General features: G+C 60.7%; 179 protein-coding genes, 1 tRNA gene, 1 pseudogene and 1 riboswitch (1 of these 182 cut by a window edge). Of the genes and pseudogenes, 89 read left to right on the top strand and 92 right to left on the bottom strand.

What is annotated here, in order from left to right; all coding sequences use genetic code 11:
- The 7 genes from BUB62_RS03890 to BUB62_RS03855 form a co-directional block, all read left to right on the top strand.
- A protein-coding gene (locus BUB62_RS03890; protein WP_073106434.1) for an acyl-CoA carboxylase subunit beta crosses the window boundary here: on the top strand, nt 1–1,153 show its 3' portion. Its footprint begins 476 nt before the window's first position; the window shows 1,153 of its 1,629 coding nt (coding positions 477–1,629); its start codon lies beyond the left edge, outside the window; the stop codon is at nt 1,151–1,153.
- A gap of 19 nt (nt 1,154–1,172) precedes the next feature.
- A complete protein-coding gene (locus BUB62_RS03885) occupies nt 1,173–1,727 on the top strand; it encodes a hypothetical protein (RefSeq protein WP_073106433.1) in 555 nt (184 codons plus the stop codon).
- An 836-nt stretch (nt 1,728–2,563) separates the two neighbouring features.
- Entirely contained in the window at nt 2,564–3,130 is a 567-nt protein-coding gene (locus tag BUB62_RS03875) for an acyltransferase (RefSeq protein ID WP_073106430.1), read from the top strand.
- A gap of 28 nt (nt 3,131–3,158) precedes the next feature.
- Entirely contained in the window at nt 3,159–3,959 is an 801-nt protein-coding gene (locus BUB62_RS03870) for an enoyl-CoA hydratase/isomerase family protein (protein ID WP_073106429.1), read from the top strand.
- Nucleotides 3,960–4,245: 286 nt separating this feature from the next.
- Complete coding sequence (locus tag BUB62_RS03865; RefSeq protein ID WP_073106426.1) at nt 4,246–4,707, top strand: GNAT family N-acetyltransferase; 462 nt, start codon at nt 4,246–4,248, stop codon at nt 4,705–4,707.
- Nucleotides 4,708–4,845: 138 nt separating this feature from the next.
- Entirely contained in the window at nt 4,846–5,745 is a 900-nt protein-coding gene (locus BUB62_RS03860; RefSeq protein ID WP_084538810.1) for a DUF5694 domain-containing protein, read from the top strand.
- 241 nt (nt 5,746–5,986) lie between these two features.
- Nucleotides 5,987–6,868 carry a transglutaminase-like domain-containing protein gene (locus BUB62_RS03855; RefSeq protein WP_073106424.1) on the top strand — a complete coding sequence of 294 codons (882 nt, stop codon included), beginning with the start codon at nt 5,987–5,989 and terminating at the stop codon, nt 6,866–6,868.
- A gap of 178 nt (nt 6,869–7,046) precedes the next feature.
- On the opposite strand, the gene BUB62_RS03850 is transcribed toward BUB62_RS03855, so the two are convergent.
- Together BUB62_RS03850 and BUB62_RS03845 are read right to left on the bottom strand one after the other, a co-directional pair.
- A complete protein-coding gene (locus BUB62_RS03850) occupies nt 7,047–7,649 on the bottom strand; it encodes a redoxin domain-containing protein (protein WP_073106421.1) in 603 nt (200 codons plus the stop codon).
- A 13-nt stretch (nt 7,650–7,662) separates the two neighbouring features.
- Nucleotides 7,663–8,364, bottom strand: coding sequence for a 4'-phosphopantetheinyl transferase superfamily protein (locus BUB62_RS03845; protein WP_143164016.1), 702 nt, complete (start codon nt 8,362–8,364; stop codon nt 7,663–7,665).
- Nucleotides 8,365–8,474: 110 nt separating this feature from the next.
- Here BUB62_RS03845 and BUB62_RS03840 point away from each other — a divergent pair, with 110 nt between their 5' ends.
- The 6 genes from BUB62_RS03840 (at nt 8,475) to BUB62_RS03815 (ending at nt 17,067) form a co-directional block, all read left to right on the top strand.
- Nucleotides 8,475–9,416: a WD40 repeat domain-containing protein gene (locus BUB62_RS03840; RefSeq protein WP_073106419.1), complete on the top strand. Its 942-nt coding sequence runs from the start codon at nt 8,475–8,477 to the stop codon at nt 9,414–9,416.
- A gap of 107 nt (nt 9,417–9,523) precedes the next feature.
- Nucleotides 9,524–10,618 carry a DivIVA domain-containing protein gene (locus BUB62_RS03835; RefSeq protein ID WP_073106417.1) on the top strand — a complete coding sequence of 365 codons (1,095 nt, stop codon included), beginning with the start codon at nt 9,524–9,526 and terminating at the stop codon, nt 10,616–10,618.
- A gap of 237 nt (nt 10,619–10,855) precedes the next feature.
- Entirely contained in the window at nt 10,856–11,224 is a 369-nt protein-coding gene (folB, locus tag BUB62_RS03830) for a dihydroneopterin aldolase (protein ID WP_073106416.1), read from the top strand.
- A 156-nt stretch (nt 11,225–11,380) separates the two neighbouring features.
- Nucleotides 11,381–11,803: a BlaI/MecI/CopY family transcriptional regulator gene (locus tag BUB62_RS03825; protein WP_073107280.1), complete on the top strand. Its 423-nt coding sequence runs from the start codon at nt 11,381–11,383 to the stop codon at nt 11,801–11,803.
- Nucleotides 11,790–14,369, top strand: coding sequence for a M56 family metallopeptidase (locus tag BUB62_RS03820; protein ID WP_084538808.1), 2,580 nt, complete (start codon nt 11,790–11,792; stop codon nt 14,367–14,369). Before BUB62_RS03825 ends, BUB62_RS03820 begins: the two co-directional genes overlap by 14 nt.
- A gap of 172 nt (nt 14,370–14,541) precedes the next feature.
- Nucleotides 14,542–17,067: a DUF5916 domain-containing protein gene (locus BUB62_RS03815; RefSeq protein WP_159437401.1), complete on the top strand. Its 2,526-nt coding sequence runs from the start codon at nt 14,542–14,544 to the stop codon at nt 17,065–17,067.
- Between the two features lie 94 nt (nt 17,068–17,161).
- Here BUB62_RS03815 and meaB read toward each other — a convergent pair whose 3' ends face one another.
- A complete protein-coding gene (gene meaB / locus BUB62_RS03810) occupies nt 17,162–18,139 on the bottom strand; it encodes a methylmalonyl Co-A mutase-associated GTPase MeaB (RefSeq protein ID WP_073106409.1) in 978 nt (325 codons plus the stop codon).
- Nucleotides 18,140–18,272: 133 nt separating this feature from the next.
- Between meaB and BUB62_RS03805 the strand changes: the two genes are divergently transcribed.
- The gene (locus BUB62_RS03805) at nt 18,273–19,670 is read left to right on the top strand and encodes a DUF5723 family protein (protein WP_073106407.1); all 1,398 of its coding nucleotides are present in this window, start codon (nt 18,273–18,275) and stop codon (nt 19,668–19,670) included.
- Nucleotides 19,671–19,887: 217 nt separating this feature from the next.
- Here BUB62_RS03805 and BUB62_RS03800 read toward each other — a convergent pair whose 3' ends face one another.
- The 3 genes from BUB62_RS03800 to BUB62_RS03790 form a co-directional block, all read right to left on the bottom strand.
- On the bottom strand, nt 19,888–20,994 hold the full coding sequence (locus tag BUB62_RS03800) for a TolB family protein (protein WP_073106405.1): 1,107 nt from the start codon (nt 20,992–20,994) through the stop codon (nt 19,888–19,890).
- A 102-nt stretch (nt 20,995–21,096) separates the two neighbouring features.
- Nucleotides 21,097–21,612: an NUDIX hydrolase gene (locus BUB62_RS03795; RefSeq protein ID WP_159437400.1), complete on the bottom strand. Its 516-nt coding sequence runs from the start codon at nt 21,610–21,612 to the stop codon at nt 21,097–21,099.
- Nucleotides 21,613–21,745: 133 nt separating this feature from the next.
- Nucleotides 21,746–22,459 carry a L,D-transpeptidase family protein gene (locus tag BUB62_RS03790; RefSeq protein WP_143164015.1) on the bottom strand — a complete coding sequence of 238 codons (714 nt, stop codon included), beginning with the start codon at nt 22,457–22,459 and terminating at the stop codon, nt 21,746–21,748.
- A 167-nt stretch (nt 22,460–22,626) separates the two neighbouring features.
- On the opposite strand from BUB62_RS03790, the gene BUB62_RS03785 reads away from it, so the two are divergent.
- The 5 genes from BUB62_RS03785 (at nt 22,627) to BUB62_RS03765 (ending at nt 28,834) form a co-directional block, all read left to right on the top strand.
- Entirely contained in the window at nt 22,627–23,790 is a 1,164-nt protein-coding gene (locus BUB62_RS03785) for an NAD(P)/FAD-dependent oxidoreductase (protein WP_073106401.1), read from the top strand.
- Nucleotides 23,791–23,895: 105 nt separating this feature from the next.
- Entirely contained in the window at nt 23,896–24,780 is an 885-nt protein-coding gene (locus BUB62_RS03780; RefSeq protein ID WP_073106400.1) for a glycerophosphodiester phosphodiesterase, read from the top strand.
- A 54-nt stretch (nt 24,781–24,834) separates the two neighbouring features.
- Nucleotides 24,835–24,908: riboswitch (Fluoride riboswitch) on the top strand.
- A gap of 46 nt (nt 24,909–24,954) precedes the next feature.
- Nucleotides 24,955–26,250: a chloride channel protein gene (locus BUB62_RS03775; RefSeq protein WP_234988623.1), complete on the top strand. Its 1,296-nt coding sequence runs from the start codon at nt 24,955–24,957 to the stop codon at nt 26,248–26,250.
- A gap of 239 nt (nt 26,251–26,489) precedes the next feature.
- A complete protein-coding gene (locus BUB62_RS03770) occupies nt 26,490–28,169 on the top strand; it encodes a T9SS type A sorting domain-containing protein (protein WP_143164014.1) in 1,680 nt (559 codons plus the stop codon).
- A 179-nt stretch (nt 28,170–28,348) separates the two neighbouring features.
- Nucleotides 28,349–28,834 (top strand): ankyrin repeat domain-containing protein, encoded by a 486-nt coding sequence (locus tag BUB62_RS03765; RefSeq protein WP_073106395.1) that lies wholly within the window; start codon nt 28,349–28,351, stop codon nt 28,832–28,834.
- Between the two features lie 83 nt (nt 28,835–28,917).
- Here the strand turns inward: BUB62_RS03765 and BUB62_RS03760 are convergent, their stop codons facing one another.
- From BUB62_RS03760 to BUB62_RS03740, 6 genes are all read right to left on the bottom strand, one after another.
- Nucleotides 28,918–29,877, bottom strand: coding sequence for a hypothetical protein (locus BUB62_RS03760; RefSeq protein WP_143164013.1), 960 nt, complete (start codon nt 29,875–29,877; stop codon nt 28,918–28,920).
- A gap of 359 nt (nt 29,878–30,236) precedes the next feature.
- A complete protein-coding gene (locus BUB62_RS03755) occupies nt 30,237–30,674 on the bottom strand; it encodes a hypothetical protein (protein ID WP_073106391.1) in 438 nt (145 codons plus the stop codon).
- Nucleotides 30,675–30,705: 31 nt separating this feature from the next.
- Nucleotides 30,706–31,275 carry a hypothetical protein gene (locus BUB62_RS18910; protein ID WP_143164012.1) on the bottom strand — a complete coding sequence of 190 codons (570 nt, stop codon included), beginning with the start codon at nt 31,273–31,275 and terminating at the stop codon, nt 30,706–30,708.
- 457 nt (nt 31,276–31,732) lie between these two features.
- Nucleotides 31,733–31,996 carry a hypothetical protein gene (locus tag BUB62_RS03750; protein WP_073106389.1) on the bottom strand — a complete coding sequence of 88 codons (264 nt, stop codon included), beginning with the start codon at nt 31,994–31,996 and terminating at the stop codon, nt 31,733–31,735.
- Between the two features lie 14 nt (nt 31,997–32,010).
- Nucleotides 32,011–34,176, bottom strand: a complete 2,166-nt coding sequence (gene scpA, locus BUB62_RS03745) for a methylmalonyl-CoA mutase (protein ID WP_073106387.1) — start codon at nt 34,174–34,176, stop codon at nt 32,011–32,013.
- 117 nt (nt 34,177–34,293) lie between these two features.
- Complete coding sequence (locus tag BUB62_RS03740; RefSeq protein ID WP_073106385.1) at nt 34,294–36,081, bottom strand: methylmalonyl-CoA mutase family protein; 1,788 nt, start codon at nt 36,079–36,081, stop codon at nt 34,294–34,296.
- Between the two features lie 178 nt (nt 36,082–36,259).
- Between BUB62_RS03740 and BUB62_RS03735 the strand changes: the two genes are divergently transcribed.
- The 4 genes from BUB62_RS03735 to dnaA all read left to right on the top strand — a co-directional run bounded on the left by BUB62_RS03735 (nt 36,260) and on the right by dnaA (nt 41,075).
- The gene (locus BUB62_RS03735; RefSeq protein ID WP_073106383.1) at nt 36,260–37,483 is read left to right on the top strand and encodes a porin family protein; all 1,224 of its coding nucleotides are present in this window, start codon (nt 36,260–36,262) and stop codon (nt 37,481–37,483) included.
- A 129-nt stretch (nt 37,484–37,612) separates the two neighbouring features.
- Complete coding sequence (locus BUB62_RS03730) at nt 37,613–38,371, top strand: 5'-nucleotidase C-terminal domain-containing protein (RefSeq protein ID WP_084538803.1); 759 nt, start codon at nt 37,613–37,615, stop codon at nt 38,369–38,371.
- A 134-nt stretch (nt 38,372–38,505) separates the two neighbouring features.
- Nucleotides 38,506–39,432 carry a bifunctional metallophosphatase/5'-nucleotidase gene (locus BUB62_RS03725; RefSeq protein WP_073106381.1) on the top strand — a complete coding sequence of 309 codons (927 nt, stop codon included), beginning with the start codon at nt 38,506–38,508 and terminating at the stop codon, nt 39,430–39,432.
- 143 nt (nt 39,433–39,575) lie between these two features.
- Nucleotides 39,576–41,075: a chromosomal replication initiator protein DnaA gene (gene dnaA, locus BUB62_RS03720; protein WP_073106380.1), complete on the top strand. Its 1,500-nt coding sequence runs from the start codon at nt 39,576–39,578 to the stop codon at nt 41,073–41,075.
- A gap of 180 nt (nt 41,076–41,255) precedes the next feature.
- Here dnaA and BUB62_RS03715 read toward each other — a convergent pair whose 3' ends face one another.
- Both BUB62_RS03715 and BUB62_RS03710 read right to left on the bottom strand, forming a co-directional pair.
- Complete coding sequence (locus tag BUB62_RS03715; protein WP_073106377.1) at nt 41,256–41,756, bottom strand: hypothetical protein; 501 nt, start codon at nt 41,754–41,756, stop codon at nt 41,256–41,258.
- Nucleotides 41,757–41,943: 187 nt separating this feature from the next.
- On the bottom strand, nt 41,944–42,372 hold the full coding sequence (locus BUB62_RS03710; protein ID WP_073106375.1) for an OsmC family peroxiredoxin: 429 nt from the start codon (nt 42,370–42,372) through the stop codon (nt 41,944–41,946).
- A 168-nt stretch (nt 42,373–42,540) separates the two neighbouring features.
- On the opposite strand from BUB62_RS03710, the gene BUB62_RS03705 reads away from it, so the two are divergent.
- The 3 genes from BUB62_RS03705 (at nt 42,541) to BUB62_RS03695 (ending at nt 45,026) form a co-directional block, all read left to right on the top strand.
- Nucleotides 42,541–44,034: a GH3 family acyl-acid amido synthetase gene (locus tag BUB62_RS03705; RefSeq protein WP_073106372.1), complete on the top strand. Its 1,494-nt coding sequence runs from the start codon at nt 42,541–42,543 to the stop codon at nt 44,032–44,034.
- A 61-nt stretch (nt 44,035–44,095) separates the two neighbouring features.
- Entirely contained in the window at nt 44,096–44,575 is a 480-nt protein-coding gene (locus BUB62_RS03700; protein WP_073106370.1) for a hypothetical protein, read from the top strand.
- A complete protein-coding gene (locus tag BUB62_RS03695) occupies nt 44,568–45,026 on the top strand; it encodes a 3-oxoacyl-ACP synthase (RefSeq protein ID WP_073106364.1) in 459 nt (152 codons plus the stop codon). Before BUB62_RS03700 ends, BUB62_RS03695 begins: the two co-directional genes overlap by 8 nt.
- A gap of 139 nt (nt 45,027–45,165) precedes the next feature.
- Here BUB62_RS03695 and BUB62_RS03690 read toward each other — a convergent pair whose 3' ends face one another.
- Nucleotides 45,166–45,654 carry a hypothetical protein gene (locus BUB62_RS03690; protein WP_073106362.1) on the bottom strand — a complete coding sequence of 163 codons (489 nt, stop codon included), beginning with the start codon at nt 45,652–45,654 and terminating at the stop codon, nt 45,166–45,168.
- A gap of 143 nt (nt 45,655–45,797) precedes the next feature.
- Between BUB62_RS03690 and BUB62_RS03685 the strand changes: the two genes are divergently transcribed.
- The 3 genes from BUB62_RS03685 to BUB62_RS03675 all read left to right on the top strand — a co-directional run bounded on the left by BUB62_RS03685 (nt 45,798) and on the right by BUB62_RS03675 (nt 49,162).
- A complete protein-coding gene (locus BUB62_RS03685; RefSeq protein ID WP_073106358.1) occupies nt 45,798–46,964 on the top strand; it encodes a 1-deoxy-D-xylulose-5-phosphate reductoisomerase in 1,167 nt (388 codons plus the stop codon).
- A gap of 184 nt (nt 46,965–47,148) precedes the next feature.
- Entirely contained in the window at nt 47,149–48,489 is a 1,341-nt protein-coding gene (gene rseP, locus BUB62_RS03680; RefSeq protein ID WP_234988622.1) for an RIP metalloprotease RseP, read from the top strand.
- 178 nt (nt 48,490–48,667) lie between these two features.
- Nucleotides 48,668–49,162, top strand: coding sequence for a DUF6702 family protein (locus BUB62_RS03675; RefSeq protein WP_143164011.1), 495 nt, complete (start codon nt 48,668–48,670; stop codon nt 49,160–49,162).
- Nucleotides 49,163–49,442: 280 nt separating this feature from the next.
- On the opposite strand, the gene BUB62_RS03670 is transcribed toward BUB62_RS03675, so the two are convergent.
- Entirely contained in the window at nt 49,443–51,335 is a 1,893-nt protein-coding gene (locus BUB62_RS03670) for an OmpA family protein (protein ID WP_073107269.1), read from the bottom strand.
- 429 nt (nt 51,336–51,764) lie between these two features.
- Between BUB62_RS03670 and lon the strand changes: the two genes are divergently transcribed.
- The 4 genes from lon to BUB62_RS03650 all read left to right on the top strand — a co-directional run bounded on the left by lon (nt 51,765) and on the right by BUB62_RS03650 (nt 57,947).
- Nucleotides 51,765–54,221 (top strand): endopeptidase La, encoded by a 2,457-nt coding sequence (lon, locus tag BUB62_RS03665; protein ID WP_073106351.1) that lies wholly within the window; start codon nt 51,765–51,767, stop codon nt 54,219–54,221.
- Between the two features lie 287 nt (nt 54,222–54,508).
- Complete coding sequence (gene porQ, locus BUB62_RS03660; RefSeq protein ID WP_073106348.1) at nt 54,509–55,573, top strand: type IX secretion system protein PorQ; 1,065 nt, start codon at nt 54,509–54,511, stop codon at nt 55,571–55,573.
- 118 nt (nt 55,574–55,691) lie between these two features.
- A complete protein-coding gene (gene hslU, locus BUB62_RS03655) occupies nt 55,692–57,101 on the top strand; it encodes an ATP-dependent protease ATPase subunit HslU (protein ID WP_073106345.1) in 1,410 nt (469 codons plus the stop codon).
- 114 nt (nt 57,102–57,215) lie between these two features.
- On the top strand, nt 57,216–57,947 hold the full coding sequence (locus tag BUB62_RS03650; RefSeq protein ID WP_073106342.1) for an SDR family NAD(P)-dependent oxidoreductase: 732 nt from the start codon (nt 57,216–57,218) through the stop codon (nt 57,945–57,947).
- 131 nt (nt 57,948–58,078) lie between these two features.
- Here the strand turns inward: BUB62_RS03650 and BUB62_RS03645 are convergent, their stop codons facing one another.
- From BUB62_RS03645 to BUB62_RS03585, 13 genes are all read right to left on the bottom strand, one after another.
- Complete coding sequence (locus BUB62_RS03645) at nt 58,079–58,684, bottom strand: hypothetical protein (RefSeq protein WP_073106339.1); 606 nt, start codon at nt 58,682–58,684, stop codon at nt 58,079–58,081.
- 43 nt (nt 58,685–58,727) lie between these two features.
- Nucleotides 58,728–60,410 (bottom strand): SusD/RagB family nutrient-binding outer membrane lipoprotein, encoded by a 1,683-nt coding sequence (locus tag BUB62_RS03640; protein ID WP_073106336.1) that lies wholly within the window; start codon nt 60,408–60,410, stop codon nt 58,728–58,730.
- Between the two features lie 20 nt (nt 60,411–60,430).
- Nucleotides 60,431–63,676, bottom strand: coding sequence for a SusC/RagA family TonB-linked outer membrane protein (locus tag BUB62_RS03635; protein ID WP_073106334.1), 3,246 nt, complete (start codon nt 63,674–63,676; stop codon nt 60,431–60,433).
- 253 nt (nt 63,677–63,929) lie between these two features.
- A complete protein-coding gene (locus BUB62_RS03630) occupies nt 63,930–65,399 on the bottom strand; it encodes a SusD/RagB family nutrient-binding outer membrane lipoprotein (RefSeq protein ID WP_073106331.1) in 1,470 nt (489 codons plus the stop codon).
- 8 nt (nt 65,400–65,407) lie between these two features.
- On the bottom strand, nt 65,408–68,650 hold the full coding sequence (locus tag BUB62_RS03625) for a SusC/RagA family TonB-linked outer membrane protein (RefSeq protein ID WP_073106329.1): 3,243 nt from the start codon (nt 68,648–68,650) through the stop codon (nt 65,408–65,410).
- A gap of 278 nt (nt 68,651–68,928) precedes the next feature.
- A protein-coding gene (gene prfB, locus BUB62_RS03620; RefSeq protein WP_200799893.1) for a peptide chain release factor 2 occupies nt 68,929–70,006 on the bottom strand; the annotation gives its coding sequence in 2 pieces (ribosomal slippage) (nt 68,929–69,954 and nt 69,956–70,006; 1,077 coding nt in all).
- A gap of 117 nt (nt 70,007–70,123) precedes the next feature.
- Nucleotides 70,124–71,188, bottom strand: a complete 1,065-nt coding sequence (locus BUB62_RS03615) for a branched-chain amino acid aminotransferase (RefSeq protein WP_073106326.1) — start codon at nt 71,186–71,188, stop codon at nt 70,124–70,126.
- A 63-nt stretch (nt 71,189–71,251) separates the two neighbouring features.
- Nucleotides 71,252–71,803 carry a cob(I)yrinic acid a,c-diamide adenosyltransferase gene (locus BUB62_RS03610; RefSeq protein ID WP_073107267.1) on the bottom strand — a complete coding sequence of 184 codons (552 nt, stop codon included), beginning with the start codon at nt 71,801–71,803 and terminating at the stop codon, nt 71,252–71,254.
- 151 nt (nt 71,804–71,954) lie between these two features.
- Complete coding sequence (locus BUB62_RS03605; protein WP_073106323.1) at nt 71,955–72,680, bottom strand: ABC transporter ATP-binding protein; 726 nt, start codon at nt 72,678–72,680, stop codon at nt 71,955–71,957.
- Between the two features lie 14 nt (nt 72,681–72,694).
- A complete protein-coding gene (locus BUB62_RS03600; RefSeq protein WP_073106319.1) occupies nt 72,695–75,736 on the bottom strand; it encodes a hypothetical protein in 3,042 nt (1,013 codons plus the stop codon).
- Nucleotides 75,737–75,745: 9 nt separating this feature from the next.
- Nucleotides 75,746–76,033 carry an Asp-tRNA(Asn)/Glu-tRNA(Gln) amidotransferase subunit GatC gene (gatC, locus tag BUB62_RS03595; protein WP_073106315.1) on the bottom strand — a complete coding sequence of 96 codons (288 nt, stop codon included), beginning with the start codon at nt 76,031–76,033 and terminating at the stop codon, nt 75,746–75,748.
- Between the two features lie 26 nt (nt 76,034–76,059).
- Complete coding sequence (locus BUB62_RS03590) at nt 76,060–76,920, bottom strand: lysophospholipid acyltransferase family protein (RefSeq protein ID WP_073106312.1); 861 nt, start codon at nt 76,918–76,920, stop codon at nt 76,060–76,062.
- Nucleotides 76,921–77,012: 92 nt separating this feature from the next.
- Nucleotides 77,013–77,591, bottom strand: coding sequence for an NUDIX domain-containing protein (locus tag BUB62_RS03585; RefSeq protein ID WP_073106309.1), 579 nt, complete (start codon nt 77,589–77,591; stop codon nt 77,013–77,015).
- 433 nt (nt 77,592–78,024) lie between these two features.
- Between BUB62_RS03585 and BUB62_RS03580 the strand changes: the two genes are divergently transcribed.
- Both BUB62_RS03580 and BUB62_RS03575 read left to right on the top strand, forming a co-directional pair.
- Nucleotides 78,025–78,267, top strand: a complete 243-nt coding sequence (locus BUB62_RS03580) for a hypothetical protein (protein ID WP_073106307.1) — start codon at nt 78,025–78,027, stop codon at nt 78,265–78,267.
- A gap of 114 nt (nt 78,268–78,381) precedes the next feature.
- A complete protein-coding gene (locus BUB62_RS03575) occupies nt 78,382–78,957 on the top strand; it encodes a ribonuclease HII (protein ID WP_073106305.1) in 576 nt (191 codons plus the stop codon).
- Between the two features lie 165 nt (nt 78,958–79,122).
- Here BUB62_RS03575 and BUB62_RS03570 read toward each other — a convergent pair whose 3' ends face one another.
- Genes BUB62_RS03570 through BUB62_RS03560 form a run of 3 tightly spaced genes read right to left on the bottom strand, consistent with a single transcriptional unit; the run spans nt 79,123 to nt 81,569 of the window.
- A complete protein-coding gene (locus BUB62_RS03570; RefSeq protein ID WP_073106303.1) occupies nt 79,123–79,566 on the bottom strand; it encodes a response regulator in 444 nt (147 codons plus the stop codon).
- Nucleotides 79,567–79,623: 57 nt separating this feature from the next.
- The gene (locus BUB62_RS03565) at nt 79,624–81,189 is read right to left on the bottom strand and encodes a sensor histidine kinase (RefSeq protein ID WP_234988621.1); all 1,566 of its coding nucleotides are present in this window, start codon (nt 81,187–81,189) and stop codon (nt 79,624–79,626) included.
- Nucleotides 81,190–81,203: 14 nt separating this feature from the next.
- Complete coding sequence (locus tag BUB62_RS03560; RefSeq protein WP_073106300.1) at nt 81,204–81,569, bottom strand: CZB domain-containing protein; 366 nt, start codon at nt 81,567–81,569, stop codon at nt 81,204–81,206.
- A 225-nt stretch (nt 81,570–81,794) separates the two neighbouring features.
- On the opposite strand from BUB62_RS03560, the gene gcvT reads away from it, so the two are divergent.
- Nucleotides 81,795–82,901, top strand: coding sequence for a glycine cleavage system aminomethyltransferase GcvT (gcvT, locus tag BUB62_RS03555; RefSeq protein WP_073106297.1), 1,107 nt, complete (start codon nt 81,795–81,797; stop codon nt 82,899–82,901).
- Between the two features lie 155 nt (nt 82,902–83,056).
- Nucleotides 83,057–83,773 (top strand): 2-phosphosulfolactate phosphatase, encoded by a 717-nt coding sequence (locus BUB62_RS03550; protein WP_073106294.1) that lies wholly within the window; start codon nt 83,057–83,059, stop codon nt 83,771–83,773.
- A gap of 441 nt (nt 83,774–84,214) precedes the next feature.
- Here BUB62_RS03550 and BUB62_RS03545 read toward each other — a convergent pair whose 3' ends face one another.
- Together BUB62_RS03545 and dtd are read right to left on the bottom strand one after the other, a co-directional pair.
- Nucleotides 84,215–84,562 carry a nucleotide pyrophosphohydrolase gene (locus BUB62_RS03545; RefSeq protein ID WP_073106291.1) on the bottom strand — a complete coding sequence of 116 codons (348 nt, stop codon included), beginning with the start codon at nt 84,560–84,562 and terminating at the stop codon, nt 84,215–84,217.
- A 191-nt stretch (nt 84,563–84,753) separates the two neighbouring features.
- Entirely contained in the window at nt 84,754–85,203 is a 450-nt protein-coding gene (gene dtd / locus BUB62_RS03540) for a D-aminoacyl-tRNA deacylase (RefSeq protein ID WP_073106289.1), read from the bottom strand.
- Nucleotides 85,204–85,319: 116 nt separating this feature from the next.
- Between dtd and BUB62_RS03535 the strand changes: the two genes are divergently transcribed.
- Nucleotides 85,320–86,813: a hypothetical protein gene (locus BUB62_RS03535; RefSeq protein ID WP_073106286.1), complete on the top strand. Its 1,494-nt coding sequence runs from the start codon at nt 85,320–85,322 to the stop codon at nt 86,811–86,813.
- Nucleotides 86,814–86,885: 72 nt separating this feature from the next.
- On the opposite strand, the gene BUB62_RS03530 is transcribed toward BUB62_RS03535, so the two are convergent.
- The 5 genes from BUB62_RS03530 to BUB62_RS03510 all read right to left on the bottom strand — a co-directional run bounded on the left by BUB62_RS03530 (nt 86,886) and on the right by BUB62_RS03510 (nt 93,199).
- Nucleotides 86,886–88,286 (bottom strand): hypothetical protein, encoded by a 1,401-nt coding sequence (locus BUB62_RS03530; protein ID WP_159437399.1) that lies wholly within the window; start codon nt 88,284–88,286, stop codon nt 86,886–86,888.
- 21 nt (nt 88,287–88,307) lie between these two features.
- Nucleotides 88,308–89,516 carry an OmpP1/FadL family transporter gene (locus BUB62_RS03525; RefSeq protein ID WP_073106280.1) on the bottom strand — a complete coding sequence of 403 codons (1,209 nt, stop codon included), beginning with the start codon at nt 89,514–89,516 and terminating at the stop codon, nt 88,308–88,310.
- 183 nt (nt 89,517–89,699) lie between these two features.
- Nucleotides 89,700–90,725 carry an endolytic transglycosylase MltG gene (mltG, locus tag BUB62_RS03520; protein WP_159437398.1) on the bottom strand — a complete coding sequence of 342 codons (1,026 nt, stop codon included), beginning with the start codon at nt 90,723–90,725 and terminating at the stop codon, nt 89,700–89,702.
- A gap of 69 nt (nt 90,726–90,794) precedes the next feature.
- Nucleotides 90,795–91,577 carry a class I SAM-dependent methyltransferase gene (locus BUB62_RS03515; RefSeq protein WP_073106277.1) on the bottom strand — a complete coding sequence of 261 codons (783 nt, stop codon included), beginning with the start codon at nt 91,575–91,577 and terminating at the stop codon, nt 90,795–90,797.
- Between the two features lie 134 nt (nt 91,578–91,711).
- A complete protein-coding gene (locus BUB62_RS03510; protein ID WP_073106275.1) occupies nt 91,712–93,199 on the bottom strand; it encodes a helix-turn-helix domain-containing protein in 1,488 nt (495 codons plus the stop codon).
- Nucleotides 93,200–93,394: 195 nt separating this feature from the next.
- Between BUB62_RS03510 and aceB the strand changes: the two genes are divergently transcribed.
- Complete coding sequence (aceB, locus tag BUB62_RS03505; RefSeq protein WP_073106272.1) at nt 93,395–95,026, top strand: malate synthase A; 1,632 nt, start codon at nt 93,395–93,397, stop codon at nt 95,024–95,026.
- A 425-nt stretch (nt 95,027–95,451) separates the two neighbouring features.
- Nucleotides 95,452–96,732, top strand: coding sequence for an isocitrate lyase (aceA, locus tag BUB62_RS03500; protein WP_073106269.1), 1,281 nt, complete (start codon nt 95,452–95,454; stop codon nt 96,730–96,732).
- 177 nt (nt 96,733–96,909) lie between these two features.
- Here aceA and BUB62_RS03495 read toward each other — a convergent pair whose 3' ends face one another.
- Entirely contained in the window at nt 96,910–98,079 is a 1,170-nt protein-coding gene (locus tag BUB62_RS03495) for a ribonuclease D (protein ID WP_073106266.1), read from the bottom strand.
- Between the two features lie 301 nt (nt 98,080–98,380).
- Between BUB62_RS03495 and BUB62_RS03490 the strand changes: the two genes are divergently transcribed.
- Nucleotides 98,381–101,434 (top strand): SusC/RagA family TonB-linked outer membrane protein, encoded by a 3,054-nt coding sequence (locus BUB62_RS03490; protein ID WP_073106262.1) that lies wholly within the window; start codon nt 98,381–98,383, stop codon nt 101,432–101,434.
- A gap of 17 nt (nt 101,435–101,451) precedes the next feature.
- Nucleotides 101,452–102,867 (top strand): RagB/SusD family nutrient uptake outer membrane protein, encoded by a 1,416-nt coding sequence (locus BUB62_RS03485; RefSeq protein WP_084538798.1) that lies wholly within the window; start codon nt 101,452–101,454, stop codon nt 102,865–102,867.
- 89 nt (nt 102,868–102,956) lie between these two features.
- On the opposite strand, the gene BUB62_RS03480 is transcribed toward BUB62_RS03485, so the two are convergent.
- Both BUB62_RS03480 and BUB62_RS03475 read right to left on the bottom strand, forming a co-directional pair.
- Nucleotides 102,957–103,865 carry a prohibitin family protein gene (locus tag BUB62_RS03480; protein WP_073106259.1) on the bottom strand — a complete coding sequence of 303 codons (909 nt, stop codon included), beginning with the start codon at nt 103,863–103,865 and terminating at the stop codon, nt 102,957–102,959.
- Nucleotides 103,866–103,960: 95 nt separating this feature from the next.
- The gene (locus BUB62_RS03475) at nt 103,961–104,440 is read right to left on the bottom strand and encodes a hypothetical protein (protein ID WP_073106256.1); all 480 of its coding nucleotides are present in this window, start codon (nt 104,438–104,440) and stop codon (nt 103,961–103,963) included.
- Nucleotides 104,441–104,619: 179 nt separating this feature from the next.
- On the opposite strand from BUB62_RS03475, the gene BUB62_RS03470 reads away from it, so the two are divergent.
- From BUB62_RS03470 to BUB62_RS03460, 3 genes are all read left to right on the top strand, one after another.
- On the top strand, nt 104,620–104,901 hold the full coding sequence (locus tag BUB62_RS03470) for a hypothetical protein (RefSeq protein WP_073106253.1): 282 nt from the start codon (nt 104,620–104,622) through the stop codon (nt 104,899–104,901).
- A gap of 262 nt (nt 104,902–105,163) precedes the next feature.
- Nucleotides 105,164–108,022 carry a M16 family metallopeptidase gene (locus tag BUB62_RS03465; protein ID WP_073106251.1) on the top strand — a complete coding sequence of 953 codons (2,859 nt, stop codon included), beginning with the start codon at nt 105,164–105,166 and terminating at the stop codon, nt 108,020–108,022.
- A gap of 238 nt (nt 108,023–108,260) precedes the next feature.
- Entirely contained in the window at nt 108,261–110,846 is a 2,586-nt protein-coding gene (locus BUB62_RS03460) for a M14 family metallopeptidase (RefSeq protein WP_073106248.1), read from the top strand.
- 77 nt (nt 110,847–110,923) lie between these two features.
- On the opposite strand, the gene BUB62_RS03455 is transcribed toward BUB62_RS03460, so the two are convergent.
- From BUB62_RS03455 to BUB62_RS03445, 3 genes are all read right to left on the bottom strand, one after another.
- Nucleotides 110,924–111,244, bottom strand: a complete 321-nt coding sequence (locus tag BUB62_RS03455) for a hypothetical protein (RefSeq protein ID WP_073106245.1) — start codon at nt 111,242–111,244, stop codon at nt 110,924–110,926.
- Between the two features lie 71 nt (nt 111,245–111,315).
- The gene (locus BUB62_RS03450) at nt 111,316–112,548 is read right to left on the bottom strand and encodes an S-adenosylmethionine:tRNA ribosyltransferase-isomerase (protein WP_073106242.1); all 1,233 of its coding nucleotides are present in this window, start codon (nt 112,546–112,548) and stop codon (nt 111,316–111,318) included.
- A 71-nt stretch (nt 112,549–112,619) separates the two neighbouring features.
- Complete coding sequence (locus BUB62_RS03445) at nt 112,620–113,399, bottom strand: class I SAM-dependent methyltransferase (RefSeq protein ID WP_073106239.1); 780 nt, start codon at nt 113,397–113,399, stop codon at nt 112,620–112,622.
- A 248-nt stretch (nt 113,400–113,647) separates the two neighbouring features.
- Here BUB62_RS03445 and BUB62_RS03440 point away from each other — a divergent pair, with 248 nt between their 5' ends.
- On the top strand, nt 113,648–114,202 hold the full coding sequence (locus BUB62_RS03440) for a hypothetical protein (protein WP_073106236.1): 555 nt from the start codon (nt 113,648–113,650) through the stop codon (nt 114,200–114,202).
- Between the two features lie 86 nt (nt 114,203–114,288).
- On the opposite strand, the gene priA is transcribed toward BUB62_RS03440, so the two are convergent.
- The 6 genes from priA to rpsF form a co-directional block, all read right to left on the bottom strand.
- Entirely contained in the window at nt 114,289–116,826 is a 2,538-nt protein-coding gene (gene priA / locus BUB62_RS03435) for a replication restart helicase PriA (protein ID WP_073106234.1), read from the bottom strand.
- 110 nt (nt 116,827–116,936) lie between these two features.
- Nucleotides 116,937–118,991 (bottom strand): thioredoxin domain-containing protein, encoded by a 2,055-nt coding sequence (locus tag BUB62_RS03430; protein ID WP_073106232.1) that lies wholly within the window; start codon nt 118,989–118,991, stop codon nt 116,937–116,939.
- 67 nt (nt 118,992–119,058) lie between these two features.
- On the bottom strand, nt 119,059–121,182 hold the full coding sequence (locus BUB62_RS03425; protein WP_084538797.1) for a GSCFA domain-containing protein: 2,124 nt from the start codon (nt 121,180–121,182) through the stop codon (nt 119,059–119,061).
- A gap of 344 nt (nt 121,183–121,526) precedes the next feature.
- On the bottom strand, nt 121,527–121,970 hold the full coding sequence (gene rplI, locus BUB62_RS03420; protein WP_073106227.1) for a 50S ribosomal protein L9: 444 nt from the start codon (nt 121,968–121,970) through the stop codon (nt 121,527–121,529).
- An 18-nt stretch (nt 121,971–121,988) separates the two neighbouring features.
- Nucleotides 121,989–122,240 carry a 30S ribosomal protein S18 gene (gene rpsR / locus BUB62_RS03415; RefSeq protein WP_073106224.1) on the bottom strand — a complete coding sequence of 84 codons (252 nt, stop codon included), beginning with the start codon at nt 122,238–122,240 and terminating at the stop codon, nt 121,989–121,991.
- 4 nt (nt 122,241–122,244) lie between these two features.
- Nucleotides 122,245–122,625, bottom strand: coding sequence for a 30S ribosomal protein S6 (gene rpsF / locus BUB62_RS03410; RefSeq protein WP_073106222.1), 381 nt, complete (start codon nt 122,623–122,625; stop codon nt 122,245–122,247).
- A gap of 393 nt (nt 122,626–123,018) precedes the next feature.
- Here rpsF and BUB62_RS03405 point away from each other — a divergent pair, with 393 nt between their 5' ends.
- The 18 genes from BUB62_RS03405 to BUB62_RS03320 all read left to right on the top strand — a co-directional run bounded on the left by BUB62_RS03405 (nt 123,019) and on the right by BUB62_RS03320 (nt 148,027).
- Entirely contained in the window at nt 123,019–124,356 is a 1,338-nt protein-coding gene (locus BUB62_RS03405) for a c-type cytochrome (protein WP_073106219.1), read from the top strand.
- A 162-nt stretch (nt 124,357–124,518) separates the two neighbouring features.
- Nucleotides 124,519–127,560, top strand: coding sequence for a TAT-variant-translocated molybdopterin oxidoreductase (locus tag BUB62_RS03400; protein WP_073106217.1), 3,042 nt, complete (start codon nt 124,519–124,521; stop codon nt 127,558–127,560).
- A gap of 122 nt (nt 127,561–127,682) precedes the next feature.
- A complete protein-coding gene (gene nrfD / locus BUB62_RS03395; protein ID WP_084538796.1) occupies nt 127,683–129,140 on the top strand; it encodes an NrfD/PsrC family molybdoenzyme membrane anchor subunit in 1,458 nt (485 codons plus the stop codon).
- Nucleotides 129,133–129,657, top strand: a complete 525-nt coding sequence (locus BUB62_RS03390; protein WP_073106213.1) for a DUF3341 domain-containing protein — start codon at nt 129,133–129,135, stop codon at nt 129,655–129,657. Before nrfD ends, BUB62_RS03390 begins: the two co-directional genes overlap by 8 nt.
- Nucleotides 129,657–130,391 (top strand): c-type cytochrome, encoded by a 735-nt coding sequence (locus tag BUB62_RS03385; protein ID WP_073106210.1) that lies wholly within the window; start codon nt 129,657–129,659, stop codon nt 130,389–130,391. The genes BUB62_RS03390 and BUB62_RS03385 overlap by 1 nt, the downstream gene beginning before the upstream one ends.
- A 6-nt stretch (nt 130,392–130,397) precedes the next feature.
- Nucleotides 130,398–131,711, top strand: coding sequence for a quinol:cytochrome C oxidoreductase (locus BUB62_RS03380; RefSeq protein WP_073106209.1), 1,314 nt, complete (start codon nt 130,398–130,400; stop codon nt 131,709–131,711).
- A 105-nt stretch (nt 131,712–131,816) separates the two neighbouring features.
- Complete coding sequence (locus BUB62_RS03375) at nt 131,817–132,887, top strand: cytochrome c oxidase subunit II (protein ID WP_073106207.1); 1,071 nt, start codon at nt 131,817–131,819, stop codon at nt 132,885–132,887.
- Nucleotides 132,888–132,910: 23 nt separating this feature from the next.
- Nucleotides 132,911–134,770, top strand: a complete 1,860-nt coding sequence (locus BUB62_RS03370; protein WP_234988620.1) for a cytochrome c oxidase subunit I — start codon at nt 132,911–132,913, stop codon at nt 134,768–134,770.
- A gap of 160 nt (nt 134,771–134,930) precedes the next feature.
- Nucleotides 134,931–136,016, top strand: coding sequence for a COX15/CtaA family protein (locus tag BUB62_RS03365; RefSeq protein ID WP_073106205.1), 1,086 nt, complete (start codon nt 134,931–134,933; stop codon nt 136,014–136,016).
- Between the two features lie 52 nt (nt 136,017–136,068).
- On the top strand, nt 136,069–136,920 hold the full coding sequence (gene cyoE, locus BUB62_RS03360) for a heme o synthase (protein WP_073106203.1): 852 nt from the start codon (nt 136,069–136,071) through the stop codon (nt 136,918–136,920).
- Nucleotides 136,921–136,929: 9 nt separating this feature from the next.
- Nucleotides 136,930–137,517: a cytochrome c oxidase subunit 3 gene (locus tag BUB62_RS03355; protein WP_073106200.1), complete on the top strand. Its 588-nt coding sequence runs from the start codon at nt 136,930–136,932 to the stop codon at nt 137,515–137,517.
- Nucleotides 137,518–137,539: 22 nt separating this feature from the next.
- Complete coding sequence (locus BUB62_RS03350) at nt 137,540–138,313, top strand: cytochrome c oxidase subunit 3 (protein ID WP_073106198.1); 774 nt, start codon at nt 137,540–137,542, stop codon at nt 138,311–138,313.
- A gap of 135 nt (nt 138,314–138,448) precedes the next feature.
- Nucleotides 138,449–138,790 carry a cytochrome C oxidase subunit IV family protein gene (locus BUB62_RS03345; protein WP_073106196.1) on the top strand — a complete coding sequence of 114 codons (342 nt, stop codon included), beginning with the start codon at nt 138,449–138,451 and terminating at the stop codon, nt 138,788–138,790.
- A 3-nt stretch (nt 138,791–138,793) separates the two neighbouring features.
- Nucleotides 138,794–139,468: an SCO family protein gene (locus BUB62_RS03340; protein WP_073106193.1), complete on the top strand. Its 675-nt coding sequence runs from the start codon at nt 138,794–138,796 to the stop codon at nt 139,466–139,468.
- A complete protein-coding gene (locus BUB62_RS03335; RefSeq protein WP_073106192.1) occupies nt 139,443–139,997 on the top strand; it encodes a DUF420 domain-containing protein in 555 nt (184 codons plus the stop codon). Before BUB62_RS03340 ends, BUB62_RS03335 begins: the two co-directional genes overlap by 26 nt.
- Before the next feature lie 73 nt (nt 139,998–140,070).
- Nucleotides 140,071–140,316: a hypothetical protein gene (locus tag BUB62_RS19260; protein WP_073106190.1), complete on the top strand. Its 246-nt coding sequence runs from the start codon at nt 140,071–140,073 to the stop codon at nt 140,314–140,316.
- Nucleotides 140,317–140,498: 182 nt separating this feature from the next.
- The gene (locus BUB62_RS03325) at nt 140,499–144,233 is read left to right on the top strand and encodes a sensor histidine kinase (protein WP_084538794.1); all 3,735 of its coding nucleotides are present in this window, start codon (nt 140,499–140,501) and stop codon (nt 144,231–144,233) included.
- Nucleotides 144,234–144,460: 227 nt separating this feature from the next.
- Nucleotides 144,461–148,027 (top strand): hypothetical protein, encoded by a 3,567-nt coding sequence (locus BUB62_RS03320; RefSeq protein ID WP_073106187.1) that lies wholly within the window; start codon nt 144,461–144,463, stop codon nt 148,025–148,027.
- Nucleotides 148,028–148,033: 6 nt separating this feature from the next.
- Here BUB62_RS03320 and BUB62_RS03315 read toward each other — a convergent pair whose 3' ends face one another.
- From BUB62_RS03315 to BUB62_RS03230, 18 genes are all read right to left on the bottom strand, one after another.
- Nucleotides 148,034–148,825 (bottom strand): bestrophin-like domain, encoded by a 792-nt coding sequence (locus BUB62_RS03315; RefSeq protein ID WP_143164008.1) that lies wholly within the window; start codon nt 148,823–148,825, stop codon nt 148,034–148,036.
- Between the two features lie 123 nt (nt 148,826–148,948).
- Nucleotides 148,949–149,593: a hypothetical protein gene (locus tag BUB62_RS03310; RefSeq protein WP_073106182.1), complete on the bottom strand. Its 645-nt coding sequence runs from the start codon at nt 149,591–149,593 to the stop codon at nt 148,949–148,951.
- Between the two features lie 87 nt (nt 149,594–149,680).
- Complete coding sequence (locus BUB62_RS03305; protein ID WP_073106180.1) at nt 149,681–151,783, bottom strand: beta-N-acetylhexosaminidase; 2,103 nt, start codon at nt 151,781–151,783, stop codon at nt 149,681–149,683.
- 61 nt (nt 151,784–151,844) lie between these two features.
- Nucleotides 151,845–152,930, bottom strand: a complete 1,086-nt coding sequence (locus tag BUB62_RS03300) for a UDP-glucose--hexose-1-phosphate uridylyltransferase (protein WP_073106178.1) — start codon at nt 152,928–152,930, stop codon at nt 151,845–151,847.
- 17 nt (nt 152,931–152,947) lie between these two features.
- Nucleotides 152,948–154,123, bottom strand: coding sequence for a galactokinase (galK, locus tag BUB62_RS03295; protein WP_073106176.1), 1,176 nt, complete (start codon nt 154,121–154,123; stop codon nt 152,948–152,950).
- Between the two features lie 300 nt (nt 154,124–154,423).
- The gene (locus tag BUB62_RS03290; RefSeq protein ID WP_073106174.1) at nt 154,424–156,448 is read right to left on the bottom strand and encodes a DUF4394 domain-containing protein; all 2,025 of its coding nucleotides are present in this window, start codon (nt 156,446–156,448) and stop codon (nt 154,424–154,426) included.
- Nucleotides 156,449–156,671: 223 nt separating this feature from the next.
- The gene (locus BUB62_RS03285) at nt 156,672–157,403 is read right to left on the bottom strand and encodes an SDR family oxidoreductase (protein WP_073106171.1); all 732 of its coding nucleotides are present in this window, start codon (nt 157,401–157,403) and stop codon (nt 156,672–156,674) included.
- A 239-nt stretch (nt 157,404–157,642) separates the two neighbouring features.
- Nucleotides 157,643–158,380, bottom strand: a complete 738-nt coding sequence (locus BUB62_RS03280) for an energy transducer TonB (RefSeq protein ID WP_159437397.1) — start codon at nt 158,378–158,380, stop codon at nt 157,643–157,645.
- A gap of 59 nt (nt 158,381–158,439) precedes the next feature.
- Nucleotides 158,440–159,978: a carbon-nitrogen hydrolase family protein gene (locus tag BUB62_RS03275; RefSeq protein WP_394333416.1), complete on the bottom strand. Its 1,539-nt coding sequence runs from the start codon at nt 159,976–159,978 to the stop codon at nt 158,440–158,442.
- 301 nt (nt 159,979–160,279) lie between these two features.
- On the bottom strand, nt 160,280–161,431 hold the full coding sequence (locus BUB62_RS03270) for a T9SS type A sorting domain-containing protein (RefSeq protein WP_073106167.1): 1,152 nt from the start codon (nt 161,429–161,431) through the stop codon (nt 160,280–160,282).
- Between the two features lie 177 nt (nt 161,432–161,608).
- Entirely contained in the window at nt 161,609–162,271 is a 663-nt protein-coding gene (locus tag BUB62_RS03265; RefSeq protein WP_073106164.1) for a 3-oxoacid CoA-transferase subunit B, read from the bottom strand.
- Between the two features lie 111 nt (nt 162,272–162,382).
- Nucleotides 162,383–163,078, bottom strand: coding sequence for a CoA transferase subunit A (locus tag BUB62_RS03260; RefSeq protein WP_073106162.1), 696 nt, complete (start codon nt 163,076–163,078; stop codon nt 162,383–162,385).
- A gap of 139 nt (nt 163,079–163,217) precedes the next feature.
- Nucleotides 163,218–164,165, bottom strand: a complete 948-nt coding sequence (locus BUB62_RS03255; protein WP_073106159.1) for a bifunctional riboflavin kinase/FAD synthetase — start codon at nt 164,163–164,165, stop codon at nt 163,218–163,220.
- Nucleotides 164,166–164,211: 46 nt separating this feature from the next.
- Complete coding sequence (truB, locus tag BUB62_RS03250) at nt 164,212–165,018, bottom strand: tRNA pseudouridine(55) synthase TruB (RefSeq protein ID WP_073106157.1); 807 nt, start codon at nt 165,016–165,018, stop codon at nt 164,212–164,214.
- Complete coding sequence (locus BUB62_RS03245) at nt 165,015–165,821, bottom strand: undecaprenyl-diphosphate phosphatase (protein WP_073106155.1); 807 nt, start codon at nt 165,819–165,821, stop codon at nt 165,015–165,017. Before BUB62_RS03245 ends, truB begins: the two co-directional genes overlap by 4 nt.
- Nucleotides 165,822–166,157: a DUF3098 domain-containing protein gene (locus tag BUB62_RS03240; protein ID WP_073106152.1), complete on the bottom strand. Its 336-nt coding sequence runs from the start codon at nt 166,155–166,157 to the stop codon at nt 165,822–165,824. It lies immediately after the preceding gene.
- Nucleotides 166,158–166,277: 120 nt separating this feature from the next.
- Nucleotides 166,278–167,171, bottom strand: a complete 894-nt coding sequence (locus tag BUB62_RS03235) for a cell division protein FtsX (RefSeq protein ID WP_073106149.1) — start codon at nt 167,169–167,171, stop codon at nt 166,278–166,280.
- Between the two features lie 226 nt (nt 167,172–167,397).
- Nucleotides 167,398–171,981, bottom strand: a complete 4,584-nt coding sequence (locus BUB62_RS03230) for a translocation/assembly module TamB domain-containing protein (RefSeq protein WP_073106146.1) — start codon at nt 171,979–171,981, stop codon at nt 167,398–167,400.
- A gap of 159 nt (nt 171,982–172,140) precedes the next feature.
- Between BUB62_RS03230 and tsaD the strand changes: the two genes are divergently transcribed.
- From tsaD to BUB62_RS03205, 5 genes are all read left to right on the top strand, one after another.
- Nucleotides 172,141–173,151, top strand: a complete 1,011-nt coding sequence (gene tsaD / locus BUB62_RS03225) for a tRNA (adenosine(37)-N6)-threonylcarbamoyltransferase complex transferase subunit TsaD (protein WP_073106144.1) — start codon at nt 172,141–172,143, stop codon at nt 173,149–173,151.
- Between the two features lie 95 nt (nt 173,152–173,246).
- Complete coding sequence (smpB, locus tag BUB62_RS03220) at nt 173,247–173,720, top strand: SsrA-binding protein SmpB (protein WP_073106142.1); 474 nt, start codon at nt 173,247–173,249, stop codon at nt 173,718–173,720.
- 125 nt (nt 173,721–173,845) lie between these two features.
- Nucleotides 173,846–174,649: a C40 family peptidase gene (locus tag BUB62_RS03215; RefSeq protein WP_073106139.1), complete on the top strand. Its 804-nt coding sequence runs from the start codon at nt 173,846–173,848 to the stop codon at nt 174,647–174,649.
- Nucleotides 174,650–174,910: 261 nt separating this feature from the next.
- Nucleotides 174,911–175,405, top strand: coding sequence for an HNH endonuclease (locus tag BUB62_RS03210; protein WP_073106137.1), 495 nt, complete (start codon nt 174,911–174,913; stop codon nt 175,403–175,405).
- 148 nt (nt 175,406–175,553) lie between these two features.
- A complete protein-coding gene (locus tag BUB62_RS03205; protein ID WP_073106135.1) occupies nt 175,554–176,618 on the top strand; it encodes a fatty acid desaturase family protein in 1,065 nt (354 codons plus the stop codon).
- 193 nt (nt 176,619–176,811) lie between these two features.
- On the opposite strand, the gene BUB62_RS03200 is transcribed toward BUB62_RS03205, so the two are convergent.
- Nucleotides 176,812–177,681: an alpha/beta fold hydrolase gene (locus BUB62_RS03200; RefSeq protein WP_073106132.1), complete on the bottom strand. Its 870-nt coding sequence runs from the start codon at nt 177,679–177,681 to the stop codon at nt 176,812–176,814.
- Nucleotides 177,682–178,085: 404 nt separating this feature from the next.
- On the opposite strand from BUB62_RS03200, the pseudogene rpsA reads away from it, so the two are divergent.
- The 3 genes and pseudogenes from rpsA to cphA all read left to right on the top strand — a co-directional run.
- Nucleotides 178,086–179,897: pseudogene (gene rpsA / locus BUB62_RS03195) on the top strand (30S ribosomal protein S1); the annotation flags it as partial.
- Nucleotides 179,898–180,487: 590 nt separating this feature from the next.
- Nucleotides 180,488–180,558: transfer RNA gene (locus tag BUB62_RS03190), tRNA-Cys, on the top strand.
- 256 nt (nt 180,559–180,814) lie between these two features.
- Nucleotides 180,815–183,478 (top strand): cyanophycin synthetase, encoded by a 2,664-nt coding sequence (gene cphA / locus BUB62_RS03185; protein WP_073106130.1) that lies wholly within the window; start codon nt 180,815–180,817, stop codon nt 183,476–183,478.
- Between the two features lie 139 nt (nt 183,479–183,617).
- On the opposite strand, the gene BUB62_RS03180 is transcribed toward cphA, so the two are convergent.
- Nucleotides 183,618–184,565 carry a hypothetical protein gene (locus BUB62_RS03180; RefSeq protein ID WP_073106127.1) on the bottom strand — a complete coding sequence of 316 codons (948 nt, stop codon included), beginning with the start codon at nt 184,563–184,565 and terminating at the stop codon, nt 183,618–183,620.
- A gap of 111 nt (nt 184,566–184,676) precedes the next feature.
- Here BUB62_RS03180 and BUB62_RS03175 point away from each other — a divergent pair, with 111 nt between their 5' ends.
- Nucleotides 184,677–185,282 carry a methyltransferase domain-containing protein gene (locus BUB62_RS03175; RefSeq protein ID WP_073106126.1) on the top strand — a complete coding sequence of 202 codons (606 nt, stop codon included), beginning with the start codon at nt 184,677–184,679 and terminating at the stop codon, nt 185,280–185,282.
- 199 nt (nt 185,283–185,481) lie between these two features.
- Nucleotides 185,482–186,306, top strand: a complete 825-nt coding sequence (gene kdsA, locus BUB62_RS03170) for a 3-deoxy-8-phosphooctulonate synthase (protein WP_073106124.1) — start codon at nt 185,482–185,484, stop codon at nt 186,304–186,306.
- Nucleotides 186,307–186,524: 218 nt separating this feature from the next.
- On the opposite strand, the gene BUB62_RS03165 is transcribed toward kdsA, so the two are convergent.
- Together BUB62_RS03165 and apaG are read right to left on the bottom strand one after the other, a co-directional pair.
- On the bottom strand, nt 186,525–187,358 hold the full coding sequence (locus tag BUB62_RS03165; protein WP_073106122.1) for an O-methyltransferase: 834 nt from the start codon (nt 187,356–187,358) through the stop codon (nt 186,525–186,527).
- A 147-nt stretch (nt 187,359–187,505) separates the two neighbouring features.
- Nucleotides 187,506–187,892 carry a Co2+/Mg2+ efflux protein ApaG gene (apaG, locus tag BUB62_RS03160; RefSeq protein WP_073106120.1) on the bottom strand — a complete coding sequence of 129 codons (387 nt, stop codon included), beginning with the start codon at nt 187,890–187,892 and terminating at the stop codon, nt 187,506–187,508.
- 120 nt (nt 187,893–188,012) lie between these two features.
- On the opposite strand from apaG, the gene BUB62_RS03155 reads away from it, so the two are divergent.
- Nucleotides 188,013–188,678 carry a uracil-DNA glycosylase gene (locus BUB62_RS03155; RefSeq protein ID WP_073106117.1) on the top strand — a complete coding sequence of 222 codons (666 nt, stop codon included), beginning with the start codon at nt 188,013–188,015 and terminating at the stop codon, nt 188,676–188,678.
- Between the two features lie 184 nt (nt 188,679–188,862).
- Here the strand turns inward: BUB62_RS03155 and lepB are convergent, their stop codons facing one another.
- From lepB to BUB62_RS03135, 4 genes are all read right to left on the bottom strand, one after another.
- On the bottom strand, nt 188,863–190,056 hold the full coding sequence (lepB, locus tag BUB62_RS03150) for a signal peptidase I (RefSeq protein WP_073106115.1): 1,194 nt from the start codon (nt 190,054–190,056) through the stop codon (nt 188,863–188,865).
- 334 nt (nt 190,057–190,390) lie between these two features.
- Nucleotides 190,391–191,110: a 4-hydroxy-tetrahydrodipicolinate reductase gene (dapB, locus tag BUB62_RS03145; protein ID WP_073106113.1), complete on the bottom strand. Its 720-nt coding sequence runs from the start codon at nt 191,108–191,110 to the stop codon at nt 190,391–190,393.
- Nucleotides 191,107–191,769: a DUF5683 domain-containing protein gene (locus BUB62_RS03140; protein ID WP_073106110.1), complete on the bottom strand. Its 663-nt coding sequence runs from the start codon at nt 191,767–191,769 to the stop codon at nt 191,107–191,109. Before BUB62_RS03140 ends, dapB begins: the two co-directional genes overlap by 4 nt.
- Nucleotides 191,770–191,787: 18 nt before the next feature.
- Nucleotides 191,788–192,747, bottom strand: coding sequence for a ParB/RepB/Spo0J family partition protein (locus BUB62_RS03135; protein ID WP_084538793.1), 960 nt, complete (start codon nt 192,745–192,747; stop codon nt 191,788–191,790).
- Between the two features lie 382 nt (nt 192,748–193,129).
- Between BUB62_RS03135 and BUB62_RS18905 the strand changes: the two genes are divergently transcribed.
- Entirely contained in the window at nt 193,130–193,747 is a 618-nt protein-coding gene (locus BUB62_RS18905; RefSeq protein ID WP_143164005.1) for a hypothetical protein, read from the top strand.
- A gap of 287 nt (nt 193,748–194,034) precedes the next feature.
- Here the strand turns inward: BUB62_RS18905 and BUB62_RS03130 are convergent, their stop codons facing one another.
- Entirely contained in the window at nt 194,035–194,841 is an 807-nt protein-coding gene (locus BUB62_RS03130; RefSeq protein ID WP_073106108.1) for a ParA family protein, read from the bottom strand.
- 185 nt (nt 194,842–195,026) lie between these two features.
- Between BUB62_RS03130 and BUB62_RS03125 the strand changes: the two genes are divergently transcribed.
- Nucleotides 195,027–196,694, top strand: coding sequence for an ABC transporter substrate-binding protein (locus tag BUB62_RS03125; RefSeq protein WP_073106105.1), 1,668 nt, complete (start codon nt 195,027–195,029; stop codon nt 196,692–196,694).
- Nucleotides 196,695–196,863: 169 nt separating this feature from the next.
- On the opposite strand, the gene BUB62_RS03120 is transcribed toward BUB62_RS03125, so the two are convergent.
- From BUB62_RS03120 to BUB62_RS03110, 3 genes are all read right to left on the bottom strand, one after another.
- On the bottom strand, nt 196,864–197,412 hold the full coding sequence (locus tag BUB62_RS03120) for a DUF6438 domain-containing protein (RefSeq protein WP_073106103.1): 549 nt from the start codon (nt 197,410–197,412) through the stop codon (nt 196,864–196,866).
- A 293-nt stretch (nt 197,413–197,705) separates the two neighbouring features.
- Nucleotides 197,706–199,565, bottom strand: coding sequence for a membrane protein insertase YidC (gene yidC / locus BUB62_RS03115; RefSeq protein ID WP_073106101.1), 1,860 nt, complete (start codon nt 199,563–199,565; stop codon nt 197,706–197,708).
- Nucleotides 199,566–199,821: 256 nt separating this feature from the next.
- Nucleotides 199,822–201,468 carry a CTP synthase gene (locus BUB62_RS03110; RefSeq protein ID WP_073106097.1) on the bottom strand — a complete coding sequence of 549 codons (1,647 nt, stop codon included), beginning with the start codon at nt 201,466–201,468 and terminating at the stop codon, nt 199,822–199,824.
- Between the two features lie 273 nt (nt 201,469–201,741).
- On the opposite strand from BUB62_RS03110, the gene BUB62_RS03105 reads away from it, so the two are divergent.
- A complete protein-coding gene (locus BUB62_RS03105; protein WP_084538792.1) occupies nt 201,742–203,100 on the top strand; it encodes a D-alanyl-D-alanine carboxypeptidase/D-alanyl-D-alanine-endopeptidase in 1,359 nt (452 codons plus the stop codon).
- A 394-nt stretch (nt 203,101–203,494) separates the two neighbouring features.
- Nucleotides 203,495–205,360 carry an FG-GAP-like repeat-containing protein gene (locus tag BUB62_RS03100; protein ID WP_084538791.1) on the top strand — a complete coding sequence of 622 codons (1,866 nt, stop codon included), beginning with the start codon at nt 203,495–203,497 and terminating at the stop codon, nt 205,358–205,360.
- 266 nt (nt 205,361–205,626) lie between these two features.
- Here the strand turns inward: BUB62_RS03100 and BUB62_RS18900 are convergent, their stop codons facing one another.
- The 3 genes from BUB62_RS18900 to BUB62_RS03090 form a co-directional block, all read right to left on the bottom strand.
- Nucleotides 205,627–206,151 (bottom strand): hypothetical protein, encoded by a 525-nt coding sequence (locus BUB62_RS18900; protein ID WP_143164004.1) that lies wholly within the window; start codon nt 206,149–206,151, stop codon nt 205,627–205,629.
- 111 nt (nt 206,152–206,262) lie between these two features.
- Nucleotides 206,263–208,164 (bottom strand): phosphoglycerate dehydrogenase, encoded by a 1,902-nt coding sequence (gene serA, locus BUB62_RS03095; protein ID WP_073106092.1) that lies wholly within the window; start codon nt 208,162–208,164, stop codon nt 206,263–206,265.
- A gap of 111 nt (nt 208,165–208,275) precedes the next feature.
- Nucleotides 208,276–209,724, bottom strand: coding sequence for an ATP-binding protein (locus BUB62_RS03090; protein ID WP_073106090.1), 1,449 nt, complete (start codon nt 209,722–209,724; stop codon nt 208,276–208,278).
- 208 nt (nt 209,725–209,932) lie between these two features.
- Here BUB62_RS03090 and BUB62_RS03085 point away from each other — a divergent pair, with 208 nt between their 5' ends.
- Together BUB62_RS03085 and BUB62_RS03080 are read left to right on the top strand one after the other, a co-directional pair.
- Nucleotides 209,933–210,649, top strand: a complete 717-nt coding sequence (locus BUB62_RS03085; protein ID WP_073106087.1) for an outer membrane beta-barrel protein — start codon at nt 209,933–209,935, stop codon at nt 210,647–210,649.
- 131 nt (nt 210,650–210,780) lie between these two features.
- Entirely contained in the window at nt 210,781–211,944 is a 1,164-nt protein-coding gene (locus BUB62_RS03080) for a serine hydrolase domain-containing protein (RefSeq protein ID WP_200799892.1), read from the top strand.
- Nucleotides 211,945–211,966: 22 nt separating this feature from the next.
- Here the strand turns inward: BUB62_RS03080 and BUB62_RS03075 are convergent, their stop codons facing one another.
- Nucleotides 211,967–212,680 carry a DUF421 domain-containing protein gene (locus tag BUB62_RS03075; protein ID WP_073106085.1) on the bottom strand — a complete coding sequence of 238 codons (714 nt, stop codon included), beginning with the start codon at nt 212,678–212,680 and terminating at the stop codon, nt 211,967–211,969.
- A 115-nt stretch (nt 212,681–212,795) separates the two neighbouring features.
- The gene (locus BUB62_RS03070) at nt 212,796–213,254 is read right to left on the bottom strand and encodes a hypothetical protein (RefSeq protein ID WP_073106083.1); all 459 of its coding nucleotides are present in this window, start codon (nt 213,252–213,254) and stop codon (nt 212,796–212,798) included.
- A 228-nt stretch (nt 213,255–213,482) separates the two neighbouring features.
- On the opposite strand from BUB62_RS03070, the gene BUB62_RS03065 reads away from it, so the two are divergent.
- The 3 genes from BUB62_RS03065 to BUB62_RS03055 all read left to right on the top strand — a co-directional run bounded on the left by BUB62_RS03065 (nt 213,483) and on the right by BUB62_RS03055 (nt 215,880).
- Entirely contained in the window at nt 213,483–214,637 is a 1,155-nt protein-coding gene (locus tag BUB62_RS03065; protein ID WP_073106080.1) for a helix-turn-helix domain-containing protein, read from the top strand.
- A 122-nt stretch (nt 214,638–214,759) separates the two neighbouring features.
- On the top strand, nt 214,760–215,272 hold the full coding sequence (locus tag BUB62_RS03060) for a hypothetical protein (protein WP_073106078.1): 513 nt from the start codon (nt 214,760–214,762) through the stop codon (nt 215,270–215,272).
- 47 nt (nt 215,273–215,319) lie between these two features.
- Nucleotides 215,320–215,880 (top strand): YceI family protein, encoded by a 561-nt coding sequence (locus tag BUB62_RS03055; protein WP_159437396.1) that lies wholly within the window; start codon nt 215,320–215,322, stop codon nt 215,878–215,880.
- Here BUB62_RS03055 and BUB62_RS03050 read toward each other — a convergent pair.
- Nucleotides 215,877–216,287: a DUF983 domain-containing protein gene (locus BUB62_RS03050; RefSeq protein ID WP_073106072.1), complete on the bottom strand. Its 411-nt coding sequence runs from the start codon at nt 216,285–216,287 to the stop codon at nt 215,877–215,879. The two genes, BUB62_RS03055 and BUB62_RS03050, sit on opposite strands and share 4 nt — an antisense overlap.
- 265 nt (nt 216,288–216,552) lie before the next feature.
- Between BUB62_RS03050 and BUB62_RS03045 the strand changes: the two genes are divergently transcribed.
- Nucleotides 216,553–217,353 carry a penicillin-binding transpeptidase domain-containing protein gene (locus tag BUB62_RS03045; protein WP_084538787.1) on the top strand — a complete coding sequence of 267 codons (801 nt, stop codon included), beginning with the start codon at nt 216,553–216,555 and terminating at the stop codon, nt 217,351–217,353.
- A 190-nt stretch (nt 217,354–217,543) separates the two neighbouring features.
- On the opposite strand, the gene BUB62_RS03040 is transcribed toward BUB62_RS03045, so the two are convergent.
- Nucleotides 217,544–220,579, bottom strand: a complete 3,036-nt coding sequence (locus BUB62_RS03040; protein WP_073106066.1) for a TIM-barrel domain-containing protein — start codon at nt 220,577–220,579, stop codon at nt 217,544–217,546.
- A gap of 122 nt (nt 220,580–220,701) precedes the next feature.
- Here BUB62_RS03040 and BUB62_RS03035 point away from each other — a divergent pair, with 122 nt between their 5' ends.
- Nucleotides 220,702–221,094, top strand: coding sequence for a hypothetical protein (locus BUB62_RS03035; RefSeq protein WP_073106064.1), 393 nt, complete (start codon nt 220,702–220,704; stop codon nt 221,092–221,094).
- A gap of 227 nt (nt 221,095–221,321) precedes the next feature.
- On the opposite strand, the gene ggt is transcribed toward BUB62_RS03035, so the two are convergent.
- Nucleotides 221,322–223,073, bottom strand: coding sequence for a gamma-glutamyltransferase (gene ggt, locus BUB62_RS03030; RefSeq protein WP_073106061.1), 1,752 nt, complete (start codon nt 223,071–223,073; stop codon nt 221,322–221,324).
- A 147-nt stretch (nt 223,074–223,220) separates the two neighbouring features.
- Between ggt and BUB62_RS03025 the strand changes: the two genes are divergently transcribed.
- On the top strand, nt 223,221–225,260 hold the full coding sequence (locus BUB62_RS03025) for an alpha amylase C-terminal domain-containing protein (RefSeq protein ID WP_073106058.1): 2,040 nt from the start codon (nt 223,221–223,223) through the stop codon (nt 225,258–225,260).
- 80 nt (nt 225,261–225,340) lie between these two features.
- On the opposite strand, the gene BUB62_RS03020 is transcribed toward BUB62_RS03025, so the two are convergent.
- Together BUB62_RS03020 and BUB62_RS03015 are read right to left on the bottom strand one after the other, a co-directional pair.
- Nucleotides 225,341–225,817: a YdeI/OmpD-associated family protein gene (locus tag BUB62_RS03020; RefSeq protein ID WP_073106056.1), complete on the bottom strand. Its 477-nt coding sequence runs from the start codon at nt 225,815–225,817 to the stop codon at nt 225,341–225,343.
- Between the two features lie 24 nt (nt 225,818–225,841).
- Nucleotides 225,842–226,837: a glycosyltransferase family 4 protein gene (locus tag BUB62_RS03015; RefSeq protein ID WP_159437395.1), complete on the bottom strand. Its 996-nt coding sequence runs from the start codon at nt 226,835–226,837 to the stop codon at nt 225,842–225,844.
- Nucleotides 226,838–227,025: 188 nt separating this feature from the next.
- On the opposite strand from BUB62_RS03015, the gene BUB62_RS03010 reads away from it, so the two are divergent.
- Complete coding sequence (locus BUB62_RS03010; RefSeq protein WP_234988618.1) at nt 227,026–229,446, top strand: glycoside hydrolase family 31 protein; 2,421 nt, start codon at nt 227,026–227,028, stop codon at nt 229,444–229,446.
- Between the two features lie 162 nt (nt 229,447–229,608).
- Nucleotides 229,609–230,232 carry an outer membrane beta-barrel protein gene (locus BUB62_RS03005; RefSeq protein WP_159437394.1) on the top strand — a complete coding sequence of 208 codons (624 nt, stop codon included), beginning with the start codon at nt 229,609–229,611 and terminating at the stop codon, nt 230,230–230,232.
- A gap of 82 nt (nt 230,233–230,314) precedes the next feature.
- On the opposite strand, the gene BUB62_RS03000 is transcribed toward BUB62_RS03005, so the two are convergent.
- Nucleotides 230,315–230,686, bottom strand: a 372-nt coding sequence (locus tag BUB62_RS03000; protein ID WP_143164003.1) for a Tn3 family transposase, incomplete at its 5' end; no start/stop codon positions are given.

Raw genomic sequence — 230,686 nt, 5'->3', positions numbered from 1 at the left:
CCGCAACAACGCGGTGATGAGCAGCCTGGGCATCGTGCAGCTGGCCGCCATCATGGGGCCGTGCGTGGCCGGGGGCGCGTACCTGCCCATCATGAGCGATGAGGCCATGATCGTGGACGGCAACGGCTCGGTGTTTCTGGCCGGGTCTTACCTGGTGAAGTCGGCCATCGGCGAGAGCATCGACAACGAAACCCTGGGCGGGGCCAGCACCCACTCCGAGATTTCGGGCGTCACGGACTACAAGTTCAAGGACGACGAGGAGTGCCTCGACCACATCCGCAACATCTTCGACAAGATGGGCGAGCTGCCCCGTGCCGGCTTCAACCGCGCCGCCGCCGCCGCGCCCGCGCTGGAGCCGAAGGAAATCTACGGCCTGCTGCCCAACGACCGCGCCAAGCCCTACGACATGATGGACATCATCAGCCGGCTGGTCGATAACTCGGAGTTTGAGCCCTACAAGGACCTGTATGGCCAGACGCTAATCTGCGGCTTGGCGCGCATCGATGGCTGGGCCGTGGGCATCGTGGCCAACCAGCGCAAAATCGTGAAGAGTAAGAAAACCGGCATGCAGATGGGCGGCGTCATCTACTCCGACTCGGCCGACAAGGCCGCGCGCTTCATCATGAATTGCAACCAGAAGCGCATCCCGCTGGTGTTTCTGCACGACGTGTCGGGCTTCATGGTAGGCTCGCAGAGTGAGCACGGTGGCATCATTAAGGACGGCGCGAAGATGGTGAATGCCATGGCCAACTCGGTGGTGCCTAAGTTCACCGTCATCATCGGCAACAGCTACGGGGCCGGCAACTACGCCATGTGCGGCAAAGCCTACGACCCGCGCCTGATCGTGGCCTGGCCCACCGCCCAGCTGGCCGTGATGAGCGGCGCCGCCGCCGCCAACACGCTGCTCCAGATTCAGGTGGCGGCCCTAAAGTCCAAGGGCGAAACCATCACCCCCGAAGCCGAAAAGGAGCTGCTGGACCGCATCAAGGCCCGCTACGAGGAGCAACTCTCCCCGTACTATGCGGCGGCCCGACTGTGGGTAGATGCTATTATTGACCCGCTGGAAACCCGCAAGGTGGTTAGCATGGGCATTGAAGCCGCTAACCATGCGCCGATTGAAAAGGCGTATAATGTGGGGGTGATTCAGGTGTGAAGAGGTCAAATCAGATACAATGAGCATCAAGCAGCAAAACGAGCTACTACCCCAGATTAGTACGACCACTAAATCGCTACTGATAGCAGGGGGGACACTTCTAGTGTACGACTATATATGTCGTGCTGCCAAAATCTATTTCTTCTGGGAAAGCGGAGTTATCGGCTGGTATCTGCTATTGCTTGGGGCTATTGGTCTTTTGCTGAATCGAATTGATGCAAAGAGTAGCCTAAAACAACCTGCTGTTGTTGAAAAGGTGGCCGCATTTGGGTTAGTGTTTGTTCTGGCCATAAAACTTATTGTTTTTGGCGCTTTTATTTTTAGTGACTCTTTTGAAACTGCTTCAACTTATTTGAAAAATAATGAGCGAATTAGAAATGAAATAGGCCCTGTGTCTGGTGTAATACTTCTTTCAGAAGGCGAAGTAAACACTACAAGTAACTCGGAAGGCGAGCAGGGCGAAGGTGTATTAAACTTGGTTGCTAAGGGCAGCAAGGAATACAAACAATTTGAAATTCATGTAGTAAAGAAGCGTGAAATGAGTGCTTGGCAAGTGATAGAAACAAAGGAGTGACCTCCTGGCCGGCTGCAACGGCGCGGGCAAAACCACGGCCGTCTACGCCCTGCTGCCCACCCTGCTGGGGTGCTGGGAGTTCGTGAATGCTGATAAAATTGCCCGGGGCCTGTCGCCGTTTCAGCGGTAGCCCCAGCGGGGCGGCATATCGGTAGCAACCCAGCGACTCGGAAACGGCCAAAGCCCCGGCGGGGCGACACCACTCGCTCAACGACGGTGCCGCCTCGCTGGGGCTTTGTAGTTATCAACTCTGCCTGAAACTACCTATGTTTCGCCCCGCTGGGGCTGGCAGGCGTGGAAGTAGAACCCGCGGCAGCGAGCCGCAGGCATTGTGGCCAAGCTGTAGTTTTCCTGGCGCTATGCCAGGCCTAAGGGTAAGGTTCCTCTGGCGACTGAATGGTGCTTAAAAGCATTTACATCGGAGCACTTCCGGTGGGAATGGGTCCAAAAGCATTTACATCCGAGCACTTCCGGTAGGAATGGGTCCAAAAGCAATTACATCGGAGCACTTCCGGTGGGAATGGGCCCGAAAACATTTCCATCCGAGCACTTCCAGCCGGGATGTGCTTAAACTAAATTCCGGGAGGGCTCTTCCGGCCGGAATGGGCTCTCCAATCACTCGGCTGCGCCGGGTGACCCTACACTTTGAGCAGTTGGGCTGCGAATACGGCTATGAGTCGATGCTATAATGGACCCGCTGAAAACCCGTAAGGTCATCAGCATTGAAGCCGCAAAGTATGCGCCAGTTGAAAAGCCGTATACTGTGGGCGTAACTCAGGTATAAAACATTGCCCACCGGAATTTGCTGGATTTCAACCCTAAACCTTATTTAGAACATGGCCTTTCTCACTCAGGAGCAGCTCCAAACTCTCGGTTTCAAGTCGCTCGGCAAAAACGTGCTACTATCGGACAAAGCCGCCGTGTACGGTGCCCAGAATATCTCCATCGGCGACAACTGCCGGATTGATGACTTCTGCATTATATCGGCGGGTGCAGGCGGTATCATTCTCGGGCGGCATGTGCACATTGCCTGCTATGTGTCGCTGATAGGGCATGCGTCCATCATCATTGATGATTTCGCCGGCTTGTCTGGCCGCACTTCAGTGTATTCCAGTTCCGACGACTTCTCGGGTGACTTCTTAACGGGCCCCACCGTGTCCGCTGACTTTACCAATGTGAAGCACGCGGCCGTGCACATCGGAAAGCATGTGGTAATCGGGGCCGGCACTGTGATTCTGCCCGGAGTAGAAATCGGGGAGGGAAGCGCAATTGGGTCTATGTCGTTGGTGAGTAAGTCGTGTAAGGCCTTTGGTGTGTACACCGGAGTGCCAGCCCGCTTCGCCAAGCGGCGCAACGACAAGATCATGGAGTTGGAACTGGCCTTTCTGGCTTCGAGCAAATAGTTATTCACTTCACAAGCGCGTCTCGGATATGGCTAAGCCAGAAAATTTGCTGACCAGTATAAGTGCGTCCGGCATTCTGACCGTTTCAGTCAACCGGCCCACGAAAATGAATGCTCTGAACATCGAAACCCTGCGGGAACTGGAGCAATGTTTTCAGGAGGCAGCCCAGAATGAGCACATTCGGGCCATTCTGGTGACCGGCGCGGGCGAAAAGGCCTTCGTAGCCGGTGCCGACATTGTCGAAATTGCCACTTTGACCTCGCACAATAGCCGTGGGTTTGTAGAGCGGGGCCAAGCCGTATTTCGCCTGATTGAGGAGAGCCGCAAGCCCGTGGTAGCCGCCGTCAACGGCTTTGCGCTGGGGGGTGGCTGTGAGTTGGCCATGGCCTGTCACCTGCGCGTGGGCAGCGACAAAGCAGTATTTGGCCTGCCGGAAGTAAGCCTGGGTATTACCCCCGGCTACGGTGGCACCCAGCGATTAGCCCAGATAGTGGGTAAAGGCAAGGCCTTGGAAATCATGATGACCGGCGACTTCGTGAAGGCCGAGGAAGCTTACCGCATCAGTCTGCTCAACATGCTGGTGCCCGTCGAGCAACTGCTGCCGCGTTGTTACGAGCTGCTTGACCGGATTCTGTCCCGGGCCCCGGTAGCCGTGGCCATGGTGCTACGGGCCGTCGATGCCTTCTATACCCATCCCGCCGGCTTCGCCACCGAGGTAGATGGCTTCGTGACCTGCTGCGAAACCACCGACTTTCTGGAAGGCACTACGGCTTTCCTGGAAAAGCGCAAGCCTAGCTTCACTGGGGCTATGCCCACCGCCGGAGCTTAAACTTCAGAGTCTGGACGCTGCCAGTTACGAGCTAATGGAATAGGTATAGTGGTCCATGTTGCTTCTGAAAAATATGCTTCTCCTGCATAAGAAGGCCACTTAAATATTTACAAAGCAATTACATCGGAGCACTTCCGGTGGGAATGGGCCCGAAAACATTTCCATCCGAGCACTTCCAGCCGGGATGTGCTTAAACTAAATTCCGGGAGGGCTCTTCCGGCCGGAATGGGCTCCCCAGTCACTCGGCTGCGCCGAGCGACTGGGGAGCTTTCAATTCTCTTGCCCCATGCTCACCCTCACCCGCACCACCTCCGACAATCCCGACTTCCGCGCCCTGGCGGCCCTGCTCGACCACGACCTGGCCGTGCGTGATGGCGCCGACCACGCCTTCTATGCCCAGCTGAACAAGGCGGCCATTCTGCAGCATGCGGTGGTGGCCTACCGCAACGGGGAGGCCGTGGGCTGCGGGGCTTTCCGGGAATTTTCTGCCACCGAGGCGGAGGTGAAGCGCATGTTTGTGCAGCCCCCCCAGCGGGGGCAGGGCATTGCCGGGCAGGTATTGGCCGAGCTGGAACGGTGGGCCGCCGACGAAGGCTACATGGCCTGCGTGCTCGAAACCGGCCGGAAGCAGCCCGAAGCCATCCGGCTCTACGAGAAAAGCGGCTACGCCTACATTCCCAACTACGGGCAGTATGCGGGCATGTACAACAGCGTGTGCTTTCGCAAGGCGCTGGGCGCGAAGCAATAGGGCGGCACCGTCCGGTAATAAGGAAACGCTGATTCAGATAAATTCCGCGGCGCGGGCAACGGCAGGCCGGTTTTGCGCTTCCTATGGCTGGTGTGGGCCGCGCCATGGGCCACTAGTACACTTATCTTTTACCATTACATGAAAAAAGCACTCCTGACCCTGGGCCTGCTCGCCGCCCTCCTCCCGGCTGGTTTCGGGCAAAGCACCAAAGACCTCGTCAAAGCGCTGGAGGCCGCAAAGCCGACCCCGCAGGTGGAAGTGCTGCTGCTGGGCAGTAGCCACTTTGGGCAGAGCGGCTTCTACAAGGACGCCCCGAAGGCCGACCTGTTTTCGGCCCCGCGGCAGCAGGAAATAGCCGAAATCAACCGGCTGCTGGCCAAGTTCCGGCCCGACATGATCATGATTGAGGTTACGCCCCAGGAGCAGCCCACCACCGATAGCCTCTACACCCTCTACCGCACCGATAAACTCCAGCTCGAAAGCCTACCCTACGGCCGGGCCGAGCAGTTTCAGTTCGGCTACCGGTTGGCCAAGCAGCTGGGGCACCCCCGCGTGTACGCCGTGGATGCTTACGAGGGGATTTCCAACCGCATCCTGCAGAATGGCACCAACATCGACGGCTTCACCAAGGACTGGGCACTGTTGTCGAACGTAGGGAAGCAGGCCGAAACCCGCTTCAAGCAGGGCCAAATCTCGCTCCGAGAGTTTCTGGGCTTTACGAACTCCCCCGCCATGCTCGATCTGGTCTATCGTAGCCTGCTCGTCAACGCGGCCCGGGTAAAGCAGGGCACGTTTGTGGGCCTGAAGCCCGAGGATGCCGCCAAAAACGTGACGGACCCCTACTACATCGGGGCCGAGTACATGTCGATGTTCTACGAGCGGGAGGCGAAGATCTACTCCAACATCGTGACGGCCCAGCAGGCCAACCAGGGCAAACGCCTGCTCGTGGTAATGGGCAGCCGCCACGCCGCCACGCTGAGTCGCATCTTCGCCAACGACCCCGAGTATAAAGTAGTGCCGGTGAGCAAATACTTGTGAGCGGGAGATTGGATGCCTTGAGCAAACCGCTGCAAGGGCCCGGCCGCCGGGGCTTCGTCTCCTCACTTATTCCCCGGCTTGTCCGATATTGCCGTCCAATTGCCCAGGAGCGGGGCCGCTGAACAATATCGGGCCCCCATGCTGTTGATGAACAAGGGCCACCGCGCCGGGCCGGACCGCCCGGTTTCGCGTTTTTCTGGCCCTTGTACTCGGGTAGCATCCGGGCCATTTCATCTGCTGAATGACGAATAAAGAAATCAAAGCCCTTATTTCCCTGCTCGACGACCCGGAAATTGCACCCCAGATTCAGGGCAAGATTCAGTCGTTGGGCGAGAGCATCATTCCATTTCTGGAGGAGTCGTGGGAGGAAAGCCTGGACCCGCAGCAGCAGCAGCGGCTGGAAGATTTGATTCATAACCTGCAGTTTGAGGGCCTGCAGCAGCGCCTGCGCGTGTGGCGCGACTCGGGCGGCGAAAACCTGCTCGAAGGCATGTGGCTGCTCAACTCCTACCAGTACCCCGATGCCGACCTGCAGGCCCTGGGCCGGGCCATCGAGCAGCTGCGCTTTGAGGTCTGGACCCTGCTGCGCCCCGACATGCACCCCGCCGACCAGGTGCAGGCCCTGAACTACGTGCTGTTTCGCACCCATAAGTTCGCGGCCAACACCCAGAACTTCCACTCCCCGGCCAACTCCATGCTGCACCTGGTGCTGGAAACCCGACGCGGCAACCCGCTCACACTCTGCGTGATTTACTTACTGGTGGCCCAGCGGCTGAATCTGCCCATCTTCGGCGTGAACCTGCCCAACCTGTTCGTGCTGACCTACCAGCCCCAAGATCTGGCCGTGCTGCCCTTCTATATCAACTGTTACAACCGTGGCCTGATCCTGTCGCGCACCGACATTGAGCACTACGTGGCCCAGCTGAACCTGTCGCCGAACGACATTTTCTACGAGCCCTGCTCGCACCTCGACATCGTGCGCCGCGCCCTGCGCAACCTGATGATGAGCTTCGAGAAGATGCAGGAGCCCGCCAAAGCCGCCGAAGTAGGCAAGCTGCTGGCCATCCTCACCGACGATGCCGCCGCCCAGGATACCGAGCCCCAGGAAAACGACGGCGAGTAGATATCAGCTCCTGTCATTGCGAGGACGAAGGACGAAGCAATCTGTCCTCTGAAATGTGCAAAACTTCTTTTCAATACAAAGCCCTAACGTAACGCATACGTCAGGGCTTTTCGGTTTACAAAGCTTGGCTCATTGTCCAGGACGGATTGCTTCGTCGTGCCTCCTCGCAATGACAGGTTTATGGCTTCTTAATCAGGCAGCCGGCGGCGCGCTTATCGGCTACGCCGACGGGCTTGCCGGCCAGAATGTTGTCGAGGGCCTGGGCCAGGAAATGCTCTTTTACGTAGCCCTCCACCTGGGCATTATCGTCGATGGCACCTTTGTAGCGCACGGCGAACCCGTCGCCGGCGGGCGTGAGCAGAAAGGCTTCGGGGGTTTTGGTAGCGCCCAGCAGGGTGCTGGCTTTCTGGCCTTCATCGGTAAGATAAGCCAACTCGGTGCCAACAGTTTTCACCTTCAGCTTTTCCGCTTCCGTGTCGGCGCTGGCTTCCAGGTTGATGGGGGCATTGATGAACAAAAACTCCACGCCGCGGGCGTCATAGCGGGCTTTTAGATCGTTGAGGCGGTTCTGGTAGAGCTTGGAGAAGGCGCAAGTCGGGTTTACGAATACGACCACCACAGCCTTGCTTTTAGCATAGCTGCGCAGCGAAACCTCCGCATTGGCTGAGTTTTTCAGCGTAAAGTCGCTAACGGAAGTGCTTTGGGCGCGGGCTGTAGACACGGCCAGCGTGCCGAAAAGCAGGGCTACGGCGGCGATAATCGAGATTCGGCGAAAAGACATCAGGGAGGGAAAATCAGTGAAGATGGGTAGGCGCGTCGGGCTCGAAGCAGTACGTAAGTACGTAATCGGCGGCCAGGCGCTGGTAATGAATCTGGTGTTGGCTGCGGAAGTTTTCTGTGAGCAGGTGTCCCGTCAATACACCAGCCTCCCGCAGCCCAAACGGATTGAGCTGAATTTGCTCCTTAAACACCAGGCCCCGGCGGCTGTGCAGCTTATAAAGCGTCTCCTTGGCACTCCAGTAGAGACTGTTTTTGGCTTCGTCAGCGCCGGCATCGGCCCGCTCGGTTTCCGATAGAAACCTGGGAGCCAACATTTGAGCTTTGGCCCGGATCAGTTCAACATCTGTGCCAACCCGCCCGCGCCGGGCCACCACAGCCGCCGCCCACTCGCCCGAGTGCGACAACGACACGGCGAAATCGGGCAGCTGCTCGAAGAAGGGGCAGCCGTTGGCATCGTTGCGGAGCAGGGTGGGGGCGGGGGTCAGCTCACGGAGCACTGTGTGGGCCAGCGCCCGGCCGGCCAGCCATTGCAGCGTGCGGTTTTCGTCGCGGCCGGGGGGCTGCAGCGGGGCATACTGCTCGCGTTGCGGCACCAGGGCCAGCAGGTCGGTGGGTAGCTCCGTGAGGTGCCAGAGGCCCAGCAGCGCATCGGGCGCGAGCGGCAAAAGGGTGTGCAGCGGCATGAGCAGGTAATAAAAAGGGGGTGAGACGGCCATGCAAAGCAAGCAAATGGCCCGCAGATTCGGGCCGGCCGCAAATTGGGCGGTAACTTTCGGCCCCGCGGCGGCCTTGGGCCGGGTGCGGCCGTCGCCCAAACCTGCTTCTCATGCCCAGCCTTTTCCGCCCGCAGATTCAGAAACTGGCCACCCTCACCGGCCACCGCGACTGTGTGTACGCGCTGGCCGGCAGCCCCGACGAGCCCACGGTTTTCTCAGCCGGCTCCGATGGCTTCGTGGTGGCCTGGAACGTGGAAGAGCCCACGCACGACGGCGAGCTGGTGGCGCGGGTCGAAAACTCGGTGTATGCGCTGCGCCATCTGCCGGAGCGCGACCTGCTGCTCATCGGGCACAACTACCAGGGCCTGCAGGTGATTTCGCTGGCCGCGAAAAAGCTGCTCCACGCCACCGCTCTGCCGCCGGCCGCCATCTTCGATATCGTGCATTCGCCGGCCCGTCGCCGCGTGTACGTGGCCCTCGGCAACGGCACGCTGGCCGTGCTGCACGACGATGATTTTCGGGTGGAAAAGCTGCTGCGGCTATCAGAGAAAAGCCTGCGCTGCCTGGCCCTGCACGCCGGGCGCAACGAGCTGGCCATCGGCGGCAGCGACGCGCTGATTCGCATTCTGGATGTCGATTCGCTGGCGCTGAAATACACCGTGGCGGGCTCTATTAACTCGGTTTTTACGGCCGCCTATTCGCCCGACGGGCGCTTTCTCGTCACGGCCGGGCGCGATGCCCACCTGCGCGTGTGGAACGTGGCAGCGGGCTACACGGAGCGCCAAAGCATTGTGGCGCATTTGTTTGCCATCAATCACCTGGCTTTCAGCCCCGATGGGCAGTACCTGGCTACGGGCAGCATGGACAAATCCATCAAGCTCTGGGATGCCGACACGTTTCGCCTGCTGCGCGTGGCCGACAAGGCCCGCAGTGCCGGCCACGGCACCTCCGTAAACAAGTTATTTTGGTCGGGCCGGCATAATCGGGTAGTTTCGTGTAGCGACGACCGCAGCCTGGCCGTTTGGCAATTATCAATGAGCAATGAGCAGTGAGCAATTTCGCTCCGCTGGTTTTGCGCATCGCTTGTTATTGTTGATCGAAAAGGAAGTTTGCCGGCCCGGTTACTTGCTCATTGTTCATTGCTCATTGCTCATTGGAAATGAAGATTACCGCCCTCGATATTCGGCAGAAAACCTTTGAAAAAGCCTTTCGTGGGCTCAACAAGGAAGAAGTAGAAGCCTTTCTGGTCACGCTTTCGCAGCAGTGGGAGCGAATGGGCGACGAAAACCGCGAGCTGCGCCTCAAGCTCGACCATGCCACCCAGGAGGTGAGCAAGATGCGCGAGGTGGAAACCAGCCTCTACCGCACCCTCAAAACGGCCGAAGACACCGGCAACAGCATCACCGAGCAGGCCCAGCGCGAGTCAGAGTTGCGTATTCGCGAAGCCCAGCTCAAGGCCGAGCAGCTCTTGTCGGATGCCCGGCAGAAGGCCCGTTCGGTGGTAGATGAGGCCTACAAGCAGGCCGAAAAAACCATTGCCGAGATGCAGACCGAGGTGAATGGGCTGGGCCAGCAGTGCCAGGGCCTCGAAAACCAGCTCGAAGGCCTCGTGCGCGACCTGCAGCGCCTGGCCGCCGATTCGCTCGACAAAGTGGAGAAGGTGAAAGCCCGGCCGAAAGCGTCCATTGCGGCCATCCTTTCGCGAGCGGCCAGCGTAAAGGTGAATCGACCCGATCCTTCACCCGAAAACGATTCTGCCATGTTCGTGAGCACCGCTTCCACTTCTTCCGCCGCGGCCGTGGCCGGCGCATCGGCGGCCGCCATCGGCGATACGGCTCCTGAGCAGCCGCGCCAGCCCATTGGCCCGCAGCCCGGCAGCTACAACCCCAAGCCCGGCCAGCAGCCCGATCCGCACCCGGAGCCGCAGCCCGGTGAGCAGCCTGAGCGCCACCCCGAGCCCCAGCCCGGCGAGCAGCCCAACCGGCATAATCCTGGTCCCGACATTCGCCCCACGCCCGCGCCCCGCGAAAACCCCGGCATTGCCGATCCGGAGCGGGTGCGCCAGCCTGGGCCGGCCGTGGTGCCCAACCCGGTGGAGCCGCACATTGAACCCACCCGCCCCGATATTCAGCCCGTCGGCCCCGGCCAGCCCGAAATCATGCCGCCGTCGCCGCCCACGCACCCCGGCATGGCCGCCGCTGCTCCGGTTGCAGCCCCGGCCCCTGCGGAAAAGTCTTTTTTCGACGAAATTTAGACCACGGATTTGTCCGAATTTTTCGGATTACACGGATTTTGTAGACGTGAGCAAACCTGCCTTTCGGGGCAGGTTTTCTTTTAAGCGGCTTTTCGGGATAGGGTAAGCAGGCCTTTTGAAAAAGCCGCCGCGCTGCGCCTAGTCCGTGGATTGGCAGGGCGCAATCTGTATCAACACATCACCCCACCAGCACATCAAAATCACATTAGCACATCAAAAAATCAACACATCAGCAGAATGGGGCAGATTGCACTGGAAGGAATGGAGTTTTTCGCGTTTCACGGCTACTACGACGAGGAGCAGAAAATCGGGAATAAGTACGGCGTCGACCTGTATATCAGCACCGATCTGCACGCGGCGGGCACGTCGGATAAGCTGCAGGAAACGGTGAACTACGAGGTGCTCTACCGCGTGGTGGCGGAGGAAATGCTAGCCCCGGCGCGGCTGCTGGAGCACCTGGGCCACCGCGTGCTGGACCGCATCCTGACCGAGTTTCCGCATGTGCATTCGGTGAAAGTGTGCGTGTCGAAGTTCAATCCGCCGTTGGGCGGTATCTGCCGGCGGGCCCGCATCACGCTGAAGCGCAAGCGCGGTTTGCAACCATAAGCAAATTGCTATGTCTTTTGAAAACCAGTCGGATAGGGCTGGTTTTTTGCTTTAGGAGAATTTATACGAAAATATTCGTAGCTAATCCTTGACTCTACGATTTGTTTCGTATATGTTTGATGTACGAAATGTGTCGTACCAAAAACAGCCTTGAAAATGAGTAAGTCCCCATTGCCCAAGCCCACCGAATCGGAGCTGGAGATACTGCAGGTGCTCTGGCGACAGGGCCCCGCCACGGTGCGCGCCGTGAACGACGAGCTGAGCCGCAAGCGCGACATCGGCTACACTACCACGCTGAAGCTGCTCCAGCTGATGCTCGACAAAGGCCTCGTGCTGCGCGACGACGACAGCCGCACCCACGTGTACCGCGCCGCCGTGCGCGAGGAAGAAACGCAGGGCGTGCTGCTCGACCGGTTTGTGGAGGCCGCCTTCGGGGGCTCGGCTATGAAGCTGGTGATGCAGGCCCTCGGCAACCGCCGCACCTCGAAAGAAGAGCTGCAGCAGATCCGCACGCTGCTCAACGACATGGAAAATCAGAAAGTCGACACCACAAAAGACGCTACCGATGAACTGGCTTGAAAACGCACTTTCTCCCGCGCTGGTGCGGGCTCTGGGTTGGACCATCGTGCATTCGCTGTGGCAGGGCGCGGTAGTGGGGCTGGCCCTGGTGGGGCTGCTGCTGGTGTTGCGCCGCCACTCGGCGCAGGTGCGCTACAACGTGGCCTGCGTGGCGCTGGCTACCATGCTGGGCCTGGCCCTGGCCACGTTTGTACGGCACTACGCCATTGCCCTGAACACTACCGACGCGGTAGCCATGAGCACCGCGCCGGTTAATGCGGCAGTCACTACGGTGGTTTCTACTGATTTTCTGCAGCATAGCGCTGCCCCGGCTGAAGCCGTAGCTGCGGCCGGCGTGCCGGCCTGGCTGGCCTATTTCGACCATAATCTGCCCCTGATTGTGGCGGCGTGGCTGTTGGGGCTGCTGGCCATGACGCTGCGCCTGCTGGGCGGGCTGGCTTATGTGCAGCGCCTGCGCCACTACCGCGTGCAGCCGCTGGCGGCCCACTGGAGTGAGCGGCTGGCGGTGCTGGCCGCCAAGGCCGGGCTGAAAAAAAGCATTACGCTGCTGGAGTCGGCGCTGGTGAAGGCGCCGCTGGTGGCGGGCCACCTGAAGCCTGTGATTCTGCTGCCGCTGGGCACGGTGCTGGGCCTCGCGCCGGCGCAGCTGGAAGCCATTCTGGCCCACGAGCTGGCCCACATTGCCCGCCGCGACTACCTGATGAACATTCTGCAGTCGGTGGCCGAGATTCTGTTTTTCTACCACCCGGCGGCCTGGTTTATCACGGCCTGCCTGCGCACGGAGCGCGAAAACTGCTGCGACGACGAGGCTACCGCCATCTGCGGCGACCCGCTCACGCTGGCCCGCGCCCTGGCCGCGCTGGCCGAAATGGGCCACGACGTGATGCCGGTACCGCAGCTGGCGCTGTCGGCGGTGGGGCCTGATGGCTCGCTGCTGGGCCGCATCCGGCGGCTGGTACAGCGCCGCGCGGCTCCTACCTTCTCGGAGGGTGTGATGGCGGCGCTGGTGGTGATGGGCGGCCTGGTGCTGCTGGGCCTCACGGCGGCCGTCTCGATGGCCAGCCCGCGGCCCTGGGCCGATAAGGCCAAGGCGCTGGCCGGCCTGGTAGCCGGGCCCGACAATGCCGCCTGGCTGCACAGCCTGACCGCCATGCACCAGGATACGCTGCCGCCGCTGCCGGCCCTCGATCCGGCCCTGGATTCGGCTTTGTGCCTCACGCAGGACGACGATGGCGACAAGGACAAGAAAAAGAGCAAGCGCAAAACCAAGGACGGCGACCGGCATGTGGTAATTATGCGCAATGAGCAGGTGCAGCGCCCTGACTGGCGCGACGACGGCCAGACCGTGATTGTGAAGCGCGACAAGAAGGGGCGGGCCACGGAGATAGTAGTGGATGGCCGCCGCATCGACCTGCAGGCTGAAAACAAGAAGGTGAAAGGCGGCAGCACCGAAATCATTCGGCTGCCCGAGCCAGGCCGCGCCGACCGCCGGTGGAGCAGCCGCGGCGACGATTTTGCCTTCAACTTCAAGGAGGGCTCCGAAACCTACGGAATGACCTTCAAGGACAAAGAGGCGCTGCGCATGGCTTTTCCCGGCTTTCGGATGAATCTGAACCTGGATACCGAACGGGTGCGGGCCAACGCCCAGCGGGCGGCGGGCAAAACTTCGGTGACGCGCGACGGTAAGCGCGTGGAAATCCGCAATGGCAAGCACGTGCAGATCATCGATACCGACAAGCTTCAGGAAGAAGCGCTGCGCGATGCCGAGCACGATCTGCGCGATGCTATTCGGGATGAAACGAATGAGAAAGTGCGCGAACAGCTCGATGAGCAGCTCGACCGCCTGCAGGAGCAGCGCGAAGAGCTGCGCAATCAGCAGCTGGAGCGCCGGCTGGAGCGCGAACAGGAGCAGCGCGACCGGGCGCAGGAGCTACGCGACCGGCAGCAGGAACAGCGCGACCGGGCCCAGGAGCAGCGTGACCGCGCCCAGGAACAGCGCGACCGGCAGCAGGAGCAGCGCGAACAGACCGAAGCCGCCATGGTGCGCGAGCTGCGGGCCGATGGCCTGATTGCGGACCCCGATAACTACCAATTCAGCCTGAGTGCCAAAAGCATGGTAGTGAACGGCAAAACCCAGTCTGCCGCCAAGCGCGACAAATACCTGAGCCTGCTACAGGACCAGTCCGGCCGCAAGCTGGCCCCAGGCAGCAGCTACATCGTGACCCGCAATACCGACAGCAGCACCAGCACCATTTCCGGCCCGCGGCCGCCGCGCCCGCCGCGGGCTCCCCGCGTCACGCCTGCCACACCGCCCACGCCACCCACGCCACCTATGGCTCCGGCCGCGCCCCGCAAGCCCGCCCTCGACTCGAATGAGATTGGGGCCCAGCTGCGCCGCGATGGTCTGATCGGCAAAGACGATCAATCCTACCAATTGCAGCTTAACCAGGCGAGTATGAGCGTGAACGGGCAGAAACAGCCGGATGAGGTGGCGAAAAAATACCGGGAGCTGCTTAACCACACCAACGACAAGAGCTTCAACATCAATATCTCCGTCTCGGAGTGAAAACCAGAGCAGAAAGGCGGCTTGCGCAGAGCAGGCCGCCTTTTTTTTGACTGGTCAGTCCGTTCTGAGCAACCATTCGCGGGTTCAGGCCATCTGTTTAACTGTCTGCCTCATGTTTTCCTCATCATATTTTATGCGCTTACGGGTACTATTCTTCTGTTTTTTCTGCCTGTTGGCCATTGCCGCCCGTGCTCAGAACGCCCCCGCCCGACCTGATTCGACCAAAGGCGCTACGGCCGCGCCCAAGCGGCAGCTCACCGCCCTGCGCATCACTCAGCCCATCAAGCTCGATGCCCAGCTCGACGAGCCGATGTGGCGCGAGGCGGCCCTGGCTACCGATTTCATTCAGAACCGGCCCAACCCCGGCCCGCACGAGAAGCACCCCACCGAGGTGCGTATTCTCTACGACGATGCCAACCTCTACATTGGGGCGGTGATGCACGACGTGAGCCCCGACTCAATACTGCGCGAGCTGACCCCGCGCGATGAGTTCGGCAACACCGACTTTATTGGGGTCTTTCTCGATACGTATCAGGATAAACTCAATGGATACGGGTTTTTCGTGACCACAGGAGGCGTGCAGCTGGATGCCCGCTACTCGCCGGCTAGTGGCGAGGATTTCAACTGGAACGCCGTCTGGGATTCGCGCACCGCCATTCGGGGCAATGACTGGGTGGCCGAAATCCGGATTCCGTACTCGGCCATTCGTTTCAGCAGCCTACCCGAGCAGCAGTGGGGGCTGAACTTCATGCGCCAGCGCAAAAAGGAGAATCAGGCCTTTTTCTGGAATGAGGTGCGGCCCCAGGTGGATGGGTTTGTGAACCAGTGGGGCACGCTCCAGGGCGTGCGCGACGTGAAGCCGCCGCTGCGCCTGTCGCTCACGCCCTACGTTTCCAGCTACGTGAATCATAACCCGCTGAACGCGGAAGGCACGCGCCGCACCACCACCTCCTTCAACGGCGGGGCCGATGTGAAATGGGGCCTCAACGAGAGCTTCACCCTGGATGCCACGCTGGTGCCCGATTTCGGGCAGGTGCAGAGCGACAACCAAGTGCTGAATCTGTCGCCTTTTGAGGTGCAATTCAACGAGAACCGGCAGTTCTTCACCGAAGGCACCGAGCTGTTTACCAAAGGCAACCTGTTCTATTCGCGCCGGGTGGGCGCTACGCCCATCGGCTTCTACGACGTGGCCGTGGGCGACAAGGAAAAGCTGGTGCGCAACCCCACCGAAACGCGCCTGCTGAATGCCACTAAAGTGTCGGGCCGCACCAGCAAGGGGCTGGGGGTTGGGGTGTTCAATGCGCTGAGCAACAATGTGTATGCCACCGTGCGCAACACCGAATCGGGGGCGGAGCGGGAGGTGCTTACGCAGCCGTTCAGCAACTACAGCATCGTGGTGCTGGATCAGAGCCTGAAGAACAACTCCTACGTGTCGCTCATTAACACCAACGTGACGCGGGCTGGCCGCACCTACGATGCCAACGTGACGGGCGGCCTGTTCCGCTTCGCCGACAAGAAAAACCGCTACGCCATCAGCGGGCAAGCCAACTACTCGCGGCGGCGCGGCAACATCTTCAACTCAGAAGCGCAGATCGACAACCGCGACGGCTACAAGTACAACCTGGACGTGAGCAAAATCAGCGGCAATTTCACCTACGGCGCGTTCCACGGCATCGAGTCCAACACCTACGACCCTAACGACCTGGGCATTCTGTTCAGCAACAACTCCATCTCGCAGGGCGTGTATGGCAACTACAACATCTTCAAGCCTTTCTGGAAGGTAAACCGGTTCAACAGCTACTTTGGCCTGAACCACAACCTGCTCTACCAGCCCACCATTTTTCAGAATGTGAGCTTCTACAGCGGCTTCAATACGACGTTCACTAAAAACTTCCTGAGCACGGGCCTCAACCTGAATATCAACCCGCGCAACCGCGACTATTTTGAGCCCCGCAAAGAGCCGCTGGGCCGCTACTACGTGCTGGTGCCGGGCAGCTTCGGCGTGGGCGGCTACATCAGCACTGATTACCGAAAAAAGCTGGCGCTGGACCTGAACGGCGGCATCCGGCCTTACGCCCTCGACGCGCGCCTACCCGAGCGGCCGCGCCGCATGGGCTACGATTTTTCCGTCTCGCCGCGCTACCGCGTCAACAACAAGCTGAACTTCCGCTACTCCATCGACTGGAGCCTGCGCCAGAATCAGATTGGCTTCGTGAATGGCGGTCTTAACAGCCGCGAGCCGCTGGATACGGCCGTTATCCGGCTGCGGGGTGAGGATGTGCTGCTGGGCCGGCGGCAGGTGGTCACGGTGAGCAATGTGCTGTCGGCGGCCTACACGTTCACCAACCGGATGTCGCTGACTGTGCGTACGCGCCACTATACCAGCACCGTGCGCTACCAGGACTTTGCCCTGCTGCGCCCCGGCGGCACCGAAGAGCCCGTGGACTACCGTCGCAACCGCGCCAACACCTACAACGCTTTCAACATCGATGCCGTGTATTCGTGGTGGTTTGCGCCCGGCTCGCAGGTGAGCATCGTGTGGAAAAACGCCGGCACCAACTTCCTGCAGGCCAACGAAGCCACCCCGCTTTACTTCGAAAACCTGAACAACACCATCAACACGCCGCACAACAACAACGTGAGCATCAAAATCCTGTATTTCCTCGATTACCTGGCAATCCGGCCTAAACGGGGGTAGTAACGCGGAAATCCGTTCCGCGACGAGCAAAGCGAGTATAGTCGGCTGCCTTACGTCGGAACTCGCTTCGCTCGTCGCGGAACGGATTTCCGCGCTACAGCCCTAATAGCTCCGCTGCCGCCCCGAAGGCTGACTTGCGCCCGGCCATCACCTGCTGCTGCACGGCGGCCAGCTGCCGGGCCACTTCGGGGCGGGCATAAAACTGCGCTTCCAGGCCCTGCCGGATGGTTTCGCGGAGCCAGTGCAGGTTTTGCTCCTGCCGCCGCTGGCCGAAATAGCCGCTGGCCTGCGTCTGCTGTACATACTGCTCCACCACCTGCCACACTTCCGGCACACCCGCGCCCGTGAGGGCCGAGCTGACCGTGACCTGCGGGCTCCAGCCGCTGGGGGCCAGCGGAAACAGGTGCAGGGCATTCTGATACTCTCGGCGGGCCAACTTGGCGGCGGTTTCGTTGCCGCCGTCGGCTTTGGTGATGGTCACGGCATCGGCCATTTCCATGATGCCTTTCTTGATGCCCTGTAGCTCGTCGCCGGCCCCGGCCAGCATCAGCAATAGGAAAAAATCGACCATGCCATGCACGGCGGTTTCGCTCTGGCCTACGCCCACGGTTTCCACAAAAATCACGTCGAAGCCGGCAGCTTCGCACAGCATCAGGGCCTCGCGGGTGCTGCGCGTCACGCCGCCCAGGCTGCCCCCGGCGGGGGAGGGGCGGATGTAAGCCTGCGGGTGCGCGGCCAATTGGTTCATCCGGGTTTTATCGCCCAGAATGCTGCCGCCGCCGCGCTGGCTGCTGGGGTCGATGGCCAGCACCGCCAGCTTTTTGCCTTGCTCATTCACCAAATGCAGGCCCAGGGCCTCAATAAAGGTGCTTTTGCCCACGCCCGGCACGCCCGTGATGCCCACGCGCACCGAGCGGCCCGCGTGGGGCAGCACCGCATCCAGCACATGCTGGGCCAGTACTTGGTCAGCAGGCAACGTACTTTCCACCAGCGTAATAGCCTGACTCAGGCGCACCCGGTTGCCGCTCAGAAGGCCGTCGGAATACTCGGAAGCGGAAAAGCGGCGGGCCATGCGGGCGGGGTGAGGAGAAAGCGAGATAAATCGGCGAGCGGGGGCAAATTGGCCGTGCAAACTACCTCATAATAGTACATTTGAAAAACCGTTGTCTTTTACGCCTCGCCTCTTGCCTCCACTACTACCCGCTATGCCCCGCCTTCTCAAACGCTCCCTGCTCGCTGCCCTGCTGGCTTTGCCTGGCTTCGGTTGGGCGCAAAACGAGCTGAGCAACTTCACTGCCACCGGCCGCGGCGGCGTTTCCACCACCTTCGCCACCGACTACCAGGCCATCGGCATCAATCCCGGCAATCTGGGGCGCGTGGGCGGAGCGCGGTTTGCCTTCACCATCGGCGAGTTTGGGGCGGGCCTGGGGTCGCAGTCGCTCACGCGCACGCAGCTGCGGAAGTTCATCTACCAGGCCAACGACAAGCTTACCCTCGCCGACAAGCAGGTGCTGGCCCGCCAGTTTACTTCTAATAATGCCCTGAACCTGAACGTGGACGCTACCTCGCTGGCCGTGTCGTTGGCGGTGCCGGGCGTGGGCAGCGTGGCCATCAGCAACCGGCAGCGCATTTCAAGCCACGTAGGGCTGAATAAAAACGCGGCTGAAATAGCCTTTCTGGGCAAAGACGCGCCCATTTTTCAGAATTATAACATCCAGACCGCTCCGCTGCTCTCAGAAGCCCTGGCTGGCACCGAGCTGCAGATGGCGTGGCTGAACGAGTTCAACCTGGCCCTCGGCACCCGGCTCATCGACCTGCCGCTGGTGCAGCTTTCGGCTGGAGCCGGCTACCGCTACATTCAGGGCGTGGGCATCGTGGATCTGCGCGTGAGCGGCGGCAAGGTGGAGGCCTACGGCTCCATGTCGCCGCTGTTCAAGATTGACTACGGCAGCCTGGCTACCAATCCGTCGTTCAACCTGCGTCAGCGGGCCAGGGGCCTGCAGCCCGTAGGCGAGGGCCACGGCTTTGATCTGGGCCTGGCGCTGGAAGCCGGCAAAAAGCTGCGCCTGGGCGCGGCCGTCACCGATCTGGGCCACATGACCTGGGAAGGCAACCTGGTGACGGCCAGCGACCAGAAGCTCAAGCGTCTGCGCTCCACCGGCATCAGCAGCTACGATTTTTTCCAGGAAGCCGCCCAGATTTTTTCGGCCGGCTCCGACAGCCTGTTTCAGTACCAGCCCAGCCAGACGCGCCGTGCCGCGCTGCCGGCCAAATTCCGGGCCGGCGCGGGCCTGCGCATCAGCGAATACTTCGAAACCGGCCTCGACGTGACCCTACCCCTGAACAAAGTAGCAGGCAACATTCCTGCTCCCTTCGTTGGCCTGGGCGTCGATTACAAGCCCATACGCTGGCTGCGGCTCAGCAGCGGCCTCTCGACCGGCGCGGGCTACAGCCTGAGCGTGCCGCTGGGCCTCACGCTCACCAGCAGCATCTACGAAGCCGGCATCAGCACCCGCGACGTGGCCGGCCTGCTGACGAAGGAGAATCCGTACCTGTCGGTGGCGGCGGGTTTTCTGCGGTTTAAGTTTGGGAAGGAGCAGTAGGCACGCCTCACCCCCGGCCCCTCTCCTAAGGGAGAGGGGAGCCGAATGGCGCGAATTATGCGAGAGCCGACGCCCCCGCCCCAAATGCGTATTTGCAGTGATACTCCAGAACACAAAAGCCACCTGCTGCGAAGCAGGTGGCTTTTGTCCGTTAGCGCCATCAGGCTCCCCTCTCCTCGGGAGAGGGGCCTGAGGTGAGGCGTGCGGGGGCTAAGCACTACCGCGCGAAAATCGGAAGGCCCAGCTTGCTGCGGCGGCCGCCCAGCTTCAGGCCGTCGTCCACGTATTTGCAGGCCAGGCCGGCGGCGTTGGGGTTTTGGATAACGCCCAGGAACGGGTTGTCTTCGCGGGCTACGTAGATGCGGCCGTCGTTGCCGAGCTGCAGGGAGCCGATTTTGCGGTTGGCGGAGGTGCCGATTTTCACGGCCGCGGGCTTTTTCGGGGTCAGGTCAAACTGCCAGATTTCGGCCTGGCCGCCGCCTTTGCCGTTGCAGGTGCCATATACCTTGGTGCCGTCGGGTGAAAACTCCACGCCGTAGGCTTCCTCATAAGTGCCGAAGGATGTCGGGTTGCTGACCTTGCCGGTGGCCGCGTCGAAGTCGAATACCTCGAACTTGTTGCTTTCACGCCAGATGGAGGTAGCCAGCTTGCGGCCGTCGGGCGAGAATTTGATGGTGCCGATGGCATTGCGGCCGGGACCGGCGTTCATGCTGCCCACGTTGCTGAGCACGGGCTTGGTTTCCACGCCGTCGGCCGTCACGAGGTAGGCCACGAAGGCGTTGGAGTTCCAGCGGTGCCCGATAACCCAGATGTCGCGGCCGTTTTTGTGCTTTACGGCGGCCAGCTTTTCCGCCACCGGCGTAATGAGCAGCATATTGGCCCGCGGCACGTCGCCGAAGCCACCCTCGCGGGTCATGTCCACCACCGAGTAGCGCATGCCGTTGCTGGTGCCCTGGGGCGCGGTGGTGAAGATATAGAACACGTTGCCGCTGCCGGGGTCGGGCACGATGAGGGCGCTCTGGGCGCTTGATTTGCTGCCCATCAGCCCCTTGCCGTTCAGCATCACCTCGTGCTTGCGGTTGTACACCAGCTCGCCGTTAGTATAAAACAAGAGCTGGCCCTGCTTATTGGTAGCCACCGCCGAGCCTTCGTAGGTGCTCATCTTGCCATCGAGCAGGGGCGTGGGGGCCGCGGTGCCCTCGAAGCGCAGGCCGGCCTGGCCGCCAAAATACCAGATGGATTGTTCGGGAGCCTGGGCCTGGGCGGCGGCGGGCCGCAGGCAGCAGGCCAGGAGCAGAGCGCCGAAGAAAGAAAGTCGTTGCATAGCGAAGAAAGCCGGTGGGGAAAGGGGCAAGCTACCACCGGGTGCGCGTTCCAAACGCAATTTCGTGCCAGAATGATGTGTGCGCCTATAACTACAGTGTGCTCACACCGCCCACTCGCCTGCCAGCAGGCGGGGCACCAGGGGCCGCAGAATCCGGTAGCTGGCCCCCCACAGCGGGTGCGGCCCCACCCGCCAGAACGACACCAGCGCCGGCCGGGGCCACTCGGGCAGCTGCCATTCTTCCTGCGCGTGGGTGGCCGGGTCGGCGAGGTGGCGCAGGCTCACCTCCAGCACTTCCACAATTTCGGGCTGCTGAACCTGCCACGTTGGCGGCGGCACCACGCGGGCCAGAAACGGGGTGATGCGGAAGCCCGTGGTGAATGTTTCGATGACGGGCAGCGCGGCCAGTACGGCAATGCTTTCCGGCCCCAGCCCCACTTCCTCCCGCGTTTCGCGCAGGGCCGTGGCCAGCAAGGAGGCATCTTCAGGGTCGCGCTTGCCACCGGGAAACGCCAGCTGCCCGCCATGCACGCCCCGCTCGCCGCGGCGCACCAGCAGCACCCGCAACTCCCCGGCCGCATCCCGAAATACCGGCACTATCACCGCCGACTCACGCACTTTTTTTGAATTATGAATTCTGAATGTTGAATTATGAATTGGGACTCCGGCGGGCGGCAACGCTCTGCGCTCCTCTGCGCCAACCTCTGGGTGCCTCCGCGGGAAACGTCGCCTGGAAACATCGCCTGGAAATTCAATACGCATCCCCCAAAGATCCGGCTTTCAATCCTTCTTCAAACTCCGCATACACTGGCTGCAGGCTCCGCCAAAACGCGTAGTGCCGGTGCTGCCGGTAGCGGGCCAGCATTTCCTCATTCAGCTCGAAGGGGAAGATATGCACCGGAATGTCCAGCTGCCCGGCCGTGCGAGCTTCTACCAACAGCACGTACAATTCCTCAATCAGCGCATCGGTGAGGGGCAGGCAGCCGATGCTGACGTTGGAGCCGTGCAGGAAAATGTCGCCGCCGGGTTTCGGGTTGCCCAGCGCGCGGTCGGCGGCGTTGGGGTAGTCGAGGCCCAGCGAGAGGTGATAGAGGCTGTTGGGGTGGAAACGGTTGATGTGGTACACGCCCTCGGGCACCTGCCCGTCGCCCTCCTGCCGCTTGGGGCCCAGTGCGCCCGAGCAGGCCGCAATGCGGTACGTGCGCAGCGGCTGAAACCCGGCCTCGCCCTGGTTGCGGCCCCACACTTCCACCCGCCGGCCTATCTTAAACGCCCGGATAAACACCTCCAGCCGGCCCGGCTCGATGTGGTGCTGGCTGAGCAGCTGCCGCAGCGCCGGCCACTGCCGCGCATAGGCCGCCCGCACCCGCGGATGCTGCAATTGTTCGTCCCGGAAAGTAGGAGTTGCCGGCCGCGCAGCGCATACGACCAAGGCCAGCGTCAGCGCCAGCAGGGCTTTTTTCATCGGATAAATTGGTAGGAATGAGGGCCGCATTGGCTGCCGATGCCTGACTAAACGGCGCCGCTCCCGAATATTGTATAAGCCAGTTATTAGCCGGCCATTGCTTTTTCGCAACGCCAAACCTGCCCGCCGCTCTTACCTTTGATTCCGACCACCTTACCCCGCCGCCCGTGCCCGATGCTGCCCGCCACCACTACGACGTTATCCTGATTGGGGCCGGTCCGGCGGGCGCGGCCTGCGCGCTGGCCCTGCGCCACAGCGGCCTGCGCGTGGCCCTGCTTGATAAGGCCCGGTTTCCGCGCGATAAAGTCTGCGGCGATGCCATTCCCGGCCCGGCCCTGAAAGCGCTACGCAAGCTCTCCGAAGACTTTTACCAGGAGCTGCGCACCCGCACGCCCCGCGCCGACACCCAGACCAGCCGCCTGGTAGCGCCCGATGGCGGCGAGGCCCGCGTGCAGTGGCAGCTGCCCACGTTTAGCAGCCCGCGTCTGCACTTCGACCACCACCTGCTGAACCTGGTGCGCCGCCACACCAGCACCGAAATCCGCGAAAATTACGCCGTGCGTGACGTGCAGACCGACGCCCACTGCGCCACCGTCTTTCCCGCCGATGGCAGCCCGCCCCTCACCGCCGCCCTGGTGCTGGGCTGCGACGGGGCCAACTCCGTGGTGGCCCGCAAGCTGCTCCCGCGCCCCCTCGACCGCCGCTACCACTGCGCCGCCGTGCGCGCCTACTACCGCGGCATCAGCGGCACCAACGAGCAAACCACCGAGTTCTTCTTCCTGAAGGAACACCTGGCCGGCTACCTCTGGATCTTCCCCGTCGGCCCCGACGGCACCTGCAACGTGGGCTTCGGCATGGTCTCGGATCAGATTGCGGCCGGGCAGGTGAACCTGAAGGAAACCATGCAGGAAGTGCTGCGCCAGCACCCCGCGCTGGCCCCGCGCTTCGCCCAGGCCGAGCAGCTCACGCCCATCGTGGGCTTCGGGCTGCCGCTGGGCGGCACGCCGCGCCCCAGCACGGGGCCGCGCTTCCTGCTCTGCGGCGACGCGGCTTCCCTCATCGACCCGCTGCAGGGCCACGGCATCGATACGGCCATCGAAAGCGGTGTTCTGGCCGCCGCGCAGGTGCAGCGCTGCTTCGCCCAGCAGGATTTCAGCGCCGCTTTCCTGCAGCAATACGAGCGGGAAGTGGAGGAGAAAATCGGCCGCAAGCTCACGCGCAGCTACCGCCTGATGCGCTTTTTCGCCGATAAGCCCTGGGTGGTGAATGCCGGCTTCCGCGTGGCCCGCCAGCCGCTGGTGAAAAAGTGGATGCTGAAACTGGTAGGGTAGGGGCGCGTCCGCGCCACTGAATGATGCACTGCCCAATCGAACAGCAAGTGCCGCCCCGGCGTATGCCCACGCACTGCCGGGTACTGTGTCCGGCCAATCCGTTGCATGATCAAACGCCTTCTTCCGCTCCTCGCGGCCCTGCTTCTGACCACCGCCGCATTGGCTCAATCCAACTCCCTGCGCCGTGAACCGGGCCAGATGGTGGTCGTCGGCCATGCCGGCTCGGGCTTCTTCCGGCCGCTGAATACCTTCAACCCGCTGCCGCCAAGCAGCCTGCGCAGCGAGTTGAAAGCCCTGCAGGATGGTGCGGAAGGCCTGGAAGTGGACATCCAGCTCAGCCAGGACAGCGTGCCGGTGCTCTACCACGACGTGACGCTGAGCTCGATGACGCGCACCGGCCGGGGCTGCACCAGCGAGCAGCCGGCCGCCGCGCTGGTGCAGCTGCGCTACCGCGGCGGCTGGCCCTACGACTGGTTTCAGCGCGAGCGAATTATCACCTTCGATACGCTGCTGGCCCGCCTCGCCCGCCGGCCCGAATTTCCCTACCTGCACCTCGATCTGCACGAAGACCTGCCCTGCCTGAGTCCGGTGCAGGCCCAGGCCAGCTCGGCCGCCCTGGCCCGGCAGCTGGTGCGCCTGCTGCAGCGCTACCGCGTGCCGCCCGGGCGGGTACTGTTCGTGACTGACCAGGTGGCCACCCTGCAGCGAGTGCGCCGTTTGTGGCCCGCCGCGCTCCAGGGCTACGAAATCACCCATGATTTTGCCGCCAACCTCCGCAAAGCCCAGGCCCTGAACGTGGAGGCCGTAGTGCTCAGCGAAGACCTTACCACCGCCGCCAACACCGCCCAGGCCCACGCCGCCGGGCTGGCCGTGGTGGCTTTCGGGGGCCGCTCCACCAAGCGCATCACCGAGCTGGTGCAGGCCAACCCGGATGCCTACGAGGTAGATAATGTGGCCAAGCTGCGGCGCGTGCTGGGGCGCAGCCGGTAGCGGGGGCGCAGCCAAAGCCACAGCCGAAACCGGGGCATCCTTCCTATCTTCGGTCCTGCTTACGGTGATGGATTTCCACCGCGAACCGCCGGTGCCCCGCGCCCCGCGCTGATGATTCCTACGCAACGGACGGCCACGCGGGCCGCGCCGGGTATTCATCATGTTGCTTCCTTTGTGGCCCCTCTTTCTGCCTTCTTCCGTCAGCTGCCTGCCTGCCTAAAGGCCCACGACGCGCCCGCCAACCTGTTTTTTCTGCTGCGCTGGCTGCTGCTTAGCATCTTGGTCGGCGCCTTGGCCGGCACGGCTTCCGCCCTGTTTCTGGTGTCGTTGGATTGGGTCACGCGCTGGCGCGAGCTGCACCCTTGGGTGCTGGGGCTGCTGCCCGTGGCGGGCTTTGTTATCGGGGCGGCCTACCACTATTTCGGCGGGGCGGCTGGGCGCGGCAACAACCTGCTGCTCGACGAGATTCATGCGCCCCGCGCCCCCGTTCCGCTGCGCCTGGTGCCGCTGGTGCTGGGCGGCACGCTGCTCACCCACCTGGTGGGCGGCTCGGCCGGCCGTGAGGGCACCGCCGTGCAGATGGGCGGCGCCCTGGCCGATCAGCTCACCCGTTTGCTTGGCCTGCGCCCCCGCGACCGGCGCCTGCTGCTCATCGCGGGCATCAGCGCCGGGTTTGCCTCCGTGTTCGGCACGCCGCTGGCCGGCGCGGTATTCGGGCTGGAAGTGTTTCTGCTGGGCACCATCCGCTACGATGCGCTGGTGCCCGCCTTCCTGGCCGCCGTCAGCGCCGACTTCGTGACGCGGGCCTGGGGCGTGGGGCACACGGCGTATCCGCAGCTGGCGGCGGTGCCGCTCACGCCGCTGGGACTGGGCTGCGTGCTGCTGGCGGGGGCGCTGTTTGGCCTCACGGCCCGCGGCTTTGCGGGGCTCACGCACTGGTTCAGCCGGCAGTTTGCCTGTCTGGCTTATGCGCCGCTGCGGCCGGTGGCGGGGGGCTTGCTGCTGCTGGGTGTGGTGGCGGCACTGGGCACCACGCGCTACGTGGGCCTGGGCATTCCCGTCATTCTGGAAGCGTTTCAGCACCCGCTGGCGGCCCCGGATTTTGCCTGGAAGCTGCTCCTGACGGCCCTCACGCTGGGGTGCGGCTTTCGGGGGGGCGAGGTGACGCCGCTGTTTTTTATCGGGGCGGCGCTGGGCTCGGCGCTGGCGCTGGTGCTGCCGCTGCCGGTGGCGCTGCTGGCGGCCATGGGCTTTGTGGGCGTGTTGGCGGGCGCGGCCAACACGCCGCTGGCCTGCACGCTGCTGGGTCTGGAGCTGTTCGGCACGCAGGCGGCCATCTACCTGGGACTAGCCTGCGTGGTGGCCTACCTGTTTTCCGGGCACCGGGGCATCTATTCGGCCCAGCTGATCGGGCAGGCCAAGCACCCGCGCTTCGGCCGCCAGCAGGGCCGCCGGCTGGGGGAGCTGTAAGACTTCGAGTCAGCCGGTGAGCGCCCCGGCAATAGCAGGCCGCGGAGAAGGTTGCAGGAGCTATGCAACCTTCTTGGTAGTACCCTTCTCCTGAGAGTGATTTGAAACCGCCATGCGGTCATCTTGCGCTCCTCGATGGCCGGCCGTCGCCGCAGAATACACTGTGCCGATTCTGCTTGCCGGACAGTGACGCTGACGTACTTTCGCTTCTGTATTAACCCAACCCATACCCCATTCGCATGCCTACTTCTATTCCCTCGTTCTTGTCCCGTCTGACATTGTTGGCGGTTCTGGGCTTCCCGGCCCTCACTGCCCAGGCGCAGGTTGCTGCGCCCACCTGGGCCTCGGTCACCCGCGCCATCAGTGCCGGCCCGCCCAGCGGCAGCCAGGGCTCCCAGGCCAGCAAGGTGGCCGTGGCCGCCGATGGCAGCCATATCGTGAGCGGTTTCTTCGATGGCACGCTTACGCTCAACGCTACCACCAGCTTCACGGCCGGTACCAATGATGCGGGCTTCTTTGTGGCCCGCTACAACGCCGACGGCACGCTGGCCTGGGCCCGCCACGCCCTGACCAGCTCACACGACGAATCCAACGTGCTGACTACCGTAGATGCCGCCGGCAACGTGTACCTGGCCGGCTACTTTGGCCAGTACCTCACTCTGGGCACCACTTCCCTCTCCACGGCAGCCGGCCAGACCGATTCGTTCGTGGCTAAGTATGACCCCCAGGGGAACCTGCTCTGGGCCCGCCGAGGCGAGGCATCGGCCAGTGCCTACTGCACCGGCGTGGCCGCCGATGCGGCCGGCAACGTGTACCTCACCGGGGACTACAGCGGCACGCTGGCCTTCGGCAGTACCACTACCCTGAACAGCACCAACTCGGCCAGCGACATTTTCCTGTGCAAAATCAGCCCCGCCGGCACGGCTGTCTGGCTGCGCTCGGCGGGCTCGGCCTCGCTGGACTACGGCGGCGGTCTGGCTGCCGACGCGGCCGGCAACACCTACCTGACCGGCTCGGTATCGCTGGCGGCCACCTTCGGCACCCAGACGCTGCCCACGGTCGGGGGCGAGGAAGATCTGTTTGTGGCTAAATACGATACCCAAGGCAATGCCCTCTGGGCCCGGCGTTCCGGCGGCTCCGATTCGGAGCGCGGCGCGGCCGTAGCCGTGGATGCCGCCGGCCGGGTGGCCGTGACCGGCTACGCTGACTACCGGGACGTGAACGGCAGCGAAGTCAGCGCCATCTACGTGGCAGCCTATGCGCCCGACGGCACGCGCCGCTGGGAGCGCAAGGTGCAGCCCGCGCCGCTTGACGCCTATTCCGGCTACGACGTGGCTTACGACAACCGCGGCGGCCTCTACCTGACTGGCCCGTTCCAGGGCTCCGTCACGTTTGGCAGCACGGTGCTCACCAGTCCTGGTGCCGCGCTGTACGTGGTGCGCTACGACCAGGCCGGCAACGTAGTGTGGGCCGGAGCCGCCGGTGGTAGCTCCGCCATCTCCGGGGCCGCCGTAAGCACCAGCCTGGCCACCGATGCCCAGGGCAACGCCTACGTTGCCGGAGGGGCCTTCGGCTCCGTGCGGTTTGGCTCGCTGACGAGCCAAGATCCTGGTATCAGCTTCTTTGTCGCCAAGCTCAATGCTGGCGGCCTCATCACCGGCAGCCGCCCGGCACAGGCCCCCCTGGCCCTGGCGGTGTATCCTAACCCGGCCACGGAGCAGACCATGCTGCTGCTGCCCGCCGGCGGCGGCCACCTGGTGCTGACCGACGCGCTGGGCCGCACCGTGCGGGAGCAGGCGCTGCCCACTGCCGCCGGCCCTTGCCCGGTGGCGCTGCGCGGCCTGGCCCCCGGCCTCTACGCCCTGCGTGCCACGCTGGCCGGCGGCACGGTAGCTACGGCCCGACTCACAGTGCGTTAGGCCTTGCCCGCTGCCTGATGAGCGTAAAAGCCGGCCCCACCGCGTGCGGGGCCGGCTTTTTGCTGGCGCCTGCCCATCCATTTCGGGCTGCTGACCGTAGGGAAAAGGCCCGGCTGGCTGCCTTCGGGCCGCACCGGCTTGCTGGCTGCCTATTCTCTTTTACTTGCTTCCCACTTCCCATGTCCTTCACTTCCAACCGCCCCGAAGACCTGCTTATTGATGCCGCCCGCCGCGGCGATGTGGCCACGCTGCAACAGCTCATCGACGAGAAAATAGACCTGAACCTGCAGAATGGCAAGGGCTTTACGGCCCTTATCGTGGCGGCCTACGACGACCAGCGCGAGGCCACCCGGCTGCTGCTCGAAGCCGGGGCCGACCCCAACGTGCAGGATGCCAGCGGCAACTCGGCCCTGATGGGCGTCTCGTTCAAGGGCTACCCCGAAGTGGCCCGCCTGCTCATCCAGCACGGTGCCGATCTGAACCAGCAAAACGGCAACGGCGGCACCGCCCTCATGTTTGCCACCCTCTTCGGCCGCCACAACATGGTGCCCGTGCTGCTCGAAGCCGGCGCCGACACCACCCTGCGCGATGTGCGCGGCCTCACGGCCCGCGACCTGGCCCTGCAGCAAGGCAACGACGTGGCCCTGGAGCTGCTGCCCCAGTAGCCCGCCACCCGCGCCCCAACACCACAACGCCCCGACCTGCAGCAGGCCGGGGCGTTGGGCTATAAGGGGCCGGGGGCAACGGGCTATTTCAGCAGCTCGGCCCGCAGCAGAGTTTCGGGGCCCTCGGTGCGGACCCACAGGTATTGGCCGCTGCCCAGCGCGGCGGCGGTCAGCGTGAGCGTATCGGCGGCGGCGGGGCCGCCGAAGGTGCGGGGCTTGTCGGGCACGGCCTCGGGAGTGGGCACCAGGGCCACGGCCACCACGCCCGCACCGGCATTCAGGCGCAGGCGCAGCTCGGTTTCGGGCAGCAGCTCGGCCTCGAAAAGCACCGTGCGGGCCGTGTTTGGTTTCAGCGTCAGCTCGTGGGCTTCGGGGCGCTTCACCGCGTCTACCAGGCGGTAGAGGTCGCGCTTGAGGGCATCGCTCATGTAGAGCACCCGCGCCGCCTCGTTGGCTTGCTGCCCGTAGCCGTAGGCCGCGTTCTGGGTTTCGATGTAGAGGCCGCTGTCTTCCTTGTTGGCTCCTTTCTTCACTTTCTGCGCCGTGTTGCTGGCGGTCAGCGCGTCGCTGAGCTGGGCCAGCTGCTGGCGCTTGGCGGCCGTGTAGCCCTGGGTGGTCAGGGCCTGCTCGTCGCGCGTAGCCGACTGCAGGGCCATTTCCAGCAGCGTGCGCATCTCTTCCTGTTTGGCGCGGGCCTTCTCGTAGCGCTTCTTGCCATACTGCTCGAGGCGTCCGGCATTCTTCGGAAAGGCCTTGTCTACGTAATAAAAGAGCGTCTGCACCTGCTGGCGGGCCTGCTCCATATCGTCCTGCACCTGGCCGGTTTCCTCCTTCAGCTCGCCCACGCGCACCGCGCCCGGCAAGGCCTGATCCGCGGCCTCAATGGCCGCCAGCCACTGCGCCCCAAACGCGGCGTTCAGCGTGGGGTTGAAGCCACTGAAGGCGGCCACATCCGTAAGATAATGCCCATGCATCGTGCGCATGCGCTGGCGCATATCGGCATCGGAGCCGGTATACAAGCGTACTGATTCTTGCTTACTCATCGTGTTGTAATTGAAAGATTTAAAGTTGTTATAAGAGTACGGCTATTTGCTGATATACCCAACTGCTTCTACCACAAGCTCCGCCGCCGTAAAAACCGCTAGAAGCGGCGTAAAGACCGCTAGAAGAGACGGAAGAACCGCTAGAAGCGGCGTAAAGAGTGCTAGAAGAGGCGTAAAGACCGCTAGAACGGGCGTAAAGAGTGCTAGAAGAGGCGGAAGAACCGCTAGAAGGGGCGAAAGGACCACTAGAAGCGGCGTAAAGACTGCTAGAAGTGCCGGAGGACCGGCCAGAAGCTGCGGTGCCCGCGGCAGCATTGCCGGAAACGAAACCGGCCCGCTGGGGGCGGGCCGGTGCTGAGCTACGGAATACTGGAAACGTCGAGGGTGGACTGGTGCACCACGGAACCCGGGAGCAGGGTGCGGCGCAGCAGCGCGGCCAGCTCCGGGGGCAGCTCGGCTACCGTGAGGGGGCGCAGCGGACGGGCCACCAGGTGGTAGCGCGGATCGGAGGGGGCGTGGAGGTCGGTTTTGGCGAAGGAGAACAGGCCGCGGCGGGCGTAGCGGGTGGCGCCGGGGTAGCTGGTCTCCACCGCCTCGGCCGCGGCCAGTGCCCCGCCCGCCGCCGGCTCCGGCAGCGTCAGGAAGTACTGGTGCAGCGCCAGCAGCCCCTCCTGGTCGGCCGCCACGGACTCCGGCAGCACCCCACCCCCGGACGCTACGTGCAGAATATGCCCGGTAGCGTCGGCGGCGAAGTAGTCAATATCGGCGTCGAGTTGGTCGGTGGGGGAGATTTGCATTAGTATTATTAATATATCGAAAATATTAGGTTTATGCCAATTGCTTAGAATGACTAGGTGGATTTAAGGTGAACTTATGGATTGTAGTTCTAGGGTTCTTCACAAAACTTGAAATATTATGAAGTGTTTTCAAGTCGCTGTAGAGTAAATTTTCTATCTCTTTTCGTATGTTTCTTATTGTTTCACGATGTTTTATGCCAAGATTTTCTAAGATTGTAGCTGCTTGTTCATCGCTAAGGTCTTCTATTTTGTAGCTTATTTCATTAAGTAAGAAAACATTTAATTCTGTTATTTTATTTGAAACTGCATTGCTGAGCCAGAAAGAGCTCATTAGGGGTTTCATTAATGATATTACAAACATTTCATATTCATGTTTGCCTGTTGTAAAGAATATATTGCATGCGTTGCCATCTTCTAAATGAATTAATGGTTTCATTCTAGAAATTAAAGCCTCTACTTCTTCATAAGCGTTAAGCCTTTTGTCTAGTAATTTTTTATAATAATCATTTTTAAAATTATTTTTTTGAATTAACCAATTGACTATATTAGTCAGAAAAGCAGATAATAGGCTGCTGGTAAGGATTATTGAAATCGTATTCATTAGGTAATTGTTCTTTATGTAAATCGCTCCCCAGCTTCTCCAGAATCTCCTGCGCCGCTACGGCAATGACAGTACCGGGGCCGTAGAGAAGCTGAGATGGTAGGCTGCTGCAAGCTACAACCGAAAGCCAAGCAAACCGCGGGTACATATACAGTACATGTACACCACATTGTCAGTGCATATGCGGTATCGGAGCTGAAAAGCCGCTTTTCGATGAGTTACATGTACACTACATGTACACTATTCAGCTGAAGCTTGTGCCCCTTTGGGCGTGGTGACGTACTGTTGTAAGCGGCTGTTGATGACTTCGGGGATGGTGTAAGCAAGGTAGCCTTCTACAGCCAGCGGCGTGAGGTAGCGGGCCGAGTTGGTACGGGATAAGCTTAGCCCCAGCTCCGCCAGAATCTCCTGCGCCTCTACGTCAATGACTGCTCCAAGCCTAACACGCCAGGTAATGCTACGCCGCGTGGCTGGCTTCGATACGGAGAGTATACCCGAACTGGCGCATCATCTGCTCGCAGTCTTCCCAGGTGAGGCCGAAGGCGCGCACGTCGGCCACGCCCAGCTTGGTGAGAACTTCCATAAGCAGAGGCTCGTCGCCTTCGGTCAGGTCGCCGTCCATAATGGCGGCTTCGCTCCAGGCTACCAGCTCGGAAAGGGTGAGCTGGTGGCGCAGGTAGGCCAGCAGCTTATCGGCAACGGTGGTGCGGGTGATGCTCATGGCAGTGGCCCTGCTTATGCTTCGGTCAGCTTCGCCAGAATCTCCTGCGCGGCCACGGCAATGACCGTTCCCGGGCCATACACCCCAACCACGCCGGCGTTGTACAGAAAATCGTAGTCCTGGGCCGGAATTACGCCGCCGGCGATGACGAGGATATCGGCGCGGTCAAGCTGCTTGAGCTCCTGAATCAGCTGGGGAATCAGGGTTTTGTGGCCGGCGGCGAGGCTGCTCACGCCCACTACGTGCACGTCGTTCTCGGCCGCCTGGCGGGCTACTTCGGCGGGGGTTTGGAACAGGGGCGCAATGTCCACGTCGAAGCCCACGTCGGCGAAGGAGGTGGCAATGATTTTGGAGCCGCGGTCGTGGCCGTCCTGACCCATTTTGGCCACCATCATGCGGGGGCGGCGGCCTTCCTTGGCGGCAAAGTCGGCGGCGGCGCGGCGGGCTTTAGCAAACTCCTCGTCGTAGTTCATCTCGGCGGAATACACGCCCGAAATGGCGCGGATGGTGGCCTGGTGGCGGCCATACACGGCTTCGAGGGCATCGGAAATCTCGCCCAGCGTGGCGCGCAGGCGGGCAGCCTCCACGGCGAGGGCCAGTAAGTTCTGGGTTTTGGAGGTTGAGCTTTGAGGATCGGTGCCGGCGCGGGCGGCATCCGTCAGGGCTTGCAGGGCGGCTTTCACGGCCTCATTATCCCGCTCGGCCTTAATCTGCTTCAGGCGCGCAATCTGCGACTCGCGCACGGCGGCGTTGTCGATGTCGAGGACTTCAATCTCCTGCTCCTGGCCCAACTGCTCGTCGGTGAGGCGGTACTTATTCACGCCCACGATGATTTCTTTGCCCGAGTCGATGCGGGCCTGCTTGCGGGCCGAGGCTTCCTCGATGCGCAGCTTGGGCAAGCCGGTTTCGATGGCCTTGGCCATGCCGCCCAACTCCTCCACTTCCTGAATGAGGGCCCAGGCTTTGTCGGCCAGCTCGTGAGTGAGGGTTTCCACGTAGTAGGAGCCGCCCCAGGGGTCCACCACGCGGGTAATGTCGGTTTCGTGCTGGAGGTAGAGCTGGGTGTTGCGGGCAATGCGGGCCGAGAAGTCGGTGGGCAGGGCAATGGCCTCGTCGAGGGCGTTGGTGTGCAGGCTTTGGGTGCCGCCCAGGGCCGCGGCCAGGGCTTCAATGGTCGTGCGGGCCACGTTGTTGAATGGGTCCTGCTCGGTGAGCGAGTAGCCCGAGGTCTGGCAATGGGTGCGCAGGGCCAGGCTTTTGGGGTTCTGGGGGTTGAACTGCTTCATGAGCTTGGCCCACAGCAAACGGCCGGCGCGGAGCTTGGCAATTTCCATGAAGTGGTTCATGCCGATGGCCCAGAAGAAGGACAGGCGGGGCGCGAACTGGTCCACGTCCATGCCCACGGCCAGGCCGGCGCGCACGTATTCGAGGCCGTCGGCGAGGGTGTAGGCCAGCTCCAGGTCGGCGGTGGCGCCGGCCTCCTGCATGTGGTAGCCCGAGATGCTGATGGAGTTGAACTTGGGCATGTTCGCCGCCGTGTAGGCGAAGATGTCGGCGATGATGCGCATGCTCGGCGCGGGCGGGTAGATGTAGGTGTTGCGCACCATGAACTCCTTCAGAATGTCGTTCTGAATGGTACCGGCTAGCTTATCCGGCCCCACGCCCTGCTCCTCAGCCGCCACGATGTAGAAGGCCATAATCGGCAGCACGGCCCCGTTCATGGTCATGCTCACCGACATCTGATCCAGCGGAATCTGGTCGAACAGGATCTTCATGTCCTCCACCGAGTCGATGGCCACGCCGGCCTTGCCCACGTCGCCTTCCACGCGGGGGTGGTCGGAGTCATAACCGCGGTGCGTGGCCAGGTCGAAGGCTACCGACAGGCCCTTTTGCCCTCCGGCCAGGTTGCGGCGATAGAAGGAGTTGCTCTCGGTGGCCGTGCTGAAGCCCGCGTACTGGCGGATAGTCCAGGGATTCTGCACGTACATGGTGGCATAGGGGCCGCGCAGATACGGCGCTACCCCGGCCCCAAAACCGAGGTGGTCGAGGTGCTGCACGTCCTGGGCCGTGTAGTAGCTCTTGACAGCAATCTGCTCGGCGGTGAGGGTTTCGGTGGGCGGCGCTGCCGGCGCCGGCAGCGCCGCCGCGTCGTAAGCAATCTGGGAGAAATCGGGCTTCATAACTGTGAATTAGTGAGTTAGTGAATTAGTGAGCTGATGATACAGTGAGTTTGACGTTCTGTTTATGCAAACTGCGCTGCCAGAACAGCAAACTCACTGAATCACTAAATCGCTAAATCACCGCCCCTGGAGGCGGGCCAGCACGTCGTCGGTGCTGTAGCCTTCCACGGTGAATTCCTGAAAGCCGAACAGGGCCACGGCTTCCTGCATGGTGGCCAGGTCGGCGTTGAGCAGGTGCGGGGGCACAAAACCGGCATCATCCTGCCGCACCCGGCATACTACCCGGGCGAAGTGACCGAACTGGTCGGGGGTGGCATACATGAGCGTGGCACCTTCGGGGGTCGAAAACAGAACCGAGAGCGTGCCTTCCGGGTGGCTGGCGCTAATAGCTTTACGCTCGGTTTTGGGCAGCAGCTGCATAAACGACTCCAGAATCAGCTGGTTGGTATGGGTGCCCAGCAGTACCACGGCCGCCCGCTTGTGCTTTTTCTCGCGCCGCTGAAAGTGCAGCGCTGTAGCCAGCCGCAGCACTTCCGAGGGGTAGGTAGCCCGCGTCGAGTCGAAGTCGCGGCTGCGCAGAAGCTTCTTGGGGTTGTAATCGAATTGCTCGTGCGGATTCTGGAAGCGGTTGGTGCCCACCACCACCTGCGAGCCATCGGCAATGCGCTGAAATTGCTGCTGGGCCACTTTGTGCAGCTCCTGCATGAGCAGGCCCACGGCCGCCGGCAGGCCGCCCTGCGCCTGAACGTGCTGGAACAGCGCCCAGCCGTTACGCGCCAGTTGGTCGGTCAGCGTTTCGAGGTAGTAGGAGCCGGCGGCGGGGTCGGCCACGCGGCCCAGCTGGCTTTCCTCGCGCAGAATAATGGAGAGGTTGCGGGCCAGGCGGTCCGAAAACTCGTTCGGGTCGTGGTAGAGGCTGTCGAAGGGGGCCACGCTCACCGCATCGGCCCCGCCCAGCACAGCGGCCATCGTTTCGGTGGTCACGCGCAACAAGTTGGTGTGCGGGTCTAGCGTCGTGCGCGACCAGGTAGAAGTGCCGGCGAAGATGCGCAGATTGGCCGCGGCTTCCGCTGGTAGCTCGTAGGCGTGCAGCAGCGTGGCCCACAGCCGGCGCAGGGCCCGCAGCTTAGCTATTTCCAGGAAGTAATTTGGGTTGAGCGCGGTCTGAATCTGCAGGGCGGCGGCCACGTCGGCTACGCTCAGTGTGTCGTCGGGCAGCTCGCTCAGGTAGGTTGCGGCCGTAGCCAGCGTGAAGCCGATCTGCTGGGTAGCGGTGCCGCCGCGGTTAGCAAAAAAGGCTCCGTTCAGCGTCAGGGCGCGAAAGTCCGGCAGGTGGCGGGTGAGGCGCAGCACCTGCCGCAAATCAGCCAGTTGGGAGGGCAGGTCGGGGGTGTGGTCAGAAACAGGGTCGAAGCGCAGAAAGCCGCGCAGGCCGGCTGGCTCGGCCGCGAGCAGGCGCTGCACAAATTCCGCCGCTCCCAGCCGCACCGAAAAGCCCAGGTAAGTAGTGCCCAGCGGCAGATGACTGTTGAGATAATCAACGTCGAACGATGCCGCATCGGTCAGCTCGAAGCAGGCGCCATCAGCCCCGCGACGCAGCGCATCGGCGGCCCGGCCGACGGCGGCGTGGCCGTTGCTGAGCGAAGCCACGGCATACGTGGGCACGTTCAGCCACGACGCATCCGGCTGGCCAGCTCGCACCTGGGGGATGGGCACCGCACTGAGCGCATCCAGGGCTTCGGCATGGTAAAAAGGCTGCACCGGAAAGCCGTCGGCCGGGGTCCAGACCAGGGTTTCGGGGTCGGCTCCTTTCAGGTCGCGGCGGATGCGCTCCTGCCAGGCCGCCGTGCTTACCGGCTCAAATTCGGGGAAGGAAACAGGCGCGGAACGCAGTGTATCGGCCATAAGGAGAGGGGTGGGAGCCTGAAGATACGAGGGGTAATGAGGGGCTAAAGATACCGCATTGGGCCCATAACGCCGCCAGGCCGCCGGCAGTTGGCGCGGGCAAAGTTTCGCGTAGCTTTGTCGGCTGGTTTTATAAATCAACGCTGCAATTTCTCGTTCTCTCCTATTTTCTTTTCCAATGAAACAAGGTTTACTCCTGCTGCTGCTGTTCGTCGCCTTACACGCCAGAGCACAATCTGATTTTCGGCCGGGCTACGCCCTAACCCTTACCGGCGACACGCTGCGCGGCCAAGTAGACTACCGTGGCAACACCCGCAATACCCGCGTTTGCCAGTTCCGAAGCACCGCCTCAGCCGCTACCACCGAATACACCCCCGACCAGCTGCGCGGTTACGGCGTCAGCGGCGGCCAGCAGTATCTGTCCACGGAGCTGCCGGGCAAAGTGCCCACGAAGGTGTTTATGCAGATCATCGTGCAGGGCGGCCTGAGCATTTTCCGCTACACCGATACCGACGACAAGGAATTCTTCTATGCCCGCAAAGGCGCTGAGCCCTTGCAGGCCCTGGTGCAGCGTGATACAACCATCAACACTTTCGACAAATACACCCGCTTGCAGACTTCTAGCCGGCAGCGGCAGTACTTCTACCGCAACGTGCTCTGGAGCCGCATGGCCGACTGCCCCGCCGCGCAGGTCATGCTGCCCAAGGTGTCGTTGGTACAGTCGGAACTGGCTAAGGTGGGCCAAGCCTACAACCAATGCAAGGGCACGGCCCAGTATGCCGTTACCAAGCCGGCTTCGCGCCTGCGCTATTCGGTGATGGCTGGTGTGTATCAGTCAGCCGTTCTGGCCCTTGATGATGCAGAAGAAAATGTAGCGCTTTCCTCTACGCGGCCTACGTTTGGAGCAGCAGTGCAGATCTTGCCCGGCGGATTCAGCCCCAAGCTTAGCCTATTATTTCAAGCCATGTTTCTACAGCAGGTTTATGATAAGGCGTACAATGGTAAGGGTATGGGTTTCTTTGCAGGTACTACCGTACCGCGTACTATTCACCTCGAACTGACTTCGGTCCGGCTGCCGCTCATGCTGCGCTACACATTCCTCAACCGGACGGTGCAGCCCTACATCCAAGGCGGCCCAGTAGCAGTGCTCAATTTCAACAGCAACGCTACCCGCTCCGATTACAATTCGGTCAACAAAACTACCTACACTCGCGAAGTGCCTATTCGCAGCTATGGCTTTGGCGTGATGGCCGGCGGCGGGCTAGCTTTCGCCTTGCACCAACGCCACAGTGTCTTCGTTGAGGTACGGGCTGATATGTTCGATAATACTTCTCAGGCTCGCCGGTCGTTTTCCGGTATGCGGGGTGTCTCGCTGATGGGAGGTTACACGTTTGGTAACTAGCCGCCGGTAAGCCGTAGCAGCCAGTTGTTATAGCTGACAAAGGCTTTATGACTCGGGTAGTATAACAGCAGCGGCGCGCCGAACCTGCCTTTGCTGGCTGCTTTTTCTCTGATTTTCTGTTCCGTGCTCATGACGTTTTTCCGTTCCCGCCTCGCGGCCCTGAGTTTGCTGGCCACTGTGGCCCTGGCCCCCGCCTGCCAGCGGGCCGGCTACGTAGCCAAGCCCCAGCTGGCCCCCACCACCGCGCAGCCCGTGGGCAAAGCCCTGCCCGACGACCCCAAAGCCGCCGCCACCATTGCGCCCTACCACCAGAAGGTGACCGAGCAGATGAACGAGGTGCTGGGCACGGCTCCGGCCGCCATCATCAAAAATTCCGGCGAGTCGCCGCTGGCCAATTTCGTGGCCGACCTGCAGCGCACCCGCGCCAGCCAGGCCCTGGGCCAGCCCGTGGATATGGGCGTGATGACCAACGGCGGCCTGCGCGCCGGCCTGCCCGCGGGCACCATCACGCTGGGCTCGGTGTTTGAGCTGATGCCGTTTGAAAATGAGCTGGTGGTGCTCGAAGTCCCCGGCCCCGTGGTCCAGCAGCTGTTCGACTACGCCGCCCGCATCAAAATGGCGCTGTCGAACGTGACCTATACCGTGGGAGCCGATGGCAAGCCGACCAGCATTCTCATTGGCGGCAAGCCCTTCGACCCGGCCAAAACATACACCATCGCCATTTCCGACTACCTGGCCGGCGGCGGCGACCAGATGGTGTTTTTCAAAGCCCTCAAGCCCCGCGGCACTGGCATTCTGTTGCGCAACGCCATTGCCGACCACATCCGCACCCTCACCAAACAGGGCAAGCCCGTGGAAGCCAAAGTGGAAGGACGGGTTAAGTTTTAATGTGGAAATGTGGGTAATGTGATAATGTGCCGATGGCTCAATGATTCAATTCCCGCATTAACCAAATACCTCACATTTACCCACATTCTCACATTAGCACATTACCCACATTACCCCATTAGCACATTAAACACATGAACCGTCGCGACTTTCTTAAGCATACTTCCCTCGGGGCCGCCGGCCTGAGTCTGATGGGCCTGAGCGTGCCGGCCCTGGCCCGCGACGCGAAACCCGCGCGCCTCGTTATTCTGCACACCAACGACATGCACTCCCGCATCGAGCCCTTCCCCGACAACGGCGGCGAGTGGGCCAATATGGGCGGCATGGCCCGCCGCGCCACGCTCATCGAGCAGGTGCGGCAGCAGGAGCCCCACGTGCTGCTGCTCGATGCCGGCGACGTGTTTCAGGGCACGCCGTACTTCAACTTTTTCGGCGGCGAGCTGGAGTTCAAGCTCATGTCGCAGATGCGCTACGATGCCTGCACGCTCGGCAACCACGACTTCGACAACGGCCTCGAAGGCCTGCAGAAGCAGCTGCCCCACGCCTCGTTCCCGTTTCTGACGGCCAACTACGACTTTTCGCAGACCCCGCTGGCCGGCGCCTTCAAGCCCTACAAAGTGTTTGAGAAAGCCGGCCGCCGCATTGGCGTGTTCGGCATGGGCATCGAGCTGGCCGGGCTGGTTTCCGATAAGAACTTTGGGGCCACCAAGTACCTCGACCCCGTAGCCACGGCCCAGGCCATGGTGAAGCAGCTGCGCGGCCCCGAGCGCTGCGATATGGTGATTTGCCTCTCGCACCTGGGCTACAAGTACGAAAGCGCCAAAATCGACGACCGCAAGCTGGCGGCGCAGGTCGGCGGCATCGACCTGATTCTGGGCGGGCACACCCACACCTTTATGAAGGAGCCCGAGCCGATTGATGGCCCCGCCGGCCACCGCACGCTCATCAACCAGGTGGGCTGGTCGGGCATCAACCTCGGCCGTCTCGACTATGTTTTCGAGCCCGGCCAGCGCCGGCCGGCCGTAGCCAGCGCCGCTGTACTGCCCGTGCATACGGCCTGACAAAAGCAAGGAAAGACGGGTTTTTTTGTCTCCGCACTTTTCCACATTTTTGTCTCCCCCTGAAAAAAAACGGCTTTTCCCCGAGTCGTGCCTGCTCCTTTCTGTCCACGCCTCGCACTTGTTGCTTTTGTTCTAACTGATTGATGCTGAAGGATTGCCGAACTGTATGGGCCAACTGTCTTCGCGTCATCAAGGCAAATATTGGTGAGCAGAGCTACCGCACCTGGTTCGAGCCCATCGTGCCGGTGCAGCTGCACAATAACGTGCTCATCATTCAGGTGCCCAGCCAGTTTTTTTATGAGTGGCTGGAAGAGCATTATGTGGACGTCCTGAAAAAAAGTATTTACCAGGAGCTGGGCCACGAGGGGCGGCTGGAATATTCTATTGTAGTAGATCAGGGCAACGGGCAGAACAAACCGCGCACCGTGAATATTCCCACGGCCCGCAAGGCGGCTTACCCCACGCCGCTGCAGCAGGATAACGCCATGGCCGCCAGCGCCATGACGGCCTCGGCCCGCAACGTGGCAGCCGCCGCCGCCGCGCCCCTCAGCCCCGATAAGGCTGCCACCCTGCGCAACCCCTTCGAGGCCTCCAAGGCCATCGACCGCAATTACCTCAAGTCGCAGCTCAACCACACGTATTCCTTCGAGAACTACATTGAGGGCGACTGCAACCGCCTGGCCCGCTCGGCCGGCATGGCCGTGGCCAACAAGCCTGGCACCACCAGCTTCAACCCGCTGATGATTTACGGGGGCGTGGGTTTGGGCAAAACTCACTTGGTGCAGGCCATCGGCAACCATATCAAGGCCACCTCCGACGACAAATTCGTGCTCTACGTGTCGGCGGAGAAGTTTACCAATCAGTTTATTGAAAGCCTGCGCTCCAACGCGGTGCAGGATTTCGCCAATTTCTACCTGCTGGTCGATATTCTGATTCTGGACGACGTGCAGTTTTTGTCGGGCAAGGACAAGACCCAGGAAATGTTCTTCCACATTTTCAACCACCTGCACCAGGCCGGCCGCCAGATCATCATGACCTCCGATAGGCCGCCCCGCGACCTGAACGGCCTGGAAGACCGCCTGCTCTCCCGCTTCAAATGGGGCCTCACCGCCGATTTGCAGAGCCCGGACTTCGAGACGCGCATGGCCATCATCCAGAACAAGATGCAGCAGGACGGCATCGATATTCCGCCGCAGGTGGTGGAGTATCTGGCCCATTCCGTGAACACCAACGTGCGCGAGCTGGAAGGCGTGCTGATTTCGCTGGTGGCCCAATCAAGCCTCAACCGCCGCGAAATTGACCTGGAAATGGCCAAGCAGGCCCTGCGCCACATCATTGAGGAAGTGGAGGCCGAAGTGAACCTGGACTTCATTCAGAAAACCGTGGCCGAATACTTCAGCATTCCGGTGGATTTGATGAAGGCCAAAACCCGCAAAAAAGAGGTGGTGACGGCCCGGCAGGTGGCTATGTACTTTGCCAAGGAGCACACCAGCCACTCTCTCAAGAGCATCGGCCACAACTTCGGAGGCCGCGACCATAGCACCGTTATCCACTCCGTGCAGACGGTTTCGGACCTGATTGACTCCGACAAGACGTTTAAAAGCACGATCCAGGAGCTGCGCAAGAAGTTTGCGGGGAAGTAAAGGCACCTGTCATCCTGAGCCTGCGAAGGACCTTCCTCTTCGTCTATCCAAAGCCTCATTCAACGAGCAAAGCCCTTTACCGTTCGTGCGGCAAAGGGCTTTGTGCATTGAAAGGAGCTTCACATGAGCGACGAGGGAGGTCCTTCGCTTTGCTCAGGATGACAGGCGGTAGATAAAAAACTATACCCGCGGGGCCGGGGCGGTTTCGCGCAGCTCAATCTTGTACTGGGCCGCAAACTGCCGGATTTCAGCTTTAAATCGTTCCCGGCGCTTGGGGCCTTTCACTTCGCGCAGACTCAGCGTGTACAGGTCGTTGGAGCGCAGGCGGATGCGCAGCTGCATGGGCGCCAGATCAATGGCTTCAATGTTTTCGGCGGCGAAAACCTGCTTGGCCCGGAACAGCCCGCTTTTGTGCACGATGTAGCCGGGCGTAAATTCCAGGTAGCTCTGGGTGCCGAAAACCGGCGCATTGTGCACCAGCACATACCCTACATACACCAGGCTGAACACCAGAAACACGTAGTGCAGAAAGTGGTAGTCCTGCACGCCTTCGTTGGAGTTGATCAGAAACAGCGTGTAGGCAATCCAGAGGCCGCCGATGAGCAACTGGCCCCAGAAAGGGACTTTGGACGTATCGGCGGGCCGCAGACGGATGCGGGTCGTGGTGGTGGCGCGGGGCATAGAAAGAAGTAGTCTGACAACAAAGTAAACGAAAAACCGGCAACGCTTCGGGCGCTGCCGGTTTTCTGGGTGGTACTCAGAGCACAAAAGACCGTCATGCTGAGCTTGCCGAAGCAGCTCTACCGCAATGGTAATTACTGTTGCGGTAGAGCTGCTTCGACTTCGCTCAGCAGGACGGCCAGCTAAACTACTTCAGCGTCGCGGAAGCCAGCACCATTTCGGGCACGGCGCTCAGCAGCTGCGAAATGGGGCAATGCTGCTTGGCGTTTTCGGCCTGCTTCTGAAACTCTTCCTGCGTAATGCCTTCCACTGCGCCTTCCGTGGTCAGCGTGATTTTGGTCACTTTCGGCACCTCGCCCGACGTATCAAGCGTCACCTTCGACTCGGTGCGAATCTGCTTGACCTGCGCGCCGGCCTTGGTGAGCTGGCCGGTAAGAAACATGGTATAGCAGCCCGCGTGGGCCGCGCCAATCAGCTCTTCGGGGTTGGTGCCTTTTTCGCCTTGAAACCGCGCCCCGACGGAGTACGGCGCTTTTACCGTGCCGCTCTGGGTCGAAATTTCGCCGCTGCCTTTGATATCGCCGTTCCAGACGGCATTGCCACGTTGGTTGATCATTAGTGAAATGGTGAGATGGTGAAATAGTGAGTTAGGTACGACGCAAATGAGTAAATGGCTGAAATGAAGCAGCCGGTTGTGAATTTGGGCGTAAGCTTACCTTTGAAAGACTGGATTTTGATACCAGTGGCGAAAACTCACCGTTTCACTATCTCACCATTTCACCGCATGGGTCTGAAATCCGCTCTGAGTCGGCCGCTGGCGGCCTACGTGCACCACCGCTACCAGCAGTGGCAAAAAGACCCTGTGGGTACCCAGCAGCGCGTGTTCCGCCAGCTGATCGAAAAGGGGCGCACCACCGCTTTCGGCCGCGACCATAGCTTCCAGGATATTCGCACGCCCGCCGACTTCGCCCGCCTGGTGCCGGTGCGGGACTACGAGGCGCTGGCCCCGTATTTCAACCGCGTGAAGGCCGGCGAGGCTGATGTGCTTTGGCCCGGCAAGCCGCTGTATCTGGCCAAAACCTCGGGCACCACCTCCGGCGCCAAGTATATTCCACTCACCGCGGACAGCATCCCAAACCACATCAACGGGGCCCGCGACGCGCTGCTGCACTACGTACACCGCACGGGCAAAAGCCGGTTTCTGGACGGCAAGCTGATGTTTTTGTCGGGCTCCCCGGAACTGGAGCAGGTGGGTGGTATCCATACCGGGCGGCTGTCGGGCATCGTGAACCATCATGTGCCGGCCTATCTGCGGCGCAACCAGCTGCCCACCTACACCACGAACTGCATCGAGGACTGGGAAACCAAGCTCGACCACATTGTGGAAGAAACCCTGCCCGAGAATATGACCCTGATTTCGGGCATTCCGCCCTGGGTGCAGATGTATTTCGACAAGCTGGTACAGCTGACCGGCAAGCCCGTAAAGGACATTTTCCCGCACTTCGACCTGTTCGTGTACGGCGGCGTGAACTTCGAGCCCTACCGCGCCAAGCTGTTCGAAACCATCGGCCGGCCCGTGGATAGCATCGAGCTTTTCCCGGCTTCCGAGGGCTTTTTGGCCTTCCAGGACACGGCCGGCCCCGGCCTGCTACTGCTATTGAATGCGGGTATCTTCTACGAGTTCATCCCCGCCGAACAGTTCTTCGAGCCCGACGCGCCCCGCCTGACCATCGGCGAAGTAGAACTGGATAAGCAATACGCCCTGGTGCTCAGCTCCAACGCCGGCCTGTGGGCCTACAGCCTCGGCGACACGGTGCGCTTCGTGAGTCTGGCCCCGCACCGCGTGGTGGTATCGGGCCGCATCAAGCACTTTTTGTCGGCCTTCGGGGAGCACGTAATCGGCGAAGAGGTGGAGCAGACGCTGCGCGAGGCGATGAGCCAATTCCCGGAGGTGGAAGTAGTGGAATTCACCGTGGCCCCCCACGTGAGCACCGATCCCAACGAGCCAAGCCAGCATGAGTGGTTGGTAGAATTCGCCCGCCCGCCCCACGATACCGCCGCCTTCGCCGCCGCCCTGGATGCCGGTCTGCGCCGCCGCAATGTATATTATGACGACTTGCTCACCGGTACTATTCTGGCCCCCTTGCGCCTGACGAGCCTGCCCGCCGGGGCATTTCAGCGCTACATGAAAAGTCTGGGCAAGCTAGGTGGGCAGAACAAGGTGCCGCGGTTGAGCAACGATAGGACGGTGGCCGATGGGCTGTTGGGGGTGGATTGAAAGCTGCATCTTGAAACCTCAACTATGACTTCCCCATTCTAAATCTTCAAACACACGATGTATGAACAATGAATACGACTGGAGTCGTTTAAAGCCTTTACAAGTAGGGCGCTTCGCTGAGTATTTTGTTAAAATGAAGTGCGCGCTATATGGGTTCGATATTTATTCATCAGAAGTCGATGACAAAGGAATAGACTTTGTACTTCGGGTTAATGGCGAATCTTATTATGACATTCAGGTAAAGTCAATCCGTAATTCTGGCTACATATTTTTCCCTAAGTGGAGTTTTGAGTCTCGTCGTAACCTGTATGCTGCAGTGGTAATTCTAACTCATGGCAAAGAGCCTGACTGCTATCTGATACCATCTTGGGCCTGGGAAAATGAAAATGCTTTATTCCGTGATAGGAATTACGGTGATGGTATGAAATCAAAGCCTGAATGGGGCCTCAACATTAGCCAGAAGAATATGCCTTTGTTGCGTGAATATTCATTTGCAAATGTAGCTGCTACACTACAAGCGCCAGTTCCCAAGAATGGATAAGAACAGTATCAAACCCGCCCTCTACACCGCCTGCCAACAATACGTCCAGGACCGCCTCAGCGCCATTCAGGCCGCTATCAACGCGGCGCAGGAATCGGCCAACTCCGAAACCAAGAGCAGCGCCGGCGACAAGTACGAAACCGGCCGCGCCATGGCCCAGAACGAGCGGGACCGAAACCTGGTGCAACTCCAGCAGGCCCGCCAACTGCAAGCCGAGCTGCAGCGCATTGACCCCACCAAACCCTGCGACTCCGTGCATCCGGGGGCTTTGGTGCACACCAGCATGGGCTGGTTTTTCATCAGCATCAGCGCCGGCAAGCTCTCAGTGGATGGCGTAGACTATTTCGCCGTATCGGCGGCGGCTCCGGTGGCAGTGGCCCTGAGCGGCAAGCGCGCCGGGGAGGAAGCGATGTTTAATGGGAAGGCGGTGCGCGTGGAGGCGGTGCTTTGATTATGCCCCGCCTGTTGTCGAGAAAAAGAACGTCATGCTGAGCTTGTCGAAGCATCTCTACCGCTTCGTTGAAGAACCCAGCGCCGAAGCGGTAGAGATGCTTCGACAAGCTCAGCATGACGTTCTTTATTAAGAGAAACTAACCCATCTTCGGCAGCAAACCCGAAATCCCCTTAATATTCAGCCGCACGAAGTTCTTCACCCGCTCAAACTTGGCGGTGGTTTCTTCCAACTCCTCGTCCTTTTCCAGCTTGCTTGGCCGACGCACGTCCAGCAGCGCGAAGATGGTTTCGGCGATGTCCATGTAGCCCAGAATCATCAGGAGCAGAAGCTTCTTTCCGTCTTCCTCGTAGCTTTTGGTGCGCACGGCTTTCACCAGGCTGTCGAGCTGGGTGGTTTCGTCGATGTACAGGTCGCGCAGCTGGGCGCGGTGCTGCTGGTAGTCGAGTAGCACCTGGGGCTCGAAGGCGGCGGGGGAGAAGGGGAAGGCATCGGTGAACGACGTGGCGGCGCGGAAGTCCTTTTCGGCGGCGTACACGGTTTCCAGGTGCTTTTGCAGGCTGGTCCAGAGCCCGTTGCGGGCTTTGTCGAAGGCGGAAGGACTGACGGCGGGCGTAGGGCTGGTCACGGGCGTAGAAAGGGCTAAAACCCAAAGTACGGGCTTTTCGGGCCGTAGGTGCACGGAAGGCGGCCCGAACGCGGCGGCAAGCCAAACTTCCCCGTACTTTTGCCTACCAGCGCTCTGCGCTTCCCCGCATCTGAATTCCCGTAATGTCTGCTTCCCCCAAACGCGTCACCCTGCTCGGCTCCACCGGCTCCATCGGCACCCAGGCCCTCGACGTGATTCGCGCCCACCCCGGCCGCTTCCGGGTGGCGGCGCTGTCGGCCCAGTCCAACGCCAGCCTGCTGATCCGGCAGGCGCTGGAGTTCCGGCCCGCCGCCGTGGTCATCGGCGACGAGCGCCAGTATGACCTCGTGAAAGCCGCCCTGGCCGGGCAGCCCACCGAAGTGCTGGCCGGGGCCGCTGCCCTCACCGAAATAGCCGGCCGCCCCACCACCGATATCGTGCTGACGGCGATGGTAGGCTACGCAGGTCTGCTGCCCACGGTGGCCGCCATCCGGGCCGGCAAAGACATTGCCCTGGCCAACAAGGAAACCCTCGTAGTAGCCGGCCAGCTCATAACGGAGTTGGTCAAAAAGCACGGCGTGGGCCTGTATCCCGTCGATTCGGAGCACTCGGCTATTTTCCAGTGCCTGGTCGGGGAGGAGCGCAATCCGATTGAGAAAATCATTCTTACGGCGTCCGGTGGCCCGTTTCGGGGCCGCACGGCCGCGCAGCTGGCCACCGTCACCAAAGCCCAGGCCCTGAAGCACCCAAATTGGGATATGGGCGCCAAAATCACCATCGACTCGGCCTCCTTGATGAACAAGGGCCTGGAAGTGATTGAGGCCAAGTGGCTGTTTGGGCTCCGGGATGACCAGATCGACGTAGTAGTGCATCCGCAGAGCATTATTCACTCGCTGGTGCAGTTTCAGGATGGCTCCCTCAAGGCCCAGCTCGGCCTGCCCGATATGAAGCTACCCATTCAATACGCCCTGGGCTACCCCGAGCGCCTGCCGTCCGACTTCCCCCGCTTCTCCTTCCTCGACTATCCCCAGCTCACTTTCGAGCAGCCCGACCGCGCCACGTTCCGCAATCTGCCCCTGGCCTTCGAGGCCATGCGCCGCGGCGGTAACGCGCCCTGCGTGCTGAACGCGGCCAACGAAGTGGCCGTGGCCGCCTTTCTGCGCGACGAAATCGGGTTTCTGGAAATGCCCACGCTGGTCGAAAACTGCCTCACCAAGGTTTCGTACCTTGCCACTCCTTCCCTCGACGACTATGTGCAAACCGACGGCGAAACGCGCCGCGTCGCGCAGGAATTAGTTGGGCGGGGGTAGGGTTGCTGCAATAGCCTGCTTCATTTTGCGTCTGTCATCCTGAGCAAAGCGAAGGACCTTATCACGGCCGAACGGCAATCGTTGGTACGACTTGTTCCAACCTGATAAGGTCCTTCGCAAGCGTACGCCAGATAAAGGATGACAGCCCGTTTTCTTAAACTTTCCCCACTTCCCCGATTTCGCTTTGGAAATAGTAATCATGGCCGGCCAGATGCTGCTGGGCCTTTCCATTCTGGTTGGTTTGCACGAGTTCGGCCACTTCGCGGCGGCCAAGTACTTCAAGATCCGGGTCGATAAGTTCTACATCTTCTTCGACTTCCTGTTTCCGATGCCGGGCGTGATGAATTTCGCGCTGCTCAAAAAGAAGATCGGCGAGACGGAATACGGCCTGGGCTGGTTTCCGCTGGGCGGCTACGTGGCCATCCACGGCATGATCGACGAAACCACCGACGCCGACCAGCTTTCCGCTGAGCCGCAGCCCAACGAGTTCCGCTCGAAGCCGGCCTGGCAGCGCCTTATCGTGATGCTGGGTGGCATTATCATGAACGTCATCACCGGCATCGTCATCTTCTCGCTGCTCACCTTTAAGTATGGCGAAGAATATTTGCCCGCTTCGGAGGTGAAATACGGCGTGCAGCCCAACGAGCTGGGCCAGAAAATCGGCTTCCGCACCGGCGACAAAATCGTGAAGATCAACGGCCGCCCGTTCACCGAGTTCGACGACGTGTATAAGCCTGATGTGCTCATCGGGCAAAACGGCTACTACACCGTGGAGCGCAATGGCCAGCTGGTCGACATCCGCGTGCCCGTGGACTTCATGGACCAGCTCTCCGACAAAAACCAGACACCCTTCGTGCTGCCGCTGAATCCGTTTGAGGTCGGCCAGATTTCGTCGGGCAGCCCCGCCGCCAAGGCCGGCGTGCAGGTCGGTGACCAGATTTTGAAAGTAGGCGGCCAGGATACGCGCTTCTTTCCCCAGCTGCAGGCGGCCCTGAAAGCCAATGCCGGCAAGGCCACGCCGCTGCTGGTGAAGCGCGGCGCGGAAACCCTCACGCTGACAGCTACCATCGACGAGGACGGCAAACTGGGCTTCATGCCCAAGTCCTTGCTGCGCTCGGCCACGCGCACCTACGGCCTGGCCGAATCGGTGCCGGTGGGCACCAAAAAGGCCTTTGGCGTGATTACAACGCAGCTCACGGCCTTCGGTAAAATCTTCCGCGGCGAGGCCTCGGCCCGCAAGTCGTTGGGTGGGCCGATGGCCATTGCCCAGCAATATGGCGGGCAATGGGACTGGGAGCATTTCTGGCTGCTCACCGGCATGCTCTCGATGGTGCTGGCCTTCATGAACCTACTGCCCATTCCAGCCCTGGATGGCGGCCACGTCATATTCCTGCTCTACGAGATGATAGCCGGCCGCAAGCCCTCGGACTCGTTCCTCGAAAACGCCCAGAAAGTAGGCATGGTCCTGATTCTGGGGCTGATGGTCTTCGTGATTTTCAACGACGCCATCAAAGCTATTTTCTAAGCCAATTTGAACTAGAACTAAAAGCTCCCCTCCTTTTTTAAGGAGGGGTTGGGGGTGGTCAGCTAGAGCTAGAAGTCGTTAGGCGGATAGCTAATTCTAGTCATCGTTCAACGATTGAACCACCCCCAACCCCTCCTTAAAAAAGGAGGGGAGCTAGTTTTTTAACCTTAGCCCTGGTATGCGTCGTCTGATTCTTCTGCTTTTGCTGCTTGCTGCCGGCCTCGCCGCCGCGGCCCATACCTACCACGCCTCCATCATGGAGGTGCGCTACAATGCACCGAAACAGCAGCTGGAAGTAGCCCTGAAAGTCTTTACCGATGACTTCGAGAAAGCGCTTTCCGTCGATCAGCCCAAGCCTATCAGCCTCACCGAAACGCCCAAAGCCCAGGTCACGCCGCTGCTCACGGCCTTGCTCAGCCGCTCCATCAGCTTCGGCACCAAGCCCGGCGAGGCGCTGCCCATACGCCTCATCGGCTTCCAGAAGGAAAGCGACGCGCACTGGGTTTACTTCTCGGTGAAGCTGGCCAAACCCATAAAAGGCATTTACCTGCGCCACCGCCTGCTACTTGATATTTTCCCCGACGAAATGAACATCGTGAACGTGGAAGCCAACGGCCGGAAGCAAAGCGCCCTGTTCCGCGACGGCGAGGAAAGCCAGCGGCTGCAGTGGTAGTCCCCTCATCCGGAAACCCCTTACCCCCGCCAGGGCATCCGTTGGTCCTCTGAACCTAGCCGGCTGTCCGGCGAGCACAGCTGGTTGTCCTCTGAACCTAGCCGGTTGTCCGGCGGGCACACCTGGTTATCTTTCGAACCTAGCCGGTTGTCCTCGCCGGACACTTGGTTGTCCCCTGAACCTAGCCGGTTGTCCGGCGAGGACACCTGGTTGTCCTCGCCGGACATGCTACGGCCCCGCCCGGTACTACCGGGCGGGGCCGTAGCATCGGGCTTACCCCTTACTTCCACTCCACGCCGCCCGAATCGTCCTTGCTCTCGCCCTCCGGCTTGAGCAGCCGGAACTCCACGCGGCGGTTGATGCTGGCATCGGCTTCCGTTGCTTCATCCTTCAGCGGCTGCGAGCTGCCGTAGCCCATACTTTCGATGCGGTTGGGTTTGAGCTTGCCTTTTAGCTCGATGTATTTGCGGATGGCCTCGGCACGGTCCTGCGAGAGGGTCATGTTCGCGTCGGGGTCGCCGCTGGTATCGGTGTGGCCCGAGATGCTGAGCCGGAACGTGGGGTGGTCGACCAAGAACAGGGCAATGCGGTCCAGGGTCTGGTGCATGGCGGGGCGAATATTGGCCTTACCGGGGTCAAATTCGATGTTTTTGAAGATCAGCGGAATCTTGTAGTCGATGGAGTTGGTCATGAGCTTCATCACCGTGTCGCCCTTCAGCTCAAACTGCTTTTCCACGCTGAAAAAGTCCGGGCTCTGAATCAGCATCACGTAGTGCGAGCCCTCAATCAAGTCGAAGGCAAACGTGCCGTCGGGCCGCACGTACTTGCTGGCCACCTCAATGCCATTGTCGGTATCGATAATGCTCACGATGCCGCCCAGCGGCTTCCCCGCCACCGAGTCGATTAGTGTGCCCTCGACGTGGGTGGTGGCCAGCGGCTGGGCCTCCATGGGCAGCGGGAAGGAGTAGAGGTCCAGGTTTTTCAACTCCTTTTCCTCCGAGCGGGCATAGTACAGGTCCTTCGAGTCGCTGTCGATGGTGAAGTAGTACTCCGAGCCCTTGCCGTTCACCAGCGGCCCGATGTTGCGCGGCTCCTGCCAGCGCCCCCGCACGCGGTACGTTTTGTAGATATCGAAGTCGCCGTAGTTGAGCAATTGTCCGCGCGAGCTGAAGTAGAGCACGTGGTAGAGCGGATGATAATACGGGCTCACCTCACTCTCGCGGGTGTTCACCACCGGCCCCAGGTTCTCGGCTTTGCCCCAATGCCCGGCCTTGTTTTTGGCCGTGTACCAGATGTCGGAAAGCCCGAAGCCGCCGAGCCGGTCGGAGGCGAAGTAGAGCGTATCCTCGTTGGGCGAAAGGGTCGGCTGCGAGTCCCAGGCCGTCGAGTTCACCTGCATACCCAGGCTTTTGGGCACCGACCACTGCCCGTCTTTAAACGACGACACGAACAAATCGCAGTTGCCGTGGCAGCTGGGGCACTCACAGCGGGCAAAGTACAGCGTTTTGCCATCCTTGCTGATGCAGGCCGAGCCTTCGTTGTAGGGCGAGTTGATGGGCTTGGGCAGCGGCTCGGCGTCGCTCCACGACACGCCCTCCTTGTGGGCCGTGTACAGATCTTCGTCCACAATGCCGTTGATGCCGCGCATCTTGCGCTTCGAGGAAAAGATAATCTGGTCGGCGCCGGTGTTCAGCGTGGGGCCGTAGTCTTCCCGCTTCGAGTTGATGGCGTCGCCCATGCTCGTATACACGCCCTTGGGCGGATGAAACGTGGCAATGCTCTTGCGGTATTCCACAATGTCGTAGTAGGCCTTTAGCGGCACGTACAGGTCGGCCGTTTTCTGCTCCAGCGAGTCGTAGTAGAGCTGAACTTTATGGATATCCTGGCGGCGGTGCTTGAGGGCGAGGCGGAAGTAAGCCTTGGCTTTTTCCTCGTTGCCGGCCTTTTCGTGCAGCTGGCCCAGCCGCCAGAGCATCTGGGTGTTTTTGTAGAAATTCTGGATGCCGAACTGGCTCACGTAGACTTCGAGCAGCTGGCGGGTCTGATTCCAGTTGCGGCGCTTTTCGGCCTTGCCAATGGCCCGCAGCGCCTTTTTGTCCTCGAAGTAGGCCACGCGGTTCACGTTCGGGAAGTCCGGGTTGGCATCGGGGCGCAGGCGCAGCTGGCGGGTCATTTTGCTGCTGAGCTTGTGCTGTTTGAAGGGCGCGCCACTGGGCTGCTGAGCGTGCGTGAGCCCGCAGGCACCAAGGAAAAGGAATAGAAAGGCCGGACGTAAAAAGCGAAGCATAATGGAATAAGGCACAAAAGCCGGCCCTTTCGGCGCGGCCAAGGCCAAAAATAGGGATTTTCTCATGCAAGTTGGCTATTGCCCGCGTCTGCCGGAGTGGCCGAAACCTGTGCCGCCTTGTCGGGCCGCGGGGCGTAAATAAGCCGGGACGCGTGGTGGCATAGCACTTGCCAAAACAGTATCTTCGGAACCTTCCCCGCCGCGAGGCGGGCGGTTTCGTGCGCGGGCTGTCATTCTGACACCGCCGCCTTTCTCCTTTGCCCGCTCCTGAACTCTGTGATTTTGCCTAAATCTGCCCTTTCTCCGCTGCTGCTGATGACCGAAGATCCCGCCGAAGTAGTGTCCATCGTGGCCACCGACCCCGACCAGACCCTCGGCCTGCAGGAGGCTCCCGATGTGCTGGCCCTGCTGCCGGTGCGCAACACGGTGCTGTTTCCGGGCGTGGTGCTGCCCGTCACGGTCACGCGCAAAAAGAGCATTAAGCTGGTGCGCAAAGCCTACCGCGGCAACAAGATAGTGGGCGTGGTGGCCCAGAAGAACACCCAGAGCGACGATCCGGCCCTCACCGACCTCTACCAGGTGGGCACCATGGCCAAAATCCTGAAGCTGCTGGTGCTGCCTGACGGCAACACGACCATCATCATTCAGGGCCAGAGCCGCTTCAAAATAGAAGAGGAAACCCAGAACACGCCCTACCTTATGGCGCGCGTGAGCTACCTGCCGGAGGTGTTTCCGGGCAAGATGTCGAAGGAAGTGAAGGGCCTGGTGAGCACGCTCAAAGACGCGGCGGCCAAGATGCTCAAGCTCAATCCCGAGATTCCGCAGGAAGCCCAGATGGCGCTGGATAATATTGAGTCGCCCTCGTTCCTGACCCATTTTCTCTCGTCCAATATCAACGTGGAAGTGGGCCTGAAGCAGAAGCTGCTCGAAATAAACGATGGCGTGGAGCGCGGCACCATGCTGCTGGAAATGATGCTGAAGGAAATTCAGCTGCTCGAAATCAAGCACGAAATCCAGACCAAGGTTCACACCGACATCGACCAGCAGCAGCGCGACTACTTCCTGCGCCAGCAGATCAAAGTGCTGCAGGATGAGCTGGGCTTCGACGGTCCCGACCAGGAAGTGGAAAAGCTGCGCCAGCGGGCCAAGACCAAAAAGTGGCCCGAATCAGTAGCGAAGCACTTTAATAAGGAGCTGGAAAAGCTGGCCCGCATCAACCCGCAGGCCGCCGAATACCCGGTGAGCGTGAACTACGTGGAGTTTCTGCTCGATTTGCCCTGGGCCGAGTATACCAAGGACAACTTCAACCTGAAGCGCACCCGCAAAATCCTGGACCAGGACCACTACGGCATGGAAAAGGTGAAGGAGCGCATCATCGAGTATCTGGCCGTGCTCAAGCTGAAGCAGGACCTGAAAGCCCCGATTCTGTGCCTCTACGGCCCGCCCGGCGTGGGCAAAACCAGCCTGGGCCGCAGTATTGCGCACAGCCTGGGCCGCAAATACGTGCGCATGAGCCTGGGCGGCGTGCGCGACGAGGCCGAAATCCGAGGCCACCGCAAAACCTACGTGGGGGCCATGCCCGGCCGTATCATTGCCCAGATCAAAAAGGCCGGAGCCTCCAATCCGGTGATTGTGCTCGATGAAATCGACAAAATCAACTCCGATTTCCGTGGCGACCCGTCGTCGGCCTTGCTCGAAGTGCTGGACCCGGAGCAGAACTCCACCTTCACCGACAACTACCTGGAGGTGGAGTACGACCTGAGCAAAGTGCTGTTCATTGCCACCGCCAACTCCCTGGATACCATTCAGCCCGCCCTGCGCGACCGGATGGAAATCATTGATCTGACGGGTTATACGCTGGAGGAGAAAACCCAGATTGCCAAGAAGCACCTCTGGCCCAAGCAGCTGGCCGAGCACGGCCTGAGCCTGAAGGACGTAAACATCACCACCGCGGCTTTGCAGCGCGTGATTGACGACTACACCCGCGAAAGCGGGGTGCGTAGCCTGGAGCGCAAGCTCGGGGCCGTGACGCGCAACATTGCCAAGAACAAGGCCATGAAGGAGCCGTTTCCAGAATCGCTGGAGCCCAAGGACATTACCCGCATCCTGGGCGCGGCTATTTTCGACCGGGATATCTACCAAGACAACGAAACCGCCGGCGTAGTCACGGGCCTGGCCTGGACGAGCGTGGGCGGCGATATTCTGTTCATCGAAAGCCTGCTGAGCCGGGGCCGGGGCAAGCTAACGCTCTCCGGCCAGCTCGGCGACGTGATGAAGGAGTCGGCGGTGACGGCGCTGAGCTACCTGCGCAGCCGCGCCGAGGAGCTGGGCATCGACTACCGCTTGTTCGACCAGTACGACCTGCACATTCACTTCCCCGAGGGGGCCGTGCCCAAAGACGGTCCCAGCGCCGGCATTGCCATCTTCACCAGCATTGCGTCGGTTTTCACCCAGCGCAAAATCCGCAGCCACCTGGCCATGACGGGCGAAATAACCCTGCGCGGCAAAGTGCTGCCCGTGGGTGGTATCAAAGAGAAGATCTTGGCCGCCAAGCGGGCCGGCGTGCGCGACATCATTCTGTGTCACAAAAACCGCAAGGATATCGAGGAAATCCCGGCCGAATACGTCAAGGACCTCAACATCCACTACGCCGACCGGGTCGATGATGTACTGAAAGTGGCCCTGCTGGACGAGCTGGTGGCACATCCGCTGAAACTGGTCGTGCGCGATGAGCCCGCGCCGCCGTCCGGCCCAAGCGTGGAGGTGTCGTAGGCGCGGCCTTGTCCGGGAGGTTTCCCGCATTCACGGCAGGGCTGCGGGGCTGCCCCGCAGTCCTGCCGCATTCATAGGAAAGCAAAGGGAGTTACCCACCGACCTCCCGCATTCGTGGGCAGGCCGCGGGGCGGCCCCAAGGCTCTCCCGCATTTGCGGCGGCCTTCCGGGACGGTCCGGCTGCTTTCTCGCACCCAGGTAAAAGCGGTGAGATTGCCCGGAGAACAATAAAAGGCCGGATTCGGCGTCTTATCAGGGATACCCCCGAAACCCCGTATCTTAGACCTATGAACCGACTGTTACGCCGCCGCGCCGTCTATCTGTTATCTGCGTTGGGCCTGGCTCTGGGGGCCACCAGGCCCGCTGCCGCCCAGATTGGCGGACAGCAGGCATTTTCCTTTCTCAACCTGGCACCCAGCGCCAAAATTTCGGCCCTGGGCGGCGTCAACGTTTCGGCCCGCGACGCGGATGCCTCCATGCTGTTTGCCAACCCCGCCCTGCTGAACGCCGACATGGACGGCCGACTGGTCCTGAGCTACGTCGATTACCTGGCCGATATCAAGCAGAGCACAGCCGCTTACGTGTTCAACACGCCCCATGTGGGCCGCGTGGGCGTGGGCCTCACGTATCTGAGCTACGGCAAGTTTGAGCAGTTCGACGCGGCCGGCAACAGTCTGGGCACCTTCAGCGTGAGCGAATACGCCCTGCAGGGCTCCGACGCCTACACCAGCGGCAATATCACCATGGCCGGCACGCTCAAGCTGGCCGTGTCCGGTATTGCCGGCAACCACTCGGTGGCCGCATTGGCCGATGTGGGCGGCGTATTCAAGCATCCCACCCAGGATTTTACCGTGGGGCTGGCCGTGAAAAACGCCGGCATTCAGCTGCGGGCCTACGACGGAGCCGGGCGCGAGCCAATGCCGCTGGATGTGCAGCTGGGCACCTCCTTCAAGCCCGAGCACATGCCCTTGCGCTTTTCTATCACGGCTCATCATTTGCAGCAGCTCGATATCGTGTACCTCGACCCCAACGTGCGCGGGCCGCTGGGTGATGACAACCTGGAAAAAAAGCCAAAAAAGACCCTCGGCGACAAAATAGCGCGGCATTTTGTGGTAGGAGGGGAGCTGCTGCTGGGCAAAAACCTCAACCTGCGAGTGGGCTACAACCACTTGCAGCGCCGCGAGCTGCGCCTCGAAAATACCTCCGGTGGGGCCGGCCTCAGCTTCGGCGTGATGGTGCGCATCAGCCAGTTCCAGTTCGACTACACCCACGCTTCCATTCACGCCGCGGGCGGGGCCAACTATTTTACCGTGGCCCGCAACATCAATTCCCTCTTCAAGCAAACGGATTAGCCCCACGGCTGTTGTGGCCCGGTGCAGCGGCTAGTGAAGCCGTCGGGTCGCCCGGCCCACGGCTCCGCAAGCTGCACCGGGCCACACCCTGCATTTCCCCGCCCTCTTTATCCCACCTATGCTCGACGCTGCTTCTTTCCTCACCCCGGCCCAGATTGTGGCCGAACTCGACAAATACATTATTGGCCAGCACGAGGCCAAGCGTCACGTAGCCATTGCGCTGCGCAACCGCTGGCGCCGCCTGCACGCCCCGGCCGATATGCAGCAGGAAATCGTGCCCAACAACATCCTCATGATCGGCTCGACGGGCGTGGGCAAAACCGAAATTGCCCGCCGCCTGGCCAGCATTTCCGGCGCGCCATTCACCAAAGTAGAGGCTTCCAAATTCACGGAAGTGGGCTACGTGGGCCGCGACGTGGAAAGCATGGTGCGCGACCTGGTGGAGCAATCCGTGAATATGGTGAAGCAGCGGCGCAAGGAGGACGTGAAAATCCGCGCTGCCCAGGCCGTGGAGGACGTTATTCTGGATGCCCTCATTCCGCCCGTCACGGCCAGCGGCGGCGGCGTGAAGCCTGCCGTAGGCTTCGGCACCGACGGCAGCGCTATGCCCGATTCGGACTACGAGCTGAACGAGCGCACGCGGGAGAAATTTCGCCTCAAAATCCGCAGTGGCGAGCTGGATGAGCGTAAAATCGACATCAAGGTGCAGCAGAACAACGCGCCTGGCATTGGCGTGGTAGGTGGCCCCGGCGGCATGGATGAAGCCTCCATGGCTGGCCTGCAGGATATGTTGAGCGGGATGCTGCCCAAGAAAACGCGCAAGCGCAACGTCACCATTGCCGAGGCCCGCAAGCTGCTCTTCGACGAGGAAGCAGCCAAGCTCATCGACATGGATGAGGTGAAGGACGAAGCCATCCGGCAGGCCGAAAACGCGGGCATCATCTTCATTGATGAGATTGACAAAGTAGCCAGCCGCAGCGGCAAGGGCGGCAGCGGCCCCGATGTGAGCCGCGAAGGCGTGCAGCGCGACCTGCTGCCCATTGTGGAAGGCTCGGCCGTGAGCACTAAATACGGCATCATCAACACCGACCACATCCTGTTCATCGCCGCCGGCGCGTTCCACGTTGCCAAGCCCAGCGACCTGATTCCGGAGCTGCAGGGCCGCTTCCCCATCCGCGTGGAGCTGCAGAGCCTGACCAAAGACGACTTCTACCTCATTCTTAAGGACCCCAAAAACGCCCTCACCAAGCAGTACCAGGCCCTGCTGCAGGCCGAAGACGTGGAGCTGACCTTCGACGACGCGGCCCTGGAGCGCCTGGCCGAAATTGCCTTCGAGGTGAATGCGGAAGTCGAAAACATCGGTGCCCGCCGCCTGAACACGGTCATGAGCCGCCTGCTCAACGACATCCTTTTCGACGTGCCCGACCGCATCGGGGCCAACGCCCACATCCTCATCACCCGCGAGTTGGTCGAAGAGCGTCTGCGCGGCATGGTCAACAACCGCGACCTGAGCCAGTACATTCTGTAGAAGTGAAATAGTGAAATAGTGAGATGGTGAGTTCAATGTTCGGTTTGCGCAAATTCTGCCGTTTGCGTATTCAGAACAGAAAACTCACCATCTCACCATCTCACTATCTCACTAATGCACTACTACATCATCACGGGGGCCAGCCGGGGGCTGGGCAAGGCGCTGGCCGAAACCATCCTGCGGCAGCCTGATACCTACGTCATGGGCGTGTCGCGGCACGCCACCATCCAGCATGAGCGCTACCACCATCAGCCCCTCGACCTCTCCGATATACTGGCGGTAGAGAATAACCTGCACAAGGTATTTCCCCACTGGCCCGATGCGGCCAGCCTGACGCTCATCAACAACGCGGCCGTGCTGGGCGAAATCGGCTACCTGGGCGAGCAGCCCAACGAGCACTTCAACTTCGTATTCGACGTGAACGTGGTAGCGCCGGCCATGCTCATGAATACCTTCCTGCGCACCTATGGGCCGCTTTCTGTGCCGCGCACCATCCTCAACATCAGCAGCGGAGCCGCCCAGAGCCCCATTGATGGCTGGAGCGCCTACTGCGCCTCCAAAGCCGCTCTGGAGTCGTTGTCGCAAACGGCGCAGAAGGAGCAGAGTCGGCGCGGTTCCGGTATTCGCATCCGCAGCCTGTCGCCGGGCGTGCTCGATACGGCTATGCAGGAACACATCCGCACCGCTGCCGAGCAGCAATTCAGCGAAGCGGCGCGGTTTGCAGCCCTGCACGCCACCGGCCAGCTGGCAACCCCGGAAAGCGTAGCGGAGAAAATAGTAGCCTGGCTGCAAAGACCGGCCCCGGCCGAGGAGCCTGTACTTCTGCGCCTCACCAATATTGGTTAGCAGCACTTGGGCCCAGGTGTTGAATCAAAAGCAGGGTCTTTTCTTGACCTGACAAAGCAAAAAACGCCGGCTCCCATGTGGGAGCCGGCGTTTTAATGAAACGACGAAATTAGCTCAGCAGACAGCGCCGGCTATTTCTGGACAATGCTGGCTACAGCCGCGAAAGGAGCATTGGTCTGGGCACCGGTAAGCACGCCGTTCTTGTCCCGCGGGGTCAGAACGATGCGCCGACCGTCCTGCAGAATGTATTCGAACGTGAAGACGAAAGCATCGGGAGCTATACCAGCCGGCCGCGGCACGATGGCCAGCTTGATGAGCTGAACTTCTTGCCCCGCAGCATTTAACCGCTTAATATCAGCAATAGCCTCGTCTCCATTCAGGCGCACGGTGGCCGGAAAGCTAGTATAAGTGCCTACCAATGTCGGCTTGCTGTTGTCCACCGAGGTGGCATTGGTGCGGCGGAACGTCTTGTAAACTTCTACGGCCGCCAGCTTGGTGTCACGCTGGTCGCCGGGGTCGAAAGTAAATTCGATTTCCGGCAGCACGAATCCCGGAGGGTAGGGGGGGCGGGTCGTAATCAGCTTGAAGTCGAAAGTGGATTTGCCTTCGGTGAACTTAGGGAATATGACGGGGGCGTACTCTACCGCCGGAAGAGGGTCTTTGCTGTCATCCTTGCAGGAAGAGAGCAGGCCGTTGGTCGAAACCAGCGCAGCCAGGATGATAAAAAGCTTTTTCATAGAAAATTTGAAGCGAAAAAAGGGAAGCAGGACTGGCCGCGCCTCAGCGCTTGTCCCAGAAAATGCGCGTCGATACTACGTCCGGCTGTTCCCGCGGCGCGTTAGGATTGATTTGCAGCTCCGACAGCTGGTACGTGAGGCGGCGCGGGAACGAGCCTTGGCCTACCGTCTGTGGATCGTTGTCGTCTACGGTGCCGGGGGCAGGGTTCGACGGGTTGACCGGACCAGCATTGTCCGCGCGGTCGGGCACCGTAATGTTAGGGTAACCCGTGCGGCGGAAGTCAGTGTACGCATCCAGCCCAAAGCCGAAGCTGGCAATGTACTTCTCGGTCATGATGGCGTTGAGCCGGCCATTGGTAGTCGTGGCCCGGTCAAATCGCAACAAGGCCTCGGCAACATACTTGCTGATACTGGGCTTGCTCGTGTTCGGGTCGGTTTCCGGAATTATGGGCACCAGCTCAGGAGCTGCCTGAAACTTAACTGCATTCGGAATCCCTTCGGCCTGGGCAATGTCATTAAGCTTTTTAAAGCTGGCACGTACCCCTTCCTCGTAGGCCGTGCGGGCGGCAGTCGGGTTGTTTAATACCGTTAGCTGCAGCTCAGCCTCCGTAAATTTGCGGCTGAAGAAGGTGAGCAGCCGTTGGGCCACTGTGCCCTTGCCGTACGTGGCATCGGCATTGCCGCCTTTGCCGGCATCAAAGCGGCCACCAACCGGATACAGGCCGGGCAGCGTCCGCACGCCGGTGTTGTTAGCGCTGGCATTGGCCCCGGTGCTACCAAATTTAACGGTTACAAAGTTTCCGTTTTGATAATCAGCTATCGCTACTGTGCCAGTTGCCTGGTTGTAGAAATAGTAGGGGATGCGCGGGTCACGGTTGGTGTTCATCAACTCGAAGAAGTACCGGCCGATGGTATTTTCCCGGCCCGAGTTCACATAGTCGCCGATGTAGCCCAGGTTGCGGTTGTCGGGCTGCGTAGAGGCACCATACTTCAGCTCGAAGTCCTCATTAGATAGTAGCAAGTTGTCTGGCGTGGCCAGCAGCGCTCTTACGTCGCTGGATACATCACGGGTCAGGCGAATCTGGTTGTAGAGCTTGAGCTTCAGCGTACGGCCGAAATGCGACCACGCGCTCATGGAGCCACCATACATCAGATCCTCGCCGCCGGGCGTACGGGCCGAGGTTTTAGCCAGGTTGGCAACACCCTCGTCGATCAGACGAAACAGGTCCGCGTAAATCTCGCTGTCCTTGTCAAATTTCGGAGCCTTGTTGGCCGTGCCCAGCAACCCTTCCGAATACGGAAGGTCGCCCCACATGTCCACCATCTGGCTTACCACGTAGGCTTTCTGCAGCTGCGCGATGCCTACGTAGCCCCAGGCCTGCTCGGCCGTGCCCTGCTTGATGATCTGCTCGTTGTTGATAAGCATATCGGCATACAGCCCCGACCACTGGTTGGTAAAGGAGTCGCCGTTTTGCTGGAAAGTCCCGATGCCGCGCGTGGTGGAAAGCTGCTGCATGAGCGCGGCCGTGGGCTGGCTCAGGCCGTTTACGCTGAAGCCCAGGTAAGTGCCCATAGCCACCTGCGTCACGGGTAGCAGGTCGCTGAGCCGGGCCGCGGAAGGGTTCAATGGGTCTACATTGACTTTGAAGAAGTCGCTGCACCCGGTATTGGTTGCCAATAGCCCCACGAGGGCTACGGCAATAGAAGCTTTACGGTACGTATTCATGGAATGAAGAGAGGCCATTATTAGAAGGTAACGCGCAGGTTTACGCCATAGCGCCGCGAGGAGGGCGCGTTGGTGTATTCAAAGCCCTGAGCATTGGCAGCCCCGAAGGTGCTGGTTTCGGGGTCGAAGTTGGTGTACTTCGGCAGGTTAGGCGAATACCAGTATAGGTTGCGACCCGACAGCGAGATGTTCACGCCGCCAATGGGGGTTTTCTGGAGCAGCGTCTGGGGCAGATCATAGCCCAACGAAACTTCGCGCAGACGCACGGTAGTAGCATCGTAAATCGAGAATTCGTCGGCACTGTTGATGGCCGCGTTGCCGAAATACAAGTCGTTCAGCGTGATGGCGCGGTTGTTAGGACCACCGCCCTGCCCTTCGGGCAGCGGTTGGCGGGTATCCGGGTTGCCGAATACGCCTTTGATGATCACCGTTTTGTCGCGGTCTTCAGTGTCTTTCGTTACACCCCGGCCCAGGTACTGCTGCAGCGTAGTGCTGTACAGGTCGCCGCCCTTGCGGTAGTCAATCACCGTGTTCAGCGTCAGGCCTTTAAAGCTGAAGCTGTTGATGATGCCCATCGTGAATTGCGGGTTTGGGTTAGCAATCACCTGCTGCTCCACGGCCCGAATGATGAAGCCGTTGGCCGGGTTGATGAGGATATTGCCGGCATCGTCGCGGGCAGCTACGGAGCCCGTAATCTCGCCGTACGGCCGACCTGCTACCTGCAGGGCCCGAGGGCCACCCACGAAGCTGGTCGAAATCAGGATGGCATCTACGCCGGGCGTAAGCTCCTCGATAGTGTTCTTGTTGTGCGTGAAGTTGGTGGTGCTGGTCCAGCGGAAATTCTTGGTTTCTACCGGAATCAGCGTGGCAGCTACTTCAATGCCTTTGTTGGATACTTCCCCAAAGTTGGTCACTTCGGCGAGGTAGCCGGAGCTGGCCGGGCGCGAAATGGCCGCAATCTGGTTGGTAGTGCGACGGTCGTAGTAAGTGGTGTTCAGCTGAACACGGTTTTTCAGGAAAGCCAGCTCCAGACCGGCTTCTACCTCCGTGGTGAACTCCGGCGTGAGACCGGGGTTGCTGATGGTGTTGCTCAATGCCAAGCCAGGCGTGCTGAGGAAGGGGAAGCTGCTGGTGCCGGCATTATTACCATATTCCGGATTTACACTATAGCGCGTCGGGCCCGCGTCGTAGGGCGAGGCATCGTTGCCGGTACGGGCAACGGCGGTACGCACCTTGCCCATCGTCAGCCACGAGTAGTCCAGACCCAGCGCCTCCGTAAAGATTACCGAAACGCTACCGCTAGGGTAGAAGAACGACCGGCCACTCTGACCGATTTCACCTTTCTTGTTCAACGTCGAGGAGAAGTCATTCCGACCCCCGAAGGTCAGGAATGCCCAGTCTTTGTAGCCGACAGTCACGTCCGTGAGCACGCCCAGCAGGCGGCGCTTCGCGAAATCGGCTCCGTTGGAGTTCTTTTCGACGGTATTGCTGAGATTATCGATACCAAAAACGATAATCTTGTTGCCAACGAACGAAGTAGCTTCGAACGTGCGCTGGTTGACGTTGGTGCCCAGCGTGGCTTTCAGGCTGATGTCTTCGGTCAGGTTTTTGTCGAGGGCCAGAAGCAGGGTTTGCTCCAGTTCGGTGTTTCGGATGTTATCCTCCACAATATTGCCCAGACCACCCGCGCCCACCGAACCCGGCCGCACTGTGGTGCGTCGCGCATCAGTGTAGGTATTCACCCCACCCGAATAATTCAGCGTCAGCCAATCTTTGAACGCATAACCCATCCGGATGCTGCTAACCATACGGTCGACGCGGGAGGTGTACGTGTTGTTGATCGTGGACCAGATTGGGTTATCCGCCTGCCCGGTCAGCCAGCCAAATACTGAGGCATTGTTGAGCGGGTTGGTGTTTGGCAGCCCCTGCAGATCCATGTTGCGGGGCATAAACAGCACCCGCGAGAAAGCCGAGGAGTTACCGATGGCGTTGTTAGCTCCCAGTTGCGGGCCCTGCTGCTGCGAGTTGGTGTAGGCCACGTTGCCGCCCACTGTAAACTTGTTGAAGTGGCCCGAACCGCCGGCGCTGATGTTGCTGCGCACAAAAAACGAGTTCGGAATCATGCCCTGGTTATCGGCACGCGACAATACGGCTGTGAAGCTGGCGTTGTCGCCGGTGCCGGTCAGCGAAACAGAGTTTTCGAATACGCGCCCGGTATTGAAAAAGTCCTTTACGTTGTTCGGGTAAGGCTGATATGTGGTCGTGGCATTGGCGTATTCCGGAAAGCCCAGCAGGATATCGGGTTTGTTGATGCCATTGGGGTTGTTGACTCCGAAGGAGTAGGGGTGGTCAAGGGTACGGCCATCGAAGCGTGGGCCCCAGGTGCCGTTGGTCAGGCCGTAGTTGAACTGGCTGCCCGAGCCGTACGTGTTCTGATAGTCAGGCAAACCTGCAATTTTCTCAATCGAATACGAAGTGCTGTAGCCAATCTGCACGCCTTTCGGACCGCGGGTCCCGCTGCCGGTCTTGGTCGTGATGACGATTACGCCGTTGGCCGCGCGCGAGCCGTAAAGAGCGGCTGCCGCACCGCCCTTCAGCACGTTAATCGAGGCGATGTTGTTTGGGTCAATGTCAGCCGTCCGGCTGGAATAAGCCGCGCCACCGCTCAACTGGTTGTCCGAGTTGGTCTGCCGGTTGTCGTAAGGCACACCATCCACCACAAACAGCGGCTGGTTGTTGCCCAGCAGCGACGTGTTGCCCCGAATGGTAATCCGGGCCGATGAGCCTGGTACACCGCTCGAGCTGATGATATTCACCCCCGGAATCTTGCCCTGCAGCGTACGCAGCACATCCGGCTCCGACTTCTGTACCACCTGCTCACTCTTGATTTCGGTCACGGCATAGCCCAGGGCCCGCTTCTCGCGGGAGATACCCAGGGCCGTTACTACTACCTCGCTAAGCTGCTTGCTATCTACGGTCAGCGTTACGTCAATCGTCTTGCTGGCTCCAATCGGCATCGTTGAGGACGTGTAGCCCAATTGCTTGAACTCCAGCGTCGTGGCATTGTCGGGCACCAACAGCGTGTAATTGCCGTCAGAGTTGGTGGCCGTGCCAATGGTTGTGCCTTTCACCAGCACGCTCACGCCCGGCAATCCTTCGTTGGTACTCGCATCAAGTACTTTCCCCGACACAGCCTTGTTCTGCGCCCAGGAACGCCCAACAAAGATCAATGACAGGAATAAACTCAGTAGTATGAGTTTTTTCATGAAAAAAGTGTTAAAAATGAAACAATAGGGTGGAAGAAGAGAATCTGCCTTTGCAGCTAAAATTACTGTAAATTTTCTTGCCTGTCTGCATGTGCTTTAGAATGTTGAGCAGGATACTACAGCGACATCGACTGCCGGTCTGAATCAATATTTTTTTTAGAATTTGTCCTTTCGTCATTAGCACAGTATAGGGCAAAAAAAGAAGGGCTGCCAACTTGGCAACCCTTCTAATTATTGTACGAAATCCGTGATACTAGAGCTTATCCCAGAATACTTTGGTGCCCACATTATCACCTCCAATAGCGCTGGCAGCAGCGTTGTAGTTGGTGGTATTGAGGTTCTGCTCAATGATCGGGTAAGTCAGGCGGAATGGAATATCCGTTCTGGCCAAATTAGCCTTCGTTAGCTTTGGCGAGTCTAGACGTCTCCATTCACGGTAGGCGTCAACTGGCTGGTTGTACAAAGCAATCCACTCCTGAACACCGATCTTTTCCTTGGGCGTTGCCCCCGAAGCAGCGTCGGAGTACTTAACACCAGGCTGGGCCAGGTAAGCGGTAGCCTCAGCAACCGTACCACCCCACTCCTGAATGGAAGCCGTGACACCAGCATTGTAATGCTCTTCAGCGGTGAGAGTACCCACGTTAAAGCCCCGGCTTGCCGCGTCAGCTTGCATGAATTTCACCTGCGCATAAGACATCAACACTGCCGGAGCCGTCTGGCTTTCCAGTTTGGTGCCCGGAGCTGAGAAGGATGCGTAAGCGTTGGCATTGCCATTGACCCCACCTTTATAAACAGGTGGTACCGTAGGAGTGCCTGTGCCAGCCAGTGGTTTAAAGAAGTCATCCCGACGAGGATCATTCAAGGCGTTCATCCTATCGACGAGCGTAGCCGAGGCGACAAAGTCTTTCCGACCACTCCGCACCAGATCTTCGAAGATTGGGTTGGAGTTAGGGAAGGTAGTGAAGGCCAAGTCAATGTTGTCAGCGTTGGCTGCCAGTGTCTTACCTGCTGTCTGCTCAGCCAATGTTTTGGCTTTTGCACCGTCAACATCAGCAATGGTGAGGGCCAGACGAAGTTTAAGCGAGTTAGCAAACTTTACCCACAGGGCCATGCTGCCGTTGTTAATCAGGTCAGGGCTAGTTGCGCCGGTTGCGTAACCAGCAGCAGTAGCATCCATCTGGTCAATAGCCGTGTTCAGCCGGTTGATAATGTCGGCATAGATGGCGGCATCATCGTCATACTTTGGCTGAGGCTTGCTGAAATCCAAAGCGTCAGTGTAAGGCACATCGCCATACGTATCCACCAGCGTAGCCCACGTATACACTTCCAGCACCTCAATAATGGCCAAGCGATTGGCTTTTACTTTGGGGTTGGTAATGGTAATGTCGGCAGCGATGAGGGTTTTGGCTTCTTTTAGGTCACGCAATACGTCGCGGTACAGCGGGCTCCAGAAGTTCAGCGGAATGTTACGCGTGTTGAGTTCGTAACGGCTTTCGTCGGCATACGTGGTAGCAGCCCACGACTGTACGAAGAAGCGGAACGTGTTAACGTTTACGCTGCTGCTCACTACGTTGCGAGCCAAAGCACGCTCGGCGTTGGATACAAGCGTCTGGCCCGGTACTACGCTGGCTTGCTTAGGGTCTACGTTGTAGTCATCCAAAGAGTCCACGCAGGATGTTGCAAGCAACATCGCGGGCAAAGCTAGGAGAAGAGACTTTTTCATTGGTCGAATTAGAAGCTGAGGCGGAGGTTAGCACCTACAGTACGCACGGAAGGATAGGCACCCGAAGAGTACCCCTGGCCCAGGTTACCCGAGCTCAAAGCGTCTTCCGGATCAGCGCCCGGCAGGTTGTTGTTGAAGATAAACAGGTTGCGACCTACCAGCGAAATCTCAGCGCCTTTCACAGCACCAACCTTCGACATGATAGACTGCGGCAGAGAATAGCTGAGCGTAAGTTCACGCAGTTTCACGAAGCTGGCATCATAAACGAACGCAGCGGCTGGGTTGGTCGAGATACCGAAAGCCGTATGGCCCGAGTCACCGGTGTTGTCAGCATACACGTCATTAGGCGAGCCATCAACTTTTACACCTGGGAATTTCACACCACCACCATCGGCCACATCGCTACGGGTTGGGTTGCCTTTGTCGTTGTTGCCAACGGTTTCTTCGGTCATACCCGTGTCCAAGCCGTAGGCGCGGTCAAGGGAGAACACATCGCCACCCTGACGGATGTCGAACAGGACGCTAAGAGAAAGACCTTTGTACGAGAAGGAGTTAGTGATACCACCGTTCCAGTCAGGAGTTGGGTTGCCAATAACTTCGTTGGCCGTAGCCGAGCGCAGGTACTGACCATCTTCACCAACCACTTTCTGACCATTCTTATACACGAAGTTGCTGCCGCGCAGCGAACCGTAAGGCTGACCTACAGTAGCGTTGCTCGTTACACCACCCTGGTAGCTGCCCAGTACGATGTTATCGGTACCCTGGTAGAGCGAAATTACTTTGTTCTGGTTCTTGGTCCAGTTGGCGTTGATCGTCCAGTTGAAAGCATCGGTACGAACCGGCGTGACGAAAGCCGTCAATTCCACACCACGGTTGCGAACCTCACCCGAGTTTACGAAACGCGAGTTGTAGCCGGTAGCAGTAGAAAGTTCAACTGCGAAGATCTGATCGAGAGTGCGCTGCTGATACACAGTTGCGTCGAAGCCAAAACGGTTTTGCAAGAATGCCATTTCAACACCGGCTTCAATAGCTTTGGTTCTCTCTGGAACCAGATCCACATTGTTTTTGGTGCCTGGCACTGAGAACAGCGGAATTGAGCCGAAAGCCGTTGGCTTATCATACACATCGAATACGCTCTGGATCGGGGCACCCTGACCTACTTCTGCGTAGTTGGCGCGTACTTTACCATACGACAGCCACGTAGCGTCCTTCATCAACTCCGAGAACACGAAGTTAGCAGCTACCGAAGGGTAGATGAACGCATTCTTCTTCTGGGGCAGCGTAGTCGATTTGTCGCGGCGAACCGTGGCATCTACGAAAATCATGTCGCGGAAACCAATGGTGGCGCTGGCAAAAATGCCATCTACACCACGCCGCTGCTCGTTTTCTACTGGTGGGTTAGCGGGGTTCAGCGAGTTGCCGATGGTGTACAGATCTGGAACTACCAGACCACCGTTGGTAGTGGCACGAATAGATTTGAAGGCTTCACGACGAACGTTTACGCCCACCAGTCCACGCAGGGAAACAGTTTCCGTCACATTCTTCGAGAAGTTGCCGATCAGATCGTAGTTGGCTTCGCGAGCAGTACGGTTGAAGCGGGTGTACGAAGGGATAGAGGTCGTGTTGGAGCCAACGGCAATCCGCTCTTCCTGCATCTCGTCGTACGTGTCCAAAGTTACGCGACCCAATACATTGAACCAGTCGGTCACTTTGTAAGTAGCGGCCACGTTGCCGAACGTGCGGAAACGCTCATCGTTCTGGAAGTTGCGGTTACGCGTCCAGTAAGGGTTGTTCCAGTAGAACGAAGAACTGGTGCCCGGGCCGTTCAGGTTCCAGCCGGCGTTCAGGCCCTGATAGTCATAAGCAGCTTTTTGCTCCTTAATATCAACGTTAGTCTGCCACCACTGACGGAACATCGTCATTGGGTTTGAGCCGTTTGCACCGTCGTAGCCAGTACCATAACGGCCTTTGCCATCTACGCGGGTGAAGTTCACCGAAGCACTGGTCGTGAGCTTGGGGGTCAGGTTCAAAGAGCCTGCGAAGTTGACAATGTTCTTGCCCACGCGGCTGTTTGGCAGCACACCCTTATCTACCACATTGTTGTAGCCCAGTTTGAAGTAGCCGTTGTCGTTGCCTCCATCAATGGAGAAGCTGTTGTTGGTGGTAATGGCCGTTTCGAAGAAAGTATCCGGACCGTTTTCAGCCGCTACCCAAGGCGTAGCCTTGCCGAAGTTCGGGTTGCCGGGAGAGAATGCACTCCACTGAAACACCCGCAGATTTGGATTGAAACGGGCACCCATCGAGGCATCGGCATCCAGCTGTGGATACAGATCCTTTTTGCCGTCGCCATCCAGATCTGCCTCGTTGAAATATGGATCGGTAGCAGAATCACCTACGCGGCCGTAGCCAGCGCCATACTCCTTCTGGTGTTTGATGAACGTGTCTTTGTTGATGCGGCCAGCAGTAACCCCGCTGTTGATCGTAACACCGAGACCTTTACGGCCTTTCTTGGTGGTGATGAGGATAACGCCGTTGGCAGCACGCTCACCATACAGAGCCGTTGCGGCAGCACCTTTCAGCACCGTCATGGTAGCAATGTCGTCTGGGTTTACGTCGGCACCAGCGTTGCCATAATCGTATCCACCCGTTCCGCGCTGCTGACCAGCCGTGTTGGTGTTCGAGTTGCTGATTGGAACACCGTCCACTACGAACAGGGCTTGGTTGTTACCCGTAATCGACTTGGTGCCGCGAATAACTACGTTGGACGAACCGCCCAGCGTGTTGCTCTGCCGCACGGTCAGACCAGCAACTTTACCCGACAAGCCGTTGATAAAGTTTGGGTTACGGGCCTTGGTGATTTCGCCACCTTCAACCTGCGCAGCCGAATAAGCCAGCGAGTTGCGGGTTCTCTCAACACCCAGAGCCGTTACTACTACTTCACCTAATTGCTTGGAGTCTACGCCCAGGCCAATGTCGATAGTAGAAGCAGTGCCGATAGGACGATCTACCGAGATATAGCCGATAGACGTGAACGAAAGCGTGGTAGCCGAAGCCGGTACGCTCAGCGTGTAAGTGCCATCCGAATTGGTGGAAGCGCCAATGGTGGTGCCCTTTACCAGAACGGTAACGCCGGGAAGGCCCTGACCGGTGGAACGGTCGGTGACCCGCCCTGAGATGGCCCTATCCTGCGCGATGGCCTGCTGCAACAGGCTAGTCATCAGCAGAATGACCACAAATAGTAGTTTTTTCATTTGACTGTTTGTTTGGTGAGTGAAGTGGTGAAAAAAGGTGATAAAAGTGGGCGAATAGGCAAGTATAGAGGGAAAAATGCCATTTAGCAACTTTTAGGAAACATAGCCAGCAGACTGACACGCTGCAACACTATGCTTTTTATCCCATCAGCTGGTAGAGTATTTAACCCATACACTGAGGCTTCTCCGCGCACCTTTGCTTCTAAAGTTAAGAATTATTCAACGAAAAAGCCTTCCTGAAAACAGGAAGGCTTTTCTAACGAACAACTTTTTGACGGCTAGCTCTGCATCAGGAAGCCTTTGATGTACTCGTCCAAGTCACCATCCAGCACGTTCTGCACATCGGTGCGCTCGATGCCGGTTCGCAGGTCCTTGATGAGCTTATAGGGATGCAGCACGTAGTTGCGGATCTGGGAGCCAAAGTCGATGCGCTTCTTGTTGGCTTCCACTTTGTCGCGCTCGGCGTGGCGCTTGTCCATTTCGATCTGATAGAGGCGCGATTTGAGCATGCGCAGGGCGTGTTCCTTGTTCATGAGCTGGCTGCGCTCAATCTGCACGGCGATGATGATGCCCGAGGGCGCGTGGGTGAGGCGCACGGCGGTTTCGACCTTGTTCACATTCTGGCCCCCGGCACCGCCGGCCCGGAACGTGTCCCAGGAAATGTCGGCCGGGTTGATTTCGATGTTAATCGTATCATCAATCACTGGATAAGCAAACACGGAGGCGAACGACGTGTGCCGCCGGCCGCTGCTGTCGAAGGGCGACATGCGTACCAACCGGTGCACGCCGATTTCGCTCTTGAGGTAGCCGTAGGCAAAGTCGCCATCGATTTCCAGCGAGGCCGACTTGATGCCGGCTCCCTCGCCGGGCTGGTAGCTGATCTGCTTCACGCCAAAGCCGTGGCTTTCGGCCCACATGATGTACATGCGCATGAGCATTTCGGCCCAGTCCTGGCTTTCGGTGCCGCCGGCGCCGGGGTTGATGTCAATGATGGCGGATAGCTGGTCTTCTTCATCGGAGAGCATCCGCTTGAACTCCAACTGCTCCACTTTCTGGAGCGTGGCGTTGAAGTCGGCCTGCATTTCGGCTTCCGTTACCTCGCCTTCGCGGTAAAAGTCAAACAGCACCTCGGTGTCGGCCAGGGCCTGCTGCACAGCCTCGTAGTCGTCGGTCCAGATTTTAATGGACTTTACTTCTTTCAGCGTGGCTTCGGCCTTCCGGGAATCGTCCCAGAAATCGGGGGCCATGGTCAGCTTTTCGGCTTCTATAATTTGGGCTTTTCGGGTATCGTAGTCAAAGATACCTCCTCAAAGCCTCAGCGCGGCCTTTCAATTCCTTAACCTGATCCTGGGTCATTGGAAAAATTAACGGTGAAAAATTGGGAAACTGGAAGGCAAAGGTAGAAAATGCGCAACGCCCGCCACCGGCCGAAAGCCAGCAGCGGGCGCTGTTCTTTAAGGTGCTGCAGTCGGGCTACACTTCTACCATCCAGCCGTGCGTATCGGGAGCGGCACCGGTCCGGATGGCGCTCAAGGCTTCGCTCATGCGCTGGGAGAAGGAGCCGGGGCCGGGTGTGGGCAGCTCGTAGTCGTGGCCCTGGTAGCCGATGACGGCAATGGGCGCGATGGTAGCGGCCGTGCCTACACCAAAGGCCTCCTGCAGGGTGCCGTTGGCCTGAGCATCCATCACTTCGGTAGCCGAAACTTTGCGCTCTTCTACCGTCATGCCCCAGTCGCGGGCAAGCTGCAGAATGCTGCGCCGGGTGATGCCGTCGAGGATGGAGGTGCTGAGGGCCGGGGTCACAAGCTTGCCATCGATAACGAAGATGGCGTTCATCGTACCCGATTCCTCTACGTAGCGGTGCTCGGAAGAATCGGTCCAGATGAGCTGGTTATAGCCCTCCTGCTGGGCCAGCTTGGTGGGGTACATGGCCGCGCCATAGTTGCCGGCGTTTTTGGCAAAGCCGGCCCCGCCTTCGGCTGAGCGCACGTACTTTTCCTCGAAACGAACCCGCAAAGGCTTGTTATAATACAAGCCAACGGGGCAGGTGAAAATCATGAAGCGGTAGGACTCCGACGGCCGCACGCCGATGAAACCATCGGTGGCAAACATGAATGGCCGGATATAGAGGGCGCTGCCGGGCGTGTTCGGCACCCAGTCGGCATCGAGGCGAATGAGCTGGGTGAGGCCCTGCATAAACAGCTCCTCCAGAATGGCGGGCATGCACATACGCTCGGCCGAAGCATTGAGGCGATGCAGGTTGTCGGTGGGGCGGAACAGAGCAATCTGGCCCTGGGCATTCTTATAGGCCTTCATGCCCTCAAAAATTGCCTGACCATAATGCAGCGCCGAGTTGGCCGGACTCACGGCCATATCGCCGTAAGGAACGATCTGGGGCGTTTGCCACTCGCCGTCGTGGTAATCCACCGCGAACATATGATCGGCGAAAATCTTACCGAACTCAATATGGTCGGGGTCCAGGTGCTGCAGGCGGGAAGCAGTGGTGCGCTGGGTCCGGATGGTCAGGGTTTCGAGCATGGAAAAGGGAGTAGGAATGGATAGGAGCGCAAGTTACGACAGGCCGACGAACCTGAAACGGGGCTACGTCAGGCGCGGTTTCCAGGTAACCTCTTCGGCCCCCAAATCGTGCGCCATCTGCCGGCTCAGCACAAACAAGTAATCCGACAGGCGGTTCAGATACACCACTAGCAGCTCGGCCACGAAGGCGTCTTCCTGCAGGGCAATAACCAGGCGCTCGGCGCGGCGGCACACGCAGCGGGCCACGTGCGCAAACGACACCGACTGGTGCCCGCCGGGCAAAATGAACACGCGCAGCTCGGGCAGCGCCTCGTTCATGCGGTCCATTTCCTGCTCCAACAGCGTTACGTCCTCGGCGTGTAGATCCGGAATCTTCATTTTAGACTTCTCCGGGTCGGAGGCCAGCGCGGCTCCCATAGTAAACAGGCGGTCCTGGATTTCCTTGAGCAGGTCGCGGCGTGGGGCATTCACGTCCTGGTCGCGCAGCAGGCCGATGTAGGAATTCAGCTCATCGACGGTGCCATAGCAGTCGATGCGCAGGCTGGACTTGGGCACGCGCGTGCCGCCGATGAGGGAGGTGAGGCCTTTGTCGCCGGTTTTGGTATAAATCTTCATGAAGCACTGATTGAAGCTGATGTTGAGGAGGGCGCGAATGGTTTGCGGGCTGACTTTAAGCCAATGCAAAAGGCCTTTCTGGCGGCGGCACGACAACTGAGCGTTGGCGCACCGGCTTCAAAAAGGCCTTCGAAAGTAGTGAACAAAAAACTCAGCCGTTCAGCACCTCGTTGTGGTGCGTGGCAATGTCGTTGTTGGGCAAATCGGACTCCACCAGGCCGTCGCGCAGGCGCACGATGCGGTGGGCGTAGCGGGCAATATCCTCCTCGTGGGTTACCATGATGATGGTGTTGCCCTTCACGTAGAGCGCCTCAAACAGATCCATGATTTCGTGGCTGGTCTTGGTGTCGAGGTTGCCGGTGGGCTCATCGGCCAGAATGATGCTGGGGTCATTCACCAGGGCGCGGGCAATGGCCACGCGCTGGCGCTGGCCGCCCGAAAGCTCGTTGGGGCGGTGCTTGGCGCGGTCGGCGAGGCCCACGCTGCGCAGGGCTTCCATCGCCTTTTCCTCGCGCTGGCTTTTGCTGTAGCCGGCATAAATGAGCGGCAGGGCCACATTGTCGAGCGACGTGGCGCGGGGGAGCAGGTTGAAGGTCTGGAATACGAAGCCGATTTCCTTGTTGCGCACTTCGGCCAGCTGGTTGTCCGACATGCGGCTTACATCCTTGCCATTCAGCACGTAAGTGCCGTGCGTGGGCGTATCCAGGCAGCCCACAATGTTCATCAGCGTGGATTTGCCCGAGCCCGAAGGCCCCATGAAGGCGACATATTCGCCCCGCTGAATAGTGATAGTGACGGACCGCAGAGCGTGGATACGCTCCGTACCCATCTGGTATTCCTTGGCAATGTTGTGGGTTTCAATGACGGGAGGTAGCATAGCCGGGCCAGGGGTTAGTTCCAGGGGGCAGACGCCGCAGCCTGTGCGCTACGTCGAGCTTCGTACTGGGTGTGAAAGGTACGGTATTCGGCAGGGGAAAGCAATTTGGACAGTTTTTCCAGCGGTTCGGCCGCATAGGCCGTCAAGCCCGCGGGTATCGTTGCCAGACAATAGGCTTGCAATAACGCAATTGATTCTGGATTATGTGCCAATCCGGTTAACAAAATGTTATAGGCTTCCAGATGATTTTGCCGGCGAGCAAAAAAATCGGCTGCGCCAAGCACTGCTTCCTCCAGAAAAGGCGCATCGCGCATCAGCTTGGCGTAGAGCGCGGCTGCGTCTGGCTTGGCCTCGGCCGCTGCCAGCGCCGCCCGATAATACAGTGGGTAAGCTCTATGCAGCGGCGCAAAGTAAGCTGTAGGCAGAAAGCGGCGCAGCTCGGCCAGTTGTCCGGCCCGCAAATAAGCCTCTCCGCGCACGATATTCCAGCGCGAGGCCGCCAGCGTGTGGGCGGTAACGGCGAGCACAATCTTGCGGATAGCCTCCTGAGCAGCGGCGACTTGCCCGGCCCGCAACGCTCTGGGAAGCTGAGCCAGCAGCGCCGCCTCGCGGGCCGCCGGCGTGCCCAGCACTGTTGCCGCTTGCAGCAGGCTTGCGGCCGGAAGCTCGCCGCCGCGCAGTACCAAGTACTGCGCCCGTCCCGAATCGGAAGCCAACGGGGTGGACTGGTTGAAATCGAAGTTGAGCGCAGCTAGCAGATGCCCGGCCCGACGGGGTAGGTCGGTGGTCTTTTGCAGCTGCGCTTTCCGGGCCGAAGCACGGGCCGAATCCGGCTGGCCGTTGAGGGCCTGGGCATAGGCGCGAAACAGCAGGGCCTCCGGGTAGCCGTTCCGGGCTGCCTGTTGAAAGCGCACGGCTGCCGAAGCCGGTAGCTGTTGCTCCAGTAGCCACAAGGCCCCCAGGTTTTGGTAGAAGGCACTGCCGGGTGTGTTGCCGGCTGCCAGAGGCTGTAAATCGGTCTGGGCCGCAGCGGGCCGGCCAGCATAGTACTTGGTGAGGGCCTGCAGGAAAGCAAGCTGCTCGGCGTAGCTGCTGTTGGCCGGGTCGGCGGCCAGCCGGCTGATGGGGCGGAGCTGGCTGGAGTCGCCGCGCACGGCTCGGCGCAGGCCGTCGTGGTAGAGCCAGGCGAAGTGGGCAGCATCGAGAGGCGCTGCGGGAAGCCGTACCGGCCGGGCGGCCAGCGGCGCTCCGAGCAGCTGCTGCAACAGCTGTGCATTACTCTGCCAGGCGGCATTTCGGTCGTCGGCTGATACGCTTCGCAGTAGCTTTTGGGCCGTGCGTAAATCCTGCTGCTGAAGCATGTAGGCCAGCTTGTTGACCGGCGTGACGGGGTTGTTAGGAGCCAGGGCTTCGGCCTGGTTGAAGTAATGGTTTACTGAATCGGTGATGGTGGAGCGGGTGTAGAGCTGGGCCAGGTCGTTGGTGAGACGGGCGCTGCGGGGGGCGGTTTTGAGGCCTTCGCGCAGCAGCCGGAGCCGGTCAAAAAAGTCAGTGGGCTCGTTGAACAGCGCAGCCAGGCGCAGCGAGATTTTCTCGGCAGGTTGGCGGCTCTGGGCGCGCCGCAGGGCATTTATCTCGTTTTGGCGCTGGGAGCGGAAACGGTAGAGCGCGGCGCGGCCCCAGCTGGCGCGGTGATTGTGCAGGTCCAGCGCGTCGCTTTCGGCGTAGTAGCGCTCGGCCAGCAGGGCCAGGGCATCGGCGCGGGGCTGTTCGCTCTGCAGGCGCGTGAGGTCGCCGAGGTTGTTGTAGTAGCCGGCCCGCACCTGGTCCAGCACGAAGAAATTGTTGCGCAGCTCCACGGCGAATATCCCGGCCAGTCCCAGTAGGTACACTGCGTAAAATGGCAGCCGACGCGGCTCATATACCACGCGGTACACCCGCAGCCGCTGCTTTATCAGCGGCCCGAAATTGACCAGTACATAGAGCAAAAACGCCGCGCCGACCATCAGCAGGGCCAGGGCCGTGAAGTCGCGGGTGGCGCTGAGCAGCGGGTCGTTGGCGGTGGCGAAGGCGTAGCCGAGGAAACCGGCGGCCAGGGCCGTCAGAATCAGGTAGAGGTGGGCTGCGCCGGGCCAGTAGGGCACCCAAGCGCCGTAGGTGGCTGCCCGGCGGCGCAAACTCAGCCAGCCAATGGCTACGGCCGGCAGCAGCAGCACCAGCGGCTCCAAGCGCACGTTGGGCAAAATAAACACCTCGCCGTTGTTCCAATAATACAGAAACAACATGCCCAGATACAGCCCGCTGGCCAGCACAAATGGCAGCAGCCCAAAGCGGCTTCCCGGATTCTCAGCCTGCGTATTGAACCACAGCAGCCCCTGAATATTCTCGAACGCCACCCACAGCACTAGCAAAGCCACGATAATCGCCCCGCTGGCCGTAGCAAAGCTGACCAGATGCAGCGCCGTTGTATCAGAAGGGTAGGCGGTACGCAGGAAGATGAACGTGCCCAACGCCGCCACCAGTGCCCCAAAAACCAGCAGGCGCGGCCCCAGCGGCACCTGGGTCCAAAAAGCATGAAAGCCGAACGCCGGCAGCCCCAGCGCCAGCAGCATCACAATGAGAAAGTACTGCTCCCGCGAGTCAATCAGGCCGAGCAAATCGGCATTCAGCGACATCAGCAGAAAGATAAGCAGGGCCATGCCGGCCACGAATGTGGCGCGGGGAAGCGTGCTGACTACGGCCAGATAATACGCCAGGCAGGCCGCCAGCAGCACCAACAGGGCGGCGGCGGCATCGGCCCGCACGAAGGGGCCGCTTACGTCGTGGGTTTGGGTGGCCAGGTAGCCGTTGGCACGCACGGGTAGCGCATCAAGCCCCACCAGCACCTGCTGCACCACCAGCGGCACGGGCTTGAGCTGGGTCACTTCCTGCACGCGCAGCGTGTAGTCGTCGCCGGTGAAGTAGTGGTAGAAAGCCAGGGCCGTAGCCAGGCCGGCCAGCAAGCCCAGCACCAGCAGCGGGCCGCGCCAGATAGAGCGGGAAGAGGAATTCGGCACTAGCAGGGGTTATTCCAGCACTTTTGGAACGCGGAAGTAGTCGGAATCTTTGCGCGGGGCGTTGCGCAGGCCTTCTTGGTGGCTCACCGAGTTGTGCGCCACATCGGGCCGCAGCACGTTTATCTCGTGCGACAGGTGCACCAGCGGCTCCACGTCGGTGGTGTCGAGGGCGCTGAGCTGGGCCACCCAGTCCAGAATCTTGTTCAGGTCGCCGAGCATCTGCTGCTCTTTGGTGGCATCAAATTCGAGGCGCGAAAGGTGCGCCAGGCTGCGCAGAGTGGCTAAGTCGGTACTCAAGGGAATTATGAATTATGAATGTTGAATTATGAATTGGGCAGAAACTGAGGCTGACTGCCTACGGCCTGCGTTTCGGCCGAGGCCGGCTTGGAATTGGCCGGCGCGCCCGAGGCTCGCAACGTGGAAGGAGCCGGAATGCCGGCGGCCTCGGGCCGGAATTCGCTGGCAATGATACGGAATGCCTGCTCTTTCAGCGCCGGCACGTCGGCGGCGGTCAGGTTGGTGGTCGGAATCGGGTCGTGGAGCACGATGCGCAGAGGCGAGTAGCGCACCCGCAGCGTGCCGGCCACATCGGGCATAAAGCGGTGATTCAGCGGCATCGACACGGGTACGATGGGCACGCCGGTGGCAATGGCCAGCTGAAAGGCGCCGTCTTTGAAGGGCAGCATTTCCTCGCCGGGCTTAAGCGAGATTTTGCCTTCGGGAAAAATGACTACCGAGCGGCCGGCTTCCAGACTCTTCTTGGCCTGAATCATGGCGCGGCCCCGGCTTACGGCACTTTCGCGGTTCACGGTGATGTAGGTGCTGCCAAAGATGGGGCCCCACAGCGGCACGTTGGCCAGGGAGCTTTTGCCCACAATATTGATAAAGCCCGGGATGGCCTTGAACAGCAGCGGAATATCAATATACGAGCTGTGGTTGGCCACGTACAGGCAGGGCTGCGTGGCCGGCGGCTGGTTTTTCTTCACCACTTCCACCGGCATACCCCACATGCGAATGGCAAAAATGGACCAGCCGCGGTTGAGCGTGTGCAGGTACGGATGCCAGGTAGGCCGCCGCCGCAGCACCCACTGCGCCGGGTATGTGACCACAAACGGCAGCACAAACCAGAACGTGCTCCAGGTGGTGTAGAAGCGGTGGGCAACGAAACGCAGGAGACGAAGCATAGCTGCAAAGTTAGGAACAGCAAGATAGCAGCCCGGACCATAGCCGGCGGCCGCCAACGCCGCGGCAACGCCCAGAGCCAGCCGCCCGCTAGTTAACCGCGCGTGTTCAGCACACGTTCCGCCTTCAGCAGCCCCGCCACGCTGATGGCATCGGTAATGCGGTTGTCCATCACCATTGCCACGGCATCGGCCAGGGGCAGCTTCCAGAGGCGCAGGTCCTCGGTTTCTTCGGGCTCGGTGTCGCCGTGCTCCAACTCTTCGGCCAGAAATACGAAGCCTTCCTCATCGGTCACGGAGTTGGAAGTATGCAGGCGGGCAATGTTGGTCCAGCGGCGGGCCAGCAGGCCGGTTTCCTCCTTCAGCTCACGCTGCGCCGACTCCAGAATGTCGCGCTCCACGGGGCCGCCGCCCATCGGAATTTCCCAGCTGTACTCATTCAGTGGGTAGCGGTACTGGCCCACCAGCCACGTATTGCCCTCCGCATCGACCGGCACGATGCCCAGAGCCTTGTTTTTCATTGTCACCACGCCGTAGATGCCGCGCCCGCCACCGGGGTTCAGCACCTGATCTTCGCGCACGCTGATCCAGGGATTCTGGTACTGCACCGCCGAGCTGAGCACCTGCCAGGGGTTGTGGTTCTCGTCGAAACCGGGGTCGATTTGTTGCGTCATTTAGTCGGGAGCGATAAGGGCTGATCGGAATGCAAAGGTACAACCCGCCGCCGAGCAGCGCGGCTCCGGAGCCGTCCGTCGGGCCAGGGGTGCTATTGGACGAGCTTACCGGTACATTGGGCAAAAAAAGCGCGCGTAAACTGCTAGCCGGGCGTAGTTTTGTCGGAGAAAGGAACCAGCGCTGCTCGCTATACTGTGGAAAGGAAGTACTGAGCAGCCTACATCCCGGCCGGTAGTGGAAAGGGAAAGAAAAGTTGGAACCGGTGGGTGTATAAAAAAGCCGCTGCATGATGCAGCGGCTTTTTTTGTGCCCGTTGGGAGGGTTGGGCGGCGGTTGGTTTAACATTTTGGCATTGCTTCAACCCCGGCTGTGGGGCCGCCGTACCAAGCTCATAGCCGGCCGTTCACATTCCGGTCGGCACCGGATATTCTTATGGCCAATCAACCCAAAAACCAGTCCGCGCAAGCCCAACCCGGCGACCCATTGTTCAACCTCAAACATGCTCAGGCCGAGTCTGAGCTGATCCAGAATACCGGCGGCCTCGGCCCCATCACCAACGAATACACCTCTACCGACGACGACGCGGCCCTCGACGAAGGTCCGCGCGATAAGCAGGGCAACCGCCGCGGCGAGCCCGGCACCCCTGACATCGGCTCCACCGCCGGCCGGCACTAGTGGTGAGATAGAGAGATAGTGAGATAGTGAAATGGTGAGTTTGATGTTCTATCCGCGCAACTTTGCGCCGGCGGAACATCAAACTCACCATTGCACTATCTCCCTATTTCATTTATGCTGCTTGCTTCCTACACCGGCCACCCGCTCGAAGCCGGACTCGACGAGGCCGGGCGCGGGTGCCTAGCGGGGCCGGTTTTTGCCGCCGCTATCATTTTGCCCCCCGATTTCGCCCCCGCTTTCCTCAACGATTCCAAGCTGATGACGGCCCGGCGACGGGAACTGCTGCGCACCGAAATATGCCGTGAGGCCGTAGCCTGGGCCGTGGCCGAAGCTTCGCCGGACGAAATTGCCGCCATCAACATTGCCAACGCTAGCTACCTGGCCATGCACCGGGCCGTGGCCGCGCTGCCCCAGCCGCCCGGCCACCTGCTCATCGACGGCAACCGCTTCACGCCTTATCCTGGCATCGAACACACCTGCTTCATCAAAGGCGACGGCCGCTTTCGGAGCATTGCCGCCGCCTCGGTGCTGGCCAAAACATTCCGCGACGACCGGATGCGCGAATTAGCCCGCGAGTTTCCATTCTATAGCTGGGAGCAGAATGCCGGCTACCCCACCCCGAAGCACCGCGCCGCCATCCGTGAGTACGGCCCCTGCGAGCACCACCGCATGGGTTTTCGGCTGCTGTAACTGTCATTGCGAGCAAAGCGAAGCAATCCGTCCTGGACAATGAGCTGAGCTTTAATTATGTGAAAAGCCCTGACGTGTGCGCTACGTCAGGGCTTTTTAGGTTAACAGCGCTTTTTACATTTCAGAGGACGGATTGCTTCGTCGTGCCTCCTCGCAATGACAGACTCATTCCTTCAGCTTCAACAAATCCAGAAACAGGCTGAAGCCGTCTACCGTGGTGCCGCCTTCGCCGAACTTCTCGAAGCTCAGGGGCTTGATGATGTAGCCGCTGACGGCCAGCTCGCGGGCTTTCAGGCGGTCGGTTTCCAGGTCGGAGGTGGTCATGATGAACACGTTCAGGCCCACGAACTCGGGGTCGGAGCGGAGCGTGTCGAGTAGTTCCAGGCCGTTCATGCGCGGCATGTTGATGTCGAGCAGCACGATGGTGGGCTTGCTGATTTTGGCTTGGCCGCCTTCGCCGCGCAGCAGCTGCAGGGCTTCGCGGCCGTTGCGGGCAATGTGCAGCGGAGCGCTGATATCGTGCTTACGCAGCTCGCGCTGCACGTTCATGATGTCCATCTGGTCATCTTCGACCAGCAAAATGGAAGGATTCAGGGCGGAGCTAGACATGGGCGTACTGGTTCGGGGCAGGCAGAAAGTGAGGCAGTATACGGCGGTGTGGGGTTTTTAGGCCGGGCCGGGCACCGATTGGGCCGCCGCGGGCCGGCGTCCGGGCTGGGCCAGCCGCTCTTTGGGCCAGGTGAAAATGAAGTTGGCGCCGTGGCCCTCAGCCGATTCGACGCGGATGGTGCCGCCCTGACGCTCCACTATTTTTTTCACGATGGCCAGCCCCACGCCGGTGCTTTCCACGGTGTCGCGCTCGGTCAGGGTCTGGAAGATGACGAAGATCCGCTCGTGGTATTCCGGGTCGATGCCGGGGCCGTTGTCGGCGACGGAGAAGGTATACTGCTGGCGGTCTTCGCGGCAGCCCACGCGCACCCGGCCGTTTTCGGGGTGCTCGTGGTATTTCAGGGCGTTGCTGATCAGGTTGCTGAATACCTGCTGGAGCTGCACGCGGTTGGTGGTAAGCGTGGGCAGATACGTGGGCAACTCCACCTGAAAACCGGCCGGCGGGGCCAGCGAGTCCACAATTTCGGTGAGCAGCTCACGCACATTGATGCGCTCCTCGGCCTGCTGGGTGCGGCCCACGCGGGCCAGGTCCAGAATGCCGGTAATGAGGTTTTCCATGCGGTGCACCCGCACCCGCATCAGCCCCAAAAACTCCTGAATATGGGGCGGCACACTGTTTCCCATATCCTCTTCAATCCAGCGCGAGGCGCTTTCGATGCCCCGCAGCGGCGCCTTTAAGTCGTGCGATACCACGTAGGCAAACTGGTCCAGTTCCTGGTTGCGGCGCTCCAGCTGCGTGATGGTGGAGTCGATGGTGCGGGCCATTACGTTCAGCGAGTCGGCCAGCGCGCTCATCTCGTCGCGGTCGGTGTCGTCGATGCGGGTGGTGTAGTCGCCGCTGGCAATGCGGGTGGAAAGGTCCACCATCGTCTCGATGCGCCGGGCAATGAGGCGGGTGATGTAGGCCGCCCAGAGCAGGCCCACCAGGATGGACAGCAGCGTGATGAGCACCGACACCATGCGCGTCTGCCGGATGCTTTCGCCCAGCTTTTGCTGCACTTTGTGGCGGGCGGCCAGCTCCGTGCGGTCGAAGGCGTCGAAGATGACCCGGATCTGGGCCATGATCTGCGGCCCGGTCAGGCTTTCGCCCAGCTGCCGGTGCTCCATGCCTTCCATAGCTACCTGCCGGGTATTTCGGCGCCTCGCCTCGCGCTTTTCACTAATCAGCAAGTGCGAAAACGCCGACCACTGCTGAAACAGCCGCTGCGCCCGCTGGATGCGGGCATACTGCGGATCGGTGGGCACGAGCTGCTCGCGGATGGCCGCAAAGCGGCTCAGCAGCTCCCGCTCGCCTTCGTAATAGGGCTGCAGCGTGGCCTCATTGCCCAGCAGCAGATAGCCCCGGAAGCCCGATTCCATGTCGATAATGTTGCGGAACAGGGTGGAAGCTTCGCCCGTGAGGCGCTGCGAGGCCTCTACGCGCTGCGAGTTGCGCAGCACCTTGCGCGAGAGCTGGTAGTTGATGATGACCACGCCCGCAAACAGCGCGGAAATGACCAGGAAGCCGGCGAAGAGTTTGGTAGAAAGCTTCAGCTTCATGCGGGGCAGCGAGAGGAAAGGCACGGCGGCAGGGCGGTTTAGCGACCCGTACGCAGCTTATCTTCCAGGGTTCGCAGCAGCGTGGTTATCTGGTCGGTGAGGTAATGCAGGTCGCTAAGGCCGGCAATGGACGCGTCCTGGTAGCCCTGCAGGCGCATGTCCATCAGGCGGTTGGCCTCGGTATGCAGCTGGCGGTGGGCGCGGTCCAGGGTGCCCCACTCGGGCAGGTTGCCGGGGGCGGTGCGCCGTCGCTCCGCAATCCAGATACCCAGGCCGCACTGGTCGGGGTCGCGGGCGGGGCCTTCGGCGGTTTTGCTGCCGTAGAGAAAGGCGCGGAGCTTGGATTTGAACAGCAAATGCTTCAGCATGGCCGTTTCAAAATCCTGCTTAAGTTCTAAACTCATAGAAAAAGGCCCGTAGCGGACCCGAACAGGCAGATAAACGCGAAGCCGAAGGACGCTTTGGCCCGCGAAAAAGAAAATCAGTGGCCAGGGGAGGAAAGGGCAGGCACGCCGCAAAGATACTACTACGGGCCGGGGAGCTTACCGGCCACCGGAAATAGCTAATTTCGCCCCGCCCACCGGCGGCCCCGCCGCTTCATTCTTTTCTTCCGAACCAATTCCCGCCCAATGGCTGAAGATCTCAAAACCGTTACCCTGAACGACGTGCACCAGCAGCTGGGTGCCAAAATGGTGCCCTTTGCCGGCTACAACATGCCCGTGCGCTATTCTTCCGACCTCGACGAGCACCACACCGTGCGCCGGGCCGTGGGCATTTTCGACGTGTCGCACATGGGCGAGTTCCGGGTGCGCGGCCCCCACGCCCTCGACCTGATTCAGCGCGTGACCAGCAACGACGCCAGCAAGCTCACGCCCGGCAAAGCCCAGTACTCGTGCCTGCCCAACCACGACGGCGGCATCGTGGACGACCTGCTGGTGTATAAGCTGGCCGAAGACGACTACCTGCTGGTGGTGAATGCCTCCAACATTGAAAAAGACTGGAACTGGATCAGCCAGCACAACACCCAGGGCGCCGAACTGCAAAACGTGTCGGACGATATCAGCCTGTTTGCGGTGCAGGGCCCCAAGGCCATCGAGGCGCTGCAAAGCCTGACCGACGCCGACCTCAAGAGTATTCCCTACTACTCCTTCGTGCAGGGCACGTTTGCCGGCGCGCCCAACGTCATTATCTCGGCCACCGGCTACACCGGCGCGGGCGGCTTCGAGCTGTATGTGCCCAACGAGCACGCCAGGCAGGTGTGGGACAAGGTAATGGAAGCCGGTAAGCCCTATGGCCTGAAGCCCATCGGCCTGGGCGCCCGCGACACGCTGCGCCTCGAAATGGGCTACTGCCTCTACGGCAACGACATCGACGACACGACTTCTCCGCTGGAAGGCGGCTTGGGCTGGATCACGAAGTTCACCAAAGACTTCACCAACGCCGAGGCCCTCAAAAAGCAGAAGGAAGCTGGCGTGACGCGCAAGCTGGTGGGCTTCCTGCTCGACGGCCCCGGCATTCCGCGCAGCCACTACCCGCTGGTTGATGAGGCCGGCAACGCCATCGGCGAAGTGACCAGCGGCACCCAGTCGCCCTCGCTGGGTAAAGGGGTTGGCCTGGGCTACGTGAAAACTGAGCTGAGCGCCCCCGGCAGCAAGATTTTCGTGCAGGTACGCGGCAAGAATTTCCCCGCTACGGTGGTAAAGCTGCCCTTCGTGCCCGGCACGGAGGAAGTGTAGCTCCTTGGTGCAAACAACCTGAACGTCATGCTGAGCGAAGCCGAAGCATCTCGCCCGCTTCGTTACAATGGTAATCAACGCCATTACAACGAAGCACGCGAGATGCTTCGACTTCGCTCAGCATGACGTTCTGTTTTAATTGATAATAACAATCAATGCCCACTCTCGATATCTGTTTTTCTCCCGAGCTGCTGCCGCTGTTCGACCTGCGGGGCCGCGTGGCAGTCGTAGTCGATATTCTGCGGGCCACGTCTTCGATGGTGACGGCGCTGGCGGCCGGCGTCACGCACATCGTGCCGTTTTCGGAGCTGGCCGCGTGCCGCCTGATGGCCGCGCAGGGCTACCTCACCGCCGCCGAGCGCGACGGTGTGCAGGCCGCGGGCGTGGACCTGGGCAACTCGCCCTTCGGCTACCTCGATGGCGGCGTAGCGGTGCAGGGCCGCGCCGTGGCCATCACCACTACCAACGGCACCCGCGCCATCGAGCTTTCGCTGGCTGCTGATGCGGTCATATTGGGCGCATTTCTGAACCTGGGGGCCGTGGCTGATTTCGTGCGCCGCCAAAACAAGGATGTGGTGGTAGTGTGCGCGGGCTGGAAGGGTAATTTCTGCCTCGAAGACACGCTATTTGGCGGGGCGCTGGCCCAGCGCCTCCAGCCCGACTTCGACACCACCGGTTCCGACGCCACGCTGGCCGCCCTCGACCTCTGGCACGCCGCCCAGCCCGACGTGGCCGCCTACCTCCTCAAATCCGCGCACGTACGCCGCCTCAACAACCTGGAGTCGCACCAGGATATGGCCTTCTGCGTGAAACTGGATGCGTACAATCTCGTGCCCATCTGGCAGCAAGGCCGCCTGGTAGCGGCCGAATAGCCGCCGCGCGGCGACCGGTTTGTAGAAGCCGATTAGGTAAAAGAACCAAGCCGCGTAGCGGTGACAGAACCGTGCGAACGACTCTGTCACCGCTACGCGGCTTTTGTTCGTCGGGGACAGGGTTTCTACAAACCGGTCGCCGCGCGGCGGCTGGTCCATCCCGAAAGGCAGTTATGAATCGGAGTTGAGCCAACGCGCATCGGAATCGAGCCAACGTGGATCGATGGATTCCTCCCGTGGATCGGAATCGGGCCAATGTGGATCGAAATTGAACTAACGTGGATCGAAATTGAGCTAACGTGGATCGAAATTGGGCTAATGTGGATCAGAAAAGACCTGATATGGATCGATGAAGTACCAGCGTGGATCGAAAAGGTGCTAACGTGGATCCGATTGGCTTCTATGTGGATCGAAGAGGGAGGATAACGTATCGGAGATGAGCTAATGTGTATCGGAGTGACCGGGACGGAGCTTTTCGTTCTGCTGGTGGCGGTCGGCGTCGCGCAGGGTTTTCTTGGCTAGGTTGCGCTGTAGGGCCTCGGTGAGGTTGATGCCGGTTTGGTTGGCCAGGCAAATCACCACGAACAGCACGTCAGCCAGCTCATCGGCCAGCACCTTGTCCTTATCCGACTCTTTGAAGGACTGCTCGCCGTACTGCCGGGCAATGATGCGGGCCACTTCGCCCACTTCCTCCGTGAGCATGGCCATATTGGTCAGTTCATTAAAATACCGCACGCCGGTGGTCTTAATCCAGGCGTCTACCGTTTGTTGCGCTTCTTCGATGGTCATGGTGGGGGAGAGGTGAAGGAGGATAAACTGTCATTGCGAGGACAAAGGACGAAGCAATCTGTCCTCTGAAATGTAAAGAGCGCTGTTAGTCTGCAAAGCCCTTGGGTAGCGCGTACGTCAGGGCTTTGTGGTTAAACAAGGCTTGCTACATTTCAGAGGACAGATTGCTTCGCTTTGCTCGCAATGACAGGTCAAGACTGCGGCGAATCCAGCACGATGGTTACCGGGCCGTCGTTGAGCAGCTGCACTTTCATATCGGCGCCGAACTCGCCGGTGGCCACGGGCTGGCCCAGCAGCTGCTCCAGCTGGCGCACAAACTGCTTGTAGAGGGGCACGGCTACGGGCGGCGGGGCGGCCCCGGTGTAGCTGGGGCGGTTGCCTTTGCGGGCGTCGGCCAGCAGCGTGAACTGGCTTACTACCAATACTTGCCCGCCCACATCCTGCACGCTGCGGTTCATCTTGCCGTCGGCATCGTTGAAAATGCGCAGCTGCACCAGCTTGCGGGCCATCCAGTCGAGGCTGCGGGCATCATCATCGGGGGCGAAACCGGCCAGCACGAGCAGCCCGGAGCCAATCTGGCCGGTAACGCGGCCCTCCACCGTCACGCTGGCCTGCGTCACGCGCTGAATAACTGTTCGCATCTTTGGGTGAATTATGAATTGAGAATTATGAATTCTGAATTATGGATTGAGCAGCCAGAACAAGCCGGCCCGAGCAATTCATAATTCAACATTCATAATTCAGAATTAAAAAACCATTGGCCGCGAAGAACGACAATCTGCCCCGGAAAAACGCCCTCTGGCTGTTGCTGGCGCTACTGCTGGTGGCCGGGCTACGGCTCTACGGCCTCAGCGCCGCCGCCCTGCCCGACTACGACTCGGTGCGCAATTGGCAGATAGTGCAGGAAGTGGCCCAGGGCAATCTGCGCAATCTGTTTCACCACGGCAGCCCCGGCTTTTCGCTGCTGTATGCGCCGGTGGCGTGGTTTACCGATGATTTTCGGGTGTTCCAATACCTGAACGTGCTGCTGGCCGTGGCAGCCGTGGGCGGGCTGGCCGCCTTCGTAGGCCGCGAAGCCCGCCTGAAGCCACCAGAAACGGCGTTGCTGGCGCTACTCATCGGCTCCTCCGTCTTCCTCACCTTCTCCGGCCGCGATTTTACGATGGGTTCCGCGAGCCTCGTCGTGTTCGTTGGCCTGCTGCAAGCCTACTACCAGCGTCTGCGCCAGCCCGCCCGGGCGGCCCTGCTCCTCGCCGCGCTCTGGCTGATGCTGGGCCTGTGCATCAACTACAAACTCCTGCTTGCGCTGCCCATTCTGGTAGTTTTTGAGCTGCTGCAGCGCGACGGCCTCTTTGGGCAGCGCGGCACGTGGTGGCGGGTGCTGGGCCTGCTGGCCGCGCCCTATGTGGTGCTCAGCGCCGTGGGGATGGCCGTGGGGCTGCCGTGGTATCGGTGGGCCGGCGTGTACTACAACATTGCGTTTCCGGGCGCGGCCAATGCGGCCGGCCGGGTGGGCTCTTTCCAGCTTGATCTGTTTTACTACTTCCAGTTTCTGCGCGATTTTGAATCGCCGGTGGTGCTGCTGGCGCTGGTAACGGGGCCGTGGTTGTGGCGGCGGGAGCTGTTTGGGGGGTTGCGCCGCATCAATCTGGTGCGCTATCTGGCGGTGTGGGCGTATTGCTACCTGGCCGGCATGTCGCTGCTGCTGAAGGCCCCGCGCGGGCTGCTGCTGGCCTACGGGTTGTTTTACGCGCTGGCGTTCCTGAGTTTGCGCCGCGTGCTGCCGGCGCGGGCGGTGGTAGCGGTGCTGCTGATGGCCGTGGGCCTGAATGTGTACCGGATTCAGCGCGAAATCTATGCCTACACGCCCAGCAACTACGGTGAGGTAGCGGCCTGGCTGCACGCGCACGGGGCGCGGCGGGTGGCCAGCACGGTAGGGCAGGGCCTGGCTCCGTTTGCCCCCATGCTGGACAGCCTCACGGTCATCACCCACGAAAACCAGCTGCCCGCCCTGCGCCGGCGCGGCTACCGCTACGTACTGCTCGATGCCTACTGGCGCGTGGCCGGCGTAGCGCATTTCGAGGAGTTGGCCCGCCAACCTGCGCTGGCCGCCTGGCCCGAACCGCTGCTCACCAGCCCGCTGCTTTTCCTGGAGCACTCCGAATATACCGGCCTGAGCTACGCCCAAACCCTGGCCCGCCAGCAAGCCGCCCGCCGCGACTCGCTGCAGCTGCGCCTGCTGCCGCTGTAGTGAGCTACCAGCAGGGCACTAACCAAAAAAGACGGCCGTTGGGCCGTCTTTTTTGGTTGAAAAATCCTTCGTCTACTGCTGCCGCGCGGTGGTAGGCAGCGTGTTGGGGTCGAGCAGCGGAACGCTGGCGCCGTACACTCTATTGATTTCGCGCAGCATGGCATTGGCCATAATGGCATTGCCGCGGGGCGTGAGCGAATACTGATCCAGGGAGTAGAAATTGCCCTTGCCGGGCTCCGCCGTGTACACCACGCCGTTCACAGCAATGTTTTTGAATATCTGGTCATACACGTTGATATCACTGCCGACAATCGGCAGCTTGTAGAGCTTGGCCAAGCGCACCAGCTCTTCGTTGATGGTGGTTACGGCTTGGTTCACGCGCCCATACTCGCCGCTGTCCAGCACGTCTACACGCTTGATGGGGTTGCGCTTGCTCAGGCCGTAGCGCACCGTCACTTGCGAACCGTTCGGCAGCGTTACCAGCTGCGGCTTGCCAAATTGAGCCAGTCCGGTTGGCAAAATATAGTCGTTGCTGGCCGCCATTGGCCGCACTACTACCACGCCTGCCGCGTTGGGAGCCTGCACATAAATGGTATCGGTAGCATTCACCATGGCCTGCACCCGCACCACGGAGCCCCGACCCAGAAGTGGCAGCTGGTTCACGGGCTGCGGAGCCAGGCTGATAACGCCCGGCCGGCGGCCGTTGTCGGAAGCTTTATCCAGCAGCTTCTTCACGTTGGTTTTCATCAGTGCAATGGCCGCCGAATTGGGGTTGGACGTGGTGCATTCGCCGCCCGACAGGATGTAGGGCAGCACATCGCCCAGGCCCACGAAGAGCGTAAAGAACGTGGCGTTGGCGGTGCCATCGGTCACGGCCTGCAGGTAAGTGCGGTTGTCGGCGGCGGGTAGCAGGCGCTCCAGAAACGGGTTGAACTGGTCGATGCGCTGCAGGTTGGCCTCATTGCCCAGGCCAGCCAGCTCAATCTGCGTCAGGCGCAAAAACGGCACGGCCAGGTTCTGCGGCAGCTGGTTAGTGGCCCTTAGATATAGAAACGTGGTGTCGCGCCCGCCGCAGGCATTGGCATTGATGAAGGAGCCCCGCGCGACGCGGCCCGCCGCCGTCCGGCTGGTTAGCAGCACGCCATTGGCATCGAAGCCACGCGGCAGCAGAAAGCTGGTGCCCGTGCCCGGCGCAAACAGGGGCTGCGTGAACGTGGAAGGCTGACCCGATACCAGCGCAAACTGCTGGTCGAGAAGCGCGGCAATGGAATATTGCTGGCTGCTGGCCGTGAGGCCGCCATCACTGAAGCCGGCCAGATAGTTGTCGCCGATGGCTACGTGCCGGCTGAAATCGGCTTTGCCGGCAGCGGGAGCGGGGGGCGTTTGCTCGGGCGAGCAGCCCGCCAGCGCGAGCGTGCTCAGCAGGGCTGAAGAGGCCACACGGGCGGCGGCGGAAGAAAAGGGAAGGCGCACGGAGAACAAGGCTTCAGAAGATTAAAACGAATAAGACAGGCCCAGCGACACCGTATGCACGTGGGTGCGGTAGGTGCCGCCCACGTTGCTGACATCCTCGTTGGCCTGCACCACGCGGCTGGTGCGCAACGCGGCCGCCTCAAACTGGTAGGCCGCATCCACCGAAAGCGACTCGCTCAGGTGGGCGCTCAGGCCCAGCGAGCCCCCCAGCTTATTGCCGTCGGGCAGCTCGGGCGTGATGAACTCGTCGCGGATGGGCGTTTCATCGTAGCTCACGCCGGCCCGCAACGTGAGCAGGCGAGAGTGGGCATATTCGCCGCCCACGCGGAAAGCCATGGCATCTTCGTAGCGCCGGCCCACGGTCTGGGTGGCCATGGCCGGAGCCTCGCCGATGCTGTAGGAGAGCGAGTCGAAGCGGCTCCAGGCGGTGAGCGTGAAGTCGAAGGCGATGAGCAGCTTTTTGGAAACCTGATTGGCCATGCCCACCGACAGTGCGCCGGGCAGGTTCACCTCGGTGCGCAGACGGGCACTGGTCGGGTAGCGCCCGGCATCGGCGGCCGGAATGTTGGCAGCGGTGGTTTCGCCGTTTTTCACGTTCAGCGTCACCGGCGAGCGGTAGCTGATGCCGAACGACAGCGTCTCAGCCGTTTTGCCGTAGAGGCCGGCATTGAAGCCGAAGCCGCTGCCGCTGCCCGCGTACCGCACCGTCACGTTGCGGTCGTCGTACTGGCTGAGGGCAAACTGCTGGCTCATCCGGCCCACGGCGTACACCAGGCCCGCGCCCACACTGAAGTTCTCGTTGATTTTGTAAGCGGCTGTGGGCTGCACGAAAAGCGTATTCATCCGGGCCTGCTGCACCACGTTGCGGCCTTCCCAGCTATCGGGCCAGCGCGTGTCGTAACCGAAGGGCGTGTTCACGCTCAGGCCCACCGAAATCTTGTCGGTGAGCGGCTTGGCGGCGTAGAAATAGCCGCCGGGCAGGGGCTGAAACTCAGTATCGGCCAGGTGGCGCGAGTCGGTGCCCAGGAAGGATGTGCGGCGCACGTTGGCCAGTCCGCCTAAGCTGATGCGGGTCGAGGAATCCATTTGGGCCAGCGCCCCGGGGTTGTAGTAGATGCTAGCCAGGTCGCGGATGTAGGCCACGCTGGCCCCGCCCATACCCAGCGTGCGCGCACTCTGCGGCCCCGCCTGAAAGCCGCCGGCTCCGGCGGAAAATGAAACAAGGAGCAATCCAAGAGAAAGGTAGCGAAGCGTCATGCAGGCGGGTTTTCGGACAATAGGAAAACAAAAGTACAAACCTGCCGCCAACTCCGAACCACCGGTCTCGCGGATTTATCAGATTGATACTGACGGCCTGCCGCTGGCCGTGCTGGGCAGCCCCGCTCCGGCCACTGCCCGCCCCGCTCAGCGCCGCTAGCGCCGAATTTTCAGGCTGTCGAGGGTGTGCTGGTAGCGGCGGGCGTTGCGCTTGTGGGCGGCGTAGGTTTCGGCAAAATCGGAGTAGCCGCTCAGGTCGGGGCGGGCGCAGAAGAAGTAGAACTTGTGCGCGGCGGGCTTGAGCACGGCGTTCAGGCTCTGGCGGTTGGCCGAGGTGATGGGGCCGGGCGGCAAACCCTTGTGCTTGTAAGTGTTGTAGGGCGAATCGGTGAGCTTGTCGCGGTTCAGCACCCGCCGCACCCCGAAGTTGCCGATGGCCCAGAGCAGCGTGGGGTCGGCCTGCAGGCGCATGTTGTGGCGCAGGCGGTTGAGGTACACGCCCGCAATGAGCGGCTTATCCTCGGGCTTAGCCGTTTCGCGCTGCACGATGCTGGCCAGCACGTGCACCTGCACCGGCGAGAGGCCCAGCGAATCGGCCCGCTGCCGGCGCTGCGCATTCCAGAAGCGCCCGTGCGTGGCCGCCGCCGAATCCAGAAACTGCCGGGCCGAGGTGTTCCAGTGCAGCCGGTAAGGGCCGGGCAAAAACAGGGTGAGGATGGTGGTGGTATCGAGCTGGTAGGTGCGACGCAGGAAAGTATTATCATTCAAAAGCCGCCGCAGCGTGCCCGAATCAGCTTCGAGCTGGCCGCTAACCTGGCGCACCAGCTGGGGCTTGTATTTGAAGGCGTTCAACTCAAAATGCACCGTATCCTGAAGTCCCTGGGTCAGCCTTTCCAGCAGCGCGGCGTTGCCCAGCTCCGGCGTGAGCAGGTAGCGCCCCGGCCGCACACGGGCCGGGTAGCCACGCCGCGCGGCCAGCCAGCGGAAGGTTTCAGGCTCCAGCAGCAGCTCGTGCCGCTCCAGCGAATCGAGCACGGCCTGATACGGCGCGCCCGTGCGGATATACAGGTAGGCCGGCCCGAACGCTGAAACTGCCACGTTGGGCTTCCAAAGCACACGCCACGCGGCATACAGCGCCGCGCCGCCCAATAGCAGGGCCAGCAATAGCAGTATGCCAGTCACACGGCGCCATAGCCGGTGGCGGGAGGAAGAACCAGGAGAAGACGCGGACTTGGGCAAAACGAATACGGGTTAGGCTTTGGTGGCTTTGACTACCAGCCGCTGCCACACGAAGGTGAAATCATCGTCGGCCAGCGGCTGAATTTGGAAAGCGGCTTTTGCGGTGGGCGAGGCCGCCGCAAAAGCCGTGCGCACTTCAGCGGCTTGCTCCGGCTGGCAACCCGCTTTTTCCAGCCACTCGCCCAAACGCATCGGCACTTCACCACCCGGCGCGGCCATTTCCGCCACGCGCAGGCCCGCTGCTTCCAGTTGCTGCCGCCATTCGCGCGGGGGCAGATTGCGCCGGTGTGAGGGGTCGCGCAAGGCTTCTACGCGGTTTTGCCAGGCGGCCGTGGCCGGGTCGTCGTCGGGCACGGTGGTGTCGGCAAGCAGCAGCCGGCCACCGGGGCGCAGCACCCGCGCCACCTCGGCCAGAAACCGCGGCACCGAATCGAAGTGGTGGGGCGCAATGCGGCAGGTGACCAGCGAAAACGCGCCGTCAGGAAAGGGTAGCGCCTCGGCCGCGCCTTCCTGCCAGCGCACATTGGCAAGCCCCAATTCAGCCTGCTTTCGCCGGGCCTGGGCCAGCATTCCTTCCGAAACATCCAGCCCCACCACTGACTGCACGTACGGCGCGAAGGCCAGCGCCGTGAAACCGGTGCCGGTGGCCACGTCCAGCACTTCATCCGTAGGCTGGCAGGCGGCGTGGGTCAGCAGCCAGTGCAGCGAGGCTTCGGTCCAGGCGTTCCACTGGGCGTTGTAGTGAGCGGCCTGGCGGTCAAACTGCTCTTTGGCGGTGCGGATGGGCGTAGGCATGGACAAGACGGTGAAGTAAAAGCCCAGAACGTCATGCTGAGCGAAGTCGAAGCATCTCGCCCGCTTGGTTGCCAATCGTTAGGCGAAGCGGGCGAGATGCTTCGACAAGCTCAGCATGACGTTCAATTTAACTGCTAGCCCCCATTCACCAGCGCGGCAATGGCGGCTTCCTGGTCTTTGGTGCGCTGCTGGCGCTCTATTTCCAGCGGCGCGGCGGCCCGCACCTCGCAGTCGGGGATGGGGCACCGCTCGCAGGTTTCGTTCACTATTTTCAGCGGAATGGCCGGGTCTTCCAGAAAACGCACTTTTTGCCGCAGGTTCTCGTCGCAGAGCAGGCCCACGGTCACGCTCACGGCGGGCTCGGTGGCCGAGGCGGCGCGGGCCAGCGTGAGACACAGATACTCGTCGTCGGTGCCGAAGTAGCGGGAGCGCTGCGCCCCAATAACCGTGGTGGCGGCCTCTGGAGTAGGGTTTTCGCGCAGCTCGGCAATCAGGCGCAGCGAAATCCAGCGGCGGCAATAGTGCTCGTGCAGCTCATTGCCGTGCGGGTTGTGCAGGCGCGAGAGGTGCAGCTCCTTGCTCAACACGTAAGCCGTGTCGGCGTTGGCTTGGTCGAAGCGCAGGAAAAACAGGCTTTGCAGCCCAAAATGGCGGGGCAGCAGGTTGGTGATGCGCTGCATGAACATCTCCGGCGACACATCATACTTGGCCATCAGCTCCAGCAGGGCGGCGGGTTCCCACTTTTTGCTGCTGAACAGCCGCTGAAAGTCGCGCACCAGGCTGTCTTCTTCCATCAGCAAAGCCCCGGCGAAGTAGGAGGCCTTGAAATTGTTGAGCACCTCATCGAAGCTGCGCACCGGGAAGCTGGCATTCACGTAGGGCCGCTCCTTGAGGTGGAGGTAGTTGAAGGCAATTTCGCGGCCCAGCACGAAGGCTTCCTGGGTGCCCGTGAGGCCGGGGCGCAGCAGCAGCCGGCGCGTTTTGGGCTGAAACACCGACCGCAGCCGGCCCAGCGTGGCGTAATCGGCCAGCACGGTGCGGTCGATGGTGTAGCCGTATTTCTGGGTGAGCACCGTTTCGAGCTGGGTGGTGTCGAAGGGAGCCCCCACAGTCAGGTTTTCGTGGCTGACGAATACGCGCACATCCTGCTCCAGCTCCTCAAAATAGTTGTCGTGCATCTCCTGGTAGGAGCGGAGCGCGGCCAGAAAAAAGTGCTCCTGGCGCATCTCGTAGTTGCGGGCAATTTCAAACAGCGTGCTGATGAAAGCATTCATCTTGGCCGGCGCGTCCGAAATCAGCTCCACGATGCGGATGGGGTCCAGCCCGAACATCTCCAGCGGAAACTCCTTCAGTAGGTCCGATTGCAGCAGTTCCGATATGGGCTCCAGCTTGCGGCTGAGCGTGAGCGAAGTAAGCTGGTCGTACGTGACACCCAGTACTTTGCTCAGGCTCAGGATCTTATCGGCCTTCGGATATTTTTTGCCCTTCTCAATCTCATTGAGATACGACACCGACACGTCGCAGGCGCGGGCCAGCTCGGCGGGGGTAAAGCCGCGCTCCTGCCGCAGCTCGCGCAGCTTCAACCCAAAAATTAAGCGCACCACCTGGCCATGACTCAGCATACTGGAAGATCGTCGGAACCCTGATGTCGGCCCGAATTGGGCTGGCCTGGGCTGCATGAGACAATAAATAAACTCCGCAAATCTACTCAGATTCGAGTGTTTTTAAATTTTAGCGAATATTCGCTAGGATGATAAAATTCGCTTCAGTATGTTTGGTCATCAGCTTCCCAACCGGCCACCTAAAAACCCTGCCTTATGTCACCTTTCGCTGAGCCTGAGACCCTCGTTTCGCCGCCCACGTACCTGACGCCCGAACGGGTGAAGGTTATCGGCGCGTATTCTCCCGAATTCGCCGAAATCCTCACGCCCTCGGCCTTGGCTTTTGTGGCCGAGCTGCACCGCCGCTTCGACCACACCCGCCGCGAGTTACTGCTGCGCCGCGAGGCCCGCCAGAAGGAGTTTGAGGCCGGCAAGCTGCCCGACTTCCTGCCCGAAACCCGTATGATTCGGGAGAAGCCCTGGACCGTGGCCCCGCTGCCCGCCGACCTGCTCGACCGGCGCGTGGAAATTACCGGCCCCGTGGAGCGCAAGATGATTATCAACGCCCTGAACTCCGGGGCGAAGGTGTTCATGGCCGACCTGGAGGACTCCAACTCGCCGACCTGGGCCAACGTGATTGAAGGCCAGCGCAATCTGCGCGATGCCGTGCGCCGCACCATCTCGCTCAGCACGCCCACCAAAGAGTATAAGCTGAATGCCGAAACGGCTACGCTGATGGTGCGGCCCCGCGGTTGGCATTTGCTCGAAAAGCACGTTCTGGTGGATGGGGAGCCGATCAGCGCTTCCTTGTTCGACTTTGGTCTCTACTATTTTCACAACGTGCACGAGCTGTGCAGCCGGGGCAGCGCGCCGTATTTCTACCTGCCCAAGCTGGAAAGTCACCTCGAAGCCCGCCTCTGGAACGACGTGTTCGGGCTGGCTCAGTGGTCGTTGAAAATGCCCAAATGCACCATCAAAGCCACGGTTCTGATTGAGACGCTGCCGGCTGCCTTCGAGCTGAACGAGATTCTGTATGAGCTGCGCGAGCACAGCGCCGGCCTCAACTGTGGCCGCTGGGACTATATTTTCTCCTACATCAAGCGCCTGGGTTTGAAGCCCGAATTCACCCTGCCCGACCGCGCCCAGGTGACCATGACGGTGCCCTTCATGGCCGCCTACTCGCAGCTCGTCGTTCAGACCTGCCACCGGCGCGGCGTGCACGCCATCGGGGGCATGGCCGCCCAGATTCCGATCAAAAATAACCCCGAGGCCAACGAGCAGGCCCTGGACAAAGTGCGCCAGGACAAGCTCCGCGAAGCCAAAAACGGCCACGACGGCACCTGGGTGGCGCATCCGGGTTTGGTGCCAGTGGCACTGGAAGTGTTCAATGAGCTGATGCCCCAGCCCAACCAGATCGACAACAAGCGCGAAGACGTGCAGGTGACGGCCGAAGAGCTGGTGCGGGCGCCGGCGGGCCACATCACCGAGGAAGGCCTCAAGCTCAATATCGACGTGGCCATTCAGTACCTCGAATCGTGGCTGGGCGGCAATGGCTGCGTGCCGATTTATAACCTGATGGAAGACGCAGCCACCGCCGAAATCAGCCGGGCGCAGGTGTGGCAGTGGGTGCACACGCCCGGCACCAAGCTGCACGACGGCCGCGACGTGACGCTGGAGCTGTACCGCTCCCTAGTGCCCGGCCAGTTGGAGAAAATAAAGGCGCTGGTAGGCGAGGAGCGCTACACCAGCGGCCAGTACCTCCGCGCCGCCCGCCTCTTCGACCGCATGGTGATTAGCGAGAAGTTCATCGAATTTCTGACCGTACCGGCCTACGCCGAGCTGGAGTAGCTGGTCAGAACGAACTCCCCTCCTCAGATGAGGAGGGGACGCGGCGGCACAGCCGCCGCTGGGGTGGTTGACCCGCGTGCTGATGTTGTTTGATTGAACGACAAGCCAGCAGAACGTCATTCCGAGCGAAGCCGAGGAATCTCGCCCGCTTCGTTAGGATACTAATCAGATGACAGCACGCGAGATTCCTCGGCTTCGCTCGGAATGACGTTCTGGTTGGTCATTCTGGTTACTCGTTCTGCTGCTGTTCGTTCAACCAAACAACGACGAACCACCCTGCCCTTCGGGCACCCCTCCTTGAAAAAAGTAGGGGAACCGGTGGACCAATTTCCTTCTAAATCTCTCAAAAAAAGCCGCTTTGCAAGCCGGCCGGGCGGCGCTTTGCCTTTCCAATTCCAATTTTCAACTCCCAAACAACAAGCATCATGAAAAAGCACGAACGGATTGCCGCCATTAAGCACGACTGGGCCACCAATGCCCGCTGGAAAGGAATTGAGCGCCCCTACGCGGCCGAGGACGTGGTGAAGCTGCAGAACAGCCTCCATATCGAGTATTCCCTGGCCCGACAAGGCGCGGAGCGTTTGTGGAATTTGCTGCACTCGGAGGAGTACGTGGCGGGGCTGGGGGCGCTTACCGGCAACCAGGCAGTGCAGGAAGTGCAGGCCGGGCTGAATGCTATTTACCTCAGCGGCTGGCAGGTGGCCGCCGATGCCAACGGTGCCGGCCAGATGTACCCCGACCAGAGCCTATACCCCGTGGACAGCGTGCCGAGCGTGGTGAAGCGCATCAACAACGCCCTGCTGCGCGCCGACCAGATCCAGAACCTGAGCGGCGACGGCGACGTGCACTTTATGGTGCCCATCGTGGCCGATGCCGAGGCAGGGTTCGGGGGCAATCTGAATGCCTTTGAGCTGATGAAGATGATGATTGAGGCCGGGGCGGCCGGGGTGCATTTCGAGGATCAGCTTTCTTCGGCCAAGAAGTGCGGGCATCTGGGCGGCAAAGTGCTGGTGCCCACCCAGGAAGCCATCAACAAGCTGGTGGCCGCCCGCCTGGCCGCCGACGTGCTGAACGTGCCCACGCTGGTAGTGGCCCGCACCGATGCCGATGCCGCCGACCTGATTACCAGTGATGTAGATGAGCGTGACCAGCCCTTCGTGCTGGCCGAAGAAGGCCGCACCAGCGAAGGATTCTACCGCGTGCGGCCCGGTGTCGAGTCGTGCATTGCCCGCGGCCTGGCCTACGCGCCCTACGCCGACCTACTCTGGATGGAAACCTCGCACCCCGACCTGGGCCAGGCCCGGCAGTTCGCCGAAGCCATCCATGCGCAGTTTCCTGGCAAGCTGCTGGCCTACAACTGCTCGCCGTCGTTCAACTGGGCTTCCAAGCTGAGTGTGGAGCAGATGGAGACGTTCCGCGAGGAGCTGGCCGCGCTGGGCTTCAAGTTCCAGTTCATCACGCTGGCTGGCTTCCACGCCCTAAATACGAGCATGTTTGAGTTGGCGCTGGCCTACCGGGACCGGGGCATGGCCGGCTACTCTGAGCTGCAGGAGCGCGAGTTTGGGCTCCAGAAGCACGGTTTCAAGGCCGTGAAGCACCAGTCATTCGTGGGCACCGGCTACTTCGATGCCGTGCAGAGCGTGGTTTCGGCCGGCAAAGCCAGCACCTCGGCACTGGTGGGCAGCACCGAGGAAGCGCAATTCTAGCCCACGGATTCGCGCGGATTTTTCGGATTTCACGGATTTTGTGGACGGCGCGAATCGTAGCTAGCAAGTTCTATAACAAGAAAGGCCACCCGCTTGGGTGGCCTTTTTGCTTGAATAATCCGAACGGAATCGTCCACAAAATTCGTGAACTCCGAAAAATCCGCGCGAATCCGTGGGCTAGAAGGGCGCGGCCAGCTGGGCGTAGTCGATTTCGTGGCGCTGGCAGGCTTCCTGCAGGATGGTTTTCTGCCAGGGGCGTAGCACCTGGTCGGCGCCCAGCTCCACGATGTCGGCTACCAGGCGGTTGGAGAGCACCAGGTTGGCCACGTAGCCATTGATGTCGGTAGTGATGTGGGCTTTGAGCTGCACCAGAAACTGCTCGCGGGCATCGGCGCGGGCGGCTTTTTCGCCGCTGAGGCGGCGACGGAACGGGAAGCGGCGCTGCTCGGCCGGCGCGGCCGGCTCGGGCGTGGGCACAAAATCATCGGCCGAGAGGGCCGCCAGCTGATCGATGAACGGCGTGCGTTTCAACTCGGGGTGCAGGCCGCGGGCATTTTTCCAGTCGTTGAGGTCGCGCGGGGTATCGCGCACCAGCTCCGGCAGCCGGTCGTTGGCAAACACCATGTAGGGCGGGCGGTCGAGGTGCTTGGCCACTTGGTCGCGGAGCAGGTACAGGTCGCGGAACAGGGGCAGCTCGTCGGGCAGGATGCGGTATTTGCCCGCCATGCGCAGGTAGGGGCGCTCGTCGCGGTTGTAGCGCACCTCTTCCAGGGCGGCATTTTCCTGCTCGGCCCACTCCAGGCGGCCCAGGGCGGCCAGCTTTTCGCGCAGCTTGTCGGTCAGCTCAAACAGATACAGCACGTCGTTGGCAGCGTACACTTTCTGCGCCTCCGTGAGCGGGCGCTTCAGCCAGTTCGACTTCTGCTCGCCTTTATCCACTTCCAGCCCCACTTCGGCCTGAATCAGGCGGCCCAGGGAAATATTGTTGTCCGACTCGCCCAGCAGGGTGTACTGCACACTGGTATCGGTGATGTTGCGCACGTGCACGCCGTACAGCTCATCGAGCAGCAGAATGTCGGATTTGCAGCTGTGAAACACTTTTTCCACGGCCGGGTCGCGCAGAATCTGCCAGAGCGGCTCCAGCTCTTCGGCGGGGTTGGTGAGCGGCAGCGGGTCGATAAGGTACACGACTTTGTCGTCGTAAATCTGAATCAGGGCGAGGTTGCGGCCGTAGCGGTGGCGCATGTCGTCAAATTCCAGGTCGATGGCAATGCGGGGGGCGGAGCGCAACGCCTCGGCGGCCTGCTGCACTTCGGCGGCCGTGGTCAGGTATTGAATGATAGGCATTTAGCGAACTGGGCAAGTCGGGAGAGAGGCCGCGGGGCGGCCGGTGGCGGGCAAGGGCCAGTGGGGTAAAGGTAGGCAGGGCAAACGGGCAAAACCAATCGGCGGAAGCTCAAGCGTGGAAAGCCGAAATGAGTCGTCGCAAAATACTTCTGAAAATAGGTTGTGGAATATATACGCGTCAGGCATCAATTGAAAGTGACAAAAAAAGTACATTAGTGCTAATTGCTTGCATTTTCTGTTGCTCCGTCAGCGCCCTGGCGGGACTATTGTTCACCCAAACCGGTCTGACACGACCAAGCAAATGAGACAAAAGCTACTTTTTCTCCTCTTCTGGTGCCTGCTGCTGTCATCGGCGACAGCCTGGGCCCAAACTCAGGCCATTAGCGGCCGCATCACATCGGCTGAAGGGGCGGGGCTGCCCGGCGTAACTATTGTGGAGCGCGGCACCACCAACGGGGCCAGTAGCGGGGCCGATGGCAGCTACACGCTCAGCGTACAGCCCAATGCCACGCTGGTGGTCAGCTCCATCGGGTTCGTGAGCCAGAATGTGCCCGTGGGCGGCCGCTCGGTGGTGAACGTGACGATGGCCACCAACGAAACCCTGCTGAATGAGGCGGTGGTGGTGGGCTACGGCACGCAGTCGAAGCGCGACCTGTCGGGCTCCGTAACTCAACTCAGCACCCGCGACGTGGAAAACGTGCCCACCGTGAGCTTCGAGCAGGCCATTCAGGGCCGCACGCCGGGCGTGCAGATCAATCAGGGCTCGGGCAAGCTGGGCTCGGGCGTGCAGATCCGGGTGCGCGGCTCGTCGTCGGTCACGGCTTCCAACCAGCCGCTGTATGTTATTGATGGTATTCCGGTTACGTCGCAGGATCTGGGCTCGGCCAACGATGAGCCCATCAACCCGATGGCCGACCTGAACCCGAACGACATCGAGAGCATCACCATTCTGAAAGATGCTGCCTCGTCGGCCATTTACGGCTCCCGCGCTTCCAACGGCGTGATTCTGGTGACCACTAAAAAGGGCCGGCAGGGCCAGACGCGGGTGAACGTGGGCACCTACTTCGGCACCAGCACCGCCACGCGCAAGCGCGAATTCCTGAACGCGGCCCAATATAAGGAGCTGTTCAGTGAGGCCATTCTGAACTCGGCCAAGCGCAACGACCCCGACAACCCCGGCTACGTGTTCGATAACTACGGCGAGCAGGCCACAGTGCAGGAGGTGCTCGATGGCGAAACCGGCGACGGCACGCCCGGCAGCGGCATCATTCAGTTCAACAACAACATCGACACGCCTTGGGGCGACCTGGCCTTCCGCCGGGGCAATGTGCAGCAGTACGACTTCAACGTGAGCGGTGGCGACGTGAAAACGCGCTTCTTCATCAGCGGCACCTACAACAACCAGCAGGGCATTATCATCGGCAACCGCTACCGGCGGGGCAGCCTGCGGGCCAACCTCGACCACTCCATCACCGATAAATTGAAGGTGGGCCTGAACGTGTCGCTGATCCGCTCGGTGAATGACCGAGTGCCCGACGACAACGCTTTTTCCAACCCCGTGCAGATGAACGCCCTGCCGCCGGTGCAGCCCAAAATCGACCCTGTCACAAACCAGCTGAACCGCAATACGCTGTATTACAACGGCCTGATTGAAGTGGAAAACGCCTTCAACCGGGCCGGCAGCTACCGCTCGTTCAGTACCACCTCGCTTTCCTACGAGCCCATTGCGGGCCTCATGCTGCGCACCGAAAACGGCGTGGATTTCCTGAATCTGGGGGAGGAAATCTTCCGGGGCCGCATCACCGAAGACGGAGCCCCCACGGGCTACGGCTACAATAATCAGGTGCAGTCGGTGAATTACACTACCAACAACACGGCCACGCTGGCCCGCACCCTGGCCGAGGACCACAACCTGGAGGCGCTGGTGGGCTTCTCGTTTCAGCGCTTCAACCAGCAAGGGGCCACCACGGAAGGGCGGGGCTTCCCGAACGACCAGTTCCGCAAGATTGCCTCCGCCGCCCGTATCACCAGCGGCAACAGCAACGGCACGGGCTACACGTTCCTGTCGTATCTGGCGCGGGTCAACTACACGTTCCGCAACCGCTACCTGGCGTCGGCCAGCATCCGCACCGATGCCTCGTCGCGCTTCAGCAAAGACAACCGCTACGGCGTATTTCCGGCCGGCTCGGTGGGCTACATCATCTCCGATGACTTTTTTTCGGGCAGCACTGCCGTCAATCTGCTGAAGCTGCGGGCCAGCTACGGCCTGACGGGCAACGCCGAAATCGGCAATTTTGCTTCCCGCCGCCTATTCACGTCCATTCCGTATGCCGATGTGGCCGGCATTCAGCCCGATGGGCTGGGCAACCCCGATCTGACTTGGGAAAACACCAAGCAGGCCAATATCGGGCTGGAATTTGGCTTCCTGGACAGCCGCATTGCCGGCGAAATCGACATCTACGAGAAGCGCACCGAAGACCTGCTGCTCAACTTGCAGCTGCCCTACGTGGGCGGCTACCCCGTGGTGACGCGCAACCTGGGCAAGCTGCGCAACCGTGGCCTGGAGTTGAGCCTGAACACGCGCAACCTCGATAAGGCCGTGAAGTGGACCACCAACTTCAACATCTCCTTCAACCGCAACAAAATCACGGATCTGAACGGGCAGGAAATCATTGCCGGGGGCCGCAACCTGGGCCGCGTGCGCGTGAATGAGCCCATTGGAGTATTCTGGGGCAAGAAGTTCGCCGGGGCCGACCCGGCCAACGGCGACGCGCTCTACTTCACCGCCGATGGCGGCAAAACCAACGTCTACTCCCAGGCCGTGGACCAGCGGCTCGGCGACCCGAACCCGAAATACACGGGTGGCTTTTCCAACACTATATCTTTCAAAGGGCTAGAGCTGAGCGTGCTGAACCAGTTCGTGTACGGCAACGATATCTACAACATTGGGGGTGTGTTTCAGTCGGTGAATGGCGACTACTTCGACAACCAAACCATCGATCAGCTGGACCGCTGGCGGAAGCCCGGCGACGTGACCGACGTGCCCCAGGCCCGCTACGGCGATGCCAACGGCACCGGCCCGTCGTCGCGCTGGATTTCGGATGGGTCTTTCTTCCGCTTCAAGAATGCCACCTTGGCCTACACACTGCCCGCCGACCTGGTGAAGCGCGGCATGATGCAGTCGGCCCGGATCTACGTGACGGGGCAGAACCTGTTTACCATCACCAATTACGACGGCTATGACCCCGAGGTGAACACCACCGCCTTCGGCCGGCCCAGCTACCTGCTCGGGCACGATTTCTACACGCCGCCGCTGGCCAAAACCTGGTTGGTGGGCTTAAATCTGGGCTTTTAATCCTTATGGCTACTCGCATGAAACTTCTGACTTCCTTCTCGCGCCGCCCCCTGGCCGCGCTGGCCCTGGCTCTGCTGCTAGGCTTGATGAGCTGCGAAAAACAGCTCGACATTCAGCCCCAGCAATCGGTAGATGCCGCTACGGCCCTGGATAGCCCCGAAAAAGTGGAAAGCGCCGTTATCGGGGCCTACGCCCGCCTCGATTTGCCCCAGCTCTACGGCACCAACCTGCTGCTGCTGCCCGATCTGCTGGCCGCCGACGGCTACGTGAACTGGCAGGGCACCTTCCAGAGCTACCGCGAAGTTGCCCGCCGCACCATGACGTCCATCAACACCGAGGCCGACCGCACCTGGAACCAGGCCTACCAGACTATCAACCTGGTGAACTTGGTGCTGGACGCGGCCCCGGTGGTAACCAACAAGGACCTGCGCGACCAGCTTACGGGCGAGGTGCGCCTGATTCGGGGAATGCTCTACTTTGAGCTGGTGCGCCTATATGCGCAGCAGTATCAGGCCGGCGGGGCCAATACCCAGCCCGGCGTGCCGCTGGCCCTCACCGCCAACAAAACCGAAGCCCAGGCCGCCGTGCGCCTATCCCGCGCCTCCGTAGCCGACGTGTACAAGCAGATTTTGGACGATCTGAACGCCGCCAATGCGCTGCTGCCCGAGTCCAACGGCGTGCGCCTCGATGCCTTCGATGCCCAGGCCATGCTGGCACGGGTGTATCTGCAGCAGGGCAACTACGCCCAGGCGCTGGCCTTCGCCAACGGCGTAATTCAGGACGGCACCGCCACGCTGAACCCGTCGGTGCTGTCGGCTTTCACCAACCGCGGCAGCCGCGAGGTGCTGTTTGAGATTCAGCAAAACGACCAGAACAACGCCGGCGACAGCAACGACGGGCTAGCCACCTTCTACTCCAGCAATGCCAATGGCTTCGGCGGCCGCGGCGACGTGCAGGTGCTGACCGCCTTTGCCGGGCAGTATGGCACCACCGACCAGCGCGGAGCCCAGCCCGGTGCCGCCATCGGCAACGCCCTGATTTATACCGGCGACGGCCGCCGATCCGGGCGGCTGCGCTCGTATAAGTGGAACACATCCGGCCAGAATATCCCGATTATCCGGCTGGCCGAAATGTACCTGATCCGGGCCGAGGCCAACGTGCGGCTGGCCAGCAGCGTGGGCGTCACGCCGCTAGCCGACATCAACCGGCTGCGCACCCGGGCACAGGCCACCCCGCTGGCCGCCGTCACGCTGGCCGATGTGCTGAAGGAGCGGGAGCTGGAACTGGCATTCGAGGGCTTCCGCATCCACGACCTGCGCCGCACCGGCCGCCCCACCGGCAGTTTCGCCTTCAACGACCCGAAGCTGCTGCTGCCCATTCCGCAGTATGAAATAAACCTGGGCAACGCCCTGCCCCAAAACCCAGGGTACTAGGAGAGGAGTTGGGCTAAGATAGAAGCAAAAATGCCGCTGCACGAATGCAGCGGCATTTTTTCGGTCAATTGGGTCTTTCCAGGTCCGGCTCATTTATCCCCGATCAGCACCTGCGGGGCCGTGCCGCGGCTGCCCATGATGATGACTTTGCTGTTGGGCGAGGTAGCAATTTCCTTATTGGCCTTGATGCTTTCGTACTGCAGCAGCTTGTCGGTTATTTCCTGATTGATGATTTTCTGGTAGTCGGCGATGCCCTGGGCTTCTACGCGCTTCCGTTCGGCTTCCTGGCGTTCTTTCTGCACCACAAACTGCATTTTCTGCGCGTCCTGCTCGGCCGAAATCTTGCTTTCGATGCTGCGCTTCACTGATTGCGGCAGCTGAATATTGCGGATCAGCAGCTGCTCCAGCAGCAGGCCGCGGCTCTTAAAATCGTCGGAAATACTCTTGAAGATGCGGGCCTGAAACTCGTCACGCTTGGTCGAATACAGGGCTACGGCATCGTAATACACGGCGTTGTCGCGGATGCGGGTGCGCGTGACGGGGCGCACAATGGCATCCTGGTAGGCCTCGCCGATGGTGCTGAGCACCTTGGGCGTTTCGGTGGGCACTACGCGGTAGAGCACCGTCAGGTCGATGACCACTTCCAGGCCATCGGCGCTGAGCACCCGAATGGCATCGTCGCCGGCCTGCTGGCCCTCGTTGTGCTGCGCCGACATGGTGTAGTTCTGGGTGCGGGTGTCAAATTCGGTCACTTCCACCAGCGGGTTCACCACGTTCAGGCCGCTGGTCAGAATGCGGGGCTGCACCTTGCCAAACAGCGTCTGCACGCCCACCTCGCCCGCCCCGATCTGCACTACCGTGCTCAGGGCCAGCCCCAGCCCGATAAGCACCACGCCGCCGAACAGCAGCCCGCCGCGAAACTGCTCGAAGCGGTAGGAGATTTTAGCGGCATTAAAGCCCAGAATGAGCAATACGATACCAAGAAAAACGAGCGTCATAACTCAAAGAAGAAAGTAAACTACAGGGCCCGATGGTCGGGCCGGGCGGCAATGCGGGCAAGGTACACGTTTGCCCCGCATGTTGGAGCGCCACGCTAGTCTTCGTCGTCCTCGTCGTCATTTTGGCTGAAATCCAGCTCGCCGGCCAGGGCCAGGGCTTCCCGCAGCACCTCATCCATCAGCGGGCGCGTGTCGGCATCGAGGGTGCGCTCAAACAGGTTGAGTAGCTGCTCGCCGTCCTCGTTCACGTAGAGGTTGGTGTAAAGCTTCTCAAACAGCTTCGCGTCGCGGGTGATGGTGGCATCAATATCGGCCACTGATTTGGCGTTGAGGGCTTTGAGCAGTACTTCGGCTACCTGGCGGCTTTCGTCATGGTCGCCCAGGTCGGCCAGCAGCTTGAGCAGGCTCATGGCCACACCCAGCCGCACCCGCTCGAAGCGGAAGGCAATATCAGGGGCAGGGGCCCGCTCGAAAGCGGTGTAGGCCGTGCGGTTCGGCTCCGTCAGGAAGCGGGCCGCGTCGGCTTCAGTAGGGAAGGCTAAGCGCAAAAGCTGTTCGTAGGCGTGGGTGCTCATATAGAGTGGAAAAAGCGAGCGGTAGCAAAAAGCCGGCTCCGACGTAAAAATTAGGGGCTATGCGTAGCCGCGTGAAACCCGGCAGGCCAAAGGTACGATTGGAAGGGAAGGCCCGGCCACATCGGCCCGAATTCGGCCCGCCGGCTGCCGACCTTCTTCTCACCCAACCTCCTGCTGCTATGACGCACAAGAAAAAATGGCTCCTGTTTGCCCCCGCCGGGCTCGTCACGATTGGCTTTGGTGCCTGCCTCATTCAGTGGGCCAGCCAGCTGAAAGAACACAAAGCCCCCACCGGCGAATGGGTAGCCGCGGGCACGGCGGCCCTGGCAGTGTTCAATGCTGGCGTGAGCCTGTTTGGGCGGGGCGTGGTAGAAAAAGTGCTGCATGAGGTGCGTGAAAAAGCCCCAACTGCGCAATACGAGGCCCCACGCGAGGCGCATGATGCTGAGCTGCTGGGCTAAAACGCACTCTAAATATGTGGATTGCTGCCGGTGCGGCCCCGTGGGGCAATATAATGGTAGCCGGAGAGCCACAACAAGCGTCTGAAGCCCCGGCGGGGCGGCACTTTCGGGCAACGAACTGTGCCGCTCCGCCGGGGCTTTGCCTACTTTTTGCCAGTCGTTTCTACTGATATGTCGCCCCGCCGGGGCTCACCGTCGGCAATTTGCAACTTAGGTTAGCTACTATTGCCTTTCGTATTCAAACCAGTCCCCGCGCTTTAATATGACACTGAATTTTACCCGACTTCCGGCGGTGCTGCTCGCCGTTGCCTGCTGCACCCTTACGGCCCCCGCTGCCCACGCCCAGAAGAAAACTCCGGTGGCCGCGGCCCGTTCCTTTTCCTTGCCCTACGAAAAGTTTGTGCTGGAAAACGGCCTGGAGGTGGTGCTGCACGAAGACCACTCCGACCCCATCGTGGCCGTGGCCACCATCGTGCACGTGGGCTCGAATCGCGAGAAGCCCGGCAAAACCGGCTTTGCCCACTTCTTCGAGCATATGTCGTTCAACGACTCGGAAAATGCCCCGGTGGGGGCCAACCGCAAGCTGATTGAGGAATGGGGCGGGCAGCGCAACGGCAGCACCTGGAACGACGGAACTCAGTACTTCGAAGTGGTGCCCAAAGATGCCTTCGACAAAATCATGTGGATCGACTCCGACCGGCTCGGTTACATGATCAAGACCGTGACGGCCGAGGCCCTGGCCCGCGAGATTCAGGTGGTGAAAAACGAGAAGCGCCAGAACTACGACAACGTGCCCTACGGCTTCACCAACGAGGTGCTGCGCAAAAACCTGTACCCCGCCGACCACCCCTACAACTGGACGGTAATTGGCTCGCTGCCCGATCTGCAGGCCGCCAGCCTGGCCGACGTGCAGGAGTTTTACCGCCAGTATTACGGTCCCAACAACGCGACGCTGGTCATTGCCGGCGACATCAACCTGGCCGAAACCAAGGCCAAGGTGCAGCGCTGGTTCGGCGAAATAAAGAAAGGGCCGGAAGTGAAGCCCCTGGCTCCGCGGCCCGCCGGCCTGACCCAAACCAAATCATTGTATCTGGAAGACAACTTCGCCCGCCTGCCCCAGCTGCAGCTGGTGTTTCCCAGCATCCAGCAGTATCACCGCGACACTTACGCCCTGGAGGTGCTGAGCGAGCTGCTGACCGGCAACCGCAACTCGCCCCTGTACAAGGTGATTGTGGAAGAGCAGAAGCTGGCCCCCAATGTGGGCAGCTACCAGTACAGCAGCGAGCTAGCCGGCGAGTTCATCCTGCAGGTGCGGGCCAATCCGAATACCAGCCTGCAGCAGGTGCACAGCGCCATTCAGGAGGGCCTGAAGCGCTTCGAAACCCAGGGCTTTTCCGATACTGAGCTGCAGCGCATCCGGGCCAAAATCGAAACCAACCTGTACGCCGGCGTCGAGTCGGTGCTGAGCAAGGCCCTGCAGATGGGCCGCGACAACGAGTTTGCCGGCGACCCGGCCTACCTCACCAAGGCCGCGAAGCTGGCCCAGGCCGTGACCCGCGCCGACGTAATGCGGGTGTATAACCAGTACCTGAAGGACAAGCCCTACGTGATGACCAGCGTGGTGCCCAAAGGCCAGCAGAGCCTGGTAGTGCAGGGCGCGCAGCTGGCCACGGTATACCAGGAAAAAGTGGTAGCCGGGGTGCAGAACGAGGACGTAGGCCAGGGCCAGGAGGCCGTATTTGAGAAAACGGTGACTAAAAACGACCGGTCGGAGCCGCCTTTCCTCGAAACCCCGCTGTTCAAAGTGCCGCCCATCTGGACCTCCTCTTTGGCTAACGGCCTGAAGGTGTACGGCATCGACAACCGCGAAATTCCGCTCGTTTCGTTCGACGTCACCATTCCCGGCGGCCACTCCCTCGACCCGCTCAGCAAAGCCGGCACGGCCTCCCTGCTGGCCCAGATGCTGATGCAGGGCACGGCGCAGAAAACCCCGGCCCAACTGGAAGAAGCCATTGACTTGCTGGGGGCCACGATTTCGGTGAGCAGTACCAACGAGGAAATTCGGGTGCAGGCCCGCTGCCTGGCCCGCAACTTCGCGCCCACGCTGGCCCTAGTGCAGGAAATCCTGCTGCAGCCCCGTTGGGATGCCACCGAGTTTGCCCGCCTGAAACGCTCGTTGGCCACCAACCTGAAAGGGCTGGAAGCCAATCCGTCGGCCGTGGCCAGCCAGAATTTCTCCAAGCTGCTCTACGGCCCGAACCACATCCTGAGCCTGCCCGTCAGCGGCACGCTGGAAACCACCGCCGGCATCACCCTAGACGATCTGAAGGCCTACTATAATTCAGTCATCTCGCCTTCCGGGGCCGCAGTGCACGTGGTGGGCGCTATCGACCAGAACACGGTGGCGGCCGCGCTGAAACCGCTGGAAACCAGCTGGGCCGCCAAAGCCGTGCCCATGCCGAAGCAGACCATCCCGGCCCAAACCCTGGGTGGCAACGTCTATTTCATCGACGTGCCCGATGCCAAGCAGTCGGTGCTCTACATCGGCAAGCTGGCCCTGGCCGGCACCGACCCCGACCTGAGCAAGGCCACGTTTGCCAACGCCGTGCTGGGCAGCGGGGCCAGTGGCCGCCTCACCCAGCTGCTGCGCATCCAGAAAGGCTACACCTACGGCGCGGGTTCTTCGGTGCAGGAGCTGCGGGAAATGGCTCCCTTCATCGTCTCGACCAGCGTGCGGGCCAATGCCACCGGGGCCTCACTCCAGCTCATCCGCCAGCTGCTCACCGACTACGGCCCCACATTCAGCCAGACCGACGTGGACATCGCCAAAAGCAAGATTCTGAAAGGCAACACGCTGGTCTACGAAAGTCAGGGCGCGAAGCTGGGCATCCTGCGCCGCATCAGCAAGTTCAACAAGCCGCCAAAGTTTATCGAAGACGAGCAGCAACAGCTCATGCAGATGGGCGTGGCCGACTTCAAAGCCACAATCGGCAAGTACATGCAGGAAAAGGAGTTGGTGTACGTGGTGGTGGGTGATAAAGCCACGCAGTATGAGGAGGTGAAGAAATTTGCCAACGGCAACGTCACGCTGCTGGATGCCACAGGAAAACCGGTAAAGTAGCCGGCGGGCCAACCCACGACAAAAGCGGCTCCCGTCCGGGGAGTCGCTCTTTTTTTGTACACTTATTCTATGACCCCTACCTGGGGCCGTCACATTGAGTGCGCCGGGCCACAAAACGGATTTTCGCGCCTGCTTCTCTGCTATTCCACCGAATGGCTGCGTTCCCTAGGTCGGTTGGCATAAACCGTGTTCTTTTGGCAGCCGGTTGATTGTTTCTCCCACGCTCTTCTACCTCCCTATGACGAACTTTTTCCGCTTATGGCGGGCCGTCCGCCCCGTGCGGCTAGCCGCATTCCTGTTGCTGCTGCCGCTGCTGTGGCCCCGCTTCGGCAGCGCCCAGCCCACGGCCGCCGGCTCGCTGCTCACGCCTGGTCAGTTTCTGGGCTATCCGCTCGGCAGTCGCTTCACGCCCCACGCCCAGCTGCTGCGCTACGTGGAGCACGTGGCCCAAAACGCCGGCGGCCGGATGCGCGTGCAGCCCTACGGCAGCACCTACGAAGGCCGCCCGCTGGAAGTGGTGCAGATCGGCACACCCGAAAACCTGACCCGGCTGGATGATATCCGGCGCAACAACTTGCGCCTGGCGGGGCTCGAAAGTGGGGCCGTGCAGGGCCAGCAGCCGGCGGTGGTGTGGCTCAGCTATAATATTCACGGTAATGAAGCCGTGTCGTCGGAGGCGGTGATGGAGGTGCTGTATGACCTGGCCAACCCGCAGAACGAGCCGGCCCGGCAGTGGCTGCAAAACGTGGTGCTGCTCATTGACCCCTGCGTGAACCCCGACGGGCACGAGCGCTACGTGCAGTGGTACGGCCGCGTCCGCAACCAGCAGCCCAACGCCTCGCCCTACGCCTGGGAGCACTACGAGCCCTGGCCCGGCGGCCGCTTCAATCACTATTTCTTCGATCTGAACCGCGACTGGGCCTGGCAGACCCAGCAGGAAAGTAAGGCCCGGCTGGCCCTCTACAACCAGTGGCTGCCCCAGGTGCACGCCGATTTTCACGAGATGAGCCTCGACGACCCGTACTATTTCTCCCCGGCGGCCAAGCCGTTTCACGAGGATATTACGCCCTGGCAGCGCAATTTTCAGAACATCATCGGCGACTACAACCGCCGGGTGTTCGACAAAAACAACTGGCTGTATTTCACCCGCGAAACTTACGATCTGTTCTACCCCAGCTACGGCGACACGTACCCGTCGTTCAACGGGGCCATCGGCATGACCTACGAGCAGGGCGGCTCGGGCCGCGCCGGCGTGCGGGTGGCCAAAGCCGACGGCGACACGCTCACGCTCCGCCAGCGCATCGACCACCACCACGCCGCCAGCCTGGCCACCATTCAGGCCGCCGCTGACCGCCGCCCAGAGCTGGTGCGCGAGTTTGAGCAATATTTCACCACGGCCCGCACCAAGCCCCGCGGACCGTATAAAACCTTCGTGCTGGCCGGCTCCGGCGACCCCGGCCAGCTGCGCGCCTTCACCCAGTACCTCGACCGCCAGCAGATCCGCTACGGCTACGCGCCGCGCCGCCAGCGCACCAGCGGCTTCAGCTACGCCTCCGGCAAAAACGAAAACGTGCAGATTGAGGCTCAGGACCTGGTGGTAAGCATGTATCAGCCCAAATCGACGCTGGTGAAAGTGCTGTTTGAGCCCCAGTCGCGGGTCGAAGACTCGCTGACCTACGACATCACGGCCTGGGCCCTGCCGTATGCTTTCGGCCTGAAAGCCTACGCCCTGCGCGACCGGCTGGAAGCCGACCCGAAAGCCGCCGCCAAACCCGCCGTAACGGGCCCTTCGGCCGCCGAAACGCCCTACGCCTACGTGGCCCGCTGGAGCAGCCTGCAGGATCTGCGCTTCTTGAGCCGCCTGCTGCAGCAACGCGTGAAGGTGCGCGTGGCCCAGCGCGAGTTTGAGGCCGAAGGCCAGAAATACCAGCCCGGCACGCTGGTCATCACCCGCACCGGCAACGAAAGCCTGGGCCCCCGCTTCGACCAACTGGTGCGGGCCCAGGCCGATTCGGCCGGGGTGCTGGTGCGGGCCGTGCAGTCGGGCTTTTCTACCACCGGGGCCGATCTGGGCTCGGGCTACGTGCGCTACGTGAGCCGCCCGAATGTGGCCGTGGTGGCTGGCGAAGGGGTTTCGCCCACGGCGTTTGGCGAGGTGTGGCACTTTTTCGAGCAGCAAATCGGCTACCCTGTCACGGTGCTGGGAGCTGATTATCTGCGCAACGTGCCCTTACAGAAGTTCGACGTACTTATTCTGCCTGATGGCGACTACGCCGACATTTATTCTGAGAAAAGTCTGGAAAACCTGAAAGCCTGGGTGCGCGGCGGTGGCAAGCTGATTGCCCTGGAAGGCGCGGCCAGCTTTCTGGCCAATAAAAAAGACTTTCTGCTCCGGACCAAACCCACCGACACCACCGCTGCCAAGCGTGCCAGCCCCTACCGTCTGCTGCGCCGCTACGCCGATGCCGAGCGCGCCCCCATCGACGACCGGGTGCAGGGCAGCGTCTACCGCGTGCAGCTCGACAACTCGCACCCGCTGGCCTTCGGCTACGGCAGCACCTATTTCGCCCTGGTGCGCGACACGCTCAACTACCGCTTTCTGAGTAAGGGCGGCTGGAACGTGGGCGTACTCAAGCGCGACGCCTACGCCGCCGGTTTCGCCGGCCGCGACGCCCGCCGCAAGCTCACCGATACTTTCGTGCTGGGCAGCCAGGAAATGGGCCGCGGGCAGGTGGTGTATCTGGCCGATAATCCGCTGTTCCGGGGTTTCTGGCAGGGCGGCAAGCTGCTGTTTGGCAATGCGCTGTTTTTCGTGGGGCAATAAACCAGCAAATCATCCGCATAAAGAAAGCCCCGCCAATCTACATCGGCGGGGCTTTCTTTATGCGGAGGGTGCAGCAGCTAGTCCACCACGTCTACCGCGGTGTTTTTCACGGCTTTGGCACCTTTTTTCACGGCATGGCCGGTTTTGTTGGCGCCTTTTTTCACTACGTGGCCGGTTTTGGCGGCCCCTCTTTTCACCGCCTGACCGGTTTTCTGGCCGGCGTATTTCGTGCCTTCTTTGGCATCATGTACTACCTCACCCGCCTCGGTGGGGCCGGTGCGGGTTTCCGTCTTCACGGTGCCGTTCGACCGAACTTTCGTTTCGGTCTTCATGGGCTCCTGGGCAAATGCGGCGGTCGAGAAAGCTGCAAACGTGAGCAGCAAAAATGCTTTTTTCATGATCTGAGGGAAAGGTTAAGGGAAAACCTGGTCCTTATACGCGGCCCAGCAGATAGGTTCTACTTGCTCGCTCAGGGTAGCAGCAGGGAAGAGTCGCCGTAGCTCAGGAAGCGGTAGTCGTGGGCCAGGGCGTGGTCGTACACGCGCCGCCAGTCGGGCCCAATGAGAGCCGATACCAGCAGCAACAGCGTGCTTTCGGGCTGGTGAAAATTGGTGATGAGCCCCTGCGCCACCCGAAACCGGTAGCCTGGCGCAATGAGCAGCTGGGTGGTGGCGTGCAGCGCATCGGCGCCGGTTTGCGCCAGATAGTCCAGCACGGCCTGCAGCGCCGCGGCCGTACTCACTTCCGGCCCGGTTTCGTAGGGCTGCCACTGGCTTACGTGCAGCGTTTCCTCGGTTGCTGCCGGGTTCTGGGCCAGCTTCGCGCCCAGCCAATACAGACTTTCCAGGGTGCGCAGGCTGGTGGTGCCCACGGCCAGCACGGGCCGGGGCGCGTGAGCCAGCAGCTGCCGCACCACGGCCGTCGTCACCACAAACGGCTCACCGTGCATAGCGTGGCCAGCCATCTGGTTGGCTTTCACGGGCTGGAAGGTGCCCGCGCCCACGTGCAGCGTCACGCGGGCCTCCGTGATGCCGCGCCGGGTCAGGTCGGCCAGTACGGCCTCGGAGAAGTGCAGGCCGGCGGTGGGGGCCGCCACGGCACCTTCGTGAGCCGCGTACACGGTCTGGTAGCGCACGGCATCGGCGGCGGTGTCGGTGCGGTTCAGGTAGGGCGGCAGGGGCAGGTGGCCGGCCCCGCGCAGCACTTCGGCGAAGGGCAGCGCGGCCGGCTCCCAGCTGAACCGAATGAGCGAGTAGCCCTCGGCCGCTTCCAGCCGCTCGGCCGTGAGCGTGGCCGGTTGGTCTTCGGCCATGAATTCCAGCGTCACCGGGCCGGTTTTCCACCGCTTGCCGTTGCCCACCAGGCATTTCCAAACGCAACTGCCGGTTTGCTGCATAGCTGGCTCAATGGCGCGGTGCGGAGCCACCGGCTCCAGGCAAAACAGCTCGATAAGGCCGCCCGTGGGCTTCTGGCAAAACAGCCGCGCCCGCACCACTTTCGTGTCATTGAACACCAGCAGCGCATCGGGAGGCAGCACTTGGGGCAACTGCGCAAAGCGCTGATCGGTGATAGTGCCGCCCCGGTACACCAGCAGCCGCGACTGGTCGCGGTCGGGGAGGGGCTCGGGGGCAATGCGCTCGGGTGGGAGCTGGTAGGTGAAATCGTGAATGGAGAGCTGGCGCGGGTCGGGGAAGGCTGACATAGGCCGCAAAGGTAAGCGCCCGGCCCCGTGCTTACTACGGCGCCGGGCGCGGCTTATCAGCGGAAAGCCGATTATTTGGCCCGCTTAAAGAACAGCAGGTGCTGCTGGGGCAGGCTTTCCACGCTTTCCACAAACTCCAGCCCCACGGCCGCCATTTCCTTGCGCGCCTGCTCCACGCTCATCTTATGAATGCGCTTGATGGGCACTTTGGGGTCCTCGGCGCGGTATTCGACCAGCGCCACGCGGCCCGTGGGCGTGAGAGAGGCACGCACGGCCCGCATCATCTCGCGCGGGTGGTCGAACTCGTGGTACGCATCCACGATAAGCACCAGATCCACGCTTTTGGCGGGCAGATTTGGGTTTTGCACCGTGCCCAGCACCGGCTCCACATTAGTGATTTTCGCGCGGTCCTTGCTCGCTTTCAGCGCGGCAATCATTTCGGGCTGAATATCCACAGCCAGCACCCTCCCTTTAGGCACCAAAGGGCTGATGCGGAAGGTGAAATAGCCGGTGCCCGCGCCCAAATCGGCTACCACGTCGGTGGGTTTGAGCTTCAGTTCGCGCAGCAGAATGTCGGTGCCTTCTTCCTGCTGCCGGCCGCTGCGCTCCAGCCAGTCGGCTCCTTCGTGGCCCATCACGTGCGCAATCTGGCGGCCCAGGTAGTAGCGGCTGATGCCGTTAGGATCGGCGGGCGGCCGCGACTCGTAGCCGGTGGTGTCGGGCGGCATGCGGCGGCGCTGCTCGGCCAGCGTAGCGGCCGTGCTTTCAGCAGGCGGCTGCGTGCAAGCGGTGTGGAACAGCAAAATTCCGGGCACCAGGAGCCGGGAAGCAACGGAACGGGCAAGGATCATAGGCACAGGGCAAATAAACTGTGTTTTAACCAACATCCGGACACCCCGAAGCGTTCGGCTCCCGCTCAGTGCCGCAGCAGGGCAGGGTTTTTTATATAGTATTTGTTCATTATAAATACTATGTTGCTTAGCTACTTGGCGCTATTGAGCGGGCATTGTCGGTGCATGGAATTAGCAAAAAATGCTGCTTTTTTTGATTTCGTTCCGTAAAATGCGCTTCATTGAACTCATCCCAAACCCCAACACCCATGAAACACTTGTCCGGAATCCTGAACAAGCTGACGGCCGTTGCTGCCGTTGTCGTTGCCCTGAGTAGCTGCAGCCGCGGTGAGTACGCCATGTTGCCCAAAACCACGCCTTACCATGGCACAACCCGCTCGGTAGCAGTAGCGCCGGAGGTAGCGCCCGTGGCAGCCGAAACCACCGCTCCGGCGCCTACAACGACCACAAACGCGGTAGTAGCGGTAGCAGCGCCCGCTGCTGCTCCGGCCCAGCGTGCTACCCCTACGGTAGCTGCTCCTGCTGCCCCCAAAGCAGCCGCCGCTCCGAAACTGAATCTGGTGCAGCGCGCGGCGGTAGCCAGTGTACTGAACAAAGCGAATAAGCTCGCCAGCAAATCAACGCTCACCAAGAAGGAAACTGCGGCTGCCTCAAAACTGAGCAGCAATATCCGCACGGGCATCATTCTGTTGCTGGTGGGTGCCCTGCTGGGCATTTTTGGTGGCATCATTGGCCTGCTGGGAGCCATCATTGCCGTCATCGGCGTTATCCTTATCGTGCTGGGCCTGCTCGACGAAGTATAAAGCAGACCACAACTCAACAGCAAGCCCCACCTGACTTTTCAGGTGGGGCTTGCTGTTTGTAGGTTATTGACAAAGTCGGCGCTGTGCTACATCGGGTCTACATCAGCCACCAGCCGGGCCTGCTTGAATTCCTTCTGATCCTTTACCACGTTGATAGCAGCCATGATTTCGCTTTTGGCGTGCTTAAGTACGGTGTGTTCCCGGTCGAGCTTAATGGTTATTTCCTGCAGATAGAAGTTGCGGATGCGGAAGATGTAGGGCGCTTCAGGCCCCAGCACGGCCTCGCGGCCCAGCCTATCGACCAGTTCCTGCGTGAGCAGAATGGCCGCCTGCTCGGCCACCAATTGGTCCACGTGCTTCACCGTCATCCGAATCACGCGCATGAAGGGCGGGAAGCCGTATTCGCGGCGCTGGGTGATTTCGTACTCGTAAAATTCGAGGTAGTCGTTGCGAATTACTTTGTCGAAGATGACCTGGGCCGGGTCAGCAGTCTGGATGATGACCTTGCCCTTCTTGCCCTTGCGCCCGGCCCGCCCGCTCACCTGCACGAACATCTGAAACGCCCGCTCGTGGGCTCGGAAGTCGGGGTAGTGGATGATGCTATCGGCGTTGATGATACCGACTAAGCTCACGTTGGCGAAATCGAGGCCTTTGGTTACCATTTGGGTGCCCACTAGCACGTTGGTCACCTGGTTTTCAAAGTCGGCAATGATCTGCTGGTAGGAGTTTTTGGCGCGGGTCGTGTCGAGGTCCATGCGCTGCACGTTGGCCTGGGGCAGCATGATTTTGAGGTCGTCCTCAATCTTCTCGGTGCCGAAGCCGACGGTTTTCAGATTGCGCGAGCCGCAGGCGGGGCATTCCACCGGCATCCGATCGTGGAAGCCGCAGTAGTGGCAGCGTAGCTCGTGGGCGTGCTTGTGGTAGCTCAGGCTCACCGCGCAGTTCTTGCACTTCGGAATCCAGCCGCAGTCGAGGCAGTTGATGAACGGGGAGTAGCCGCGGCGGTTCTGAAACAGAATCACCTGCTCCTTCAGCGCCAGCTTGCGCTCCATCTCGCTCATCAGCTCGGGCGTGAAGTGGTTGAGCATCGTTTTCTGCTCCCGGCCCTTGCGGGTGTCCACCAGCTCGATTTCGGGCAGGCCGGCCTCGCCGAAGCGCTTGGTGAGCGTGACCAGGCCCCAGCGGCCGGCCCGGGTCTGGTAGTAGGTTTCCACCGAGGGTGTGGCCGAGCCGAGCAGAGTTTTGGCGCCCTGGAAGTTGGCCATCATCAGCGCCACCTCGCGGGCGTTGTAGCGCGGTGAGGGGTCGTACTGCTTGTAGCTCGATTCGTGCTCCTCGTCCACGATGATGAGCGAGACGTTATCAAACGGCAGAAACACGGCGGAGCGCACGCCCACTACCACCTGGAACCGGCCCGACAGCACGCCGTTCCACACTTCCACCCGCTCATTGTCCGAAAACTTGGAGTGGTACACGCCCAGCCGCGAGCCAAACACGCGCATCAGCCGGGTCACGATCTGGGCCGTGAGGGCAATTTCGGGCAGCAGGTATAGCACCTGCCCACCGCCTTCCAGCGCCTTGCGGATCAGCTCAATGTAGATTTCGGTTTTGCCCGCACCCGTCACGCCGTGCAGCAGCACAATGTCCTTTTCGGTGAATTGCTGCAGAATATCAGCCTGAGCCGCCACCTGGGCCTCGCTCAGCGAGAAATGCAGCTTGGCCTCCGGCGAATCGCCGAGCGGAAACCGCGACACAATCACGTCGAACTGCTCCAGCACGCCGTTTTTGATGAGCGTGTTGACGGCGGAAGGGGAGAGGTGCGGGGCGCTGGTCAGGTACGCCTTTTCGATGCCCTGGTGGTTGCTGTACTCGTTCTGATACACGGGCACTTTCTGCAGGTAGCGCATCAGCACATCCAGCTGCTTAGGCCGCCCGGCCAGCTGCTGAAACAGCGTTTCCAGCGCCGCCTCGGCCACGAAATGGTGGGCCAGCCGCACCTTCTTCACCACCTTGGGCGAAAACTTATCGGCCAGGTGCTCAAACAGAAAGATGACATCCTTCTGAATCAGCGACTTGATAACCTTGTGGAAGTTGGTGCTGCCCAGCAGGTCGCCGACTTCGGTAAACGTCAGCGCCTTGCCGTCTTCGGTGCTCAGCGCCTCCACAATCTTCTCCTCCTGCTCACTGAGAGGGTAAGTGGGCTCCTCGCGCACAAAAGCCGGATGCAGCTGAATCCGCGACTCCGAGCTGAGCTTCAAGGCCGAGGGCAGCGCCGCGTTTATCACCTCGCCCAGCGTACACATATAATAGTCAGCCATCCAGCGAAACAGCTTCAGCTGGGCCTGGGTCACCACCGGCGCGTCGTCGATAAATTCGAGCACGTACTTGGCCTGGTACAAGGCCGGCGGCGTCTCGTGTACGGCCGCTACAATGCAGCTGAGCGTCTTTTTGGCTCCGAACTGCACAATCACCCGGCCCCCGATAACGACGTCGTCGTTCATCTCGTAGGGCACGCGGTAGGTATAGAGCTTGGGCAGCGGCAGCGGCAAAATCACGTCGCAAAACAGCGTGATACGGTCGGTGGCAGCCGGCTCGGGCTGGACAAAGTCAAAAGTGAGGCTCAACGGGCAGGGTACTAACAGCGGAACCGTAAAGATAAACTGCCGGGCCGATGATTCGGCCCACAGCCGAGAATACGCACGGCGAGGGCTGAATATTCAGGAAACAGGATGGCTTATTCCTGGTCGGCTTCCCGCAGCTGCGCCAGCGCCTCCGCCACAGTATGCACCGGCAAGCGGCAGGCGCGGTTGAAGCACACATAAAGCGTAGTCTTGCCATCCAAAACCGGGCGCTGCCGCAGCAACGGCAGGTTGTCCGTCGCCTCAGCCGCCCCGGCCAGCACCGCATTCGGCAGAAAATGCCGGCTCAGTTCGTGCCGGTACGCTTCCGCCTCCGGCCCGACAATGGCAATTTCGGCCGTCGGGTACAGTAGGGCCGCATACAGCGCGGCCCAGTTGGTGAGGTGCTGCGGCTCCTTCACCGCCAGCGCCTGCACCTGCCGGAGCATAGCCGCGGCCAGCTCCTGGTAGCGAGGGTTGTCGAGGTGCAGGCCCAACCGGTGCAGGTTGTGCGCCATCACCGAGTTGGAACCGGGAATTACGTTGTCGAACAGCTCCTTTTTGCGGGCAATAAGCTGCTCGCCGGCATCATTGATAAAGAAAAACTGCTGCTCGCGGGGGTCGAAAAAATGCGCCAGCACGTATTCGTTCAGCGTGTCCGCCGTCCGCAGCCAATGCGCGTCAAAGGTTACTTCGTAGAGGCTGATATACGCCTGAATCAGCAGCGCGTAATCTTCCAGAAAGGCATCAATAGAGGCGCGGCCGGCTTTGTAGCTGCGGAACAGGCGCGGGCCGTGGCGGAGCTTTTCTTCCAGAAAGTGCGCATTGTGCAGCGCCAGCTCCAGAAAATAAGCATCGCCGAAAGCCCGGTACGCATCCAGTAGGCCGCTGAGCATGAGGGCATTCCAGCCGGTCAGGATTTTGTCGTCGAGGGCGGGGCGGGGGCGCCGGGCGCGGGCCTCCAGGATGGTGGCTTTCCAGTCGAGCACCATTTCGGCCACCACGCCGGGCTGCAGCTCGTGCTTGCGGGCAAAGTCGGCATCGGTCTGGCGGCGGTGCAAAATGTTACGGCCGTGCTCCCAGTTGCCGAGAGCCGTGCAGCCGTAATAATCAGAAAAAAGCAGCTCCTCGTCGCCCAACAGGCTTTTCAGCTCATCTTTGGTAAACACGTAGAACTTGCCTTCCTCGCCCTCACTATCGGCATCCAGCGCCGAGTAAAACCCGCCTTCCGGACTCTGCAGCTCCCGCGCCACGAAAGCCACCGTATCGTACACCACCTCCCGGAAAAGCTCGTCCTGCGTTACCTGGTAGGCTTCGGCATACAAGCTCACCAGCTGGCCGTTGTCGTACAGCATCTTCTCGAAGTGCGGAGCCAGCCACTCGGTGTCGGTGGAGTAGCGGGCAAAGCCGCCGCCGGCCTGGTCATAAATACCGCCCCAGGCCATTTCGCGCAGCGTCAGCAAGGCTTGGTTCAGCACCGATTGACTGCCGGTAGCCGCGTGCGTGCGGAGCAGAAACCGCCAGATGCTAGGCATCGGAAACTTCGGCGCGCGGTTCGTACCTCCTTTCTCGCGGTCAAACTTCTGGCTCAGATTATACACCAGCAGCTTAAACTGGTCCGCCGAAAAACCCGCTTCTGAAGGCTGCAGGCCGTATTTGGCTAAGTCGCTGGTGCGCAAAGCCTCCGCAAACTTCTCCGCCGACTGCTCCAGCTCCCACCGGTTTTCATTCTGATACGCCTCTCCAATGCTTGCCAGCAGCTGCGCAAAGTTGCGCGGGGCGAAGTAAGTGCCGCCGTAAAACGGCTTGGCCTCGGGGGTCAGAAACACGTTCAGCGGCCAGCCGCCCGGCAGGCCCATAGCGTGCAGCGCATCCATATACACTTGGTCCACATCGGGCCGCTCCTCCCGGTCCACCTTGATGCACACGAAATGCGCGTTCATGGCCGCCGCAATCTGCTCATTCTCGAACGACTCGCGCTCCATCACATGGCACCAATGGCAGGCCGCGTAGCCAATGCTCACCAGAATCGGCTTCTGCTCGGCCCGCGCCCGCGCCAGTGCCTCCTCGCCCCACGGATACCAATCCACCGGGTTGTGCGCGTGCTGTTGCAGATACGGGCTGGATTCCTGGCTGAGGCGGTTAGTGTGGGCAGGCTGGACAGCAGACATCAGGCGGGCGGAAGAAGTGGAAAACACGAAACCCAGCCGTTGGGGGCTGGGTTTCGAAGTAAAGGAATTATGCGGTTTCGTCGGGCTGCGCGGGTTTCTTGCGCGGTGGCCGCACGCGCTTTTTGGGCGCGGCTTTCGCCGGTGCTGCCTCCGCCACGGGTGCTGCCACCACCGGCGGCGCTTCAACCGGCGCTGCCGCCGGCTTGCGGGGTGCCCGTGCTGCTTTTGGCTTGGCCGGCGCTTTGGCGACGGCAGGTTTGGCAGCGGCCTGCGTGGCTGCTTTCGGGGCCGCCGTTTTCTTCGGGGCGGCTTTAGTCTTAACCGCCGCTTTGACTTTCGGCGCGGCGGTGGCTTCTTCGATGGTGGTCGGACTGGTAGTTGCGTCTGCCGCCGTCGCTACCGTCGGAACAGTCGTTTCCGGCGCGAGTTCCGGCTCCGACGCTACAGGAGCCGCTGTCACCGCCGACATTGGGGCCTCAGCTGGCAGTGTTGCCTTGCTTTTGGCAGCCGAGCCGGGAGGCGCTACAATCGCTGCTTTCACATTTTTGCGGGCTGGCGGGGTCCGAACAATGCCTTTGTTCTGACGCTTAGGCAGCGTCGGAGCCTCTGCATCGTCCTTCATCGGCACCAGCCAATCGGTGTGAGGCCGAGGATTGGACCTTTCGTAAGCTACTACCGGTCGCGGCGCCGGGGTAGGAGCGGGCTCCACTACGGGAAGCTCATGGATGATTTCCAGCTCCTGGCGCAGGAGCGGCACTTCCGGCTCCGGCTGCGCAGCCTCGGCTTCCGGCGCTACCACCGTCGGCAGCGGTGCCACCGGTTCGGCTACTGTCACCGATGTCGCGCTGACCGCCGTTTGCTGGGCTGCTTCCAGCGCGGCGCGGGCGGCATTTTTCCGCGCCGTGCGCTTGGCCCCGCCGCGGGAGCGGCGCTTCTTTTTCGGCGGGGCTACTTCCCCAACGACTGGTACTTCTGTTTCTCCGGCCGTTTCCAACTGATCCGGCAGTTCCTCTGCCACCGGTTCCGGCACCGCCACGACCGGCGCGGCGGTTACTGGTGGCTGGGCCAGGCGTATCGGCCGGGTATGCTCGACGTGGACCGGCACCGAAGCTGGCGGTGCGGTATTCTCCACGTCGGCGGCTTCGCCAATGTCGATGCGCTCCTCGTCGTCGTCCGGCTCTGGCTCGGCCAGGGGCTTGGGCTGCGGCGGCAACGGCAGGGCCGCTAGCTGTTGCTGCACTTCCCGGATTTCGCGGCGCACATCGGCTTGTGCAGCCAGCTTCTGCAACCGTTCCAGCGTGTTTTCCAGGAAAGTGCGGTGCTCCGGCGCGGCCGCATACAGCGGCCGATGCCCCAGGGCCTGCTGCACGGCTTCCCATTCTTTCTTGAAGCGCCCGAAAGCTTGGTCGAAATACGTGCGCGTAAACCGCTCCCAGATGTAGTTCTCGGCCACTTCCGATGGGTGCAGCATGTCGGCCGCGTAGAAGCGGTAGTCGCGCAAATCGTCCAGCAGCAGCTCGTAGGCCGGGAAATACGACACATCGGGCAGCAGCTCACTCAGGTAGTGGCAGGCCACGCGCAGCACCGACTTGCTTACCGCGTTCAGCGGCAGCGTATCTTTGAGGTGGCGCACCGGGCTCACGGTCAGAATGAAGCGCAGCTTGGGGTTTTTCAGGCGCAGCGCGGCATGCGTTTCCGCCACGGCGTTTATCACCTCGTCCGGAGTTAGCAGCTCCTTCTCAAACTTCTCCGCCGGAATCTTGTGGCAGTTGCTTACCAGCTCCTGCGTTTCCGCCAGCCGGTAGGCGAAAGCCGTACCCAGCGTGAGCACCACCACATCAGCGCTTTCCAGAAACCGGCCCGTGCGCGCCACCACCTCCCGAATCTGCTCCAGCAGCACTACCGGCGACTCGGCCCCGATTTCGGCGGGCAAATCATAGCTCTGCCAGCGGCCGCGGGCCTCTACCAAATGCTGCTGCCAGTCCATTTCCTCGCCGGCCGCCGCCCGCAGCAGCATACACGCCGACAACGGGTTGAACACGGTGCCAAACGGATTGACCAGCGCGTCAACCTTGTGCTGCGCCAGCCGACTACCAATGGTATCGGAAAAGCAGGAGCCTATCGTCAGCACGCGGGCCGCCAGGGGCAACTGCGAGGGATGAGGCGTAAGTGGTACTTCAGTGCGAAACATTCGAAAGCAATAGGGCCGGGAGCCGGCCAACGGATTGGCAACCTACTCAACTCGCTGCTCTCGGCCAAAAGAAGCGTAGTGGGCAGCCCGCGGCGGCTGGATAAACGGTTAGGCAACGGGAATATCTTCTACAGGATTATTCCGCAGTTGGGTTTACCAAAGGTATCGGGAAAAGAACAGAATCTGTGCGCCAGCCCGCATTGCGCCCAAATTCATTCGGCCGGATAGCGGCGGCAAGCCTGTCAGGCCGGGCGGCCCCAAAGCCTGCCGGGCCAGCTTCGGCAAACAGCAAAAAAGCCCGGTCACCGCAGTGACCGGGCTTTCCAAGCCTGTTGGGCAGCAGCTTACTCAGCTACTACGTTGAAGCGTACTTGGTGCTTCACTTCCTTGTGCAGGTTTACGGTAGCGGTGTACTCACCGGCAGCCGTAGGCTCCTGATCGAAGGAAATGCGCTTGCGGTCTACATCAATGCCTTTGGCCTTGAGGGCCTCAGCGAGCTGCAGCGTGGTTACCCGGCCGAAAATCTTGCCGGTTTCACCCACTTTCGCTTTGATGTCGAATGCCGCGTCGCCAATCTGGTTGGCCACGCCCTGCGCTTCGGTTTTGATTTTCTCGGCTTTGTGAGCGGCCTGACGCACGTTCTCAGCAATCACCTTCTTGTTGGATTTGTCGGCCAGAATAGCCAGACCCTGCGGGAGCAGGTAGTTGCGACCGTAGCCGGGCTTCACAGTAACGATGTCGTTCTTGTAGCCCAGGTTCTTTACGTCGTCTTTCAGAATTACTTCCATCTCAGTCGTCGTTAGGGGTTACTTCAGCGAATCGGTTACGTACGGCATCAGCGCCAGGTGACGGGCTTTGGCCACGGCCTGGGCTACTTTGCGCTGGAACTTCAGGCTGGTGCCCGTGATGCGGCGGGGCAGAATGCGGCCCTGCTCGTTCACGAACTTCAACAGGAAATTCGGGTCTTTGTAGTCCACGTACTTAATGCCGGCTTTCTTGAAGCGGCAATACTTCACGCGTGTGTCCTGCTTGTGGATTCTTTCGTTGGCGAGGCTCATATCCTTATTGTGCTACGGCGGCTTCCGATTCTTTTTTAGCTTTCTGCTGGTTCATCTCGCCCTTGCGGCGACGCTCACCATAAGCCACGGCGTGCTTATCGAGCACCGTGGTCAGGAAGCGGATAACACGCTCGTCGCGGCGGAAGGCCAGCTCAAGCACGTCAACGATGTTGCCCGAGCCAGTGAACTCAACGAGGTGGTAGTACCCGGTTGATTTCTTCTGAATTGGGTAGGCCAATTTCTTGAGGCCCCAGTTTTCAGCGTGGATAATGTCGGCGCTATTTTCCTTAAGCACCTGGGTGAACTTCTCGATCGTCTCTTGTACCTGGCTCTCGTTCAGCACGGGAGTCAGGATGAAGACCGTCTCGTAATTTCTTACTTCCATTAGACGGGATGAAAAAATTAGGGTGAAAAAACTTATTGAGGGGGCAAAGGTACATTTTTTTTCGCCTCGTACTAGTCGCCAGCACAAAATCGCGCAAATAAGCCAGCCTATAATAAGCTGATTGCTAGCCCGCAAAACATTTGCCCGGTGAATCGGTAAGTACAGAGGCCGGGCAGGGCACCTGTATAAATATAAGGTGTCTCAATTCAGAACCATACTTCAGCTTGCACGGGCACCGGGGTGGTCATCTGGCAAAATGCTGGTTTTAGAATCATTCTACACAAGCTCCGAAAGCCGAAAATTAGCCCCGGCGGGTTTGTTCTCTGCGATTCGCAACCTACATTTGTGGCCTTGAAGTACCCCCGCGTTTCCTTTCCCCAGTCAAATAGTGCTATGAATAGCATCCGACTTCGTCCTCTTTCCCATCTCTTTCTCGCTCTGTTCCTGACGTTTGCTGCCGTTGGTCGTTCTTCGGCCCAAACGGTTGGTGCCGCTCCGGCCGTGAGCAAAGAAGGGGTGGTGCCCGGCGCAACGGCCGCCGCGGCCCCTGCCGCCGCCGCTGGCGCAACCACCGGCGATGCCGCCGCTATTGCCGCCGGTGATGCCCTGTTTAAAGGCAACTGCGCCCAGTGCCACGCCATCAACGACGTAGTAGTTGGTCCGGCTCTGGCTGGTATCGCCAAGCGCCGTCCCATCTCCTGGCTGATTCCCTGGATCAAGAACTCCAGCAAAGTAGTAGCCAGCGGCGACGAATATGCCGTGAAGCTCTACAACCAGTATGGCAAGCAGCAGATGCCGAGCTTCCAGCTCTCCGATGCTGAAATCACTTCGATTATCTCTTACGTGACGGCGGAGGAAGGCAAGACGGCTGGCCCCGCTTCCACGCAGGGAACCGGCATCAAGCCTGCCGATGGTGCTGAAACGCCAGGTGTAGGCGCTGAAAGTACTTCTAGCAAGTACATCGATATCCTGCTCATCGTACTGGTAGTAGTGCTGATTGTGATGGTGGTAACGCTGGTTATCATTGCCAACATCATGAAGGATGTGCTCCGCGGCCGCAAAGACCTCGACGGTCGCGACGTAGAGCAGCTGGAGCAGCGCTTCGATTTCGCCAAGTTCTATAAGTCGCCGGTGGTGCGTGGTTTGGCAGTCGGCATCTTCGCTCTCGTGGTACTATATGAGTCGGTGCAGGGCGTGATGGCCATTGGCCTGACGCAGGGCTACCAGCCTACCCAGCCCATTGCCTTCTCGCACAAGCTGCACGCCGGCGAGCACCAGATCAACTGCGCGTATTGCCACACTTCAGTATACAAGAGCAAGAGCGCCAACATTCCTTCGGCCAACATCTGTATGAACTGCCACTCGCAGATCAAGACGGAGTCGCCCGAAATCAAGAAGATTTACCGCGCCATCGAGCGCAAGCAGCCCATCCAGTGGGTGCGCATCCACAATATTCCGGACTTGGCGTACTTCAACCACTCGCAGCACACGCAGGTGGGCGGCATCGAGTGCCAGACCTGCCACGGCCCGATTCAGAACATGGAAGTGGTGTACCAGTATTCGGCCCTCACCATGGGCTGGTGCATCAACTGCCACCGCGAAACGCCTCTCAACACGAAGGGCAACGGCTATTACAACAACCTCGTGAAGCTGCACCAGACGGCCAACGGCGCGGCTCCGTTCACGGTATCGTCGAACGGCGGTACGGAGTGCTCGAAGTGCCACTACTAGTTGGTTAGTGGAGTTTTGGGAGCTTGGGTGTTGGTTTGACCTGCGCCGGCTCTCAGACTCCTACGCCACCAGACATTACTAAAACCAAGCTTTACCTTGAGGACTGTGCCGGGTCAGGAAACTAAGACCCCAAGTCCCCAAGACCCTAAGTCCCCAAAACAAATGCAAGAGTCGCCTAAGTACTGGAAGGGAATTGAGGAACTGGAAAGCTCACCGGAGTTCGTAAAAACCGCGCTTAGCGAGTTTGGCGAGTTTCTGCCGATGAAGGAAGCCTATGGCACTTCGGACGCGACGGTAGCGCCCCGCCGCGACTTCCTCAAACTCATGGGCTTCGGCATCGCCGCTGCCACCCTGGCCAGCTGCGAAGCCCCGGTCCGTAAGGCCATTCCTTACCTGAACAAGCCCGAAGAAGTTGATCCGGGTATTGCCAACTTTTACGCCTCCACTTACTTCAACGGCACCGACTACAACAGCGTGCTGGTGAAGACCCGCGAGGGTCGGCCCATCAAGCTGGAAGGCAACCCGGAGTCACCGATTACGCGAGGGGGCCTGTCGGCCCGGGCGCAGGCTTCGGTACTCAACCTGTACGACGGCGGCCGGCTGCAGCACTTTGCCATCAAAGGGCAGAAGGCAGCAACCGACAAGGTAGACCAGGAGATTCGCACGAAGCTGGCGGGCGTTACCGGCCGCATTGCCATCGTGTCGAACACCATCATCAGCCCGACTACCAAGAAGGTCATTGCGGAGTTTGCGGCGCGCTACCCCAACACGCAGCACGTGCAGTACGATGCCAACTCCAGCTCCGCATTGCTGCGGGCCAATGGCGGCGTGCTTCCCTCTTATGATTTCAGCAAGGCCAACGTCATCGTGAGCCTGGATGCTGACTTCCTTGGTACCTGGCTGTCGCCGGTAGAATTTGCCAAGCAATATGTGACCAACCGAAAGGTTTCGAGCACGAAGAAGACCATGTCGCGTCACTTCCAGTTCGAAACCGCGCTGACGCTGACCGGCTCCAACGCCGATGTGCGCGTGGCCGCGAAACCTTCGGAGATGGGCACTATCGCGCTGGAGCTGTACAACGAAATTGCCGGTACCGGCTCTACTCAGAACGCCAAGCTCAAGAAGGCTGCGGCCGAGCTGAAAGCAGCCCGCGCTGCCGGCCTTGTGGTTTCCGGCTCGAACAACGTAGCCGTACAAACGCTGGTAGCCGCCATCAACCAGGCTCTCGGCAGCGCGGCCGTTGATCTGGCTAGCCCCTCGATGTTGCGCCAGGGCGATGATGCCCGCATGGTGCAGCTGGTAAACGACATGAATAGCGGGGCCGTGGGCGCGGTTATTTTTTATAACGCCAACCCCGCCTACGACCATCCGCTGGCCGACAAGGTGAAGACGGGCATCGCCAAAGTGCCGCTGAGCATCTCGCTCAATGACCGGCTGGACGAAACCGGCTCGCTGTGCTACTACGCCTGCCCCGACCACAACTACCTGGAATCGTGGAACGACTACGAGCCCAAGCGCGGCTACCTGAGCCTGGCACAACCGGTGATTTCGCCGCTGTTTGCTACTCGTCAAGCGCAGGACAGCTTGCTCACCTGGGCCGGTAATCCGCAATCCTACTACAATTACCTCAAAGCCTCGTGGCGTGGGGTGCTTACCGGTGATTTCCAGAAAGCCTGGGATGCCGCCGTGCATGATGGCGTGGCAATGGGCACGCTATCGGCAGCCGCTCCGGCTCCTTCGGCTCCAGCTATGAGCGTACAGCAGGCCGTGTCGGCGCTGTCTGCCGCACCGAAAGGCTCGGGTGTAGAGTTGGCGCTGTATGAGAAAGTAGGCATCGGGACTGGTAGCTGCGAAGCTAACAACCCATGGCTGCAGGAATTGCCCGACCCGGTTTCGAAAGCTACCTGGGGTAATTACTTGGCCGTGCCGCGTGAAATGGCCGTGACCAATAAGTGGGAGCAGGGCGACGTGGTGAAAATCACCGCCAACGGCAAATCCATTGAACTGCCCGTGCTGATTCAGCCCGGCCAGGCCAAAGGCACCGTGAGCATTGCCATCGGCTACGGCCGGGAGAGTGCTGGCAAAGTAGGCGACAAAGTTGGGGCTAATGTGTACCCAATGGCGATGATAACGGCTAACGGCATCCAGTACGCCAATACGGTGACGCTGGAAAAAACCGGCAGCCAGTCGCCCATTGCCCAGACCCAGACGCACCACACCATCATGGACCGCATGGTTCAGGTAGTGCAGGAGTCGACCTTGGCGCAGTATGTCAAGAACCCGAAAGAGGTAACCGAGTACGAGAAGATTGCCACGCCTGACGGGCTGGAAGCACCGAACAAGGTTTCGCTCTGGGACGACTACGAGTACAAGAACCACCACTGGGGCATGGCCATCGACCTCAACTCGTGCATCGGCTGCGGCTCGTGCGTGATTGGGTGCCAGGTGGAAAACAACATTGCCGTAGTGGGCAAGCAGGAAGTTATAAACCGCCGCGAGATGCACTGGATGCGCATCGACCGCTACTACAGCTCCGACCACCACAAGGACGAGTTTGAGACGAAAGGCAAGCTGGACACTTACGCGGCCATGGAAGACCCGTCGGACAATCCGTCGGTTATTTTCCAGCCGATGATGTGCCAGCATTGCAACCATGCTCCCTGCGAAACGGTGTGCCCGGTACTGGCTACCACGCACAGTTCGGAAGGTCTGAACCAAATGACCTACAACCGTTGCGTAGGTACCCGCTACTGCGCCAACAACTGCCCGTATAAAGTGCGTCGCTTCAACTGGTTCTCGTACACTTCCAATGAGAAGTTCGAGAACGTGAACGGCCACATGTTCACCGATTTGGGCCGCATGGTGCTGAACCCGGATGTGACGGTACGGGCCCGCGGTGTGATGGAGAAATGCAGCTTCTGCGTGCAGCGCATTCAGCTGGGTAAGCTGGAGGCCAAAAAGCAGAAGCGTCGTCCGAAGGATGGGGAAGTGGTTACGGCCTGCGCGCAGTCCTGCCCTACGGAAGCCATTGTATTCGGTGATATGCGCGACCCCGAGACGCGCATCTCGAAGCTGTTGCGCCGTGAGGATGGCGAGCGGGCTTTCCACGTACTGGACACCATCAACGTGCAGCCCAACGTCACATACCTGACCAAGATCCGGAACACGGAGAAATCAGCCTTCTCCGTCGAAGAAAACGCCTAATTTGATGGGTATTGGGGTATTGGGGACTCAAGGGCCTGGTTTTCTTTCGGGAACAATCCAGCCAGCAAAAAACTAAGCTCCCAAGCCCCTAAGACCCCAAGACCATAACAAAAAACAATCCTATGCAGCACGTATCAGCCGTACGCGAGCCGCTCGTTACCGGGGGGAAGACGTACCACGACGTCACCGTAGACGTGTGCCGCCAGGTAGAGGCCAAACCGAATGTTCGGTGGATGGCCGCCCTGAGCGTAGCCCTCTTTTTCCTGGGTATTTTCCTGTACTCCGTTTACCGCACTCTGTGGTATGGCATTGGAGAGTGGGGACTGAATAAAACGGTTGGCTGGGCCTGGGACATCACCAACTTCGTGTGGTGGGTAGGTATCGGTCACGCCGGCACGCTGATTTCGGCGGTGCTGCTGCTGTTCCGGCAAAAGTGGCGCTCCTCCATCAACCGTGCGGCCGAGGCAATGACCATCTTCGCCGTAATCTGCGCCGCCATGTTCCCGGTGCTGCACATGGGTCGTCCGTGGCTGGCTTACTGGGTTTTCCCACTGCAGAACACGTTCGGTTCGCTGTGGGCTAACTTCAATTCGCCGCTGCTTTGGGACGTATTCGCCATTTCGACCTACTTCACTGTATCGCTGGTGTTCTGGTACACAGGTCTGGTGCCCGACTTCGCTACCATCCGTGACCGGGCTAAAGGTCCGATTGCCAAAGTAGCTTACTCGCTGCTGAGCATGGGCTGGACCGGCTCGGCCAAGCATTGGAGCCGCTACGAAACCGTGTCGCTGATTCTAGCCGGCGTTTCCACGCCGCTGGTACTGTCGGTTCACACCATTGTATCGATGGACTTTGCTACCTCGGTCGTTCCGGGCTGGCACACTACTATCTTCCCCCCATACTTCGTGGCCGGCGCTATCTTCTCCGGCTTCGCCATGGTACTGACCCTGATGCTTATCACGCGGGTCGTATTCAAGCTGGAAGACTACATCACTCTCGAGCACATTGCCCTCATGAATAAAATCATGATGATTACGGGTTCGATTGTGGGTGTGGCTTACATCACGGAGTTCTTCATTGCCTGGTACTCGCAGGTTGAGTTTGAGCAATATGCCTTCATCAACCGCGCCACCGGCCCGTACTGGTGGGCTTACGCGGCTATGATGACCTGCAACGTAATTACGCCGCAGCTGGTCTGGATCCGCAAAGTGCGCTACAGCATTCCGCTGACTTTCGTTCTGTCGATCATCGTGAATATCGGCATGTGGTTCGAGCGCTTCGTGATTATCGTTACCTCGCTGCACCGCGACTACCTGCCTTCGTCGTGGGTAATGTTCTCGCCAACGCGCATCGATATTGGCATCTATGTCGGTACGCTGGGTCTGTTCTTCACGCTGTTCCTGCTCTTCGCCAAGTTCTTCCCCGTAATTAACATGGCCGAGGTGAAAACCATTCTGAAGTACACGGTGGACAACGGCCCGACTTACACCGGCGTTGATCCGCATGCCCACGCTCCCCATCAGACGACCACCCACGGAGTCCCTGCTACGGCTCCGGTAAACTATAACAAGCATGACTAAGCGCTTCGCCCTCGGCATCTTTGAAGACGAAGATGTGCTGCTGCACGCGGTAGAAAACATTCGCGGTGCGGGTGTCAAAATCTACGAAGTGTTCACGCCTTTCCCGATCCACGGTATGGACGATGCACTGGGCATCGAACGGTCGCGCCTCCCGATTGCCGCTTTCTTCTACGGCATGACGGGTCTGGCCTTCGCTCTGTGGATGCAGATCTATATGCTGGGCTTCGACTGGCCGATGATTATCGGCGGTAAGCCGCACATTGCGCTGCCCGCCTTCATTCCGGTTTCCTTCGAATTGACGGTGTTTTTCACCTGCCACGGCATGGTGATTACCTTCTACACTATCAGCAAGCTCTACCCACGGTGGAAAACGCCGGTGCTTGACGTTCGCTCTACCGACGACAAGTTCGTAGTGGCCATTGAGCTGAACGAAAACTCGGACCTGAACGGCCTGACCAAGCTGCTGCGCGAGAATGGCGCATCGGAGGTGAACGAAAAAGAAATGACTAAGAACTAATGACGCATTCGCTGAAACTAGGTCTGCAAGCGTCGGCTATCCTGTTTGGCTCGGTGGTCGCTACCAGCTGCAACCAGGCCGATAATCCCGGCATCGAATATGCGCCGCAGATGTACGAATCTATTCCGTACGATCCGCTGCGTCAGGTGAACACGAACACCATCAACCCGATGGGCATCAACGAGCGGACCCCGGTGGTTGGTACCGTGGCCCGCGGCAAAGAGAACTATTACTCGCACATTCCCAAGGATAGCGTAGGGACGGCTGAGCGCAAGCTGCGCAATCCGTATGCCCATTCCAAAGCCAATCTAGAAGAGGGCAAGGCGCTGTACGTGCGCAATTGCCTGCACTGCCACGGTGAGCAAGGCGACGGGCAAGGACTGGTCGGCATCAAGTTCAAAGGGGTTCCCAACTATTCGGCGGGCGCTTACAAGACCATGAATGAAGGCCACATCTACCACGTTATTCAGTGGGGCCGCAACCGCATGATGCCGCATGGGTCGCAGGTGAACCCCGAGGAGCGCTGGAAGATTGCCATGTATGTCCGGATGCTGCAACTGGGCAAAGGCCCGGACGGCATGGAAGATTACCTGAAAGCCAGCGGCACGATGGTCAGCGACTCTTCGCAGTCGAACGACTCGATGACGCAAAAGCCCACGCTAGAGGCGGGGGCCGACAAAGGCTCGGAAAATCCGGGTCAGGGAGACACTGGGCGTAACGGAACGGCGAACTAACTCGATATGGCAACTCTGACGCATCACGAAAGCGCCACGGCTGAATACCTGGAGGTTTCGCCGGGCACCAACCGTAAATTTCTTATGATTATCGTGGCCGGCGTAATTCTGCTGGCCCTCGGTATCATCGCCTCCATCATGGGCCTTGGTGCAGAGCACCACGAGGCAACTGGTGCGGCGCATGGCGCAGCGGCCGCTCACGGTGGCGAGCACGCGGGTAGTCCCATCTGGCTCAAGCGGGTCATCGTCAGCCTGTGGCACAGCAATGTGTTCTTCGTTGGCATATCGGCCATCGGTACTTTCTTCGTAGCCCTGCAGTATGTGGCTTATGCGGGTTGGTCGGTTATGATCAAGCGCATCAACGAAGCCATGAGCGCCTGGCTGCTGCCTGGTGCTATCATCATGTTGGCCGTGTTCCTGCTGGGTCGTCACGACCTGTTCCACTGGACGCACGACGGCATCATGACCAAAGGCAGCGCTAACTACGATGCCATCATCGCCGGCAAAAGCGGCTTTCTGAACCTGCCGTTCTATCTGATTCGGATGGTGGTATTTCTAGGCATCTGGTGGTTCTTCTCCGAGCGCCTGCGCAAGCTGTCGTTGGCAGAAGACCTGAACGGAGGCACGGAGTACTTCCACAAAAGCATTAACGTAGCGGCGCTGTTCCTGGTGCTGTACGCCGTTTCCTCGTCGATGTCGGCCTGGGACTGGGTGATGTCGGTTGACGTACACTGGTTCTCGACCATGTTCGGTTGGTACGTATTTGCCTCGTGGTGGGTATCGGGCATTGCCATGACTACGCTGACGGCTATTTACCTGAAGCAAGCGGGCTACCTGCGCTTCCTCAATGCCAACCACCTGCACGATCTGGGCAAATTTATGTTTGGCTTCAGCATTTTCTGGACCTACGTGTGGTTCTCACAGTTCATGCTGATCTGGTATGCCAACCTGCCCGAAGAAGCGGTTTACTACAATCAGCGCCTGGGCGGCTTCAACGGCGCTTACACCTGGATCTTCTTCTTCAATCTGGCTATCAACTTCGTTTTCCCTTTCTTGCTGATGATGACGCGGGATGCCAAGCGCCAGATGATTATGCTCAAAATCGTGAGCATCGCCATTCTCATTGGTCACTGGTCGGACTTCTATTTGATGTTCATGCCGGCAACTATGAAGGGCGACAACGGGTTTATCATTGAGATTGGCATAGCGCTGATTTTCCTGGGCAGCTACCTGATTCTGTTTACCAAGCGTCTGTCGCAGGCTTCCCTGATTCCGGTTCATCATCCGTTCCTTGACGAGAGCGTGCATCATACCACCTAATTAAGTAGTTGGGAGTTAGAAGCTAGAAGTTAGGAGCAACCGGGTTTGTTGTTCCTCTACTCCGATGCTCCTAACTCCTAACTCCTAGCTTCTAACTCCTCAAAAATGATTGCTCTCGGTATCTTTCTGCTGTTGCTGTTGCTGCTGGTCGTGTTTGGCCTGCTGTTCCGCATCCAGATTCTGACCTCAATTTTCTCGGGCAGCTCCCGGCGCGAGATTGGCACCAGCAACCGCGTGAATGCCATTCTGATGATGGCGTTCCTCGTGTTGGGCGGCGCATGGTTTGCCTATTCCTTTGTCGACAACTACGGCAAGATGAATCCGCCGATTGCCTCCGTGCACGGCCACGCCATGGAGCGCATGTTTTGGGTGACGATGGCAATCCTCGGCATCGTTTTCACTCTGACGCAAATTCTGCTGTTCTTCTACGCTTACAAATACCAGCATCAGGAAGGCCGTCGCGCGTTCTTCTACTCGCACAACAACAAGATTGAAATTGTCTGGACCATCATTCCCGCTATCGTTATGGCCGGTCTGGTATTCGCCGGCTGGAAGGAATGGTCTAAAATAACGGGTCCGGCTCCTAAAGATTCGGTGGTGCTGGAAGTGATGGGCAAGCAGTTCAACTGGCTGGTCCGCTACCCCGGCCGTGACCAAAAGCTGGGCGTAGTAAACTACCGCCTGATTGATGCCACCAATGAGTTTGGCTTCGATCTGAACGATAAGAGCGGTCTGGATGACTTTGTAGCCGGTGAGGTTCACGTGCCGAAAGGCCATCCGGTGTTGCTCAAGATTCGTTCGCGCGACGTGCTGCACGCCGTGTATATGCCGCACTTCCGGGTGCAGATGTACGCCGTGCCCGGCATGCCGACCAAATTCTGGTTCACGCCTACCGTCACCACGGATGAGATGCGCGCCAAGTTGGGCAATCCGAAGTTCAACTACGAGTTGGCCTGTAACCAGATTTGCGGCCGCGGGCACTTTGCTATGAAGCTGAACATTGTGGTTGATGAACCAGCCGATTACGTGGCTTGGTTTGCCGCCCAGAAATCATTTTCTGAGCAAAACCCCGATGTCTTGGCTAATCTCAAACAGAAGTCGGGTAATCTGGTTGAAACAGAAGTAGTGCCGGCTGCTACGGCAGCTGTGGGCGCTCAGCCAAATCCAGCTCTCTAAACTACAATTTAACGCACGCTTCTATGGCTGCTAACATTCCTACCAACGCGCAGGTGCAAGGTGGTATCGGCACGGCCGCGCCCCACATCGGGCACGACGCGCACCACGATGAGCACGAGCATCATGACCAGCATTGGCTGTTCAAGTATGTCTTTAGCCAAGATCACAAAGTAATTGCCAAGCAGTTCCTGATTACGGGTATTTTCTGGGCTATTCTGGGCGGCACGCTTTCGAGTCTGTTCCGCCTGCAGCTCGGCTGGCCCGAATCGACGATGGAATGGCTGACCCCGTTCTTGGGCAAGTGGATAGAGGCTGGTAAGCTTAATCCGGAGTTCTATCTGGCACTGGTTACGATGCACGGCACCATCATGGTGTTCTTCGTACTGACGGCCGGCTTGAGCGGCACGTTCTCCAACTTCCTGATTCCGCTGCAAGTGGGTGCCCGCGACATGGCTTCGGGCTTTATGAACATGCTCTCGTACTGGTTCTTTTTCCTGTCGAGCATTATCATGTTCACTTCGCTGTTCCTGGAAACCGGCCCGGCTTCGGCTGGCTGGACGATCTACCCACCGCTGAGCGCCTTGCCTCAGGCTATTCCCGGTTCGGGAGCCGGCATGACGATGTGGCTGGTGAGCATGGCACTGTTTATTATTTCGCAGTTGCTGGGTGGCGTTAACTACATCACCACGGTTATCAACCTGCGGACCCGCGGCATGAGCATGAGCAAGCTGCCGCTTACCATCTGGTCGTTTTTCCTGACGGCTATTCTGGGCCTGCTTTCGTTCCCGGTTCTCTTTTCGGCCGCGCTGCTGCTCATCTTTGACCGCTCATTCGGTACCTCTTTCTTTCTGTCGGACATCTACATTGCCGGGCAGGCGCTGCCAAACGTAGGTGGTTCACCTATCCTGTTCCAGCACTTGTTTTGGTTCCTGGGCCACCCCGAGGTGTACATCGTTATCATGCCGGCAATGGGTATGGTATCGGAAATTCTGGCTACCAACTCACGCAAGCCGATTTTCGGCTACCGCGCCATGATTGGCTCGCTGATGGGCATCTCGCTTCTGTCGTTCGTGGTATGGGCTCACCACATGTTCATCACGGGCATGAACCCGTTCCTGGGTTCGGTCTTCATGTTCCTGACGCTGATTATCGCCGTGCCTTCGGCCGTGAAGACTTTCAACTGGCTGGCTACACTGTGGCGCGGTAACATCCGCTTCACCACGGCCATGATGTTCTCAATTGGCTTCGTGTCGCTGTTCATCTCGGGTGGTCTGACCGGTATCATTCTCGGCAACGCCGCGCTGGATATTCAAATGCACAACACGTACTTCGTGGTAGCTCACTTCCACCTAGTGATGGGCTCATCGGCTTTCTTCGGCCTGTTTGCCGGGGTGTACCACTGGTTCCCGAAGATGTTCGGCCGCCACATGGACGAGAAGCTGGGCTACATCCACTTCTGGCTCACGTTCCTGGGTGTGTATCTGGTGTTCCTGCCCATGCACTACGTAGGCATTGCCGGTTTCCCCCGCCGCTACTACGCCTGGACCGGTTTCGACACGTTCAGCCAGTTTGCTGACCTGAACAAGTTTATTTCCGTCGCCGCCATTCTGGCCTTCTTCGCGCAGTTCGTCTTCATCATCAACTTCTTCTACAGCATTTTCCGCGGCCGTCGCGCCACCGAAAATCCGTGGAACTCGACGACGCTGGAGTGGACCACACCGGTATCACCCGGTCATGGCAACTGGCCCGGCGAAATCCCAGCCGTGTACCGCTGGCCCTACGATTATAGCAAGCCTGGCGCTGCGGAAGATTTCATTCCTCAAAACGTGCCCTACTCGCAGACGCAGTCGTCGAACCTGCCCTACGAGCGCGACATGGAATAGCCCGCTGGGCACTAACTTTTGAAACGGGCCGCTGTATCTACGGCGGCCCGTTTTTCTTGCCCAAAGGGGAAATCCAGCCGGCTGGATTTCCCCTTTGCTGTTTCAATCCGAATGCCGATCTGGCTTGTTGTACTACCAATAATCAGCCTTTTTCTTACGCATGGAAATACCTGCTTTTGTGCGCCGTTTTCGCTTTGTCGGTATTCTGACGGTGGTTTCGGTGTATCTGCTCATTCTGGTAGGCGGCATCGTGCGCAGCACCGGCTCGGGCATGGGGTGTCCCGACTGGCCCAAATGCTTCGGTAGCTGGATACCACCGACGCAGCTCAGCCAGCTGCCTACCAATTACAAAGAAGTGTACACAGCGCAGCGCGTGGCCAAAAACCAGAAGCTGGCCCGCACGCTGGAACGGCTGGGCTTTAAGCAGGTTGCCGGGGAGATTTTCGCGCATCCTACCCAGTACATCGAAACCGATTTCAACGCCACCAAAACCTGGATTGAATACCTGAACCGAGTGCTGGGAGCCCTGATCGGGGTATTCGTTTTCCTGACTGTCGTCTTCGCGCTACCATACTGGCAGCGGGACCGAAAAGTGTTCTGGCTGGCGCTTGACTGCTTTATTCTGACGGGTTTTCAGGGTTGGCTCGGCTCTTTGGTGGTTTCTACCAACCTGCTGCCCATCATGGTGACCATCCATATGGGGCTGGCGCTGCTGATTGTGGCGTTACTGCTGTACGCCGTTGTTCGCTCGCAGAAAAACTATGCTTCGCCGCTGCCAACCGTGCTGCCGGCTTCCGGTTCGCTGCTGGCCTTGCTCTGGCTGATTACGCTGCTCACCTTCGGGCAAATCGTGCTGGGCACGCAGGTTCGCGAGGAGGTAGATGTGGTGGCCTTTGCCAACAACTACCTGAACCGGGCGGCCTGGGTAGAGCAGCTGGGACTGACCTTTAAGGTGCACCGCACGTTTTCGGCGGTATTGCTACTGCTCAATCTTTACGCGGCGTATCGGCTGTACCGTCTAAGCGCCAAGTCATTGCACCGAATGGCTACGCTGATACTGGCATTTATCGGTGTGGAGATTTTGGCGGGTATCACGCTGGCGTATCTGGCGTTTCCGGCGGCGGTGCAGCCGGTGCACCTCACGGTAGCTACGCTACTGTTTGGTGCCCAGTTCCTCACCATCGTCACGTATCGGCGACTGACGAAATTGGCCGCGCAGGTCGCTTATCCGGGCGTTGTTGCGTAACTTTGCGGCCCCGTTTGCGGTTGATTCAGCGGGTGGTTTGTTCCCCTCATTAATGATAAAAGCCAGGGCTTATTTCCAGTTGATTAAGTTTCGGCTGGCCTTGACGGTGGCGTTTTCCAGCGCCATCGGATACCTGCTCGGCGTGCAGGAATTCGATTGGAGTCGGGCGCTGCTAGTGCTGGTAGGTGGGCTGGCCGTGACGGGCTCTGCCAACACCATCAACCAGATCTTCGAGCGTGACCTCGACAAGCTGATGAAGCGCACAGCCAACCGCCCCTTGCCAATGGGCGTGCTCAACATCGCGGAGGCTTGGGTCTTCACCGTAGTACTGGGCGTATTGGGCCTGGGACTGCTGGCTTACTTTTTCAATGTGCAGGCGGCGGCGCTGTCGCTGTTGTCGCTCATTCTGTACGGATTCGTTTATACCCCGCTCAAGCGTATTTCGCCCATTTGCGTGGCGGTGGGGGCGATTCCGGGCGGAATGCCGCCGCTGATTGGCTACGTAGCCGCTACCAATATTCTGGGCCTGGAGGCGCTGGTGTTATTTGGGATTCAGTTCATGTGGCAGTTTCCGCATTTCTGGGCCATTGCCTGGGTGCTCGATGACGACTACAAAAAGGCCGGCTTCAAAATGCTACCCACGCCGGGCGGCAAGGACATGCGTACGGCTTTCCAGATAATGACCTATACGCTGCTGCTGGTGCCGCTGAGCCTGCTGCCGTTTCAGTTTGGCATGAGCGGCAAAACCTACGCCGTGGTAGCCGTGGTCTGCGGCGTGCTTTTTCTGATGCAGACGTTTTATCTGATGCGCACCTGCACCAAAAAAGCGGCCATGCGCATCATGTTCGGCTCTTTTCTCTACCTGCCCATCGTTCAGATTGCGCTGGTACTCGACAAAATTTAACTTTTCAGGATGGATACTTCGGAGATTTTACCAGAAAAAGAGCCCGGTGCCGGTACACACCCGCTAAGGTTTCTGCTGTGGCTGATGATGGTGAGCATCACCATGATTTTTGCCGCTTACACCAGCGCCTACATCGTGCGGCGCGAGGAGGGCAACTGGCTGGAGTTTGAGCTGCCGGCCCGGCTGCTGATTACCACCATCATTCTGGCCTTGAGCAGCGCCACTGTGCAGTGGGCGTATTTTTCGGCCCGCAAGGATGAATTGCGCCGCGTGCAACTGGGTCTGATCCTGACTTTTGTGCTGGGCGTGGCCTTCCTGGTAGGGCAGTGGAACGTGTGGGCTGATCTGGTGCAGAACAAGATTTTCTTCGGCGGCGTAGACTCCAATCCGTCCGGCTCGTTCTTGTATGTACTCACCGGCGTGCACGCTTTTCACCTCATCACGGGCCTCATCTTTCTGCTCATTGTTTTGCGCAAGAGCCTGAACTATCAGGTGCATTCGCGCCAGATGCTCTCCATTGGCAATGTTACCATCTACTGGCACTTCCTCGGCGCGCTTTGGTTGTACCTGTATTTGTTCCTACTTTTGAACCACTGATTTCGTTTTTACCCTGCCCGCTATGTCCACCACTTCCACGACGCAGACGCTTTCACCCAGCACTTCCCACGAAGAGCCCCGCTCGGGCACCTGGGACGGAGGCAACGAACCCTTCAAGGCAAGCTATGGCAAGCTGATGATGTGGTTTTTCCTGCTGTCTGACGCTTTCACGTTTGCCGCTTTCCTGACCACCTACGGGCTGGTTCGTCACCGCCACCTCGCCTACACCGGCGACCATAAGGATTTCGTGTTCAGCTCGGCCTACTGGCCCATTCCGGATAAGGTATTCAACTCCTTCCCCGGTCTGCACGGCATGGATTTGCCGCTGGCCTTCGTGGCCTTGATGACCATGATCCTGATTTTCAGCTCCGTGACGATGGTATTGGCCGTAGAAGCCGGCCACCGCATGGACAAAGCTGACGTGCAGAAATGGCTGCTCTGGACGCTGCTCTTCGGCGCTACGTTCGTGAGCTGCCAGGCCTGGGAGTGGAGCCACTTCATTCATGGCACCGACCATGGCCTAAAAATGCTGGATGGCACCACGTTCTTCGGCGCCAATCTGCACGCCAACGAGTACGGCCCGGTGCTGTTTGCTGACCTGTTTTTCTTCATTACCGGCTTCCACGGCACCCACGTATTCAGCGGCCTGTGCTTGCTGGCGTATTGCTTCATTGCCACTACCAACGGCACGTTTGAGAAGCGCGGCCACTATGAAATGGTAGAGAAAGTGGGCTTGTACTGGCACTTTGTAGACTTGGTTTGGGTGTTCGTTTTCACCTTCTTCTACTTGGTTTAAGCAATTTTGAATTTCGTAGGTTGAAGTCTACCGAGCTTGCGCTCTGCACCTGACTCAGCCAATCTTGAATAGCAGGCCACCTGCCTGCGTATTCAGCATTCAAAATTCAACTCTCAAAATTCAACATTCTCCATTATGGCTCATCACGCACCTGACCAGACGCAGCAGCTCGGCGAAATCCCGAAGCCGAATACGGGCTGGATCTGGAAAACCTTCTTTGTACTGGTTGGTATTACGGCGCTGGAATTTGTTTTCGTGTTCGTCATGGAGCCCAGCACGCTGCGCAACTCCATTTTTATCATCCTGACCATCTTCAAGGCCTTCTTTATTGTGGCCGAGTTCATGCACCTGAAGCATGAAACGAAAGGGCTGATCTGGACGATTCTGGTGCCGATGGCGCTGCTGATCTGGTTGCTGGTAGCGCTCATTACCGAGGGATCCTACATCGGCGAAGCCGTCTATAACATCTTTAAGTAGCGGATGCGGCCCAAACAAACCCTGTTGCTGGGCCTGCTGCTACTCGTGCCGGTATTGGCTTTTCTGTTTCTGAAAACCTTCGGCACCAACCGTTACGCGCTGCCAACTTACCTGCCCGACCGTGTCGATTCGACGCTGGTAGGGGGGAAGTGGCAGCGCGATACTGTTTTTCACCAACTGGGTGATTTCCGCCTCACCTCCCAGTCGGGCCGGACGATAACGCAGAAGGACTTGGATGGCGGGCTGTACGTGGCCAATTTCTTCTTTGCCACCTGCCCCGGAGCCTGCCCGCGCATGAACAGCCTGCTGATGCAGGTGCAGGAAAAATTCCGCAAAGACCCCCGCGTGAAATTTGTGTCGCACACCGTCGATCCGGTGCACGACTCGGTAGCGGTGCTGGAGCGCTACGCGGAGCAGTACGGGGCCATTGCCGGCAAGTGGTTTTTCCTAACCGGCAGCCAAGACGACCTATATCGGCTGGCCACGCAGGACTACCGGCTGCCCGCGCCCACCGGGGCCGCGCCGGGCCTTATTCACAGCCAGAATCTGTACCTGATAGACCGCTACAAGCGCGTGCGCGGCATCTACGACGGCACCAAAGCCAAGGAGGTGAACCGCCTCATCACTGAAATCAGCGTGCTGCTGTACAATTATGACCACAATTCCCCCGGCCGCTAATTCCGGAAACCATACCAAAATCAGGATTACGATGGCCGCGCTGGCGGCCATCGTGCCATTGTTGGTAGCCATTCTGCACTACTTCCCGGAGGCATTTCGGGTGCCGGGAGCCCAAGTGCGGTTTCTGCCCGCGCTGAATGCCGTACTCAACTCCCTGACGGCCGTTTGCCTGCTGCTGGGCTACTACTTTATTCGGCGCAAGGAGGTGTTGAAGCACCGGGCTATGATGGGCACCGCGTTTTTGCTGGGCGCGTTGTTTCTGGTGTCGTATGTGGTATATCACTCGCAGGTGGCTTCAACGTCTTTCGGCGGCACGGGGACGATACGCTACGTGTACTTCGCGCTGCTGCTGAGCCATATTATGCTGGCGGCCCTCACGGTGGGCCTGGTGTTGTTTACGCTGTACTTTGCCCTCACCGAGCAGTTTGCGAAGCACCGCCGCATTGCCCGCTGGACCTTCCCGATCTGGCTGTACGTGTCCGTTACGGGCGTTATCGTGTACCTCATGATTTCGCCGTACTACACCTGATGTTTTCGGTGGGCCGGGGTGCCTCAATGCTGGTGCCAGGAAACTTAACCGGCCAAAACCTGTTGAAAGAAAGATGAAGAAAATAGTGACTTTCAGCTTTTTTGCCTTGTGCCTGAGCTTGTTGCTAAGCTTGGCTCCGCTGGCCACCCAGGCGCAATGCAGCATGTGCAAGACTCAGGTAGAATCGGCGCGTAGCGACAAGGGCGAGTATGACACGTCGGGTCTCAATAGCGGCATTCTATACCTGATGACGGTGCCGTATATTCTGATCGGGGCCGTGGGCTACTTCTGGTATCGAAACACGCACGCCAAGAAATAGAGCGGCCGTTTGAGTTTGTGCCTTTGCTCTGTGAGACAGTTCTGTCGCGGAAGCGTACACCTGAAGGTAGTGCGTACTGCCGCGCCCGAAAGATAGGAAATGCCGCCCTTTGGCGGCATTTTTGTTGGTAGCCCGCTCTCCTTTTCGCCCCGATCTTCCCGTCGGCCCAGCCCCAGTTGCTTTTGAAGTCGTTCCGCCTTTCGCCGTTGCTGTTGTTGATTGGGGCGGCCCTGTGCTTTCTGGGCGCGTACGTGAGCAGCCAGTACGGTCAGGCCGCCGACACACTGCTGCGCACCGACGTGGCCCGCCTGCAGAGCCTGGTGCTGGAAGCCGAAACCACCGCGGAGCGCGAAGCTGCCGAAGTAGCCGACCGGCTGCGACAGGGCCAGATCAGCTTCAGCTCCCTGATTGGCCGCACCACGTATCCGTGCTTTATTTTTCGCGGCGAGCAGCTCTGGTACTGGTCCGATCATACGATGCGGCCGGATGCCGAAAACGTGGGGCAGAACTTCGAGGAGAAGCTCGTGGACATGAAGTTCGGGCGCTTTCTGGCCTTGCGCCAAACGGCTGGCCCCTACGTGATTCTGACCTACGTGCCCCTGGAAAAGCGCTACGGCATCAGCAACCGCTACCTGAAGGAAGGCGAGGAAACGGCGCTGTTCCGGGGCCTGAACGTGGGGCTGGTGGTCAATCCGACCGGTGGCCGCGCACTGCCCAAGATCTACTCGGAAGGCGGGCGCTACCTTTTCTCAATCGAGAACCTGCAAACGAACTCGGCAGCGGGCAAATATCTATCGTTGGCGCTGCTGCTGCTTGGGTTTGGGCTGTATCTGTTTGCCTGGCTAAAGCTGGCGCGCGACTTTCTGGCCCTGGGCGAAATAGTGGCGGCGGCCGCGACGGTAGTAGTGCCGCTGGCGGCGTTTCGGGCGGTGCTGCTGTACTTGGGGCTGCCTTTCTCCGTCATTGAAATTCCGCTCTTTGATCCGCGCGTGTACGCGGCCTCCTGGCTGGCGCCTTCGCTCGGCGACTTGCTCATCAATGCCTTTCTGCTGCTGCTCACAGCCTATTATGGCCTGGTGCTGTTTCGGCGCTACGGGCTGGTGCGGTGGGGGCGACAGGTGCACGGGCTAGCGGCGCGGGCGCTGTTTGGGGGCGTGGTAGTGCTGCTGTTTCTGGGGTTGCTGGAGCTGCTGTTTCAGTTCTATTCCAACAGCTTCAACAACTCCCAGTTGGTGCTGGATATCACGCAAAGCATCCAGATCAGCGGCTTTAAGCTGCTGCTGGGCTTTGCCATCGTGCTGCATACCGGTGGCTATCTGGTCGGGTTCTATATTCTGTCGCAACTCTTCACCACTATCGTTCGGCCGGGCACCAAGCGGCTTGGCGTATTGCTGCTGGGCAGCAGCGCCATTGTTTTTCTGCCCACCGGCCTGTGGCTCGATCAGATGGATCTGGTGCTGTTGGGAATCACGCTGCTGTTCTTTTTCGTGGTTCGGCTCACCGGGCTCAAGCAACTGGCGGCGGTGGTGCCCTACCAGATTTACCTGTTTATCTTCCTGATGCTGGGGGTCAGCTCGGCGGTGGGGGCCCTGGCCCTCTACGAGCATTTCGACCACCAGCTAGTTTTGAACAAGCAGAATATTGCGGCCAACCTACTGCTGGATAATGACTTGCAGGGTGAGTATCTGCTGGCTGGGCGCACCCGCGAGCTGGCGGCCGACCCGCTGATTCGCTCCATGCTGGCCAGCCCGTTTGCCAACCGCGACATGGTACGGCAGAAGATTGTGAAGTATTACCTGCGCGACTATTTCGACAAATACGAAATCGTGGTGTCGCTCTTCGACCCGAACGGCAAGGCGGCTGACGGGGGCGAGCGGGCTCCTTCCCTGTACCAGGTGCGGCGGCAGCTGCTGCGCAAGGCCACGCCCACCGACCAGCCCAACCTGTACCTCGTGCGGGGCAGTAACTCGTTCAGTACCAGGCGCTACGTGGCGTTTGTGCGGGTGCCCAGCGCCGCCGGGCGCGGTGCCAACACGGTGCTGCTGGAGCTTTCGCTCAAGAAGCTGACGGCCTACAGCGTGGTGCCCGAGCTGCTGGTCGATCAGAAGTTCTTTCAGCCCAATATTGGCCCGGAGCTAAGCTACGCCGGCTACGAAAACGGCCGTTTGATGTACAATGAGGGGGATTTTGACTACAGCAACAACCTCTCGGCTCAAGAGCTGCGCGACCCCAAGCTCTACACCGCGGGCCTGTCGGTCAACGATTTTCACCATCTGGCCGTGCGCGGGCCGCAGGGCCGCACGGTGGTGGTCACCACGGCCACGTACTCGTTCAGCAACTGGCTGTCGAATTTTTCCTTCCTGTTTTTGCTGCACACTTTCTTCTGGCTGCTGTGCATCGGGCTGTACATGCTGGGACGGGGGCGCTACGTGGAGGCGTTTCAGACCAATTTCAGCACCAAGATTCAGCTCTTTCTCAATTTTGGCATTTTGGTGCCGCTGGTGGTGGTAAGCGTGGCCACGGCCAGCCAAGTTACCTCTTCTTACAAAAGCGACCTGCGCCGCACCTACGAGCGGCGCGGCAAAGCAGTGCAGGAAAACCTGCTGCGCAACACGGGCCTGCTGGCCGACTCGGCCAGCCGCGCCCCACTCATCGACCTGGCCGAAAACGTGGCCGGCCTCACCGAAACCGACCTCAACCTCTACGATGCTCACGGCCAGCTGCTGGTGAGCAGTCAGCCTCTGATCTTCGAGTCGGGCTTGCTGAGTCCGCTGATGAATCCGCAGGCGGTGGCTTCGCTGGCCGAGCGTGGGCAGCCCAGGGTGTTGCTCACCGAACAGGCCGGCACGCTCTCGTTCAATGCGCTGTATCTGCCGCTGCACACGCTCACGGGCCAGGGGCAAGCCGGGGCGGTGACGGGCTACGTGGGTATTCCGTTTTTCGACTCGGAAAAAGAGCTGGACAACAAGCTTATCGAGCTGATTTCGACCATCCTGAACATCTTCACCGTGATGTTCATCCTGTTTTTGGTGCTCACTTTCGTGGCCTCGCGGCTGCTGACCAACCCGCTGAAAGTCATTACCGAAAAGCTGAAGCACACCACCCTCACCGGCCAGAACGAGATGCTGGCCTACGAGTCGTCGGATGAGATTGGGCTGCTGGTGCGCGAGTATAATGCCATGCTGCTGAAGCTGGAGGAGAGCAAGCAGGAGCTGGCCACCCAGGAAAAAGAGGCCGCCTGGCGCGAGATGGCCCGGCAGGTGGCCCATGAAATCAAGAACCCGCTCACGCCGATGAAGCTCTCGCTGCAGTTTTTGCAGAAGGCCATTGCCGAGCAGCGGCCCAACGTGGAGGAGCTGATCGGCAAAATCTCCCAGACCCTGATTACGCAGGTAGATGTGCTGAACGACATTGCCACGTCCTTCAGCAACTTCACCAACCTGCCCGCCATGCGCCCCGAGCGGTTGGATGTGGTGGCCATTCTGCATCGCTGCGTGGCCCTGCACCAGGGCGACGCGCACGGCGGCACCATTCAGCTGCACGAGCCCGCGGAGGCCCAGGCCGGCCACTACCTCGTCTTTGCCGATGAAAACCTGCTGGTGCGCACCTTCAACAACCTGCTGATCAATGCCCTGCAATCGGTGCCGGCCGGGCGCACTCCGCACGTAGTAGCGGCCGTGACCCGGCAGGAGAATGACCAGGTGCGCATCTGCATTCAGGACAACGGGGCCGGCATTCCGGCGGACGTGCGCGACAAGATTTTCGTGCCCAATTTCACCACCAAGGAATCCGGCTCCGGCATTGGGCTGGCGGTGGCGCGGCGCGGCATTGAAAGCGCGGGCGGCCGCATCTGGTTTGAAACCGAAGAAGGCGTGGGCACCAGGTTCTGCATCGAGCTGCCGCTGGCTCCGGCGTAGAAGGCTGCTGCATTTTTTTCGCCTGTCATCCTGAGCCTGCGAAGGACCTTATCACGGTATAACGACTATCGTAACAACGACTTGTTCAACTGGCATAAGGTCCTTCGCAGGCTCAGGATGACAGATGGCCAAGACAGCCGGCCAATACCCAAACGACAAGCACCAAAAAACCGCTTCGCGCGTTGTTGAGCCAGCCCCGCCGTGTCCCCAATCCGCAACCCGTTTCTATGATCCGCAGCATTACGCATCGGCTTCTGCCCGCCTGCCTGCTGCTGATGGTTTTGCTGGCCGCGCACGCCGCCGTAGGGCAGCAGGTGGGCGTGCCGTCGTCGCGGCGGTGCCGCTGGGTGCGCCTCGCGCCGGACCGCGACACGACCAGCTTTGCCCTGCCCGATACGCTGACGGTGGTGCCGGCCTCGGTGAGCATTGAAGGCCGCAGCGTGGCCTACGACGCGCCCACCGACCGCTACCGCTACGTGTCGCGGGGCCGCCGCCTGCCCAACCCCGACCCCGGCCGGCCCGATATCATCGTGCCCGGCGCGCCCGACTCGGTGCTGGTGTGCTACCGCGTGCTGCCCGTGCAGCTTTCGGCGGCCCGCTACCGTCGGCCCCGCAGCCTGATGGACAGCCTGAGCTTCACGCGGCGCGTAATGCAGTTCGACGATTTTGCGGTGAAGGAGCAGATTCTGAGCACGCCCGGCATCAGCAAAACCGGCAATCTGTCGCGGGGTGTGTCGTTTGGCAACACCCAGAACGTGTTTGTCAACTCCTCGCTCAACCTGCAGCTGGAGGGCAAGCTCACGGACAAAATCAACCTCACGGCGGCTATTTCGGACCAGAACGTGCCGTTTCAGCCCGAGGGCAACACCCAGCAGCTCCAGGAATTTGACCGCATCTACATCACGCTGGCCCACCCCAACTGGAACTTAACGGCCGGCGACGTGGTGCTGCGCAACAAGCCCGATTACTTTCTGCGCTTCTACAAAAATGTGCAGGGCGCGGCGGCCGAGGTGAACCTGGGCCGCCCCGGCCGGCGCAGCAGCTCGGTGGCGGCGGCCGGCGTGGCCAAGGGCAAATTCGCTTCCATCGACTTGGCGCCCATCGAAAACGTGCAGGGACCTTACCGCCTGCGTGGGCCCAACGGCGAGCAGTTCATCATTGTGCTGGCCAACTCCGAGCGGGTGTTTCTGGATGGCCGGCTGATGACGCGCGGCTTCGATTTCGACTATGTGATTGACTACAATCAGGCCGAAATAACCTTTTCGCCCAAGCACCTCATCACCCGCAACTCGCGCCTCAAGGTCGATTTTGAGTACTCCGACTTCAACTATTCTCGCACGCTCACGCACCTGAGCCACTATCAGGAAGCGGGCCGGCTGAGCGTGCGGGCCAACTATTACCGCGAAGCCGACAACCCCGACAACTCGCCCAACCTCACGCTGGACTCGCTGGACCGCGCCCGCCTGCAGGCGCTGCCCGGCAACGTGAGCCAGCTGAGCGTGCCGGGCGGCGTGGCGGTGCAGTACAACCGCCAGCAGGTGCAGTACAACCGCGTGACCCGCACCGATCCGGTGACAGGGCAGCCCGTGGACACGTTCGTGTATCCGCCCACCGACTCCACCCGCGTGTTTGACGTGCGCTTCACGCAGGTGGACTCCGGCACCGGCGACTACAGCCTGAGCCCCGACGATGCCAACGCCAACGGCCGCGTGTACCGCTACGTGGGCACCGGCCGGGGCAGCTACCGCGCCGAGCGGCTGATACCCACGCCGCTGGAAAAGCAGCTCGTGGCCGTGGGCACCAGCTTCCGCCTCGATTCCACGGCTACGGTATTCGTAGATCTGGCCTCGTCGCAGCTGGATCTGAACCGGTTTTCGGCGGCGGCCGATAAGGGGCAGGCGTTTCGGGTAGGCTACGCCGTACTCGACCGGCCGCTGGCGCTGCCCATTTTGCGCGCATACAAGCTGCGCACCACCCTCGACTACGAGTATACCAGCCGCCGCTTCGCGCCCATCGACCGCTACCGCGACGTGGAGTTTGACCGCAACTGGAGCACCACCAGCACCACCCAGGGCAATGCCGTGCGCCGCGTGGCCCGCGAAGACAACATCCTCAACTTCTCGGTGGGGGCGGTGAAGGATTTCGACAACGCCTTCAACTACCGTCTCAGCCGCCGCTACCGGGCCGGCGAGGTGAGCGGTGTGCAGCACTGGCTGGACGTGGCCCGCAAACTAGGCGATGTGGAAGTGCGTAGCGGCCTGTTTGTGCTGAATTCGGAGGCGGGGCGGCGCCACTCGGGCTGGGCGCGGGGCGAGGCCACGGCCCGCTACGTGCGCGGCCCCGTGGTGCCCGGCTACGCCTACCGCTTCGACAAAAACCGCGTGGCCCTGCCCGACGGCGACTCGCTGACTTCGGCCAACTACTACGACGAGCACGCACTGTTTCTGCAAAGCCGCGACAGCGCCAAAACCCGCTTCCGCCTCGACTACACCTTCCGCCGCGACCAAACGCCCCAGGACAACGAGCTGCGCGAGCGGGGCCGCGCCCAAACCTGGCAGGGCACGCTGGCCAGCCGCCTGGGCCAAAACCAGGACCTGAACGTGCTGCTGGCCTACCGCGACCTGGCCGCCCGCGACAGCGCCCGTCAGCGCACGGTGCTGAGCAAAATCGACTGGAACGCCTCGTTTTTTCAGAACGTGCTACGCTCCGAGCTGAGCTACAGCATTGCCACCGGCCGCGAGCTGAAGCGCGATTTTGCCTTTCTGGTGGTGAGCAACGGTCAGGGCACCCACTACTATGGCGGCGATGCCAACGGCAACACCCGCCAGGACAAGGAGGAGTTTTTTGAGGCCCAAACGCCCGACGCGCAGTTTCGGACCCACATCAAGGTGTTTTTGCCCACCGACGACTACATTACCGCCTTCACCAACCGCTTCAGCTACCGCCTCACTACCAGTGCCCCGCGGGCGTGGCGCGAAGGGCAGGGCTTGCGGGCCCTGGCGGCACGCTTTTCCACCCTCACCACCGTCACGCTGGACCGGCGCACCACCGAAACCGCGCTCAGCTCGCGCCTGAATCCGTTTGCGTTTCAGACCGACGACCAGCTGCTGCTCTCGCTGAACAAGCTGCTGCGCAACACGCTCTATTTCAACCGCTCCAATCCTATTTTCGGGGCCGAATTCACGGTGCAGCAGACCCAGCAGAAGGTGCTGCTTACCAACGGCACCGACACGCGCAACCTGGCCAGCCAGCAGCTGCTGGTGCGCCGCACGCTGGCCCAGAGCTTCACCGGCCGCCTCACCACCGCGCGCACCGTGCGGGCCAGCCTCACCAATTACCTCAGCACGCTGCCCGGCACCCAGCCCGCCCGCGACTTTCGCCTGCTGAGCTACGAGGCCTCGCCCGAAATCAGCTACCAGCCCAACAACTCGCTGCGCTTCACCGGCACCTACCTGCACACCACCCGGCGCAACACCCGCGAAGGCGCGGAAAAGGACACTCGCGGCACCTTCGACGAGCTGGGCCTGGAAACGCGCTTGAGCCAGGTGAGCAAGCGCACCCTGACCGGGGCCGTGCGCTACGTGGGCGTGGGCTTTAAAGGCGGCCCCGAAAACTCGCTGGTGGGCCTCGAAATACTAAATGCCCTGCGCCCCGGCAGCAACTTTACCTGGAACCTGAACCTGGAGCAGCGCCTGAGCAACGGCCTGAACGTGACCGTGGCCTACGACGGCCGCAAGGCCAACGGCCTGAACGCCGTGCACACGGGCCGGATGCAGGTGTCAGTGCTGTTCTAGAGCCGTTTAGCCGCCGGCCCGGAACACTTGGCGCAGATCCAGCATCAGCTCGTTCATGTCGCTCACCCGAATCAGGCCCCGGCGCGGGCGGTCGAGGTCGAGGGTGATGTAGATGACCATGGCCACCAGGAAATGAAACGCGCCCACGGCCAGCCAGTCCACTTTGTGGCGGTTGGCGCTGGTGTAGCCCGTGAAGAAGGCCGTGGCCAACGACATGATGAACAGCATGTACACGATGGGGTCGGGCACGCGGGCCCGGCGGGCGGCCTGCCGGGCAATGGCCTGCTCAAACATCGTGTTCAGGCCCGTTACCATCTGCTCGGTGGCTATCTGGTTGTTCAGGTTGGGCGCCAGCAGCATAGTTCGGGCCCAGAGCCGGCGGCCGTAGCGGGCCGAGCGGCGCAGCGCCGTGTCCGTCACGGCTTTGTCGAAGGGGGCGGTAGAATACTGCAGCCGGGCTTCCAAGTAGTGGTTCAAATCGCGCCGGAAGGCCTGCCGCTGCGTGGGCTCATACAAATCAACCCGCTGAATAACCGTATTGATGGCCTTGGCCTCATCGACAATGGCGGTGCGGCGGGCCTCAAACCGGGTGCCCGCCATGGCGAAGGTGAAAGCCAGCAGCAAGCCCTGTAGCGCCAGCAGCGAAGCCACCGGCACCGACTGCTCATTCACCGGTGCAAACGACTTCCGCTTTCGGCCTACTCTTACACCAATAGCGGTGAAAATCAGCAGGAAGCAAAAAAGAATGACCACCAGGGCCGAAGCGTGGGTGCTGTATAGCATGGAATGCTCTTGCATGGCCAGAGGCATAGCGGCCCGGAATGAGGCGACTTTGTATCCTTAATATATAAACAATAATATATAAACACCAGCCTCGGATGGTGCCAGCAGCAGCGAAGCGTATTCAGGTGAGGTGGGCCGTCAGTTCAGACTGAACGAGAAGCCCGAAGGCATGTCGGTTTTCTGCGGAAAAAGGGCATCCAGCTTTTCGCGGCGGGCCGTGAACTCGGCCTGGCTGATGACGCTGGACTTGTAGAGGAAAGTGAGGCGGTTGAGCTGCAGGTCGTAGTCGATGAGGTGGCTGAGGTGGCCGTACTGCTGGCGCAGATACAGGTCGCGGCGCTTGAGCAGCACCCGGATAAACTCTTCCGCGGCCGGCGCTTCGCCCCGTAGGGGCAGAAACAGCACCAGGCCTTTCTGGTCGTCGTTGGCCAGCAGCAGGGTGCGCTGCTGGGTGAGCAGAAACGCCCCGGCCAGCAGCACCGCGCCCACAATACCTTCCAGCGGTCCTTCGAGCGTGCTGCCCGACGTGCCGGTCAGGTAGTCGAAGAAGCCCAGCAGACTGCCGCCCAGCACCAGCGCGGCCAGCACCAGCACCTCGGGCCGGCGGCGCAGGCGCAGCAGCCGGTCGCGCCCGATTTCCTCGAACGGCACCAGCACCGACCGCTCGCCCGCCAGGTTTTTCTCCCGGATTTGCACCTTATGGTCAGTGATGCTGAAGTACTTGGTTGAAAACAAGCTGCGCTGGAAGAGCGTGCCGCCCGTGAAATGCTCCTGGTATAACATAGTGATGTAATTTCCGAAGAAAAGCAGCGCCAGACTACTATTCGCCCACAAATATTCATTTGCCGCCTTCATTGGGCTTTGCCGCCCTTATTGGGGGCGGCTGGCCGGGGCCAGCACCAGCCGGCTCAGGGCCGGCACCAGCGCCAGCTCGGCCTGGCCGGCCGGGGCCTTGGCGGCTTCCAGCTGCTTTTGGGCCGCCGCCAGCCACGCGGCCGAAGGGGTCTGGCCCTTCTGAAGCAGCCGCAACCGCTCCAGCGCCAGGGTAGACAGGGCGCTGAGGCGGCTGGAAAGCGGGGCATATTCACCCAACGGCGCATGAGCGGCCAGCAGCGGCTGCACCAGCTTGTCGTTCAGCGCCCAGCGCACCAGCGGAGCCTGCACGGCGGCCAGGGCGGCGCGGGTGGCGGCATCGGTGGGCAGCGGAGCGGCGGCGGGGCGGCGGGCCAGCAGCGTCTCCACGGCCGCGCCAAACTCCCGCGCCTCCTCCGATTCGGCCGGGGCGGCATCCACGAGGCGGTTTAGCGGGGTCTGGGGGGTGTAGAACAGGCCCTGGAAGTGGCGCTTGTATTCCTTCACCGGCTCCAGCACGGCGGCCAGCGTGCGCAGCGGCTCCGCATTATGGCCGCCCACCATGGCCAGCAGCAATTGCTCAGGCACCACTTTGTGGCGCAGCCCCAGCGTTTCCAGCTCCCGCGACACCAGCGCCAGACGGCGGTACATATCCGGCACGTCGCGCACGGTGCCCGCCGACCACAGGCGCTCGGCCACGGCGGCGGCGCGGGGCCAGATGCGGCTTTCCAGAATCACGCTGTCGGCAAATTCGGCCCACATGGTGGCCTCGCCGCCTAGCACCAGGGCTTTTTGGGCATCGGTGAGGGGCGAGTCGGCGGGCAGCGGGTCGTTGAGGTAGTAAGTGGCGGCGCTGTAGTTCAGGTCGAGGTAATAGCCGTGGGAGAGCAGCACGGCGTGCCCGGCCTTGGCGGCCTCCACCAGCCCCTTGCGCCCGCGCCAGCTCTGAATCACGGCATCGGGCGGCAGGCCCGGCCCCAGAATCTCATCCCAGCCGATCATCTTCTTGCCGTATTTGGTTACAAACTGCAGAATGCGGCGGTTGAAGTAGGTCTGTAGCGCGTGCTTGTCGAGCTGGCCGTTGGCTTTCACGTAGCCGTTTTCCTTGGCCCAAGCCATAATGCGCGGGCTGCGCCGCCACTGCCGGCCGTCGTTTTCGTCGCCGCCGATATGAAAGTAGGGGTCGGGAAAAAGGGCTGTCATCTCGCCCAGCAGCTTATCCAGGAGCTGGTAAGTGGTTTCCCTGGTGGGGTCGAGAGCGATGTTGAGCGTGCGCCAGGTTTGGGCCGGGCCGTAGGTCGAGTCGTTGGAAGCCAGCTCGGGGTAGGCCGCCAGCCAGGCCGTGGTGTGGCCCGGCATATCGAATTCCGGCACCACCCGAATGCCGCGGGCGGCGGCGTAGCGCAGCACCTCGCGCACCTGGGCCTGGGTGTAGTATTGCCCGCTCACCTGGTGCAGGCGGGGCAGCACGCGGCTTTCCACCCGAAAGCCCTGGTCGTCGGAGAGGTGCCAGTGCAGCACGTTCAGCTTCACGGCCGCCATGCCATCGAGGTTGCGCTTGATGACCGCCACGGGCTGAAAATGGCGGGCCGCATCAATCAGCAGGCCGCGCCACCGGAAGCGCGGCCGGTCGGCGATGTCGGTTTCGGGGAAGTAAGCCGCTTTCTTATCCAGAACCAGCAACTGACGCAGTGTGGCCAGCCCGCGCAGCACGCCCAGGCTGCTGTTGGCCGAAAGCGCCAGCCCCATCGGCGTGACGCGCAGGCTGTACGCTTCGTCCGCGCTTGGGTCGGTGGGCAGTCCCACGCGCCCATACTGAATGATGAGGTCGGCGGGCACGCCGGCGGCCACCAGCTGCGGACTCAGGCGCTTGTCGCGGGCCTGGCGGCTCAGCCACTGGCCCAGCTCCGCCACCGCCGGCGCGATGGCCGAATCGGCCTGCAAGGCCTGAATCTGCACGCGCCACTGGCCTTTCAGCACAAAGCGGCCCGCGCCCCAGCGCACCGTGGCAGGCACCGGCAGCAGGCTCCGGGTTTCGGCCACCTGGGCGCGGCCGGGGCCGCCGCCAAGCAGCAGCACAAGAAGGAAAAGGAGACGAAAGCAGAAAATACGGTGGCGCATAGGGCAGAGCAGGAAGCGGACCCCGCAAAGGTACGCGCCCCGGCCGGGAGGGCCAGCGCCACTAGCCGGGCTGCTCCTGCGGGCCGGCCGGCGCGTGCCTGTAGTGCACTTCCGGCTGGCTGCGCAGGCGCTCAGCAGCCCATTCGGGCGTGATGTCGCGCTGGGCATTGGCCAGCAGCTCGTAGCCGACCATAAACTTGCGCACCGTGGCCGAGCGTAGCAGCGGCGGAAAAAAGTGCATGTGCAGGTGCCATTCCGGGTGCGGCTGCCCATCAGTAGGGCGCTGGTGCAGGCCGGCCGAGTACGGAAACGAAGTCTGAAACAGGTTGTCGTAGCGGATCGTGAGGCGGCGTAGCGCGTCGGCGAAGTCGTCCTTTTCGGCTTCCGTGAGCTGGGTAAGATCCGGCACCGGGCGGCGCGGGAGCAGCAGCGTTTCGAAAGGCCAGCTGGCCCAGAAGGGCACCAGCACCACCCAATGCTCATTTTCGAGCACCAGCCGGCTTTTCTCCGCCAGCTCGATGGCCAGATAGTCGGTGAGCAGGGTGCGGCCGTGCTGCTGCCAATGCGCCAGCTGCTGCCGGCCTTCCTTTTCGGGCTCGCCGGGCACGGTGCGCTGCGCCCAGATCTGGCCGTGCGGGTGCGGATTCGAGCAGCCCATCATCTGGCCTTTGTTCTCAAAAATCTGCACGTAGCCAATGTCCGGCCGGGCCCCGAGGGTGCGGAACTCGTCGGTCCACACGTCTACTACACTCCGTATTTCGGCCGGGCTCATTTCCGGCAGCGTCAGGTCGTGGCGGGGCGAAAAGCAGATGACGCGGCCCACGCCGCTTTCGGCTTCGGCCCGCAGCAGCCCGCCCCGCTCGAAGCCGCCGGCGGGGCCGTCGTCGCGCAGGGCGGCAAAATCGTTGTCGAACACGAACGTGCCGGCGTAGGCGGGGTTGTGCACGCCGTTGGCCCGTACGTTGCCGGGGCAGAGGTAGCAGCCGGCATCGTAGGCCGGGCGGGAGGCCGTGTCGGGGGCTTCCTGCTGGCCCTGCCACGGCCGCAGCGCCCGGTGCGGCGACACCAGCAGCCACTCCCCGTTCAGGGCATTGTAGCGCCGGTGGGGGTGTTGGGCCAGATCAAAAGACGTGGAGGGTTCAGGCATCACGGGCTAAGCTATAATCAATGAGTGGCCAGCGCCGGCGGCAGTACCGATACGCCTTCCACGATGGTCGTCTGGTAGGTTTCCAGCACCAGGCCCAGCTGCTGCTGGTAAGCAGCCGTGGTGGTGGCAATGAACGCCGGCACCACGGCGGCGGGCAGCAGATTGATGGTGCAGCCCCCAAAGCCGCCGCCCATCATGCGGGCTCCCAGCACGCCGGGCTGGCTGTGGGCTATCTGCACCAGCGCATCCAGCTCGGCGCAGCTCACCTCGTAGTCGTCGCGCAGGCCGGCGTGCGAGGCATACATCTGCTGGCCGACGGCGGCCATGTCGCCGGCCTGCAAATATTGGCAGGTAGCCTCTACGCGCAGGTTCTCCTGCACCACGTAGCGGCAGCGGCGGTATACCACTGGTCCTAGCTCGGCGCGGTGCTGCTCCACCTGCTCCAGGGTGGCATCGCGCAGGCTTGCTACCTGCGGGTGGTGGCGGCGCAGCACCGCCACGCCCTGCTCGCACTCCTGGCGGCGGGTGTTATAGGCCGAGCTGGCCAGGCTGTGCTTCACGCCCGAGTTGCAGAGCACTAGATGGTAGGCCGCCGAGTTGAACGGAAAATACTGGTATTCCATGGAGCGGCAGTCCAGGCGCACCACGTGCCCCGACTGCCCGTGCAGGCTGGCAAACTGGTCCATGATGCCGCACTGCACGCCCGCAAACTCGTGCTCGGCCCGCTGACCCATGTAGGCCAGCTCCAGCCGGCTCAGGTTGGCCTCCAGCAGCTGATTGAGGGCGAAAGCCAGGCCGCATTCCAGGGCCGCCGATGAGGAGAGGCCCGCGCCGATGGGCACGTTGCCGCCGAATACGCAGTCGAAGCCCGGCACTGCAATGCCGCGCCGCTGAAACTGCGCCACCACGCCTTTCAGGTAGTTGGCCCACAGGGTTTTGCCCGGCTGCACCGGCTCGCTTTCCAGCCGCAGGTCGTAGGCTTCCTGCATGTCGTAGGAAAACAGGCGGGCCGTGCTTAGCCCGTTGAGACCAACGGCAAACAGGATTTCCTTGTCGATGGCTGCCGGCAGCACGAAGCCGCCGTTGTAGTCCGTGTGCTCCCCAATCAGGTTCACGCGGCCCGGTGCTCGCACCAGCAGCGGCCGGTAGCCGTAGCGCTGCTGAAAAAGGGTGTTTATCTGCTGTGCTAACATGCTGATAGGTAGAGATTTTTTTCGACAAAAAACACCCGTGCGCCCAACCGCAGGATCTGTATGGTAAACTTAGGCAATCGTTTACGAAAGCCGGGAATTGTATCTGTTTAGGATTCCGGCGCTGCTCATTGCGTGTCTCCAAGTCTCACACGCTCCCCAATTCGTTTCGCCCGGCTGCTTTTTCGCTAACTCATTCCCTACCTGCTTGCCTTGCTGACGAGCCTGCCGCGCATAAAAAAAGCCCGCCGAAATCTTCGGCAGGCTTTTTTATGTGCTTTATTTTTAGATTGATACCAAGGGCTAATGCGTCACCATTACCTGCTGTACGCCGGCGGGCTGGCCGTCCAGCGTGAGGTGCAGGAAATACAGGCCGGCCCGGACCTGGCCCGCGTCCCAGCGCAGCATCTGGTCGCCGGTGGGGCGGATGCCGGCAGGCAGCGCGTCTACCTGGCGGCCCAGCGCGTCGAATACCGCTACGGCTACGTGGGTGGGCTTGGCGAGGCGGAAAGCCACGGTGGCTTGATCCAGCACGGGGTTCGGATAAACAGCCAGCGGCGTGGCGGCCAGCTCGGTGCGGCTGCGGTTGCCGGTGCTCACGCCGGCCGCCGAGGCCACCGCAATGTCGCGGATGGTGCTGCCGAAGCCGATGAGGCCGGTGGTGCCCACGGGCGTGGCCGCGCCGGTCGTCAGGTTCACGGTGTAGAGGTTGCTGTTGTTGGAAGTGCCCGTGGTGGCCACCAGATACGCCGTGTTTACGCCCACGCCGGTGCTGTAAATATCCAGGTCAACATTGGGCGCGGCAGTGTTGGCCGTGATGCCCGAAGCGCCCACGGTGGTCAACTGCCCATCCTGCGGCGGGTTGGCCGTGGCCTGGGTGTTGAGCAGGTTCAGCACCTCGTCGTAGTTGTAGAGCGTGGTGCCTGTGGTGGTGTTGGCTCCCGTGAAACTGTTGGTGTAAGCCACCGCCCCGATGGTCGGCACGTTGGTGCCCGAGGTGTAGGCTACCTGCCCATCGGTGAAGGCCAGCGCCCCGTTGGCCGGGTTCAGGCGGTAGTTGTTGCGGTTGGCTCCCACCACCCGAATACGGTCCACGGTGGGGTTGAAGTCGAAGCCGATGCTGCCGGTGCCCAGCTCCAGCCGCACGGCCGGACCAGCCGCCGAGGCTACGCCCGTGTTGGCATTAATAGAATAGATCTGGGCATTGGCCACGCCCGCCGCGGCCGCGGCGTTGTAGCCCAGCGCATACAGCGCATTGTTGAGCGGGCGCACGTCCAGCCCCACCAGCGTCTGGGCGGCATCCACGCCCGTGAGGCCAGTTGCCGTGCGGATCAGGCCGGGCTGGGCCGTGTCGAAGGTGAGCAGGTTGGTGCCCGCCAGCCCGTAAGCCAGCTGCCCCGTTACGGCAGGCAGCGTGGCCGGCCGGCTGATAGCCAGCGCCAGATCCACGAAGCTGAAAGTGTTGTTGGCAGCGCCCAGCGTGCCAGCGGCCGTGGTGGCACCAGTGCTTAGGTTTACGGTGTAGAGCTGGTTGGTTACCGTTAGCGTAGCCAACGATATTGTAGACAGCGACATGTAAGCCGCATTCTGGCTCGTAGCGGGGTTGAAATAGATGTCGAGGTCCGAAATCTGAAACGGACTGTTGGTGCTCACGCCCAGCGGCCCCACTGTGTTGAGCGTGCCGTTGTTAGGTGGGTTCTGCGTGACCAGGCGGCTGGCCGCTTCGTCGAGATTGTAGAGCGTGGTGGCCGTGCTGCCGATGTAGGAGTTGGTGTAGGCCGAGGAGCCCACGCCGGGCGTTTGGCCGGCATTGGCATCGGTGGTGGCGTAGGCCAGCGTGCCATCGGTGGCCGCGATACCGCCCGTAGCCGGGTTCAGGCGGAAGTTAGCCCCGTTGGCGGCCGTCACCCGAATGCGGTCCACGGTGGGGTTGAAGTCGAAGCCGATGCGGGTGCCGTCGGTGCCCAGTGCCAGCGTCTGCACGCTGCCCACGGGCGTGAGGGCGCCGGTGGTCGAGAGCGAATACAGCTGGGCATTATTGGTAGCGGCGGCATCATTGTAGCCCAGCGCAAAGAGCTGGCCCGTAGCCGGGCGCGTGTCGATGCCCACGATATCCTGCCCGGCGGCCAGCCCGGTAATGGCAGCCGTAGCCGTGAACGTGCCGGGGGCCGTTATCTGGAAGGTGGCCAGACTGTAGCTGTTGCTCAAGTCTACGGTCAGCCCGTAAGCCGTTTGGGCGGCAGCGGGTAGGGCAGCGGCCCCGGTCAGCAACGCAGCGAGGGCCGTGCCTTTCAGGGCTGCCAGTAAGCGGGTAGAGGTAGTCTTCATGAAATCAGATGGTTTGGTAAGTTGAAAAATGGAGTGGACCAGAATCAGGATGTACGGGTAGTTGTCGCGCAATGGTTTTAACAAATCATCAATTAATCTTATTTTAAGCTCCAGCTACCTTTCTGAGCAGCGGGTTTTTGCGTGATGAGCGTAACTGCCACATAAAAAAGAGCCGCTCCTGCTGAAGCGGCTCTTTTCTGAAGCAAGCGGCGGCAACCGCTGCCTACCACGGCACGGGCTTGCCCTGCCAGGTCACGAAGCTGCCGTTTTCCTCGGCGTGCAGCTGGTCGGCAAGGCGGATGATGCCCCGGGCCGAGTCGGCGGGGAGCAGGGCCGCGCCCGTGCCGCCCATGTCGGTGCGCATCCAGCCGGGGTCCACCATGATGGAAACCAACCCGTCGTGGCCGGCTTCAATGGCCAACGTGCGCATGTACATGTTCATGGCGGCCTTGCTGGCGCTGTAGTGGTACTGGCTGCCCGAAGCCTTGAGCGTGAGCGAACCCAGCCCGGTCGAAATATTCACGATGCGGCTCTTACGGCCTTTTTTCAGCAGCTCCAGAAACTGCTGCGTCACCAGCAGCGGCCCTACGGCGTTGGTGGCCAGCACTTGCATGGCATCCTGGTAGCGCAGGTGGCCCAGGCGCTGGGTGGCGGGGTCGTCGCCGAGGCCCGCGCCGGGGTGGCCGGGCAGAATGCCGGCGTTGTTGATGAGGATATCCAACGCTTCAGCGTGGGCGTCCACCAGCTCGTGGGCCGCCGCCAGCGAGGCTTCATCGGTCACATCGAGGCTGAGCAGGATGAGCTTGTCGGGGTACTGGAGCTGCAGCGCCTGCAGCTCGGTAGCGGCATTGGGGTGGCGGCAGGCGGCAAACACCTGGTCGCCGCGCTCCAAGTACTGACGGGTGAGTTCGAGGCCCAGGCCGCGGTTGGCACCGGTGATGAGGACACGCTTCATGTGGGAAAGTTGGGGTGGAAAGGTTGGCGCCGAAGTTTACTCAAAAAAAGCCCGGTTTGCGGCAGTTGCCTAAATCTGCTCCGCAGTCTCTAGGCTTGGCCGAGTTATCATTATGCCGGAGTGTCTTTGCCACAAGCACCGCGCACCGCTAGTTCGTCTCAACGGCGCGGCCAGGTTCACCGCGTGGATGCTTAAGCGCAGGTGTTATTCGGCCCAGCCCAGTGTCGGCGGAAGATTTGCTAATGTTGGCGGGAAGAAGTGGGAGCCATTATCAGCATTTGGAGGTCTCCGGCTTGGTGTGGTATGATGCTCATCCGCTGTGCCACGGCCGCGCTACCTTCACCACGAGTGGCAATGGCGTAATGCACAAGTATTCGAAGATGGGAGAAGGCTGGCTGACCCTGATAAATGGCCGGAAGCCAGTGGTTAGGCGCTGCCTCAACTGCTTGCAACGTCTGTTTGTCCAACTCCAATTCAATAGATTGCTCTACGGCAAAATCAGTAGCCAACCCTTGGGGGCCGACAATGAAGCCGATGATAACTGTGCCCTGCTTTTGGTCGCGTAGCGCCTGATCCGGATGGCGCAGGCTAGTGGAAATGCATTGGAGCAACACTGCGTTGGAACCCAAAAAACGGGGTGCCCGGTTTGTGCGTACCGCACGCCATTCTGAACCCACGCGCAAACGGTAGCGGGCCGTATCAGGGCGCATAAAAACGATGCGGCTGGAATCGTAATCCATTGACCATTCTAGCTTGCCAGCGGGGTCGAAGTATTGCCAGACCCCCGTCGGAACATCGTCGGTCAGGGTGCCCCGCGCCCCTTCAGTTTTTATGCTCTCCACCTTCTTATGCCCCACTTTTTTTGCGCCAGCGCCCACTGGGAAAGAGCAATGAGCCAGAATAAAATCAATAAGCGTTTCATTGGGATAAAAAATAACGGACCGCAATATAAGCGGCCCGTTAGAATTAGGTAGCAAACCCCGCCGGGGCTTAACCGGGTTTTCTGCCACTGGGCATAGCAAGAGGTGGTATGTATTTACCCCGCCGCAATGGCCTTGCGGCGGCTGGGCTTGGCCAAGCGCTCGTCGCCCTGGGCCAACAGCTCATCGTCGCGGTCCGATTTCTTCACCGTCCAGCTCAGCGAGTAGAGGTCTTTGCGCCGGTCGCGCAGGTTGCGCACGGCCCCGCTGGTGTTCAGGTCCTTGAGCAGGTCCAGATCCAGGTCGGCAATCAGGGTCATTTCGGTATTGGGGGTGGCTTCGGCCACGATGGCATCGTGGGGGAAGGCGAAATCAGAGGGGCTGAACACGGCGCTCTGCGAGTACTGAATATCCATGTTTTCGACGCGGGGCAGGTTGCCCACCGAGCCGGTGATGGCCACGTAGCACTCGTTTTCGATGGCGCGGGCCTGGGCGCAGATGCGCACGCGCTGGTAGGCGTTCTTGGTGTCGGTCCAGAAGGGCACGAATAGGATTTTCATGCCCTCGTCGGAGAGCATCCGCGACAGCTCGGGGAATTCCACGTCGTAGCATACCAGAATGCCGATTTTGCCGAAGTCCGTCTCGAAGCACTTGAGCTTGTCGCCGCCGCGCATGCCCCAGTAGCTGGCCTCATCGGGCGTCACGTGCAGCTTGTACTGCTCGTCCACGGTGCCGTCGCGGCGGCAGAGGAAGGCCACGTTGTGCAGCTTGCCATCCTCATACACCGGCATGGAGCCGGCCACGATGTTGATGTTGTAGCTCACGGCCAGCTCCATCATCTTGGCCTTGATGGGTTCCGTAAACGCCGCCATGGCCCGGATGGCCACCGAGGGCGAGTCCTCGTTGGTAAGCGCCATCAGCGGGGCGTTGAAAAACTCTGGAAACAGCACGCAGTCCGACTTGTAGCCCGATACGGTATCCACGAAAAACTCAATCTGCTGTAATAAGTCTTCCAGCGAGCGGGTGGCCCGCATCTGCCATTGCACAATGCCGATGCGGACGTTGCTTTTCTGGTTGCCGATCAGCTTTTCCTCTTCCTCATAGTACACGTTCAGCCATTCGAGCAGCGTGGCAAAGGCTTTCGACTCCGAGTCGTAGGGCAGATAGCCGCGAATAATTTTGCGAACGTGAAATTCGTTGGAGAGCTGGAACGTGAGGATCGGGTCGGTGATTTCCTTGTTGCGTACCATTTCCACGTACTTGGCCGGCGTCATCTCGTTGGCGTAGGCCGCGTAGCCCGGAATGCGCCCGCCGGCCACCATGGCCCGCAGGTTCAGGTTTTCGCACAGCTCCTTGCGGGCATCGTAGAGGCGGCGGCCCAGGCGCAGCGAGCGGTACTCGGGGTCCACGAATACGTCCACGCCATAGAGCGTGTCGCCGTCGGGGTTGTGGGTGTTGAACTTGCCGTTGCCGGTGATTTTGGCGTAGGTGTGCCGGTCGCCGAAGTCGGAATACTGTACGATGATGGCCAGCGCGGCGGCCACAATCTGGCCATTATCCTCGATGCAGATCTGGCCCTCGGGGAATTTGCGCAGCAGCGCCCCAAACTCCTCCGCCGTCCAGGAGCCCTCCATATTGGAGTACACCTTGTCCATAATAGCCTTCACGGCCTTGAAATCGGAGCGGCGCAGGGTGCGCAGCACCAGCTTGTGGGCCGGAATGGCGGTGGGGGTGAGCAGCTCGGCGGGAGCGGGCTTGTCCACTTTTTTGGCGTGGCTGCCGCCGGGTTTGGCGGTGGAAGGAGTGGCCATATAGAATGCAGGAATGAAAGTGCGAGAAGGAAAGGCAAAGATACCGGAACAGCGGCCGGCCGCTAGCATCTTACGACGACCATCCTACTTCGGTGGCAAATCAGCCCGACTCCCTTCCCAAACACCCCTTGAGGCCCGGCAGTTGCTACGGCCGCACCACGCGCCGCACGGCCACGCCCTGGCTGGTCTGAATGGTCAGCAGCGCCACGCCGTGAAACTGGCCGAACGTGGCGGCAGCTACCGTAGCGGCCCCCTGATTCACCGCCAGCGTTTGCTCAAACAGCACCCGTCCGGCCAGGTCAGTAGCCTTGAGCCGGACGCGCGTGCCGGTGAGGCCCGCAAGATGCAGCGGCCCGCTGGTCAGCGGGTTCGGATACACCGCAACGGCGGCCTGGGCGGCGGCTGAGCGGGTGCCCAACACGAGGCGGCGGTACCGGTCGCGGTACTGCACGGCGGTAATCACTTCGCGGCCGCCCACCTCCTGGGTCGTGATGGTGAGCACCGGCACATGGTTTAGTTTAGCCAGCCACTTATACTCGCGGGTCAGGGGCACGTCCACGCCCACGCCCGGTACACCACCCAGGGCAATGCTGTCATGGTCAATCAGCCGGGTGACGACCCGCACGGTAGTGAACGTGCCGAACGGGGTGATGAGCGTGCCCCAGGCATCGGGCCGGTTTACGCGCTTGCGGCGGCGGCTGAAGTAGCCGGTAGCCGCCAGGGCGGCCGGGGTTTCAACAAAGGACCGGCTGGAGTCAGGCTGACTCGCGTAGCTGAGCGGGAAGCGGTAAATCACGTCCTGCTCGGCCGGGGTGCGGTAGGTGAGGGGCACCGGCAGGCCGCCCAGCAGGCCGCCGAAGCCCACCGAGCGAAACTCCTGCACCGGGGCCGCGGCCGCCGACACGTTGTAAAACTGGTAGGGGTCGGTGATGGGCAGCAGCGGGCCCGTAGCCAGCGGCAGGGGCGCGGGCGAAGCTACTGTGGCCCGGTTGGGGCCGCCCGCTGCCCCAAAGTATAGCTGAAAGAGGGGAACTGCCGTGGCTGCCACTGAAGTGTAGCGTTCCACCGTCTGCGACGTGGCCACCAGGTTGCTGTAGTTCCAGGTTTGGTTGGCCCCGCGCCGGGTAAGCGGGGGCGCACCGGCGGGCAAAACGGTGGAGGCCTGGCTAAGCCGAAGCGAGTCGACCGGCGCGGCCGTGGTTACCGCCGGCATGTCGGTGCGGTCAATCACCGGCGACTGGGCTCGGGCGGAAAACCCGGTGAGAAAGAGAAGAGTAGCGTAGAGGTAGCGGTTCATAAGCAGCGGGGAAAGTATCCGGGTGCCGAAGATACGAAGCACTCCGTGTCATTGCGAGGCCGAAGGACAAAGCAATCCGTCCTGTGAAATGTAGAAAGCCCTGACGTAGCACATACGTCAGGGCTTTCTACATTTCACAGGACAGATTGCTTCGCTCTGCTCGCAATGACAGGCGATTTACACGCCCTGCATTTCCGGTACGCCGCCGGCCGGAATCACCAGCTTGCCGGCCGTGGCGGCCTGAATCTGCTCCACGCTCACACCGGGGGCCCGCTCGCGCAGCACGAAGCCATCGGGCGTCACGTCGAGCACGGCCAGCTCAGTTACTATTTTCTTCACGCAGTGCAGGCCCGTGATGGGCAATGTGCACTTGGGCAGCAGCTTGCTGGAGCCGTCCTTGGCCACGTGCTGCATGGCCACAATGATGTTTTTGGCCGAGGCCACCAGGTCCATGGCGCCGCCCATGCCCTTCACCATCTTACCGGGGATTTTCCAGTTGGCGATGTCGCCGTTTTCCGAGACTTCCATCGCGCCCAGGATGGTCAGGTCCACATGCTCGCCCCGGATCATGCCGAATGAATCGGCGGAGCTGAACAGGCTGGAGCCGGGCAGCGTGGTCACGGTCTGCTTGCCGGCGTTGATCAGGTCGGGGTCTACTTCGGCTTCCGTAGGAAACGGACCCATACCCAGCAGCCCGTTTTCGGACTGCAGCTCGACATTGATGCCGGCCGGAATATAATTGGCCACCAGCGTCGGGATGCCGATGCCGAGGTTGACGTAGGAGTTGTTCTGTACTTCCTGGGCAATGCGCTTGGCGATGCCGTGTTTGTCGAGTGCCATAAAGTTATTTCACGCAGTGTCTCGCGGTGGGAAACCGCAATGGTTCGCAGTGGCCCGTTGAACGACACTGCGAGACACCGCGTCATCCACTGCGAACCACTGCGCGAAAAATCAACCGCGAACCGTCCGCTGTTCTATTCTTTTCTCATAATTGCGCCCCTCGAAAATGCGCTGAACGAAGATGCCGGGGGTGTGAATCTGGTTAGGGTCCAGCTCGCCGGCGGGCACCAGCTCCTCTACTTCGGCCACCGTTATTTTGCCGGCCGTGGCCATCATGGGGTTAAAATTGCGGGCGGTGCCTTTAAAGATGAGGTTGCCGGCCGTGTCGCCCTTCCAGGCTTTCACGAAGGCGAAATCGGCGTGCAGGGCGGTTTCGAGCAGGTACATCTTGCCGTTGAACTCGCGGCTTTCCTTGCCTTCGCCCACCTCCGTGCCGTAGCCGGCGGGAGTGTAGAAAGCCGGAATGCCCGCGCCGCCGGCCCGGCAGCGCTCGGCCAGCGTGCCCTGCGGAATCAATTCCACTTCCAGCTCGCCGCTCAGCAGCTGACGCTCAAATTCGGCGTTTTCGCCCACGTAGCTCGAAATCATCTTGCGCACCTGCTTGGTCTGCAGCATCAGCCCAATACCGAAATCATCGACGCCGGCATTATTGGAGATGCACACCAGGTTCTTCACGCCCAGGCGCAGGATTTCCTGAATGGAATTTTCGGGGATGCCGCACAGGCCGAAGCCGCCGAGCATCAGCGTCATGCCGTCGGTGAGGCCGTGCAGGGCGGCCTGCGCGTCGGCTACAACTTTATTGATCATAAGGTGGGAAAGGTTTTGGGGGCTGAAAGGTAGAATTTCCCGCAGAGTTTCGCAGAGGAAAAGCGCCGAGGCTCGCAGAGGTCCGTTCAACGACTCTGCGAGCCTCGACGCTTTTCCTCTGCGAAACTCTGCGGGAACCCTACGTCAGCGCCTTCCGCGTAGCCGCTTCATCCAAAGCCAGCTGCGCCGTCAGAGCCTCCAGCCCGTCGTATTTTTCCTCCGCCCGCAGCCAGGCCACGAATTCCAGCGTCAGCTCCTGGCCGTACAAATCACCGCTAAAATCGAGCAGGTTCACCTCAATAGTCTGGGCCAGGCCCTCGCCGATGGTGGGGCGCACACCGATGCTGAGCATGGCCGGGTAGCGGGTGCCGGCTGCCGTGCGGGCCCACACGGCATAAATTCCGCGGGCCGGCACCAGCTTCAGCGGCTCCACTAGCTCCAGGTTGGCCGTGGGGTAGCCGATGGTGCGGCCCAGCTGCTGCCCCCGCACCACCCGGCCCGTGAGCGGGTAGAGGTAGCCCAAGTAACGGTTGGCCGTAGCCACGTCGCCGGCCAGCAGGGCCTGCCGGATGCGGGTGCTGCTCACGCCCACGGCATCCACGTCTTCGCGCGGAATCTCCTCCACCGTCAGGCCGTAGCGGCCGGCGTGCTGGCTCAGGTAGTCGAAGCCGCCCTCGCGGTTTTTACCGAAGCGGTGGTCGTAGCCAATGACCAACTGCTTGGTGCCAACGGTTTTGAGCAAGATTTGCTGGATGTATTCCTCGGAAGTCAGGGCCGCGAATTCGCGGGTAAAGGGCACAATCAGCAGGTAATCAATGCCGAAGCCGCGCAGCTTCTCAATCCGCTCGTCGAGGGTGTTGAGCAGACGCAGCTCCAGCCATTCGGGGTGGGTGAGGGGCGGCCCGAGCACCAGCCGCGGGTGGGGCCAGTAGGTAATCACCACCGTGGGGCCGCCGTGCTGCCGGGCCACCTCGCGCAGCCGCGCCAAAATGCGCTGGTGGCCCCGGTGTACGCCGTCGAAGGTGCCGGTGGTCACGGTGGCATTGCCTAAAGCCGGAAACTGCGCCGGGTCCCGAACGACTTGCATCAGCGGTGAAGTGGTAAAATAGTGAAATGGTGAGTTTTTCGGCGGGCTATTCGGCGGGCGGCGTGGGCGGAGCGGGCTGCTGAGCGTTGTAATATTCCAAGCCGGCGCGGCGCTCGGGGCGGCGCTGCTTCTGCTGGCGGGGCGGGCGGGCTTCCTCGCCTGCGGGGCGCGGCGGACGCAGGGCTTCGAGCTGCTCCATCGTCAGTGCGTCGGTCAACTGGTAGTTGCCGATGCGGGTGCGGACCAGCTTGGTGAGGTGCGCGCCGACGCCCAGGGCCGCGCCGAAGTCGCGGGCCAAGCTGCGGATGTAGGTGCCTTTGGAGCAGGTAACGCGGAAATCAACCTCGGGCAGCGCAATGCGTGTGATTTCAAACTCCCGGATGGTCACCTGCTTGCTCTTGATTTCGGCCTCGCCGCCGCGCCGGGCCACTTCGTAGGCCCGCTCCCCGTTTATTTTGACGGCTGAAAACAGGGGAGGAGTTTGCTCAATCAGCCCCGTAAAGTGTTGGGTCGCCGCTTGAATTTCGGCTTCGGTGAGGTGGGCAAACGGCTGTTCGGCATCCACGGGCGTTTCCAGGTCGAAGCTGGGCGTGGTCTGGCCGAGGCGGAAGGTGCCGGTGTATTCCTTTTCCTGGGCCTGAATCAGGTCGATCTGCTTGGTTTTCTTGCCGGTACACAAGATCAGCAGGCCCGTCGCCAGCGGATCGAGGGTGCCGGCATGTCCGATTTTCTTGATGCGCAGCGTGTTTTTTACCTTGCGTACCACGTCGAACGAAGACCAGGTGAGCGGCTTGTTCACCAGCAGCACTTCGCCTTCGTCAAAATCAAATCCGGCCAGCGTTATTTCACTCATACCAACTTCAAATTAATGCCCAGGGCCAACATAATCAGCAGCAGCCCGCCCACGATGATGCGGTAGATACCGAACGCCCGAAAACCGTATTTCGTCACAAAGCCCACGAACAGCCGAATGGCTACCAGCGCCACCACGAAGGCCACGGCGTTGCCGAACAGCAGCAATTTCATCTGCTCGCCCGTGAGTGGAATGCCCAACTGGTGGTAGTCGAGCAGGTCTTTGGCGGCGGCGGCGGCCATGGTGGGCATGGCCAGAAAGAAGGCAAACTCGGCGGCGGCGCGGCGCGTGAGCTTCTGGGTGAGGCCGCCGATGATGGTGGCCGCTGAGCGGCTCACGCCCGGCACCACGGCTAGGCATTGAAACAGCCCGATCAGAAACGCCTCCTTAAAGCTCGGATTCGTCACCGGGTGGCCGCCTTCCTGCGGGTCTTCCTGCGGAAACCACTTATCCACGAACAGCAGCACAATACCGCCCAGCAGCAGCATCACGGCCACCGTCGTTACCGATTCGAGCAGGGCATCGATGTGCTTTTTGAGCAGCAGCCCGACCACAATGATGGGCACGAAGGCCGCCAGCAGCTTCAGGTAAAAGTCGAAGCTCTGGAAAAAGCGCCGCCAATACACCACGAACACTGACAGAATGGCCCCCAGCTGAATGACGACCAGGTACAGCTTGGTGAAGTCGGTGACCGGAATACCCAGCAGGGCCGAGGCAATAATCATATGCCCGGTGCTGGAAATGGGCAAAAACTCCGTCAGGCCCTCCACGATGGCCAGGAGCAGCGCGTGCCAGTAGCTCATCTAGGAAGGGCGCGTGTAGGTAGGGCGGCCAGGCGCGGCCGGGGCCGAAACCGGGGCTCTGCCGGGAATGGGGTTGGCGCTCAGCTCCTCGCGCGTCACAGTGTCGGTGGCCACCTCAGCGCGGTTGCCGTTGCGGGCCATAATGGCCCAGAACTCGATACCGAAGCCCACAGCCAGCAGAATGGGGCCGAGCGTGATGCCCAGGAATCCTTCGCCGTACGGGGCCGAGTCCAGCGTCATGGTGATAAAGCCGGCGGCCAGCACGGCCAGCCCGATAAACATCAGCCGGTAGTTACGCGGCCCAAAGGCGAAGCGGGGAGTGGGTTTTTGTTCCATTGGTAGGCTAAAGAACTGTCATGCTGAGCCTGTCGAAGCATCTCTACTGCAATGGTAATCAAGGAGTAGTGCGGTAGAGATGCTTCGAGAAGCTCAGCATGACAAACGAGTTATTTCCAGTTAATACAAATCATCGAGCGACATGCCCAAATACTTGCACACGGCGCGGTAAGAGCTCAGAAAGCCGATGCCCGCGCCCAGCGCCACCATCAGCACCAGCAGCGCCCCAATCAGGCGCTCGTCGCGCAGCAAACGTAGCTCATCTACCTGCAGATACGCGTATTGGAGCAACGCCAGCAGCAGCAGCGCTGCCAGCGCCCCGCTAACGAAGCCCTGCCAGGTAGCGCGGCGCAAAAACGGCCGCTGAATGAAGAAGGAAGTGGCCCCCACCAGCTGCATACTCCGGATGAGGAAGCGCTGCGAGAACAGCGCCAGCTTGATGGTATTGTTGATAAGCACCGTCACGACCAAAGTCAGAATGACGGCGAAACCCAGCAGCACCAGGCTCAGCTTGCGCACATTCTGGTTGATGGACGTAATCAGGCTCTGCACGTATTGCACCTCGTGCACGCCCGCCTGGGCCTTCAAATCCTGCTCAATCTTGCGCAGGTTTAATGAGTCGGAGTAGTCGGCGTTGATTTTCAGAATGTAGGCGTCGCGCAGCGGATTGTCGCCCAGAAACTGCTGGAAATCCTCGCCGGTCTGCTCCATAAACTGCTTGGCACCTTCCTCCTTGGAAAGAAAGCGCACCTGAGGCTGGTCGTCTTTGAAGGCAATGTATTTTTTGCGGCCAAAGTCCTGCTGCAGGCGCAGCAGCTCGGTTTCGGGCAGGTCGCGCTCCAGATATACCTGCATCTCAATGTTCTCCTTCACCAGGTTGGAGAGCTTGTGGGCATGAATCAGCAGCAGTCCGAATAGCCCGATAACCAGCAACGCCAGCGTGATGCTGAACACCACCATCAGGTGCGGATAATTGCCAAGCTTCTTTTTACGGGTCGGACGATTCTGGGGCATTGGGGGCAAAAGTAAGCATTGGGAAGCTAGGAGCCAGCAGTTAAAACCAGAGGCTAAGCTAAGCTCCCCTCCTTTTTTCAAGGAGGGGTTGGGGGTGGTTCAATCGTTGAACGATCTTCTAGCTCTAGTTACTGTACAACGACTTTCTAGCTCTAGCTGACCACCCCCAACCCCTCCTTGAAAAAAGGAGGGGAGCTTAGCCGCTAGCTCTAGTTTTAACTTCCCCTTAAAGCACCGTGCGTGGGTCGTCGTCTACGTTCAGCACTTCGCGGGCTTTGCGGGTGGCGGCGTCGCGGCGGGTGAGGCGCTTGCGCGAAAACAGCTCCCGGAACGAGTCGAACTGCTCGGTGTGCAGCAAGCTGACGCCGGCGCGGGCCTGGTTCTGGGTGGTCACGTCGCTGTAGTCGCGCGGGGTGGTTTCGTAGCGCAGCTTGGCGCGAAATTTCCCGTCGGGGCGCAGGTAATACTCCAGGCTCAGGTCGCCGAGCAGGGAGGCCTGGGCGGCGGCACCGGTGCCCGGCGCGCCGGTGGGCGTGGCTGGGTTGCTGCTGAAGCCGCCTTCGCGCGTCACGCGCAGGCGGCCGTTGAGGAAGCTGTAGCTCAGGCGCACCTGCAGGGCCTGCAGCTGCTCGGCCGTGATGCCGTTGAAGTTGAAGGAGATTTCCAGATTCGGGTCAATCTGGGAAGTAAGCAAACCCAACTGGGTCGAGATAATCTGCCCCACGCTGTTGCCCAGGGCATTATCGCCCACGCCGCCCCGCAGCGACGTGACCGAGGCCAGTGAGCCGGGCGAAGTGAGCTGCCGGAACACTATCAGGCTGAAAACCTGCCGATTCAACTCCTGCTCGTCGTTGCGCAGCGCCGACAAAAACGGCGTCAGCTCGCCCTCCAACGACGACGGAATGTCGTTGAACTCCAGATTCAGCCGAATGATGGGCAGCAGCAGCGGGCCAGTCAGGTTCATCACGGCCGTCACGGGCACCACAGCATTGTTGGTGGCCAGAATCGGGGCCAATGACGTGCGCTGGGTATAGGCCGCTGTCACGTTCATCTCGCCCTGCAGCGGGTCGCCGTTCCAGGTGATGGTTCCGCCGGGGCGCACCACAAACTCCTTGTTTACCAGCCCCTGCAGGGTGAAATTGTAGGCCCCGCGCACGATTTCCACCGCGCCGTACATATTGAAGTCGCCGCGGGTGTCGATGTTCAGGCGCAGCTGTCCGGTGGCGGTGCCCCGAATTACGTCGCCGGTGCTTTCATCCAGCAGAATCTCGATGTAGGCATCCGGGGTCACGGTCAGGTTGAAGTTCAGCCGGATGCCGGCCAGATCGACCCGGCCGGTGGCCGCCGTGGGCACTTTCACGGTGGTGGCGGTATCGGGCACGTTGCGGTTCACGAACTTTATGTAGTTCGCTTTTTCGGCCTTGGCGGCGTTGTCGAGGGGCAGGGAAAGACGGGTGCCGGCTTCGCTGCGGGCCGTCACGTTCACCACCAGGTTGTCGGCCGGGCCGCGCACGCGGGCATCGCCGGTGGCGTAGGCCGTGCCGAAATACAGCTCGTTGTCCTTGCGACTCGTGTTCAGCACCAGCAGCTTCGTGAACGTGGCCCGCAGATCCAGGCGCATATCCTGAAAGCCCTTCTCGTAGATAACCCCGTCAATCGTGCCCGAGTTGCCCAGCGGGTCGCGCAACCGAATGTTGCGCAGCACAATGCCATCCTCGGCGAAGCGAATCCGGTCGGCAAAAGTGTAGGTGGTATTCAGGTAGATGAAGGTCAGCTTGCCGTCGCTCACGTCCAGGTCGCCGACCATGACCGGGGCGGCCAGGCGGCCGGTGAGGCGCAGCGTGCCCATGGCCGTGCCGCTCACGTCGCGGAACAGCGTTTTGAGAAACGGCTCGGCCAGCTTCACTGGCGCGTTGTCGAGCAGGGCGGTCAGGTTAAGCTGCTGGTCTTTTTCGCGCGGGGCGTAGGTGCCCGCCAGCCGTACCACCCGCTGCTGCTCCCGAATCACGTCCAGGTCCACGTCGAGGTGGTTGGTGCCGTTGTGCCAGTCGCCGCGCCCGCGCACGTCGCCGATCAGGGTTTTGTCCAGCGTGAGCGAGTCCACGTTCAGCGTGCTGTTGATTTCCAGCGGCCCGAATACCCCGCTGATGGTGCCTTCGGCATTCACGCGGCCTCCGATCTGCTGGGTGCTGAGCGAGCCAAGCGTGGCCAGCTGAAAGTCCTTCAGCGCCAGCTTCAGCTTTTTATTCGGATTGGAAGCCGACAAAAAACCCTGCGCACTCACGCTCTGCGCCCCGTTGCTCAGGCTCAGGTGCTGAATATCGAACTCCGAGCCTTTGCCCGAAATAATGACCGAGTTATCGGCCGCAATGGTCCAGTCCTTGCCCAGCAGGTTCACGCCCGACTGCCGGAACACAATCTGAATGGCTTGCGGCAGAAAGCCCAGCGCCCCGTTGATGGTGGCTTTGTTGGTAGTGCCCGTCTGGGCCAGCGAGGTGGAAAAGTTGATGCGCTGCTGGTCCCACACGCCTTCGATGTAGAACTTTTCAGTCTTGCCCAGGCCAGGCAGCACCTGCCGCTCAGAAGTAATGTTGGCCTGCGCCAGTACCTCGGGCCGGTAGGGTAGCTTGGAAGTCGTGAATTCAAAATCGGTATTCACTGCCCGGATGCTGTCGTATTTAACTCCGTCGAAGTGGCCGGCCAACTCAAAAATCGAGGTCAGCCCGTTGCGAAACGAGCCATCAACTTTGGAATAGTCGGAGAGCGTGAGCTGGGGCACAAACAGGTGCAGCACGGGGTTGGCCCGCTTCAGATACAGGTTCAGGGCAATGGCGTAGTCGGCGATGGGGCGCTGGCGCTTGCGGCGGTAGTAGGCCGCGGTGGCCGCCTGGTTGCTCTCGAAGTTCAGCTCGTATTCCGTGAGCAGCGTCTGCACGTCGCGGGCCACGGTGGTGAAGTTGAAGTTGCCGGCCGCGTCCAGGTTCAGTACTTCCGAGCGCACGCGCAGCTGGCGCTGCCCGGCCGCACGCCGGCTCACCACATCGAAGGTGTCGATGGCCACGGTTTTGCCCTCGTAGCCCAGCCGCGAGCCGCGCAGCTTAATGGTCCCGATCAGATCATCCAGCTTCAGGCCCCGAAAATCGGCATCGGCGGTGGTAGCCAGCGTGATGCGCTGTTTGGTGAGGCCCAGCGCCCGCAGGTCGGCCCGCTTCACGTTGGCCTTCACATCAAAGGCCTGGCGGGTTTTATTCAGGTCGATGTTGCCAGTGGCGCTGAGCTGCAGGTTGGGGTCGTTCACGGCCAGCTTGCCCGCGAAGGCTTGCTGGCTGAACTGCCCGTTGGTGGTGATGTTGCGGAAGCGGTAGCCGTTCAGCCAGATGCTCTGCACGGTGGCGTTGGCCTTCAGGCGGGCGCTTTCGGGCCGGAAGCCCACGCCTTCCACGCGCCCGTTCATGGTGATGTCGCGGATGGTGCTTTCGTCGCCGAGCAGCTTGCCCAGCTGGAAGCCGGTGGTGCGCACCTGGCCTTCGTAGCTGGAGTAGCGCGGGTCGGTTTTAAACTTTATGTTCACGTCCGACACCACGTCGCCCAGCGCCGTCTGAAACGCGCCGTTGGCCACAAAGTCGTTATAAAAGCCCAGGAACTCGCCCTTCAGCCGCACCGTGCCCAGCCGCTGCACGTAGGGCCAGCCCGAGTCGGGGATGTAGCGCTGGATGTCGCGCCCGTCAATCACCGAGGGTTTCAGGCGCGCCGACACGAAGCTTTCCTTCAGATTGGGCAGGCCCTTCACGTCGAAATTGCCCACAACGTGGGTGTTTTTGCCGTAGGTGAGGTCGAGGTTTTTGGTGGTGAAGTTGGTCACATAGCCCTTGGCCTGCCCCGAAATCAGCACGGTTTCCTTCAAATCGCGCACCGATTGCTGGGGCGCAAACTGGGCAATGTCGTCGGAAAAAATGCGCGAGGGTTGCAGGTTGGCCGTCACGCGCACCGAGTCGTTGAAATCGGTGAAGTTGAGAAAGTGCTGAAAGTCGAAGCGCAGGTAATCGTGGAGCTGGCTGCGGCCCACGCGCAGGTTCAGGCCCGCGAATTCCCAGAACTTGGTGGCGTAGGTCATGTCGGCCGTCAGCTCGTGCAGGCGGGTTTTGGAGGGCCGGTCCACGGCCCGCAGGCCCACAATGTTGGCATGAATGGAGTCGGCCTGGAAGCGCAGGCCGCTGGCATCGGCGTAGATGCTGTCCACGTACATGTGGGCGTAATCCATCGTGCGGCCGTATTCGGGCGCTTTGGGCACGTCCTGCCGGTCAAGAATGAAGCGGCCGTTGCGCAGGCCGATGGCTTCGATCTTAAAGTCGAAGGGCTTGCGGGCTTTGGTGGTGTCGGAGGGCCCCAGCAGGCGTTTCACGGCCCCCAGAAATTGGCTCAGGTTGGTCGAGTCGGGCGTGTTGGCGTAGGTGACCAGGGCAAAGCGCGGCTCTTCCAAGATAAGCTTGCCCACGTGCAGGTGGCTGGGGTCGAACACCGAAAACAGCCGGATATCGGCATCGGCGCGGCCCACGCTGAACAGCTCGCCCCCGCGCCGGTCCAGCACCTGAATGCCTTCGAGCAGCACCCGGGAAAACGGCCGCACATCCACCCGGCCAATGATGACGCGGTGCCCCAGCTTCTCGCTCAGCATAGCTGCCGCCTGGTGGGCCAGCCGGGTCTGCACGCTCGGAATGCGCAAAGCCAGCAGCAGGCCGCCCACCGCCAGCGTCACCAGCAGGAGCAGGCCAAGCAGAACTTTGAGCGTGATGGAGAGAAAGCGCGGCACGGGAAGCTTAACGAAAAAGGGAAACGGGCAGAATACGAAGATGCGGGGTTTTGGGCAATAGCGGCCCGCAAGCGCAGCTTACGACCGACCAACGGCAGGATTTCCGGTTTGCTGATTTAAACGACCTTTGTACTCTTTCCAAACGCTGAATACTCCAAAATGCGTACTCCCGTTATCCTGGCCATCGAATCTTCGTGCGATGATACTGCCGCCGCCGTGATGGCGGGCGGCGAAATCCTTGCCAATGTGGTGGCCACGCAGCAAGTACACGAGCAATACGGCGGCGTGGTGCCCGAGCTGGCCTCGCGCGCCCACCAGCAGCACCTGATTCCGGTGGTGCAGGAAGCCCTGCGCCGGGCAAAGGTAGCCAAATCCGACCTCGACGCGGTGGCCTTCACCCAGGGACCGGGCCTGCTGGGCTCGCTGCTGGTGGGCGGCATGTTTGCCAAAACCCTCGCCCTGGCGCTCAATAAGCCTCTTATTGCCGTAAACCACATGCGGGCCCACATTCTGGCCCACTTCATCCGGGCTCCGCGGCCGGTGTTTCCGTTTCTGTGCCTCACCGTGAGTGGCGGCCATACTCAGCTCGTTATCGTGCGCAGCGCCCTGGAAATGGACGTTATCGGCCAGACCATCGACGATGCGGCCGGCGAGGCCTTTGACAAAACCGCCAAGCTGCTCGGCCTGCCTTATCCCGGCGGCCCCCACCTCGATAAGCAGGCCCGCCAGGGCAACCCCACGCGCTTCCCGTTTCCGGTAGGGGCGATGCCGGGCTACGATTTCTCCTTCAGCGGCCTAAAAACCGCCGTGATGTACTTCCTGCGCCAGCAAACGGCCCAGAATCCGGCGTTCATCCAGGAGAATTTGCCCGACCTCTGCGCCAGCATTCAGCACACCATCATTCTTACGCTGCTGCGCCAGCTCACCCGCGCCGCCGAGGCCAATGGCCTGACCCAGATTGCGCTGGCCGGCGGCGTAGCCGCCAACTCCGGTCTGCGCGCCGCCCTCACGCAGCTCTGCGCCGAAAAAGGCTGGGAAGTGTTCATTCCCGACTTCGAGTTTTGCACCGATAACGCCGGCATGGTAGCCATGACGGCCCATTTCCAATACGAAGCCAGCGACTTTGCCGACCAGCTCAGCAGCCCCGACCCCAGGCTAAAGCTGAATTAGGCGGAACCTCGCCGCCCCCGGCGTATTTTCGTACGTACGCTACTCTCCTCTATTATCCGCCGCGGCCCGTTTCCGGCCGGCGGCGACCCCCAATCATGGCCAAACAAAAAGACGATACCCCCAAGCGCGTCAACATCGTGAACCGCCGCGCCAGCTACGAATACAGCTTCCTGGCCAAATACGACGCGGGCATGATGCTGCAGGGCACCGAAATCAAGAGCATCCGCGAGGGCAACGTGAACATGCAGGACGGCTTCTGCGCCTTTCACGCCGACGGCTCACTGTGGGTGCATAATCTGAGCATCTCGCAGTATTCGCTCGGCACGTATAACAACCACGAAGCCAAGCGCGAGCGAAAATTGCTGCTCAATAAAAAGGAGCTGCGCCAGCTGGCCGGCAAGGCCGTGGAGCAGGGCGTCACCATCGTGCCCATTCGCCTGTTTGTGAATGACCGCGGCTTCGCCAAGCTCGAAATAGCCCTCGCCAAGGGCAAAAAGCTCTACGACAAGCGCGACGACATCAAAGCCAAAGACCAGAAGCGCGAAATGGACCGCGCCCGGGAGTATTAAAGGTGAAGTGGTGAGATGGTGAAATGGTGAGTTTGCTGTTCAAGCCGCGCCATTTGCGCCAACTGTGCCACTTTCGCAAACCGAACGTCAAACTCACCATTTCACTATCTCACCATTTCACCATTTTGGAACACGGAATCTGCGCATTGAGCGCCGTGCCGGTACGGGCCGAGCCGACGGATAAGGCCGAGCTTGTTACCCAGCTACTTTTCGGCGAGTGCTACACCATCTTGCTCACCCAGGGCAACTGGCACCAGATCCGCATTGCCGCCGACCAGTACGTGGGCTGGATCGACTTTAAGCAGCACCTGCCCGTCACGGCCGAGTATTTCGCGGCCTGGAGCCAGCAGGACCACCCGCGCAGCCTCGATGTGGTGCAGATGGTGAGCGACGCTACCACCCGCATTCCGGTCACGCTGGGCAGCCGCCTGCCGTTTTTCGACGGCATGACGCTGCGCCTGGGTGCCCAAACCATGTTTTACAACGGCGCGGCCACCAACCCGCTGAACGGCCACGGCCCCGCTGGCCCCGTGGATAAGCGCTTGGCCCTGGTGCAGAAAATGGGGCAGGTGTATCTGAAATCGCCGTACGTGTGGGGCGGCAAGTCGGTGTTCGGACTCGACTGCTCGGGACTGATGCAGCAGCTTTACGGCCTGATCGGGGTGCAATTGCCGCGCGATGCCCGCCAGCAGATCGACCACGGCCAGACCGTGCATTTCGTGTCGCAGACCCAGCCCGGCGACCTGGCCTTCTTCGACAACGCCGACGGCGCCATCGTCCACGTCGGCATCATGCTCGACGACCAACAAATTCTGCACGCCAGCGGCGAGGTCCGCATCGACCCACTCGACCACAACGGCATCTACCACCGCCAGCGCCAGAAATACAGCCACAAGCTCCGCCTGATTAAACGCCTTTTGGCCGACTGAGCCTGTCATTGCGAGGAGGCACGACGAAGCAATCCGTCCTGAACAATGAGCCAAACTTTGTAGACAGAAAAGCCCTGATGTACGCGCTACGTCAGGGCTTTCTGCTGAAAAGGAGTTGAGTACATTTCAGAGGATGGATTGCTTCGTCGTGCCTCCTCGCAATGACAGGTTGCGGCCTCGCAACTGAAACTGTTGTGTTGTTGTTAATGCGCTTAGAATCATCTAGCTTTCGCTGTACCCGATGATTCGACTCCCGCGCGTATGGACCAAAAAGTGCTAGTACTGAACGGCGACTACACCGCCATTACGTTATGCAGCGTGCAGAAGGCGTTTGTGTTGCTTTATCTCGACAAAGCGGAGATGATTGCTAACTCCGACCACGGCACGCTGCGAACCATCTCCCACGCCTATCCCAAGCCCAGCATCATCCGGTTGCAGCGCTACGTGCGCGTGCCCTACAAAGGCATTGCCCTGAGCCGCCACAACATTATGAAGCGCGACCATTTCGAGTGCCAGTACTGCGGCTCGACCAAAAACCTGACCCTCGACCACGTGCTGCCCCGTTCGCGCGGCGGCGAGTCGAGCTGGACGAACCTGCTCACCGCCTGCTCGCGCTGCAACCACGCCAAGGGCCACCGCACCCCCGACGAGGCCGGCCTGCACATTCGCCAAAAGCCCAAAAAGCCCACGTTGGCCGGGTTTCTCAAGCTCAGCGCCGGCACCCTCGACCACCACTGGCACGCGTATCTGAACTAACTCACCGGCCCGGCCGGCCGCCCCGCGGCCGGCTTTTTTGGGGAATAGTTCGGCCGCGAAATAGCTGAGTTTCACGCCGAACTAAACTAACTTCCAATAGTTGAGGTTGGAAGGGGTATCTTTGCCGCACCCCACCCAATTTAAGCTCATGGCAGTTCCCAAGTTTGCGGCTTCCCGCTCGTTTCACGCCGAGCTCAAGCGTAGAATCAATACCTATTTCGAAGAAACCAAGACTTCGACCACCGGCAACGCCAATCTGTTTGTGAAGGCCGTCGTGCTCACGTCGGCCTTTGTGCTGCTGTACGTGCACCTCGTGTTCTTCACCGCGCCCATCTGGCTGAGCCTGCTCGAATGCGTGCTGATGGGCCTGCTCGGGGCCGCCATCGGCTTCAATGTGATGCACGACGGTGCCCACGGCAGCTTCAGCAAGCGCCGCTGGGTGAACCAGTTCGCCTCGTTTACGCTGAACGTGATGGGCGGCAACAGCTTCATGTGGAACGTGAAGCACAACCTGATTCACCACATGTACACCAACATCGAGGGCGTCGACGACGACATTGACGTGCAGCCCTGGATGCGCATGAGCAGCACCCAGCCCCGCCACAAGCTGCACCGCTTTCAGCATTTGTACTTCTGGTTTCTCTACGGCCTGCTCTACATCGCCTGGATTTTCTTCATGGACTACCAGAAGTATTTCAAGGGCAAAATCGGCTCGATGCCGATTAAAAAGATGACCAATACCGACCAGTCGGTGTTCTGGGGCTTCAAGGTGCTGCACCTGTTCCTGTTTCTGGCGCTGCCCATCTACACGGTGGGCTTCGTAAGCTGGCTGGTGGGCTTCATCGTATTTGGCTCGGTGGCCGGCTTCACGCTCAGCCTCGTGTTTCAGCTGGCGCACACCGTGGAGCACGCCGCCTTCCCCATGCCCGACGAAATTACGGGCAAGCTGGAAGACGAGTGGGCCATTCACCAGATCAAGACCACGGCCAACTTTGCCACCAATAACCGCGTGATTAGCTGGCTGGTAGGCGGTTTGAACTTTCAGGTAGAACACCACCTGTTTCCCACCATTTCGCACGTGCACTACCCGGCCATCAGCAAGATCATCAAGCAGGCCTGCACCGAATTTGGTATTACCTATAATGAGTATCCCAAAATGCGCTACGCCGTAGCCTCGCACGTTGCTTTCCTGCGGGAAATGGGCCGTGCCTAGGCTGCCTGCTCACGCATAAGAAAGCCCCCGGCTCGGAAGCATTGCTTCGGAGCCGGGGGCTTTTTTTACGGCATTTCGCTGCCGTTTAAATAATCAGGCGAAAGTAAAGTTGTCCTTGTCGTCAGGCTCCCCCTCTCCTTTTTCGGAGAGGGGGCCGGGGGGGTGAGGCACACATTCGCGCCGTGTCTGCGGTTTAGTAGGTGTGCTGGTTCGCCTGGGCATTCACCGTGGCACCCACAAACGTCAGCAGGTCCTGATTCAGGCGGTCTTTTTCCGTAATGAACAAGCCGTGCGGCGCGCCGTCGTACTCCACGTATTTGGCGTGCGGCACATACTGCGTCATGCGCGCGCCGCTCATCTTGTGCGGCACTGTTTCGTCGCTAGTGCCATGAATGACCAGCGTGGGTACCTTGATAGTTTGCAGGTCGCGGCGGAAGTCGGTGGCGGCAAAGGCGTACACGTCCTGCTCGGTGGCGCGGGGCGAGGCCAGCTGGCACATGCTGCGCATCCAGTCCAATGTTGCATCACTGACTGGGTGGCTGACAACGCCCACGCCGAAAAATTTCTTACCGAACGAGGCCAGGAAATCGAAGCGGTCCTTGCGAATACCGTCCACCATGCCGTCGAATACCTTCTGCGGGGCACCGTCGGGGTTGTCGTCGGTTTTCAGCAAAAACGGCGTTACAGCCGATACGAAAGCCACGCGGGCTACCCGGGCGCCGCCATGGCGGCTCATGTAGCGGGCTATTTCGCCGCCGCCCATCGAGAAGCCCACCAGCGTCACGTTCTGCAGGTCCAGCTCGTCGAGCACGGCTTTCAGGTCGTCGGCCAGCGTGTCGTAGTCGTGGCCGTCCCAGGTTTTGGTGGAGTTGCCGAAGCCGCGACGGGTGTAGGCAATGACGCGGTTGCCGTGCTTGGGCAGCTCGGCCAGCTGGTATTCCCACATTTCGTAGGTGGCGGGCCAGCCATGAATCAGCACAATGGGGTTGCCCTGGCCCTGGTCGATGTAGTGCAGTTTAACGTCTTGGCCATTGGCATCCTGGCCGGCTTTGATGTAGCTCATGAGGTAGATGGGTTGGTTGAGAAATACTCAAATCCATACTGTATCGTACCGCTTCGGGTTTTTAAACGGTAGGCTGCGGCCTGAGCGTGTTACGGCGCATTACAAGGTCTAGCAGCAGAACCTGAGCGGTCAACCCCCTAATCCACGCGTTAAAGAAGAATCGGCTCGCGGAAATTTTATACGTTATCAAATTTCCGCGACTCAAACCCATCCCAGCAGCCTCTATTCCTATTCCCGAATGGGAAAATCCAGCTGACTTGCCTCTCGGATTCCTGCCCTCAACTCCGTATCTTTGCCGCCCCGCCAGGGTGGCGGGGTCTGGGGCTCAGCCTCAGGAACTTACTCATAACGCGTTCCGGTTGGGGGCCCTGCGCCGGACGTGTATAGAAGGGCCAACCAGTATTATGGCAGTAGAAGTAGTAGACAACTTCGATTGGGACAACCTCGGAGCTTCGCAGTTTGGCGGTAACTACACCCCCGAGCAGCGCGCCGAGATGGAGCAGATGTACGGCGACACGCTGACGACTGTGCAGGAAGAAGAAGTGGTGAAAGGTACCGTAGTAGGTATCACCGACCGCGACGTCATCCTGAACATCGGCTTCAAGTCGGACGGCCTCGTGCCCCTGTCCGAATTCCGCGACCTTGTTGACCTGAAAATCGGCGACCAGGTAGAGGTATTCATCGAAGACCAGGAAGACTCTAACGGTCAGCTGATTTTGTCGCGCAAGAAGGCGAAGATCAAGCAGGCCTGGAAGTCGATTTACGATGCTCTGGAGAATGACACCATTCTGGAGGGCGTAGTAAAGCGTCGGACCAAAGGTGGTCTGATCATGGATCTGGACGGCGTAGAAGCCTTCCTGCCCGGCTCGCAGATTGACGTGAAGCCCATCCGTGACTTCGACATCTATGTCGGCCGTCGCATGGAAGTGAAGGTGGTGAAAATCAACGCCGCTTTCGACAACGTAGTCGTATCGCACAAAGTCCTGATCGAGAAAGACCTCGAGAAGCAGCGTGAGGCCATCCTCAACAACCTGGAGAAAGGCCAGATCCTGGAGGGCGTTATAAAGAACATGACCAACTTCGGTGTGTTCATCGACCTCGGCGGTGTGGATGGTCTGTTGCACATCACCGACATCTCGTGGGGCCGTATCGCTCACCCGAGCGAGGTTCTGCAGCTGGATCAGAAGCTGAACGTCGTAGTTCTCGACTTCGACGAAGCCAAGAAGCGTATCTCGCTGGGCCTGAAGCAGCTGACCCCGCATCCGTGGGATTCGCTGCCCGCCGACATGGGCGTAGGCACCAAGGTGAAAGGCCGCATCGTGAACGTAGCCGACTACGGCGCGTTCATGGAAATTGTGCCGGGCGTAGAAGGCCTGATCCACGTTTCGGAAATGAGCTGGAGCCAGCACCTGCGCAACCCGCAGGACTTCATCAAGCAGGGCGACGTAGTTGAGGCGCAGATTCTGACCCTCGACCGCGAAGACCGCAAGATGAGCCTGGGTATCAAGCAATTGAGCGAAGATCCGTGGACTCGTGGCGACTTCGGCACCAAGTACGCCGTGGGCACCAAGCACAACGGTCTGGTGCGTAACCTGACCAACTTCGGCCTGTTCGTAGAGCTGGAAGAAGGTGTGGATGGCCTCGTGCACGTTTCCGACCTGTCGTGGACCAAGAAGATCAAGCACCCATCCGAAATGGTGAAGGTGGGCGACCGTCTGGACGTAGTAGTATTGGAGCTGGACGTAGCCAATCGTCGTTTGGCCCTGGGCCACAAGCAGCTGGAGGAAAACCCTTGGGATACGTTCCAGACGGTCTTCACCCCCGGCTCGGTTCACAAGGCTACCATCACCGAGAAAAACGACCGGGGTGCCGTGCTCGAGTTGCCGTACGGCATCGAAGGCTTCGCGTATCCAAAGTCGTTGGCCAAAGAGGACGGCTCGAACGCTGAGAACGGCGAGCAGCTGGACTTCCGCGTAGTGGAGTTCTCCAAGGATGACCGTCGTATTGTACTGTCGCACACCGCTGTATTCAATCAGCAGCAGGAAGAAGACAGCCGCAACTCGAAGTTCGCCAAGAAGAAGCCGGCTGGTGGCGCTGCCGCTGCCCAGGGCGAAGGCAAGCTGAGCGACCTGAAGAAGCCGGCGACGGCTGAGAAGTCGACCCTCGGTGACCTGGACGCTCTGTCGGCGCTGCGCGACAAGATGATGGGCACCGAGCGTCAGGCTGGTGAGCAGAAGCTGGCCGCTCCAAAAGCGGAGAAAGCCGAAAAAGCTGCTCCCGCTGCTAAAGCCGAAGAAGCTACTGAGGCTCCGGCCGAAGGTGGTATCCTGGCGGCCGTAACCGGTGCCGCTTCCGCCGCCTTCGACAAGGCTAAGGAAGTTGCCGGCGAGGCCCTCGACGCGGCTACCCACTCCGACGCTTTCGCAAAAGCCAAGGAAGTAGCCGGCGAAGCCATCGACAAAGTGACCGAAGTAGCTGGTGACGTGGTTGATAAAGCCAAAGACCTGATTGCCGGCGACGAAGCCGCTGACAAGAAGGACGAGGAGAAAGCCTAAGCTTTCTGCTTTTGAGTAAAAGAGAGGCCCCGGCGCAAGTCGGGGCCTTTTTTTGTGCGGCCGGGGGGCTTCAGCTACCGACTGGCATCCGAAGCGCAGAACAGCGTGACAGGCTACCTGAGCATGGAAGGGGGTTGATGGAATTTCTTCTTTCAGAAGCCCAACACGTTACCTTATTCCATCAGGAAAAACCCAAACCGGGTTTGGTAAAAGCAATTCAATGGCGTAGCTTTGCATCCCAAACCAAGCCCGGTGACGTGACCGAGTGGCTAGGTAGAGGTCTGCAAAACCTCCTACAGCGGTTCGAATCCGCTCGTCACCTCTTTTTCTAGTTCCTGTTTTCTATTTAGCTCTGTTGCCCGGTCGTTAGCCCCGACCGGGTTTTTTGCGTTCAGGCTGCTCCTGCGGTTCTGGAAAATCTGGGATACCGGCGAAAGCGCAGTGCCTGCTACGGTTGAGGTTAAGTATGGGCCGGGGTAGGGGAAAAACGCCGTGGATGCGGTTTCCCGAATCATTATCCCTACATTTCAATTCCGCGTACAACCGCCCACAATTCGACCTCCACCCCAAAGCACAGTATGAAGATTATTGACCTCCGCACGATGCGCGGACCCAGCTACTGGTCCGTAAAGCACTTTAAGCTCATTGTTATGAAGGTGGACCTCGGCGAGTTTGCCGATAAGTGGTCCAACGCCGTGCCCGGCCTGGCCAGCCGCCTCACCAAGCTGCTGCCCAGCCTGGGCCGCCCCGGCGATACCTCGGCCAATTCGGGCTACACCTCAGCCAAGCAATCAGTAAAGCATCCGCCGCTGACGCAGGAGCAGCTGGCCGACGGCGAGCCGCTGGGCCACGTGATTCAGCACGTGGCGCTCGAGCTGCAGCGCCTGGCCGGGATGCCCGTGTACTGGGGCAAGTCGTATCCGGCGCGGGAGGAAGGAGTGGATTTCGTTGTGTTTGCCTACCAGGAAGAGCGCGCCGGCCGCGTGGCCGCCGAGGCCGCCGTGGAAATAGTGGAGGCCCTATGCAAGAAGGAGAAGGTAGATCTGAAGCCCATCATTGCCGAGCTGCACGATATCCGGGAAGACGAGTTTTTCGGCCCCAGTACCTGGAGCATCGTGGCTGAGGCCGCCTCGCGCAACATTCCCTACATCCAGCTCAAAAACACCAGCATTATTCAGCTGGGCTACGGTGTGAACCAGAAGCGGATCTGGGCCACCACCACCTCGCAGACCTCGCACGCGGGGGTGGAAATTGCGGGCAACAAGAACCGCACGAAGGCCATGCTTAAGGATGGCGGCGTGCCAGTGCCCAACGGCACCACCGTGTACTCGGAAGACGGGCTGCGCGATGCCATCGAGGAGCTGGGCTTCCCCATCGTGACCAAGCCGCTTGACGGCAACCACGGCAAGGGTGCCACCATCCGCATCATGAACTGGAAAGATGCCGTGGCCGGCTTCAAAGCCGCACAGGTGTATTCGCGGGCTGTTATTGTCGAGCAGTTCATTGAGGGCCACGACTTCCGGCTGCTGGTGGTGAACGGCAAGCTAGTGGCCGCCGCCAGACGCACCCCGGCCGCCGTGACCGGCGATGGGAAAAGCACCATTCAGCAGCTGATTGACGAAGTGAACAAGGACCCGCGCCGGGGCGTGGGCCACGAGAAGGTGCTCACCAGCATCAAGGCTGATAAGCACACCCTGGACATCCTGAAAGGAGCGGGGCTGACGCTGAAATCGGTGCTGCCGGCGGGTGAAACTGTCTACCTAAAAAGCACCGCCAACATTAGCACCGGCGGCACCGCTACCGACGTGACGGACCTGCTGGACCCCTACAACGTGCTGCTCGCGGAGCGCGTGGCCGGCATCGTGGGGCTCGATATCTGCGGCATCGACCTGCTTACCAACGACATTGCCGTGCCCCTGAACGAGTCGCGCGGGGCCGTGATTGAGGTGAATGCTGCTCCCGGCTTCCGGATGCACATTTCGCCCACCGTGGGCCTGGCACGCAACGTGGCCGCGCCCGTAGTAGACATGCTGTTTCCGGCCGGCGCCACGGCCCGCATCCCGATTATTGCCATCACCGGCACCAACGGCAAAACCACCACCACGCGCCTGATTGCGCACATGGTGGCCGCCAAAGGCTACAAAGTGGGCTTCACGACCACCGACGGCATCTACATTCAGGGCAAGCAGCTGCAGAAGGGCGACTGCACCGGCGGCCAGAGCGCGGAGTTTGTGCTGAAAGACCCGACGGTGAATTTCGCGGTGCTCGAAACGGCCCGCGGCGGCATGCTGCGCTCCGGTTTGGGCTTTCATACCTGCGACATTGCCGTCGTCACCAACGTGGCCGCCGACCACCTCGGGCTGCGCGACATTCATACGGTGGAAGAGATGGCCGCCGTGAAGGGCGTGCTGCCCCGCACGGTGCGCAAAAACGGCTGGGCCGTGCTCAATGCCGACGACGACTTGGTGTACGCTATGGCCAAGGGCCTGCAGTGCCGCGTGGCCCTGTTCAGCATGGACGAAAACAACCCCCGCATTCTCGACCACGTGGAGGCCGGGGGCGTGGCCGCCGTGTATGAGGAGGGCTACGTGACCATCTACCGCAACAGCTACAAGCTGCGCATCGACCGGGCCGCGGAATTCCCGATTACGTTCGGCGGCCGGGCGGGCTTCAACATTGAAAACAGTCTGGCGGCGGCGCTGGCGGGCCACCTGGCCGGCTTCGAGCGCGACGACATCAAGACGGCGCTGCGCACCTTCGTGCCCTCGGCGGCCAAAACACCGGGCCGCATGAACATGTACAAGTTTCCGAAGTTCGAAGTGATTGTGGACTACGCTCACAACACGGCCGGCATCGAGAAATTCGCCGATTTCCTGGATGCTACGCCGGCTACCCGCAAAGTCGGCATCGTGTCGGGCCTGGGCGACCGGCGCGACGAGGACACGCTGGGATTCGCCCGCATCGCCGGCCGCATCTTCGACGAAGTGATTCTGCGGCAGGACCGCGACCTGCGCGGCAAAACCGCCGAGGAAATCAAGGCGCTAATGGAAAAAGGCCTGCGCCTCGACAAGCCCGACTTGCCCATCACCTACATCGAGCACGAGCCCGAAGCCATCGACCACCTGCTAAGCACCGCCCGCGAAGGCTCCGTGGCGGTCATCTTCACCGAGAACATCACGGCTACCCACAAGAAGTTGGATGAGTTCGAGGCTTCGCTGGGGATTGGGGTCTTGGGGGCTTAGGGACTTGGTTTTTTGTATTGAAAAAGGCTCCGGCATTGCGCCGGAGCCTTTTTTGTGTCAGAATGAATCAATGGGTAAAGATAGCCGGGTGGCCAGGAGCAGAAGAAACAAAAAACCAAGCCCCTAAGCCCCCAATACCCTACTTCAGCGTGAACGTCGTTTTGCCGATCAGCACGCCGCCTTCGTACAACTCCACGGTATGGAGGCCGGTTTTGTAGGGGGCACCTTTAGCGTAGAGGAACTGCACGGGCTGGCGCGAGTTATCGTACACCAGGTCCTGCTTGGCGGTGTAGAAAGCTTCCGAGCCGTCGATCATGAAGGTGCCGCCGCCGGTGCTCAGGTTATAGAGGGCCGCGCCGTCGGGCTCGATCAGGCGCATCATAATCTGCTTGGTTTCCTTCGGCGACACGTCGTTGCGGGCGATGTTGAAAGTTACTTTCACTTTCTCCACGCGCTTGGCCTTGAACTCGTTATCGTCGTCGTCTTTCTCCTTGTTGCGGGCATTCACTACGCCGATGCGGATGTTTTCGGCCTGCAGGCGCGAGGCGATGGTCACCTTTTCTGACAGCTCCTGGTTGGATTTAACTACGGTCGAAATCGTGTCGGTGAGGCGGTTCTGGCGCTCTTTCAGCGTGGTCGTTTCGGTGTAGAGCGCTTCGTTGTCCTGCTTGAGCTGGGCAATTTCCTCGTCCTTTTTGCGCAGCTGGCCTTCCAGATTGGCGGCGCGCTGCTTGAAGCGGCGCTGCTCGGCCACCGAGAAGCTGCCGGCCTTGAAGGAGCGCAGCTTGAGCAGATCGGCATTGATGGAGGCAATCTTGGCTTCGAGCGAATCGTTGGCCAGACCCATGCCCTGCACTTCCTGGCTCTGCCGCTCAAAATCGGCCTTCAGCGCTTCGTATTGCTTGATTTGTTCTTCCAGCTTGGTATCCTTCACCTTGATGTCGGCGGTGAGCTGCTCATTCTGCTTGCCTTTCTGCTGGTTCATGTAGAACAACACGCCGTTGATGCCGAGCAAAACCAGGATCAGGGCCACAATCAGCAGCACGCGGTTGTTGTTCTTTGGCTCGGAGCTTTGACTTTGTTCCATTGCGGGAGGGGTTTTGATGAAGCCGGAACAATCCGGAGGGTGAGTTACCTTTGAGCAAAAATAAAGGGATTGGCGTCCCAGGCAAGTTTAAGCCTTAAATACTACATCTGCATGAAAACGAATTCGCAGCTCGATGCCCAGTATTGGCAGGACCGGTACGCCACCGGTCATACGGGCTGGGACGTTGGGGCCATAACGCCGCCCCTGCGCGATTATTTCGCCCAGCTGGGGCCGCCCGACGACCGGCGGATTCTGGTGCCGGGCGCGGGCCGGGCCTACGAGGCGGAGTATCTGCATGCTCAAGGATACGAAAATATTTTCGTGGCCGACCTGGCCCCCGCGCCGTTGCAGGCCCTGCAACGGCGCGTGCCAGGCTTCCCTCCGGCCCATCTGCTACTTCAGGATTTCTTTCAACTCTCCGCCACGCCGCCCTATGACCTGATTGTGGAGCAGACGTTTTTCTGCGCCCTGAACCCAACCCTGCGCCCGGCCTACGCCCGCAAGTGCGCCGAGCTGCTCCGCCCCGGCGGCACGCTCATGGGCCTGCTGTTCGATACGGATTTCGGCCTGGGTGCCGAGCCGCCGTTTGGAGGCACGCGGGAGGAATACCGCGCTTATTTCGCGCCGTATTTCGATTTCCGGCACTTCGACACAGCTTACAACTCCATTGCGCCCCGACAGGGGCGCGAGCTGTTTATCTGCCTGGAAAAGAAGTAGACCATTTGTCATTGCGAGGAGGCACGACGAAGCAATCCGTCCTGTGAAATGTCAAAAGCTCCTTTTCACCAGAAAGCCCTGACGTAGGGCATACAGTAGGGCTTTGTAGGTTAACAGAGCTTTCTACATTTGAGAGGACGGATTGCTTCACGTTGCTCGCAATGACAGTTTCACCATTCTTCACTTACGACTTCCCCCAATGCTGACTTCTCTGGCCAACGCGCTGCCGCACTTCCGCAATACCAACTCCGGCCAGTTTTTCCTGATGGCCGGACCCTGCGTCATCGAGGGGGAGGACATGGCCCTGCGCATCGCCGAAAAGGTGCAGCACATGACCGATAAGCTGCAGATTCCGTTCATTTTCAAGGGCTCCTACCGCAAAGCCAACCGCAGCCGCCTCGACTCGTTCACCGGCATTGGCGACGAAACCGCATTGCGCATTTTGGCCAAAGTGAGCCGCGAAATCGGGGTGCCGACGGTGACGGATATTCACGAGTCGGCCGAAGCGGCCTTGGCCGCCGAGTACGTAGACGTGCTGCAGATTCCGGCTTTCCTGTGCCGCCAGACCGATTTGCTGGTGGCTGCCGCCCAGACCGGCAAGGTGGTAAACGTGAAAAAAGGCCAGTTTCTGAGCGGCGAGTCCATGCAGTTTGCCGTGGACAAAGTGCGCCAGTCGGGCAATGAAAACGTGATTCTGACTGACCGCGGCAACTCCTTCGGCTATTCCGACCTGGTGGTGGACTTCCGCAACCTCCCCACAATGCGCAGTTTCGGCGTGCCCGTGGTGATGGACGTGACGCACTCCCTGCAGCAGCCCAACCAGGCCAGCGGCGTAACGGGCGGCCAGCCGGCCCTTATCGAAACCATTGCCAAAGCCGCCATTGCCGTCGGGGCCGACGGCCTGTTCATCGAAACCCACCCCACGCCCGCCACCGCCCTTTCCGATGGCGCGAACATGCTGGCCCTGGACAAGCTGGAAGAGCTGCTGGTGAAGCTCACGCGGGTGCGCGAGGCAATTCGGTGATTTCAGTTGCCAGTCGCTAGTTGCGGATCTTAGCCCCAGCGGGGCGGCATATCGGTAGCAACAGGTTGAGAAAAGGAATTAAAGCCCCAGCGGGGCGGCACCGTCGTTCAACGATTGATGTCGCCCCGCTGGGGCTTTAGCATCTCCAGTAGGCTTACTTACTACCGATATGTTGCCCCGCTGGGGCTAAAAGTTGCTGCCGACCACCCGCAACTCTGCTAAGCTGAAAGCGGCTTCACGCGGTTCAGCAGCTTATCCATCACATTATCAAAGCGGAGCGTAAAATGCTGCTTTGGCTGGTTTTTGCGGAAGAATACCAGCCCGATAAAGAACAAATCGATGGTCAGCATTACCTCCGGGTGCTGCTTGATCGTGCGCCAGGCGCGGGCCATTTCCGCCGACCAATGGATATCATCCAGGATGAATACGCTTTGGTCGGTGCGGTAGGGGAGGCACTGCTCGAAGTAGCGCACGGTGGGCTCGTAGCGGTGGTTGCCGTCGAAAAAGGCGAAATCGAGCGGGCCGGGCAGCGCGGTTAGGGTAGGTGCGAGGGTTTCGTCAAGGTTGCCTTCAACCAATTCGATATTTGTTAGGCCCAGCCCGACGAAGGTTTGACGGGCCACGGCGGCCGTTTGCGGACAACCTTCGAAGGTGACCACCTGCGCCTGCGCATTGGCCGCAGCTAAGTAAGCCGTGGTGAGCCCCAGTGACGTGCCCAGCTCCAGCACTACCTTGGGCTGAAAATGCTGCACCAGCCGAAACAGCAGCTGCCCGAACTGCCGGGGCTTGGCGGCGGTGCGGGCAATGTCGCGGAGGCGGCGCTGCCGGCCCGCACCAGTGTGGGAGCCGGCCCCAAAGTCGCGCACCGTGATGATGGCGGGGTTCTGACGCAACGCCTGGCGCCGGGCCTCGATGGGCGCGTAGGCGGCAGCGGCATCATGTTGTGAGTCGATGACGCGAGTGTAGAGCCCAAAAACGAACGGGGAATGCAGACCGTGCGCATTCCCCGAGCGGAGTAAAAACCGAATGTAGCTGAGCGCCTGAAAAAGCAAAGGAGGGAAGGGAGAATGGTAAGCGTGATAAATCGTCTGTCATTCTGAGCAAAGCGAAGAACCTTATGCCAGTTGAACGAGTCGGTGTTACGATGGTCGTTCAGCCGGGATGAGGTCCTTCGCTTTGCTCAGGATGACACCGGGGCGTTAATTTAAACGATACGGCACCACAAGCGTGAACTCCGGAATTTCGACCGTAAATTCCTTGCCATCAGCGAGGCGCTCCATCTGGTAGGTGCCGCGCATCTTGCCCAGCCCCGATTTGAGGTTGCAGCCCGACACGTATTGGTGTGACTCGCCGGGCTCCAGCACGGGCTGCTGGCCCACCACGCCTTCGCCCTCCACCTCGCGCACTACGCCGTTGGCATCGTAAATGTACCAATGCCGGCGCAACAGCTTCATCGTATATTCGCTGCCGTTGAGAATATCAATCTTGTAGGCAAACACGTAATGCTCCTGAGTCGGGCTAGAATAGTCCGGCAGATAATTGGTCGTAACGCTGACGGTAACGCCCTGGGTGGTCGTGGTATTCATGGCTCCTGTGCTATGCGGTGGAGAACTAACAGCCGTTTCCGGGAATTGGTTTGTCTACGTAGCTGGGGTGCCGATGGCTTGCCCGGCCCGCTAAAATTACCGTACTCAATGTCCGCAAAAATGTCCGTAAAGATAGAAGAAAGCTGGCGCAAGGTGCTCGCCGCCGAATTTGAAAAGCCCTATTTTCAGCACCTCATCGCCTACGTGCGCGGCGAGTACGCCACGGCCACCGTGTATCCGCCCGGCCCGGCCATTTTCCACGCCTTCGATGCCTGCCCGTTCGATCAGGTGAAGGTCGTGATTCTGGGCCAGGACCCTTACCACGGCAAGGGCCAGGCCAACGGCCTCTCCTTTTCCGTGGCCGACGGCGTACGCACGCCGCCCTCGCTGCTGAACATCTTCAAGGAACTGCACGACGACCTGCCGGCCACGCCGCCGGCTCCCAACGGCAACCTTGACCGCTGGGCCCACCAAGGCGTGCTGCTGCTCAATGCCACGCTCACGGTGCGGGCCGGCGAGCCGGCCTCACACCAGAAAAAAGGCTGGGAGCAGTTCACCGATGCCGTCATCCAGAAGATTTCCGACGGCAAAGAACACGTCGTGTTCATTCTGTGGGGCGCGTATGCCCAGAAAAAGGGCGAAGTCATCGACGAGCATAAGCACCTGGTCATCAAGTCGGCGCACCCGTCGCCCTTCGCCGCCGACCGGGGCTTTTTCGGCTCCCGGCCCTTCAGCAAAACGAATGAGTACTTGAAAGCGCACGGTTTGGAGCCGATTGTCTGGTAGCCGGCCGTGCGAGGGAACGTGTCATTGCGAGCAAAGCGAAGCAATCCGTCCTGGACAATGAGCTAAACCCTGATTAAACACAAAGCCCTGACGCATGCGTTGCGTCAGGGCTTTCTGGGTTAACAGGGCTTGCTACATTTCAGAGGACGGATTGCTTCGTCGTGCCTCCTCGCAATGACAGGGCTCAATCAATGAAATTGAACAGGCGGCTCCAGCGAATTTTGTGGAGGAAGTCGGCGTAGGGGTCTACTGATAGCCAGATCAGCACGGCTTTGCCCACGATGTGGTCTTTGGGCACGAAGCCCCAGTAGCGCGAGTCGAGCGAGTCGTGGCGGTTGTCGCCCATCATGAAGTAGTAGTCCTGCTTAAAGGTGTAGCTGGTCAGCGGCTTGCCGTTCTGCATGATGATGCCGTTCTGCACCGTGATGCCCTCGTTGTGCTCGTAACGCAGAATAATTTTCTCGTAGATGGGCGAGTTCTGGGCCGTGAGCTGCACCGTCTGGCCTTCTTTGGGCAACTGCAGCGGGCCGTAGTTGTCCTTGTTCCACTTCGCGAAAGGCGCACCGGGGGCCATGTTAGGCTGGCTGCTGGGATAGTCGGGGTTGTTCGGGAACGTCTCCGGCTCGCCCACGCCGGGCAGCGACTTATCCAGCACCACGCCCTTGATGAAGGACTGCTGCTTGAAATACTCGGCCGTTTTGGGCGTCATGTCCACCACGTAGGCCGGGCCCATGGTGGTTACCTGGGCCTGCGGAATGCCGTTGGGGCTGTTGAAATCGGCTACGCCCTGGTCCTGAAAGATCTTGTCGCGCACGGGCTCAGTCACTTGCAGGAAGTAGCGGTTCTGGCTCTGGGGCGGGTGCACCAGCGGCTTGCCGTTGATGTACACCTGCTGTTCCTTAATTTCCAGCACGTCGCCGGCCACGGCCACGCAGCGCTTTATGTAATTGGTGCGCAGGTCGGCGGGGTGCTCTTTCTCGAAGGGCACATTGAACACCACCACGTCGTTGCGCTTCACTTCCGAAAAGCCCGGCAGGCGGTAGGAGGGCAGCTGAATCAGGTCGGAGTAGCTTTTCAGGCTGGTGCCCCAGATGGTCTGGTGCGTGAGCGGCACCTGCAGGGGCGTTTGCGGCGTGCGCGGACCGTAGTGCAGCTTGCTCACAAACAGATAGTCGCCCACCAGCAGCGAGTGCTCCATCGAGGGCGTCGGGATGGTGTAGGCCTCGAAGGTGGCCCAGCGAATAAGCGTGGCCGCCACCACGGCAAACAGAATGGCATCGCCCCATTCGCGGAAGAAGCCCTTGGGCTTTTGCTGCGGCGAAGGCGAAGTAGCGGTGTTGAGGGCGGCGGTGCGCTCCTCCCAGGATTGGACGGCCATAAGTAGGCGAAATGAAACGAATGAAGCAGCAGGAGCCGCTCTTAAACGATGTAATATCTGAATTTCGTTTCTGGTGGTTGGTTTTTAGTTAGTTGTTTTTGGTTGTGAAGCGGTTTAAGAAGTCGAAGCACCTGTCATCCTGAGCAAAGCGAAGGACCTTCCTCTTCGGCTACTGAAAAACGCTTTTCAACGCACAAATCTCTCTGTCACAAGCGGATAAAGAGCTTTACTCGTTTAAAAAGGCTTGTCGCTTCACCGAGGAAGGTCCTTCGCTTTGCTCAGGATGACAGGCGCTTCGACTTCTTAAACCGCTTCACAACCAAAAACCAAAAATCTACAGCCCCAGCAGCTCTTTCATACCAAACACGCCCCGGCGGCCGGGCAGCCACTCGGCCGCCAGCAAAGCGCCCTGTACGAACCCGTCGCGGCTGTGGGCCTCGTGCTTCAACTCGATGCTATCAGCTTCCGACGAATACGTGACGATGTGCGTGCCCACCACCTGGCCCGTGCGCTCCGATAGGATGGCCAGTTCGTTGGGGGCCTGCGTGGGCTCGTTGCGCCAGGTGTTTTTGGTCGGGAAGTGGCGCAGAATGGCCTCGGCAGCCGTGAGGGCTGTGCCGCTGGGCTGATCCACTTTCTGGGTATGATGAATTTCGCGCACCTGCACATCATAGCCCCCGAACTGGTGCATTTTGGCGGCAATGTACTCGTTGAAGTGAAAGAACAGGTTCACGCCCACGCTGTAGTTGGAGGCGTAGAACAAGGCCCCGCCGGTTTGCTGGGCCAAGGCTTTGGCCTCGGCGAAGTGGTGCAGCCAGCCCGTGGAGCCGCACACCACCGGCAGGCCCTGATTCAGGCAGGCCATTACGTTGGCAAAAGCCGCGTCGGGGTGAGTGAATTCGATGGCCACATCGACGGAGGACGCGTCGAAATCGGTGATGCGGGTTTCGGGCCGCGAGGGGTCCACGAGGCCGACAATCTGGTGGCCGCGGGCAATGGCCTGGGCCTCGATGGCCTGGCCCATTTTGCCGTAGCCAATCAGCAGCAGTTTCATAAGGTAGTGGTTGGGCGCGCCGCGCGCCGGGAGTTCAGATTGAGGGTAAGCATGACGCCGGGCGTAGGCAGGGCCGTGGGCATTCGCAGCAGCGTGGGTTCCCAGTGCAGGCTCAGGTCGTCGCTGATGTCGAAGTCGCGCAGGTGGGCATCCACCACGGCATCCAGAATGTTCAGCGCGTAGGCCACGCCGATGTAGAAGTAGTACTGGTCGCGCGGGGTGCGGTAGGCCACCACGCCGCGGTAAGCCACCGCGCTGTCGGGAATAATGTCTTTGTTCGGGCCGGAAGGTAGCACCCGGGGCCGGGACAGGAACCCTTCATACGCCGTCTTGTACTCCTTATACAGCCGCTGGTAGTGAATTTCGCCGTAGATGGTGCCCCCAATGGCCCCGTACACCAGCGGCAGCTTCCAGTAGCGGCGGTTATAGATCTGGCCGGTGCCGGGCAGCAGCGCCGAGAGTAGGCCCGCCTTGGCCGGCCGCGTCATCCGCAACCCAAACAGCTTCTCGGTGCGCCGCGAGGAGTCCGGAACCGCCGGGGTGCTCACCCGCGCCGAGTCGGGACCCGCGGTCAGGGCGGCCTGGGCGTGCGCGGCGGGGGCCAGGGCCAGGGTTGCCGGCAAAACCAGCGCAGCCGTTGCGGTGCGAAGCCCGATCATAGCAAAGAGAAATAAGGCCTAAGCCGGTTGCAGAATGTGCAGAATGCGCTGCATGTCTTCCACCGAGTCGAACGCAATTTTAATCTCGCCATTGCCCTGCGGGCCGGGTTTCACCAGCACTTTGCTGCCAAACCGGTCGGAGAGGTAGCGCTCGGTGCGGCGCAGCTCGGCCACCGGAATGTGTACCTGCTGCTCCTGCACCTGCTGGGCCGTGGGGGCCTCGGCCGCCTTGGGGGCGGCCCCGCCGGCCCGCACCAGCTGCTCCACCTTGCGCACCGAAAGGTCTTCAGCCAGGATGCGGTGGAACAGCGCCAACTGCTGGTCGGCATTCTCAATGTTGATCAGGGCGCGGGCGTGGCCCATCGAAATGGCCGTGTCGCGCAGACCGATCTGGATGTCGGGCGGCAGCTTGAGCAGGCGCAGGTAGTTGGTCACGGTCGAGCGGTTTTTGCCCACCCGGTCACCCAGCTCCTCCTGCTTCAGGTTGCACTCACTCACCAGGCGCTGGTAGCTGAGGGCAATTTCGATGGCGTTGAGGTTTTCGCGCTGAATGTTCTCAATCAGGGCCATTTCCAGCATCTGCTGGTCGTCGGCCTTACGGATGTAGGCCGGAATGGTATCCAGCCCGGCCAGCTTGGAGGCCTGCAAACGCCGCTCGCCCGAAATGAGCTGGTAGGAGTTGGTGCCCATCTGCCGCACCGTTACGGGCTGAATGATGCCCTGCACGCGGATGGATTCGGCCAGCTCCTGCAGCGCTTCCTGGTCGAAGTGGGTGCGGGGCTGGTAGGGGTTGGCCTCGATGTGGGCCACCGGAATGAAGCCCACCGAGTTCATGGGGTGCGACACCAGCCGCTCGCCCTTCTTCTCATAGCTGCCCTCAATCAGGGCGTTCAGGCCCCGGCCGAGGCCCCCGATTTTGCGTTTGGCGGCGGCGGGAGCCGCGGCCGGCGTAGTTTTCTCTTCGTTCGTCTCTGACATACCTACAAGCGGCCCGCGCCCAGTACCGGGCGAAAGCGGAGGTCAAAAATACACAAACGCCGGCGAAGCGGCGGAAAAAATGTTCCACGGGGAAGAAAAAGTCGTGGAACATTGGGGGTTTGCGCTGGCTCTCAGCTTGTCAGCTAGGGCCTTTGCAGCGCGGTCCAGGCAGGTTCTGGGCATCAGTTGCTTCAGATATTCGGAGTGTCTTTGGATGGCGGGAGTAACGAGTGGGGCGTTTGCTTACCTTAGCGGGGCCCGTCGCTGGATTGCCGCTAGCGGGATGGGTCGCTGAGTTGCGGGTAACGGGCTGCCGTTGGTTTGCTTGGAGCAACTTGGGCGTGGGTGAAAGTAGCGGGTATCCGGATGTTACAAGCAATTTATGAAACCTCAAATCTTAGCATACTTACTGTTGGCTTCAACTGCTTGTGGACAGACAAAAGACAATTCGCAAAAAGGCAGTAACATTCTCAAAATCGATACAACGCAAAAGCAAACTAAAAATATGTCGGACTATTCACCTGCTTTTGGCAAAGCTCACCCGAGAGCAAAAGAACTATTGAAAGAAGAATTTTATTTTAGCCCTATTGACGAAACTGGGCCTTTTGGTAATGACGACGGAGCAGACACTTACGCAGGTTTTAATGACTGGCGACAAAGTCATAGTAACGAAAATCCAAAAGTATTTCTGCTTGAGCAAATCGAATATTGGGGTTATCCCAAGTTTGACATTTGTGAAACAGATATAAAAAAGTTGACTCTATATTTAAAGCAAAGCGACTTAGGTAGCCGTTATATGTCAGGCATCGGCGCTGCAATTATTTCTATTGCTTTTGGGCAATTGTATTTAGACGGTAAAATTGACAGAGACTTTAATGAATTAGCAAAGACAGCAATTAGGCGACAATTGCTCCCTGAAATTTTAGCAGTGTGGGGCGATACATACAAAATCGAACGGGAGACAAAACTCAAAAAAATGTTAGCAGTCTTGGCTTCGTAGTACAAAAGCGGCGTACAACATGGGTATTGCTGCAAGTGTGGATGGATGTGTTATCTTCAACTGTAGTTCGCTATCAGCAGCTCCGGCGAATGGAATTCTCTTGGGCTTTAATTCCGGCCTGGACAAACAACAATGCCCTCACTGCACAAAGCCCTGTTCGTTATTCAAAAACAGTGCATCTGACATACCGATTTTGGTAGTGCTGCACCCAGCCCAAGAACAGCGTAAAAACGAAAACGGCCGGCGAATTTCGCCGGCCGTTGCTTTATCCGTTAATCAGAAACACTTTACGCCGCCTCGCCCTCTGCCGCTTCCGAGGTGCCGGCTACGATGTTTTTCTCCACGATTTCGCGGGCCAGGTTCAGGTAGCTGATGCTGCCTTTGCTTTCCGCGTCGTGCAGGATGACCGGGATGCCGAAGCTTGGCGACTCCGACAGCTTCACATTGCGCGGGATGATGGTATCGAACACCAGCTGCTGGAAGTGCAGCTTCACTTCCTCCACCACTTGGTTGGAGAGGCGCAGGCGCACGTCGTACATCGTGAGCAGGATGCCCTCGATTTCCAGCTCCTCGTTCAGGCGGCTCTGAATGATCTTGATGGTGTTGAGCAGCTTGCCCAGGCCTTCGAGGGCGAAATACTCGCACTGCACGGGCACGATGACCGAGTGCGCGGCCGTGAGGGCATTCACCGTAATCAGACCCAAGGAAGGGGAGCAGTCGATGATGATGAAGTCGTAGAGGTCGGCCAGCGGGCGCAGGGCGTCCTTCATCTTTTCCTCCCGGTTGGGCAGGTTGATCATCTCCACCTCGGCCCCTACCAAGTCGATGTGGGAGGGCATCAGGTCGAGGTGGGGGAGCACCTGGGTTTGCAGGATGATGTCCTGGGCGTTGATGCCGTCGACCATGCACTCGTAGATGCTGTTTTCGATGTCCTTCGGGTCGAAGCCCACGCCGGAAGTGGCGTTGGCCTGCGGATCGGCATCCACCAGCAGCGTCCGATATTCCAGCGCGGCCAGGCTGGCCGCCAGGTTAATCGCCGAGGTGGTTTTGCCCACACCGCCCTTCTGATTGGCTACCGCAATGATTTTTCCCATGTGTGTTATAGAAGCTGTTCGCGGCTGACTGTCAGCGGCTGGCTTGTCGGCTTGAGGGTTGAAAGCCCCGGCGGCTGGCTGATTGCCGGCTGCCGGGAGCTTGACCAAGGTAGTGAAGTCGGGCGCGGCCCCTGCCGCAAACCGGATACCTTTGTCTGACAAATATACGTGATTCCCCCGTTCCTATGCTTTCGTTTGCCCGCCGTTTTGCCGTTTCCGTTGTCCTGCCGCTCGCGGCCCTGGCCGGCTGCGGCCGCCCCGAGCAGCCCACCGACGCACGGCGCGTGTTCCGCTACAATCAGCCCGAGTCGCTGACCTCGCTGGACCCGGCGTTTGCCAACCGGCAGGCCAACATCTGGGCCGTTACCCAGCTGTATAATGGCCTGGTGGAGCTGGATTCGGCGCTGCAGCCCGTGCCCGCGCTGGCCCGGCGCTACGAGGTGTCGGCCGATGGCCGGCAGTATACCTTCACGCTGCGCCCCAACGTGCGCTTCCACGACTCTGACGTATTTGCCGGCGGCCAGGGCCGGGCCGTCACGGCGCCCGATTTCGTATATAGCTTTCGCCGCCTGCTCGACAAGACTACCGCCAGCCCCGGCGGCTGGATTTTCCGGGGCAAGGTGCTGGAGAACGCTGCCGGCGAGCCCGCGGATACCTGCTTCAAAGCTTTGAATGATAGTACGCTGCGGGTGTACCTGAAGGAGCCGTTTATTCCGTTTCTGGGTATTCTGGCCATGCCGTATGCGTATGTGGTGCCCCGCGAGGCGGTGGCGAAGTACGGCAAAGACTTCCGCGAGCATCCGGTGGGCACGGGCCCGTTCCGGTTCAAAGAATGGGACGAGGGCAACGCCATCATCTACCACCGCAACCCCACCTACTGGAAGCGCGACGCAAAAGGCCAGCAGCTGCCCTACCTCGACGCGGTGCAGATCAGCTTCATTCAGGACCGCAAAACCGAGTTTCTGACCTTCCAGCAGGGCAAGCTCGATTTCCTCAGCGGCATCCGGGCCGGCAGTCGCGACCTTATTCTCTATCCCAACGGCACGGTGCGCGACGACTTCAAAGGCAAGTTCCGGCTGCAGAAAGTGCCGTATCTGAATACCGAATACCTCGGCTTCCAGCTCGATGCCACGAATTTGCGCGGCGAGGCGGCCAACCCGGCCCTGCGCGACAAGCGCGTGCGCCAGGCCCTGAACTACGCCCTGAACAAGCCTGAGCTGATTGCCTATTTCCTCAATAACGTGGGCGTGCCGGGCATTTCGGGCTTCGTGCCGTCGTCCTTGCCCTCCTATAGTGCCACACTGGTGCCAGGTTATTCGTATCAGCCCGCCAAGGCGCGGGAGCTGCTGAAAGCGGCTGGCTACGGCCCCGGCAAGCCGCTGACGCTGCACCTGAGCACGCTGGTGGAGCGCAAGGAAGTGTGCGAGTATCTGCAGAAAAACTGGGCCGATGTGGGCGTGCAGGTCGCCATCGACATCAACCAAGGCGGGGCGCAGCAGGAAATGGTGGACAACGGCCGCGCCCCCTTCTTCACCAAAAGCTGGCTCGGCGACTACCCCGACGCGGAAAATTACCTGGCCCTGTTCTACAGCAAGAACTTCGCCCCGGCCGGCCCCAATAAAACCCACTTCAAAAGTGCCACCTACGACCGCCTCTACGAGCAGGCCAACCTTGAGCAGAACGTGGAAAAGCGCTACGACCTCTACCGCCAGATGGACCGCATCATCGTGGATGAATGCCCCGTCATTGCCCTGTATTACGACGAAGTGGTGCGCCTCACCCAGAATAATATCAAGGGCCTGACCCCAAACCCGATGAACCAGCTGGTGCTGGAGCAGGTAAGGAAGGAGTAAGCTGTCATTGCGAGGACGAAGGACGAAGCAATCCGTCCTGGAAAACGAAGAAAGCCCTATTTACCTAAAAAGCCCTGACGTATGCACTACGTCAGGGCTTTTTGCTGAAACAAAGCTTAGCTCATTGTCCAGGACGGATTGCTTCGTCCTTCGTCCTCGCAATGACACTTCACCTATCCGTGGGGGCTACATTACCCGAAATCTTGTCCAGCTCGGTGCTTATGTAGTTGAGCAGGGCTTGCAGGGCGGCGGGGGCGGCTTCTTCTACCTGCACGGTTTTGAGCGTGCCGTCGGGCTGGCGGATGCTGAGGAAGGTGGAGGGCAAGTCGGTGGCGTTTTTGGTGTAGCGCTCCTGCAGCTTGCGGAAGCCGAGGGTCTGGGCATCGGCCAGTATTCTGGCCACGGTAGCGGAAGGGAGCTGTAGCTCGTGGAGGCCAATCATGCGCACGTTGCTACGGCCCATGTACGTCACGCGGCCGGTGGCGTAGATGGTGGCCTCAAACTCGGGGCAGGGGCCGTAGCAGGACGTTTTGCGAAACACGATGACCGGCGCGGCCTGCGGCTTCGGGGCCACGGCCCGGCGGGCGGGCTTCGCGGCTTTCACTTTCTGCTTGGTTTTGGCAGTGGGCGCAGCCGTTTTGGCGGGTGGCGTGGACTGCGCGGCGGCCGAAGCGGCGCTCAAAAGTAGGGCAAGCAGCAGGGAGGAAAGCAGGCGCATAGCGTGGGAGAAAAAGGATTGCGGGGCAAATTTCAAAAACCGAGTCGGACCCGGTGGCTAGCGCAAGAAACGAAGCCGTTTAGAAAGTCCAAATGAACGTCATTCCGAGCGAAGTCGAGGAATCTCGCGTGCTGATGTCTGAGTACTAATCCTGCGTCAGCACGCGAGATTCCTCGACTTCGCTCGGAATGACGTTCTAAATCTGGGTTTGACGACTTTCCAAACAGCTTCAACAATGCAAAAGCCCAGCTGCCGGAGCAGCTGGGCTTTTGTGGCTTGTCCTTCCGGGCTGCTTACGAGCGGCGGGTGGGCTTTTTAGGCTTGTCGGCGGCCGGCGTATTGCCGCCCTGCTTGGCCTGGGCTTCGCGCTCCTGGGCGTTTTTCATGGCTTCGGCGAGGCGGGCTTGGAAGCCGCCGGGCTTCTTGTCCTTGTTCTTCACTTTGTTGGCTTCGAGCTGGGCGCGGAGCTTGGTTTCATCCACGAAGGCCTTGGTAACGAACTGCTGGCCAAACGTAATCATGTTCGACACGAAGTAGTACCACGTCAGGCCGGCGGCGAAGCTATTCAGCACGAACATATACACGATGGGCATGGCATAGCCCATCACCTTCATCTGGCCCTGCATCTGCGAGTTGGTCTGGCTGCTCTGCCAGGTCATGAGCAGGGTGGAGGCCGTCATGAGCAGCGTGAACAGGCTCACATGGTCGCCGTACCACTTGATGTAGAAGGGCAGCTTGAGGAACACGTCGTAGCTGCTCAGGTCTTTGGCCCACAGGAAATGCTCCTGGCGCAGCTCAATGGCGTTGGGGAAGAACTGGAACATGGCCAGCAGAATCGGGATGGTGAGCAGCGTGGGCACGCAACCGCTGAGTGGGCTCACCCCGAAGGCCGAGTAGATCTTCATCGTCTCACTCTGCACCTTGGTCGGGTCGTCGGGGTACTTCGCCTTCAGCTCGTCGAGTTCGGGCTTGAGGACCTTCATCTTGGCCTGCGACACGTAGGTTTTGTACGTCAAAGGCCAGGTAACGAGCTTGATGATGAGTACCAGAATGGCGATGATAACACCGTAGGAGCCGATGAACTGCTCCAGGAAGTGAAACACGGGCAGCACCACAAACTGGTTTACCCAGCGGAAAATGCCCCAGCCCAGATACACATTGCGCTCAAACTCAGGCGTTACTTTTTTCAGGATCGGGAAGGAGTTGGGGCCGAAATAATAGCGGAACCCAGCCTTGTCCTGCTGCACGTCGGCCACCGGAATGGTGAGCGTGGTGCTCATGGTTTTCAGAAACGTGGAGTCGCCCAGATCTACGCGGGAGTTGAATTTGCCGGTTGTGAACTGGTTGTCGGCAATGAGGCCGGCCACGAAGAAGTCGTGCTTGTGGGCCGCCCATTTCACTGGGGCCGACGCTACAATTTCCTCGGGGTTCTCCGAGGCCTCGGCCAGCGCGCCGTGGTCTTCGGTGGCCAGATAGTGGTTTACGGTGCTGTGGTTGCGGTTTTGCTGTGCATCCTGCTCCGTCTGCCGCACGCGGTCCACGAAGGTGAACGTCAGCGGCTCCTGGGCCAGCGTGTTGGTCAGGCCCGGCATACGCAGGTTGTAGCCCAGCTCGTAAGCATCATCCAGCAGCGTATACACCTGCTCTACCCGTCCCCCGGCCACGTCGGCCGTGAAGGTGATGCGCTGGCCCTTCCGCTCCCCGATGGTGGCGGGCACCACGGCCGTAGGCTGGAAATACAGATCCGACAGCCGGATTTTCTGGCCCGTGGTGGTGCGGAAGCTCAGGTCGAGTTGGGCACTCTGGGCATCCAGCAAATCCATCGGCTTGCCGAAAAAGGTCTTGTATTTGTTCAGCCGCACGGCTTCAATCCGGCCGCCTTTGGTCGAAAACGTGACCGTCAGGTTGGGGTTTTGCAGCTGTACCTGCTGGGCTGTGCCCTGGGCGGCGGCGGCAAACGCGCCCAGCGTGCGGGCGGCCGTAGCCGAATCGAGCGGGGCAGAAGCCGTCAGTGCGTCGGTTTTGGCGGCGGCGCTGGTGGAGGTGGCTTTGGCGGCCGGCTTGTCTGCGGGCTTCTTGGGCGCGAAGAAAAACAGGTAGACGAGGAGCAAGGCCGAAATCAGAAACAGGCCGGTTGCTTGGTTTTTGTCCATCGAAGGGAACTGACTGAGAAAAGGAACGGGCGACCAGCGCCCCAAAACGCAAAGGTACGGGGAAAGCGCGGCATTGATTTTCTGTCATTGCGAGGACGAAGGACGAAGCAATCCGTCCTGGACAATGAGCCAAGCCTTGTTTCAGCAAAAAACCCTGACGTTGCGCATACGCCAGGGGTTTGTGGGGTAACAGGGCTTTTCACATTTCGGAGGACGGATTGCTTCGTCGTGCCTCCTCGCAATGACAGCCTTTCGCCTACAACTCGTTCTTATGGTGCTGAATGGCCGCTTTCACAAACCGCACGAATAGCGGGTGCGGGTTCTGCACGGTGCTTTTCAGCTCCGGATGAAACTGTCCGCCCACGAACCACGGGTGCCCGGCCAGCTCCACCACTTCCACCAGTCCGGTGTCGGGGTTCACGCCCGAAGGAATCAGGCCGGCTTCCTCGAATACCTGCAGGTACTCGTTGTTGAACTCGTAGCGGTGGCGGTGCCGCTCGCTGATGTGGTTGCGGCCGTAGGCTTTGGCGGCTTTGGAGCCCTTGCGCAGCTCGCAGCTGTAGGCGCCCAGGCGCATGGTGCCGCCCTTCTGGGTGATGTTTTTCTGCTCCTCCATCATGGCAATGACGGGGTAGGGCGAGGCAGCGTCCATTTCCGTGGAGCTGGCCCCTTCCAGGTTTAGCACGTTGCGGGCAAACTCCACCACCGCGCACTGCATGCCCAGGCAGATGCCAAAGAACGGAATCCGGTTTTCGCGCACGTACTGAATAGCCGTAATCTTGCCCTCGAAGCCCCGCTCGCCGAAGCCCGGCGCCACCAACACCCCATCGACGCCGTGCAGCAGCTGGGCAATGTTTTCGGAGGTGATGTTGTCGCTCTGGATGCTGCGCACGGTCACCTTGCACTCGTTCAAGGCACCGGCGTGCACGAAGGCCTCGTTGATAGACTTATAGGCGTCGGGCAGCTCCACGTACTTGCCCACCAGGGCAATGGTGATTTCCTCGGTGGGGTTTTTGAGCCGGCCCAGGAAGTCCTTCCAGATTTCCAGGTCGGGCAGGGCGCTGCCGCCGGTCAGCTTCATCTTCTTGATAACCCGCTCATCGAGGTGCTCCTTGAGCATGAGCAGCGGCACGGAGTAGATGCTGTCGGCATCGAGCGCCTCGATGACGGAGTTGATTTTGACGTTGCAGAACAGCGCAATCTTCTTGCGCATCTCCATCGGAATGGGGTGCTCGGAGCGGCACACCAGGATGTCGGGCTGCAGGCCGGCCTCGCGCAGGTCGCGCACCGAGTGCTGGGTGGGCTTGGTTTTCAGCTCGCCGGCCGCGGCCAGATAGGGCAGCAGCGTGAGGTGAATCACGACCGAGTCATTCGGCGGCAATTCCCAGCGCAGCTGGCGCACGGCCTCCACGAACGGCAGGCTCTCGATGTCGCCGATGCAGCCCCCGATTTCGGTAATCACAATGTCGAACTCGCCCTTTTCGCCGAGCAGCATCATGCGCCGCTTGATTTCGTCGGTGATGTGGGGCACCACCTGCACGGTTTTGCCTAGGTAGGCCCCCTCGCGCTCCTGCCGAATCACCGTATCGTAGATGCGGCCGGTGGTTACGTTGTTGGCCTGCGAGGTCGGCACGTTCAGAAACCGCTCGTAGTGGCCCAGGTCGAGGTCGGTTTCGGCCCCGTCGTCGGTCACGTAGCATTCGCCGTGCTCGTAGGGGTTCAGCGTGCCGGGGTCGATGTTGATGTAGGGGTCGAACTTCTGGATGGTGACCCGGAAGCCGCGCGCCTGGAGCAGCTTGGCGAGGGAGGCGGCAATGATGCCTTTGCCCAGGGAGGAGGTCACGCCGCCGGTGACGAAAATGTACTTGGCGGAGGAAGCGGGGGGGAGGGTTCTGTCTGGCATAACAGGACGCAAAGCTACTCAAATATGTGGGTCGGGCGGGGCTTGCGGCAGAATGTTGCGCCAATAATGGCAGGGTAGGAGGGAAGCCCGACGCGGAATCGTAACGGCTGGTTCTGTAATCCGCAATTCACGTTAGACCATAATACATAAGGCACTTTTCAGTTAATTCTATACTTTAAGTAGGAGATAATAAACGGTTATAAATAAAATATATGTAGTGTATATTGATATTAATGCTTGAAGCTGCATATTGCGCGCCCAAAATGCTCTGCTATGCGTCCCTTCTTCCTCCTGCTGCTCCTGCTTGCCTGCGGCTTTCTCACGCCGGCCGCTCCTCACAATGGCGATGATGAGCAGGCAATGGAAGCGGCCCTGCGCCGGGGCAAAGGTCCGCACTGGCTCAATAAGCTCATCAACTCCTCACCGGTATTTCGGCAGCACCACGTTGGGGTGAGCCTGGCCGATGCCACCACCGGCGAGCTGCTGTATGAGCTGAATTCGGATCAGTATTTCACCCCGGCCAGCACCATGAAGCTGTTCAGCCTCTACGCCGGCCTGCACCTGCTCGGCGACTCGCTGCCCAGCCTGCGCTACGTGGTGCGCCATGATTCGCTGCTGTTTTGGGGCACCGGCGACCCTACTTTGCTGCACGGCGACGTGCCCTCGCGCCGCGCCTTCGCCTTCCTGCAAAGCCGTCCCGAAAAGCTGTTCTACACCGCCATTCCCTGCGTCGAGCCGTTCGGGCCGGGCTGGAGCTGGGACGACTACAACTACTACTATTCGCCCGAGCGCGGCCCTTTTCCCATCTACGGCCACACCGTGCGCTTCTACGCCCGCCCCAACCAGCGCCCCCGCGTGCTGCCCCGCGACTTTACGGTGATGGTAGAGCCCGCGCCGGCCAGCTTCCAGAGCACCGACCACGTGCGGCGGGCCGTGCTCGAAAACCGCTTTTTCGTGCTGCCCTTCACCAAAGGCTGGATTGATGAAACGCCCTTCCGCACCAGCCCCGAGCTGCTGCTGAAGCTGCTGCAGGACACGCTGCGCCGCCCCGTGCAGCCGCTGCCGTGGGCGCTGCAGCCCCAGGAAAACATACGCACGCTGCCCGGCCTGCCCGTCGATTCGCTATACCGCCGCATGCTGCAGGTGAGCGACAATTTCCTGGCCGAGCAGCTGCTATTGATGTGCTCGGCCCAGCTCGCCCCCGACTCCTTGAACACGGCCCGCACCATTCGTGCCGTGCGCCAGCGCTTCCTGCTCGACCTGCCCGACGCGCCCGTGTGGGTGGATGGCTCCGGCCTTTCGCGCCTGAACCTGGCCACGCCCCGCACCCTCACGGCCCTGCTACTCAAGCTGCACCAGGAAGTGCCCGAGCCGCGCCTGCTGAGCCTGCTGGCACCCGGCGGCGGCCACGGCACCCTGCGCCGGCGCTACCGGCCGGTGGTGGCGGGCCAGCCCTGGCTCTGGGGCAAAACCGGCACGCTCACCCACATCTGCAACCTGACCGGCTACGTGCGCACCCGCAGCGGCCGGCTGCTGGCCTTCAGCTTCCTGAACAACAACATCCCCGGCGACGACTCCGCCGTGCGGGGCGAGATGGAAAAGGTGCTCACCCAGGTGCGGGAGCGGTGGTAAAAATAGCCTGAAACCCGGTTTTGCTTAGCCGCCTCCGAACCTGATTCGTGGGCTTGCTTTCGGGGTTTGCCCGGCGTGTTATCGGGCCGCGGAACACTGAGCAGGAGGGCGGAAGTACAGGGTAAAGCGTGCTTGGAATTACACAGGTAGCCAGAAATAATGCAAGGAAGCATTTGGCGGCTTGGCCGATAATTCTGTTGGGCGAGAAAAGGAAGTTGTTCGTGGAGGAAACCTGGGGGTTTGGATAAAAGGGGGCATTTGGGGGATAAGGAGCCGATACTTTTGTCAGGTCAGCAGCGCTTCTGAACGCGTCGGAGCCAGCTGATCTGGTCATTTGGTTTCCTGTTTCTCTTCTCCTTGGCTTGCGCAGACCAAGCCGCCTCCCGCTCCTCCTATGCAACACATTGCCTCCTTTATTTCGCGTGCTGCCGCCGTTCTGGGGTGCGCTCTTGTAAGCTCAGGGTTGGCTTCGGCCCAAACCATTACCAGCTTCTCACCCACGTATGGCAACATCGGCGACTCGTTCGTGATTACCGGTACCGGCCTGCTGGCTACTACGGCAGTACAAATAAATGGCGAGCTGATGTCATTTACGGCCACCGCTACTTCCCTCACCGTGAAGGTGCCGCCCCAGGCCAGCACCGGGGTAGTACGCGTGTATACACCTACGGGTAGTGCTGTCACTAGCAAAGGCTACCGCGTGACGCGCCTGTCGACTTCCCTTACCTTTTCCGCAACAGCTACCGCCGTAACGGGCGCTGGTACTGCCGGCGATTTTTCCACGCCCTGCCTGGCCGATCTGGATAAGGATGGCCTGCTGGATCTGATTGTCGGTTTTGGAGTGTACAACGGGGCTGTTGGCTCCGGCTCGCTCTACCGCTACGAGCAAACCTCCACCACCGACGGTTCCTTTGGCACCACTCCCGCCGGCGTAGCCCTGACTACCAGTACGGTGACTGGCGGGGTAGCCGGCACGAAGACACCTATTTCTATCAGCAACTTCGCCAAGCCTTACATCACGGACCTGGATGGCGACGGCCTGCTGGATATGCTGGTAGGCGAAACCAATGGCACCGTGCTTTTGTACGAGCAAGCCGCCGCCACCATCTTCGACCCCAACAATTTTGAAAGCCGTGGTGTGCTGTTCGCTAATAAGGAAGCTGTGGCGGCCGATGGCTACTACTGCCGCCCCACGGTGGTTGATCTGGACGGCGACGGTCTGCTGGACGTGCTAGTGGGAGGCAATAACGGCTACCTGCGGCGCTACGAGCAAAGCGTGGCCAAAGGCAATACCACAGCCGGCTTCACGGATCTGGGCTACATTATGGATGTAACCAACGCTGCGACTCCAGTTCCGCTCGATGCTGGGGCCGTTAGTAAGGCCCAAGTGCTCGATATTGATGGCGACGGCCTGCTCGATTTGCTGGTTGGGAACTCTGATGGAAACCTGTACCAATACAAGCAGTCGGCGGCGAATGTGGCCACCTTTGCCCGCGTTGGGACGAGCACCAGCAGCTTCAACGGTATCAGCCTGGGAGCTACCCAGTACGCCGCTCCTCTTATTGCCGATGTGGACGGCGACGGGCTGCTCGACCTGTTGCTTGGCAATTATAATGTGGGGGCCAATGTGGCAGGCTCTACGAACGTAGCCGGGGCCAACGTGCTGCGCTACGAGCAGGCGAACAACAATCTGCGTACGCCGCTGCCAGTAGTGCTTACGACTTTCACCGGCCGCACCACCGTCGGCGGAGTGCAGCTGAACTGGGCCACGGCACAGGAAATCAACAGCGAAGCCTTCGTGGTAGAGCGTTCCGCCGATGGCCGCACCTTCACGGAAGTAGCCCGCATTGCCGCCGCCGGTGCCAGCACCGCGGCCCGCTTCTACAACTACCTCGATGCCTCGGCCGAAGGCAAAACCGGCGCCGTGCGCTACTACCGCCTGCGCCAGCTGGATCTGGACGGCACCAGCGAATACTCTTCCGTTGTGGCCGTGAGCCGCGGGGCCCTTCTGACCTCAGGCGCCTACCCGAACCCCTTCACCGATGCGCTATACGTGGCGCAGCCCGGCAGCCCGGATTCGCAGGCTGCTACCGCCACCCTCATCAGCCCAACGGGCCAGCAGGTATACGCCGGCCGCGTGCAGCTGAGCGCCGTGGCCCAGCCCTTACCCGGCCTGCCCACGCTGGCTCCCGGTCTGTATGTGCTGCGCCTCACCACCGCCACCGGTGCCACTACCACCCAGCGCGTGATTCGTCGCTAACATCTGCCTGTTGGCTCCAAACGCAACGGCCCCGGCCCACCGCATAAGGTGGAGCCGGGGCCGTTGGTTTGAAACGAGTAATGAGCCGTAACTCCGGGTTGCGAAGGAGCCGCATAACGGTGGCATGTTCGTAGAAAATTGCGCCCAAAGCAATTCAAAGCCGCGTAGCGGTGACAGAATGGTTTTGCTATTTCTGTCACCCCTATGCGGTTTTTCGGCTACTGACCTAGATACACGAACGGCTGTATGCTTAGGGGCTTAGCCTATTACCTTGCGCTGCTATTATTAGCCGCAGGCGGGGGAATTGCGTGCTTGGTGGAAACGGCCAGCGAATCGACTACCGTATAAATTCCCTTGCCTTCCCGAAAACCGGTTTGAATGATACGCCATACAGGAGGGTTACTGCCTAGATAATCCGGGCGTATTTTCATGTATTCAGTGCGCGTCAAGGCTTTACCAAGAAACTTTTTGGTGACTATTCTATAGAAAGCGTCTGAACAGGAAGGACATACTCCAATCCGTTCTATGCCTGTTGAAATGAGCACTAATTTGTTATCAAACTCAGCGTAAAAGCTCGGAGCGCAAAAGTCTACCACAAGAGCATCGTTGCCATCTGAGTATAGCGACATTTGAAGGGTATCGAAAGAAGTTTTTTCCAGTTCCAGGCAAAACAGACGCGTTCGGCCGTGCCGGAAGACAGCATAGTTGTCTATAATTCGCTGAAGATTTTTGTCCAAGGTTAGCTTACCTGTTGCCAGCGGATATGCCACCTGCTTTGTGGCAGGGGCCAAGTGTGGTTGTTGTTCGGGTGCAGACGAGCAGCTTGTTAGCAGCATCGCTACCAGGAACGGAAGGCAGGATGAGCCACGGCGGATTACTTGGCACAAGTTCATATCTGCTATTTAATACAGCACCCGAAACTTAATCGTGTGCTCCACCTTTCGCAGCTCGCCAATCACCTCCGGCTCGTATTCCTTGTCGATATCGGTAATCACGTAGCCGATGTGCTCGTTGGTTTTCAGGTACTGGCCGAGGATGTTGACGTGGTGGTCGGCCAGCACGTTGTTGATGCGGGCCAGCACGCCGGGCACGTTGGCGTGAATGTGAATGAGGCGGTGAGCCTGCTGCGTGGGCAGTTGAATATTGGGAAAATTGACGCTTTGCTGGGTATTGCCGGTGTTTACATACTGCATCAGGCGCTCGGGCACGAACTCGGCGATGTTGCGCTGGGCCTCGGCCGTGCTGCCGCCGATGTGGGGCGTGAGCAGCACGTTGGGCAGGCCCCGCAGCTCGGTTTCAAACGTTTCGTCGTTGGTTTTGGGCTCGTAGGGAAACACATCCACGGCCGCGCCGCCGAGGTGGCCGCTACGCAGCGCCGCGGCCAGCGCCGCTACGTCCACCACATGGCCGCGGGCGTTGTTGAGGAACAAAGCGCCCGGCTTCATCAGAGCAAATTCTTTGGCCCCGATGAAGTGCTCGTTTTCCGGCCGACCGTCGATGTGGAGCGTTACTACGTCGGCCTGCTGGAGCAGCTCTTCGAGGGTGCGGCAGCGCACGGCATTGCCCAATTGTAGCTTCTCGGCCACGTCGTAGTACAATACCTGCATGCCCACGGCCTCGGCCACCACCGATAGCTGCGAGCCGATGTTGCCGTAGCCGATGATGCCCAGCTTCTTGCCCCGAATTTCAAACGCGCCCCGCGCCGACTTATCCCACTCGCCGCGGTGCATCTGGAGGCTTTTTTCCGGAATGCGCCGGGCCAGCACGATGATTTCGCCCAGGGCCAGCTCCACCACCGAGCGGGTGTTGGAGAAGGGCGCGTTGAACACGGCAATGCCGCGCTTCATGCACTCCACCAAGTCAATTTGATTGGTGCCGATGCAGAACGCGCCCACGGCAATCAGGCGGTTGGCGGCTTCCAGCACGCGGGCCGTCACCTGGGTTTTGGAGCGAATGCCCAGGATGCTCACGCCCTCAATCTGCCGTACCAGCTCGTCTTCGTCGAGGCCGCCGGGCACGGTATCTACCTGGTAGCCCTCGGCCCGCAGCAACTCGGCGGCGCGCGGGTCGGGGTTTTCGAGCAGCAATACTTTGATGCGGTTTTTGGGGTAGCTGAGCGTCATCGGGAGCTTATTCTGGTACAGAAATTCGTCGAAAGAGGGCACCACTTCGTCGGCGCGGGCCACTACGGTGGCGCGGCTCACGTTTTCGGTGAAGGCGTAGAAGCGGTTGGCCAGGCCGGCCTCGCGCATCTGGTAGTCGGTGTAGCCGTCGCCGAGCACGTACACGTCGCCGGCCAGGTCGAGGCGGCGGAGCTGCTCGATTTTGCCGCCGTCGCGGCTGAGTACGTTGGCGGGGTCGAAGCCGGTGATGCGGCCGTCGGGGGCGTAGGTGAAGGTGTTGGCCAGCACGAAATCGGGGCCGATGCCGAAGTCGGCCACCACCGGCTCGATGAACTCGCGGAAGCCACTGCTGACGATATACACGCGGCCCGGAAACTGCTCAAAGAAGCCTCGGTTGCGCACGATGCTGTCGGAAACCTTGGTTTTGAGTTGCGCCACCAGCAGCGGCAGGTGCTCGCGCCGGGCCGCTAGCAGCGCCAGCCGCTGCCTGAGCGACTCCGAAAAACTCAAACTGCCGCTCATGCCCGCATCCGTCAGCGCCCGGATTTCGCCCACGATTCGCTCCCGCTCCGGGTGGTTTTGCAGGGCAATATCGGCCAGCTCATCCAGCCCTTCTACCTGGGTAAAGGTGCTGTCGAAGTCGATGATGAGGTAGGGCAGCGGCGTGGTTGGTTCGGGCATGGTGGTGGTAATATCGGGCGGTAGTTACATGACAGTCACATAAGAAAAGTTGACTGGGAGCTTCTAAACGGGCTTTTTGTTAAGGATAATTACATGACAGTTACATAAGATTCAGGCCCATATAGGAATGTATCGGGTATGTTTTTTGGATTTGTTTTCCGGGTCGTAAAGCTTAATCAGTCCGCTGGCCAACGTATCAGCAATGATGCGGGATACTATAGGATAATTTTTCTCTTCAATTCCCATTCGTTCCCGAAACGACTGATTACTCATCTGGTCACCATGCTCATGGCGCAAACACGCATGTTGATAACACGCCCTGATTTTGTCCGCTTTATCCATCAAGCGCAAGGAACGTGGACTATACAGAATGGCCCTGGTGTAATTGTCCCCCTTGATAAAATTTGGCGCAGGTAATAAGTTCTTTTCGCATTCTGCCACTACATAGTCAATACCTGAGCCCCTTTCCTCACAGAAGTTAAGTCGTCGCATCATAGCCGCAACAGCTTCGTTGCGGCTAAGAGGAACGTGGTCAATAAAACGAAGCGGGTCAATAAGAGGCTGTCCTGGGTTAGTGACTTCAATACGGTTGGAAAAAATTTCTACCATTGGTGAAGTGCCACGCACTGTTAAATCCTGATAAATCATGGCGTTAACAATCAGCTCACGCAAAGCCAGAATCGGATATAAAGGGACAGTAACTCTTCTTATTTTGTCCAGATCCTCACGGGCAGGTAGCTGGCCATACAGAAATTGCATAACGCCTTCGAAGGCAAGTGCATATCCTTTCTGGCCAGCCTGTTCTATTTTGGCGGTAGTGCGACCCGTTCCTTCATAAAAAGTTACTCGCAAAGCTTTTCGACCCAATTTATCAAACCTGTGGAGGTCACGAGCGAATAGTAGAGCACCTAAGTTAGTAATGTCAAAATGTTCGTTTCCGTTGCGGAGTATAATTCTTTCTTGCAAAAAACGAGCTAGTACACTAGGTAGACTAGAAGGTACAGGTACATTAAAAAGCCGGAAGAAACCTTCATAGTCCAGTAGCTCCCGCACATGAGCAGCAGGAACGTTGCGCATAGCAGGCTCCTTTTCAAACTCATACTCATGCAATTGCCGCTCTATTCGATGGCGTTCATCCGGATTCAAAGGCCCCAGGCTTTCGCCATCCCGGCCATAATAATGGCCCTTCCAAGCTGTTGGGATGCCAATAGTAGCAGGTGGGATTTCAAACAGCAGCACCCGTTTTCCTTCCTGAACGACTTCGTGAATACCACGGAAAGTGAGCCGGTTAGTGGTCTGTTCAGCAAGCTCGCGGATAATGCTCTGAAGCTTGGTTGCATCGTGTCGGAAGGTGGTTCCGACAATCTGCTTTTGATCGGCAACGCCAAAAACCAACCAGGCCGCATCTGTACCTTGGAGGTTGGCCTCATTACTCAGCGCACTGAAATACTGGCCTAGCTTATCGAAATCAAACGTGTTCTTAGCTTCCTTAAATTCTATAATTTCATTTTCGCCCCGAAGCTGTAGAAGATGATGAAGCTGATCAGATGGGTTTAGCATATTGGCAAGGTAAGCAGCGAAAGAAAAGTATGGTGCTGGCGATGGTAGCTGTGCGCGCCGTGATGGTGAAAGAGGAATGCTATAGCCGAGTGCCACGATGTTTTCCGAGCAGTAGAATCTTTCCAAAAGAAGAAAACCCGGCCGCGGGCCATACAACCTTTCCCACCGGCGCAGGCTCTTTCCCAAACCACGTATACGCCGCCGCGCTATGAAAAAGCTTACCCTCTTTATTCTCGCCGCCCTGGCCGCCCACCTCAGCCACGGGCAGCAAACCGAGTTTTCGGCCCATCTCACCTCAGGCTTAGCAGCTTTCCGCGGGCCGGCCGCCGCCGCCGATGCCTTTATCGTGGGCACGCAATGGAATAGCGGCCGGTATTATACCGACAACCCTTACGGCCGGCAGCCCGGCATCTCGTACGGCGGGGCGGGGCAGGTGCAGCGCATTGGCCCCAAAAAAGGCGTGCTGGGCGTACAGGCCGGCTACGAAGTGCTCCGCAGCCGGGTGCGCATCAGTAATGTGTTCGAGGGCGGCACGGATGCCGGCATTTCGGTGAAAGGGCACACCGCGCTGGCCAATCAGCTCATCAACCTGCATCCCTTTTTCGGGCATCGGTTTGCGCTCAAGGCCCTCGACCTCGACCTGACGGCCGGCCCCGAAGTGGGCTGGCTCCTGAGCAGCCACGAAAAAGGCCGCGCCACTACCACTGGCGGAAGGACGTACACTACCCACACCGCCCGCTATCGGCCCATCGACGTGGATGTACGGGCGCGGCTGAACCTGACGGCCTACTACCGGCGCACCGGCCTGAGCCTGGGCTACTCGGCGGGCCTGAGCGACTACCGCCGCGGCTACGTGGGCGGCACCAACGGCCTATTTTCGCAGGTTTTCCGGGTCGGGCTGGCATACCGCATTTACGGGTTGTAAATCAACTGGCCGTCAGGGGTTTTCGCGAACAATAGGGTGGGGCGAATAATAGCCCGCAAATGCTTTCTTTAGGGCCGGTTTTAATGGCTGCGACTATGAAAGCAAGCAAGGGTAGCGTCAGTATCGGTTTAGTGCTCATAGGGTTACTGCTGGCGCTGCCGCCGGCAATAGCGCAGAAAAGAATTGCCTTCCAGACCCTGGACGGCCGCCGTCTGCGCGGGCCGGACATCGACCGGCTGGTGCAGCAGCTGATGGATACGGCCCGCGTGCCCGGCCTGGCCGTGGCGCTGCTCCAGGACAACCAGGTGCGCTACCTCAAAACCTACGGCTTTCGCAACCTCGAAACCCGCGCCCCGCTGGAGCCCACCACCGCCATGTACGCGGCCTCGTTCAGCAAAGCCGTTTTTGCCTACCTGGTAATGCAGCTGGTGCAGGAAAAGCGCCTCGACCTCGATAAGCCGCTCCATGAGTACCTGAGCAAGCCTTTGCCCGACTACGAAGCCTACCAGGACCTGGCCGGCGACGAGCGTTGGAAGCGCCTCACGGCCCGCCAGTGCCTCACGCACACCACCGGCCTGCCCAACTGGCGCTGGATTGCGCCGGACAAAAAGCTGCGCTTCAAGTTTGAGCCCGGCCAGCAGTACTGGTACTCGGGCGAGGGCCTGCAGGTGCTGCAGCTGGTGGTAGAAACCATTATGCAGCAAAGCCTGACGCAGCTGAGTGCGGCGCGGGTATTTACGCCCCTGGGCATGACGCGCACCAGCTACGTGTGGCAACCGGCCTTCGAGGCCAACTACGCCATCGGCTACGATGAGCAGGGCCAGCCGCTGCCCAAGCGCAAGCGCACCAAAGCCGGCGCGGCCGGCTCCATGGAAACCACGCCCGCCGACTACGCCCTGTTTCTGGCCGCCGTGATGCAGAACAAAGGGCTGCTGCTCGCTACCAAAGCCGAAATGACCCGCGCCCAGGTGCGTATTCCGTATCGGGCGCAGTTTGGTCCGTTGGCCACCGTGGCCGCCCCCGACAGCAACCGCGCCATTCGCCTCGCCTACGGCCTGGGCTGGGGCACCTTCGACTCGCCCTACGGCCACGCCTACTTCAAAGAGGGCCACGATGATGGCTGGGAAAACCACAGCGTCGTGTTTCAGGACCGCCGAAAAGCCCTGCTGCTGATGAGCAACAGCTCCAACGCCGACAAGATTTTTCGGGAGCTGCTGGCTAAGCTACTCGGCGACCAGACCACGCCCTGGGAATGGGAAGACTACGTTCCCTACAATGCCGGGCCGGGTAGATAAGTAGTTAATTTCCTGCTGACAATCACGCAATGCGCTTCGCCTCGCAGGCCGCAACCCACTGGTCCTGCTGGCAGGTGGGGCAGTGGGCCACGTTGCCGCGGGCCAGCTCCTGCACCTGGCCGCAGCAGGCGCAGGCGTGGTCGCCGGCGGTTTCTGCCCGCCGCCGCGCTTCCTGCAGGCGCTCGGGCCAGATGGGCAGGCCGGGCCGCACATCCTCATCGGCGTAGAAATAGACGCTGACTTCGCCGGTAGCCTCAATGTAGACGCGGCGCACCTGGCCCAGGTGCTCTATTTGCTGCTGCCGCAGTTCGCCAAACAGCTCTTTCTGGGTAAGATTCTGCTGCTGAAATTCTTTCATACAGATGCGGCCGTCTTCCACCAGCAGCACGGGCTTGCCTTCGAGCCAGTCGGAGAAGCGCGGGAATTTCTCGGTGAGGCGGTTGAAAAGCAGGTAGAGCCCCGATACCATCACAAACACCACGGCCGCCGACAGCAGCGGCGTATCGTGGTAGAGCATGGCGTCGCCGGCGGCCGAGCCCAGGGCCAGAATGATGCTCAGCTCGAAAATAGACAGCTGTCGCACCCCGCGCCGCCCCGTCACGCGCAACGCCCCGATTACCATGAGGTAGGTAAGTACGCAGCGGAGCGCTACTTCCAGCAAAAACAGCGGCGGGGTTTCTTCCGAGAACAGCAGGCGGTGCCAGTCGAAGGGCGTGATATCGGCGGCGAGGAGCATAGCGGCAAGTAGTGTTGCCTGGCTAACGCACGCGCCGGCTTGCCTGTTGCTGAGTCTTTGTTATGACTTTGTCTATCAGATGCTTATGATGAAAAGTGAAGCTATTAGGCCCGGGCTACTTCTTCATAATGGCCTGCACGTCGTTGGCGGGGTCAGCCAGGTTGGCCTCTTGCGGGGCCTCGCGGCCATTGAACAGCAGCAGCCCCCAGGAATAAGCAGGGCTGCTCAGGTCGAGGGTGGTGGTGGTGCCGGCCGCGGCAAAGCGCAGCTGCGTGGCGGTGGTTTCAATCACCCGGATGCCTTTGGCCTGCAAATACGCCCGCGACTTGGCCATGTACGTCTGGTTGTCGTCGGCGCTGGTGTAGAAATTCGCCTCGCCGTAGCGCTGCTTCAGATGGTCAATCTTGGCCGCATTGGGCGCATACAGCACCGCACACGGCCCCGAAATGGTGAGGGTCTGGCCCTGGGCTACGGTAGTGCTGACTACGTGGGCGGCCGGAGCTGCCCGACGGCGCTGGGCGGGGGCCGGAATCAGGTTAAGCGTGAGCAGCGCAGCGAGTAAAAGTTTGGTCATAGACAGCGGCATAGAACGGGGGAGAGCAGGAACGCTGGAACGAGAGAATCCGGGGTACAAAAGGTACGTAAAAAACCGGCGCTCCGGCTGCTGAAAAAGGGCCGGGCGGGCCGTTTGTTGGCCTGGGGCATTGTTGCTGCCCGCCGGGGCGCTTGCGGGGCAAAAATGACGAGGCGCACCAGCCGAACTCTGGAGAAACAGATCCATAAAAAAGCGGTTCTTTGGCGGATGCAGGTTGCCGTTACTCCCGATGTTGTGGTGCTGTTTGCCGTGCTGGCGCAGGCCGTATTTGCGGCGGGGCTGCTGTGGCTGGCGCGCTACAATCGGGTGCCCAACCGCTTTCTGGCGCTGCTGCTGCTCGCCATTGCCCTGTGGGTGCTCGATGGATTTTTCCGGGTGGCCAACATTTATGGCCAGAACCCGGACTGGTATTTCCTGCCCATCTACTACTCTTTCGCCTTCGGGCCGCTGCTGTATTTCTACGTGCAGAGCCTGGTAAACCACGATTTTCGGCTGCGCCCCCGCCACCTGGCGCACTTTGCGCCGGTGCTGCTGCAGGCGCTGCTCTACTGGTGGCTGTGCTGGCAGCCCTACGCTTTCCGGCTCTGGTTCTGGAACGCGGTGCACCGGCCCTACACCTACCGCATCGAGTTCGTCGGCACCTGGCTGTCGTTGGTGGTGTATCTGGCCCTGAGCCTGCGCCTGCTGCGCCACTACCGCTACTGGCTGGCCGATAATTTCTCCGAAACCTCGCAGCTGCGGCTTTACTGGCTGCGCGGACTACTGCTGTCGTTGGTGGTGGTGAGCGGGCAGTGGCTGGTAGAGGTGGTACTGCGGGAGTTTTTCAACATCTATTACACCTACGACTACTCCACTTGGCTGCTGGGCGGCGTGGTGCTGCTGCTGGGGTTTGGGGGGCTGCGCCAGGCTGATATGCAGGCCGTGAACTTCGGCCCCGCCGAGCTGGGCCAGCCACCAACTGTGGTGCCCTCACCGACCGCACCGGCAGCGGCCCCCCGCGAGCCGGTAGCGGTAGATCCGGTGGCGCTGGCCCGCATCCGGCGGGCGCTGGAAGAAGAGCAGCTCTATCTTAATCCAACCCTGACTCTGGCCGAGCTGTCGGCCCACACGGGGCTGGCCCCGCGGCTGATTTCCTTCACCGTGAACAACGGCTTCGGCAAGTCCTTCAACGAGGTGGTGAACGGCTACCGGGTGGCGGCCGTGCAGCGCCGGCTGGCCCAGCCGGCGCAGGTGGCCCGGCTCACGCTGCTGGGCATTGCCTTCGAGTGCGGCTTTAACTCCAAGACTACCTTCAACCGCATCTTCAAGCAGGTTGCCGGCGTTGCGCCCAGCGACTACCAGCCGGCACCGCCGCCGCGCTAGAGCGGTTTTCAACGGTTTTGTAGGCCCGGATCATGATTTGGGCCGCCCCACATCCGGATGCGGGGCGCTTGGGGCCCGCCGGCCCGCCACCTTTGGACCGTACGCTAACCCCGCTTACGGCCATGAAAAACTTACTCTGTGCGCTGGCTCTGCTGCTGGCCGCCAACTCCGCTGCCCACGCCCAAAACGCCTGGACCGACCACGCCCGCGCATTGCCCGACAAGCTCCGGCAAGTGCCCGTGGGCCTCACGCTCTGGCACACGCCCAACCCCAACTACCCCGAGCCAGACCCGGCCCAGCCCGGCCGGTTTGTGTGGAAGCACAGCACGATGGTACGCAACGAAGTGGGCGAGCCGCTGCAGGTAGTGGAGTGCGGCAGCTTTATCTGGTACAGTGCCGCCGGCTGGCAGGCCAACCTGACCCAAACGCCGGCCGAGTTTGCCACGCTTTTCGGTTGCCCCCGCGGCCAGCTGCGGCCGGGCCAGGTTTACACGTTTGCCAAAAACTACCGCTACGCCCAAAATGCCGCAAGCCTCTACGGCGGCGATGCGCTCTGGTACATTCTGGCCCGCGACGCGGCCGGCAAGCTCTATAAGGGCTTTGGCCTGATTGAAACCGAAGCCGCCGTGCGCTGATGCTGCGGCGCTGCTCTCCAACCATCTTTATTCAACCCATGAAAGTCATGAAACTACTTCTGCTCATTCTGCTGACCAGCCTGCTGGCAGCCGCTCAGCCCGCCGCCACCACGTACCGCATCGACCCCGCTGCCAGTCGCCTCACCTGGACCGGCCACGCCGAAGCCGGCGACTGGGCCCCCACCGGCGCGGTGCAGCTCCGCCAGGGCCGGTTCGACTACGCCGGCACCCGCCTGCAAAATGGCCGCTTCGAGTTCGATATGGCTACCATTTCCCACTCCGATACCCAGCTGCAGGAGCACCTGCGGGGCACTGATTTCTTCGATGTAGCCCGGTTTCCTACCGCCGTCTTTACGCTACGCGCCTTGGCTGCGGGCCAAGTCGTGGGGGAGCTCACGCTGAAGGGCATCAGCCGGCCGGTGCGGTTTCCGGCCACCTTTAGCCGCCAGCCCGATGGCAGCCTGCGCGTGCGCGGCACCGCCAGCATCGACCGCACGGAGTTTGGGGTGAACTACAATTCCACGAGCTTTTTTCAGAATCTGGGCAGCTACGCCATCCGCAACGATTTCCAGCTGGCCTTCGAGCTGGTAGCGCGGCCGGTCCGTTAGGCGCGTGGCGGGGCCGGGGTGGTTTTGGCCGCGTCGGGGTTGTAGTGAATGCCGCCGAACAGATGCAGCATGATGGCGCGGGAATAGCGCAGCACCAGCGGCGTGGTAATCAGCACCAAAAGCGTGACAATCAGTACATAAACCCAGGTCGGCGGATCGTTGAACAGATAGTAGGCCGCCGCGCCGCCAACGAAAAAGCTGGCCACCGAGAAGCCGTAGCTCACAAACATGGCTCCCCAGTAGAAGCCCGGCTCCGGTTCCAGCGCCAGGTCGCAGATGGGGCAATGGGCGTGCATCTCGGCGAAGCGGGTGCTCAGGGCGGAGGTGACAAACAGCTTGCCCCGGCGGCAGCGCGGGCAGCGCAGGTCGAGCAAAGCCAGCGCGGCAGAATCAGTTTTGGTAGCCATAGTGAAAGCGGAAAGGTAAGGGACGGCGGGTAGTTTCGGGGTAGGAGAAAGTGTGGGGGCGGCGGCCGGCTGGTTTTGGCCGACTCGGCCAGGCCGCGGCTCGTGTACGAAAAAAACGCCGGGTGGCGCTACATTCCCACGGGCCGTATATTGCGCAGTTCGTTTTCGGGTATGATGCTTGCGGAGCGCCACGCACCACCCGAAAATCTGTCTCCGACCCCGGCTGCGGGCCGCCCGCTTCCGCCTTATCCTCTTTTCAGCGTCAATGCGTTTTCTGCTTCTTCTTGGTCTGCTGACAATGCAAGTGGGCGCTATGGCTCAGGCAGTGACCGAACGCAATTTTCAGAAATATTTCGATGAGTACGGGGTGCGGGGCTCGTTTCTGCTCTACGACCAGGCGGCCAACCGCTTCACCTCCTACAACATGGCCCGTTGCAACGAAGGCTTTCTGCCCGGCGCCACGTTCGAGATTCCCACGGTGCTCATTGCCCTGGAAACCGGTACGCTGAAGGACACGACCCAACTCATTCACTACGACGGCACGCCGCCCGCCGACCGCGCGTGGAACAAAGACCGGCCCATTGGCTGGGCCATCCGCAACACCTGCGACCCGTGTTTCCAGCAGGTGTCGCGCGATATTGGCGTGCTGCGCTACCAGCAGCAGCTGATGGGGCTCAAGTACGGCATGATGGTGGTGCTGCCCGAAACGCTGGACAGCTTCTGGCAGTCGGGTGTGTCGCGGGTGTCGCAGTTCGAGCAGGTCGCGTTTCTGCGCCGGCTCTACGCCCGGCAGCTGCCCATGGCCCGCCGCAGCCAGGAGCTGACCAGAAAGATGTTTCTGCTCAAATCGACGGCCGGCTGGTCGCTGTATGGTAAGACGGCCAAAACCCAGCGCGGCAAAATGCACAACGGCTGGTTTGTGGGCTGGCTGGAGCGCGCCGGCAACGTGTACTTCTTCGCCCTGAACGTGGAGCCCAAAGACGGCAAGGAAGCCACCGACCAGTTTCTGCGCAGCCGCCGCGAAATAACCGAGCGCCTGCTGCAGGAGCTGAGCCTGCTGCCGTAGAGCAGCTGCTCAGTCGAATAGCGTGGTAGCAGCGCCGTGCGGGCGGTGACCTCTCCCCAACCCCTCCCCAAAAGGGAGGGGCTTAGGTTAGCTTCTGACGAGTTATCCGCTGACGAGTCTGGTTCAGAACTCGCGTCTGGCACCCCTCCCTTTTGGGGAGGGGCTGGGGGAGGGGTCACCGCTCGCGCGGCTAATTCTGTTCCCGCAGCAACACCAGGCGCTGGTGCTGGCCGTTCATTTCGGCCCAGTACACGCCGCCGGGCAGCGGCCGGCCGGCGGCATCCAGGCCATTCCAGGGCAGGCTGTGGGTTCCGGCGGGCTGCGGGCCGGCCGCCGTCAGGGTGCGTACCAGCGTGCCAGCCGCGTTGCGAATCCGGATGGGGTAGGTGCCGGGCGTGGTGAGGGAATAGCGCAGCGTGGTGCTGCCGCCGAACGTGCGGTTGTCGGGGGCTTCCAGGGTGGCGGCTTCGGGGGCAATGTCGCGCAGCGGAGCCGTATTTAGCCGCAACCCCTGCACGGAAACGGTTACCGGCTTGCTTTCGAGCAAAAAGCGCAGGCGCAGCTGCCTGGTGGCGGCCTCGTATTGCCACTCGGTGGCGGGCACGGTTTCGCCATCGAGGAGCACGGCCGTGGGGGCGGCGGCCACGCGCGGTATCAGCAGCTCAATGCTTCGCCAGGCCGGGGCGTTGGGGTAGGCTTTGCCGCGCACACTCACCCGGATATCGGTTTGGGTGGCGCTGGTTTTGCCCTGAAAGGCCAGGAGCTGGTACAGCCCGGTTTGCGCCACCAGGCCCGATTTGCCGTCGTCGTCATACAGCGCGAAGCTGGAGGTGGGCACGGCGGGGTCGGCGTAGTAGCGCACGCGCAGCGTATCGGTGCGGTAGCGGGCGGTGGTGGGCACGTAGGGAGCCAGGGGCAGAAACGCGCCGCCCCGCACCAGCAGCGGAATGCGGGCCAGCGGGGCCGCCACGCCCACCGTGCGGCCGCCGGGCAGGGTCTGGTTGGTATAGAAATCAATCCAGGGGCCGGCGGGCAGCACCACGTTGCGGCGGCGCTGGCCGGGCTGCAGCACGGGCGCCACCAGCAAATTAGGTCCTAGCAAATACTGATCGTTCACGTTGGCTAGGGCGGCCGTATTCTGCTGGGTAAAAGCTTGTTGCTGCCGCGCTGCCAGCCGCTGGCGGCCCCATTCGCTGGAAGCGGTGGTGTTCCAGCTCCAGTCGGCCGCACCCCATTCAGCGGTGGTGGCGTTATCGGGGCTCAGGCCGGCCGCGGCTTCTTCCCCGCTGGCCTGGCGCAGATACGAGGCACCGTAGTTCATGGGCCGGGCCAGCGGGGTGCCGGTCTGGTTGTTTTCCCAGGCCAGCGTGTAGAGGTAGGGCAGCAGCTGGTAGCGCAGCCGGGCCGCCTCGCGCACAATGCCCTGGTAGGGCTCGGGGTACCAGTAGGGCTCGGGCGGCACGCCCTCGCCGTGGGGACGCATGATAGGGCAGAGACTGGCCATCTGCAGCCAGCGCGTGTACAGCTCACTATCCACGGGTCCCACGCAGAAGCCGCCGGCATCGGAGTGCATGTAGCCTACGCCGCCCAGGCCCATGCCCAGCATGATGGGCACCTGGGCCTGAAACCCCGACCACGAGCGGTTGATGTCGCCGGACCACGGGAAAATGGAGTGGCGCTGCATGCCGGCCCAGCCCGAGCGGGCCAGGTTGAAAAGCCGCTCCTGCGGGTAGGAGCGGGCGTAGTTTTCGCTCAGAATACTGGCCCAGGCCTGCCCGTAGGCATTGTGAATGCGGCGGGTGGGGCCCAGGTCGTAGCGCATGTCGGCGGGCTGATTTTCGGGCTCGCCCAGGTCGCTCCACCAGCCGCCCACGCCGTCCTGCTTCAGGCGGTCGTACTGCTGCCACATCCACTGGCGGGCTTTGGGCCGAAACATATCGAGCAGCGTGGCGGGCCCCGCCCAGAACGACTCCACGGTGTAGGGCGCGGTGTTGGTGAGGTCGCGCCCCACCAGGCCCTGCTGGCGCACCAGCGCATCGTTGCGGGAGGTGCGCATCACGTAGGGCTCCGAAATCAGCAGGGTTTTGACGCCGGCCGAATCCAGGCGGCGCATCATGCGCTTCGGGTCGGGAAAGTTTTCGGGCACCCAGCGGAAGTCGCCCTGCTTTTTGGTGCCCCCAAACCAGTACAAGTCCAGCACGAGGCCATCGAGCGGAAAGCCGGCGCGGCGCATGCGGCCGGCCACCTGGTACATTTCCTGCTCGGTTTTGTAGCCGAAGCGGCTCTGAATGAGGCCCAGCCCCCAGCGCGGCGGTAGCGGCTGCCGCCCCGTGAGGGCCGTGTAGCGGCTCAGGATTTCGGCGTACGAATTGCCCACAATGATAAAGTAGCCCAGGTTGGTGAGGCCCTCGCCCCGGTATTCGAGGGTACTTTTGTCGGTAGCGCCCAGGTCGAGGGTGCCGGCCGTGTGGTGGTCGAAAAACAGCATGTAGCCCCGGCTGCTCACCACCGTGGGCAGGCTCACGTTCAGCGTGGGCTCGCCGTTCTGGTAGCTGTAATGGGCTTCGTTGTAGAGGCTGAGCCTGCGCCCGCGGCGGTCCAGGGGCAGAGCGCGGGAGCCGGTGCCGTAGAGGTGCTCATCGGGCTGTAGGCGGAAGGCCACGCCAGTGCCGCCGGCGGGCACCTGCCCGGCCGGCAGCTGCCGAAACGCGCCGCCACTCTCGGCCACCACCGTTTCGCCGCCCCGCTGGTAGCTCACGCGCAACGGGTTCTTCTGCACCACGATAGTGCCCGGAATCGTGCCGCCCGCTACCAGCGGCCACACCAGCGCCCCGGCCTGGTTGCGCACCAGGCTGCCATCGGGCTGCACGTTGTTCAGGTAAGGCTCCAGCTTGGTATTGGGCATTGGCGCGGCTGGCTCCTGCACCACGCTCACCGAAGAGTCGGGCCGCACGGGCTGGCCGGCGGGGAAGTATTCTACCCGCACCACCCCCGTGGCCCAGGGCCGCACGCGCAATGTGCCGCCGTCGGTGCTGCGGATGGTCAGCGTACCGTCGGCGTAGCGGTGGGAGCGGTAGCTGCCGATGGCAATGGCCGGGGCCACGGTTTCGCGCTTCCCGAATGGGTCCTGGGTGGGTGGGCCGGCCGTGCGCTGGGCAAGGGCAGGCGGCGCCAGGGGCAGCAGCAGAAAGGGCAGCAGCAGGGATCGGCAAAAACGGGCAGACATGGCGGCGGAAATCGATGAAGCCGCCAAGATAGTGCGCTGGCGGCGGCGAGGCTAGCTTTGGCAGCAACGAGGCGGCCAAATCTGGCGTACAGCCTACCTCAACCCCTAACGCCCCCTAAGCTATGGCCCTCTCCTCTGCCAACCTCAACGACCACCTCTATTCGACCAACCTGGCCCTGAGCGACCTGTTCAACAACCACACCTTCGCCCATGACCCCAGCGGCCTGGTGCCCCTCATCGACAGCTGGGTGCCCTACCTGCAAAACTCCACCAGCTCCGTGACTACCACGGCCGCCGCCGCCCTGAGTCAGCTGAAGCAGTACGTGCAGTCCGGCGACCGGGCCAACGCCAGCGCCCTGCTCCAAACGCTGGGTGAGCAGGCCTCCAAATCCGCCGGCAACATCCACGAGGCAGTCGGCACACACCTGCACAACGGCCTCGGCGACCAGATGCGCCACCTGGGCCAGCTTCTGATAATGGCCTCCGGCAATCTGCGCGGCTACGTGGCTAAATAGTGAAGTTGTGAAGGGTGAAGTTGTGGAAGGTTCTGTCATCCTGAGCTTGCGAAGGACCTTCCTCTATTAAGCGACAAGCGTTTTTAAATATACAAAGCCCTTTACTGTTTGCGTGGTAAAGGGCTTTGTGCGTTGAAAGAGTTTTGTCTGTTATTAGAGGAAGGTCCTTCGCAAGCTCAGGATGACAGAACCTTCCACAACTTCACCCTTCACAACTCCACCTTCCCCTAATACCCCTGCGCCGAGTCGTCGCCGCGGGGGTCGGCGCCGCCTTCCAGGCGGCCGTCGGGCAGGATTCGGATGGCGTCGATGCGGCCCCAGGGGCTGCGGGGCTTGAGCAGGTAGCCGCGCTGGCGCAAGGAATCCAGGCCCACGATGGTCAGCGCGTTTTCTTCCACGTCAATCTGATCGGGGAGCCACTGGTGGTGCAGGCGCGGGGCGGCCACGGCCTGCTGCATGGTCATGTCGTAGTCCAGCACGTGCAGAATAGCCTGCAATACGCTGGTGATGATGGTGCTGCCGCCGGGCGTGCCCACCACCATCCGGAGCTGGCCGTTTTGGGTGAGAATGGCAGGCGTCATCGACGAAAGCATCCGTTTGCCGGGGGCAATGGCGTTGGCCGCGCCGCCCACCAGCCCATAGGCGTTCGGCACGCCGGGCTTGCTGCTGAAATCGTCCATCTCATTATTGAGCAGAAAGCCCGCCCCAGCCACCACTACCTTGCTGCCATAGGCCCCGTTGAGCGTGGTCGTGCAGCTCACCGCGTTGCCCTGCGCATCCACAATGCTGTAGTGCGTGGTCTGGTCCGATTCGTAGGCGGGAATGTTGGTGCCGGCCGTCACGCTTTGGCTGGGGGTGGCGCGGTGGGGCTGCTTGGTGGCCATCCGCTGGCGGTTGTAGTCTTTATCCAGCAATTGGGCCACGGGCACCTTCCCAAAATCCGGGTCGCCGAGGAAGGTGGCGCGGTCGGCGTACACGCGCCGCTGGGCCTCCGTGATGAGGTGCACGCCGGTGGGCGAATGCCAGCCGGCCGCGCGCAGATCGTAGGGCTCCAGCATCTGCAGCATCTGCAGCAGCGCCACGCCGCCGGAGCTGGGCGGCGGAAACGTCAGCACGTCGTAGCCGCGGTAGGGGCCGTGCAACGGGGTGCGCCATTTGGGCTGGTAGCTTTTCAAATCCTGCTTTGTGATAAGGCCTTTGCCCCGCTGCATTTCGGCCACCAGCAGGTCGGCGGTGGGGCCTTCGTAGAAGCCGGCGCGGCCCTGGTCGCGGATGCGCTCCAGCGTGCGGGCCAGGTCGGGGTAGCGGATCAGGTCGCCCGCTTTCCAGGCCGGAGCGCCGGCGGCGGGCAGGTAGGCCGCGGCGGCGTTGTAGCGGCGGAAGCTTTCCTTGGTCCGATTGAGGCCGGTGGCTTCTTTTTCCGTCAGCGCCAGGCCCTTGGCGGCCAGCTCCACGGCGGGCTGCACTAAGTCTTTCCACGGTAGCAGGCCCAGCTTTTTGTGCAGCGCCTCCATGCCGGCCACGGTGCCGGGCACGCCGGCGGCCAGGTGGCCCAGTGTGCTTAAGTCAGGAACCACGTTGCCCTGCCGGTCAAGGTACATGTCGCGCGTGGCGGCGGCGGGGGCGGTTTCGCGGAAGTCGAGGGCCCCTTCCTGGCCGTCGGCGGCGCGGTAGAGCAGGAAGCCGCCCCCGCCAATATTGCCGGCCACGGGCAGCGCCACGGCCAGCGCAAACTGCACCGCAATGGCCGCATCATACGCATTGCCACCCCGGCGCAGCACCTGCACCCCGATGCGCGAGGCCTCCGGATGCGCCGACACAACCATGGCTTTGCTGGTGATAACGCCGGGCACGGTCCGGGGCGGGGTGGCATAGGGCACGGCAGCTACCGTGGTGGCCACGTCGGCGGGGGCATGCGGAACGGCGGTGGTGCAGGCCAGCAGCGCCGCCAAACCCAGCAAGGACAGGCGAGATTTCATGGGCGGAAGGTAAGTCGGGAAAGCAAAACAGCGGCGCGGGAAGTAGCGCGAAAATCTGTTTCGCGCTACTTCCCGCGCCTCCTAAATAACGGAAACCCTTTCGCAATCAACGGGTAGTTGTAGATTTGGCCCAAACCCTGATTCGCTATGGATACTCTCGCTCCTTCCGCCGCCACCGCTACGCTGCCGCTCGTGCAGCACGATGCCTGGCTCGCGCCCTACGAGCCAGTGCTGCTGGCCCGGCAGCAGCGCCTGCAGCAGCGCCTGACCGACATAACCGCGCAGTATGGCTCGCTGGCTAAGTTTGCCACCGCCCACCAGCGCCTGGGCCTCAACTACGATGGCCGCCGCCGCGGCTACTGGTTCCGCGAGTGGGCCCCGGCCGCCACGTATCTGTCGCTGATCGGGGATTTCAACCAGTGGGACCGGGGTGCCACGCCCCTGCAAAAAGGTGCAGACGGCGTGTGGAAAGTGTTTCTGGCCGACAAAGACTACCAGGGCCGCCTGGCCCACGGCAGCCATTTCAAAGTACACGTAGCGGGTGCCAACGGTGGCAAAGACCGGCTGCCCGCCACGCTGCGCCGCGCCGTGCAGGACGAGCAGACCAAGGACTTCGCCGGCCAGATCTGGCGCCCCGAAACGCCCTTCACCTGGACCGACCAGAAATTCCGCATTCAGAATTACGTGCGCGAGCCGTTCATCTACGAGGCCCACGTGGGCATGGCCACCGAAGAGCACCGGCTGGGCACCTACCTCGAATTCGCGGAAAAAGTGCTGCCCCGCATCCAGGCCCTGGGCTACAACTGTATTCAGCTCATGGCCATTATGGAGCATCCCTATTATGGCTCCTTTGGCTACCACGTCGCTAATTTCTTCGCACCCTCGTCTCGTTTCGGCACGCCTGAGGAGTTGAAGCACCTGATCAATGAGGCCCACCGCCGCGGCATTGCGGTACTGCTCGATGTGGTGCACTCGCATGCCGTGAAGAACGAGGCCGAGGGGCTGGCCAACTTCGACGGCTCCGGCGGCCAGTATTTCCACGAGGGCGAGCGGGGCAACCACCCCGGTTGGGACTCCAAGCTGTTCGACTACAGCAAGCCCGAAGTGCAGCAGTTTCTGCTCTCGAACCTGCGCTACTGGCTCGAAGAATTTCACTTCGACGGCTTCCGCTTCGATGGTGTCACCAGTATGCTCTACCACCACCACGGCGAGGGCGTGAGCTTCGGGAGCTACGACCAGTATTTCGGCCCCGAGGTGGACGAGGACGCAGTTTTGTACCTGCAATTGGCTACTACGCTCATGCACGAAATGAAGCGGGGCGCGCTGCTCATTGCCGAAGATATGAGCGGCATGCCCGGCCTGTGCCGCCCCATTCCGGAAGGCGGCATCGGCTTCGACTACCGCCTGGGCATGGGCATTCCCGACTACTGGATCAAGCTGCTCAAGCACCAGCGCGACGAGGACTGGAACCTGGGCGAGCTGTGGTACACGCTCACCAACCGCCGCGCCGGCGAAAAAACCGTGGCCTACGCCGAAAGCCACGACCAGGCCCTGGTGGGCGACAAAACGCTGGCCCACTGGCTGCTGGATGCCGCCATCTACGAGCACATGCACAAGGGCGACCCCAGCGCCGTGGTGGCCCGCGGCGTGGCCCTGCACAAAATGATCCGGCTGCTCACGCTCAGCCTGGGCGGCGAGGCCTACCTGAACTTCATCGGCAACGAGTTCGGTCACCCCGAATGGGTCGATTTTCCGCGTCAGGGCAACGACTGGAGCTACCAGCACGCCCGCCGCCAGTGGAGCCTGCCCGACAACCCGGACCTGAAGTTTCAGTACCTGCAGGCCTTCGACCAGGCCATGATAACCACCGCCCGCCAGCGCCGCCTGCTGGCCGCCCCGCCCGCCCAAAAGCTGAACGAAGACCACACGAACCAGGTCCTGATCTTCGAGCGCGGCGGCCTGATTTTCATCTTCAACTTCCACGTCACGGCCAACATCCCCGACTACCGCTTCTTCGTGCCCCAGCCCGGCCGCTACCGCATCATCCTGTCGTCGGATGATGCTCAATTCGACGGTTTCCAGCGCGTGGATGGCTCACTGACCTACGAAACCTTCCAGGAAGACGGCGTAGATAAGCTCAGCCTGTACGTGACGAACCGCACAGCGCTGGTGGTGGCGCGGGTGTAGAGCCCACGTACTTCCAAACAGAAAGCGCCCGGCATTGCCGGGCGCTTTCTGTTTGGAAGTACGTGGGCTTGAACAGGCTATTACCCCAGCTTCTTACCCGCCGAAATCAGTTCCAGTGCCTCCTGCACGCGGCGCGTGCGGGTTTCGGGCTTTTTGGCGCGCTCAATCCACTGCACGTATTCGCGGCGGTGGGGGTAGGCCAGAGCATCGAACTTGGAGCGCATACCGGCCGTGCGCAGTACCCGCTCCAGGTCTTCGGGCAGCTCCATGGGGCCTTCGTCAATATCGAGGCCGATGACGACCTGCACGTCGGAGGTCCAGCTTTTATTGATGGTGTTGCGCAGCTGCTTATTCACGGGCAGCGTGTATTCGCCTTCTTTATTCTGAATGAGGGTGAGGCGGAAGGGGAAGCCATCGAGGGTGCCGCGCACGTGAAACGGGGCGCGTTGGGGCGCAAAGACGGTGGGCACATCGAAGGGCATTACGATCAGTACGCCGCCATCGGTGCTATCGAGTTCGAGGGTGGCTTCGAAGCGCTGTTCAGAAGAATCAGACATGAAAAAGGGAAATAAGCGGGCCGGCTATTGGGCCGGCATGAAGCTGTTGAGGGCCGCCTGCAGGGCGGGCGTATCGTGCGGGGCCACCACGCGGTAGCGGGCGGCGGGGAAGTCGTAGAGCGTTTTCAGGCGCTCCGCCACGGCGGGCGAGGCGGCCAGAATCAGGTCGGCGCGGCGCAAAGTTAAGCGTTCCAGCTCCAGGGCCCAGCCCCGGTCGGCAAAGGTGTTGCGGTCGGCGGCCAGCGAGTGCACGTGCAGCACCAGCGGCCGGCCCGTAAGCTGCCGGATTTCGAGGGCGGCCAGCCACACGGGCCAGTCGGCGGCATAAATCACCGCAAACTCCTGCGCCAATGCCTGGGGCGCGGCAAGGCGGGCATACTGAATGATGCGGAAGTTGAGGTCGTCGCCGACATCGGTGCCATCGGTCCGCAGGGCGGCCAGCGCCCGGATCAGGGGCGACGGAGCCGCCGTGAGGGGCGCTTCGGCCGTTGCGGGAGCGGCTTCGAAGGCGGCTGCGCCGCTTAGCGTCAGGCTGTCTTCGGGCTGGCTCAGGGCGCTGGCTTCGGCCGTGCCGGGCTCGGTGCCTTCGGCGCTGGCGGCGGGCAGATGCTCGGGAGTAGTCAGCGGCTTATTGTCGAGCCTGCCCCCAGTTGCCGGCACGGCCGCTTTTGCCGCCCCGGCCACCGAAGCCACGGCGGCTGCGGGGGCGGGTGCAACTACGGCGGTGGGCGGAGCGGCCGCGCCGGCGTAGGGCGCGGCCGGGGCCTGCCACGCGCCGGCGGGGCGCTCAGCGGCGGCCAGCTGGTGCGGGTCCAGATTGCCCAGGCCCGTAATTCGAGTGTGCGGAATGGTGATGGCCGCGGCCGGCAGGTGGGGCAGCAGCACCGATAGCGCCAGGGCCGGGGCCAGCTGCTGGGCCAGCACCAGCGGGCTGGGGTGGGCCGGGGCCGCGGTTTTCAGCGGCTCGTCCCAGCCCAGCAGCAGTACTTTCAGCGGCAGCAATTTCATCGGATCAGCCAAAGGCGTAAAAAGAAAATAGGAAATAAAAATGCCGTTAAGCTGGCCAGGAAGGCCCTTTTGAGGTTCGAGGAGTAATGTTAGGCAAATTTCGCGGGAATCGTTTTTTACCTTGCAGGCTTACTTCTTGCGCTTCCGGCCCGGCCGGAATCTTTTTTTGCCCCACCTTTTGCCCCTCCCCCCGCGCCGCTATGATTCAGGAAAATAACTACATGGTCAATGACCTGGCCGCGAAAGGAAAGCAGGAGTTTTTCCCCGGCCAGGTGCTGACGTGTACGCAGCACAACCACGACTTCCTGTTTGCCTGCGACAACGGCGTGCAGCTGCGCCTGCACGTTATCAACGATAAAATCCTGCGCTTTCGCTATGCTACCGAGGTCGGCTTTGCCACCGATTTCAGCTACGCCGTACCGGCCGATATTCCCCGCCAGAGCCCGGAGTTTCTGGAGTTCCGCGAGAAGCCCGACCACTACCGCATCACCACCGACCGCCTGATCTGCACCATTGCCAAGGAAAACCTGCGCGTGCGGGTGCTCGACCGCTCGGGCAACGTGCTGACGGCCGATGAAAAAGGCTTCCACTGGGAATACGACGACGAAACCGGCAACGACATCGTGAAGATGAGCAAGCAGGTGCAGAGCGGCGTGCACTACTACGGCCTCGGCGACAAGCCCGACAACATGAACCTGCGCGGCAAGCGCTTCACCAACTGGGGCACCGACACCTACGGCTACACCAAAGGCAGCGACCCACTCTACAAAAACATTCCCTTTTACCTGGAATTGCAGCAGAAAATCGCCCACGGCATTTTCTTCGACAACACCTTCAAGGCCAGCTTCGACTTTGCCGCCGAGCGCGCCGATGTGACCAGCTTCTGGGCCCAGGGCGGCGAGATGAACTACTATTTCATCTACGGCCCTTCCCTGATGGAGGTGACGGAGGAATACACGCGCCTGACCTGTCCGCCCGAGCTGCCGCCGCTGTGGGCCCTGGGCTACCACCAGTGCAAGTGGAGCTACTTCCCGGAAAGCAACTTCCGCGACATCGCCAAGGGCTTCCGCGACCGGAAAATCCCCTGCGACGCGCTGTACCTCGACATCGACTACATGGACGGCTACCGGTGCTTCACCTGGAGCCCCACGCACTTCCCCGACCCCAAAACGATGGTGCGCGAGCTGGCCGAGGACGGCTTCAAAACCGTCGTTATCATCGACCCCGGCATCAAGATTGACTCCGCGTATCCGGTGTATACCGAGGCGCTCGAAAAGGACTACTTCTGCCGCCGCGCCGACGGCCCGCTGATGAAGGGCTCGGTGTGGCCGGGCCTGTGCAACTTCCCCGACTACACCCGCCCCGACGTGCGCGAATGGTGGGCCGGCCTGTTTAAGGGCCTGATTCAGGAAGACGGCGTGCGCGGGGTGTGGAACGACATGAACGAGCCCGCCGTGTTTGAAAAAGGTACGTTTCCCGATGACGTGCGCTTCGACTACGATGGCCATTCGGCCTCGCACAGAAAGGCCCACAACATCTACGGTATGCAGATGGCGCGGGCCACGGCCGAGGGCGTAAAGCGCTTTTCGTACCCCAACCGGCCCTTCACCATCACGCGCAGCACCTACGCCGGCGGGCAGCGCTACTCCTCGGGCTGGACCGGCGACAACATTGCCAGTTGGGAGCACCTGTGGCTGGCCAACATTCAGTGCCAGCGCCTGAGCATCTCGGGCTTCAGCTTTATTGGCTCCGATGTGGGCGGCTTTATTGATACGCCCGACGGCGAGCTGTATGCCCGCTGGATGGCGCTGGCGGCCTTCCACCCGTTCTTCCGCACCCACAGCTCCGGCGACCACGGCGAGCAGGAGCCCTGGAGCTTCGGCGACGCCACCACTGACCTGGCCCGCCGGTTTGTGGAGCTGCGCTACCGCCTGCTGCCCTATATGTACACCACCTTCTGGCAGTACGTGAAAAAAGGCACGCCCATGCTGCGCCCGCTCACCTTCCTCGACCAGACCGACACCGAAACCTACCTGCGCATGGCCGAATTCGGCCTTGGCGACCATCTGCTCATCTGCCCCATTACCCAGGCCGGCGCCGATGGCCGCTGGATGTATCTGCCCCGCGGCGACTGGTTCTACTACTGGACCGATGAGCTGAAGCAGGGTGGGGCCGAAGTGTGGGCCAGCGCGCCCCTGGACCGGATTCCGCTGTTCGTGCAGGCCGGGGCCGTGCTGCCCATGTACCCCGTGCTGCAGTACGTGGGCGAGAAAAAGGTGACGGAGCTGACCCTGCACGTCTACTTCAAAAACGGCCTTCAGACCAGCGTGCTCTACGACGACGGCGGCGAAGGCTACGGCTACCAGGACGGCCAGAGCACCACCCGCCGCTTCACCGTGCGCGGCACCGAAACCGGCCTCACGCTCACGCAGGAAACCGAAGGCGAATACCAGCCCTCGTTCGGCACCTACCAGCTCGTGCTGCACGGCCTGCCCTTCCCCCTGACTACCGCCACCGCCGATGGCGTGGCCACCGACAGCACGAAAGTGGCTGCCGAAGCCGGCGAGGCGCTGCCGGGCCTGGTGGTGCCGGCGGGCTTCCGCGAATTGGTAATAGGCTAAGCAGCTTGTGTCCATTCCCAAAGCCCTGGAACGCTTCGTTCCGGGGCTTTTTTGGTTGTAGAATGAGCAGGGGTATATATTTGACGGACTATTTTCCTAAGCTTCTCATTCCTGCTATCAACTCGTATGATTCCCCGATTTCTGACGTGCGCCGGTGGCGTTTTGGTTTTTTTGCTGGGTAGTCAGCCCGTATTAGCCCAGGCTGATGCATCTACAGGCGTTGAGCCTCGCTGGTATGTGGGCGCGGAAGCCGGTAAGCAGATAAGGACGTATAGCATTGACCGGCAGGGTTTCGGCCAGTTTACCTCTTCGCTGGGTGCGCAGGGTGCCTATGCCGTGTCGCCCAGACTGTTGGTGCAGGTGGGAGTGCAATATGGGCGAGGCAACAAGCCCAATGAGGAGTTACAGGGCAGCGGGTCGTTTGCGCACTATCCGCAAACGGAGCAGATAACCCGATCCTGGACGGTACCGGTTCAGCTGCGCTGGTCTTTGGCGAAGGATCCGCACCGGTTTCGGCTGGAAAGTATAGCCGGAATCGGCCTGTGCTTTTTTCGCCAGCGCGAAACCGGCACCAATACCGCTACAGCTACCAAGTTTGTGAAGACGAATAGTGGGACCAACGGGTATTTAGATGCGGGAATCGGCGGGCGGCTACGGCTCAATCCTCAGTTCGATCTGACCGCCGACCTGCTGCTGAATGTGAATATGGCGCGGCCCAACAACAGCTACTTTCCCATCGCTCCGGGCTTTGGGTCCGGCCTTAGTCTGCAGTACAAGTTTAGGTAAACGGGTTTTTCCGGTCCCGGAAGCGTATTTAAGCGAAGCGCTCATAACTGGGGTAGCACAAGAGTAAGAACAGAAATTCCCGTTAGGGCAGTTGGGCGAGCTGTTCTTCCAGGCTCGTCGGGTCGCGTAGCGGCCGCAGTTGGCCGGCCGCAATGCCCTCGGGCAAGGTAAAATCGTAGCGACCGAGCATGTTGATGTGCTCGTGCAGCAGGGGCGAGAGCCGGGCCACCTCGCCCGGCTCCGGCGGTTCGGCCACGGCCTGGTGTTGTTCCAGCGCCTGTTGCAGATAGCGGGTATTCCACAGCACCAGGGCGTTGACGACCAGCCCGAGGGCGCCCAGCTGGTCCTCCATGCCCTCGCGGTAGCGCTGGCGCAGTTCCCCCTTCTTGCCGTGAAACACGGCCCGGGCCAACTTTCCGCGTCTTGCCCTCCGACGCGTCCCGCCCAGTACGAG

The organism is Hymenobacter daecheongensis DSM 21074, assembly GCF_900141805.1.
Classification (GTDB): domain Bacteria; phylum Bacteroidota; class Bacteroidia; order Cytophagales; family Hymenobacteraceae; genus Hymenobacter; species Hymenobacter daecheongensis.
This window is presented reverse-complemented; position numbering and strand designations above follow the sequence as displayed.

What these genes read in the sequence shown, in the direction of transcription:
- BUB62_RS03885 (WP_073106433.1), top strand. Translation starts at nt 1,173, where the DNA reads ATGAGCATCAAGCAGCAAAACGAGCTACTACCCCAGATTAGTACGACC.
- BUB62_RS03875 (WP_073106430.1), top strand. Translation starts at nt 2,564, where the DNA reads ATGGCCTTTCTCACTCAGGAGCAGCTCCAAACTCTCGGTTTCAAGTCG.
- BUB62_RS03870 (WP_073106429.1), top strand. Translation starts at nt 3,159, where the DNA reads ATGGCTAAGCCAGAAAATTTGCTGACCAGTATAAGTGCGTCCGGCATT.
- BUB62_RS03865 (WP_073106426.1), top strand. Translation starts at nt 4,246, where the DNA reads ATGCTCACCCTCACCCGCACCACCTCCGACAATCCCGACTTCCGCGCC.
- BUB62_RS03860 (WP_084538810.1), top strand. Translation starts at nt 4,846, where the DNA reads ATGAAAAAAGCACTCCTGACCCTGGGCCTGCTCGCCGCCCTCCTCCCG.
- BUB62_RS03855 (WP_073106424.1), top strand. Translation starts at nt 5,987, where the DNA reads ATGACGAATAAAGAAATCAAAGCCCTTATTTCCCTGCTCGACGACCCG.
- BUB62_RS03850 (WP_073106421.1), bottom strand. Translation starts at nt 7,649, where the DNA reads ATGTCTTTTCGCCGAATCTCGATTATCGCCGCCGTAGCCCTGCTTTTC.
- BUB62_RS03845 (WP_143164016.1), bottom strand. Translation starts at nt 8,364, where the DNA reads ATGGCCGTCTCACCCCCTTTTTATTACCTGCTCATGCCGCTGCACACC.
- BUB62_RS03840 (WP_073106419.1), top strand. Translation starts at nt 8,475, where the DNA reads ATGCCCAGCCTTTTCCGCCCGCAGATTCAGAAACTGGCCACCCTCACC.
- BUB62_RS03835 (WP_073106417.1), top strand. Translation starts at nt 9,524, where the DNA reads ATGAAGATTACCGCCCTCGATATTCGGCAGAAAACCTTTGAAAAAGCC.
- folB (WP_073106416.1), top strand. Translation starts at nt 10,856, where the DNA reads ATGGGGCAGATTGCACTGGAAGGAATGGAGTTTTTCGCGTTTCACGGC.
- BUB62_RS03825 (WP_073107280.1), top strand. Translation starts at nt 11,381, where the DNA reads ATGAGTAAGTCCCCATTGCCCAAGCCCACCGAATCGGAGCTGGAGATA.
- BUB62_RS03820 (WP_084538808.1), top strand. Translation starts at nt 11,790, where the DNA reads ATGAACTGGCTTGAAAACGCACTTTCTCCCGCGCTGGTGCGGGCTCTG.
- meaB (WP_073106409.1), bottom strand. Translation starts at nt 18,139, where the DNA reads ATGGCCCGCCGCTTTTCCGCTTCCGAGTATTCCGACGGCCTTCTGAGC.
- BUB62_RS03805 (WP_073106407.1), top strand. Translation starts at nt 18,273, where the DNA reads ATGCCCCGCCTTCTCAAACGCTCCCTGCTCGCTGCCCTGCTGGCTTTG.
- BUB62_RS03800 (WP_073106405.1), bottom strand. Translation starts at nt 20,994, where the DNA reads ATGCAACGACTTTCTTTCTTCGGCGCTCTGCTCCTGGCCTGCTGCCTG.
- BUB62_RS03790 (WP_143164015.1), bottom strand. Translation starts at nt 22,459, where the DNA reads ATGAAAAAAGCCCTGCTGGCGCTGACGCTGGCCTTGGTCGTATGCGCT.
- BUB62_RS03780 (WP_073106400.1), top strand. Translation starts at nt 23,896, where the DNA reads ATGATCAAACGCCTTCTTCCGCTCCTCGCGGCCCTGCTTCTGACCACC.
- BUB62_RS03770 (WP_143164014.1), top strand. Translation starts at nt 26,490, where the DNA reads ATGCCTACTTCTATTCCCTCGTTCTTGTCCCGTCTGACATTGTTGGCG.
- BUB62_RS03765 (WP_073106395.1), top strand. Translation starts at nt 28,349, where the DNA reads ATGTCCTTCACTTCCAACCGCCCCGAAGACCTGCTTATTGATGCCGCC.
- BUB62_RS03760 (WP_143164013.1), bottom strand. Translation starts at nt 29,877, where the DNA reads ATGAGTAAGCAAGAATCAGTACGCTTGTATACCGGCTCCGATGCCGAT.
- BUB62_RS03755 (WP_073106391.1), bottom strand. Translation starts at nt 30,674, where the DNA reads ATGCAAATCTCCCCCACCGACCAACTCGACGCCGATATTGACTACTTC.
- BUB62_RS18910 (WP_143164012.1), bottom strand. Translation starts at nt 31,275, where the DNA reads ATGAATACGATTTCAATAATCCTTACCAGCAGCCTATTATCTGCTTTT.
- BUB62_RS03750 (WP_073106389.1), bottom strand. Translation starts at nt 31,996, where the DNA reads ATGAGCATCACCCGCACCACCGTTGCCGATAAGCTGCTGGCCTACCTG.
- scpA (WP_073106387.1), bottom strand. Translation starts at nt 34,176, where the DNA reads ATGAAGCCCGATTTCTCCCAGATTGCTTACGACGCGGCGGCGCTGCCG.
- BUB62_RS03740 (WP_073106385.1), bottom strand. Translation starts at nt 36,081, where the DNA reads ATGGCCGATACACTGCGTTCCGCGCCTGTTTCCTTCCCCGAATTTGAG.
- BUB62_RS03735 (WP_073106383.1), top strand. Translation starts at nt 36,260, where the DNA reads ATGAAACAAGGTTTACTCCTGCTGCTGCTGTTCGTCGCCTTACACGCC.
- BUB62_RS03730 (WP_084538803.1), top strand. Translation starts at nt 37,613, where the DNA reads ATGACGTTTTTCCGTTCCCGCCTCGCGGCCCTGAGTTTGCTGGCCACT.
- BUB62_RS03725 (WP_073106381.1), top strand. Translation starts at nt 38,506, where the DNA reads ATGAACCGTCGCGACTTTCTTAAGCATACTTCCCTCGGGGCCGCCGGC.
- dnaA (WP_073106380.1), top strand. Translation starts at nt 39,576, where the DNA reads ATGCTGAAGGATTGCCGAACTGTATGGGCCAACTGTCTTCGCGTCATC.
- BUB62_RS03715 (WP_073106377.1), bottom strand. Translation starts at nt 41,756, where the DNA reads ATGCCCCGCGCCACCACCACGACCCGCATCCGTCTGCGGCCCGCCGAT.
- BUB62_RS03710 (WP_073106375.1), bottom strand. Translation starts at nt 42,372, where the DNA reads ATGATCAACCAACGTGGCAATGCCGTCTGGAACGGCGATATCAAAGGC.
- BUB62_RS03705 (WP_073106372.1), top strand. Translation starts at nt 42,541, where the DNA reads ATGGGTCTGAAATCCGCTCTGAGTCGGCCGCTGGCGGCCTACGTGCAC.
- BUB62_RS03700 (WP_073106370.1), top strand. Translation starts at nt 44,096, where the DNA reads ATGAACAATGAATACGACTGGAGTCGTTTAAAGCCTTTACAAGTAGGG.
- BUB62_RS03695 (WP_073106364.1), top strand. Translation starts at nt 44,568, where the DNA reads ATGGATAAGAACAGTATCAAACCCGCCCTCTACACCGCCTGCCAACAA.
- BUB62_RS03685 (WP_073106358.1), top strand. Translation starts at nt 45,798, where the DNA reads ATGTCTGCTTCCCCCAAACGCGTCACCCTGCTCGGCTCCACCGGCTCC.
- BUB62_RS03675 (WP_143164011.1), top strand. Translation starts at nt 48,668, where the DNA reads ATGCGTCGTCTGATTCTTCTGCTTTTGCTGCTTGCTGCCGGCCTCGCC.
- BUB62_RS03670 (WP_073107269.1), bottom strand. Translation starts at nt 51,335, where the DNA reads ATGACCCGCCAGCTGCGCCTGCGCCCCGATGCCAACCCGGACTTCCCG.
- lon (WP_073106351.1), top strand. Translation starts at nt 51,765, where the DNA reads ATGACCGAAGATCCCGCCGAAGTAGTGTCCATCGTGGCCACCGACCCC.
- porQ (WP_073106348.1), top strand. Translation starts at nt 54,509, where the DNA reads ATGAACCGACTGTTACGCCGCCGCGCCGTCTATCTGTTATCTGCGTTG.
- hslU (WP_073106345.1), top strand. Translation starts at nt 55,692, where the DNA reads ATGCTCGACGCTGCTTCTTTCCTCACCCCGGCCCAGATTGTGGCCGAA.
- BUB62_RS03650 (WP_073106342.1), top strand. Translation starts at nt 57,216, where the DNA reads ATGCACTACTACATCATCACGGGGGCCAGCCGGGGGCTGGGCAAGGCG.
- BUB62_RS03645 (WP_073106339.1), bottom strand. Translation starts at nt 58,684, where the DNA reads ATGAAAAAGCTTTTTATCATCCTGGCTGCGCTGGTTTCGACCAACGGC.
- BUB62_RS03640 (WP_073106336.1), bottom strand. Translation starts at nt 60,410, where the DNA reads ATGAATACGTACCGTAAAGCTTCTATTGCCGTAGCCCTCGTGGGGCTA.
- BUB62_RS03635 (WP_073106334.1), bottom strand. Translation starts at nt 63,676, where the DNA reads ATGAAAAAACTCATACTACTGAGTTTATTCCTGTCATTGATCTTTGTT.
- BUB62_RS03630 (WP_073106331.1), bottom strand. Translation starts at nt 65,399, where the DNA reads ATGAAAAAGTCTCTTCTCCTAGCTTTGCCCGCGATGTTGCTTGCAACA.
- BUB62_RS03625 (WP_073106329.1), bottom strand. Translation starts at nt 68,650, where the DNA reads ATGAAAAAACTACTATTTGTGGTCATTCTGCTGATGACTAGCCTGTTG.
- BUB62_RS03615 (WP_073106326.1), bottom strand. Translation starts at nt 71,188, where the DNA reads ATGCTCGAAACCCTGACCATCCGGACCCAGCGCACCACTGCTTCCCGC.
- BUB62_RS03610 (WP_073107267.1), bottom strand. Translation starts at nt 71,803, where the DNA reads ATGAAGATTTATACCAAAACCGGCGACAAAGGCCTCACCTCCCTCATC.
- BUB62_RS03605 (WP_073106323.1), bottom strand. Translation starts at nt 72,680, where the DNA reads ATGCTACCTCCCGTCATTGAAACCCACAACATTGCCAAGGAATACCAG.
- BUB62_RS03590 (WP_073106312.1), bottom strand. Translation starts at nt 76,920, where the DNA reads ATGCTTCGTCTCCTGCGTTTCGTTGCCCACCGCTTCTACACCACCTGG.
- BUB62_RS03585 (WP_073106309.1), bottom strand. Translation starts at nt 77,591, where the DNA reads ATGACGCAACAAATCGACCCCGGTTTCGACGAGAACCACAACCCCTGG.
- BUB62_RS03580 (WP_073106307.1), top strand. Translation starts at nt 78,025, where the DNA reads ATGGCCAATCAACCCAAAAACCAGTCCGCGCAAGCCCAACCCGGCGAC.
- BUB62_RS03575 (WP_073106305.1), top strand. Translation starts at nt 78,382, where the DNA reads ATGCTGCTTGCTTCCTACACCGGCCACCCGCTCGAAGCCGGACTCGAC.
- BUB62_RS03570 (WP_073106303.1), bottom strand. Translation starts at nt 79,566, where the DNA reads ATGTCTAGCTCCGCCCTGAATCCTTCCATTTTGCTGGTCGAAGATGAC.
- BUB62_RS03560 (WP_073106300.1), bottom strand. Translation starts at nt 81,569, where the DNA reads ATGAGTTTAGAACTTAAGCAGGATTTTGAAACGGCCATGCTGAAGCAT.
- gcvT (WP_073106297.1), top strand. Translation starts at nt 81,795, where the DNA reads ATGGCTGAAGATCTCAAAACCGTTACCCTGAACGACGTGCACCAGCAG.
- BUB62_RS03550 (WP_073106294.1), top strand. Translation starts at nt 83,057, where the DNA reads ATGCCCACTCTCGATATCTGTTTTTCTCCCGAGCTGCTGCCGCTGTTC.
- BUB62_RS03545 (WP_073106291.1), bottom strand. Translation starts at nt 84,562, where the DNA reads ATGACCATCGAAGAAGCGCAACAAACGGTAGACGCCTGGATTAAGACC.
- dtd (WP_073106289.1), bottom strand. Translation starts at nt 85,203, where the DNA reads ATGCGAACAGTTATTCAGCGCGTGACGCAGGCCAGCGTGACGGTGGAG.
- BUB62_RS03515 (WP_073106277.1), bottom strand. Translation starts at nt 91,577, where the DNA reads ATGCCTACGCCCATCCGCACCGCCAAAGAGCAGTTTGACCGCCAGGCC.
- BUB62_RS03510 (WP_073106275.1), bottom strand. Translation starts at nt 93,199, where the DNA reads ATGCTGAGTCATGGCCAGGTGGTGCGCTTAATTTTTGGGTTGAAGCTG.
- aceB (WP_073106272.1), top strand. Translation starts at nt 93,395, where the DNA reads ATGTCACCTTTCGCTGAGCCTGAGACCCTCGTTTCGCCGCCCACGTAC.
- aceA (WP_073106269.1), top strand. Translation starts at nt 95,452, where the DNA reads ATGAAAAAGCACGAACGGATTGCCGCCATTAAGCACGACTGGGCCACC.
- BUB62_RS03495 (WP_073106266.1), bottom strand. Translation starts at nt 98,079, where the DNA reads ATGCCTATCATTCAATACCTGACCACGGCCGCCGAAGTGCAGCAGGCC.
- BUB62_RS03490 (WP_073106262.1), top strand. Translation starts at nt 98,381, where the DNA reads ATGAGACAAAAGCTACTTTTTCTCCTCTTCTGGTGCCTGCTGCTGTCA.
- BUB62_RS03485 (WP_084538798.1), top strand. Translation starts at nt 101,452, where the DNA reads ATGAAACTTCTGACTTCCTTCTCGCGCCGCCCCCTGGCCGCGCTGGCC.
- BUB62_RS03480 (WP_073106259.1), bottom strand. Translation starts at nt 103,865, where the DNA reads ATGACGCTCGTTTTTCTTGGTATCGTATTGCTCATTCTGGGCTTTAAT.
- BUB62_RS03475 (WP_073106256.1), bottom strand. Translation starts at nt 104,440, where the DNA reads ATGAGCACCCACGCCTACGAACAGCTTTTGCGCTTAGCCTTCCCTACT.
- BUB62_RS03470 (WP_073106253.1), top strand. Translation starts at nt 104,620, where the DNA reads ATGACGCACAAGAAAAAATGGCTCCTGTTTGCCCCCGCCGGGCTCGTC.
- BUB62_RS03465 (WP_073106251.1), top strand. Translation starts at nt 105,164, where the DNA reads ATGACACTGAATTTTACCCGACTTCCGGCGGTGCTGCTCGCCGTTGCC.
- BUB62_RS03460 (WP_073106248.1), top strand. Translation starts at nt 108,261, where the DNA reads ATGACGAACTTTTTCCGCTTATGGCGGGCCGTCCGCCCCGTGCGGCTA.
- BUB62_RS03455 (WP_073106245.1), bottom strand. Translation starts at nt 111,244, where the DNA reads ATGAAAAAAGCATTTTTGCTGCTCACGTTTGCAGCTTTCTCGACCGCC.
- BUB62_RS03450 (WP_073106242.1), bottom strand. Translation starts at nt 112,548, where the DNA reads ATGTCAGCCTTCCCCGACCCGCGCCAGCTCTCCATTCACGATTTCACC.
- BUB62_RS03445 (WP_073106239.1), bottom strand. Translation starts at nt 113,399, where the DNA reads ATGATCCTTGCCCGTTCCGTTGCTTCCCGGCTCCTGGTGCCCGGAATT.
- BUB62_RS03440 (WP_073106236.1), top strand. Translation starts at nt 113,648, where the DNA reads ATGAAACACTTGTCCGGAATCCTGAACAAGCTGACGGCCGTTGCTGCC.
- BUB62_RS03430 (WP_073106232.1), bottom strand. Translation starts at nt 118,991, where the DNA reads ATGTCTGCTGTCCAGCCTGCCCACACTAACCGCCTCAGCCAGGAATCC.
- BUB62_RS03425 (WP_084538797.1), bottom strand. Translation starts at nt 121,182, where the DNA reads ATGTTTCGCACTGAAGTACCACTTACGCCTCATCCCTCGCAGTTGCCC.
- rplI (WP_073106227.1), bottom strand. Translation starts at nt 121,970, where the DNA reads ATGGAAGTAATTCTGAAAGACGACGTAAAGAACCTGGGCTACAAGAAC.
- rpsR (WP_073106224.1), bottom strand. Translation starts at nt 122,240, where the DNA reads ATGAGCCTCGCCAACGAAAGAATCCACAAGCAGGACACACGCGTGAAG.
- rpsF (WP_073106222.1), bottom strand. Translation starts at nt 122,625, where the DNA reads ATGGAAGTAAGAAATTACGAGACGGTCTTCATCCTGACTCCCGTGCTG.
- BUB62_RS03405 (WP_073106219.1), top strand. Translation starts at nt 123,019, where the DNA reads ATGAATAGCATCCGACTTCGTCCTCTTTCCCATCTCTTTCTCGCTCTG.
- BUB62_RS03400 (WP_073106217.1), top strand. Translation starts at nt 124,519, where the DNA reads ATGCAAGAGTCGCCTAAGTACTGGAAGGGAATTGAGGAACTGGAAAGC.
- nrfD (WP_084538796.1), top strand. Translation starts at nt 127,683, where the DNA reads ATGCAGCACGTATCAGCCGTACGCGAGCCGCTCGTTACCGGGGGGAAG.
- BUB62_RS03390 (WP_073106213.1), top strand. Translation starts at nt 129,133, where the DNA reads ATGACTAAGCGCTTCGCCCTCGGCATCTTTGAAGACGAAGATGTGCTG.
- BUB62_RS03385 (WP_073106210.1), top strand. Translation starts at nt 129,657, where the DNA reads ATGACGCATTCGCTGAAACTAGGTCTGCAAGCGTCGGCTATCCTGTTT.
- BUB62_RS03380 (WP_073106209.1), top strand. Translation starts at nt 130,398, where the DNA reads ATGGCAACTCTGACGCATCACGAAAGCGCCACGGCTGAATACCTGGAG.
- BUB62_RS03375 (WP_073106207.1), top strand. Translation starts at nt 131,817, where the DNA reads ATGATTGCTCTCGGTATCTTTCTGCTGTTGCTGTTGCTGCTGGTCGTG.
- BUB62_RS03370 (WP_234988620.1), top strand. Translation starts at nt 132,911, where the DNA reads ATGGCTGCTAACATTCCTACCAACGCGCAGGTGCAAGGTGGTATCGGC.
- BUB62_RS03365 (WP_073106205.1), top strand. Translation starts at nt 134,931, where the DNA reads ATGGAAATACCTGCTTTTGTGCGCCGTTTTCGCTTTGTCGGTATTCTG.
- cyoE (WP_073106203.1), top strand. Translation starts at nt 136,069, where the DNA reads ATGATAAAAGCCAGGGCTTATTTCCAGTTGATTAAGTTTCGGCTGGCC.
- BUB62_RS03355 (WP_073106200.1), top strand. Translation starts at nt 136,930, where the DNA reads ATGGATACTTCGGAGATTTTACCAGAAAAAGAGCCCGGTGCCGGTACA.
- BUB62_RS03350 (WP_073106198.1), top strand. Translation starts at nt 137,540, where the DNA reads ATGTCCACCACTTCCACGACGCAGACGCTTTCACCCAGCACTTCCCAC.
- BUB62_RS03345 (WP_073106196.1), top strand. Translation starts at nt 138,449, where the DNA reads ATGGCTCATCACGCACCTGACCAGACGCAGCAGCTCGGCGAAATCCCG.
- BUB62_RS03340 (WP_073106193.1), top strand. Translation starts at nt 138,794, where the DNA reads ATGCGGCCCAAACAAACCCTGTTGCTGGGCCTGCTGCTACTCGTGCCG.
- BUB62_RS03335 (WP_073106192.1), top strand. Translation starts at nt 139,443, where the DNA reads ATGACCACAATTCCCCCGGCCGCTAATTCCGGAAACCATACCAAAATC.
- BUB62_RS19260 (WP_073106190.1), top strand. Translation starts at nt 140,071, where the DNA reads ATGAAGAAAATAGTGACTTTCAGCTTTTTTGCCTTGTGCCTGAGCTTG.
- BUB62_RS03320 (WP_073106187.1), top strand. Translation starts at nt 144,461, where the DNA reads ATGATCCGCAGCATTACGCATCGGCTTCTGCCCGCCTGCCTGCTGCTG.
- BUB62_RS03315 (WP_143164008.1), bottom strand. Translation starts at nt 148,825, where the DNA reads ATGCAAGAGCATTCCATGCTATACAGCACCCACGCTTCGGCCCTGGTG.
- BUB62_RS03310 (WP_073106182.1), bottom strand. Translation starts at nt 149,593, where the DNA reads ATGTTATACCAGGAGCATTTCACGGGCGGCACGCTCTTCCAGCGCAGC.
- BUB62_RS03305 (WP_073106180.1), bottom strand. Translation starts at nt 151,783, where the DNA reads ATGCGCCACCGTATTTTCTGCTTTCGTCTCCTTTTCCTTCTTGTGCTG.
- BUB62_RS03300 (WP_073106178.1), bottom strand. Translation starts at nt 152,930, where the DNA reads ATGCCTGAACCCTCCACGTCTTTTGATCTGGCCCAACACCCCCACCGG.
- galK (WP_073106176.1), bottom strand. Translation starts at nt 154,123, where the DNA reads ATGTTAGCACAGCAGATAAACACCCTTTTTCAGCAGCGCTACGGCTAC.
- BUB62_RS03290 (WP_073106174.1), bottom strand. Translation starts at nt 156,448, where the DNA reads ATGAAGACTACCTCTACCCGCTTACTGGCAGCCCTGAAAGGCACGGCC.
- BUB62_RS03285 (WP_073106171.1), bottom strand. Translation starts at nt 157,403, where the DNA reads ATGAAGCGTGTCCTCATCACCGGTGCCAACCGCGGCCTGGGCCTCGAA.
- BUB62_RS03275 (WP_394333416.1), bottom strand. Translation starts at nt 159,978, where the DNA reads ATGGACAAGGTGTACTCCAATATGGAGGGCTCCTGGACGGCGGAGGAG.
- BUB62_RS03270 (WP_073106167.1), bottom strand. Translation starts at nt 161,431, where the DNA reads ATGAACCGCTACCTCTACGCTACTCTTCTCTTTCTCACCGGGTTTTCC.
- BUB62_RS03265 (WP_073106164.1), bottom strand. Translation starts at nt 162,271, where the DNA reads ATGGCACTCGACAAACACGGCATCGCCAAGCGCATTGCCCAGGAAGTA.
- BUB62_RS03260 (WP_073106162.1), bottom strand. Translation starts at nt 163,078, where the DNA reads ATGATCAATAAAGTTGTAGCCGACGCGCAGGCCGCCCTGCACGGCCTC.
- BUB62_RS03255 (WP_073106159.1), bottom strand. Translation starts at nt 164,165, where the DNA reads ATGCAAGTCGTTCGGGACCCGGCGCAGTTTCCGGCTTTAGGCAATGCC.
- truB (WP_073106157.1), bottom strand. Translation starts at nt 165,018, where the DNA reads ATGAGTGAAATAACGCTGGCCGGATTTGATTTTGACGAAGGCGAAGTG.
- BUB62_RS03245 (WP_073106155.1), bottom strand. Translation starts at nt 165,821, where the DNA reads ATGAGCTACTGGCACGCGCTGCTCCTGGCCATCGTGGAGGGCCTGACG.
- BUB62_RS03240 (WP_073106152.1), bottom strand. Translation starts at nt 166,157, where the DNA reads ATGGAACAAAAACCCACTCCCCGCTTCGCCTTTGGGCCGCGTAACTAC.
- BUB62_RS03235 (WP_073106149.1), bottom strand. Translation starts at nt 167,171, where the DNA reads ATGCCCCAGAATCGTCCGACCCGTAAAAAGAAGCTTGGCAATTATCCG.
- tsaD (WP_073106144.1), top strand. Translation starts at nt 172,141, where the DNA reads ATGCGTACTCCCGTTATCCTGGCCATCGAATCTTCGTGCGATGATACT.
- smpB (WP_073106142.1), top strand. Translation starts at nt 173,247, where the DNA reads ATGGCCAAACAAAAAGACGATACCCCCAAGCGCGTCAACATCGTGAAC.
- BUB62_RS03210 (WP_073106137.1), top strand. Translation starts at nt 174,911, where the DNA reads ATGGACCAAAAAGTGCTAGTACTGAACGGCGACTACACCGCCATTACG.
- BUB62_RS03205 (WP_073106135.1), top strand. Translation starts at nt 175,554, where the DNA reads ATGGCAGTTCCCAAGTTTGCGGCTTCCCGCTCGTTTCACGCCGAGCTC.
- BUB62_RS03200 (WP_073106132.1), bottom strand. Translation starts at nt 177,681, where the DNA reads ATGAGCTACATCAAAGCCGGCCAGGATGCCAATGGCCAAGACGTTAAA.
- cphA (WP_073106130.1), top strand. Translation starts at nt 180,815, where the DNA reads ATGAAGATTATTGACCTCCGCACGATGCGCGGACCCAGCTACTGGTCC.
- BUB62_RS03180 (WP_073106127.1), bottom strand. Translation starts at nt 184,565, where the DNA reads ATGGAACAAAGTCAAAGCTCCGAGCCAAAGAACAACAACCGCGTGCTG.
- BUB62_RS03175 (WP_073106126.1), top strand. Translation starts at nt 184,677, where the DNA reads ATGAAAACGAATTCGCAGCTCGATGCCCAGTATTGGCAGGACCGGTAC.
- kdsA (WP_073106124.1), top strand. Translation starts at nt 185,482, where the DNA reads ATGCTGACTTCTCTGGCCAACGCGCTGCCGCACTTCCGCAATACCAAC.
- apaG (WP_073106120.1), bottom strand. Translation starts at nt 187,892, where the DNA reads ATGAATACCACGACCACCCAGGGCGTTACCGTCAGCGTTACGACCAAT.
- BUB62_RS03155 (WP_073106117.1), top strand. Translation starts at nt 188,013, where the DNA reads ATGTCCGTAAAGATAGAAGAAAGCTGGCGCAAGGTGCTCGCCGCCGAA.
- lepB (WP_073106115.1), bottom strand. Translation starts at nt 190,056, where the DNA reads ATGGCCGTCCAATCCTGGGAGGAGCGCACCGCCGCCCTCAACACCGCT.
- dapB (WP_073106113.1), bottom strand. Translation starts at nt 191,110, where the DNA reads ATGAAACTGCTGCTGATTGGCTACGGCAAAATGGGCCAGGCCATCGAG.
- BUB62_RS03140 (WP_073106110.1), bottom strand. Translation starts at nt 191,769, where the DNA reads ATGATCGGGCTTCGCACCGCAACGGCTGCGCTGGTTTTGCCGGCAACC.
- BUB62_RS03135 (WP_084538793.1), bottom strand. Translation starts at nt 192,747, where the DNA reads ATGTCAGAGACGAACGAAGAGAAAACTACGCCGGCCGCGGCTCCCGCC.
- BUB62_RS18905 (WP_143164005.1), top strand. Translation starts at nt 193,130, where the DNA reads ATGAAACCTCAAATCTTAGCATACTTACTGTTGGCTTCAACTGCTTGT.
- BUB62_RS03130 (WP_073106108.1), bottom strand. Translation starts at nt 194,841, where the DNA reads ATGGGAAAAATCATTGCGGTAGCCAATCAGAAGGGCGGTGTGGGCAAA.
- BUB62_RS03125 (WP_073106105.1), top strand. Translation starts at nt 195,027, where the DNA reads ATGCTTTCGTTTGCCCGCCGTTTTGCCGTTTCCGTTGTCCTGCCGCTC.
- BUB62_RS03120 (WP_073106103.1), bottom strand. Translation starts at nt 197,412, where the DNA reads ATGCGCCTGCTTTCCTCCCTGCTGCTTGCCCTACTTTTGAGCGCCGCT.
- yidC (WP_073106101.1), bottom strand. Translation starts at nt 199,565, where the DNA reads ATGGACAAAAACCAAGCAACCGGCCTGTTTCTGATTTCGGCCTTGCTC.
- BUB62_RS03110 (WP_073106097.1), bottom strand. Translation starts at nt 201,468, where the DNA reads ATGCCAGACAGAACCCTCCCCCCCGCTTCCTCCGCCAAGTACATTTTC.
- BUB62_RS03105 (WP_084538792.1), top strand. Translation starts at nt 201,742, where the DNA reads ATGCGTCCCTTCTTCCTCCTGCTGCTCCTGCTTGCCTGCGGCTTTCTC.
- BUB62_RS03100 (WP_084538791.1), top strand. Translation starts at nt 203,495, where the DNA reads ATGCAACACATTGCCTCCTTTATTTCGCGTGCTGCCGCCGTTCTGGGG.
- serA (WP_073106092.1), bottom strand. Translation starts at nt 208,164, where the DNA reads ATGCCCGAACCAACCACGCCGCTGCCCTACCTCATCATCGACTTCGAC.
- BUB62_RS03090 (WP_073106090.1), bottom strand. Translation starts at nt 209,724, where the DNA reads ATGCTAAACCCATCTGATCAGCTTCATCATCTTCTACAGCTTCGGGGC.
- BUB62_RS03085 (WP_073106087.1), top strand. Translation starts at nt 209,933, where the DNA reads ATGAAAAAGCTTACCCTCTTTATTCTCGCCGCCCTGGCCGCCCACCTC.
- BUB62_RS03075 (WP_073106085.1), bottom strand. Translation starts at nt 212,680, where the DNA reads ATGCTCCTCGCCGCCGATATCACGCCCTTCGACTGGCACCGCCTGCTG.
- BUB62_RS03070 (WP_073106083.1), bottom strand. Translation starts at nt 213,254, where the DNA reads ATGACCAAACTTTTACTCGCTGCGCTGCTCACGCTTAACCTGATTCCG.
- BUB62_RS03065 (WP_073106080.1), top strand. Translation starts at nt 213,483, where the DNA reads ATGCAGGTTGCCGTTACTCCCGATGTTGTGGTGCTGTTTGCCGTGCTG.
- BUB62_RS03060 (WP_073106078.1), top strand. Translation starts at nt 214,760, where the DNA reads ATGAAAAACTTACTCTGTGCGCTGGCTCTGCTGCTGGCCGCCAACTCC.
- BUB62_RS03055 (WP_159437396.1), top strand. Translation starts at nt 215,320, where the DNA reads ATGAAACTACTTCTGCTCATTCTGCTGACCAGCCTGCTGGCAGCCGCT.
- BUB62_RS03050 (WP_073106072.1), bottom strand. Translation starts at nt 216,287, where the DNA reads ATGGCTACCAAAACTGATTCTGCCGCGCTGGCTTTGCTCGACCTGCGC.
- BUB62_RS03045 (WP_084538787.1), top strand. Translation starts at nt 216,553, where the DNA reads ATGCGTTTTCTGCTTCTTCTTGGTCTGCTGACAATGCAAGTGGGCGCT.
- BUB62_RS03040 (WP_073106066.1), bottom strand. Translation starts at nt 220,579, where the DNA reads ATGTCTGCCCGTTTTTGCCGATCCCTGCTGCTGCCCTTTCTGCTGCTG.
- BUB62_RS03035 (WP_073106064.1), top strand. Translation starts at nt 220,702, where the DNA reads ATGGCCCTCTCCTCTGCCAACCTCAACGACCACCTCTATTCGACCAAC.
- ggt (WP_073106061.1), bottom strand. Translation starts at nt 223,073, where the DNA reads ATGAAATCTCGCCTGTCCTTGCTGGGTTTGGCGGCGCTGCTGGCCTGC.
- BUB62_RS03025 (WP_073106058.1), top strand. Translation starts at nt 223,221, where the DNA reads ATGGATACTCTCGCTCCTTCCGCCGCCACCGCTACGCTGCCGCTCGTG.
- BUB62_RS03020 (WP_073106056.1), bottom strand. Translation starts at nt 225,817, where the DNA reads ATGTCTGATTCTTCTGAACAGCGCTTCGAAGCCACCCTCGAACTCGAT.
- BUB62_RS03010 (WP_234988618.1), top strand. Translation starts at nt 227,026, where the DNA reads ATGATTCAGGAAAATAACTACATGGTCAATGACCTGGCCGCGAAAGGA.